The organism is Rothia mucilaginosa (genome assembly GCF_001548235.1).
In the GTDB taxonomy this organism is placed as follows: domain Bacteria; phylum Actinomycetota; class Actinomycetes; order Actinomycetales; family Micrococcaceae; genus Rothia; species Rothia mucilaginosa_B.
In genome coordinates, this window is sequence record NZ_AP014938.1 from 1,153,430 (window position 1) to 1,384,115 (window position 230,686).

189 protein-coding genes, 7 tRNA genes, 4 pseudogenes and 1 riboswitch (2 of these 201 cut by a window edge) are annotated in these 230,686 nt (G+C 60.3%); of the genes and pseudogenes, 136 read left to right on the forward strand and 64 right to left on the reverse strand.

Annotated features, from left to right (window positions below):
* The 5 genes from RM6536_RS04415 to RM6536_RS04435 all read left to right on the forward strand — a co-directional run.
* Nucleotides 1-236: the 3' end of an S-layer homology domain-containing protein gene (locus RM6536_RS04415; protein ID WP_060824204.1), read on the forward strand. Its footprint begins 577 nt before the window's first position; only the last 236 of its 813 coding nucleotides appear in the window; the start codon falls outside the window, past its left edge; its stop codon occupies nt 234-236.
* 211 nt (nt 237-447) lie between these two features.
* Complete coding sequence (locus RM6536_RS04420; RefSeq protein ID WP_060824205.1) at nt 448-1,248, forward strand: exodeoxyribonuclease III; 801 nt, start codon at nt 448-450, stop codon at nt 1,246-1,248.
* A 322-nt stretch (nt 1,249-1,570) separates the two neighbouring features.
* Nucleotides 1,571-2,539, forward strand: coding sequence for a metal ABC transporter substrate-binding protein (locus RM6536_RS04425; RefSeq protein ID WP_060824206.1), 969 nt, complete (start codon nt 1,571-1,573; stop codon nt 2,537-2,539).
* A 71-nt stretch (nt 2,540-2,610) separates the two neighbouring features.
* Entirely contained in the window at nt 2,611-3,444 is an 834-nt protein-coding gene (locus tag RM6536_RS04430; RefSeq protein ID WP_060824207.1) for a metal ABC transporter ATP-binding protein, read from the forward strand.
* Nucleotides 3,445-4,329 carry a metal ABC transporter permease gene (locus RM6536_RS04435; RefSeq protein ID WP_060824208.1) on the forward strand — a complete coding sequence of 295 codons (885 nt, stop codon included), beginning with the start codon at nt 3,445-3,447 and terminating at the stop codon, nt 4,327-4,329. It begins immediately after the preceding gene.
* Between the two features lie 94 nt (nt 4,330-4,423).
* Here RM6536_RS04435 and RM6536_RS04440 read toward each other — a convergent pair whose 3' ends face one another.
* The 5 genes from RM6536_RS04440 to dacB form a co-directional block, all read right to left on the reverse strand.
* On the reverse strand, nt 4,424-5,155 hold the full coding sequence (locus RM6536_RS04440) for a metal-dependent transcriptional regulator (RefSeq protein WP_005504316.1): 732 nt from the start codon (nt 5,153-5,155) through the stop codon (nt 4,424-4,426).
* Nucleotides 5,156-5,351: 196 nt separating this feature from the next.
* Nucleotides 5,352-5,972, reverse strand: coding sequence for a hypothetical protein (locus RM6536_RS04445; RefSeq protein ID WP_005507641.1), 621 nt, complete (start codon nt 5,970-5,972; stop codon nt 5,352-5,354).
* A gap of 241 nt (nt 5,973-6,213) precedes the next feature.
* The gene (locus RM6536_RS04450; protein ID WP_060824209.1) at nt 6,214-7,455 is read right to left on the reverse strand and encodes an MFS transporter; all 1,242 of its coding nucleotides are present in this window, start codon (nt 7,453-7,455) and stop codon (nt 6,214-6,216) included.
* A 483-nt stretch (nt 7,456-7,938) separates the two neighbouring features.
* Nucleotides 7,939-11,016: a DEAD/DEAH box helicase gene (locus RM6536_RS04455; RefSeq protein WP_060824210.1), complete on the reverse strand. Its 3,078-nt coding sequence runs from the start codon at nt 11,014-11,016 to the stop codon at nt 7,939-7,941.
* A 207-nt stretch (nt 11,017-11,223) separates the two neighbouring features.
* Nucleotides 11,224-12,792: a D-alanyl-D-alanine carboxypeptidase/D-alanyl-D-alanine-endopeptidase gene (gene dacB / locus RM6536_RS04460; RefSeq protein ID WP_060824211.1), complete on the reverse strand. Its 1,569-nt coding sequence runs from the start codon at nt 12,790-12,792 to the stop codon at nt 11,224-11,226.
* Nucleotides 12,793-13,122: 330 nt separating this feature from the next.
* Between dacB and ppa the strand changes: the two genes are divergently transcribed.
* The 11 genes from ppa to folE all read left to right on the forward strand — a co-directional run bounded on the left by ppa (nt 13,123) and on the right by folE (nt 25,318).
* Nucleotides 13,123-13,608, forward strand: coding sequence for an inorganic diphosphatase (gene ppa, locus RM6536_RS04465; RefSeq protein ID WP_005504328.1), 486 nt, complete (start codon nt 13,123-13,125; stop codon nt 13,606-13,608).
* Between the two features lie 436 nt (nt 13,609-14,044).
* Nucleotides 14,045-14,863, forward strand: coding sequence for a hypothetical protein (locus RM6536_RS09015; protein ID WP_145974241.1), 819 nt, complete (start codon nt 14,045-14,047; stop codon nt 14,861-14,863).
* Between the two features lie 203 nt (nt 14,864-15,066).
* Nucleotides 15,067-16,470 (forward strand): glycosyl hydrolase family 28-related protein, encoded by a 1,404-nt coding sequence (locus RM6536_RS08930; protein WP_081094651.1) that lies wholly within the window; start codon nt 15,067-15,069, stop codon nt 16,468-16,470.
* Between the two features lie 94 nt (nt 16,471-16,564).
* Nucleotides 16,565-17,392: an S-layer homology domain-containing protein gene (locus RM6536_RS04475; RefSeq protein WP_060824213.1), complete on the forward strand. Its 828-nt coding sequence runs from the start codon at nt 16,565-16,567 to the stop codon at nt 17,390-17,392.
* 239 nt (nt 17,393-17,631) lie between these two features.
* Nucleotides 17,632-18,462 (forward strand): S-layer homology domain-containing protein, encoded by an 831-nt coding sequence (locus tag RM6536_RS04480; RefSeq protein WP_060824214.1) that lies wholly within the window; start codon nt 17,632-17,634, stop codon nt 18,460-18,462.
* A gap of 260 nt (nt 18,463-18,722) precedes the next feature.
* Entirely contained in the window at nt 18,723-18,947 is a 225-nt protein-coding gene (locus tag RM6536_RS04485; protein WP_060824215.1) for a helix-turn-helix domain-containing protein, read from the forward strand.
* 43 nt (nt 18,948-18,990) lie between these two features.
* Complete coding sequence (locus RM6536_RS04490; protein WP_060824216.1) at nt 18,991-20,232, forward strand: type II toxin-antitoxin system HipA family toxin; 1,242 nt, start codon at nt 18,991-18,993, stop codon at nt 20,230-20,232.
* A gap of 109 nt (nt 20,233-20,341) precedes the next feature.
* Complete coding sequence (gene tilS, locus RM6536_RS04495; RefSeq protein WP_060824217.1) at nt 20,342-21,493, forward strand: tRNA lysidine(34) synthetase TilS; 1,152 nt, start codon at nt 20,342-20,344, stop codon at nt 21,491-21,493.
* A gap of 183 nt (nt 21,494-21,676) precedes the next feature.
* Nucleotides 21,677-22,228: a hypoxanthine phosphoribosyltransferase gene (gene hpt / locus RM6536_RS04500; RefSeq protein ID WP_005504342.1), complete on the forward strand. Its 552-nt coding sequence runs from the start codon at nt 21,677-21,679 to the stop codon at nt 22,226-22,228.
* A 293-nt stretch (nt 22,229-22,521) separates the two neighbouring features.
* Nucleotides 22,522-24,747 carry an ATP-dependent zinc metalloprotease FtsH gene (gene ftsH, locus RM6536_RS04505; RefSeq protein WP_060824218.1) on the forward strand — a complete coding sequence of 742 codons (2,226 nt, stop codon included), beginning with the start codon at nt 22,522-22,524 and terminating at the stop codon, nt 24,745-24,747.
* A complete protein-coding gene (gene folE / locus RM6536_RS04510; RefSeq protein WP_060824219.1) occupies nt 24,734-25,318 on the forward strand; it encodes a GTP cyclohydrolase I FolE in 585 nt (194 codons plus the stop codon). The genes ftsH and folE overlap by 14 nt, the downstream gene beginning before the upstream one ends.
* Nucleotides 25,319-25,473: 155 nt before the next feature.
* On the opposite strand, the gene RM6536_RS04515 is transcribed toward folE, so the two are convergent.
* A complete protein-coding gene (locus tag RM6536_RS04515) occupies nt 25,474-25,680 on the reverse strand; it encodes a hypothetical protein (protein WP_060824220.1) in 207 nt (68 codons plus the stop codon).
* Nucleotides 25,681-25,922: 242 nt separating this feature from the next.
* Here RM6536_RS04515 and folP point away from each other — a divergent pair, with 242 nt between their 5' ends.
* From folP to RM6536_RS04570, 11 genes are all read left to right on the forward strand, one after another.
* On the forward strand, nt 25,923-26,897 hold the full coding sequence (gene folP, locus RM6536_RS04520) for a dihydropteroate synthase (RefSeq protein ID WP_060824221.1): 975 nt from the start codon (nt 25,923-25,925) through the stop codon (nt 26,895-26,897).
* 55 nt (nt 26,898-26,952) lie between these two features.
* Nucleotides 26,953-27,354 carry a dihydroneopterin aldolase gene (folB, locus tag RM6536_RS04525; RefSeq protein ID WP_060824222.1) on the forward strand — a complete coding sequence of 134 codons (402 nt, stop codon included), beginning with the start codon at nt 26,953-26,955 and terminating at the stop codon, nt 27,352-27,354.
* Nucleotides 27,354-27,944 carry a 2-amino-4-hydroxy-6-hydroxymethyldihydropteridine diphosphokinase gene (gene folK / locus RM6536_RS04530; RefSeq protein ID WP_060824223.1) on the forward strand — a complete coding sequence of 197 codons (591 nt, stop codon included), beginning with the start codon at nt 27,354-27,356 and terminating at the stop codon, nt 27,942-27,944. The genes folB and folK overlap by 1 nt, the downstream gene beginning before the upstream one ends.
* A gap of 51 nt (nt 27,945-27,995) precedes the next feature.
* A complete protein-coding gene (locus RM6536_RS04535; protein WP_060824224.1) occupies nt 27,996-28,514 on the forward strand; it encodes a DUF3180 domain-containing protein in 519 nt (172 codons plus the stop codon).
* The gene (locus tag RM6536_RS04540) at nt 28,501-29,343 is read left to right on the forward strand and encodes a PH domain-containing protein (protein ID WP_060824225.1); all 843 of its coding nucleotides are present in this window, start codon (nt 28,501-28,503) and stop codon (nt 29,341-29,343) included. The genes RM6536_RS04535 and RM6536_RS04540 overlap by 14 nt, the downstream gene beginning before the upstream one ends.
* Nucleotides 29,343-31,244 (forward strand): PH domain-containing protein, encoded by a 1,902-nt coding sequence (locus tag RM6536_RS04545; protein ID WP_060824226.1) that lies wholly within the window; start codon nt 29,343-29,345, stop codon nt 31,242-31,244. The genes RM6536_RS04540 and RM6536_RS04545 overlap by 1 nt, the downstream gene beginning before the upstream one ends.
* 94 nt (nt 31,245-31,338) lie before the next feature.
* On the forward strand, nt 31,339-32,301 hold the full coding sequence (locus RM6536_RS04550; RefSeq protein WP_060824227.1) for a Rossmann-like and DUF2520 domain-containing protein: 963 nt from the start codon (nt 31,339-31,341) through the stop codon (nt 32,299-32,301).
* On the forward strand, nt 32,298-33,245 hold the full coding sequence (panC, locus tag RM6536_RS04555) for a pantoate--beta-alanine ligase (protein ID WP_060824228.1): 948 nt from the start codon (nt 32,298-32,300) through the stop codon (nt 33,243-33,245). Before RM6536_RS04550 ends, panC begins: the two co-directional genes overlap by 4 nt.
* A gap of 52 nt (nt 33,246-33,297) precedes the next feature.
* On the forward strand, nt 33,298-34,881 hold the full coding sequence (lysS, locus tag RM6536_RS04560) for a lysine--tRNA ligase (RefSeq protein ID WP_081094652.1): 1,584 nt from the start codon (nt 33,298-33,300) through the stop codon (nt 34,879-34,881).
* A gap of 703 nt (nt 34,882-35,584) precedes the next feature.
* Entirely contained in the window at nt 35,585-35,938 is a 354-nt protein-coding gene (locus RM6536_RS04565; RefSeq protein WP_060824230.1) for a histone-like nucleoid-structuring protein Lsr2, read from the forward strand.
* 901 nt (nt 35,939-36,839) lie between these two features.
* A complete protein-coding gene (locus tag RM6536_RS04570; RefSeq protein WP_060824231.1) occupies nt 36,840-39,410 on the forward strand; it encodes an ATP-dependent Clp protease ATP-binding subunit in 2,571 nt (856 codons plus the stop codon).
* Between the two features lie 121 nt (nt 39,411-39,531).
* Here RM6536_RS04570 and RM6536_RS04575 read toward each other — a convergent pair whose 3' ends face one another.
* A complete protein-coding gene (locus RM6536_RS04575; RefSeq protein ID WP_060824232.1) occupies nt 39,532-40,584 on the reverse strand; it encodes an A/G-specific adenine glycosylase in 1,053 nt (350 codons plus the stop codon).
* A gap of 93 nt (nt 40,585-40,677) precedes the next feature.
* Between RM6536_RS04575 and RM6536_RS04580 the strand changes: the two genes are divergently transcribed.
* Nucleotides 40,678-41,463 (forward strand): hypothetical protein, encoded by a 786-nt coding sequence (locus RM6536_RS04580; protein ID WP_060824233.1) that lies wholly within the window; start codon nt 40,678-40,680, stop codon nt 41,461-41,463.
* 87 nt (nt 41,464-41,550) lie between these two features.
* Here the strand turns inward: RM6536_RS04580 and RM6536_RS04585 are convergent, their stop codons facing one another.
* Together RM6536_RS04585 and disA are read right to left on the reverse strand one after the other, a co-directional pair.
* Complete coding sequence (locus tag RM6536_RS04585; protein WP_060824234.1) at nt 41,551-41,775, reverse strand: hypothetical protein; 225 nt, start codon at nt 41,773-41,775, stop codon at nt 41,551-41,553.
* A 152-nt stretch (nt 41,776-41,927) separates the two neighbouring features.
* Nucleotides 41,928-43,004 (reverse strand): DNA integrity scanning diadenylate cyclase DisA, encoded by a 1,077-nt coding sequence (gene disA / locus RM6536_RS04590; RefSeq protein WP_060824235.1) that lies wholly within the window; start codon nt 43,002-43,004, stop codon nt 41,928-41,930.
* Nucleotides 43,005-43,211: 207 nt separating this feature from the next.
* On the opposite strand from disA, the gene radA reads away from it, so the two are divergent.
* Nucleotides 43,212-44,654, forward strand: coding sequence for a DNA repair protein RadA (gene radA, locus RM6536_RS04595; protein ID WP_060824236.1), 1,443 nt, complete (start codon nt 43,212-43,214; stop codon nt 44,652-44,654).
* A 90-nt stretch (nt 44,655-44,744) separates the two neighbouring features.
* Here radA and RM6536_RS04600 read toward each other — a convergent pair whose 3' ends face one another.
* From RM6536_RS04600 to RM6536_RS04625, 6 genes are all read right to left on the reverse strand, one after another.
* Nucleotides 44,745-46,070: an FUSC family protein gene (locus tag RM6536_RS04600; RefSeq protein ID WP_060824237.1), complete on the reverse strand. Its 1,326-nt coding sequence runs from the start codon at nt 46,068-46,070 to the stop codon at nt 44,745-44,747.
* Between the two features lie 138 nt (nt 46,071-46,208).
* Entirely contained in the window at nt 46,209-47,936 is a 1,728-nt protein-coding gene (locus RM6536_RS04605) for a polysaccharide pyruvyl transferase family protein (protein WP_060824238.1), read from the reverse strand.
* A gap of 2 nt (nt 47,937-47,938) precedes the next feature.
* Nucleotides 47,939-48,997 (reverse strand): glycosyltransferase family 2 protein, encoded by a 1,059-nt coding sequence (locus tag RM6536_RS04610; protein ID WP_060824239.1) that lies wholly within the window; start codon nt 48,995-48,997, stop codon nt 47,939-47,941.
* Nucleotides 48,998-49,139: 142 nt separating this feature from the next.
* Nucleotides 49,140-50,174 carry an inorganic phosphate transporter gene (locus tag RM6536_RS04615; RefSeq protein ID WP_060824240.1) on the reverse strand — a complete coding sequence of 345 codons (1,035 nt, stop codon included), beginning with the start codon at nt 50,172-50,174 and terminating at the stop codon, nt 49,140-49,142.
* Nucleotides 50,174-50,791 (reverse strand): hypothetical protein, encoded by a 618-nt coding sequence (locus RM6536_RS04620; protein WP_005504391.1) that lies wholly within the window; start codon nt 50,789-50,791, stop codon nt 50,174-50,176. Before RM6536_RS04620 ends, RM6536_RS04615 begins: the two co-directional genes overlap by 1 nt.
* 439 nt (nt 50,792-51,230) lie before the next feature.
* Complete coding sequence (locus RM6536_RS04625; protein ID WP_060824241.1) at nt 51,231-52,019, reverse strand: hypothetical protein; 789 nt, start codon at nt 52,017-52,019, stop codon at nt 51,231-51,233.
* Between the two features lie 87 nt (nt 52,020-52,106).
* Here RM6536_RS04625 and RM6536_RS04630 point away from each other — a divergent pair.
* The 8 genes from RM6536_RS04630 to RM6536_RS04665 all read left to right on the forward strand — a co-directional run bounded on the left by RM6536_RS04630 (nt 52,107) and on the right by RM6536_RS04665 (nt 58,981).
* Nucleotides 52,107-52,179: transfer RNA gene (locus RM6536_RS04630), tRNA-Lys, on the forward strand.
* Between the two features lie 169 nt (nt 52,180-52,348).
* On the forward strand, nt 52,349-52,858 hold the full coding sequence (locus RM6536_RS04635; protein WP_060824242.1) for an asparaginase domain-containing protein: 510 nt from the start codon (nt 52,349-52,351) through the stop codon (nt 52,856-52,858).
* Nucleotide 52,859: 1 nt separating this feature from the next.
* On the forward strand, nt 52,860-53,549 hold the full coding sequence (locus RM6536_RS04640) for an amino acid transporter (protein WP_060824243.1): 690 nt from the start codon (nt 52,860-52,862) through the stop codon (nt 53,547-53,549).
* Nucleotides 53,550-53,806: 257 nt separating this feature from the next.
* Nucleotides 53,807-54,544, forward strand: coding sequence for an organic solvent tolerance protein OstA (locus RM6536_RS04645; RefSeq protein ID WP_231917927.1), 738 nt, complete (start codon nt 53,807-53,809; stop codon nt 54,542-54,544).
* A gap of 110 nt (nt 54,545-54,654) precedes the next feature.
* A complete protein-coding gene (locus RM6536_RS04650; RefSeq protein WP_049349909.1) occupies nt 54,655-55,248 on the forward strand; it encodes a multidrug DMT transporter permease in 594 nt (197 codons plus the stop codon).
* 79 nt (nt 55,249-55,327) lie between these two features.
* Nucleotides 55,328-57,016 carry a hypothetical protein gene (locus tag RM6536_RS04655; RefSeq protein ID WP_060824244.1) on the forward strand — a complete coding sequence of 563 codons (1,689 nt, stop codon included), beginning with the start codon at nt 55,328-55,330 and terminating at the stop codon, nt 57,014-57,016.
* 87 nt (nt 57,017-57,103) lie between these two features.
* The gene (locus RM6536_RS04660; protein ID WP_231917928.1) at nt 57,104-57,976 is read left to right on the forward strand and encodes a multidrug ABC transporter permease; all 873 of its coding nucleotides are present in this window, start codon (nt 57,104-57,106) and stop codon (nt 57,974-57,976) included.
* Nucleotides 57,977-58,177: 201 nt separating this feature from the next.
* A complete protein-coding gene (locus tag RM6536_RS04665) occupies nt 58,178-58,981 on the forward strand; it encodes a hypothetical protein (RefSeq protein ID WP_231917929.1) in 804 nt (267 codons plus the stop codon).
* 122 nt (nt 58,982-59,103) lie between these two features.
* Here RM6536_RS04665 and RM6536_RS04670 read toward each other — a convergent pair whose 3' ends face one another.
* Entirely contained in the window at nt 59,104-59,760 is a 657-nt protein-coding gene (locus RM6536_RS04670; protein ID WP_005504410.1) for a DedA family protein, read from the reverse strand.
* A 337-nt stretch (nt 59,761-60,097) separates the two neighbouring features.
* Here RM6536_RS04670 and RM6536_RS04675 point away from each other — a divergent pair, with 337 nt between their 5' ends.
* The 9 genes from RM6536_RS04675 (at nt 60,098) to RM6536_RS04715 (ending at nt 70,318) form a co-directional block, all read left to right on the forward strand.
* Nucleotides 60,098-62,287 carry a RecQ family ATP-dependent DNA helicase gene (locus RM6536_RS04675; RefSeq protein ID WP_060824247.1) on the forward strand — a complete coding sequence of 730 codons (2,190 nt, stop codon included), beginning with the start codon at nt 60,098-60,100 and terminating at the stop codon, nt 62,285-62,287.
* 42 nt (nt 62,288-62,329) lie between these two features.
* Nucleotides 62,330-62,857 carry a nucleoside deaminase gene (locus RM6536_RS04680; protein ID WP_060824248.1) on the forward strand — a complete coding sequence of 176 codons (528 nt, stop codon included), beginning with the start codon at nt 62,330-62,332 and terminating at the stop codon, nt 62,855-62,857.
* Between the two features lie 370 nt (nt 62,858-63,227).
* Complete coding sequence (locus tag RM6536_RS04685; RefSeq protein ID WP_231917930.1) at nt 63,228-63,878, forward strand: multidrug ABC transporter ATPase; 651 nt, start codon at nt 63,228-63,230, stop codon at nt 63,876-63,878.
* A 2-nt stretch (nt 63,879-63,880) separates the two neighbouring features.
* A complete protein-coding gene (locus tag RM6536_RS04690; RefSeq protein ID WP_060824250.1) occupies nt 63,881-66,487 on the forward strand; it encodes a YhgE/Pip domain-containing protein in 2,607 nt (868 codons plus the stop codon).
* Nucleotides 66,488-66,567: 80 nt separating this feature from the next.
* Nucleotides 66,568-67,188 carry a TetR/AcrR family transcriptional regulator gene (locus RM6536_RS04695; RefSeq protein WP_060824251.1) on the forward strand — a complete coding sequence of 207 codons (621 nt, stop codon included), beginning with the start codon at nt 66,568-66,570 and terminating at the stop codon, nt 67,186-67,188.
* 168 nt (nt 67,189-67,356) lie between these two features.
* Nucleotides 67,357-67,443, forward strand: a tRNA-Ser gene (locus RM6536_RS04700).
* A gap of 216 nt (nt 67,444-67,659) precedes the next feature.
* The gene (gene upp, locus RM6536_RS04705; protein ID WP_060824252.1) at nt 67,660-68,298 is read left to right on the forward strand and encodes a uracil phosphoribosyltransferase; all 639 of its coding nucleotides are present in this window, start codon (nt 67,660-67,662) and stop codon (nt 68,296-68,298) included.
* 568 nt (nt 68,299-68,866) lie between these two features.
* Nucleotides 68,867-69,619, forward strand: coding sequence for a winged helix-turn-helix domain-containing protein (locus RM6536_RS04710; protein WP_060824253.1), 753 nt, complete (start codon nt 68,867-68,869; stop codon nt 69,617-69,619).
* Nucleotides 69,620-69,772: 153 nt separating this feature from the next.
* Entirely contained in the window at nt 69,773-70,318 is a 546-nt protein-coding gene (locus RM6536_RS04715) for a SixA phosphatase family protein (protein WP_060824254.1), read from the forward strand.
* 93 nt (nt 70,319-70,411) lie between these two features.
* On the opposite strand, the gene RM6536_RS04720 is transcribed toward RM6536_RS04715, so the two are convergent.
* Nucleotides 70,412-70,503 (reverse strand) — tRNA-Ser (locus RM6536_RS04720).
* 255 nt (nt 70,504-70,758) lie between these two features.
* Between RM6536_RS04720 and RM6536_RS04725 the strand changes: the two genes are divergently transcribed.
* The 7 genes from RM6536_RS04725 (at nt 70,759) to RM6536_RS04755 (ending at nt 74,814) form a co-directional block, all read left to right on the forward strand.
* Nucleotides 70,759-71,106: a DUF4190 domain-containing protein gene (locus RM6536_RS04725; RefSeq protein ID WP_060824255.1), complete on the forward strand. Its 348-nt coding sequence runs from the start codon at nt 70,759-70,761 to the stop codon at nt 71,104-71,106.
* Nucleotides 71,107-71,317: 211 nt separating this feature from the next.
* Complete coding sequence (locus RM6536_RS04730; RefSeq protein WP_060824256.1) at nt 71,318-71,953, forward strand: polyprenyltransferase; 636 nt, start codon at nt 71,318-71,320, stop codon at nt 71,951-71,953.
* A 172-nt stretch (nt 71,954-72,125) separates the two neighbouring features.
* On the forward strand, nt 72,126-72,563 hold the full coding sequence (locus RM6536_RS04735; RefSeq protein WP_060824257.1) for a DUF4190 domain-containing protein: 438 nt from the start codon (nt 72,126-72,128) through the stop codon (nt 72,561-72,563).
* Nucleotides 72,564-72,774: 211 nt separating this feature from the next.
* Nucleotides 72,775-73,053: a hypothetical protein gene (locus RM6536_RS09150; RefSeq protein ID WP_231917932.1), complete on the forward strand. Its 279-nt coding sequence runs from the start codon at nt 72,775-72,777 to the stop codon at nt 73,051-73,053.
* A 107-nt stretch (nt 73,054-73,160) separates the two neighbouring features.
* Nucleotides 73,161-73,604 (forward strand): hypothetical protein, encoded by a 444-nt coding sequence (locus RM6536_RS04745; protein ID WP_060824259.1) that lies wholly within the window; start codon nt 73,161-73,163, stop codon nt 73,602-73,604.
* Between the two features lie 109 nt (nt 73,605-73,713).
* Nucleotides 73,714-74,136 (forward strand): hypothetical protein, encoded by a 423-nt coding sequence (locus RM6536_RS04750; protein ID WP_060824260.1) that lies wholly within the window; start codon nt 73,714-73,716, stop codon nt 74,134-74,136.
* A gap of 234 nt (nt 74,137-74,370) precedes the next feature.
* Entirely contained in the window at nt 74,371-74,814 is a 444-nt protein-coding gene (locus RM6536_RS04755) for a hypothetical protein (RefSeq protein ID WP_060824261.1), read from the forward strand.
* Between the two features lie 102 nt (nt 74,815-74,916).
* On the opposite strand, the gene RM6536_RS04760 is transcribed toward RM6536_RS04755, so the two are convergent.
* Nucleotides 74,917-75,004 (reverse strand) — tRNA-Ser (locus tag RM6536_RS04760).
* A 125-nt stretch (nt 75,005-75,129) separates the two neighbouring features.
* On the opposite strand from RM6536_RS04760, the gene RM6536_RS04765 reads away from it, so the two are divergent.
* The 3 genes from RM6536_RS04765 to RM6536_RS04775 all read left to right on the forward strand — a co-directional run bounded on the left by RM6536_RS04765 (nt 75,130) and on the right by RM6536_RS04775 (nt 78,057).
* Entirely contained in the window at nt 75,130-76,140 is a 1,011-nt protein-coding gene (locus RM6536_RS04765) for an NAD(P)H-quinone oxidoreductase (protein WP_060824262.1), read from the forward strand.
* A gap of 248 nt (nt 76,141-76,388) precedes the next feature.
* Complete coding sequence (locus RM6536_RS04770) at nt 76,389-76,928, forward strand: hypothetical protein (protein WP_060824263.1); 540 nt, start codon at nt 76,389-76,391, stop codon at nt 76,926-76,928.
* A gap of 253 nt (nt 76,929-77,181) precedes the next feature.
* On the forward strand, nt 77,182-78,057 hold the full coding sequence (locus RM6536_RS04775) for an HpcH/HpaI aldolase/citrate lyase family protein (protein ID WP_060824264.1): 876 nt from the start codon (nt 77,182-77,184) through the stop codon (nt 78,055-78,057).
* Between the two features lie 126 nt (nt 78,058-78,183).
* Here the strand turns inward: RM6536_RS04775 and RM6536_RS04780 are convergent, their stop codons facing one another.
* Together RM6536_RS04780 and RM6536_RS04785 are read right to left on the reverse strand one after the other, a co-directional pair.
* Entirely contained in the window at nt 78,184-78,450 is a 267-nt protein-coding gene (locus RM6536_RS04780; protein WP_060824265.1) for a hypothetical protein, read from the reverse strand.
* Between the two features lie 107 nt (nt 78,451-78,557).
* Nucleotides 78,558-78,632: transfer RNA gene (locus RM6536_RS04785), tRNA-Thr, on the reverse strand.
* Between the two features lie 347 nt (nt 78,633-78,979).
* Between RM6536_RS04785 and RM6536_RS04790 the strand changes: the two genes are divergently transcribed.
* Nucleotides 78,980-79,729, forward strand: coding sequence for a DsbA family protein (locus RM6536_RS04790; protein ID WP_060824266.1), 750 nt, complete (start codon nt 78,980-78,982; stop codon nt 79,727-79,729).
* Nucleotides 79,729-80,517 carry a spermidine synthase gene (locus tag RM6536_RS04795; RefSeq protein ID WP_060824267.1) on the forward strand — a complete coding sequence of 263 codons (789 nt, stop codon included), beginning with the start codon at nt 79,729-79,731 and terminating at the stop codon, nt 80,515-80,517. The genes RM6536_RS04790 and RM6536_RS04795 overlap by 1 nt, the downstream gene beginning before the upstream one ends.
* A 147-nt stretch (nt 80,518-80,664) precedes the next feature.
* Here RM6536_RS04795 and RM6536_RS04800 read toward each other — a convergent pair whose 3' ends face one another.
* Nucleotides 80,665-81,639, reverse strand: a complete 975-nt coding sequence (locus RM6536_RS04800; RefSeq protein WP_060824268.1) for an EamA family transporter — start codon at nt 81,637-81,639, stop codon at nt 80,665-80,667.
* Nucleotides 81,640-81,826: 187 nt separating this feature from the next.
* The gene (locus RM6536_RS04805; protein WP_060824269.1) at nt 81,827-82,888 is read right to left on the reverse strand and encodes an EamA family transporter; all 1,062 of its coding nucleotides are present in this window, start codon (nt 82,886-82,888) and stop codon (nt 81,827-81,829) included.
* 271 nt (nt 82,889-83,159) lie between these two features.
* On the opposite strand from RM6536_RS04805, the gene RM6536_RS04810 reads away from it, so the two are divergent.
* Nucleotides 83,160-84,041, forward strand: coding sequence for a hypothetical protein (locus RM6536_RS04810; protein WP_049357355.1), 882 nt, complete (start codon nt 83,160-83,162; stop codon nt 84,039-84,041).
* Nucleotides 84,042-84,150: 109 nt separating this feature from the next.
* Here RM6536_RS04810 and purB read toward each other — a convergent pair whose 3' ends face one another.
* Complete coding sequence (purB, locus tag RM6536_RS04815; protein ID WP_060824270.1) at nt 84,151-85,584, reverse strand: adenylosuccinate lyase; 1,434 nt, start codon at nt 85,582-85,584, stop codon at nt 84,151-84,153.
* A gap of 378 nt (nt 85,585-85,962) precedes the next feature.
* On the opposite strand from purB, the gene RM6536_RS04820 reads away from it, so the two are divergent.
* From RM6536_RS04820 to RM6536_RS04845, 6 genes are all read left to right on the forward strand, one after another.
* Nucleotides 85,963-86,469 (forward strand): ABC transporter substrate-binding protein, encoded by a 507-nt coding sequence (locus tag RM6536_RS04820; protein ID WP_231917933.1) that lies wholly within the window; start codon nt 85,963-85,965, stop codon nt 86,467-86,469.
* 19 nt (nt 86,470-86,488) lie between these two features.
* Nucleotides 86,489-88,873, forward strand: a complete 2,385-nt coding sequence (locus RM6536_RS04825; protein ID WP_060824272.1) for a hypothetical protein — start codon at nt 86,489-86,491, stop codon at nt 88,871-88,873.
* Between the two features lie 268 nt (nt 88,874-89,141).
* On the forward strand, nt 89,142-90,269 hold the full coding sequence (locus tag RM6536_RS04830) for a histidinol-phosphate transaminase (protein ID WP_060824273.1): 1,128 nt from the start codon (nt 89,142-89,144) through the stop codon (nt 90,267-90,269).
* Between the two features lie 402 nt (nt 90,270-90,671).
* A complete protein-coding gene (locus RM6536_RS04835) occupies nt 90,672-91,838 on the forward strand; it encodes a thiamine pyrophosphate-dependent enzyme (RefSeq protein WP_060824274.1) in 1,167 nt (388 codons plus the stop codon).
* A gap of 2 nt (nt 91,839-91,840) precedes the next feature.
* On the forward strand, nt 91,841-92,827 hold the full coding sequence (locus tag RM6536_RS04840; RefSeq protein ID WP_060824275.1) for an alpha-ketoacid dehydrogenase subunit beta: 987 nt from the start codon (nt 91,841-91,843) through the stop codon (nt 92,825-92,827).
* 99 nt (nt 92,828-92,926) lie between these two features.
* A complete protein-coding gene (locus RM6536_RS04845) occupies nt 92,927-94,402 on the forward strand; it encodes a dihydrolipoamide acetyltransferase family protein (protein ID WP_060824276.1) in 1,476 nt (491 codons plus the stop codon).
* A gap of 160 nt (nt 94,403-94,562) precedes the next feature.
* Here RM6536_RS04845 and RM6536_RS04850 read toward each other — a convergent pair whose 3' ends face one another.
* From RM6536_RS04850 to RM6536_RS09085, 3 genes are read right to left on the reverse strand one after another with little or no spacing between them, the layout of a single operon-like run.
* A complete protein-coding gene (locus RM6536_RS04850; RefSeq protein ID WP_060824277.1) occupies nt 94,563-95,675 on the reverse strand; it encodes a hypothetical protein in 1,113 nt (370 codons plus the stop codon).
* Nucleotides 95,676-95,707: 32 nt separating this feature from the next.
* Nucleotides 95,708-96,370 carry a sugar O-acetyltransferase gene (locus tag RM6536_RS04855; RefSeq protein WP_060824278.1) on the reverse strand — a complete coding sequence of 221 codons (663 nt, stop codon included), beginning with the start codon at nt 96,368-96,370 and terminating at the stop codon, nt 95,708-95,710.
* Nucleotides 96,370-96,519, reverse strand: a complete 150-nt coding sequence (locus RM6536_RS09085) for a hypothetical protein (RefSeq protein WP_005504480.1) — start codon at nt 96,517-96,519, stop codon at nt 96,370-96,372. The genes RM6536_RS04855 and RM6536_RS09085 overlap by 1 nt, the downstream gene beginning before the upstream one ends.
* Nucleotides 96,520-96,666: 147 nt before the next feature.
* On the opposite strand from RM6536_RS09085, the gene RM6536_RS04860 reads away from it, so the two are divergent.
* From RM6536_RS04860 to RM6536_RS04875, 4 genes are all read left to right on the forward strand, one after another.
* On the forward strand, nt 96,667-98,442 hold the full coding sequence (locus RM6536_RS04860; RefSeq protein WP_081094653.1) for a long-chain-fatty-acid--CoA ligase: 1,776 nt from the start codon (nt 96,667-96,669) through the stop codon (nt 98,440-98,442).
* 354 nt (nt 98,443-98,796) lie between these two features.
* Nucleotides 98,797-99,678, forward strand: a complete 882-nt coding sequence (locus RM6536_RS04865; protein WP_060824279.1) for a MetQ/NlpA family ABC transporter substrate-binding protein — start codon at nt 98,797-98,799, stop codon at nt 99,676-99,678.
* Between the two features lie 145 nt (nt 99,679-99,823).
* Entirely contained in the window at nt 99,824-100,879 is a 1,056-nt protein-coding gene (locus RM6536_RS04870) for a methionine ABC transporter ATP-binding protein (protein WP_060824280.1), read from the forward strand.
* Nucleotides 100,880-101,575 carry a methionine ABC transporter permease gene (locus tag RM6536_RS04875; RefSeq protein WP_060824281.1) on the forward strand — a complete coding sequence of 232 codons (696 nt, stop codon included), beginning with the start codon at nt 100,880-100,882 and terminating at the stop codon, nt 101,573-101,575.
* A 153-nt stretch (nt 101,576-101,728) separates the two neighbouring features.
* On the opposite strand, the gene RM6536_RS04880 is transcribed toward RM6536_RS04875, so the two are convergent.
* The 3 genes from RM6536_RS04880 to RM6536_RS04890 all read right to left on the reverse strand — a co-directional run bounded on the left by RM6536_RS04880 (nt 101,729) and on the right by RM6536_RS04890 (nt 105,055).
* Entirely contained in the window at nt 101,729-102,490 is a 762-nt protein-coding gene (locus RM6536_RS04880) for an HAD family hydrolase (RefSeq protein WP_060824282.1), read from the reverse strand.
* A gap of 160 nt (nt 102,491-102,650) precedes the next feature.
* Nucleotides 102,651-104,069 (reverse strand): FtsX-like permease family protein, encoded by a 1,419-nt coding sequence (locus RM6536_RS04885; RefSeq protein WP_005508160.1) that lies wholly within the window; start codon nt 104,067-104,069, stop codon nt 102,651-102,653.
* Complete coding sequence (locus RM6536_RS04890; protein ID WP_060824888.1) at nt 104,069-105,055, reverse strand: ABC transporter ATP-binding protein; 987 nt, start codon at nt 105,053-105,055, stop codon at nt 104,069-104,071. Before RM6536_RS04890 ends, RM6536_RS04885 begins: the two co-directional genes overlap by 1 nt.
* 301 nt (nt 105,056-105,356) lie before the next feature.
* Here RM6536_RS04890 and RM6536_RS04895 point away from each other — a divergent pair, with 301 nt between their 5' ends.
* The 8 genes from RM6536_RS04895 (at nt 105,357) to RM6536_RS04930 (ending at nt 116,345) form a co-directional block, all read left to right on the forward strand.
* Complete coding sequence (locus RM6536_RS04895; protein WP_060824283.1) at nt 105,357-106,661, forward strand: histidine phosphatase family protein; 1,305 nt, start codon at nt 105,357-105,359, stop codon at nt 106,659-106,661.
* The gene (locus RM6536_RS04900) at nt 106,651-107,145 is read left to right on the forward strand and encodes a VanZ family protein (protein WP_231917934.1); all 495 of its coding nucleotides are present in this window, start codon (nt 106,651-106,653) and stop codon (nt 107,143-107,145) included. Before RM6536_RS04895 ends, RM6536_RS04900 begins: the two co-directional genes overlap by 11 nt.
* Nucleotides 107,146-107,557: 412 nt before the next feature.
* Entirely contained in the window at nt 107,558-108,349 is a 792-nt protein-coding gene (locus RM6536_RS04905; RefSeq protein ID WP_049357323.1) for a DeoR/GlpR family DNA-binding transcription regulator, read from the forward strand.
* Entirely contained in the window at nt 108,349-109,299 is a 951-nt protein-coding gene (locus RM6536_RS04910; RefSeq protein WP_060824285.1) for a 1-phosphofructokinase family hexose kinase, read from the forward strand. Before RM6536_RS04905 ends, RM6536_RS04910 begins: the two co-directional genes overlap by 1 nt.
* Before the next feature lie 187 nt (nt 109,300-109,486).
* Nucleotides 109,487-111,484, forward strand: a complete 1,998-nt coding sequence (locus RM6536_RS04915) for a PTS fructose transporter subunit IIABC (protein WP_060824286.1) — start codon at nt 109,487-109,489, stop codon at nt 111,482-111,484.
* A 100-nt stretch (nt 111,485-111,584) separates the two neighbouring features.
* Entirely contained in the window at nt 111,585-113,279 is a 1,695-nt protein-coding gene (ptsP, locus tag RM6536_RS04920; RefSeq protein ID WP_060824889.1) for a phosphoenolpyruvate--protein phosphotransferase, read from the forward strand.
* A gap of 233 nt (nt 113,280-113,512) precedes the next feature.
* The gene (locus tag RM6536_RS04925) at nt 113,513-113,791 is read left to right on the forward strand and encodes an HPr family phosphocarrier protein (RefSeq protein ID WP_005504506.1); all 279 of its coding nucleotides are present in this window, start codon (nt 113,513-113,515) and stop codon (nt 113,789-113,791) included.
* A gap of 418 nt (nt 113,792-114,209) precedes the next feature.
* Nucleotides 114,210-116,345: a threonine/serine ThrE exporter family protein gene (locus RM6536_RS04930; RefSeq protein WP_060824287.1), complete on the forward strand. Its 2,136-nt coding sequence runs from the start codon at nt 114,210-114,212 to the stop codon at nt 116,343-116,345.
* Between the two features lie 140 nt (nt 116,346-116,485).
* On the opposite strand, the gene RM6536_RS04935 is transcribed toward RM6536_RS04930, so the two are convergent.
* On the reverse strand, nt 116,486-117,157 hold the full coding sequence (locus RM6536_RS04935) for a uracil-DNA glycosylase (RefSeq protein ID WP_060824288.1): 672 nt from the start codon (nt 117,155-117,157) through the stop codon (nt 116,486-116,488).
* Nucleotides 117,158-117,328: 171 nt separating this feature from the next.
* Between RM6536_RS04935 and RM6536_RS04940 the strand changes: the two genes are divergently transcribed.
* The 4 genes from RM6536_RS04940 (at nt 117,329) to rlmC (ending at nt 121,821) form a co-directional block, all read left to right on the forward strand.
* Nucleotides 117,329-117,652: a DUF3263 domain-containing protein gene (locus RM6536_RS04940; RefSeq protein WP_060824289.1), complete on the forward strand. Its 324-nt coding sequence runs from the start codon at nt 117,329-117,331 to the stop codon at nt 117,650-117,652.
* 261 nt (nt 117,653-117,913) lie between these two features.
* On the forward strand, nt 117,914-118,486 hold the full coding sequence (locus RM6536_RS04945; RefSeq protein ID WP_049353953.1) for a LytR C-terminal domain-containing protein: 573 nt from the start codon (nt 117,914-117,916) through the stop codon (nt 118,484-118,486).
* Between the two features lie 370 nt (nt 118,487-118,856).
* On the forward strand, nt 118,857-120,479 hold the full coding sequence (groL, locus tag RM6536_RS04955) for a chaperonin GroEL (RefSeq protein ID WP_060824290.1): 1,623 nt from the start codon (nt 118,857-118,859) through the stop codon (nt 120,477-120,479).
* 208 nt (nt 120,480-120,687) lie between these two features.
* On the forward strand, nt 120,688-121,821 hold the full coding sequence (gene rlmC / locus RM6536_RS04960) for a 23S rRNA (uracil(747)-C(5))-methyltransferase RlmC (protein WP_060824291.1): 1,134 nt from the start codon (nt 120,688-120,690) through the stop codon (nt 121,819-121,821).
* Nucleotides 121,822-122,025: 204 nt separating this feature from the next.
* Here the strand turns inward: rlmC and RM6536_RS04965 are convergent, their stop codons facing one another.
* Nucleotides 122,026-123,387: an MFS transporter gene (locus RM6536_RS04965; RefSeq protein WP_246824527.1), complete on the reverse strand. Its 1,362-nt coding sequence runs from the start codon at nt 123,385-123,387 to the stop codon at nt 122,026-122,028.
* Between the two features lie 212 nt (nt 123,388-123,599).
* Entirely contained in the window at nt 123,600-124,127 is a 528-nt protein-coding gene (locus tag RM6536_RS04970; protein WP_049353950.1) for a mycothiol transferase, read from the reverse strand.
* 195 nt (nt 124,128-124,322) lie between these two features.
* Here RM6536_RS04970 and RM6536_RS04975 point away from each other — a divergent pair, with 195 nt between their 5' ends.
* The 4 genes from RM6536_RS04975 (at nt 124,323) to RM6536_RS04990 (ending at nt 128,671) form a co-directional block, all read left to right on the forward strand.
* The gene (locus tag RM6536_RS04975; protein WP_060824292.1) at nt 124,323-125,732 is read left to right on the forward strand and encodes an FAD-dependent oxidoreductase; all 1,410 of its coding nucleotides are present in this window, start codon (nt 124,323-124,325) and stop codon (nt 125,730-125,732) included.
* Between the two features lie 306 nt (nt 125,733-126,038).
* Nucleotides 126,039-126,740: an isochorismatase family protein gene (locus tag RM6536_RS04980; RefSeq protein WP_060824293.1), complete on the forward strand. Its 702-nt coding sequence runs from the start codon at nt 126,039-126,041 to the stop codon at nt 126,738-126,740.
* The gene (locus tag RM6536_RS04985) at nt 126,737-127,504 is read left to right on the forward strand and encodes an SDR family oxidoreductase (RefSeq protein WP_060824294.1); all 768 of its coding nucleotides are present in this window, start codon (nt 126,737-126,739) and stop codon (nt 127,502-127,504) included. The genes RM6536_RS04980 and RM6536_RS04985 overlap by 4 nt, the downstream gene beginning before the upstream one ends.
* A 63-nt stretch (nt 127,505-127,567) precedes the next feature.
* Complete coding sequence (locus RM6536_RS04990) at nt 127,568-128,671, forward strand: isochorismate synthase (RefSeq protein ID WP_060824295.1); 1,104 nt, start codon at nt 127,568-127,570, stop codon at nt 128,669-128,671.
* A 133-nt stretch (nt 128,672-128,804) separates the two neighbouring features.
* Here RM6536_RS04990 and RM6536_RS04995 read toward each other — a convergent pair whose 3' ends face one another.
* Entirely contained in the window at nt 128,805-129,794 is a 990-nt protein-coding gene (locus RM6536_RS04995; RefSeq protein ID WP_060824296.1) for a 4'-phosphopantetheinyl transferase family protein, read from the reverse strand.
* A gap of 175 nt (nt 129,795-129,969) precedes the next feature.
* Between RM6536_RS04995 and RM6536_RS05000 the strand changes: the two genes are divergently transcribed.
* Nucleotides 129,970-131,391 (forward strand): RNase H family protein, encoded by a 1,422-nt coding sequence (locus RM6536_RS05000; protein WP_060824297.1) that lies wholly within the window; start codon nt 129,970-129,972, stop codon nt 131,389-131,391.
* A 232-nt stretch (nt 131,392-131,623) separates the two neighbouring features.
* Here RM6536_RS05000 and RM6536_RS05005 read toward each other — a convergent pair whose 3' ends face one another.
* From RM6536_RS05005 to RM6536_RS05020, 4 genes are all read right to left on the reverse strand, one after another.
* The gene (locus tag RM6536_RS05005) at nt 131,624-131,914 is read right to left on the reverse strand and encodes a WXG100 family type VII secretion target (RefSeq protein WP_005504526.1); all 291 of its coding nucleotides are present in this window, start codon (nt 131,912-131,914) and stop codon (nt 131,624-131,626) included.
* A 392-nt stretch (nt 131,915-132,306) separates the two neighbouring features.
* Entirely contained in the window at nt 132,307-133,806 is a 1,500-nt protein-coding gene (locus tag RM6536_RS05010) for a sensor histidine kinase (protein ID WP_060824298.1), read from the reverse strand.
* Nucleotide 133,807: 1 nt separating this feature from the next.
* Nucleotides 133,808-134,512: a response regulator transcription factor gene (locus RM6536_RS05015; RefSeq protein ID WP_060824299.1), complete on the reverse strand. Its 705-nt coding sequence runs from the start codon at nt 134,510-134,512 to the stop codon at nt 133,808-133,810.
* Between the two features lie 74 nt (nt 134,513-134,586).
* Nucleotides 134,587-134,859, reverse strand: coding sequence for a hypothetical protein (locus RM6536_RS05020; RefSeq protein WP_060824300.1), 273 nt, complete (start codon nt 134,857-134,859; stop codon nt 134,587-134,589).
* A 141-nt stretch (nt 134,860-135,000) separates the two neighbouring features.
* Here RM6536_RS05020 and RM6536_RS05025 point away from each other — a divergent pair, with 141 nt between their 5' ends.
* From RM6536_RS05025 to RM6536_RS05035, 3 genes are all read left to right on the forward strand, one after another.
* A complete protein-coding gene (locus RM6536_RS05025; RefSeq protein WP_060824301.1) occupies nt 135,001-135,759 on the forward strand; it encodes a DUF3027 domain-containing protein in 759 nt (252 codons plus the stop codon).
* A gap of 209 nt (nt 135,760-135,968) precedes the next feature.
* Nucleotides 135,969-136,673 (forward strand): metal-dependent transcriptional regulator, encoded by a 705-nt coding sequence (locus tag RM6536_RS05030; protein WP_060824302.1) that lies wholly within the window; start codon nt 135,969-135,971, stop codon nt 136,671-136,673.
* Between the two features lie 608 nt (nt 136,674-137,281).
* A riboswitch (cyclic di-AMP (ydaO/yuaA leader) is annotated at nt 137,282-137,441 on the forward strand.
* Nucleotides 137,442-138,122 carry a C40 family peptidase gene (locus RM6536_RS05035; protein ID WP_060824303.1) on the forward strand — a complete coding sequence of 227 codons (681 nt, stop codon included), beginning with the start codon at nt 137,442-137,444 and terminating at the stop codon, nt 138,120-138,122. It begins immediately after the preceding riboswitch.
* A 167-nt stretch (nt 138,123-138,289) separates the two neighbouring features.
* Here RM6536_RS05035 and RM6536_RS05040 read toward each other — a convergent pair whose 3' ends face one another.
* Entirely contained in the window at nt 138,290-139,318 is a 1,029-nt protein-coding gene (locus tag RM6536_RS05040) for a DUF4031 domain-containing protein (protein WP_049340929.1), read from the reverse strand.
* A gap of 119 nt (nt 139,319-139,437) precedes the next feature.
* On the opposite strand from RM6536_RS05040, the gene RM6536_RS05045 reads away from it, so the two are divergent.
* A tRNA-Arg gene (locus tag RM6536_RS05045) sits at nt 139,438-139,510 on the forward strand.
* A 110-nt stretch (nt 139,511-139,620) separates the two neighbouring features.
* On the opposite strand, the gene RM6536_RS05050 is transcribed toward RM6536_RS05045, so the two are convergent.
* Entirely contained in the window at nt 139,621-140,478 is an 858-nt protein-coding gene (locus tag RM6536_RS05050; protein ID WP_049348934.1) for a VOC family protein, read from the reverse strand.
* 143 nt (nt 140,479-140,621) lie between these two features.
* Here RM6536_RS05050 and RM6536_RS05055 point away from each other — a divergent pair, with 143 nt between their 5' ends.
* The 6 genes and pseudogenes from RM6536_RS05055 to RM6536_RS05070 all read left to right on the forward strand — a co-directional run bounded on the left by RM6536_RS05055 (nt 140,622) and on the right by RM6536_RS05070 (nt 149,037).
* Nucleotides 140,622-143,591 carry a UvrD-helicase domain-containing protein gene (locus RM6536_RS05055; protein WP_060824304.1) on the forward strand — a complete coding sequence of 990 codons (2,970 nt, stop codon included), beginning with the start codon at nt 140,622-140,624 and terminating at the stop codon, nt 143,589-143,591.
* Nucleotides 143,592-144,049: 458 nt separating this feature from the next.
* Nucleotides 144,050-145,216, forward strand: coding sequence for an ADP-forming succinate--CoA ligase subunit beta (gene sucC / locus RM6536_RS05060; protein WP_005504561.1), 1,167 nt, complete (start codon nt 144,050-144,052; stop codon nt 145,214-145,216).
* Nucleotides 145,217-145,245: 29 nt separating this feature from the next.
* On the forward strand, nt 145,246-146,163 hold the full coding sequence (gene sucD, locus RM6536_RS05065; RefSeq protein ID WP_005504562.1) for a succinate--CoA ligase subunit alpha: 918 nt from the start codon (nt 145,246-145,248) through the stop codon (nt 146,161-146,163).
* Between the two features lie 103 nt (nt 146,164-146,266).
* A complete protein-coding gene (locus RM6536_RS09020; protein ID WP_145974242.1) occupies nt 146,267-147,667 on the forward strand; it encodes a hypothetical protein in 1,401 nt (466 codons plus the stop codon).
* Nucleotides 147,668-147,671: 4 nt separating this feature from the next.
* Nucleotides 147,672-147,875, forward strand: a pseudogene (locus RM6536_RS08940) (succinate--CoA ligase subunit alpha); the annotation flags it as partial.
* Nucleotides 147,876-148,110: 235 nt separating this feature from the next.
* Nucleotides 148,111-149,037, forward strand: a complete 927-nt coding sequence (locus tag RM6536_RS05070; protein WP_060824305.1) for a hypothetical protein — start codon at nt 148,111-148,113, stop codon at nt 149,035-149,037.
* 164 nt (nt 149,038-149,201) lie between these two features.
* Here the strand turns inward: RM6536_RS05070 and RM6536_RS05075 are convergent, their stop codons facing one another.
* The 4 genes from RM6536_RS05075 to RM6536_RS05090 all read right to left on the reverse strand — a co-directional run bounded on the left by RM6536_RS05075 (nt 149,202) and on the right by RM6536_RS05090 (nt 152,926).
* Nucleotides 149,202-150,380, reverse strand: coding sequence for a VIT1/CCC1 transporter family protein (locus RM6536_RS05075; RefSeq protein ID WP_049340937.1), 1,179 nt, complete (start codon nt 150,378-150,380; stop codon nt 149,202-149,204).
* A gap of 374 nt (nt 150,381-150,754) precedes the next feature.
* Nucleotides 150,755-151,252, reverse strand: coding sequence for a DNA starvation/stationary phase protection protein Dps (gene dps / locus RM6536_RS05080; protein WP_049357285.1), 498 nt, complete (start codon nt 151,250-151,252; stop codon nt 150,755-150,757).
* A 315-nt stretch (nt 151,253-151,567) separates the two neighbouring features.
* Complete coding sequence (locus RM6536_RS05085) at nt 151,568-152,224, reverse strand: HAD family hydrolase (protein WP_060824306.1); 657 nt, start codon at nt 152,222-152,224, stop codon at nt 151,568-151,570.
* Nucleotides 152,225-152,242: 18 nt separating this feature from the next.
* A complete protein-coding gene (locus tag RM6536_RS05090) occupies nt 152,243-152,926 on the reverse strand; it encodes an NAD(P)-dependent oxidoreductase (protein WP_060824307.1) in 684 nt (227 codons plus the stop codon).
* Between the two features lie 253 nt (nt 152,927-153,179).
* Between RM6536_RS05090 and clpB the strand changes: the two genes are divergently transcribed.
* The 10 genes and pseudogenes from clpB (at nt 153,180) to RM6536_RS05140 (ending at nt 166,897) form a co-directional block, all read left to right on the forward strand.
* Nucleotides 153,180-155,789 carry an ATP-dependent chaperone ClpB gene (gene clpB, locus RM6536_RS05095; RefSeq protein WP_060824308.1) on the forward strand — a complete coding sequence of 870 codons (2,610 nt, stop codon included), beginning with the start codon at nt 153,180-153,182 and terminating at the stop codon, nt 155,787-155,789.
* A gap of 153 nt (nt 155,790-155,942) precedes the next feature.
* Nucleotides 155,943-156,911 carry a Sir2 family NAD-dependent protein deacetylase gene (locus RM6536_RS05100; protein ID WP_044150102.1) on the forward strand — a complete coding sequence of 323 codons (969 nt, stop codon included), beginning with the start codon at nt 155,943-155,945 and terminating at the stop codon, nt 156,909-156,911.
* A gap of 153 nt (nt 156,912-157,064) precedes the next feature.
* Nucleotides 157,065-158,288, forward strand: a complete 1,224-nt coding sequence (locus tag RM6536_RS05105; protein WP_012902880.1) for an excalibur calcium-binding domain-containing protein — start codon at nt 157,065-157,067, stop codon at nt 158,286-158,288.
* A 316-nt stretch (nt 158,289-158,604) separates the two neighbouring features.
* Nucleotides 158,605-159,672 (forward strand): excalibur calcium-binding domain-containing protein, encoded by a 1,068-nt coding sequence (locus RM6536_RS05110; RefSeq protein WP_060824309.1) that lies wholly within the window; start codon nt 158,605-158,607, stop codon nt 159,670-159,672.
* 314 nt (nt 159,673-159,986) lie between these two features.
* Entirely contained in the window at nt 159,987-160,703 is a 717-nt protein-coding gene (locus RM6536_RS05115; RefSeq protein WP_060824310.1) for a DUF4956 domain-containing protein, read from the forward strand.
* Nucleotides 160,704-160,815: 112 nt separating this feature from the next.
* Nucleotides 160,816-161,736 (forward strand): polyphosphate polymerase domain-containing protein, encoded by a 921-nt coding sequence (locus RM6536_RS05120; RefSeq protein ID WP_060824311.1) that lies wholly within the window; start codon nt 160,816-160,818, stop codon nt 161,734-161,736.
* A gap of 237 nt (nt 161,737-161,973) precedes the next feature.
* A complete protein-coding gene (locus tag RM6536_RS05125) occupies nt 161,974-163,692 on the forward strand; it encodes a carbohydrate-binding domain-containing protein (protein WP_060824312.1) in 1,719 nt (572 codons plus the stop codon).
* A gap of 367 nt (nt 163,693-164,059) precedes the next feature.
* Nucleotides 164,060-164,269, forward strand: a complete 210-nt coding sequence (locus tag RM6536_RS05130) for a DUF3073 domain-containing protein (protein ID WP_005504588.1) — start codon at nt 164,060-164,062, stop codon at nt 164,267-164,269.
* Between the two features lie 368 nt (nt 164,270-164,637).
* Nucleotides 164,638-165,707, forward strand: a pseudogene (locus RM6536_RS05135) (phosphodiester glycosidase family protein).
* Entirely contained in the window at nt 165,704-166,897 is a 1,194-nt protein-coding gene (locus RM6536_RS05140; protein WP_012902888.1) for a bifunctional glycosyltransferase family 2/GtrA family protein, read from the forward strand. The pseudogene RM6536_RS05135 and the gene RM6536_RS05140 overlap by 4 nt, the downstream one beginning before the upstream one ends.
* Before the next feature lie 219 nt (nt 166,898-167,116).
* Here the strand turns inward: RM6536_RS05140 and RM6536_RS05145 are convergent, their stop codons facing one another.
* Nucleotides 167,117-168,835 (reverse strand): S8 family peptidase, encoded by a 1,719-nt coding sequence (locus RM6536_RS05145; RefSeq protein ID WP_060824313.1) that lies wholly within the window; start codon nt 168,833-168,835, stop codon nt 167,117-167,119.
* A gap of 620 nt (nt 168,836-169,455) precedes the next feature.
* On the opposite strand from RM6536_RS05145, the gene RM6536_RS05150 reads away from it, so the two are divergent.
* A complete protein-coding gene (locus tag RM6536_RS05150) occupies nt 169,456-171,363 on the forward strand; it encodes a S8 family peptidase (RefSeq protein WP_060824314.1) in 1,908 nt (635 codons plus the stop codon).
* 109 nt (nt 171,364-171,472) lie between these two features.
* Here the strand turns inward: RM6536_RS05150 and RM6536_RS05155 are convergent, their stop codons facing one another.
* The 5 genes from RM6536_RS05155 to RM6536_RS05175 form a co-directional block, all read right to left on the reverse strand.
* The gene (locus RM6536_RS05155) at nt 171,473-173,404 is read right to left on the reverse strand and encodes a S8 family peptidase (RefSeq protein ID WP_060824315.1); all 1,932 of its coding nucleotides are present in this window, start codon (nt 173,402-173,404) and stop codon (nt 171,473-171,475) included.
* A gap of 638 nt (nt 173,405-174,042) precedes the next feature.
* Nucleotides 174,043-175,188, reverse strand: coding sequence for a phosphoribosylformylglycinamidine cyclo-ligase (purM, locus tag RM6536_RS05160; RefSeq protein ID WP_060824316.1), 1,146 nt, complete (start codon nt 175,186-175,188; stop codon nt 174,043-174,045).
* Nucleotides 175,188-176,939, reverse strand: coding sequence for an amidophosphoribosyltransferase (purF, locus tag RM6536_RS05165; protein ID WP_060824317.1), 1,752 nt, complete (start codon nt 176,937-176,939; stop codon nt 175,188-175,190). Before purF ends, purM begins: the two co-directional genes overlap by 1 nt.
* A 240-nt stretch (nt 176,940-177,179) precedes the next feature.
* Nucleotides 177,180-177,632: a sterol carrier family protein gene (locus RM6536_RS05170; protein ID WP_102033516.1), complete on the reverse strand. Its 453-nt coding sequence runs from the start codon at nt 177,630-177,632 to the stop codon at nt 177,180-177,182.
* Between the two features lie 2 nt (nt 177,633-177,634).
* Nucleotides 177,635-178,762 (reverse strand): asparaginase, encoded by a 1,128-nt coding sequence (locus tag RM6536_RS05175; RefSeq protein ID WP_060824318.1) that lies wholly within the window; start codon nt 178,760-178,762, stop codon nt 177,635-177,637.
* 571 nt (nt 178,763-179,333) lie between these two features.
* Here RM6536_RS05175 and RM6536_RS09155 point away from each other — a divergent pair.
* The 8 genes from RM6536_RS09155 to RM6536_RS05215 all read left to right on the forward strand — a co-directional run bounded on the left by RM6536_RS09155 (nt 179,334) and on the right by RM6536_RS05215 (nt 187,431).
* The gene (locus RM6536_RS09155; RefSeq protein ID WP_171840176.1) at nt 179,334-179,675 is read left to right on the forward strand and encodes a hypothetical protein; all 342 of its coding nucleotides are present in this window, start codon (nt 179,334-179,336) and stop codon (nt 179,673-179,675) included.
* A 151-nt stretch (nt 179,676-179,826) separates the two neighbouring features.
* A complete protein-coding gene (purD, locus tag RM6536_RS05185; RefSeq protein WP_049340963.1) occupies nt 179,827-181,110 on the forward strand; it encodes a phosphoribosylamine--glycine ligase in 1,284 nt (427 codons plus the stop codon).
* 268 nt (nt 181,111-181,378) lie between these two features.
* Nucleotides 181,379-182,305 (forward strand): phosphoribosylaminoimidazolesuccinocarboxamide synthase, encoded by a 927-nt coding sequence (locus tag RM6536_RS05190; protein WP_005504616.1) that lies wholly within the window; start codon nt 181,379-181,381, stop codon nt 182,303-182,305.
* Nucleotides 182,306-182,755: 450 nt separating this feature from the next.
* Nucleotides 182,756-183,088 (forward strand): hypothetical protein, encoded by a 333-nt coding sequence (locus RM6536_RS05195; protein WP_060824319.1) that lies wholly within the window; start codon nt 182,756-182,758, stop codon nt 183,086-183,088.
* A gap of 93 nt (nt 183,089-183,181) precedes the next feature.
* The gene (locus RM6536_RS05200; RefSeq protein ID WP_005504617.1) at nt 183,182-184,084 is read left to right on the forward strand and encodes a hypothetical protein; all 903 of its coding nucleotides are present in this window, start codon (nt 183,182-183,184) and stop codon (nt 184,082-184,084) included.
* A gap of 196 nt (nt 184,085-184,280) precedes the next feature.
* Nucleotides 184,281-185,495 carry a peptidoglycan-binding domain-containing protein gene (locus tag RM6536_RS05205; RefSeq protein ID WP_060824320.1) on the forward strand — a complete coding sequence of 405 codons (1,215 nt, stop codon included), beginning with the start codon at nt 184,281-184,283 and terminating at the stop codon, nt 185,493-185,495.
* A gap of 1 nt (nt 185,496) precedes the next feature.
* Entirely contained in the window at nt 185,497-186,273 is a 777-nt protein-coding gene (locus RM6536_RS05210) for an ABC transporter ATP-binding protein (protein ID WP_060824321.1), read from the forward strand.
* Nucleotides 186,274-187,431 (forward strand): ABC transporter permease, encoded by a 1,158-nt coding sequence (locus RM6536_RS05215; protein ID WP_049338345.1) that lies wholly within the window; start codon nt 186,274-186,276, stop codon nt 187,429-187,431.
* A gap of 109 nt (nt 187,432-187,540) precedes the next feature.
* Here the strand turns inward: RM6536_RS05215 and RM6536_RS05220 are convergent, their stop codons facing one another.
* Together RM6536_RS05220 and RM6536_RS05225 are read right to left on the reverse strand one after the other, a co-directional pair.
* Nucleotides 187,541-188,404, reverse strand: a complete 864-nt coding sequence (locus RM6536_RS05220) for a FadR/GntR family transcriptional regulator (protein WP_060824322.1) — start codon at nt 188,402-188,404, stop codon at nt 187,541-187,543.
* A gap of 223 nt (nt 188,405-188,627) precedes the next feature.
* Nucleotides 188,628-190,301, reverse strand: coding sequence for an L-lactate permease (locus tag RM6536_RS05225; RefSeq protein ID WP_060824323.1), 1,674 nt, complete (start codon nt 190,299-190,301; stop codon nt 188,628-188,630).
* A gap of 843 nt (nt 190,302-191,144) precedes the next feature.
* Here RM6536_RS05225 and RM6536_RS05230 point away from each other — a divergent pair.
* The 3 genes from RM6536_RS05230 to RM6536_RS05240 are packed head-to-tail and all read left to right on the forward strand — an operon-like array spanning nt 191,145 to nt 194,237.
* Entirely contained in the window at nt 191,145-191,939 is a 795-nt protein-coding gene (locus tag RM6536_RS05230) for a (Fe-S)-binding protein (protein WP_005504630.1), read from the forward strand.
* Between the two features lie 16 nt (nt 191,940-191,955).
* Nucleotides 191,956-193,593, forward strand: coding sequence for a LutB/LldF family L-lactate oxidation iron-sulfur protein (locus tag RM6536_RS05235; protein ID WP_060824324.1), 1,638 nt, complete (start codon nt 191,956-191,958; stop codon nt 193,591-193,593).
* Entirely contained in the window at nt 193,593-194,237 is a 645-nt protein-coding gene (locus RM6536_RS05240; protein ID WP_049347182.1) for a LutC/YkgG family protein, read from the forward strand. The genes RM6536_RS05235 and RM6536_RS05240 overlap by 1 nt, the downstream gene beginning before the upstream one ends.
* Before the next feature lie 256 nt (nt 194,238-194,493).
* Here RM6536_RS05240 and RM6536_RS05245 read toward each other — a convergent pair whose 3' ends face one another.
* Together RM6536_RS05245 and RM6536_RS05250 are read right to left on the reverse strand one after the other, a co-directional pair.
* On the reverse strand, nt 194,494-196,053 hold the full coding sequence (locus RM6536_RS05245) for a molybdopterin-dependent oxidoreductase (protein ID WP_060824325.1): 1,560 nt from the start codon (nt 196,051-196,053) through the stop codon (nt 194,494-194,496).
* Nucleotides 196,054-196,679: 626 nt separating this feature from the next.
* A complete protein-coding gene (locus RM6536_RS05250; RefSeq protein ID WP_060824326.1) occupies nt 196,680-198,185 on the reverse strand; it encodes a cation:proton antiporter in 1,506 nt (501 codons plus the stop codon).
* A 376-nt stretch (nt 198,186-198,561) separates the two neighbouring features.
* Here RM6536_RS05250 and RM6536_RS05255 point away from each other — a divergent pair, with 376 nt between their 5' ends.
* Nucleotides 198,562-199,695 (forward strand): hypothetical protein, encoded by a 1,134-nt coding sequence (locus RM6536_RS05255; protein ID WP_060824327.1) that lies wholly within the window; start codon nt 198,562-198,564, stop codon nt 199,693-199,695.
* Between the two features lie 139 nt (nt 199,696-199,834).
* Here the strand turns inward: RM6536_RS05255 and RM6536_RS05260 are convergent.
* From RM6536_RS05260 to RM6536_RS05280, 5 genes are all read right to left on the reverse strand, one after another.
* Nucleotides 199,835-199,908: transfer RNA gene (locus RM6536_RS05260), tRNA-Pro, on the reverse strand.
* A 110-nt stretch (nt 199,909-200,018) separates the two neighbouring features.
* Nucleotides 200,019-201,887 (reverse strand): ABC transporter ATP-binding protein, encoded by a 1,869-nt coding sequence (locus tag RM6536_RS05265; protein ID WP_060824328.1) that lies wholly within the window; start codon nt 201,885-201,887, stop codon nt 200,019-200,021.
* The gene (locus tag RM6536_RS05270) at nt 201,887-203,929 is read right to left on the reverse strand and encodes an ABC transporter ATP-binding protein (RefSeq protein ID WP_060824329.1); all 2,043 of its coding nucleotides are present in this window, start codon (nt 203,927-203,929) and stop codon (nt 201,887-201,889) included. The genes RM6536_RS05265 and RM6536_RS05270 overlap by 1 nt, the downstream gene beginning before the upstream one ends.
* Complete coding sequence (locus tag RM6536_RS05275) at nt 203,929-204,948, reverse strand: metallophosphoesterase (protein WP_060824891.1); 1,020 nt, start codon at nt 204,946-204,948, stop codon at nt 203,929-203,931. Before RM6536_RS05275 ends, RM6536_RS05270 begins: the two co-directional genes overlap by 1 nt.
* Before the next feature lie 40 nt (nt 204,949-204,988).
* Nucleotides 204,989-207,133, reverse strand: coding sequence for a transglycosylase domain-containing protein (locus tag RM6536_RS05280; RefSeq protein ID WP_060824330.1), 2,145 nt, complete (start codon nt 207,131-207,133; stop codon nt 204,989-204,991).
* 166 nt (nt 207,134-207,299) lie between these two features.
* Here RM6536_RS05280 and RM6536_RS05285 point away from each other — a divergent pair, with 166 nt between their 5' ends.
* From RM6536_RS05285 to RM6536_RS05295, 3 genes are all read left to right on the forward strand, one after another.
* On the forward strand, nt 207,300-207,503 hold the full coding sequence (locus RM6536_RS05285) for a hypothetical protein (RefSeq protein ID WP_005504647.1): 204 nt from the start codon (nt 207,300-207,302) through the stop codon (nt 207,501-207,503).
* Nucleotides 207,504-207,687: 184 nt separating this feature from the next.
* Nucleotides 207,688-208,170 carry a RidA family protein gene (locus RM6536_RS05290; protein ID WP_060824331.1) on the forward strand — a complete coding sequence of 161 codons (483 nt, stop codon included), beginning with the start codon at nt 207,688-207,690 and terminating at the stop codon, nt 208,168-208,170.
* Nucleotides 208,163-209,338 carry an NUDIX hydrolase gene (locus tag RM6536_RS05295; RefSeq protein WP_060824332.1) on the forward strand — a complete coding sequence of 392 codons (1,176 nt, stop codon included), beginning with the start codon at nt 208,163-208,165 and terminating at the stop codon, nt 209,336-209,338. The genes RM6536_RS05290 and RM6536_RS05295 overlap by 8 nt, the downstream gene beginning before the upstream one ends.
* A 155-nt stretch (nt 209,339-209,493) precedes the next feature.
* Here RM6536_RS05295 and RM6536_RS05300 read toward each other — a convergent pair whose 3' ends face one another.
* The gene (locus RM6536_RS05300) at nt 209,494-210,171 is read right to left on the reverse strand and encodes a Crp/Fnr family transcriptional regulator (protein ID WP_060824333.1); all 678 of its coding nucleotides are present in this window, start codon (nt 210,169-210,171) and stop codon (nt 209,494-209,496) included.
* Between the two features lie 363 nt (nt 210,172-210,534).
* On the opposite strand from RM6536_RS05300, the gene RM6536_RS05305 reads away from it, so the two are divergent.
* Nucleotides 210,535-211,713 carry a MarP family serine protease gene (locus RM6536_RS05305; RefSeq protein ID WP_060824334.1) on the forward strand — a complete coding sequence of 393 codons (1,179 nt, stop codon included), beginning with the start codon at nt 210,535-210,537 and terminating at the stop codon, nt 211,711-211,713.
* A 116-nt stretch (nt 211,714-211,829) separates the two neighbouring features.
* Here the strand turns inward: RM6536_RS05305 and aroQ are convergent, their stop codons facing one another.
* Entirely contained in the window at nt 211,830-212,270 is a 441-nt protein-coding gene (gene aroQ / locus RM6536_RS05310; protein ID WP_049353885.1) for a type II 3-dehydroquinate dehydratase, read from the reverse strand.
* A gap of 149 nt (nt 212,271-212,419) precedes the next feature.
* Between aroQ and nth the strand changes: the two genes are divergently transcribed.
* Both nth and RM6536_RS05320 read left to right on the forward strand, forming a co-directional pair.
* Nucleotides 212,420-213,346, forward strand: a complete 927-nt coding sequence (gene nth / locus RM6536_RS05315) for an endonuclease III (RefSeq protein WP_060824335.1) — start codon at nt 212,420-212,422, stop codon at nt 213,344-213,346.
* A gap of 50 nt (nt 213,347-213,396) precedes the next feature.
* A complete protein-coding gene (locus tag RM6536_RS05320; protein WP_049360386.1) occupies nt 213,397-214,176 on the forward strand; it encodes an NUDIX hydrolase in 780 nt (259 codons plus the stop codon).
* A 163-nt stretch (nt 214,177-214,339) separates the two neighbouring features.
* Here the strand turns inward: RM6536_RS05320 and RM6536_RS05325 are convergent, their stop codons facing one another.
* Nucleotides 214,340-216,337 (reverse strand): bifunctional 3'-5' exonuclease/DNA polymerase, encoded by a 1,998-nt coding sequence (locus RM6536_RS05325; protein ID WP_060824336.1) that lies wholly within the window; start codon nt 216,335-216,337, stop codon nt 214,340-214,342.
* A gap of 208 nt (nt 216,338-216,545) precedes the next feature.
* Between RM6536_RS05325 and RM6536_RS05330 the strand changes: the two genes are divergently transcribed.
* The 5 genes from RM6536_RS05330 (at nt 216,546) to RM6536_RS05350 (ending at nt 221,441) form a co-directional block, all read left to right on the forward strand.
* Nucleotides 216,546-218,129: a CpaF family protein gene (locus RM6536_RS05330; protein ID WP_060824337.1), complete on the forward strand. Its 1,584-nt coding sequence runs from the start codon at nt 216,546-216,548 to the stop codon at nt 218,127-218,129.
* 41 nt (nt 218,130-218,170) lie between these two features.
* On the forward strand, nt 218,171-219,493 hold the full coding sequence (locus RM6536_RS05335) for a type II secretion system F family protein (protein WP_060824338.1): 1,323 nt from the start codon (nt 218,171-218,173) through the stop codon (nt 219,491-219,493).
* Between the two features lie 129 nt (nt 219,494-219,622).
* Nucleotides 219,623-220,270, forward strand: coding sequence for a DUF4244 domain-containing protein (locus RM6536_RS05340; protein WP_060824339.1), 648 nt, complete (start codon nt 219,623-219,625; stop codon nt 220,268-220,270).
* Between the two features lie 93 nt (nt 220,271-220,363).
* Complete coding sequence (locus RM6536_RS05345; RefSeq protein ID WP_060824340.1) at nt 220,364-220,873, forward strand: TadE family type IV pilus minor pilin; 510 nt, start codon at nt 220,364-220,366, stop codon at nt 220,871-220,873.
* Nucleotides 220,874-220,880: 7 nt separating this feature from the next.
* Nucleotides 220,881-221,441: an Rv3654c family TadE-like protein gene (locus tag RM6536_RS05350; RefSeq protein ID WP_060824892.1), complete on the forward strand. Its 561-nt coding sequence runs from the start codon at nt 220,881-220,883 to the stop codon at nt 221,439-221,441.
* A gap of 39 nt (nt 221,442-221,480) precedes the next feature.
* Here the strand turns inward: RM6536_RS05350 and RM6536_RS05355 are convergent, their stop codons facing one another.
* Nucleotides 221,481-224,261 (reverse strand): DEAD/DEAH box helicase, encoded by a 2,781-nt coding sequence (locus RM6536_RS05355; protein ID WP_060824341.1) that lies wholly within the window; start codon nt 224,259-224,261, stop codon nt 221,481-221,483.
* Between the two features lie 200 nt (nt 224,262-224,461).
* Between RM6536_RS05355 and RM6536_RS05360 the strand changes: the two genes are divergently transcribed.
* The 6 genes and pseudogenes from RM6536_RS05360 to RM6536_RS09200 form a co-directional block, all read left to right on the forward strand.
* The gene (locus RM6536_RS05360) at nt 224,462-225,373 is read left to right on the forward strand and encodes a rhodanese-related sulfurtransferase (RefSeq protein WP_005504694.1); all 912 of its coding nucleotides are present in this window, start codon (nt 224,462-224,464) and stop codon (nt 225,371-225,373) included.
* A complete protein-coding gene (locus tag RM6536_RS05365; protein WP_060824342.1) occupies nt 225,373-225,870 on the forward strand; it encodes a GyrI-like domain-containing protein in 498 nt (165 codons plus the stop codon). Before RM6536_RS05360 ends, RM6536_RS05365 begins: the two co-directional genes overlap by 1 nt.
* A 378-nt stretch (nt 225,871-226,248) precedes the next feature.
* Nucleotides 226,249-227,278, forward strand: a pseudogene (locus tag RM6536_RS05370) (LLM class flavin-dependent oxidoreductase).
* 195 nt (nt 227,279-227,473) lie between these two features.
* On the forward strand, nt 227,474-227,833 hold the full coding sequence (gene cmtR / locus RM6536_RS05375; RefSeq protein ID WP_049331677.1) for a Cd(II)/Pb(II)-sensing metalloregulatory transcriptional regulator CmtR: 360 nt from the start codon (nt 227,474-227,476) through the stop codon (nt 227,831-227,833).
* A complete protein-coding gene (locus RM6536_RS05380) occupies nt 227,830-228,480 on the forward strand; it encodes a cation diffusion facilitator family transporter (protein ID WP_005508275.1) in 651 nt (216 codons plus the stop codon). The genes cmtR and RM6536_RS05380 overlap by 4 nt, the downstream gene beginning before the upstream one ends.
* A gap of 38 nt (nt 228,481-228,518) precedes the next feature.
* Nucleotides 228,519-228,605, forward strand: a pseudogene (locus RM6536_RS09200) (luciferase); the annotation flags it as partial.
* Between the two features lie 202 nt (nt 228,606-228,807).
* On the opposite strand, the gene RM6536_RS05390 reads toward RM6536_RS09200, so the two are convergent.
* Both RM6536_RS05390 and RM6536_RS05395 read right to left on the reverse strand, forming a co-directional pair.
* Nucleotides 228,808-229,326, reverse strand: coding sequence for a pyrimidine dimer DNA glycosylase/endonuclease V (locus RM6536_RS05390; RefSeq protein ID WP_060824344.1), 519 nt, complete (start codon nt 229,324-229,326; stop codon nt 228,808-228,810).
* Between the two features lie 2 nt (nt 229,327-229,328).
* Nucleotides 229,329-230,686: the 3' portion of a DUF7059 domain-containing protein gene (locus RM6536_RS05395; protein ID WP_231917936.1), read on the reverse strand. It continues 394 nt past the right edge of the window; the window shows 1,358 of its 1,752 coding nt (coding positions 395-1,752); its start codon lies beyond the right edge, outside the window; it ends in the stop codon at nt 229,329-229,331.

The window sequence follows — 230,686 nt, forward strand, 5'->3', positions numbered from 1 at the left end:
TGCGCCAGATTCGCCGTCCGCTACGTGCCGAAGCTAAGAAGGTTGAGCAGTTCAAGGCTGAAAACCGTTGGGCAGCCCGCACGCTCGGCGCCTACCCCGAAGTGGACCGCGACGGTGACGGCGTGGCAGACGTGGTGAACCCTGCCAGCCCCCTGTACTTCTCCGATGCCCTGTACATGCTCAAGGCGTACGGTGATAAGGGCCTGAAGGTTGTGGGCACTCCCGCCGTTGACTAGGAAGCCGTTGACTAGGGGTAATACCGACTAGATGCAGTGCTGACTAGCGCATATATTCACCGCCCGCCGGTGCGACCCGAAGGTTGCGCAGGCGGGCGGTGCTCTGTTCCGGGTGCTGTGCTGTTCTGGCAGGTTGCGAGCGCCCGTGCCGCCGCGCAATCGCTTCCGTGCAATGAAAGGTGCATGCTCTGCACCCGCTAAGCTAGAAGGCATGAAGATTGCCACCTGGAACATCAACTCAATCCGCGCCCGTGAGAACCGCGTCGAAGACTGGCTCGACGAACACGACGTTGACGTGCTCGCCCTGCAAGAAACCAAAACCAAGGACGAAACCTTCCCCTTCGACCTCTTCGAATTCATGGGCTACGAGGTTGCGCACTTCGGCCTGAATCAGTGGAATGGCGTGGCAATCGCCTCCCGAGTTGGCCTCGAAGACGTGCAGCGCGGCTTCGATAATCAGCCGCACTTCGGTAAGACCGGCGAGCCCGAGGTGCTGGAGGCGCGCGCGATCGGTGCGACCTGCGGCGGCGTGCGCGTCTGGAGCCTCTATGTGCCCAACGGCCGCGGCCTGACCGACCCGCACATGGACTACAAGCTCCGCTGGATGGAGGCGCTGTGCCAGAACGTGCACAACGAACTGGCTGCTAACCCGCAGTCGCAGCTCGCCCTGGTCGGTGACTGGAACGTCGCCCCCGAGGATGCCGACGTGTGGGATATAGACTACTTCCTGCGCAACGAAATGACCCACGTTTCCGAACCCGAACGCCGCGCCTTCGCCGCCCTACTCGAAGAGGGCATGGTGGATGTAGTACGCCCGCACACTCCGGGCGAGTACACCTACTGGGACTACCAGGCGGGCCGCTTCACCAAGGATGAGGGCATGCGCATTGACTTCCAGCTGTTCTCGCCCGCGCTCGCCGCGCGCGTGGAACGCGCCTGGATCGATAAGGTGGAACGCGCCGGTGAAGGCGCAAGCGACCACACGCCGGTCGTGGTTGAGATTGCCGACTAATCCGAGCGTATAGCTTGCCGTAGAACCGCGTGCAGTAAGGAGGCGGGGGAGGGGCCCCCGCCTCCTTGCTGTATCTGCCGGTGCTTCTGTCCTGTGTTTCTGCGCGCCTGCTCCTGGGTTTCTGCCAATATTTCAAGGTTTTCTGTGTGGCTTAGTTGAAAAGTTCGGCTAGCCGAACTATTGTTAAATTCCGCCCGGGACGACAGGCAAAAGCGCATTATGATGCCTGCGCAGACACAACCGTGTCCCTAGCGTCCCGGCGCGGCAAATCCCATACATCAACCACATACTCAAACCCGTGACTTCCAATGAAGGATGCCTCATGAACGCTTTCACCCCCGCAGGCAGCAACGCACGCCGCCTCGTCCAGGCGCTCTGCGCCGCCCTCGCACTCACCCTGCTACTCGTGCTCACCGGCTGCGGTAGCACCTCCAGCACCACCGAAGGCGCTAAGAGCAGCAGCGGCAAGAAGACCGTGCTCACCACCTTCACCGTGCTCGCAGACATCGCCCGCAACGTGGCAGGCGACGACCTGAACGTCGAATCCCTCACCAAGCCCGGCGCAGAGATTCACGAGTACGAGCCCACCCCCTCCGACCTGAAGAAAGCGCACGCCGCAGACCTGGTACTCGACAACGGCCTCAACCTCGAATCCTGGTTCACCAAGTTCGTCAAGGACTCCAACGCTAAGCACGTGACCGTCTCCGAGGGAGTCACGCCCATCTCCATTACCGAGGATGCCTACGCGGGCAAGCCCAACCCCCACGCCTGGATGAGCCCCAGCAACGTGCAAAAGTACGTGGACGTGATGATTCGCGAATTTAGCACCCTCGACCCCACCCACGCCGCCGACTACAAAAACCGCGGCGAAGCCTACAAGAAGCAGCTGCAGGGCGTGCGTGACGAGCTCGTCAAGGAAATCTCCACCCTGCCCGAAAACCAGCGCGCACTCGTCACCTGCGAAGGCGCCTTCTCCTATCTGGCAGCCGACGCAGGTCTGAAAGAAAAGTACATCTGGGCGGTCAACTCCGAACAGCAGGCAACCCCCTCGCAGATTTCCTCCGTCATCGACTACGTGCGCCAGAACCAGGTGCCCGCCGTGTTCTGCGAATCCACCGTCTCTGACAACCCGATGCGCCAGGTAGCAGACGCCACCGGCGCACGATTCGGCGGCGTGCTCTACGTGGACTCCCTCTCCGAAGCGAACGGCCCCGTGCCCACCTACCTAGACATGATTCGCTACGACGCCCGCACCATCGTGGCGGGCCTGAAAGGCGAGCAGAAAAAGTAACCGGCCGGGCTCATCAGCTTCACCGCACCCCCAAGAAACTTCGAAAGAAGAAACCTCGAAAGAACCACCGAATGTCACTTCTCACTTGCGATAACGTACACGTGAACTACGGGCCCGTCCGTGCCCTCACCGGCGCCTCCTTCACCCTGGGCACCGGACGTATCTGCGGCCTGATCGGTATGAACGGCTCCGGCAAATCAACCCTCTTCAAAGCCATCATGGGGGTCGTGCCCATGCACGCCGGCAGCATCACCCTCGACGGGCAGCCTGTCGGCGGCAACCGCACCGGCAGCCGCAGTAAGAACGCACACCGCCACCGCGCCGGACTCGTCAGCTACGTGCCGCAGAGCGAAGAAATCGACTGGACCTTCCCCATCTCCGTACGTGAGGTGGTCAACATGGGGCGCTACCGTAACCTCGGCATCACCCGCCACCTGCGTGCCGCAGACCGTGCCGCCGTGGATGAGGCGCTCGCCCGCGTGGAACTGACCGACCTTGCCGACCGTCAGATTGGGGCGCTCTCGGGCGGTCAGCGTAAGCGCGCCTTCGTGGCACGCGCTATCGCCCAGGGTGCCCAGCTGCTGCTGCTGGATGAGCCCTTCGCCGGCGTGGACAAGCGCAGCGAGGCGATGCTCATGCAGGTCATCAAACAGCTGCGCGACGAGGGCGCAACCGTGCTGGTTTCCACGCACGACTTGGCGACCCTGCGCCAGTTCGCCGACGAGGCGCTACTGCTGCGCGGCGAGATTCTGATGCACGACACCCCGGAGAAGGTGCTCGCCCCCGAGAACCTGGTGCGTGCCTTCGGCATGGAAGTGGACGCCGGCGCGTCGGTCGCTACCGCTGCCCCCGGCGCTGCTACCTCCGGCACTACTACGATCAGCTCTGCGGAAGGGAAGAACTAAATGGACATCCTCAACTTTCTGGTGGAGCCGCTGACCCTGCCCTTCATGCTCCGCGCATTCGTGGTCACCGTCATTGCCGCCGCCGTCTGCGCCCTGCTGTCCTGCTGGCTCGTGCTGCTCGGCTGGTCGCTTATGGGCGACGCGATCTCGCACGCGGTGCTACCCGGCGTGGTGCTCGCCTACATTTTCGGTGCGCCCTTCGCGGTGGGTGCGGTCATTGCCGCGCTCCTGGCAGTGGCGCTCATCGGCGGGGTGCGGCGCAGCGGCCGCGTGCGCGAAGACGCCGCGATCGGCATCGTGTTCACGACCATGTTCGCGTTCGGTCTGGTGCTGATTTCGGTCACGCCGTCGAATACGGACCTGAACCATATCCTCTTCGGTAACGTGCTGGGTGTGTCCTGGTCGGACGTCTGGCAGGTCGCCGTCCTCGCGGTGGTGGTTGCCGCCGTGCTGATGGTCAAGCGCCGCGACTTCGTGCTGTACGCATTCGACCCGGGCTTTGCGCAGGCGGTGGGGTTGCGTCCGCGTCTGCTCGGCGCGCTGCTGCTCATTATGCTGGCGCTGACTTCCGTGGTGGCGCTGCAGATCGTGGGTGTGGTGCTGGTCGTGGCGATGCTCGTCATCCCCGGCTCCACCGCGCGCCTGATAACTGACCGGTTCGTGCCGATGCTCGCGGTGAGCGTGGGAGTCTCCCTGGTGGGCACGCTGACCGGCTTGTACGCCAGCTACTACGCGGACGTATCCCCCGGTGGTGCCGTGGTCGTCACGCAGGGCATACTGTTCGCCCTGGCGTACGTATTCGCCCCGCGCTACGGTCTGCTGGGCAGGATGCGCGCCCGCCGACTCAGCACTGCCGCAACGAAAACTGAGCCCTCAGCTTCCTAAAACTAACTCAATACAGCGCTAGGCGGAGGCCCTTCATGGGACCTCCGCCTAGCGCTATTTTCTGAAATTCTAGGGTGCCGCTACCGCCCTGTATCTAGCGCACCGTGCGGGACACGAACAGGGAGGCGGTCGCCTCCGCACCCAACGGAATAATGGTACCGCCGGGCTTCACCGCACCGGCCGCGTCCGTCTCGTGCAGGTTGCCGGAACCGGCACCGACCACGCTCACGTTCACCGCCTCCGAGAAGGGCGCACCCTCCTCAATGTGCAGGCGCACGCCGGGCACAAAACCGTGGCCCTGCAGGTAGCGCAGCAGGCGCGGGTCGTCATCGTTGATGCGTTCGAGCACGACTGTTTCGCCGGGTTCGCACTGGCTCAGCGGCACGGTCTGCGGAAAACTAATATGCCCCGAAGAGTCCGGGATCGGGTCGCCGTGCGGGTCGCGGGTCGGGTGCCCCAGCAGGGTGTCGATGCGGTCCACCATGAAGTCGGATACCGCGTGCTCCAGAACCTCCGCCTCGTCGTGCACACGGTCCCAGGTGTAGCCGAGGGTCTCCACGAGGAACGTCTCAATGAGGCGGTGGCGGCGAATCATCGCCAGCGCGTAGGAGCGGCCGGTTTCAGTGAGCTCAATAGCGCCGTAGGGCTGATGCTCAATCAGGTCGGCGGCGGCGAGGCGCTTGAGGCCGTCAGATACCGAAGAAATGCGCAGGCCCATGCGTTCTGCCAGGGCGGATGCGGTGGCAGGGGTTTTGGTCCATTCTTCGAGGCTCCAGATTTCCTTGAGGTAGTTCTGGGTGCTGACGGAAAGTTCTGAGAGAGGCATAAAGATAAGTCTACCTTTTCTCTGGTTTTGCCCGTCGAGCTGCAGGGTATTCAGCGCGGGCTTAAAGAGCGTCCCGCCCGGATATTTCACCCCTGGCAGGGGGTGACCATCACGGGCGGGACCAGGTGTTCGGTTCCGCGCTGGCAGGCACCGAAAGGCTGGCAGTCGCGAAAGAATGAGGGATGCGCGGCGGAGGTTAGGTGGCGCGGCGGCGCGAACGGTCAATACGGGTCAGCAGCTCGATGAGCGCACCGCGTGCCGCCTGCTCCTCGTGCCAGAGGGAGCGGACGAGGGTGCGGCTGACCGCCTGGGTGGTGATGCCGAGTGCGGTTGCGGCGGCCTTCTGCTGGCCGCGTACGCCGGGTACGAGCAGGTTTACTACGCGCCATTCGGCGTCGGTGCGGTCGGCGCATACGCGGTAGAGCAGGCGTGCGGAGCCTGCGGCGAGGTCGGCGAGGTGGCGGTTGTCGGCGCTGACGCTGATGCAGCGTACGGGTGCGCCTCCTTGTGCTTCTTCGACGGCGAGGCGTGAGAATTCGAGGGCGTCGCCGGTGCAGTCGGTGGTGCTGACGGCGCCGAGTGCGCCTGCGAATCGGGGGATGTTGAGCTCGCCGATTCCGATGCCGACCCAGAAGCCGTTATCGCGCGCGGCAATGAGCGCCGCGTGGAGTGCGTCGCTGGCGCGGTCGAATGCGCCCTGAATTTCGTCAGGGTATGTCTGGGCGAAGGCAACACGCGGGTTGAGCTTTGCGAGTTCGTCCGACAGTGCAGTGAGTGAGTGCTGTGCGGAACGTTGAATAAAGGTTAGAACGAACACCTTCCTATTATGCCGTAAAACCTTCAACAAGCGGCGTAAGGTTCGCCGTAATACCGGCAACATTTAAACCCCTAAAAATACGCATTGATAAGGGGAATTATCGTGAGCATGCACTGTGTGCAGAAATCCTCGAAAGGACGTAGAACACCCCCGAAAGGAAAATAATTTTCATGCAAGTGCACGTTGAATTATTCGCTTTCGGGGGCGTTGAGTGGAGTTGATAGACGGGGCTACCGCGGAACTACTGTGCGTTCGTTACCTGCGAGATATGCGGCAGCTGACGCAGCGGCTTCTGGAATACCATCACCACCAGCGACAGGAAAATGAACACCGCGTAGAACAGCGCCGTGTACGTAATACCCCAATCAACAATGAGGAAGCCTGCCAGCAGAACAGCCAGCGGGGTCAGTGCCATGTTCGGGATGCCCTGCACCGAATGCACGCGACCGATCATGTGCTCCGGGGTGGATGCGTTAATGTACGCAATGATGCTCGAATTGAAGGAGGGGAGCACAATACCCGCCAGCACAATCAGCAGGCACACCGCCCACAGCATCGAATGAACCACCGGCAGCAACAGGTAGCAGGCCGACATGATGGCCAGGGAGGTGATACCGAGTGGGCCGAGCGCAAACTTCTCGGTCAGCGGGCCGACCAGGAACGAACCGAGCAGCACGCCCACGCCGAAGGCGCTCGCAAAGATGCCGATGAAGAGCGGGTGTGCGCCCTCCAAGGTGTAGTAGTAGATGAAGGTGAGCGGAATGCCGACCGTTCCAAAGTTTGCAAGCGTTGAAACGAACGCGATGGACACCAGTACCTTGTTCTTCAGGATGTACTCGAAACCGGCTTTTGAGTCCTGCCAGAAGCTGGTTTTCTCGCCCTCTTCCTCTTCCGTGGGCTGCCGACTAGCACCGTAGCTCTTGGGTGCGACGATGAACGCCAGCAGGTTAACGACCGCGTGAACGGCGGTCATAAGCACGGTCGAAAAGCCGATAATGATGCCCGCAACAGGGCCACCCAGTAGGTTGGCGGTGGACTCACGCGTCTCACCCATACCGGAGGCGTACCCCAGGTGCTCCTTGGGGACTACACGGGTAATGATGGACTGCTCGCTCGGGTAGTCGAAGGTTGAAATGATGGCGGCGAGAGAAATCGTGATCACCAAAACGTAAATGTTGGTGACGTTGAAAACGAGGTAGAGAAGAATCGCCACCCAGGACAGTGACTGGCCAATACAGGACAGCGCCAGGCACTTTGAGGGGCCGATTCTGTCGACCCACGTTCCAGATACTGCTCCGGCGCAGGTGGCGAGAACACCCGCGACGAAGAGGGTGATACTCGCGGCCTCGGGGGAGCCGGTCAGCGCCAAAATAATGATGGGTGTGGTGATATAACTCATCGAGTCTGAGAGCTGGTTGGCTCCAATGGCGAAGAGAGTATTTCGAAAATCTCTATTCTTGAGTAGCTCGGTGTTGACACTCATGGGGGACCTCCACGATGGGGTTTATGGTGTCGCGCGGCGTGCAATCCGTCGTGCGTAGTTCATTGTGCGCAATTCGTAGCGCGCAATCGTATGAGTGAATACCCAGACAGTCGGCTGCGCCTGCCTGTATTCGTCTGTTTTTGCCTGTGCCCGCCGGTCATGACGGGCCCGCCGGTTATCACGGGGTGGTTGAGGATGCACGGGGCGGCTCATCGGGAGCCCCCGCACAAGAAGTGTGTCGCGCGATACTTTAGATTCTATAAGAGACGTTAATCATATACATGAACACTAGTTGAAAAACTTTCCTCATTTTGAGTATTGACATTAGGGTTAGTTTGACTATAATTCATTCTTGGTGCTTCCACCCAACTAAACCTCGGCTGAACCTCAGTTAAACCCGATTCCGGGCGCACCAAAGACGCCCCCCGCAATGTAGCTGGCGGGGGAGTGTAGAAGAGCGCAGAATAAGGGCTGCACTAGGTGCTACTCCACCAGGCCCGCGAAGCCCGACAGAGCCAGCACCTCCTCAACATCCTGCGGCACCGAACGCGCCACCCACGGCGAATGCACCAGCACCGCCCGCCACTGGCCACGCGACACCGCCACATTCAAACGATTCGGCGACAGCACAAACCCCGCACCGCGCCCGGAATCAACCCGCGACGACGCCAACGATACCAACACCACCGCAGCCTCCTGACCCTGGAACTTATCCACCGTACCCACACGCACGCCAGCACCCGAAGAATCCGCCAAACCAGCGGCAACCAGCGCCTCACGCACACAATCAACCTGCGCGTTATACGCCGCCACCACAATGCAATCCTCCGCCGCCAGCGGGCGCGGCTCAGCACCAGCCGCCGGGACCCACTCATTGCCCAACAGCTCGCGCACGCAATCCACGACCGCCTGCGCCTCCTGCACAGACCGCACCGAACAGCCCGAATGCTCCACCGGATACGACACCACACCCGGCTCAACACCCCGCAGAGCACGACCAGCTGTCGACGCAGCGCTCGCCAGCGCGCCATCATACGACAGCCACGAAACGCGCTCGCACAACGCCGAATCCATGCGCCACGACTCACCCAAGAAATAGCCAAAACGAGGATCCAGCGCCGCCGCCCCATCAGACAACCAGCCCAACCCCGAAACGTCCACCGGGTACGGATGCACACCCGTCGACACCTGCGGCAACTGCTGCGGATCACCCAACAGCAGCACCGAACGCGCCGCACGAGCCGCCGCCACCGTATTCGTTAGAGAGAACTGGCCCGCCTCATCAACCACCAGAACATCCAGCGACCCGGCAGGCACGCGACGCTCACTCACGTAATCCCACACCGTACCGCCAAACAGCAGACCGCCCGCACCAGAAATCAGCTCCACCAGCTCAGAATCAGACACCTCCGACCACGGGGCGTCCGGAGTCACCGACTTGCCGCGTAGACGCACCGCACGCGAAACATCAAAACCATCACGGGCACAGCACGCCACCATGAGGTTCTCAATCACCGCATGCGACTGAGCCACCACGCCCACCTTCGCACCCTCAGCCACCAGGCGCGCAATCACGTGCGAGGCGAGGAAGGTCTTGCCCGCACCGGGAGGGCCCTGAACCGCCACATAGGAGCGGTCGAGGGCGCGAACCGCCGCGTGCACGGCATCCACCGTGGGCAGGTCAGAGGCAGAAAAATCAACCTCACGAGGTAGATTTTCTGTATTTTTGGCATTCAAAGCGCCCTTCTTGAGGCGCGGCGCGCGGCGGAACAACAAATCCGTGGAGGCGCTCTCCACCCCCGTCAGCGAAGCCGCCGCATCGAGCACGCTCTGCAGGGCGCGGGGCGAGGAGGGAGCCTCGGACGGCTCAGAATCTTCATCGGATACGGGGAGGTCAGGCATGAGCGCGCCATCGAAAAGCAGCCCGTGCACATCGGCCTGCAGAGCCGCCTCAATCGTCGCCGTAGACACCGGATCGCCAGGACCAATACCCGAAGGCAGGGCACCGTGCGGCTCATCCTTCACGCGGATGCGCTCCTGCAGAAGCACCTCCAAGAACTCACCGGTCGACTCTGCGCCAGCCGACTCTGCGCCAGCCTCTTCGGGGTCCGCAGAATCCACGGAACCGGCACCAAAACCGCCCTGCGCCACCGCCAGCACACGCAAGCCAAAGAAACCCGTCGCCGCCAACTCAGCGGGCACACGCTCACCCGGATTCGACGCACGGAAATAATTCACCTGCGACTCCATACGGTCCAGCGCAATCTGCGGGCTCAACCCCGCTTCATACACACAAAAAACCGCACGGTCAGAGGGCGCAATCACCAGGCTCGGGTCAGCCTCAATTCGCGCACGCAACAGGCGCACCTGCGCGCCGCGCACACGATACCAGCCGGGGGCGTCTTCAACCTCGGTGGGCTCCTTCATGGCGGCGGCTAGCGCCTCCAGGTCTGCGGGGGTATTCAGAAGAGCATGCGCATGCTCCACCGAAAGCACCTGCACCCGATTAAGGTACGCGTAATCGCGGCTCGCCACCCACGCCGTCGGGCCGTCCTCCAGGCGGCGAATGTGCTCACGCCAGAACGGGGCACGCTCGCGGCGGTGATAATTCGTCATGGACAACAGCATCGCCGCCTCAAGCTCACCGGCACCCCAGCCGTGCTCCGCCGCGTGCTCCTCCAGGGAGGCGAGCTGGGCATCCAGCAGGCACTGCAGGCGGTACTGTTCGCTGTCGTTCTCGACGGCGGCGGGCACCCGGTACATGACCGGGTGCTCCTCAGTTTCGGGATTCTCGGCGGTATCTTCGGCAGTGTCTTCGGTGACGAGCTCCGGGGCATCGGTCGCGAGGGCAAGAGAAGCCGCCGCGTTCAGGCACGCCGGGCACTCGTCGCAGGTCAGAAAATAGGGGATGCGCTCGGCAAGTTCCGCCGGTTCTACACCCTCGTTCAGCGCCTGGGTGAGCAGCAGGAGACGTTGCTCTTGCAGGCGAATTAGCGGCAGAATACGCGCCGAATCAACCCGGTGAGGTTGAGGAACGGGGGAGGAATGCTCAGTGGGCTCCGAATCAGGTTCTGCGCCGTACTCATCCGCGCCGTGCCCCAGATGAAGGTCGAGGCGCGCGGCATTCTCGGCACTCTCGGTTGCACTAGCGGTCAGCAGGTGCGCCGCCAGGGCACCTCGCAATAGTGCCCGATGTGCCGCCTCACCCAGGTGCGGGGTGCAGGCGATTCGGGCGGTATTGCTCTCGGAGGTGCTGTTCTCAGGCGAGTACTCCAGACGGTCGAGCTCCACCGTGTAGGTCAGCCCCGCCGCGGAGGTCGCCACCAGCGGCACCGGGCGCGCTGTGCCGCCCGCGTGCTCACTGCTGCCTACTCCACAGCCGACCATTCCACCGGCGGTTAGCGCCCGCAGGCACTCGCGGTACGCTTCGCGGGCGCGCTCCAACTTCTCGTGGGTCGGGTGGGCAGACTGCTTCTGCGCACGCTCCCGAAGCTCGGTGTAGAGCCGCAGCTCGCAGGCGGAGGTAGCGGTCAGATCAGCGAGGGTGAAGGTAAGGTCCATGGTGACTTTTCTGCTGGAGGAGAGAAACAAAGCGGGCGTGAAACCCTGCCGGGTGAGCGGGCGCGAGTCCCGGTTGAGGAGTCTGTCGGCACCCCGTGCCCCTCTCACCCCGAGAGGTTGATTTTCAGGTTTCACGTGAAACATTACAGAAAATCAACCTAAGTGGGATGATTTAGGGGGGATTTCGGGGCTATCCGGGTGAACACACTAGGAGACTGCACTCGCCGCGGCCGCGGTAGAAACTGCCGCCGCGGGCGCCGCCGAAGCGCTCGCCGCTACCGCAGAGGGGCTGGCAGAAGCACTCGGCGCAGTCGAACGGTTCGCAATCGCCGCCGCCGCCGCGTCCACGCGTTCCTTCGCGGCGGGCAGCGCATCCGCACCGCCCAGATCGTTCAGAATAATCGCGAAAATCAGGCGGGTGCCGTCGGGTCGGGTCGCCACACCGCACAGCGAAGACACCGTGTACAAGGTGCCGGTCTTCGCCTGCACAAAGGTGCGCGCGTGCACGGCGTTTGCCGCACCAAAACGACCGGTCAGGGTGCCGCTCACGCCCGCGACCGGGAACGTGCTCATCAGCTGCTCCGCATGCTCGTCAGCATTCAGCAGAGCCACAACCTGCACGAGGGTTCGGGCGGTCACGCGGTCCGTTAGGGACATGCCGCATACGTCCGCCTGCACCAGGTGTTCAATGTTCACGCCGGCGTCCACGAGCGCCTGGCGCACGGTCTGCTGTGCCGCTTCGCCGCTGCCTTCCTTACCGGCGGCAATGGCGGCGCAACGACCGAGAACCTCAGCCAGGGCGTTATCGGATTCGAGCATCATGTGCTGCGCCTGCTCAAGCAGGGTTGCCGATTCGACCGCGGCGATTTCGACCGCTTCCGCGGGGGCGGTGCGGCGCTCAGCCAGGGTGAAGCTCAGGCCGGACTCCTTGCCGGCGGTGTTGAGTGCATCCACGAACGCCTGCTGGGCGGCAACCGCCGCATCATCCGGGCGTACCGGGTTGCTTGCGGTCGACTTGCCCGGCACCGTGTGCGATTCGAGCGCAATCGGGTGGATGGGCGTGATCTGGCCGGACGCCACGTCGGCGTCTTCCCAGCCGGGGTTCACGCTGGGGCCGGTGAAGAAGGTGCCGTCCAGGTAGACGGGTAGCGCCGCGGTGGGCTTTTCGCCCTCGTTCAGTGCCTTCACGGTTAGCTCGGCGAGGGTGGTCAGGCCTGCGCGCCCCACGATCTGCTTCGGGTTGGAGGCGCCCGCACCGAGCAGGGTGTCGCCGCCTGCCATGAGGTACAGTCCGGCGGCGTCGCGGGTTACGCGGGTGCGCAGGCGCGCCTGCAGGTTCGCGTAGTGGTTGAGCGCGAACAGGGTCAGGATTTTGAACGTGGAGGCGGGCACGTGCGCGGTGTCGGCGTTGGCGGCGTACAGGTCGGCGGGTGCGGTGGTTGCCTTGATCCTGGGTAGGTTGCCGTCCATGCCGGTGACGAGCAGGCTGTACTGCGGGTAGGTGCCGTCTGCGAAGAGCGCGGTGAGGGCGTTGCGTAGCTGCTCCTGTTCGGCCTCGGGCAGCGCGGGTGCGAGGGTCGGGGTGGCGCTCGGGGTTGCGGAGGCGGTCGCCTCGGCGGTGCCGGACGCGCTGCCGCTGGGGCTTGCGGAACCTTCGGGGCGTTTCTGTTCGGTTGCGGCGGATCCGCAGGCGGTGAGGAGGAGCATGCCGCCGAGGGTGAGGGCGGCGCGGCGGGTGAGGGTGGTGGTCTGGGTGTTGTGCTTGTTGGAAGGCATCTTTTGAGCATAGCGGGCGGATGGGGTGCCTATCGAATTTACGCGCCGGTGCTGGGATGCTCATGCCGTGTTCCGGCTGCCCCTCACGAACCCTATCTGGGCTGCCTGCATGGCGGCGGAGTGTGCTGGCAGGGTGTGCTGGCGCGCGTGGGACTAGGCGGAACGTTAACAGTGGTGTGAGCGTGGTAAATAACGGTGGTTTTGGCGCCGAATACGCGGTTTCGGTGTGCGTGAACGGGTTACAATGGGTGAGTTCAACACCTAACTTTCGCACCTTGCGCGCCGAAGTCGCCGCGAAAGTGACTCTAACTCACGAGAAAGAAGGTTCCGATGGAACTCGACGTCACTATTGAAATTCCCCGCGGCTCCCGCGTGAAGTACGAAGTGGACCACGAGACCGGCCGCCTGCGCCTGGACCGTGTGCTGTTCACCTCCATGCAGTACCCCACCGCTTACGGCTACTTCGAGAACACCCTCGGTGAGGACGGCGACCCGCTGGACGCAATGCTGATCCTGGACGTTGACGTTGTTCCCGGCGTGCTGGTTGAGTCCCGCCCGGTCGCAGTGTTCAACATGACCGACGAGGCTGGCGGCGACGCTAAGGTTCTGTGCGTTCCCACCGACAAGCGCTACGACCACATCAAGTCCCTGGCTGATGTTCCGGAGCAGCTGAAGGCTGAGATTCAGCACTTCTTCGAGCGTTACAAGGACCTGGAGCCCGGCAAGTGGGTTAAGGGCGAGGGCTGGGAAGACCTGGCTGCTGCTGAGAAGATGGTCCAGGAGGCTATCGACCGTTTCGCAGCTGAGGGTCACTAAGCTGCCGCACCGTTAGGTGCACCCGGTTTTTATCAGGGGGGCGTGTTCCCCGTGTCTGGTTTGTGCGAGTTTTCGTGCGTGCTGGAGGCGGTGGGCACGCCCCCTTTTGTTGTGCTCGGAGCCGTTGCCCAGGGCTTTGTTGAGGTCGATTTCAGCAAGTACTTTGTGCGGTGGGGTTTGTAATATTTCTGCAAGTTCAGATTTTTAAAGATATTTCTAAAGTTCTAGTTGCATAAACATTCAAGTTTAAAGTGAGATTTTAATAAATCTCAGGTTTACCTTGATATATATTTTTTCACGAGAATGAAATATTTGCTTGTGAATACTCAAAACGGTGAATTTTCAGAGTAGGGTTGAAGGAGTGCGGTGTAAGAGCGTCGACGAAGCGTAAACGCCACACACTATTGTCATCACTCAACTCAATTTAAGGACTATCATGTCTGAACTGTCACGCCGGCATGTGTGCCGGCTTTCGTCATTTGCCCTGGTAAGTTTCTTCGTAGCACCTCAGAGCACGGCATGGGGTATTCAGAGCTCTGTTGGGTCTCCCCAGCAAATAGATGGATGCACTGTTGCCCCGCTTCGTGAAGCATGGTTGCCGACTAATGGTGCAGATAATGTCATTCTGTGGTTTCAGCTCCTTCCCTTTTCGGGCCCCTATGCTGGGGTGCATGCGCTTCCGTCGGTAGAACTGATGGGGAATCAAGGAGAGCGATTCTTGTATGAGGTAATTCGCCCCCATATTCGCCGTGATACAGGGCAGTGGCTGTCTAAAATTCCTTCGGGTCAGCAGATTGTGGTAGAGCTTGAACAGCTGAGTGGATCGCAAGAATACATGGTGCAGATGAGCCGTTGGCAGCCGGGTTCTATGGGATTGACAAGCCATTCTCCTGAGGGGTACCCGGCTGCACCATCACTGACAGTGCGTGAGGACTCGGGTCTGAAGGTGGTTCGTGCGCGTGGTGCCTCAATAGAGAGCACTGAGTATTTTTGTGGTGTCTACCAAGGGGAGATGAAGGGAAACGCATCCCTTGGAGAAGATGACGGTGCGTTTATTCAAGCTCAGCGCTGGGAATGGGGTCTTGAGGTTGATAAAGATATTTCTCAGCCGGAAGAGTTGTTTCAACGAGGGTGCTTTGGTGTGTATTTCCCGGGTCGTAGCGAATACGGCGGATCTACTGTGTCGGCTTCCTATCGGATTAGTGTTAGGACGCCGGGAGGCGTATTGACATGTACCACAATAGCTGCCCCATAAAACAATTATGGGGGTAATCGCAGGGTTGTGGATTCGGGAAATCTTGCTCTGCAAAAAGAGATGATTGATAGGGGGTTGGTACAGATTTAATAGAATTAAACATCAAATCATCTTTATGTATAGATATTCAGGAAAAATTGGTGGGTTAGCATTCAAACTATTTGAATGCGTTTGAACTACATGGCTTAAGAAAGGAATACAATATGGTTGATTATAGTAAATCAAAGCATGTGAATGTTTTGGATTTTGGTGCAGACCCAACCGGCACGAAGGATTCCGCACCAGCAATTCAAAATGCCATTAACTCGGTGGCCGCTGTTCCCGGTGGTGGTTCTGTCGAGATTCCTTCGGGAATCTATCTTGTGAGTAATGATTTTATTAATCTCAGGGATAGGGTAGAGGTGTATGGTCATGGATTCTCAACACAAATTATTGGGTTTAATAAAAACCCGAAGATTTTAAGAGATGTTGATGGTGATGATATGGAGTGTCAGGGGGTATTTCATATGGGGTCATACAATACCTTTGTGGGTGATATGGGAACAAATATACCAATGCGTTTTGGGGTGCGGGATATGTTTATTCGTGCCGCCAATCTTAATCTTTTGAATCCTAATATTCGTAAAGGATTTTTTGAGTATCAAATTGCTCAGGGTAAGCATGTTGCTGATAATTATATACCGGATAATATTGCGGGCATTATTGTTCATACAAGATATGATATTTTTAATGAACCTGAAGCTGCCCCCATTATTTCAAATGTTGAAATCTGGGATACCGCAATCGGAATTGCCATCCTGGGTGAACATGATCGTGCTATGAAGGTTGATAAGGTCCGCATTCGTAAAACTCGCAGACAAGGGCTCTTGGTGGGAAAGCCGGTGGGTCATGTTCAGCGTAGAACAGAGAGTTTGAACTCTGGAGCTGCGGATAATAAGTTTGTGATGGTTGAGGTCTCTGATGCCAATCTTGGTGGCGGATATCATGGGGCAATTGAGGTGTATGGGGCTCAATGTAAATTTGTGGCATGTACCGCCTGGTTTGCTATTCGCAATAAGCCAAATTCCGACCTTTATCACGATAGAGATCAGTACCGCAGAAAGTCTGGTGCCGGGTGGGCAGTTTTTGGCGAACGGAATATGTTCATCGGATGTACCGCTCAGGAGAATGGCGGGCACGGGTGGGTCGTAGGTTTCAAGGATAATCAGTTTATGAATTGTCTAGGTGAGTCCTCGAGTCTCGAGAATTCACTTATTCTTAAGGGAACTGCACGCACTGATGAAGCAGCTAATTGGTATATTGGACGAAATGCTTCTGGAGCACGCCTAGTATCGCCGCGTTCGGCTAATCCGAAAGTTGGCCAGCGTTCCTCGCGTTACGGGTTTTATCTGGAGAATAAGCTGGATGATATTAGTATTGTGGCCGGTTCATCGCGTAATGCCCGTGATGGTAATAAATTGACTTCGAGTGACGGTCGGCACCTTTTCTTTAGGAGAGATCGCAGTGTCCCCTGGGGCAATTTCTATATTGATATTAATTTTGTGGTCTATAGAACCTCGCAAGATAATGAGATTAATCGGAATAGTCAAAATGACGTAAAAGTTTAATCATTCTGAAATAATTGCGCGGAGAGTGAATCCCGAGTATGTTCAAAGGGATTCACTCTTCTTCTACTCTCACACCTTTCACCGAGGATAGAAAATGAAGAAAAACCTTTCGACCCGCGGCGCGGCGGCACTGTTGGCGCTGGCTATGGGGTATATGGGTCAGGGCGCGGCCCAGGCGGCATACATTCAGCCGAAATCTGCACAGCCTGTAGAAGAGCTGGAATTTGATGTTAATTGTTTTGACATGCACTTCTATTACGGCAAGAACGTTATAACCAATTTGCACTGGGCGGAGTGTACCGGCCTGATTACGAAGAAGCAGGTTGTTGGGCTGGCTACAACCGATGAAGATAAGTTGCCGAACGGGGTCATGACTATCTCGCGTGGCCGCTTGCTGGAGCACCTGTACCATCTGGCGGGTTCACCCGAGGTGAAGAACCTGCCGGAGAAGTCCCCGTACACCGACCTGACTCCGGGCGATGCCCGTTATAAGGTTGCTATTTGGGCGACCCGTGTAGGTTTGAGTGCTGGTTGGTCTGATGGTTCCTTCCACTACGACACTCCGGCGAGCCGTGGCGCCTACTTTACCTTCCTTTATCGTGCTGCGGGTAGCCCCAAGGTGACTCTGGAATCTCTGGATGCGGCGAATGCTGTGCGTGCTGAGAAGGGTGCTGCTCCCATTAAGGAGGGTAGTGAGTTGCATCGAGCAATGAGCTGGGTGTATCAGCATGCGCTGGCGAAGGGGGAAGATGTCCGGGCGTATGACACTAGATTCCTCACTGACGGGTACACGCCGGGGGATTTCAATGAAACACCGGATTTCTATTACGTTTCGTACCCCACTATTTTCACCCCTCTCATGATTCTTGATTACCGTGAGGAGTTGGCACCGATTGTGGCTCGTCTGCAGTCGCTGTCCTAACGGCAGGTGAGCGGGAGGGCTTGCTGGGGGCGTGTTCCCCGTGTCTGGTTCGTGCGATTTTTCGTGCGTGCTGGAGGCGGCGGGCACGCCCCCTTTTGCTGCATCTTTCGCCTTTGTTGTGTCTTTCGCCGCATCCGCCTGCACACCGGGTGTAGTTGATTGCGCGAGGTGCAGATTCCGAGTATGTTCAAAGAAATTCACTCTTCTTCCGTTCTCACACCTTTCACCGAGGATAGAAAATGAAGAAAAACCTTTCGACCCGCGGCGCGGTAGCACTGTTGGCACTGACTATGGGCTTCATGGGTCAGGGCGTGGCCCAGGCTACGCATATTGATCCGAAACCTGCACAGCCTACTGAAGAATCCAAGGCTAATGTCAACTGTTTCGAAATGTACGGCGAATACGGCAGGAACGCTATGAACAGTTGGCAGTGGGCGGAGTGCACCGGCCTGATTACGAAGGAACAGGCTGTTGAGCTGGACAACATCGATGAGTGGTCCCTGCCGAATGAGGTCATGACCATTTCGCGCGGCCGTTTGCTGGAGTACCTGTATCAGCTGGCTGGCTCACCCGAGGTGAAGAACCTACCGGAGAAATCCCCGTACACCGACCTGACCCCGGGCGATGCGCGTTATAAGGTTGCTATCTGGGCGACCCGCGTGGGTTTGACCACCGGTTGGTCTGATGGTTCCTTCCACTACGACACTCCGGCGAGCCGTGGCGCCTACTTTACTTTCCTTTATCGTGCCGCGGGTAGCCCTAAGGTGACTTTGGAACCCCTGGGTAAGGCGAATGCTGCACGATATAAGAAGCGTTTTGCCCCCATTAAGCGGGGAAGCGAGTTGCATCGAGCAATGAGCTGGGCGTACCAGCATGCAATGGCGAAGCGGGAGGATTATGACCTGCCCATGAACTTCAACTACCCCAGGGCCGATTACGTGACATGGGACGCCTACAGGGTGCCGGACTACTACTTCGCTTCGCACCGCACTATTTTTATTCCTCTTATGATTCTGGACAGTCATGAGGAGTTGGCACCGATTGTGGCTCGTCTGCAGTCACTGTCCTAGTGATAGGTGAGCTGCAGATGAACGGAGAGGGCGTGTTCCCAGTGTCTGGTTCGGGCGAGTTTTCGTGCGTGCTGGAGGCGGTGGGCACGCCCCTTTTTTGTGCTCTTTGATTGTGTTCGGAGGTTCCGTGGAAGGACATGTGTAACCGAACTATTCTTCGGAAAACAGCCTCGGAGGGCTTCTTGGGGTGCTAATATAGGCGTATTACGAAGAATACTTCGTATAACCTGAGGTTCTGTAGCGGTGAGGAGGAGGCCCCCATGGCATTCGACGCAACGGAGTTCGCGCAGGAATTTGGTGCCCAGGTTCGTGCCGTCCGCAAGTACGAAAAAATCACCCAAATGGAGTTGGCGTGGATGGTTGGGCTCAGCGATAAAACGATCCGCGATATTGAGCGTGGGCTACCCGGCCCGTCAATTGGTGCGGTCCTCAAGGTCGCCCAAGAGCTCGGCATCGAGCTGACTATTGCCAACCCCCTCACCTAACCCCTCCCCACACCGTGCTAGAAGGCTGAACTGGAGAAAAGCCATGACAGATGAACTTATGGCAGATGTCTATAAAGATGGTGTTCTCGCCGCATATTTGAGGCGAGATGCTAATGGGTTGATTCATTTCACCTACCGAGCAGAATATAATGGTCCGGCAGTTGCTACGAGCCTGCCTTTGGGTACGGAATATACTGCAGAATCAATTCCTCCTTTCTTTCAGAATCTTTTGCCCGAAGGCTATAGGCTTGACGTTGTCAGTTCCGAGAAAAAAATCAGCAAAAATAACACCCTGGGCTTATTGCTGGTGATTGGTTCTGACGTTCCAGGCGATGTGCAAATTATTGAGCACGGGCGGGAACTGTACACCGCTCCTGCCGCGTTGGTTAACCAACCTGAGGCTGTTTCTTTTACAGAGCTTATGGGTACGGTTGACCGCCGAGGACTGCCTGGCGTTCAAGAAAAGCTGAGCGCTGTCATGAAAACCCTACCTGTACATTGGAAGGGCGCTGGCTACGATGCGCTTCTGAAAATCAGCCCGCAACGAATGCCTGGGCTCGTAGAAAACGAAGCTGCCCACCTCACGGCGGCCGCACTCATGGGGATTCCTGTAGCTCAGCATGAGCTTGTCTATGATCGGGACGGCGTATCGGGTTTGATGGTTTCTCGATTCGACAGAACACCCTCTGGGGGACGCATCGCCATGGAAGATGGTGCCCAAATTTTGGGTATTCCTTCAGGTGAGAAATACACGGAAGACAACCATGCCGTGACAACAGAGAGCGTCATTCAAGCAATGGTGAAGCTTGCTGCTTCCCCGGCTATTGCCCGAAGGAATCTTTACCTGCATTTTCTCTACGCCTGGCTGACAGGCAATGGGGACCTGCACGCAAAAAATATTTCGCTCCTCAAGGGACGCCGTGGATGGGAAGTAGCTCCTATCTACGACATCCCCTGTTCGCTTGTACACATTAAATCCCTGTCTATGGCGCTTAGCGTGAACGGAAAAGATAACTCGAATCCCGGCGACGGTTCACCACCCGAAGACTGGAAGATTACTGTTGACGATTGGCTTGCTCTTGCCGATACCATCGGTCTTCCACCCAAGGTGCAGAAAGACGCCCTAAAGCGTGCTCTCAAAGCGGCTCGAGCAGTTCGCTGGCCCACAGACCGAGCCGCCCCGGGATATGTTTTCAACTCAAATGCCTCACCGTTTAAGGCCATGCAGAAAGAGTTGGAACACCGTCAGGACGAGTTTGAAGAGTACCTTCATCCGCGCTCCTAAGGCTCCTGACTTCTTGAGCCTTCGTTATTTCTAAATTCTCCTCGTGAAGTATCTATATACATAGACACTTCGCAATTTCTACAGAGGAGCTTTCTACAAAGGAACCACCATGCAGAATGGACGCGCAGGACGCCTGCACCCCGCCGTCGGCACTGCCCGCCGCCACCTCGCCGCCGCCCTCGAAAAGCTCCTCGGCGCCGGAAGTATCAAAGCCACCGGACGCTCCCGCACCGCCTCCACCGCGGACGCTGCAGACCTGCCCCTGCTCCTGGTCGCCTGCAGCGGCGGCCCCGACTCCCTCGCGCTGGCAGCCATTGCCGCGCACTTTGCTCGCCGCGGCGACGTACGCGTAGGCGCCATCATCGTCGACCACGACCTACAAGAAAACTCCGCCGCGGTCGCCGCGCAGACCGCGCAGACCCTCGCCGACCTGGGGCTTCACCCCGTCATCACCGAAAAAGTGCAGGTTCCCGTCGGCAACATGGGCCCCGAAATGGCGGCACGCACCGCCCGCTACAGCGCCTTCACCAAAGCCGTTAAAGCCACCGGCGCCCGCGCCGTACTACTCGGCCACACCCTCGACGACCAGGCAGAAACCGTGCTGCTCGGCCTAAGCCGCGGCTCCGGCACGCGCTCCCTGGCGGGCATGCCGCCCGTGCGCGTCGAAGAGGGCGTCACCTACCTGCGGCCCTTCCTCGGACTGCGCCGCACCGACATGCTCGACATCTGCGACGCCGAAACCCTCACCCCCTGGATCGACCCGACCAACGCCGACGAAACCCTCATGCGTGCCCGCATCCGCCACAGCGTGCTGCCCTATCTGGAGGAGCACCTCGGCGGGGACGTCGCCCGCTCCCTGGCGCGCACCGCCTCCGTAGCTGGCCCCGATGCCGAATACCTCGACGAACAGGCGCAGGTTGCCTACAGGCAGGCGCTCCTACCCGCCGGAACCGCCGTGCGCGGCATTGAACGTGAAGACGCCGTGCTGCTGGACCATGCCGTGCTGCTGGACCGTGCGCAGGTGGCGGCGCTGCATCCGGCGCTTCGTTTGCGTGTGCTTGCCACCGCCTGCAAAGCCGCCGGGGGAGAGAACCCCGGCTTCGAGCGACTGCAGGCGCTGGACTCTTTCACCGCCGAATACGCGGTAGCTGGGCCCGTTCAGATGCCCGGTCACGTGAGCGCGTACCGCCGCCGCAAAATTGTGCATCCGGCAACCGGTGAACGCCTGGACGTGCTCGTATTAGTGCCAACTCGACCCTAACTAGGTGCCCGCGGAAGCATCCTCAGCACACACTATCTGCGTGGTGAGGTGCGCCGCGGCGCCGTTTTAAGCCATACTTAAGGCGAACACCATCCACATTGTCCGCCGTGGGAAGGCATGAAACCCCGCACCCGGGGCCCCCGGCGGAGGCGCAGAGCGTCTAAAGATACGAAGGAATACATCGTGCAGGCTATCGACGTGCAGGACGATATTAAGAACGTTCTCTTCAGCAAGGAAGAGATTAACGCGAAGGTCGCCGAACTGGCGGCGCGCATCGACGAAGACTACGCTGGTAAGGACGTGCTGTTGGTGGGTGTTCTTAAGGGCGCCATCATGATCATGGCTGACCTTTCCCGCGCTCTCAAAGGCCACTACACCATGGACTGGATGGCTGTTTCTTCTTACGGTTCCGGCACCAAGTCCTCCGGTGTTGTGCGTATCCTCAAGGACCTGGACACCGACCTGGTGGGCCGCAACGTCCTGATCGTTGAAGACATCATTGACTCCGGCCTGACCCTGGCATGGCTGCAGCAGAACCTGATTTCTCGCGGTGCAGCTTCCGTTGAGATCTGCACCCTGCTGCGCAAGCCCAAGGTCGTCAAGGCTGACGTTGAGGTCAAGTACGTCGGCTGGGACATCGAGCCCGAATTCGTTGTTGGTTACGGCCTGGACTTCGCTGAGAAGTACCGCAACCTGGACTGCGTCGCAACCCTGCACCCGCACGTTTACTCCTAAGCCTTCACCTCAGTAACCATGCTGTAGGTGTTACGCCCCGCCTCCTCACGCTTGTGGGGGAGCGGGGCGTTGCTGTACCCGGAGGCGGATACCCCCGGCAGTGGATATACCCGGCAAAGAAAATGCACTTTCACCCCCGCCGAGTGCTACAACCCTTTAGCCCGCAGGTGAAATAGAGAAGCCCGGTACCTAGCCGCCCGCCGGGGTAGGGTACATTTAAGGTTGCATCGTTGGGTGTTTCGGCTAGTATGCCGCACCCCAACGGGTTACAGCCGCAACGTAAGGACAAAGCATTGGCGCAAACCCCCAATACTCCGCAGAAAGGTTCGGAGGGCTTCCTGAAGAAGCTGATTAACGGCCCCTGGTTCTGGCCGGGTGCAGCTCTCGTAATCATGCTGGCTTTCCTCATGACCTCCTTCTTCACTCAGCCCTCACGTCAGGTGGACACCAACGTGGGTCTTCAGCTGCTCAACGACCACCAGGTCAAGAGCGCAAAGATCTACGACGGCGACCAGCGCGTCGAGCTGCAGCTTAAGGACGACTACAAGAAGGGCAACGACAACTACGGTAAGTCGGTGCGCTTCTACTACGTGCAGCCCCGCGGCGAAGAAGTTGCTAAGGCAATGGAATCCGCCGAGCTGGAAAGCTACACGGACCAGCCGGTTGAGCACAGCTTCCTGAGCTCCCTGGTGTCCCTGCTGTTGCCGATTCTGCTCTTTGGTGTGCTCTTCTGGTTCCTGATGGGACGAGTCGGAGGCGGCTCATCCGTGATGAGCTTCTCCAAGTCCCGCGCGAAGAAGTTCACCAAGGACAAGCCGGAAGTGCGTTTCAGCGACGTCGCCGGCGTGGATGAGGCGCTCGCCGAACTGGAAGAAGTCCGCGAGTTCCTGGCTGAACCCGAAAAGTTCACCCGCCTGGGTGCAAAGATTCCCAAGGGCGTTCTGCTGTACGGCCCTCCCGGCACCGGTAAGACCCTGCTCGCCAAGGCTGTGGCGGGCGAGGCTGGCGTGCCGTTCTACTCGATTTCTGGCTCTGACTTCGTTGAAATGTTCGTGGGTGTGGGTGCGTCCCGCGTGCGCGACCTGTTCAAGGAAGCGAAGAGCGACCCCGCCGCCATCGTCTTCGTCGACGAGATTGACGCTGTTGGCCGCCGCCGCGGCGTCGGTATGGGTGGCGGTAATGACGAGCGTGAGCAGACCCTGAACCAGCTGCTGGTTGAGATGGACGGCTTCGACGGCAACTCGAACGTCATCGTCATTGCGGCAACGAACCGACCCGACGTCCTGGACCCGGCGCTGCTGCGTCCCGGTCGTTTCGACCGCCAGATCGGTGTGGACGCCCCCGATATGCAGGGCCGCGAACACATCCTGCGCGTTCACGCGGCAGGCAAGCCGATCGCTAACACCGTTGACCTGGCTCAGGTCGCTAAGCGTACCCCCGGCTTCACCGGTGCTGACCTGGCGAACGTCATGAACGAGGCGGCACTGCTGACCGCCCGCGATAACGGCAACGTGATTGACGACCGCGCTATCGACGAGGCAATCGACCGCGTCATGGCTGGTCCGCAGCGTTCCTCGCGCATCATGAACGAGCACGATCGCAAGGTCACCGCCTACCACGAGGGCGGCCACGCCCTGGTCGCGGCGGCACTGCGTAACTCCGCGCCGGTCACCAAGATTACTATTCTTCCGCGCGGCCGCGCCCTGGGTTACACCATGGTCATGCCGCAGGACGACAAGTACTCCACGACCCGCCACGAGCTGCTCGACCAGATGGCCTACGCGATGGGTGGCCGCGCGGCGGAGGAGATCGTCTTCCACGACCCGTCCACCGGTGCCTCTAACGATATTCAGAAGGCAACCGACACCGCCCGCAAGATGGTCACCGACTACGGCATGAGCGCCGTGATTGGTTCCGTGAAGCTCGGCAGCGAAGACACCGAACCGTTCCTCGGTGGCGGCGGTGCTTCGGCACGCAACTACTCCGAAGCAACCGCGGCAAAGGTCGACGCTGAGATTCGCGCCCTGCTGGAGCAGGCGCACGATGAGGCGTTCGCGATTCTGCTGGAGAACCGCGACGTGCTGGACCGCCTGGCCTTCGCCCTGCTCGAGAAGGAAACCCTGCTCGAGCACGAGATTGCCGAAATCTTCAAGGACGTTCGCAAGCGCCCCGAGCGTGAGTACTGGTACTCCAAGCCGACCCGCGAGCGCACCAACATCCCGCCGGTGAAGGCACCGAGCGAGCTGGCGAAGGAATCCGAAAAGGTTGAGGAAGCACCTGCCGCTGCACCTGCCGCTCCTGCTACGGCACCTACTGTTCCGGTAGCACCGGCTGCACCCGTGCAGCAGGCACCGACCCAGCAGGCACTCGCGCAGCCGGAGGTGCCGCTCACCAACCCGGACGCCGACCCGACCGTCGCAATGCCCACCCAGCAGTACCCGAACTACCCCGCCCCTCCGGCGCAGCGCCCGGAGAACGGCACCCCGAACCAGAATGGAGCAGAGAATGAGCGAGGTTAAGAACGCCGTCGACCAGCCGCGTATTGAGGCTGCCGTCCGTGAGATTCTGCTCGCGATTGGTGAGGACCCGGACCGTGACGGTCTGCAGCAGACCCCGGCACGTGTGGCGCGCGCCTACGCGGAGTTCTTCTCGGGCCTGCACCAGGATGCCGGCGAGATTCTGGGTACGACCTTCGACATCGCCCACTCTGAGATGGTGCTGGTGAAGGACATTCCGTTCTACTCCACCTGTGAGCACCACCTGGTGCCTTTCCACGGTGTGGCGCATGTGGGTTACATTCCCGGCCCGGACGGTAAGGTGACCGGCCTGAGCAAGCTTGCCCGCGTGGTGGATATGTACGCTCGCCGCCCGCAGGTGCAGGAGCGTCTGACCACGCAGGTGGTGGAGGCTCTGGAGGAGCACCTGAATCCGCGCGGCGCGATTGTGGTGATTGAGGCTGAGCACATGTGCATGTCGATGCGCGGTGTGCGTAAGCCGGGCGCGAAGACCGTGACCAGCGCGGTGCGCGGTGCGCTGATGAACGGCGCAACCCGTGCGGAGGCGATGAGCCTGATCTTCTCGCAGCGCTAAGCGCGCTCTAGACACGCGAAAAGGGGCGGAGGTGAAAACCTCCGCCCCTTTTCGCATCGCCAAAGTGCTCCGAGAGTGTGTTCTGAGCCGGTACCTTCCGCGGCTGCGGCAGCGTCGGCAGTGCCGCACCGCAGAAGCTTAGACGAGCCCCGCCGCTAACGCTGCAGAGAACCCTTCGACCCGCTCGGATCATCCCAACCCAGGGCAAGAGTCACGATCAAGCCCACGGCAATGAAACCGCAACCGGTCGCGGTGCCAAAAGCAATCCAGCGCACGGCAGGAGCACCTTCAGCAAGCACAATAGTCACCAGTGCGGCAAGAGCTACCAGGGATAGGATCCAAGCTCCAGTCTTCATGTTCACAATGAGTCACTTCCTAGAGTATGTATGTGTGGGTGCGCACCGCCGACCGGGAACGCGCCCGGCGCGGTATGCGTGCCCTCCCAGCATACCCTTAAATAAGTATCTGCAATGCAAATATTGCTTGTTGTGTCACCAGAATCGCCTCCGCCGCTATCTCAACCTCCGCCCCGATTACCCTTCCAATCCCCACCCCAATCACAGCGGCAAACATGGCGGCATCGCAGATTCGGTACGATAAATTTATGACTGAATCCACACACACCACCCATGTAGCCCCCCTGCCCTGCGACGCGCTCGCCGCCGAACGCACCCTCGTGATGGGCATCCTCAACGTCACCCCCGACTCCTTCAGCGACGGCGGCCAGCACTACGCCGCCACCGACGCCATCGCCCGCGCCGCCCGCATGATCGCCGAGGGCGCCTCCATTATCGACATTGGCGGCGAGTCCACCCGCCCCGGTGCCGTGCGCATCAGCGTGGAGGAGGAGCAGCGCCGCATCCTGCCCGTCATCGAGGCAGTCGCGCAGATGGGCACCACCATCAGCGTGGACACCATGAACCCGCAGACCGCCCGCGCCGCCATCGCCGCGGGTGCGCACATCATCAACGATGTGTCCGGTCTGAACGTGAGCGATGAAATGATTGAAACCGCCGCCGAACTGCAGGTGCCGTACATCCTCATGCACGCCCGCGGCACCTCCCAGACCATGGACAGCCTGGCGGAGTACCCGCGCGGCGTGGTCACCGAGGTTGTGGAGGAGCTGACCGGCCTGCGTGAGCGTTTCCTTGCCGCCGGTGTGCTGCCGCAGAACCTGATTCTTGACCCGGGTCTGGGCTTCGCGAAGGGCGGTATGCAGGATTGGGAGCTGCTCGCCGCCATTGACGAGCTGCAGGGCCTGGGGCACCGCCTGCTCATTGCCGGTTCCCGCAAGCGTTTCATCGCGAACGCTCTGACCGCGGCGGATATGGCGCTGGCTGAGCGCCTGAACGCGAGCGGCTTCACCGCAACCGCTGCCGGTGAGGCTGAACGCGAACTGTGGCAGTCGCTGTCGGAGCCGCGCCCGGCTCAGCATCGTGCCGCAGCTTCTGCGGCGGTGACCGCCCTGGTGGCGTCGCGCGGCGTGTGGGCGGTGCGCGTGCACGACGTGCCCGCCAGCGTGGATGCGGTGACGGTCGCCTCCGCGCTACGTTCTGTCAGCTACGGCTCTGTCAGCTAACGCCGTTAGATACTCGCCAACCCAACGCCCCAAATACTTTCTAGGAGACCCCCCAATGACCCAGGCAGATTACGCCCGCCACGACCGCATCACCCTCACCGGCATTACCGCCAGGGGCTACCACGGCGTGCTCGATTTTGAGAAGCGCGACGGCCAGCCCTTCGTCGTGGACGCGACTCTGTACAGCGATTTTTCCGCCGCGGCCGTTACCGATGACCTGACGAAGACCACGAACTACGCGCTCGTGGTTGACCTGATTCACCGCCACGTGACGAACGGTTCGCTGGACCTGATTGAGACCCTCGCCGTGAATATTGCCGAGGGGATTCTTGCCATGTTTGAGCTGGTGGAGGCGGTGGAGATTACCGTGTCGAAGCCGCAGGCGCCGATTGAGTTGCCGTTCGGTAACGTTGCGGTGAGCGTGTTCCGCGAACGCGCCGCTGAGGACGGCCGCTAGTGGTGGGTGCGGCAGAGTATGCGCACCGCGCGGTGTTGGCGTTGGGCTCGAACCTGGGCGAAAGCGAAGACACCCTGGAGCGCGCTGTTGCCGACCTGGTGGCCGGTGGCGTGCAGCTGGTGCGCGCCTCCGGGTTGTACCGTACCGTACCGGTGGGTGGCCCGGCGGGTCAGCCGGATTTCGTGAACGCGGTCATTGAGGTGACCACTGACCTGGGCGCCTACGAGCTGCTGAAGCTGTGTAATGCGGTGGAGGCGGCGCATCACCGTGAGCGCCTGGTGCGTTGGGGCCCGCGCACCCTCGATATTGACGTGATTGACTATGACGGCGTGATCTCTGAGGATCCGGTGCTGACTCTGCCGCATCCGCGGGCGCAGGAGCGTGCTTTTGTGCTGGTGCCGTGGGCGCAGATGGATCCGCAGGCGCACCTGACGGTGACCCGGCGTGCAGAGCCTTCGGGGGAGCGTGCGGATGAGGTTCCTGCACCGCTGAGCCGCGAGGTTGTGAACGTTGCGGAGCTGGCCCGCACGCTGGTTGAGGCGGATGAAGACGCTATTAGCTATATGCGTGAGATGAAGGTACCCGATTAGCCTTAAATGTGGCACTCTGGAAGGTAGAGGAACCTACCGAAAGGAAACACCATGAAGCCCCTGAGCTATCGGGCGATTATTGTGGCGGCGGTGTGCGCTGCCGCTGTCGCTCTTATGGTGAATTCCGTGATGATTCGCGCCGGTTTTGGCGAGCTGAATTTTTCGTGGATGCTCGGCGCGGTGTGCCTGCTGGTTGCGGCGGGTGCCGTGTGGCTGGGCGTGCAGGTGGCTCGTTATCGTCGTATTCAGACGCGTGAGAAGGTGCCGCATATGGGCCCGATTCTTGCGGCGCGTGCGGTGGCGTATGCGCAGGGGGCCATCATGACCGGTGCCCTGTTGACGGGCTGGTGCGGTGCGATTCTTGGCTACCATGTGGCGATGGTGTCTACGCGCGGTTTTTCGGTGGTCTTTTGGGAGGTTCTTGTTAATTGTGTGGGCAGTGTTGCCCTGCTGATTGCTGGCCTGTGGGCGCAGCATTGTTGTCGTATTCCGCCGGAGGATGATGAGGATGCGGCCTCCTCTTCCGGTGCTGTCAAGCCGCGAGAGGGAGGAACCTATGTCGGCTCCTAACCAGAATAGTTATTCGCCGAATGATCGGTACGGGCAGGACGCCCAGCAGGGTCAGTATGGTCAGGGTCAGCCTGTTCAGCAGAACCAGTACGGGCAGTACCAGCAGGCGGCTTGCGGTCAGCCGGGTGCCCAGCATGACCAGCAGGCGCAGTATGGTCAGCAGACCCAACCTGAGCAACAGGCGCAGTATGGACAGCAAGCCCAGCCTGAGCAGCAGGCACAGTACGGTCAGCAGGTTCCGCCCGCTGCCGCCTACCCGAACGCGCCGCAGCCAGTTCCCTCGCAGCCGGCGCCTTCTCAGCCGGTAAGCTCCCAGCCTGTGCCCCCGCAATCCGTGCCGGAGCCGCAGTGGGTGCCCGCCGCCTCCAGCTACCTGACGGTTCGTTTTGTTCACACTATTTCTGCCTTGGCGTTCCCGATTCTTGCGGGTATTGCCCTGTATTGTGCGGGTGTGTTCTTCGGCGGCCCGGAGGCGCTCCGCATCGCGGGCTTGGCTGTGGTCGCGGTGTTTGGCCTGTGGGGTCTGTGGTGGATTCTGACCACTCCGCGCCGTACTCGCGCGCTCGGCTACGCGCTGGAGCCGAATCACCTGATGGCTCGCCGCGGTATCGTGTTCCGTTCGATGAGCTCTATGCCGTACGGTCGCATCCAGTATGTTGATGTGGATTCGGGCCCGCTGGAGCGCATGTGCGGTGTTGCCCGCCTGACGGTGCGCACCGCGGGTACAACCACCGGCACGATGGTGCTGTTCGGTATTCCGCTGAACGTGGCGGAGGAGCTGCGCGCGGATCTGGTGCGCCGCGCCGATGAGCGAATGGCGGCACTCTAATGAGTACCCCGGTCCCGCCCAACCCCGCGCCGCAGGCGCCGCAGCCTCCTGTATCTCAGACGCCGCAGGAGCAGAAGTGGTGGCGTGCCGATATCCGCACGTTCATCATGAACCTCTGGTTCATTATTCTGCTGGCGTTCGGCTTCTTCCAGAGCATCATCCTGAATATTTTGACCACCCCGCCGAATGAGTGGGGCGCGCGCCTGACGCAGGCATTCGACGAGAATAGCAGCTACCTCAGCGCGACGTACTCGCAGCTCATCGGCTTCGCCGTGCTCATACTGATTCTGGTCGGCGGTTCGATTGACTGGTGGTTTACCCGCTACAGCCTGGACGATTTGGCGATTCACCGCCGCAGCGGTTTTCTGTTCAAGAAGAACCGCACGATTCGTCTGGAGAGCGTGCAGAGCGTGGACATTTCGCGTCCTCTGGTGGCGCGTCTGCTGGGTCTGTCGGAGCTTCGTTTTGAGGTGGCTGACGGCTCTTCGGAGGCGCTGCACATCAAGTACGTTTCTGCCCGCAAGGCGGAGGTTCTGCGCCGCACCGCGATGGCGAGTATTAACCTGCTGCGTTCGGAGGCGGCTGGCCGCCCGGTCGACGTGCTGCCCGATAGCATGCAGATTTCTGCGGAGCGCATGCCGGATGCGGATCAGCTGCACCAGCCGTTCGAGGCGTCCTACGGTGCGCCTGTGCAGGATGGCACCCAGCAGGACGGCACTCAGCAGGTGGCGCCTCAGCAGCCCGCACCCGAGCACTCTGCGCCCTATCAAGACGGCACCCAGCAGTCTGCACCTCAGCAACCCGCAGCATCCCGCCGCGGCGCTCGCGGCCGTATGCCGATGCCGGTCGCGGCTGACCCCTCGCAGCCGCCGATTTTCCGCATCTCGAATGTGCGTCTGATTGCCTCCATCATGCTGGAGCACCTGGTGTGGCTGGTGCCCGCCGTAGCCCTCATGGTCGGTGCCGCCGTCTTCGCCGCAATCATGGCTGGTGAGAGCCCGTTCCTCATTTTTATGGCGATGCTGCCCGGCACTTTCGCGCCCATGGTTGGTTACGTGGTTGCCCTCTGGACACGTTTTGATGGTGCCGCAAACTTCAAAATCACCCCCAGCGGTCAGGGTGGCGTGACCCTGCGGTACGGTTTCACCGGCACGCACACGCAGAACGTGATGGTTGAGCGTATTCAGGCACTCGCCGTGGAGCAGTCCATTCTGTGGCGTGCGTTCGGCTGGTACCGCATCAAGATGACCATTGCCGGTATTGGTATTGAGAAGAACGACAACCAGAAGCTGGTGACCCGCAATGTTGCCCTGCCGGTTGGCAACAAGCAGGAGACGCTGATGGTGTTGCGTCTGCTCCTACCCGCGCTGGATGAGGCGCAGGCGCAGGTGCTGCTGGATACCGCCAACGGTTCGCTGAAGAGTCAGAAGCCGCAGGTTCCGGCAATGATTGTGACGCCCTCTTCGGCGCGCTGGATGGACCTGCTCACCTGGAAGCGTAACGGCGTGACTACAGTTGGGTACACTGCCGGTTCGGTGCAGGCGACCACCCGCATTGATTCTGATGCGGCGCGTTCGAGCCTTGGTGAGCATACGCGAGGTGACCTGCTGCTGATTCGTGGCGGCTACTTTATCCGTACGCTGTCGATTGTTCCGGTCAGCCGTGTGCTGAGCGTGAGCCGAGGTCAGGGCCCGCTGCAGCGTGCCTTCGGATGCGCGAGCGTGCATTTCGGTACGGTGCCCGGCCCGGTGCGCACGCTCATGATGCACCTACCGCCGCGCGTCTGCGAGGACCTGGTGTGGTTGATGACGGTTCGGCTGGAGGGCATTGAGCCCTACTACCGCGTACCGGAACCCGCGCTGGGTTCTGCGCCTGCTGCGAACGGGTACAGCGCGCGCTAACCCGCCAGCAAAACTACAGAACGCGCCCTGCCGTCAGTGTTCTTCGTGACACTGACGGCAGGGCCGGCGTGAAAGGGAGAATATACTTAAAGCCGTGATACAGCATTCAAAACCTGCGCGTTTGGGCATTGGAATTATTTCAGCCGGGAGGGTCGGATCCGTCCTCGGTGCGGCTCTGCGCGCCTGCGAGCACACTATTGTGGGTGTTCACGCGGTCTCTGAGGCTTCTCAGGAGCGCGCCGCGATGCTGCTTCCCGATGTGCCGCTGCTGCCGGTGGAGCAGATTGCTGAGCGTAGCGAATTGCTGATTCTCGCGGTTCCCGATGATGAGCTGCCGGGCCTTATCACCTACCTGGCGTCTTCGGGAAGTATTACCGCCGGTCAGATTCTGGTGCACACCTCCGGCCGTCACGGCACCGAGGTTCTCGCACCGGCGACTGCGCTGGGCGCTATCGGTTTGGCGATTCACCCCGCCATGACCTTTACCGGCATGTCCGTGGACCTGCAGCGCCTGAATGGCACCTGCTTCGCCGTGACCGGGCCTGCGCCGTTCATCCCGATTGCTCAGGCACTCGTGGTGGAAATGGGCGGCGAACCCGTGCACGTTGCCGAGGCTGACCGGGCGCTCTACCACGCAGCCCTGGCGCACGCCGCGAATCACCTCGTGACCATCCTGGGTCAGTCCCAGCAGATGCTCGCCTCCATCGGTATTGAGGACCCCGCACGCTACATGGGGCCGCTCGTGCGAGCCGCCGTGGACAATGCGCTCGCCAGCGGCGAAGGCGCTCTCACCGGGCCCGTGGCACGTGGAGATGCCGGTACCGTGAAGGTTCACCTTCAGGCTCTGAATGAGTACTCAGAGCATGAGAAAACAGGTGATATTACAGACTCTTACGCCGCTCTGGCACACGCAACCGCAAAAAGAGCGCATAATAGAGGTTTGTTAAACGATGAACAACTGGGACGAATTGAGAATCTGCTGGGTGAGTCTTCGGACCGCAACCACCCCGGCGATATTGATGATTCAGCCCCCGAAAACAAGGAGTTCTCGTCATGACTGAGACTTCGATGCCCCGAGTCGTGACCACCATTGCGGATTTCCGCACGGCAATCACCGAATCCCTTGCCGCAGCGCAGGAGGAACTGGACCGAGCAGCCCGCCAGGAGGCGGAGCAGAACGGCACCGCAGTTCAGTACAAGAACGCATCCCTGGGCTACGTGCCCACCATGGGCGCCCTGCACGACGGCCACGCAACCCTGTTGCGTCGCGCCGCTGAACAGAATGATGTAGTGGTCGCCTCCATTTTCGTGAACCCGCTGCAGTTTGGCCCCGGCGAGGATTACGAAGCATACCCGCGCACCTTGGAGGCAGACGCTGCCCTGGCTGGTGCCGCCGGTGTTGACATTATTTTTGCCCCCGAGGTTGAAGAGATGTACCCCGACGGCGACCCGCTCATCCGCATTTCAAGCGGCGAGCTGGGCACCAAGTTTGAGGGTGCGACCCGTCCGGGCCACTTTGATGGCGTGCTGACCGTGGTCAATAAGTTCTTCAACATTATTCGCCCCGCAGCCGGTAACCACTCGGTGAACGCGTACTTCGGTCAGAAGGACGCTCAGCAGTACATCCTGATTCAGCGTATGGTACGCGATTTCAACCACGACGTGACCATGCGCCCTGTGTCGATCGTTCGCGACGATAACGGTCTGGCGCTGTCTTCGCGTAATGGCTACCTGTCGGATGAGGAGCGCGAGTCTGCCCTGGTACTGTCCCGCACCCTGGCGATGCTGCGTGAGAATTCGCTGAACCGTGGCTTCCACGAGATTGATTTGGACGGTGCGCGTGAGCGTATCAATTCCACTCCGGGTGTACGCCTTGACTACCTGGAACTGGTCGACCCGATGACTTTCGGTGAGCCGACTGAGGAGTCGGAGCGAGTGCTGGCACTGGTTGCTGCGTTCGTTGGCCCGACCCGCCTGATTGACAACATGGACCTGCGCTAAGCGTTCGTTCGTTTAGAAGAGTCCCCAACACACTACACAGATAGGTATCACTGTGAGCACTGAGCACACTGCCGCACCGGCGATTGCTGATATGTCCGAGCAGATGCAGATTCGCCTGGAGAAGCGTGCGAAGCTGATCGAGTCGGGTCGCGAGGCATACCCGGTGGGTCTGCTGGATTCTGAGGGTAACCGCGTGGAGCCCAACCACATTGAGGATCTGCGCGCCGAGTACGATCCGAAGCTGGCTGCTGAGGAGCTGAAGGCTGGCGACGAGACTGACCGTGTGGTGCATGTTGGTGGCCGCGTGGTGTTCGTCCGTAACACCGGTAAGCTGTGCTTTGCGACCCTGCAGGGTGGTACCGAGGGTAAGCGCATCCAGGCGATGCTGTCGCTGGCTGAGGTTGGCGAGGAGTCCCTGGCTGAGTGGAAGTCCCTGGTTGACCTGGGTGACCACGTGTTCGTGACCGGCCGCGTGATTGTTTCTCGCCGCGGTGAGCTGTCCATTATGGTGACCGACTGGAAGATGGCGTCGAAGGCGCTGCGCCCCATGCCGGTTCTGCACAAGGACCTGAACGAGGAAACCCGCGTTCGCCAGCGTTACCTGGACCTGATGGTTCGCGAGGAGGCTCGCGAGCTGGTGAAGAAGCGCGCCCTGATTACCCGCACCGTCCGCCGCGTGCTGGAGGATCACGGCTACATTGAGGTTGAGACTCCTATTTTGCAGCTGGTGCACGGTGGTGCGACGGCTCGTCCGTTCCGCACCCACCTGAACGCTTTTGACCAGCCGATGACTATGCGTATTGCGACCGAGCTGCCGCTCAAGCGTGCAGTGGTGGGTGGCATTGAGCGTGTGTACGAGATTGGCCGCGTGTTCCGTAACGAGGGTGTGGACTCGACCCACAGCCCCGAGTTCACCACTCTGGAGTGCTACGAGACCTACGCTGACCAGTTTGTGATGGCTGAGCGCATGAAGGAGATTATCCAGAGCTGCGCGAAGGCTGTCGGTACCGAGCGTATTGAGACCGAGAACGGCACCATTGACCTGTTCGGTGAGTGGAAGTGGGTTGGCGTGTACCCGGGCCTGTCTGAGGCTGTGGGCGTTGAGATTACCCCCGAGACTGACGCATCCGTTCTGCGTGAGATTGCTGAGAAGCACGAGGTGGACATCGACCCGAAGTGGGACGCTGAGAAGCTGGTGACCGAGCTCTTCGGTGAGATCGTTGAGCCGACCCTGGTGAACCCGACCTTCGTGTACGATTACCCGCCGAGCGCTCAGCCGCTGGCGCGTCCGCACCGTTCTGGTGCACCGCTGATTGAGGCGTGGGACCTGATTATTGGCGGTATGGAGCGCGGTACCGCGTTCTCCGAGCTGATTGACCCGGTTATTCAGCGTGAGCGTCTGACCGCCCAGTCGCTGCTGGCTGCTGCCGGTGATGATGAGGCGATGGAGCTGGATGAGGATTTCCTGCGCGCCCTGGAGCACGGTGCACCCCCGATGGGTGGCCTGGGCCTGGGTATTGACCGTCTGATTATGCTGCTGGCGGGCGACCAGGATCCGGAGCGTCCGGGTACTGTGGTGCGTCAGCCCGGTATTCGTGAGACTATTCTCTTCCCCCTGATGAAGCCGGAAGCCTAAGCTTTAGCTTCACCTTGAGAGGTGTTAGTACGGCGGGTGCCGCGGATACGGTTGTATCTGCGGCACCCGCCGTTTTCTGTGCATTCTTTTGCACGGTGTATAGCTTCTGGGGTGGGGTTTTCTGTTTATTTGCACAGGTCAGGGGCGTTTTAGGGTGCTTTTTTGCTCCAATCTGGCGCTGATTTATGCTGCTCTATTTGCTCTGACGGGGGTTTCTGTTCTTATACACGAATGTCTTGTGCAGAAAAGAATGGGGTGCTGGGATAGGGGTGGAATTTCGCTTTTGAATAGCGTAGGAATGTATGGTGCGAATGGTCTAATGTGCGGGCTCGTACGGGCGCTATATTTCACTCAGATTGTCGGGGACGCCGGGGTGCATTATTAGGTGTCTTTGTCTCTGGGCGCTGTGTCTGCTGTCTGGAAGAACCCTGGAAGAATCCAAAGTATTTGCACTCTAAACTTCACTTTAATGTTCTTGTGGTGAGTGCAGATTTAACGGGGACGCACAGAAGCGATATATCGCTACGGGCGAATGGTGCATTGTTTCAATACTCAGAATGTTTTCGGAATCTTTAATATGTTTCTGTTACTATATGAAAGAAAATTAGTACATAAATATATCCGGCACACTATTTTCTCAATCCCGATAGAGGCTTTTGGGTTTACTCCACAGGATATATGCAACAGATGAGGAGGTGCCTCAATGGCACAGAAGGTTCGCATCATCCTTGAAGACGATCTCGATGGCGGCCCCGCAGACGAAACTATCCGTTTTGGCCTGGACGGCGCTCACTACGAAATCGATCTGTCCTCCGCAAACGCAGCTCGCCTGCGTGACGCTATCCGCCCCTTCGTAGCGAAGTCCCGCCGCGTGCAGGGCACCGCTACCCAGCGCACCCGTGCCCCCCGTGGCACCGCCGCTCCGGTCAAGCGCAACCCCGAGACCGCAGCAATCCGCGAGTGGGCTAAGGCTAACGGCCACAAGGTTTCTGACCGTGGCCGTATCCACCAGGATATTCAGGACGCATACTATGAGGCGATGAAGGCTCAGGGCTAAAGGCTCTCGGTATTCACGCTGTCGGAGGGTTTGGTGCTTTAGGGTGCTAATCCTCCGGGCGCTAAAGGCGGATGGTGATAACACCATCCGCCTTTAGCTTTGCCTCGGTATTTCTTGATATGTGTTACATATCTGCGGAGGGAGGGGATGTTTTTATGTCGCCCACCCCAATTAACTATTTACATGTAAAATATATTGATCCTTTGCTGAGGCTCGCTTCTGAAATTGTCAGAAGGAAGAGCGGGGAATCGGATGCGCAATTTGGTATCGAGTTCGGGCTCCCCATTTAGATTTCATGCATTGGCAGGAACACTAAAGGTGTTGGTGCATTAATCTCTTCAAAGCGGGGGATATGCGCTGTGATATTCACGCGGTCGTTGAGTCGAGTATTCCATCGAGGAGGCTGGAATGTACCGACTGAAATTCTCGAATAATTGGGGACCCTGCATCTTCGGTAGCTCTTTCGGAACGTATTCGGAACGGGCAGATTATCTCTTGAGGGGACGCCGAAATGATGCGGGAATTATCCGGGAAATAGGCGCCGTATTATCCGGCAAATGTTTTTTGCGAATTATTGAAATTTCTCACTTAAACATATAAATTTTTAAAAATTTCTGCAATATATTCATGCACGTGCAGGAAACAAGCGGTTTGGGTGTTGGTCTATGTGGCTTCTTGTGGGTTCCCCTCTTCTGCAAGCCCTCGTATCGACGCCGCAGCCCCTCAGAACCCACCCGTAGCGCCTCCCTGCCAGAAGCCCCGAAACCACCCCGAAACTGCGCCTCAAACGCCTCGAACAGCTTATCTGTTCTCTTGATGGCGAACAGATGCCCATCAGCCCGCCCTTTCGGCCGCGCTCAACGTACTCTTGTATCAATAGGAAAATGCAAGGAGTGCGTAAATGTTTGAACGCTTTACCGATCGAGCTCGGCGCGTTGTGGTGCTTGCCCAGGAAGAGGCACGCATGCTCAACCACAACTACATCGGTACCGAACACCTGCTGCTCGGTCTGATTCACGAGGGCGAAGGCATCGGTGCTCGCGCCCTGGAATCATTGGGCGTTACCCTGAACGCAGTACGTGAACAGGTTCAGGACATCGTCGGCCCCGGCCCCCAGGCGCCTAACGGCCACATCCCCTTCACCCCGCGCGCGAAGAAGGTTCTCGAACTGTCCATGCGCGAGGCTATTCAGCTGAACCACGGCTACATCGGCACCGAACACATCCTGCTGGGCATGGTTCGTGCCAACGAGGGCGTGGCAAACCAGGTGCTGGTCAAGCTGGGCGCTGAGCCCGCAGCCGTGCGCCAGGCTGTTATGGACCTGATTTCCGGCTACCCCGGCAACAACTCCGGTGAAAAGGAAACCGCCGGCGTGGGTGCAGGTAACTCTCGCGAAGGCACTCCCGCGGGTTCGACCATCCTGGATCAGTTCGGCCGCAACCTCACCGCAGCAGCACGTGAGGGCGAGCTGGACCCGGTCATTGGTCGCCACAAGGAGATGGAACGCGTCATGCAGGTCCTCTCCCGCCGCACCAAGAACAACCCCGTGCTGATTGGTGAGCCCGGCGTCGGTAAGACCGCCGTCGTGGAAGGCCTGGCACAGGCTATCGTGCACGGTGACGTCCCCGAGACCCTCAAGGACAAGCACCTGTACACCCTGGACCTCGGCTCCCTGGTCGCAGGTTCGCGCTACCGCGGTGACTTCGAAGAGCGCCTGAAGAAGGTTCTGAAGGAAATCCGCTCCCGCGGCGACATCATCCTGTTCATTGACGAGATTCACACCCTCGTTGGTGCCGGTGCCGCTGAGGGCGCGATTGACGCTGCCTCCATCCTCAAGCCCATGCTGGCTCGAGGCGAACTGCAGACCATCGGTGCAACCACCCTGGACGAGTACCGCAAGCACATTGAGAAGGACGCTGCCCTGGAGCGCCGCTTCCAGCCGATTCAGGTTGAGGAGCCCTCTCAGGAGCTCGCCGTGCAGATCCTCAAGGGTGTGCGCGATAAGTACGAGGCACACCACCGCGTTACCATTACCGACGAGGCTATCGAGACTGCCGTGAACCTTGCGGCACGCTACATCTCTGACCGCTTCCTGCCGGATAAGGCTGTCGACCTGATTGATGAGGCGGGCGCACGCCTGCGCATCAAGCGCATGACCGCACCGCCGGAAATCAAGTTGCTCGACGAGAAGGCCGCCAAGCTGCGCCAGCAGAAGGAAGACGCCATCAACTCCCAGGATTACGAGAAGGCCGCAGGCCTGCGTGATCAGGAGCAGAAGGTTCTGGCTGAGAAGGAAGAAGCCGAGAAGGCATGGCGCGAAGGCGGCGACGCATTCGGCACCGTGACCCCCGAGGTTATTTCTGAGGTTCTGGCCGCTTCCACCGGTGTTCCGGTCTACAAGATCACCGAGGAAGAGTCCAGCCGCCTGCTGACCATGGAGCAGGAGCTCCACAAGCGCGTCATCGGCCAGGAGCACGCTATCGCGGCACTGTCCCGCGCTATCCGCCGTACCCGCGCAGGTCTGAAGGACCCGCGCCGCCCCGGTGGTTCGTTCATCTTCGCCGGCCCGACCGGTGTGGGTAAGACCGAGCTTGCCAAGGCACTTGCCGAGTTCCTGTTCGGCGATGAGGATTCGCTCATCACCCTGGATATGTCCGAGTACCAGGAGAAGCACACCGTCTCCCGTCTGTTCGGTGCGCCTCCCGGCTACGTTGGCTACGATGAGGGCGGCCAGCTGACCGAGAAGGTCCGCCGCAAGCCCTTCTCCGTGGTCCTGTTCGACGAGGTTGAGAAGGCTCACGCCGACCTGTTCAACTCGCTGCTGCAGATCCTGGAAGACGGTCGCCTGACCGACTCGCAGGGTCGCGTGGTGGACTTCAAGAACACCGTCATCATCATGACCACCAACCTGGGCTCGCGTGACGTGAACCGCCGCATCCCGGTTGGTTTCCAGGCGATGGACGACGCAACCGCCGACTACGAGCGCATGCAGGCACGCGTGATGGAGAACCTCAAGGAGCACTTCCGCCCCGAGTTCCTCAACCGTGTGGATGACATCATTGTCTTCCCGCAGCTCTCCGAGTCTGAGATTCTGCAGATTGTGGACCTGTTTGTGGGTCGCCTGGCTAAGCGCCTGGCGGAGCAGGATATGTCTATTGAGCTGACCAACGCTGCGAAGGTTCTCATGGCGACTAAGGGTTACGACCCGTCCATGGGTGCTCGCCCGCTGCGCCGCGAGATGCAGCGCAACATTGAGGACGCCCTGTCCGAGAAGATTCTCTTCGGTGACATCAAGCCCGGTGAGAAGATCACCGTGGACGTTGAGGGTGAGGGCGACTCCGCGAAGTTCGTCTTCTCTTCTCAGCCGATGAAGGAGCTGTCGCTGGACTCGGTGCAGGAACTGAACGAAGCTGAGGCTCCCGCAGCTAAGGCACCTGTTTCTGAGGCTCGAGAGGGTCAGGGTGGGGACTAAGCCCTAGGTAGCTAGGCTCTATCGCACTAAACGCCTGTGGGGCGGTATCGGAATGATCCGGTACCGCCCCACAGGCGTTTTCTGTCTTCTGTAGGCTCCAGAAGCCTTTCTGCGGCGGGTACTAGAGCGAGACGAGTACTGCATCACCCTGCGTGACTTCGCGTGCCAGAGAGTCCGCCAGCAGCCCCGCGTAGCAGCGCTGCAGCTGCTCGGCGGCGGGGGAGAGCGCATACAGCGCCTTGAGCGGGCGGTGCACCGCGGCGGGCGCATCCGCGGGGAACACCAAGTCAGGCGAAGAAGCTGCAGCGGGCGAAGCCGTGCCGCCAGCAGCGGCTACACCCGCACCCAGGATGAGCTCGCGATTCACCGGCTCATGCGCCGCACGCAGCACCGCCATGACCGCCCCGCGCACCTGACGGTCCGTGCCGTGCCAACTCTGACCCTTGGGGGTGTAGTCCGCCTCCGGCTTGCCCGCCGCAACCCAGGCGCACAGATCCTCCACCGGGCACAGCTCGCAGGTCGGGGACTTTGCCGTGCAGACCAACGCGCCGAGCTCCATGGTCGCCGCATTCCACAGGCAGGAGGTGGGGGTGTCGGCGGGCATGAGCGCCTCCGCCAGGCGAGTCTCAGCCGCCGTCAACGAGCGGGAGGGTAGAGCCTTACCGGACACAGCGCGCGCATGCACGCGGCGGATATTCGTATCAATGACCGTGGCGCGCAGACCAAACGCGAACACGCTAATTGCCGCCGCCGTGTAGGAACCCACGCCCGGCAAAGCCAGCAGTGCCTCGTAGTCGGCGGGCACCTCACCGCCGTGCTGCTCCACAATCGCCACAGCGGCACCGTGCAGACGCTGCGCACGGCGCGGGTAACCCAGGCGGCCCCAGGCACGCACCGCCTCCGAGGCGGGCTCGGCGGCAAGGTCGGCGGGGGTGGGCCAGCGGCGCATCCACTCCTCCCACACGGGTAGAACGCGCTTGACGGGGGTCTGCTGCAGCATGAACTCGCTGACCATCACGCCCCAGGGGGTGCACTCGTCACGACGCCACGGCAAATCGCGTGCCTGGTCGAGGAACCACCGGTTGATTCGGTGGTGGAGCGCCTCGGTATTCGTGCCTTCGGGCAGGGTGGGTTCGGGGCGCGTGCGTGCGGTGCGTTTGGGCTCTGAGGTCATCCGAAAAGCCTACGCCACAGGGCATATATTCCCAAAACTGCATGAACAGAGTTCACTGTGAATCTCAGGGTTAAACCCGGTATCCTTAAAGGTATGTCTGAAAATGGTCCCGTTCTGCCTCCCGAAGTGTACCGCCGCCGTCGTATCGTGGCGGTTATTGCTCTGCTCGCTATTATTTTGCTACTGGTTGCCGGCGTGACCTCCATGGTCGGCATGATTAACGGCAAGAAGGACGCCACTGTAGCCTCCACTGCGACGCCTTCCGGTGCGCCCTTCCAGAGCTTCAGTGCTCGCCCCTCCGAAACTGCTTCGGCTACCCCGTCCGCTAGCGCGACTGCTTCTGCAACCGCGTCGGCTAGTGCTTCGGCAACCCCCTCGGTGACCGCTTCTGCTACTCCCTCTGCAAGCGTGACCACCGCCGCGGCAACTACTCCCGCGGCGACCCCGACTACCCCCGCACAGACTCCGAGCGTGACCACTGCGGCTGCTGTTGCGGCGTGTACCGCGAACGACCTGAAGGTGACCGTCACCCCCGCGAAGCGTGTCTTCGCGGCCGGTGAGCAGGTGTCCTTCCACGTGACCTACACGAACTCCTCGAAGACCCCCTGCGCTGTGGGCGGTGAGGGCGCGAACACCGGCGTTGACCTGAAGATTACCTCCGGTGCGGCTCAGGTGTACACCCGCAGCCTGTGCGCGGCGACCGCCGTTCAGAAGTCTGAGGTGGCCGCAGGTGCTGAGGGCGCAACCGACCTGGCGTGGGATCGTAAGATCAACGTTCTGGGCTGCTCTTCTGCTTCGACCGCTCAGAAGGGTTCCTACTGGGCTGCGGTGACCGTCAATGGTGTGAGCTCGGCTCCGGTGAACTTCATTATTCAGTAGCTCACTAGTTTTCGCCCCCTGAGCGGGCGCGTAAAGCCCCCGTGCTGGATATTCTCCGGCGCGGGGGCATTAGCTTTTGCCTGGTTATTACTTGGAGGCGCGGGGCTTGGCGAAGCGGCGCTCGCCCAGGTACCCGAGCAGACTACCGAAAGCGGTCCACTGCAGTGCCGCCAACAGCAGGGTGGACAGGTCAGTCACCTCAAAAGAGTTGGGGATGACCTTGAACCACAGCAACGGCAGGTAAATCAGAAAGAGAATGGGGGACGCCCACACGAAGAACGGGACCGGGCGCTTAGTTCGTGAGTACGACATTGTGACCTCCTTGGGGTGTCATGATGCTTGAGACATCAGGGAGCGGAGGGAACTCCGCTTTCACTACATCATAATGCAAAAGGTTCTCGTAAGGTCAGAAAAATCCCCCGTGCCGGTTCTTCTTCGGCGCGGGGGCTTTCGTATGGGTCTTTTTAGAGGTACTTCTCCAGGCTGCTCTCCGCCATGCGGGACAGCTGCTCACGCACCGTGCGGGCACGAGCCTCACCCACACCGTCCACGGCACGCAGATCCTCAAGGGACGCCGCCATCAGAGCCTGCAGGCTGCCGAAGCGCTCCACCAGACGCTCAGAAATAGCGTTCGGGATGCTCGGAATACCGGCAAGCAGACGGAAACCGCGAGGCTGCAGAGGAAGCTCCAGGTCGGGGTTCTCACCAAAGCCGACAGTGCGGGCAATCGTGCGCAAATCTACGATGTCCATATCGTCCAGGTTCTGAAGCGCCTCAACGCCAGCGGTAATCAGTTCGTCGTTCACCTCGGGCAGGTAGTCGCGCAGAATCAGGTCGCTAGCGGTCATCTCGGGAGCGCGCAGCTCCTCCAGCTGCAGGGCAATCAGGCGGCCGTGCACGCCCAGCTCCAGCACGTAGTGGCTAACCTCGCGGATAATGCGGTTCACCATCTCCATGCGCTGCAGGGTCATCGCCACATCGCCCAGGGAAACGCTCGATTCAATCTCCAGGGCAGACAGGCTGGAGAGCACCGAACGCAGGCGCTTCTTATAGCTTTCAAGGGTCTGAATCGCCTGGTTTGCGCGGGCCATCAGGTACTGGCTGTCTTCAACCATGTAGCGGGTGCCGTCAACGTACACTGAAATCACGGACATCGACGCGCTCACCGAAATCACCGGGAAACCGGTCTGAATCGCGGTGCGTTCGGCGGTGCGGTGGCGGGTGCCGGACTCGTTCGTGTCAATGGAAGCGTCCGGCATGAGCTGTACGCCGGCGTGCAGCAGGCGGGTGGCGTCGCGGTCGCAGATGATAGCGCCATCCATCTTCGCCAGCTCGCGCAGGCGGGTTGCCGAGAACTCGGTGTCGATGTTGAAACCGCCCGAAGACAGGGAGGATACGGTGCGGTCGGAACCGAGTACGATGAGCGCACCCGTACGGCCACGCATGATGCGTTCCAGGCCCTCGCGGAGCTCGGTGCCGGGGGCGATTCGGGCGATAGTTTTAAGCAATAGGTCACTATAATTCATCTGCACAAAAAACATTGTACCCATAAGGGTGGTTATTGAGCCAGGTCAGGGGCGGAACGGCGGGCTAAAGTGCCTCAAAAGCGAACGGATATTCTCGATATTTATACGGGGTGCATGGGAGTTAACTATCTGCATTTAAGGGTAAAAATGTGTTCTGCGGTACCCCATTTCGCCGTGACCAAACACCGCGCACCATATCGCCCCAGACCCTAAAATAGACCCATGACCGCGCGCACGAAAAACACCAAAACCGCACCCGCCTACCGCTGCACCGAATGCGGCTGGACCACCGCCAAATGGGTAGGCCGCTGCGGCGAATGCCAAACCTGGGGCACCGTCGAAGAAGCCGCCGGGGGCACCCGCGCGCGTACCCGCGCCGCATCCAGCGTGCAGAAACCCGCCCAGCCCATCGCAGAAGTCGACTCGCGCGTAGCCGCCTACATGAGCACCGGAAACCCCGAATTCGATCGCGTGCTCGGCGGCGGACTCGTGCCCGGCGCGGTTATCCTCATGGCGGGCGAACCCGGCGTGGGCAAATCCACCCTGCTGTTGGACGTCGCCGCCACCTTCGCGCGCGGCACCGCCGGGAATGCGGGGCAGAGCCCGGCACAAAATACCCTGGCACACAGTACCCAGCCGCCGCGCCCCGTCCTGTACATCACCGGCGAGGAATCCGCCGCGCAGGTCAAACTCCGCGCCGACCGCATCCGCGCCATCGCGGACACCCTCTACCTGACCAGCGAAACCGACCTCGGTACCGCCCTGGCGCATATTGAACAGGTCAACCCCTCCCTGCTGGTCATTGACTCCGTGCAGACCCTCGCCTCCGCAGAAGTTGAGGGTAGCGCCGGCGGCGTGACCCAGGTGCGTGAGGTTGCCGCCTCCGTGATTGCCGCCGCGAAGGAACGCAATATGTGCACCCTGCTCGTGGGCCACGTGACCAAGGAAGGCACCATCGCCGGCCCGCGCCTGCTCGAACACCTGGTGGACGTGGTCTGCCAGTTTGAAGGCGATAAGCACTCAAATATCCGCATGCTGCGCGCCATTAAGAACCGCTTCGGACCCACCGATGAGGTGGGCTGCTTCGACATGCACGAGGACGGCATCGCACCGGTGCTGGACCCCTCCGGCATGTTCGTTTCGAGTACCCCGCACCCGGTGGCGGGCACCTGCGTGACCGTCACGATGGAGGGGCGCCGCCCCCTGCTCGCGGAGGTGCAGGCTCTGCTGGATCAGGCGGTGGCGCCTGCCCCGCGCCGTACCGTTTCGGGCCTGGATTCGGCGCGTATTCAGATGCTGCTGGCGGTGCTGCAGCGCCGCGCCGGGCTGAATGTGGGCAAGCTCGACTGCTACGTCTCCACGGTGGGTGGCGCAAAGATTGCTGAGCCTGCCGCCGACCTGGCGTGCGTCATGGCGCTTGCCTCGGCGGCACAGAATAAGCCGCTGCCGCGCAAGCTCGCGGTCTTCGGCGAGGTCGGCCTGGCGGGTGAGGTGCGCGCTGTGCCGGGCATCCGCCAGCGTATTGCAGAGGTCGGCCGCCTGGGCTTCACGCACGTGCTGGTACCCGCCTCCCCGACCGGCGTGGGGGATGTGCCCGAGGGCGTGACCGTGCGTGAGGTGACCACCCTGGGCGAGGCGCTCGCGCTGCTCTTCCCGCAGAAGTAGCCGCCCGCGCATCAACAGCATGGAGATAGCAGAGGAGGGGGCTCCCGGCTGGCGTAAATACCACCGGGAGCCCCCTCTGTAGAAACACCGCTAAGAGCGGCTTTCCTCCTCGTTCTCGTGCAACATAATGTTGATCGAACGGGTATTCAATTTATTCGTGCGGTGGGCGTTGACCGCGGTATCGGTCATATCGTCAACCACCATCGAGTCGTCCATGTCAGTATCAACAATCGGAATCGCCGAGGTACGCGGCGCATGCTGCGTAACCGCCTCGCCCAGGGGCACCAGAACCGCCACGGCGTCCTTGTGAGACATGCCGGTTGCCTCCATAAAGTCCACCACGATCAGGCGGAGCATCAGCACCAGCGACTCACCCTCAAAGGTTGCCACACCCATCGTGCGCGGCTCGAGGGTGCCTGCAAGCTTAATCATGCGTTTGCGGGCTTCCATCATGTAGTGTTCGCGTTCACTTTCGGTCGGGGCAGACATGCCCAGGCCGAGGCTCTGCGCCGCCAGCGACAGCTCGGTCAGTGCGTCACTGAGTGAAATCTGCGCGGCAGTGCGTAGCTGCACGTGGTGAATCGTGGACGCCATGCGGCGGTTAAGCACGCGGTCGTTACGAATCGCCAAATCTACCGCGGCAAGAGTCTTCGACATGCGCGCCAGCTCGCCCTTGCTCTTGCGGCTATTCCAGGACAGCTCATTCATACCCTGCGCGGTAATCAGGTCGCCTCGGCAGCTGTCGTAGAGCGGCTGCAGGGCGCGGGCATCGAGCAGGCTCTGGTACGCCTTGTTGTAGTCGTAGTAGCGGATCGCTTCGGAGGACAGCTGGAAAACCTTCGCGAACGCATCCATGAGAGCTTGGGCGCGGGCACGCGGGTTCTTACGCGGGTCACGCGGCATCAGGTACATGGCGAGGAACGCAAAGGCGCCACCGACAATGCCGTCGAAACTGCGGGTGAACGCGTCATCAGGCACGGGCAGTAGCAACGTGAAACAGGCCTGGAAGCTGAGCTGAATCGTAAAAATAATGCCCTTATCAATAAATCGGGCAATAATCACGGTCAAGAAAAGCACCACTGCCGCCTGCCAGGTACCGTGACCGAGCAGAATCAGCAGAAGGTCGCCAATGAGAATGCCGAGGGTCACGCCGAAGGAGACCTCAAGGATTCGGCGGGAATGCTTAGCGCCGCTCACATAGCCCAGGGATACGAGGGCAGCGACCGGCGCGAAAATGGGCTCGTGGTGGCCCAGGACGCGCTCAGCGAAAAGCCAAGCGCCCATAGACGCCGCAACAATCTGCACAGACTGAAAGAAGTCTGCTCGGACTCGGTGAACACCCTCACGGACGAACTGTCGGGTGTTCTGTTCAGTAGTGCGTAGAATGTCTGCGAATCGTGCCATGGGCACCATCATACCGGCGCATATGCGGTGCACAAGGGGGTTAGGGAGTGTTGGGTTGAAGTGTGAGAGACCCCGCGCCCTGTACTTGCCCGTAGCCGCGTTTTTCGAGGAAATCTAATAAAGCCGCTGTTCGAGCCCCCGTTACGCAACCTAGCCGCGGAGGCGGCGCGCTACCCTCGCCAGCAGACCCGGCTGGACAGGTACCTCAGAAGATGACTCAGGCTCAACGGTGACGGGGCGCGTTTCTTCCGCACCGTGCGCGCTGTACCCACCACCGAGTGCGCGGGCGCGTTCGAGCTGCCGGCGGTGCTCGGCGTCCCAGGAGTGCGCCCGGTCAGACATCGCCCATTCGAACCCCGCGGTGAGGGAGGTTTCGGTGAAGAGATTGCGTGCGGCACGGACGGTTGCACCCAACGGCTCGGGGAGCGCCGGGACCTGCTCCACGGCGGGGAAAGGCGCGGGTGCTTCTGCGTTGCCGCGAGCGTCTGCCTCGCCGCGAGTTTCTGCATCAGGCGCAAGAATCTGCGCGAGCAGGTAGGCGCGTTCGGTGCGCAACACCTCCAGCAGCTCGGCGCGGCGTGCATCCGATGCCACCGCAGCATGCCGCAGGGCAGCGGCAACCATCAGCTCAGGAACACCACCGGCGAGCATACCCAACGGCAGGGTGAACTCGCCCAGCCCGTACAGGCTCAGGGCGCCACCCGCACGCATCTGCGTGAAGGCATCCGGCACGAGGGCGAGCACGGGAATACCCGCCGCCGCGGAGAACACCGCCGGGTGGTAGCGGCTGGTCAGCGTGAACGCCGCCCCGCGGTGCACGGTAACGCTCTGGTCTGCGTGCAGGATCGGCAGCAGGGTCGCCGGGGTGGAGGGGCTGAGCCGCTCAGTGATGCGCTGGTGTACCTGAATATCGCCGCTTTCGGGGTTCAGCGGGTCGCCAAAATGGCTCAGGAACACGGGTGCGTAGCCGTGCTCGCGCCACATGCTATCGAGCAGGCGCGCAATCTGCTGCGCCTGCTGTTCGGTGCACTCGTTGACGGTGACGCACACGTAGCGCTCCGGCAGGTCATCTAGTACCTGACATGCGGAAACGCCTTCCGCATAGTGCAGGGTACGCGCCGGGGAAGCCGCCAGGTAGTCGGTGGCATCGTCCACGCTCAGGCGCGCATCGATACCCCGCTCACGACACCACGCGAGGGAAGAACGCTCACGAACCGTCACCGAACGGGCGGTGTGCAGCATGCGCTCCAGAACCTGCGCATCGTGCGGGTTCAGGACCGGGCCCAGGGACTGACCGGTCACGTACACGGGCACGCCCGCATGCTCGGCGGCACGCACCGCGGCGGCGCGTTCGTAGAGCAGCCAGCCGTAGCGGGAGTTGAGGTTGCCGCCGCCGGAGACCACGACCGCGTCCATGGCGGCGATAGAATCCGCAAAATCCACCATGCGCTCAACGGTCTGCTCGAGCGGATGCAGCACCTGCGGCAGTGCCTGCACCTGCGGCAGGGTTGTCAGCTCAGCGGTGGATGGGCGTTCCCGGTCAGCGTGCAGCTGTGCCAGGATGCACTCGAGCGCCGCGAGGGTCAGCTCGCGTTCAGCCGGTGCCCAGGGGAAGAGGAAAAACGGCAGGTACTCGTAGGGTGCGCCCGCCTCATGATTTGCCACCTCACGATTTACCGCGCCGATATAGCGCGCCGAATGCCCCACATCGCGGGTCATGAGGGTGACCGCCGCGCCGCCTTCGGAAAGCGCCTGAGCGCTCGCAATGGTCATGGCTTCGTCACCCACGTGGTAGGTGTGCTGGCCGATATCGCCAATGACGAGCACGCGCGGTGTTGCAGAAGGCAGCGCTGTAGAAGAATGATTGTTCTCTGTCATGGCTACGCGCCCTTCTGCTCTGCCGACTCAGCCTCAGTACCGCGACGAACCAGGGACCGCTGATTGAGGGAACGCTTCGCCAAGGAACGCAGCGCGCGGCCCGGGGTGCGCAGGTGCTTGAGAACCCGCAGGCGCTCCTCAATGCTCTGCTGGCGGCTCTCAATAGCCTGCTGACGAGCCTCGATACGCTCCAGGCGGCTCTCGATAGAGCGCAGAATGTCCAGGGATTCGCGGGTCAGATCGTGCCCGTCAATCACGCGGCGCTCCAGGTCAGCCGCCAAATGCGCCTGGTACAGGTACGCACCCGGTCGGGCACCCGCCTGCAGATCCTCGCGGATAGCGCGGGCACGCACCATCGAATCGAAGCGGGCATGCTCAGCCTGACGCTTCACGCTATTCGCCTCGGCGCCCTCCGCATCGGGGCGCAGTGACCAGTACGCCAGCGGCTCATCCACCAGCAGAATATCCGCAACGGAGGCGGCACGCATGTTGAACTCCCAGTCGCCGACCACCGGCAGGGACTCATCAAAGAAACCGACCAGCTCGTGCAGGCTGCGGCGGTAGAGAATGCCAATCGGCACGGCACGGTTCGTGCGGAACAGGAACTGCAAACCGACGCTGGGCAGCCCGTCGTGGAAAATACGTTCCTCGTACACCTCGAACTCGCCCTCGGCGTTCTTGCGTTCGTATCGCTCCACAACGCGGGTGGTGCACATGAGCGCGCCGCTTTCTTCGAGCGCCGCGACGGTGCGTTCCAGGAACTCGGGTGCCCACAGGTCGTCGTCATCGTGAATCGCCACGTACTCGGAGGTGGTCGCCGCCAAACCGGCGTTGGACGCCGCCTCCATGTTGTCGCCAGCGGTGGTCAGCAGCTGCACGCGGCCGGGGCCCAGCGGGGAAGCCTCAATGACGGCGCGGGTTGCCTGCTCGTCGCCTCCGTCGTTGACCACGCAGACCGTGTAGTCGGTGAAGGTCTGCTGCGCAATGTTCTCCAGCGCGCGGCTCAAGAAGCGGGTGCGGTCCTTCGTGCGGACCAGAATAGCTACGGTAGGGGAAGACATAACCACAATCAGTCGAGGGTGAGCGGGCCCGTGCCAGCCCAAGAACTCAACCCATTATGAAGGTGTGCACTGTTCAGACTCAACCTGCCGCCCGTGCATGCCGCAGCAGCAGGCACACAGAGGCATACACCGTCCCTAAAAACTAGCTGATGGACTGTAGCGCCACCATCGCCAGCACACCGAGCACAAAGCACGCCGGAATGGTTACCAGCCACACCAGAAGAATCTGCAGAACAATCCTGGATTTCAGCGCGTTAAAGCGCTGGTTCACGCCCGCGCCGAGCGCCGATGCCGTCGCCAGATGCGAGGAGGAGAACGGCACCTGCAGCAGGAAGTAGCCGAGCACCTGCACCACCGCGGTCGTACCCTGAGCGACCGCGCCACGGAACGGGTCCAGGCGCACCATCTTGTAGGCGAAGGTGTAGCCGATGCGGCGGCCACCGGTCAGCGTACCTGCACCCAGGCTGAGGGCAATAATGAAGGTGCCCAGCAGCATCCCGCCCCAGGTAAGGGATTGAATCAGCGCCGGATCCATGATGCGTTCACTCAGCAGCGCCCACAGCAGCAGGTACAGGTAGCCGGTCTGCAGGCCGTGGAGCAGTGAAATTGCGGAGGCAGACACCGCCAGCACCTCGCGGGCATGCTGATTCACCAGGCGCGGGTTATGGCCGACCACCAGCCGGTAGAACGGCACCACCATCAGCCAGGACAGCAGAAAAATGAGCGGCGGCAGGTAGAAGAGCGGCAACAGAGTCGCCCCAAAAATATGCGGCAGGAATGCGAGCGAACCGAACCCCTCAGCGGCGCTGTCAATCCTCGTTTGGGTCCACCAGCTCACACCGGCGAGGGCACCCACCAGCGCGTGGGTCGAGGAGGACGGCAGCCTCAGGAACCAGGTGAGCACACCCCAAATAGCGCAGACCAGCAGCGACGCAACGATACCGTTCAGGCCGGTGATGCCCTCCGGGGCGCTCACCCACGAGGCGGAATACTCACCGAGCAGCAGGAACGCACCGACCACGCCGAGCACGTTGAAGAGCGCGGCAAGGTACAGGGCGGAGCGCTCGCCGAGGGCGCGGGTACGCACCGGAACAGCGACGGAGTTGGAGGCGTCGTGCACACCGGTAACGTAGACCGCGGCAATGAAGGCGCAGCAGGCTAGAAGACCCAGGAACATTAGGATTCCTGAACGATAATGCGGCCGATCTCGGCAGACACATCACGCATAGCGTTGGAGGCGGCGGTCAGCTGCGCCAGGAAGGTGGCGTAGCGGCGGTACCGTTCGGGGGTGTAGCGTTCGGCAATGTACGCGTCGTATTCTTCGGCGGTGCGTAGCGCCTGGCGGGAGATGCGCAGCATGTCCATCCAGTAGTTGTCGAGGCCGCGAATATCGGCAAGTTTGGGGATGACGGCGGCGGTCAGCACCGCCTGACGCTGAATAATGTCCAGGATTGAGGTGATGTGCGTGGCGAAGCCGTCAATGCTGTGCAGGGACAGCACGTGCGCGGCGCTGGTGAGCTTCTCGACGGCGTTGGTGAGCTTGCGCGCCAGCGTGTACAGGTCTTCACGCGGGATGGGCGGGGAGAAGGAGCTGCGCACCTCGGTGAGGGTACGGAACAGCAGGTTCGTGGAGTCCGCCTCGTGGGTGAGCATGCGTTCGAAGAGTTCGGGGTACTCCGCGACGGGGGAGCCGACCATTTCAGAGAGCAATGCCGCCGCCTCACCGACCTGCGCTGAAATTTCAGCGAGGGAGGCGAGGGATTCGTTAGCGTGGGGGAAAAGTCGGTGTAGCATAGTTCCCAGTCTAACCAGTATTGGGGGCTACGGGTGCGCATAGCCCGCGCGTATCTCACGAGTGCCCGACCCGGAAACGTTATAGTACCGACCCGCAAATGTTATTGTGCCGGCCCGCAAATGTTGCTGCGCCGACCTGTTTGCGGTTCCGTATGACGGTTTTAAACAAAAACGGTGGGGGTCGATTTCTCGACCCCCACCGGAACGTTTAGGGATGTCGGGTTGGGAGCGCCTCTCGGCGGAAGGCCGCTCGAAGCGGCTAAAGATTTGGAGCCCGGGGCTACCTATTAGCAACCCGACATCTTGTAATTATTATCCACCTGCACCCGGCACAGAGTCAATTAGAAACAGGCTTTTCACGCCTCTGCGACTCAATGTGGAACCTGTGCCAATTCGCGGCACGAACCCGCATTTTTAGGCGCCTAAACGTTGCAGAAGACTAGAATGCTTCGAGGTTGGTCTGTGTTTTTTCCTGTGCAGATTTTTCCTGCGCAGAATCAGCCGCCGAAGCCCCGTTAGCCTGCTGACCAGCCTCAACGGCACGCAACTGGGCGGCGACCACCTCCAAATCGTGCGCGATCTGCTCCATCTGCTGAGCTTGACGAGGCAGACGAGCACGACGCTCCACCGCCTCACGCTTCACCTCGTGGCTACCCGGAACCGAACTATCCTGCCCGGCAGAGCGCGCATAATCGGTGCGAATACCCAATGCCACCACGTGCGCAAACGCCGCGCAACGTTCCATCGCAATATCCATATCGCCGGTGTACAGGCCCGCCAGAATCTCATCAATCGTGCGGACCACCTCATCGGCACTCGGCGGGTCGGGAACACCCGCCACCACGTGCGAACGGTAATCCTCCGCCATGCCCAGCTCAAAAGCGCGGCTCACCCCGCGCGGCGAACGATGCACCACATCCCGTAGCCAGTACATACGCCACAGCGCACCCGGCAGGGAGTGGGCGCTCGCGTGCGACCAGAGTTCGGCGAGCATCTCAATACCGTAGTCGTCGGTGAAGCTGACGAGCCGTTCGGTCATCTGCTCGTCGGTGCCGCGTCCGCGCATCAGCAGGATGCGTGCGGAGGCGTGCGCCGCCTCTTCGCGTGCGGCGGGGTCCATGCCGCCTTCGTGGCGTTCAAATTTCTCGGCGGAGTAGAGGACGGGTCGGTGGTGGGTGCGGTGACGTGAGCGCCCGGAGGCGCCGGTTGATATTGCGGGTGTAGACATAGGATTTTCCAGTGTACCGTTCATTGGCTGGGAGCCGGTAGTGTATAGTATTTCTATCTGCACACTTTCAGTTTTGTGTGGATAGGAGCGCCTTTAGCTCAGTCGGTAGAGCTACGGACTTTTAATCCGCAGGTCGTGGGTTCGAGCCCCACAGGGCGCACTAGCCGACCCGTCGCCTCCCGCTTTGCGGGGGTCGGCGGGTTTTTGCGTCTTCACCCTTATGCGCGGGGTTTACCCCGTGCCTATCCCGTGTGGTGGGGCGTGTCCTGCCGGGTTTGCCTGGCAGTTTTTGATTCGTGTACGTTGACCCGAAAAGATGAGGAAACCCCGTGAGCGTCACCATTAAGAACCCCGAAGAAATCACGATTCTTGCCACCGGCGGCACGATCGATAAGTTCTATTCGGTGGCGGGCACCATGGATATTGGTGAGCCTGCCGCTAAGGACCTGCTAGACCGCGTGATTACCGATATCCGTTTTGATATTCACCCGCTGATTGGCAAGGACAGCCTGGACATGACCGATGAGGATCGTGCCGAGCTGACCGAGGCGCTGAATGCTGTCACTAACGACCAGGTGCTCATCACCCACGGCACCGACACCATGCCGGAGACTGCCCGCTACCTGGTCGAGCACGCTGACCTGGGCGATAAGGTTGTGGTGCTGACAGGTGCGATGCAGCCCGCCGTGATGGCTCGTTCGGATGCCGGCTTCAACCTGGGTGCCGCTATTGCCGCCCTGAACCTGCTGGAGCCGGGCGTGTACATCAGCATGAGCGGTCGTATTTTCCCTGCTGAGAGCGTGCGTAAGGACCGCTCTCGCGGTATTTTTGAGGGCTAAGATGGCTGATTCCGCTCATATGCGGCGGGGTGAACCGGTTTCTGCTGCTGAGCTTGCGCAGGTGGAGGGGTCCTCGGATCTTGTGCCGCAGGAGCGTATGTCCCAGGAGAGTATGTCGCAGGCGCAGCTTATGCAGCTGCAAGCTATTGAGGAGCTACAGCAGCAGGCTGACGAGTTCTGGAATGTCACCAGTGATTACCCGCTGCCGGCTAAGAACCTGTACCTGGTGCGTGTGCTACTGCTGGTCGTGCCCTCGCTGCTCATTGTCTATTACTTCATCCGCGTCACGCTTTTCCCGATTGGTGCGGTGCCGCTGGTCTACCTGGTGATGCATATGTGGCTTGCCATGATTTACCGGGCGAACCGTTCGGTGAAGCTGGTGTGGCTGGCGAATGTGGCATCCGGGGTTGCGGCTACCATCATGACGGCGTTCTTCACCTATGTACTCGTGACCCTGCACGGCCCGCAGACGCTGCTAGACCGTGTGGGCGTGTTCTATACGGTGAGCCTGCTGACGGTCATGGCGTCGTTTGCGTTGGAGGTTCTGTTCTCGCTGTTCTATAGTTTGGCGGTTCGTAGGAGCCTGCGCCGTAGCAAGCGGAAGAAGGCGGAGGAAGAGCACCAGAATGCAGAAGAGCAGAAGGTAGCAGAGCCGAATGCGGAGGCTTCGCGTGTAGCGGAGCAGAGCTAACGCACACCGACGGGCGGGCGAATCCCCGCGCATCCGCGCCTCTGCCGGGTGATGCCTGAGGGGTGTTGATGGGGTGATAAGTGGCGGTGTGACACGCTCTCAACGATGCCCAGCCACTGCTCAGATTCCCTTAAAGTACGCGTGATACGGTAGAGACAGAAACACGACCCGCACCTGCCAGGAGGCCACTCATGGGCGCTACACACCTGAACACAGATGCCGCTTCATCCGCAGAACACCCGGATGAAGATATCAGTATGCAGACCCGCTTTCAGGCGCCTATCCGTCACGTGACTCCTGCCACGCCGGAGGTGTCCGTTCCGCTGAACGCGCCGCCTGTGGTGACGGGCTCGCATCCGGTTATTTCGGCGACTTCTACCGTCATCATTCAGGATGGTACGAACCCGCCGATTGTGGTGCGTACGCATCCGACGGGTCCTCTACCGCCGTTCCCGGGGCAGGGGCAGCTGCCCGCTTTTCTGCGCACCTACACCGCTGATGAGGTGAAGGAACGCAAACAGAAGCTCAAGAAGAACCTGCTGGTCCGCGCCGTTATTCTGTGCATTTTGAGCATCGTTGAAGGCCTCATTATCTCCCAGTACACGCAGCCGTTGGCGATTTGCTTTGGTTTTGTGGCGGCGCTTTACCTGGTGGTTCAGATGTGGCCGCTGATGCGCCCTCCGCGTGATTCGGCGGACGCCTCCGTGTATAGCGTTTGGGCTATCTGCTCCCTGATTGGGTTTGTTGCGGTGGGGCTGGTGCTTTCACCGATTACGTTCCTGCTGCTGATGCTCGACTGGGCTGGGGTTTCGATGGGGCTTGACCCCCTGCTGATACTTGTTGTCTTGGGCTTGGTCTGGTTGAGCGAGGTCGGTTTATCGTTGCTGACCATTTACCGCTTCAACAACTTGCGAATTGCGATGGCGAACCGGGCAGATTCTCCGTTGCTACCTGAAAGTATTTCTGCGACGGTTGACCCGTCCACTTCTGCCTAAAGTTTTTTGAGGCGGCGCGGTAGATGAACGCCGCGCCGCCACCCACACACCACACACTCGCTCATACATCTTCCACACACACTATCAGCCGACATTCGAAAGATTCAGCTATGTCCGCCGTCGAGTCCTCTCCGCCATCCGCTCCGAACACCACGCATCCTACGAAGCCTGCCACCCCCACTCTCGTGTCTGTGGCGGGTTGGGTTCTGCTCGCTATTGCCGTGGGTTGGCTGGTGCTGATTGGGTACACGGGTGTCACGTATGCGACGACGCAGCTGTCGCATTTTTCGACTTGGCGTGCCCAGTCGCTGGTGGAGGCGCAGGCGTACTATCCGGTGATGTTTTTGCTGGTCAGCGCCTTCGGTAACGTGACCCTGCACGGTTTCTGCACTGTGGCGTACCTGCGTGGTTACCGTTGGGCGGCGCTGGTGCTGTCGGTGGCGTTGGCGCTGGGTGTGTTGGCATCCCTGCTGATTATGCTGGCAGTCGCGGCTCTTCTGGGTACGTTGAATGGTGCGCCGAGCCAGGATGTTGAGCTGCTGCTCAGTAGCGCCTCCCCGCTGTACACGCCGGTATATATTGCTGCACCGTACATGCTGGTGTGTGTGGTCGCGTTGGCGTTGGTGTGGTCGCGTCAGTCGCGTTCGTACATGGAAGCGCGCCGTGATTGGCGCCTGCGCCGCAGCGAGGACTACCTGATTTAGCCTTGCAGATTCTGGCTGCGGGTCCCGGACCTGCGGCTCACCGATAACTTTATTCACCCAACCACAGTTAGGATGACTCGTGCACCCTACTTCCGAACCTGCGCACGAATCCACATCGCAGACTACCCCCGGCGCTGCTAAGCGCACATATGATGAGCGGGCGGCGTTTGAAGAGGCGAAAAGAAACCTCGGCATAGTCGGCGATAAGGAGCAGCAATTCGACCGGGGAATGGCGATTCTCGGTAAAGCGTATTCCATCGCGATGATGCTCATTCTGGTGTATTTCCTCCTGGATGCGTACCAGATTATCGTTACCGCGGGCCGGAGTGTGAACATCGGCTCGTTCCTTAGCTATGCCCTGCCGAAGGTTCTGTCTGACGCTGTCTTGGTGGTGCCGTTCCTCTGGTTCGTTCTGGACTATACCAAGTCAGGGTACGTTAATCCGCGCCGCTTGATAATGCTGTACCTTCTGCTGTGTTCCTTGAGTGGTGTTCTTGCCTTTGCCGGTGTTTTTGGTCTGGCGCAGGTGCTTTTCCCTGCATTCACTGCTTTGGATCCGGTGTCGCATCCTGCCGCTGCTTCGTCTATGGTGTCGCAGGCTCTGGTCGGGGTGATTACGGCGGGTAGCGCCGTCCTCATGTTCCTGCTGACTCGCCCTGCCGTGGGCGTGGTCCCGAGCCCCGCGGCGATTCGGAAGCAGATGCAGATCATCAAGGACAGCATGGCGGATGATGAGGAAGAGCCGACCCGTGAGGATGTTCTTCGCCAGCTCGAGGAAGACGAGGGCCCGGTCAAAGACTCTACCGAGCAGCTGCTGCGTGAGCTCTCTGCCGATTATGCGTTGTCGAAGGACCCGGCGGAGAAGAACCGCCTGCTGGCTGAGATACAGCAGGTTCAGCGCGCCCAGAAGACGGGTGTAAAGCCTAACTTCGGAGGCGCGTCTGGCGGGTCGGATAAGCCCCAACAGGAAGCGCACGAGGGTGCGGAGGCGACCGCCGCCTCCACCGCGCCTGCCGCGCCTCAGGTGGTGCTTCCGCCCCGCCCGAAGGCGCTGCGTATCGTCATGCGATGCTTTGTCGCCATTATGGCGGTGGAAGCAACCCATAAAATCTTCCTACATATGATTGACGAGCGTTCAGCCGGTGGCGTCGAATTATGGGTGGGTTTCATTATCCCCGGTGCAGTGCTCCTCCTCGTTGAGCACGCCATACCGATGTTTGTCCTTTGGCGACTGTGGAGGGGCCGATTCTGGGCGTATGTCGTCATCTTTATTAGCTTCGCTTATATAGCAATCAGGGGCTTGATAGATTTTGTGAACACCTTCCTGACGACTGGTTATCTTTCCCGGTTGCTGAATGGTACGCAGACGTGGAGTTCTCAGTACTACGCGGCGGCTGTGCTGTCTGAGAATGTTGCTGACACCTTGATTACGCTCCTCTCCATCCTGATAGTTGTGCTGCTCATTAGCCGTTCCACCAGGTTGTTTATGGCTACCGCGAGGTTGGCACGGATGGAAGCACGCGAACAGGTGAACGCCGGTGGCGGTCATGTCATTGGTCATCAGAGTGCAGACGCAGAAACGCGTGCTCGCCTGGAAGAGGAGCAGACACGTCGGGAAGAAAAGGAAGCTAACCGACGCGCTGAAGAAGCGGTCGCTCAGCAGTACAAGACGACCCGCCGCACGGATGCGCGGAAGAACTCCCGTAACGAACAGCGCGGCTACAAAGATACTTCCGTGTACACCGAGGAAGGCTACCGCCTCAACTAGGGCGGATGCCCCTCCCCATGGGGAGACTCTTTGCCACCCGCCCCGTGCTACAGCGCGCGAGGCAGGTGCGAAGAGAAGAAAGGAACAATGATGTCAGAACGTACCCCGAAGCAGCCGTTGAACGATCCGGAGTACACGGTTCCCGAGTACAGCGTGCTGTTGCCCTCCAGCGAACCTGAAAACAGCGCGGCAGAGGGCGATGCCGTCTCCAGCAACGTAGCTTCCGGTAGCGCCGCAGACACTAGCGCGGCAGAGGACAACGCACCCGGCGGCAGCGTCTCCGAACACGCCAGCACCCCCGAGCAAACCACTACTGGCTACCGGAAGGCGACCACCGGCTACACTGCCGCCTCCGAGCAGGTAATTCCGGAGCGCCCGAAGGCTATGCGCAGCGTCATGTGGTGCGCTGCCGCCATTATCGTGCTGGGGCCCCTGAGTAATTTTCTGCCGATTCTAAGCCGGTCGTATATCGATTTTGAGATGGTGGTGAGTGTTCTCTTCTCTGCACTGGTGGTTACCCTCATCATCTCCGCCATCCCGATTTTTGTTCTCTGGAAGATCTGGGATGGCCGCGAGTGGGCGCGCATTCTTGCCATCATCTACTGCGCTCTCGCGGCTGCTAGCGGTGTGCTTATTCTTGCGGATAATTTCTCGGAGTTAAGCTCTAGAGCGGCTGCGGCGTCCAGCCTGGTGCGTATCGTGAGCGGCGTTTTTACTCTCATTCTTTACCTCCTGATGATTGTGCTGCTGACTCGTGCTCCTATTAGGACGTACACCCAAATCGTTAGCGGAGCACGTGCACTAGAACACCAGCAGATGATGTCTGAGACGAGACAGGCTGCCGGTCAGGTCCCGGCAGAACTTCGAGAACTTTTCGCTGATGACAAGGACGGCGAACGCATCTCATCAGAGAGAAACAACCCTCGCCCGCCACACCGTAGCGCTGGATGGGGCACGTAGAAAGGCGCAACAACGTCAGGAGTTCCGAGGCTAGCTCTCGGAATGGCGCACGTGATGACTCGGGTACCTCTGAATACGCTGAGAAAGGGTACCGCCTTCCTGGGGTGTGGCGCGCCTCCTTATATCCTTGGGGTAAGACTCTTTAACGCCCGCCCTGTGCACTGTAACGCGGGGTGGGCGCCAGGGGAGAAAGGAATGACGATGTCAGAACGTACCCCGAAGCAACCGTTGAATGACCCGGAGTACACGGTTCCCGAGTACAGTGTGCTGTTGCCCTCCGACGAGGCTGAAAATAGCACGGCAGAGAGTAACGCCGCCCCCACCAGTACCGCCCCCAGTGGCACTGCAGAGAGTAATGCGGCGGGGGACAGCGCACCCGGCGCCAGCGCCTCCGAGCAAACCACCACCGGCTACCGGGAGGCGACCGCCGGTTACGCTGTCGCCTCCGAACGTGCGGGTCGGGTACGCCCGAGGGCCCTGCGCAGTGCTAAGCGGTGCATGACCGTCATCATTATTCTGTTGCTTTTCAGGAATATTCAAACGTTCATACTCCTTAAGAATCTAACCTCCAGCTTGGGGGCGCTGTCTCTTCTCTTCACGCTGGGCTTCCCTCTCATCTTCATTTTTATCCAGGTTTTCCTCTTCTGGAAGACCTGGGAAGGGCACAGATGGGCGCACATACTTATCCTCGTGTGTAGCGCCTACGAGGTCTTGAGCCGTATGTATTGGTTTGCGCAAGATTTCTTGATGGACTCCCGCTATCTCACCTGGTTGATGGAATATTTGCAGTCCTACGACTCTATGGACCTGGCGATTTCTCTTCTCTTGAGTACCGCGGTTGGTGTTGTCATTACTATCCTCTACATCCGGAACATTGTGTTGCTGACTCGTCCCTCTGCGTGGGCGTACACGGCTACCGGCAACACACCGCATAGCCAGGTGGTCGGTCAGAATTCGCCAGTATCTGACCCAAACTCCAACGAGGGTGGGAACCGCCTCAACTAGGGCGTTTGCCCCAGACGGCACCACTATCACCAAAAGGTTTAGAGCATGAAAAGGGTGGGGATACCAAACGGTATCCCCACCCTTTCTCATCCCCGGCTCAGCAGCCGAGAAGGACTCACGTATTACTCAGCAGATTCCTGCTTCGCCTTCGAACGGCCACGCAGGTACTCGATAATAACCGGCACCACAGAAACCGCCACAATAATCACAGCAATGTACTCAATGTTGTTATGCACGAACGGGATACCGCCCAGCAGCACACCCGCCAGACCAATCAAACCAATCCACGCAACCGCGCCAACAACATTCCACAGGTGGAACTTCTTACGGTCGTACGAAGAAATACCAGCCGCAAGAGACACAAAAGTACGAACAATCGGCACGAAACGACCCAGAACCAGAGCCAAACTACCGCGCTTCTGGAAGAACTCCTCGGTAGTGTGCAGGTTCTTAGTGCTCAGAATCTTCGCGTCATCCTTGAAGATCTTACGGCCGTAACGGGCACCAATCTGGTAGCCAACCTCAGCGCCAGCAATAGCAACCAGCACCAGGACCGGGAACGCAACCCACAGGGACAGGCCCATCTGCTCATGCAACATACCCAGAGCAAAAATCAGGGAGTCACCCGGAAGAACCGGGAAAAGAACACCGGACTCAATAAATACGATAATTGCCGAAACAACCAGAACCCAGGGGCCGGTATCGAGCAGGAACTGCTCAAGGTCGAGGCCCAAGAGCGCAACCGGAAGATGCGCCAAAGCGGTGGCAAGAAAAGTCATGAAAAATCCTGAACTGTGAGTGGACCGCACACACGGATCGGCGGCGGAGTAACACCAGCATAGAAAGCGTACCTATGGTGAACATTGTGCAAAACTATGCGGAGGCTGTGTATTACTGGCACAATTCTACCGGCATTTACGCCGGACGCACGGGTGAGCGAGGCGTAAATCTCCTCGCCCGCATGGCGAAACAACCTGAGGTGACGCGGCGCTCGCGTGCCTCCCCAAGAAATGACCATCCGCAGAGCCGGGCGATACCGGGTGTGACATGATGGAAAGAGAGCACGGCGCGTCGCGGCGTAGCGATTGACCCAACCACCCACCGTTGGAGAGAACCATGAACCCCCAGCAGTCAGCTTCCAGCCCCGCGGACTCCCTGCGCACCGATTCCCTGCAGGCTGACCCTCTGCACGCTGAAGCCCGCGAAGTGTTGCGCCGCCTCACCGGTGTCGCTGATGCTGAGTTCCACGATGGCCAGTACGAGGCGATTCGCGCCCTCGTCGCCGACCGAGCCCGCACTGTGGTGGTGCAGCGTACCGGCTGGGGTAAGTCCGCCGTCTACTTCATCTCCTCCCTGCTGTTGCGTGCCCGCGGTATGGGCCCGGCGCTTATTGTCTCCCCACTGCTCTCCCTGATGCGTGATCAGGTTGAGGCAGCATCCCGCGCGGGGGTGCGCGCCGCAATGGTGAACTCCGCGAACGTGACCGAATGGGATGAGATCCGCACCCGCCTCGAAACTGATGAGCTCGATGTGCTGCTGGTGGGCCCCGAACGCCTCAATAACCCGGCGTTCCGCGAGCAGTGGCTGCCGTACCTGCTGCCGCGCCTGGGCCTGCTTGTTATTGATGAGGCGCACTGTATTTCTGACTGGGGCCATGATTTCCGCCCCGATTACCGCCGTATTGGTTCGCTCATTAAGTCTCTGCCGGTGGGTGTGCCGGTGCTGGCGACAACCGCGACCGCTAATGACCGCGTTAGCCGCGATATCGCCGAACAGCTCAGCACTGATACCACCGCACCTGTACATGTGCTGCGTGGTCCGCTGTCCCGCGAGTCCCTGCGCCTGGGCGTTCTGACCCTGCCTTATGAGGCGCAACGCATCGGTTGGCTGCTCACGCACCTGAACAGCCTGCCCGGTTCGGGCATTATCTACACGTTGACTGTCTCTGCGGCAGAAGATACCGCAAATGCTCTGCGTGCCAGCGGCTACGAGGTGCTCGCCTACACCGGTAAAACTGACCCGGATGAGCGGCTGGTTGCAGAGCAGGCACTCAAGGAAAACAGGGTGAAGGCCCTTGTTGCGACAAGTGCCCTCGGTATGGGTTTTGATAAGCCTGATTTGGGTTTTGTTGTGCACCTGGGCGCGCCGTCGTCTGCGGTGAGCTACTACCAGCAGATTGGCCGCGCCGGACGAGGTGCCGTCAACGCTGATGTTCTGCTCCTGCCCGGTCGTGAAGACCGCGCCATTTGGGAGTATTTTGCGACCGCCTCCATGCCTAACGAGGAACAGGCGCTGGCGGTGCTGGATGCCCTCGCCCAGTCCCCGGAGGGGTTGAGTATTACCGCGTTGGAGGCGCGCGTTCAGCTGCGCCGCTCCACCCTGGAGCTTCTGCTGAAGGTCCTGGACGTTGAGGGTGCCGCCGTGAAGGAAGGCAACTATTGGCGTCGAACCTCTTCGCCGTGGCAGTACGATAGTGCCCGTTACGCGGCGGTGGCGCAGGCGCGTGTGCTGGAGCAGAACGCTATGCTCGAGTATGAACGCACTAGTCAGTGTCGTATGCTTTTCCTGGCTCAGCAGCTTGATGATGCTTCCGCGACTGCTTGTGGTCGTTGCGATGTGTGTGCGGGTCCCTGGTACCCGGTTGAAGTTCCTGCTGAGGCGCAGCAGGCGGCGCAGAGTAGCTTCAATACGGTGGGTGTGCCCCTGCAACCGCGCCGTATGTGGCCGAGCGGGCTGGATCAGCTGATGGGTGCGGATGCGCCGCGCGGTCGTATCCGCCCGGATGAGCAGGCTGAGCCCGGTTATGCGTTGGCACGTTTGAGCGACATGGGGTACGGCACTCGCCTGCGTGAGCTTCTGGCGACGAATGAGCTGGGTGAGCCGGTTGATTCTGAGGTTCCTGCCGAGCTGGGTCGTGCCTGCGTGAAGGTGCTTGCCGCTTGGGAGTGGGCTGAGGCGGGTCGTCCGGTGGCGGTGCTGACTCTGCCTTCGCCGGTGCGCCCGCGCTTGGCTCAGTCTCTGGGTCGGGGACTGGCATCGGTGGGTCGCCTGGTGGATTTGGGTCAGGTGTCTCTGGTGGATGAGCCCCGTTTCTTTGGCGGTAATAGCGCGTTCCGTTGCGCGGACGTGTTGCGCTTGTACCGGGTTCCTGCTGGGGTTCTGGACTATGTGCGTGAGCATCAGTGCCCGGTTCTGCTGGTTTCTGATGTGGTGGATTCGCGCTGGGCGTTTACTGCGGTGGCTCGCGAGCTGAGGTTGGCGGGCGCTTCTGCGGTGTATCCTTTCTCTTTGGCTGCTACTCACTAGTCGCGCTCGATAATGCTTCATTTATTCCCCTGACGAGGATTTATGTCATATTCGGAATATTCAAAATTAACGGTCACTGATGGTTCCTCCGCTGTGCTCAGCGATATTCCCTCTCGCTCTGAACACAGTGAGTGGATGGCGCACGCCCTCGTTGAGGGTGCCGCCGCTGGTGAGCGTGGCGAGATTCCTATCGGCGCCGTGGTGGTGGATGAGCAGGGCATCATTATTGGTTCAGCGGGCAATACCCGCGAGCAGGAGCATGACCCCAGCGCCCATGCGGAGGTGAATGCGATTCGTCAGGCGGCGGCGCATCGTGGGCAGTGGCGCCTGGACGGTTGCACCCTGGTCGTGACCGTGGAGCCGTGCCTGATGTGTGCCGGCACGATTTTGGCGTCACGCGTTTCGACGGTGGTTTTTGGCGCCTGGGAAGAGAAGACCGGTGCTGCCGGTAGCCGTTACGATGTGCTGCGTGACGGCAGGGTTGCTCCGGCTCCCGAGGTGTATGCAGGGGTGCGCGCCGATGAGTGCGCGCAGTTGATGATGGACTTCTTTAAGGAACGCCGCCCCTAACCGTCACCCGTGGTGGCGCTTCAGGAACTGTTTTGTATAACGTGGAAAGCCGCGCAGAGGCTGCGTGGCTTTTCACGTTATTTGTACGAAAAACCCCATTTCTTTGAAAAATACTTCAAGAATTTCAAAAATGACCCCTGTTTTTCAAGAAAAGCCCACTACATCACACACAACTGGGTCTACCATATATAGGCATTGGAGCCTCCGCCTGCCCGCGCCTGTCGTTTAACACCCCGCGCGGTGCCCGCGGAGGACTCCCAGAAACTCACCCGAACCGTCCATTCTCTGAGGGGATTTAACCGTGTTAAGAGTTGACAATATTTGGGCAAAAGGGCGCCACACTCCGCTTTTTGACCGCACCACCTTCTCAGTGGGCGAGGGTGAAGTCATTATTGTTCAGGCAGATAGCCAGCTGGAGCGTACCTCTCTTGCGTTGGCGCTGACTGGCCGCCTTCCCCTGTCCGGCGGCACGATTAGCTGGAGCAAGGGCGATGATGAGCCTCGCCGTATTTCGATGAAGCGTTTGCGTGCTCTCAGTAGCGTGGTGGATTCCCCCGACGTGACTGCTCCCGAGCAGCATATGCGCGTGCACGATTACGTGTCGGAGATGCTGTCCTATAACCTGCCGATTTTTGGTCGTCCTCGCGCGAGCCGCTGGCTGGCTGAACGCGGCCTGGAGGAGCTGGACGGGCTGTGGATGGATGAGATTAGCGGCGAGATGAACATTGAGCTGATGGCCACTTTGGCGAAGCATAGCCCCTCTGACCTGCTGGTTTTTGATACTCCTTCCCGCCATCTGAACCACACGTACATGTGGCTTCCGTATCTGGAGGAGCTTGCCGCGGATGAGGACCACCCGCGCACGGTGGTGGCGGTTGTGCCCCATATTTCGGAGTCCTGGCATGGTGCACGTGCTGTGGTCGGCCGTGCCCCTGAGGAGAACGCGCCGGATCCTGTTGAGGGCGAGGTTGAATCCTCCAATGATTCCCCCGAACATGGCGAAAACGCTGAGAAGGAGTAAGAATGACTGTTCTGCGTGTTGCACTCGTTGAGCTGAAACGCCTGACCAGCGGTGTTCTGCCGGTTTTGGTGCTGCTTGCGATGTCCTGCATTCCGCTGCTGTACGGTGCCCTGTACCTGTACGGTAACTGGGATGCTTACGGCCATGTGAATGGCATTGTGGGCGCCCTGGTGGTTGAGGATGAGGGCGCGACGGATTCTGAAGGTAAGCAGGTGAACACCGGTGCTGATGTGAAGAAGAACCTTCTGGATGCGGGCACGTTTGATTGGCGTCAGGTGCAGACCCGCGCTGAGGCTGTTGAAGGCGTGGAGAACGGTACTTACGACTTTGCGATGGTGATTCCGAAGGATTTCTCCCGTAATTTGCAGAGTATCGGTTCGTTCAAGCCTGATGCTAACGGCAAGACGGGCACTGTTGATCCGCGTGCGGCGGGTATTGAGGTCATTACGAATGATGCCAATAACTATGTGCTGACGAATATTGTCACGAAGGCGGGCACTTCGGTGCGTGATTCGGTGGCGGAGAAGGTCGGTAATTCTACGGCGAATTCACTGTTGGCTAGCTTCACGACTATTCATTCGAAGATGGGTGAGGCTGCTGATGGTGCGTCGAAGGTGAATAACGGCACGGTGAAGCTGGCGGATGCGATTGTTCAGCTGAAGGATGGCACCGCCACGGTGAATGATGGTGCCGTGAAGCTGAAGGATGGCACGTCCTCCCTGGCTGATGGCCAGTCCCAGTTGTTGGATGGTCAGAAGCAGTTGGCGGAGGGCGCTGCGAAGCTTGCTGATGGTGTCTCGACTTTGGATTCGGGTGCTGCGAAGCTGGATTCTGGTGCTGCGAAGCTTGCCGATGGTGCTTCGAATTTGAAGGATGGTTCGTCGACTTTGGCTTCGGCGGCTGCGTCTGCTTCTGATGGTGCGGCGAAGTTGAAGGACGGTTCGGCGACCCTGGCTGAGGGTACTGCGAGCTTGAAGAGTGGTTCGGCTTCGGTTGCGAAGGGCGCTAATGATTTGGCGTCTGGTATCCATCAGTTGCGTACCGGCATGGATCAGGCGGGTATTCGTGAGTTGCCGGCTGAGTTGAATGCGATGTGCATGCGTCTGCATGAGACGGATACTTCTGCAGGTAGTGGCGATTTTGGTCGTGATCTGTCGAATACTGTGGTGTCTGCGACTGCTCAGAAGATGCGTGCTCAGTTGGCGCCGTTGGTTGAGGCGGGTACGTTGACTCAGGAGCAGGCTGATCAGCTGGTGGCTGCTGTTGATTCTGAGGAGACGAAGAATGAGGTTGCTGAGCTGAATCAGAAGGCTCTGCAGTCTCATCTGGCTACTCGTGATGCTGCCGCTGCTGATGCTCTGTCGAAGCTGAGCGCGTTGAAGTCGAGCCATTGTATTTCTGATGGTTCGTCGTCGACTGCGGCGAAGATTCAGACTTTGGTGTCTGGCGTGGATGCGCTGGATTCTGGTGCTTCGTCGCTGGCGAAGGGTGCTTCGTCGTTGGCTGAGGGTGCCGCTCGTGTGGATGCTGGCGCCTCCTCGTTGGCGTCGGGTTCGGCGACTTTGGCTGATGGTAATTCTAAGATTGCTTCGGGTGCTTCGAGCCTTGCGAGTGGTTCTGCGACTCTGTCGGGTGGTGCTTCTGAGCTGAAGGAAGGTACCGGTTCTTTGAAGAGCGGTACCGCCGAGCTGAAGGATGGTAGCGGCACTTTGGCGGAGAAGGAGCAGTCTGCGGTTGACGGTCAGCAGAAGTTGGCTGATGGCGCGAATGAGCTGAAGGACGGCGCGTCGAAGCTTTCTGACGGTACTGCGAAGCTGTCTGATGGTTCTTCGCAGCTGAATGATGGTGCTTCCGAGTTGAAGAATGGTACGTCGTCGCTGGAGAGCGGTTTGGCTTCTGGTGCTAAGCAGGTTCCGAGCCTTGCGCCGAGTGAGCAGGCGAAGGTTGCGGATACGATGTCGAACCCTGTGACTTTGTCGCATGATTCGTTGGCGTCGGGTCGTAACTACGGTGAGGGCATGGGCCCGTTCTTCATGTGCTTGGCGCTGTGGATTGGCGGCTTGATGCTGGTTCAGACGTTGCGCGTGATGAATAACCGTGCGTTGGCTTCGCATGCTCCGTCGATTCGTGTGATGCTCGGTAGCTGGATGCCGTTTGGCCTGGTGGGTATTGCTCAGGCGACTCTGATGTTCGCCGCGATTAAGTTCGGTTTGGGCTTTGAGATGGCTCATCCGTGGCTGGTGTGGCTGTTCCTCTGCTATGTGGCTTTGGTCTTTACCGGTTTCATTCATGGTCTGACGGTGATTTTGGGTGCGCCGGGCAAGCTTGTTGCTTTGGTCATTCTGATTCTGCAGCTGATTACTGCGGGCGGCACGATGCCGTATGAGACTCTGCCTGAGTCGATCCGTTGGATGCATGACTTCTTCCCGATGGGTTATGCGGTGGCGGGTACGCGTCGTTTGGCGTATGGCATTGATGAGTCGAGCCTGTGGGGCATCATGCTGGTTTTGACTCTGTGGGGTCTGGCTGGTCTGGTGTTGGGTTACATTGGCACGCGTCGTGATCGTACGTGGTCGCTGAAGAAGCTTGCACCGGAGATTACGGTGTAACGAACCCTGTTTGGTCGCACCGGGGGAAAACTGTCTAATAAAATAGAGATATATCTGCAAAAAGGGAGGGAGGACTTCTGATGTTGCAGCGCCCAGTCGCTGAAGCTGCAAGTCGTCGTCCCGGCCGTACAGGTAGAACTCAGTTGAAGTTGTTCAACGCTGCTATGGAAATCATGACCCAAAAGGGGCTTGAGTACGCCACTGTTGAAGAGGTGGCTGCCCGGGCGGGTGTTTCTAAGGGAACCGTGTATTACAATTTCGGTTCTAAGAAGACCATGGTGGATCAGCTGGTTCAGTACGGCACGCAGTTGCTGCTGAACGATGCGCGTCGCGCGGCGTCGGTTCATTCTGACCCGCGTGAGGCTTTGCGGAGTGCTATTCGCGCCGCATTCCAGTATCTTGAGGACCGTCCGGGTTTTACTCGGATGTGGCTTGCGGAGGCGTGGAAGGGCGCGGATGGTTGGACCGATGCGATGAGCGATAACCGTTTGAATCTTCTGAATTATTTGGAGGAGATGACGGAGGCTGTGGCTCGCCGCTATACGGTTGATACCGCTCAGAATCCTCGTGCGATTGCGATCTCTATGTTCGGAGCGATTTATATGCTTGCCATGGATCGTGAAGTGCATCAGGCGGAGCGCAATGCTGAGGATGCAACGCGTGCTGTCATGCTAGTTGTAGATGGGTATATCCGTCATTAGGCGGACCTGTTGGGGTCTGCAGACGTGCCGGGACTTCGGTGTCGGGTGTCGAAAAGGGCGCGGTGAAAAGGGGCCGTGAAGAGGGCGACACCCGGCTGCCGTACGCGGCACGATAGGTAGGCTCGTTCTTGCCCTCCTGTTGGGGGTGTGCTATAGTTTTCCACTGTTGGTGGTGTGTCCGAGCGGCCGAAGGTGCATCACTCGAAATGATGTTTGGTGTAAAAGCCAACGGGGGTTCAAATCCCTCCACCACCGCACCAACGAAAACCCGTCGAGATTTGTCTCGGCGGGTTTTTGCATACCTGGATTGTTCTGGATTGTTCTGGATTGTTCTGGGGTGGTGTTGACGGGTGCGTTGGTGGGTGTGCTGGTGAGTGTCTGCGCGGCGGTATTCGCCTAGTTTTATAGGGTGTGTGCCACTTCCGGGGCTTTACCGGTGCTTGCTGATTTGGGGGTGGGTAAAATCGTATTATGCGTATTAAGATTCTTGACCACCCGCTGGTCTCTCACAAGATTAGTGTTCTGCGTGATAAGAACACTCCGTCCCCGATTTTCCGTCAGCTGGTTGATGAGCTGGTGACCCTTCTTGCCTATGAGGCGACTCGCGAGATCCGTGTGGAAGAGGTTGAGGTTGTGACTCCAGTGGCGACCACTACCGGTGTTCGTATTGCTGATCCTAAGCCGCTGGTTGTTCCGATTCTGCGTGCTGGTTTGGGCATGCTGGAGGGTATGACCCGTATGGTTCCGACCGCTGAGGTGGGCTTCCTGGGTATGGCTCGTAATGAGGAGACCCTGGATATTGTGACCTATGCTGAGCGTCTGCCGGAGGACCTGACTGGTCGTCAGGTGTACCTGCTGGATCCGATGCTGGCTACGGGTGGCACTCTGATTGAGGCTATTAAGTTCCTGCGTAAGCGTGGTGCTGAGTCTGTGACTTGTGTGTGCCTGATTGCTGCTCCTGAGGGCATTGCTGCTCTGGAGAAGGGCATTGAGGGTATGGAGAATGTTGACCTGTTCTTGGCTGCTCGTGATGAGCGTTTGAATGAGAAGGCGTACATTATTCCGGGTCTGGGCGATGCTGGTGACCGCCTGTACGGTCTGGCTGAGTAGTCTTTTAGCGTTATTTACGTGATGTGAGCGGGGCGCCTCTGCATATGTATGTGTGGAGGCGCTTCGCTGTGTCTTGGGGTGTTCGGCTGGTTGCGTGCCGCAGTGCGGCGGTGCGTGTATAACCCATCCGGGGCTTGGGTGGCGATGGTGCTGCTGGGTGCCGGCGTGGGTTTTTGAAACACACCACCTATTATGTGATGAGGAACATAATATGGTACTGGAGGGTGCATTAAAACTTCAAGGGTATTCACAGCTTCACATGAAAATGCAGGGTGTACCCCATACATAACAGAAACCGTGAATATTTATGTGAGAAAAAAGCTGAAAGCCTCAGGTTCCGCATGAAACCTCCCAAAATGGGGGAAGGGTATTGTACTCCTCTTTGTGACAAAGGAGAATCCACTATGTCGAATCCGCTTGATTTATCCGTCAAATAGGAGAAATATTAAGTAAGAGGATTGAGTCTCGAACAGGTATTGGGGACTGTTTGACTCGGCGTCACTTCCGGCGCACCCTACACTACGTACGACTGGGATCCCGTACACAGACTTTGAGAGAAGGTTGAACCATGTCAGGCGCAGTACCTGGATATGTCCACATCTCCCAGCGCGGCCGCGCCGCTAAGCGCCAGGTCGTGCAGCCTCAGCGTCCCGCTACGCAGGCCGCAACGTTGCGTCCGATGACTTTCTCAGCCGGTGACTCTGCCCATAAGCAGGCTCAGGAAAATGAGGCACGCGGCTTCGTGCTCTATGTGGGTTTGAACGAGGAGCTTGCCGCAGCGAACGGCACCTCCCTGGTGCGTATCGTTCAGGATTTGCGTACTTATGCACACCATCTGGCTCCCGAGTCGGAGTCGTATGCCGCTGTGGCGTTGGCTCCGGTGAACGCTGAGGGTAGCGACCTTGAGGTTGTGCGTAATGCGTTGGGCGATCCGACCGCAATGTACATGCACCCGGAGGCGAACGTTACCCGCGAGGCAGAGACCACGAATAGCCACTCCTCGGGTGTGCTGATTGATTTGGCGCGCCGCGAGGTGTTCCTGGATGGTGAGCCGCTCATGCTGACCTTCAAGGAATTCGAGCTGCTGGCACACCTGGTGGAGAATTCTTCTCGCACCGTGGGTCGTGAGGAGCTGCTGAAGGCGCTGTGGAGCTCCGGTGACGAGCATCCGCATGAGCGTACGATTGACGTGCATATTCGTCGTCTGCGTTCGAAGCTGGGCCGCCTGTCGGGTACCGTGCGTACGGTGCGCGGTCAGGGTTACCGCTTCTTTGAGCACCCCGAGGTTGTTGTCTGGGCTGCTCCGGAATACTCGATCTAGCGTGTACAGAATTTAGTTTCTGCAGAGTGCACCCCGGTGTGCTGGCGTGATGCCGGTGCGCCGGGGTTTACTTGTGCCTGCTCTTGGCCGTCAGTATGCGCGTGCGGTGGTGGCGTGCGGGACGTTCTGGCGCCCTCTAGATAGAATGGGTGTATGGCTGAAAATTCTTCCAACACTGCATCTGGTTCGCACCGCAGCGGGGTCAAGCGTATGATTATTATGCGCCATGCGGAGGCTGATTGGGGTCTGAACGATTTTGATCGTCCGCTGACGAAGCGTGGCCATGAGCAGGCTGCCGCTGCTGGCGCCTGGCTGGCGGCTCGCGGTTATATTCCGGAGCAGATTATGTCGTCGTCGGCTTTGCGTACTCGTCAGACGACGACTTGGGTTTCGGATGGTTTGGGGGCGAAGGCGCCTACTGCTCATCTGGATGAGGGGCTGTATGAGGTGTCTGCGTCCCGCATTATTGCGCGCATTAACAGCGTTTCGGAGAATGTTCATTCTCTGATGGTGGTGTCGCATCTGCCCGGTGTGCAGGATGCCGCGCAGCGTTTGATGAGCCCTGATTCTGACCCGAATGCGTCCATGGATGTGTATTACGGTTTCCCGCCCTCTTCCATTGCGGTGTTCGAGGTACCGGGGGAGTGGGCTCTGCTTGATGGTGCGGATGCGCGCCTCGTGGACTTCAAGAGCTTCTAGGCTAGGGTCTTCTAGGCCAAGAGCTTCTAGACTTCGCGCCCGAATAAAGTGGGTAAAGTAAAAGCCCCGTACCAGCTGGTACGGGGCTTTTTGTGGCGGAGACGGGGGGATTTGAACCCCCGGTCGAGTTTAACCCCGACCCTTCATTAGCAGTGAAGTCCATTCGGCCGCTCTGGCACGTCTCCACGGTGCGCTCGTGAGCGCATCCCTATAAGAATATAGGCTGTTTTGCGCTTGGTCAATTCGGCCCATGCTTTGGGGGATATCTCTGAGTATGTGTTGCTTTATAGGGTGGACTATGGATTGTGCGCTTTGAGGCTCATACACATTTTCGATAGACTGCTTACTGTCCGACCGATAAATAGAGGGCGTCTCTGGCGTGTGATTTTTTCATGCAACGTTGCCAGAGTTGTCTTATTTACTCAACGAAATGAGAAATCATGTCTGAAAACCCCAACAACCCCCAGCCCCAGTTCAACCAGGACCCCCAGTTTAGCCAGCAGGCACCCCAGTTCAATCAGCAGGCTCCTTACGGTGTGCCCGTTCAGACCCCTGAGCAGCAGGCTCAGGCGAAGAAGGCAAAGACCCTGTCGATTGTCTCTCTGGTGAGCGGTATTGTGAGCCTGTTCGTCTTCGGTTTCATCCTTGGTGCTGTAGCTATTGCGACCGGCCGCCTGGCTATGAATAACCCCGAGCTGCAGAACCGCGGTATGGCTATTGCCGGTACTGTTTTGGGCGCTGCCGGTATTATTTTGCTGATTGTGGTGAAGATTTTTGTAAAGTACTAGGATTGAAGCTACCTGCAGTAGCCTCATGATTTGAGAAAGCCCGCGAGCGCCCCGTGCGCACGTGGGCTTTTGCGTACCTGATAAGGCGCGTATCCAGCGCATCAGAGTCCGTTGTGCGGGGGTTGCATAACGGACTTAGTTGTACCCGTTCCATTCATGGGTTAGGGTGAATTAGGTTTAACACACACCAGCCGTACGAAAGTGAGATGCCATGTCTCAGACTCCTCGGGGTTCAGACCCCTACGACTACAACCCGGACTACAACCGTCTGAACGAACAGTACAACCAGAACGGTCAGTATGGGCAGAACACGCAGTATGGCCAGTATGGTCAGGGTTCTTACGGCCAGTACGGGCAGGGCTCCTACGATCAGTATTCCTATGACCAGTACGGTCAGAATTCGTATGGTCAGGACTCGTATGGTCAGAATCAGTATGACCCGTACGGCCAGCAGTACCAGCAGCTCGACCAGTACGGTCAGCCCATGATGGTTCCTGTGGGCTTTTTGCAGAAGACCCCTGAGCAGATTGCTGGTGAGAAGGCTGCTCAGACTTCTACGGTGCTCGGTATTATCGGTTTGGCTTGTGCTCTGACGCTTGGCTGGTTCTTGCTGGGTATTCCCTCCCTGATTCTGGGCGTTATCGGCGTTATGAAGGCTAATGAGGCTGAGCGTTTCGGCGTGGCGGCTTCGGCTGGTCGTATCTTGAACTGGATTAGCGTAGTTATTGGTGGCCTTTTCCTGGTGCTTTTGGGTGGAAGTCTTCTGCTGGCGATTATGTTGGCCCTTTCTGATTCCGCAGCCAATTCCGGACTGGTGGATGTTGCGCAGATACTGGCATTCTTCTAAAAGCTTGCACCCTCACTGGAGGATGCGCAAAGGCCCCGTTCCTCAATGTGAGGAGCGGGGCTTTGCTGTGTATATGCCGTATGTTTCGTGGATTGGGCTCGACATGCTTGTTCCCCCGGCAGGGAAAGTCTAGGGTGGGCTTAACACCCGGTATTGAAAGGTCGTGGATACAATGTCGTCCTACTACCCGCAAGAGCCCAACCCCTTCGATCGGAATTTCGGCTACAAGGGGCTAAAGCAGAATAAAAGCACGAGCGAACACTATGACGACTACAACCCGAAGGACCGCTTCGACCCTGATAGTCGGCCCCCGCTGACACCGCTCCCGACTAAGAGAAGAGAGCCTTCTGAATGGGGTCTGGGGGAACGAGCCTCCCAACTCTCACTTGCCTTCGGCGTGCTCAGTCTTGTCAGTGTTGCGGTATGGGGCTGGTGGCTTTTCGGTATCCCTTCTGTTGCTCTGGGTGCTCTTGGTCTATGGAAAGCTAAGGAAGCAGATCGCTACGGTGCGATTCCTGCCGCGGGTCGCGTGCTGAGTTGGGTGGCTATTGTCAGCTTTGTGCTCGTGAACGTCTGGACACTGTGGGTGTGGTTTAACACCAGTCGATAGGTGCATCGGTGAAAGCCCAAGCCGAGGTGATTAACTAGTGTGTGGAATGTGAAAGGTTGTGGATGCGATGTCGCAGCTACCCCAAAACAATGAAACTCTCGATAACAGCCCCGAATACAGCGAACCCTACCAGGAGAACAGTAACGGGTACCCCGGTACTGTAGCTCCGGGCGGACAGTTACCACCCGCGAGTGAGTTCTCGGATGACGTCTTGAGCCAGGAAACTGGACGGTTCGCCGCGAACCTCTCCCTACTCTTCGGTGCCCTCAGCTTTGCGTGCATCCCCGGAATCCGTTCGTCGCTGTACTTCATCCCCTTCTCACTGATACTGAGTTCCCTAGGAATCTGGCAAGCGCGAGTGGCGAGACGGCACGGTATGCATGCCATCCTGGGCATGATACTCAACGTGGTGGGCATGATCATTTTTCTGCTCCTAGGCGCCCTCGTCGTATTCCTCACGATTCTCTTTTCTGGCCTTAAAGACTACTGACGCCGGTCTATCGAGAAGCCTGCATGTCCTCTCGCTCTAGTGGATTAGGGGAGGGGCTAGTGGGTGTAATACCTCTCCAGCGTTGAATGTGAAAGGTTGTGGATGCGATGTCGCAGCTACCCCAAAATAATGAAGCTTTTGATTACAGTCCCGAGTACGCCAAGCTCTATCAGGGAAATGACAGCCAGCCGTCCGACGCTGACGACGCGGACGAATGGCCGCAACGTGCGAGCGAGCAATCTTCCGGCGTGCGAAGGGCACAAGACGGTAAAAGGGCAGCGAACGTCTCCCTACTTTTCGGACTCCTTGGTCTCCTGTTTTTCTGTCTAGGGTATTGGTGGTTTATCCATGATTATGACAGCAGTGGTTTGCGGGTAGTTGTCGTTGCGCCGTTGCTGAACGTCCTGGGTGTCTGGCAGGGGTGGGTAGCGAAGCGGCACGGTGTGCCTGCCCTAGCGGGTCGTATTCTCAGCTGGGCGGGTGTAATTCTTGCCCTTCCCTTCGCCATCATCGTCGCATTGTTCTTGATTGTTATGACCGGCGGCATATAACGACGTCAACTCCACGGGGAGCCTGCGTGTCCTCTCGCTCTGGTACTCAGGGGAGGGGCTAGTGGGTGTAATACTTCTCCAACGTTGAATGTGAAAGGTTGTGGATGCGATGTCGCAACTATCCCAAAACAATGAAGCTTTTGACTACAACCCCGAACACAACAAGCTCAACCAGACAAATGGCAGCTGGCAACCCTACGCTGGTGTTTTAGGTAACCAGTTACTACCCGGAAAAAAGGTTTCACCTGGCTTCTCGAAACGGCGGGATGGGGAGAATGCGGCAAGTCTTTCATTGTTTTTCGGCGCTCTCAGCCTACTGTGTATCCCGCTATGGAGCTGGGTCTGGGGAGCAGATCTCACCTTTATCTCACTGATACTGGGCATCTTGGGTATCTGGCAAGGGCGAGTGGCGAGACGGCACGGTGTGCCTGCCCCAGCGGGTCGTATTCTCAGCTGGGCGGGTGTAGGTATTGTCCTCGCTCTCTATATTTTTGTCATCTTGTTCCTGATAAGCCTCAGTCACTCTTTATAAAAGCGCCAGTACGGTGGTGGGCATGAAGATGCTCTCGTTTTGTTAGGCATGCCGGTCATAATTTGTCCTGGTGAGTGTAAGAAAGCTCCGTTCCTCATTGCGAGGAGCGGGGCCTTTGCTGTGTATACGCCGTATGTTTTGCGGATTGGTCCTGACATGCTTGTTCCCGTGTGGGGGAAGGTCTAGGGTGAAGTTAACACCCCCTCGTGTGGAATGTGAAAGGTTGTGGATACGATGTCGCAGCTACCCCAAAATAATGAAGCTTTTGATTACAATCCCGAGTACGCCAAGCTCTACCAGGAAAATGACAGCCTGCCGTCCGAGGCTGACGACACGGACGAATGGCAGCAACCTGCGAGCGAGCTACCTCCCGAGGTGCAAGGGGCACAAGACGGTAAAAGGGCAGCGAACTTCTCCCTGCTTTTAGGCTTCCTCGCCCCGCTGTCTTTCTTTCTAGGGTTCTGGTTGCTTGTCCAGGATTATGAAGTAAGCGGTCTGCAGGTAGCTCTCGCCGCGCCGGTGCTGAACGTCCTGGGCATCTGGCAGGGGCGGGTAGCGCAGAGGCATGGTACACGCGCCCTCGAAGGTCGTATTCTCAACGGGCTGGGGCTATGCTTTTTCATCGGTATCGCCGCCCTCTTCATGTATATTGCGAACGCCTTGTCACAAATCAACTGACGACGCCCCCGATAACTCGAAACGGCATATGCAAAGAGCCCCGTTCCTCAACACGAGGAACGGGGCTCTTTGCGCTCCGCACGAGGAGCAGAAGCCAAAACGCGGATGGTAAGGGATTTGAACCCTTGAGACGGGGTTACCGCCTACTGGTTTTCAAGACCAGCTCCTTCGGCCGCTCGGACAACCATCCATACGCACCAGAGACCGGCATTTTATGGCAATACCGTGCCGCAGGGCACTACGAGATTATCTCATGCGATAAGCTTTCTGTAAATCGCGCACCAACGATGGTGCTTCCGGCAATGAGGAGGACTCATGAGAGCAATTATTGAGAACAGTCACGGTGGACCTGAGGCTCTGACAATCAGCGAAGTCCCCGCCCCCGTACCCCGATCCCACGAAGTTCTCATCCGTGTTCACGCCGCCGGAATCAACCGCGCCGACGCGCTACAGCGCCGCGGATTCTACCCGCCGCCCGCCGGAGTAAGCGCCATCTACGGCCTCGAAGTAGCCGGCGTTATTGAAGCGGTCGGTGAGGGCGCCTCCGTGGAGAACCGCGGTACCCCCGTCATGGCGCTCCTCGCTGGAGGCGGCTACGCCGACTACGTGACCGTCCCCGTCGACCACGTGCTGCCCGTACCCGAACAGCTGAGCTTCGCTGAAGCCGCCGGCATTCCCGAAGTCGCGGCAACCGTCTACTCGAACCTGGTGCTCACCTGCGGTATGAGCATGAACCCCGCCGAAAACCTTAAAGAAGACGGTGAACCCGCGGTGGTGCTCATTCACGGCGGTACCGGCGGTATCGGTGTGCACGCTATTCAGCTGGCGCTCGCTGCGGGTACCCGTGTGTTTGCAACCGTCAGCACCGAGGAAAAAGCAGAATATGTGCGCTCACTAGGTGCTGAACCCATTATTTATACCGAACATTCGTTCCGTGAAGTTCTGCTGGCTGAAACCGGTGGACGCGGCGCCGATTACATCCTTGACGTCGTGGGCGGAAAGTACCTGGACGATAACCTGCACACCCTCGCCGACGGCGGGCACCTGTGCATTATCGGCCTGCAGGGTGGCGCCAAAGCAGAAGTGAACCTGGGCTACATGCTCACCCGCCGCCTGTCGGTGCACGCCACGAGCTTACGCACCCGTTCGGATCGGCAGAAGGCTGAGATTCTGCGCGGTGTACGCGAACATGTGCTGCCGCTCATCGAATCCGGCAGGATTGGCGTGGGCCTGGACCGTATCTTCGACATGGAGGAGGCGGCTGCCGCCCACGAGTACTTCGACTCGGGTCAGCATCGCGGCAAGGTTGTGCTGCGCATGGTCTAGAAATCGTTGCGCTCCCCGTGGCGTCGCATCATCTGGGCGTCGCATCAGGTGGGTGCCGCGGGGAGCGTTGCGTGAGGGGCGTGATGAAAATCTGGGTCGAAATGAATAACTAACTGCTGACATCTCGTCACTAAAAGAGATTTAGGGTAACCTAAGTATAGGGAGGTTTGCGGGTCGCCACAGAGCGCAACGCCGGCAGCCTCCACAGACCAACCAATACGGCACACACACCACGCAGAGGAGGACACATGGGACTTAAAAGCTACCTGCAATCACGCCGCGACGACGCCGAACTCGGCAAAGGCATCTGGCGCCGATCCCACGACCGGTTCATTCGCGGTATTGACCGCTTCCACCAGGTCCTCGAACGCCTAGCGGCAACCGATTCGTCCGCCTCCATGATTGAGCTCATCGTGCCGGACGCCAACGCACTCGCCGACCTCATCCCGCGCGTGCGCGCCGTCGCCATGGAAGCGCACCGCCTCGCCCCCAGCGACGGCGATATTCCCGCCTCCCCATTCGGCACCTACTCCGACCTGAACCGCGCCCTCTCCAAAGCGGGTAACGCCGTGGCACTCTGCGCCGAAGCACTCGCCATGGCACGCTGCTTCGGCGAATGCGCCACCGGATGCGACCGCCAGGTGAGCGTGCACCGCCGCGTGGAAACCGTCATCCAGCACATTGAGGACGCCGAACGTCTAATTCAGCGCGCCCAGAAGGAAGCCTCCGGCGAGCTGATCTTCGACGATGGAATCCCCGTGGGCCGCACCCAACTGGTCGAGGCGTAGTACTGATGGAGGCATAGCGCTGGTTGATGCATAGCACAGGGGCCTAAATCGCGGTCAACAGGCGAGTTAGTTTGATGTGCACTTCAACAGGCGATACGCTTAAAGAAGGGGTGTAGGACACTTCTTATGCGGTTCCGTCACAATGGAGGTGACGACACAATGCGATGGTACGCGCGGAAGAACCGCAGGCTTTTTCCTGCCCCTCTACGGCACAACCCAATGCATATACAATTCACGGAAGAAGTCACACACCATGTTTGAATTCCACCGCAATGAGCGTGCGCGTCAGCTGCGCCCCAGCCTCTCACGCTCTTGGCTCCTCGTGCGCGCCAACTCCTCCGAAGAAGTTTTTGAAGAGGCCTTCGAATCCGAGGCTGACTCCATCATCATCGACCTCGAAGACGGCTGCCCCGCCGAAGAGAAGGACGCCGCCCGCGAACAGGTCGTCCGTATGCTCAACTCCGGCGTCGTCGCATGGGTGCGAATCAACGCCATCACCACCGAACACTGGTGGAAGGACGTCAAGGCCCTCAAGAACGTGAAGGGCCTGCGAGGCGTCATGCTCGCCACCGCAGAGCACGCCACCGACATTGACCGCACCGCAGCCGAGCTGCCCCCCGGAACCCCCATCATCGCGCTGATTGAGTCCGCACTCGGTGTGCACCACTCCGTCGAAATTGCCCGCACAATCGGCACTTTCCGCCTCGCATTCGGCGCAGGCGACTACCGCCGCGACACCGGCTCCTCCGCAACCCCCATGGCGCTCGCCTACGTGCGTTCGCAGCTGGTCATCGCCTCCACCCTGGGTGGTCTGCCCGGCCCCATCGACGGCCCGACCCTCGGCGCATACGGTGCTGACCTCTCCAAGGCATGCGGCTACGCGAACGACCACGGCATGACCGGTAAGATTACCCTGGACATCCGCCAGACGGAGACCATCAACGCGGCATTCTCCCCCAGCGAGATCGAAATCGAAGAAGCACACCAGATGCTTGACGTGCCCCTCGACGGTCCCCGTGACGGCTCCTACCTGCCCCGTTACCTGCGTGCCAAGAAGGTCAAGGAACTCGCCAAGGTTTACGGCCTGTGGGGCAAGACCGACAGCGACTTCCAGCGTGCCTCCAAGTAAGGTGCTGACGTAAAGTACACGCGTAAAAAGCCGCGCATCCGAACCCTGAACGGGGAACCGGATGCGCGGCTTTTGTCTGCCTAAAACCTCATGAGACTACAGTCTGGCGGGCTGCCGGTCGGCGGTCTAGTTACGGGGCGACTTGCCGCCCGTCAACGCATGAGCGCACACGTACGAAGTTACCAAAGAAATCACAATCGGCACCAAGAACGAGGTGTCATCCTCATACACGGAACGGTAGAAGAACCACACCGCCAGGGAAACCACCAGCGCCAACACGTACACCAGAGCAAAACGCATCGTCGGGCTCATCGGGCGTGCAGAGCCCGCGGAGGGGCGACCAGCCTGCGAACGGTTCTGCAGGCGCTGAGTATGTGAAGAACGAGAAGACATGAGAATCTCCTAAAAATCGACGGTGACATCCTGCGAGATACGTGACATCTCTCAGATGCTAAAAACCGCCGCAACACACCGGAAACCGGCACGCGTTACGGCGGATGTGGAGCCCCCAGTGGGATTCGAACCCACGACCTTTTCTTTACGAGGGAAATGCTCTACCCCTGAGCTATAGAGGCACATACGCTGCCGTTCCCAACTGCCCGAAAGCAACCGGCGAACAGTGCATACCCCGCAATAGTACCAAAAAGGCGGGGGAGAGGCTAATTACTTTCAACACCGCGACCGCAGGGGCGAGCAGGCGGCAGGGATCCTATGGCGTGCACTGCATTCACCCCGCAAACCCGCCCGAAGATAGGGAATGTTCAGGGCAGGGGCATACAATAAACCCTGTAACCACGGCGGCTGACAGCACCTCGCAGTGCATCACAGTGCACATCAACCACGGATGTATCAACCACAGATTGAGTAATCACAGACTGATTAATCACAGACCAGCCCGCCACCCGTAGAGAGAGGAACTCCCATGACTTCACCCCTCAACCGCCGCACCCTGCTGCTGGGCGTAGTGCCCGCCGCCGCCCTGGGACTGAGCGCATGCGGTTCCAGCTCCTCCCAGCCCTCCGCTTCGGCATCTTCCAGCGGTTCGGCGAGCGCCTCCGCAAGCGCCACTGCGAGCGCTTCGGCATCTGCTGACCCCTCGGCTTCGGCTACTGCATCCGCAACCGCTGATGACGGCTACGTCGGCTACCGCCTCAACCGCGAAGTACCCGGCGCAGGCACCGCAACCCTGTACACCGACTACCAGTGCCCCTACTGCGCTAAGGCAGAACCTAAGTTCGAAGAAGCCGCCAAGAAGCTTGACGGCATCGTGAACGTGACCGTGCGCCACATGCCGCTGAACATGCACGCCAACGCCGTGCCCGCCGCACTTGCCGTGGAGGCCGCCGAGGCGCAGGGTAAGCACCTCGAAATGGCGAACAAGCTCTTCGCTACCCAGAACGACTGGAAGAGCATCAAGGAACGCGATAAGCTGCGCACCCTCTTCAACGACTACGCCAAGGAACTGGGCCTGAACGTCGAAGAATTCGATAAGGTCCTGCTCGCCTCCGACACCGTCAAGCCCATTCAGCGCGACTACGAGCACGCCGTGAAGATCGGTGTGAAGGGCACCCCCACCTTCGCAGTGAACGACAAGGTCGTTGAGGGCCTGGACTCCTCCTCCTCGGTGGATGACCTGGTCAGCACCTTCAAGCGTGAAGCTGGCGTGAAGTAGTGGCGCACATTCAGCTCTCCGGCGGTCAGCGCGCGGAAATTCACCCGGACGGGTTCAGCGACTACGGCTACGTCCTCGAAATCGGTGGCGCCGAGCAGTCCCACGTGGACGTGCAGAACCCCGACTACGTGTTCTACGAGTACCTGCGCCGCATTGCGAACACGGTGGATGCGCTCGCACCCGCCGGCGAACCTATCACCGCCGCACACCTGGGCGCCGGTGCGCTCACCCTCGTGCGCTATATTCAGGCGACCCGCCCCGGCTCCCGCCAGGTTGCCGTGGATATTGAGCCGGAGCTCATGGGCTTCGTGACGGACCGCCTGCCGCTACCCGTCGGAACCGACTGCCAGCTGGTGGTGGGGGATGCCCGCGAGCAGCTGGCGAACCTGCCCGAACTGCTGGGCGTGCCCGGCTTCGATGCGATTATCCTCGACATCTTCACCGGCATGGACGCGCCCGCCCACCTGGCAAACCGCGAGTTCTACCGCGAACTCAAGGACGCCCTGAGTGAGCGCGGCATAGTTGCCATCAACGTGGGTGACGACGCGGGTCTGCCCTTCTTCCAGCTGCAGGCAACCGCCATGCTGGAAGTCTTTGACCACGTGTGGTGCCTGTGCGAAAGCTCCATGCTCAGCGGGCAGAACGAAGGCAACCTCGTGCTGGTTGGTACCGCCCGCGAGCTGGACGAGGATACCCAGGACTGGCTGTACGCCCTGGGCCCGCATCCGGCGGAGGTGCTTACCACCGATGAGCTGCGCGACCTGCTGGAAGAGCTGGCTGAGAGCTAAACCCGGCATACAAAACCGTTGAGGCGGGTACCTAGCTGGTACCCGCCTCAACGGTTTTGTATATGAGGTTTCTCTATGAGTTTTCTATAGGGGTTTTATATGTGCCGCGCGCCGGCGGTATCTTGGTTTTTACTCAGAATTTTGGTTCTACTCAGGTAGCGGCATGGGAACGGGACCCTCGCCGTCATCCTTCTGCTGGGTGGAACCACCCTTCGTGGTGCTTAGCGTAATACCCACGCTCGCGGTCATCAGCAGGAAAATCGCCGCCCAACGAATCGGGCCGGTCTCCTGATTCAGCAGCGCCCAACCGGCAATCGCCGCAATAGCGGGCTCCATGCTCATCAGCACGCTAAATACGCGCTCCGGCAGGTTACGCAGAGCCATCAGCTCCGCGCTATAGGGAATCACCGAGGCGAACATGGCGGTACCAAAAATCATGAGGAGTAGCATCGGATCCTGCGCCGCATTCCAGATCGGCTGAGGCGCCGGAATAACAGCCGCCACCGGGGCAATAAATACAGCACCAACAAGCATCGCCACCGCCAGGCCGCTCGCACCCGGAACCATGGCACCCACCTTCGCGCTGGAGCGAATATACAGCGCCCAGAACACGCCAGCGATCAGCGCGAACGTCAGGCCCAGGTAGTCAGTATCCTTGCCGACCGCCGCCTCATAACCGAGCACCAGCATGCCCACCAGGGCGCAGAGCACCCACACCGCGTCGCGGAGCCTGCGGGTTAGCATAGATGCCAAAGCCAGCGGACCCAAGAACTCCACCGCCACCGCCAAACCAATCGGGATGCGGTCAATCGCGCAATAGAAGAAGCCGTTCATCAGGCCGAACGTCATACCGAAAATGATGACGGCACGCCACTGCTCCTTCGACCAGGACAGCGCACCCGGCGGCATCTCGCCGCCGCGGCGGGTACGCCAGCGCGCAGCCAACCACACGGCGCTACCGACCACAACAGAGGCAATCGCCAGGCGGCTGACACTAATAGCCAGCGCGCCAAACAGCGGGAAAAGCGTCACCGCGAAGGCGGCACCGAACTGCAATGAGGAGCAGGACATCAGCACAAACATAATGCCCAGCGCCGGGCGTTGGTGGGCGGTATGCGACAAGGTTCTCCTCCCAGCGCCTCACGAGGAGGCGGTGCTTCTCTCAAGGTGTACAAATGACGTATCGATTTGGGCGGGGGTAAGAACCTGAATAGCACATTTAAAGAGAGCACCCCCGGGCAACACGAGATACTATCCTACTCGTTACCCGGGGTGCTAGAAACCGTTGACACGGCTAAAACTCGGTCGTTTAGAGGCCCTTCGCCTCACGGTCAGCCTTAATCTGAGCGGCAGAAGGAATCGTAATGGAGCTGGTCGCCATCTGCGCAATATCAACCGCGTGAGCATCCACCGCACCGGGCAGGTAATGGTCCGCATCCTCCAGCGTGCCGTCCTCCTGCGCCTTCTTCTGCGCACGAGCGTGAGAAATCGAAATACCGATACTCGCCGCCACCAGCAGAGCAATAGCAACCCAACGAACCAGGCCGGTAGCTTCACCAAGCATCACAATACCCACAGCCGCCGCAATCGCAGGCTCCAGGGACAGCACCACGCTATAAATGTGCGCGGGCAGCAGACGCAGCGAAGAAACCTCACCCAGCGCCGGCAGGGCAGAAGCCAGCAGACCCATCAGGCAGCCAATAGCCAGCAGGTGCACATCCTGGGTGACCTTCAACAGGTTATTGCCGCTTATCAGGAACGGGAACGGCAGAACCAGCAGGGTAGAGACAACGTTACCCACGACCATGCCGCCCATACCCGGAATCAGAGCGCCAACCTTCTCAGTCGCCAGAATATAGGCGGCACGAGAAATAGCGGTCAGGATTGCGAAAACCACACCCATCAACGCGAAATCTTCAGGCTTCGCCTGGGACTCAGCAGTCAGAATCGCCATGCCCGTAAATGACAGAGCAATCCACACCAGGTCCAGCTTACGGCGCGACATAACCGTCGCCAGCACCAGCGGACCCATAAACTCAATAGCCACCGCAATTGCTAGCGGAACCTGCTCAATAGCCACATAGAAGAAGGCATTCGCACCGGTCAGGGCGACACCGAGGACAATGACCGCCATCCACTGCTGACGGGTCCACGAACGAATCTGCGGGCGGAAGAACACCCACAGCAGGATAGAAGATGTCAGCAGGCGCAGAGCGACCACGCCCCAGGGGCCCAAATCGCCCATGAGCTGCTTGGCAAGAGCCGCACCGAACTGCGCCGAAATAATCGCGCCGGTCGCGTACGCAACACCCAGCCCCTGAGTCGCCAGGGGAGAACGCGCAGCATTGGGCGTATGGGTGGAAGAAGTCATAGTATTCCTTAGGATTCAGAAGAGGTATTAGCCGCTATCTGTCATCAGGCGCAACCCGAATCTCCGTGAAGCAGGTCACGCACTATGCAAACAATGAATAGTGTGTAATCTACGACAATTTTACGCGCTTTAAAATTGGGCGCAAATAAAGACCAAAACACCCTAACAAGCGATCAAAAACCTCCACGCCCTCGGTGAAATTTCACCCCCCAAACCCCACCACAGGCCCCATATTCAGGAAAAATTCACCAAGCCGTGATTTACTGAGAGCATGCTTGACCCGAAGAAGTCTCTATTCGATGAAGACGGCAACCCCCGTCCCGCACTGACCACCACCCTCGACAACGTACTGCGCATGCAACGACCGCTCGCGCTGTCCATCGTCAAAAAACTGCGTGAAGCACACCCCGACGAAACCCCCGAACAAATCCACAAGCGCCTCGACCGCACCTACCTGCGTGACATCACCGCCATCGGCGGCGTCACCGGCGCATCCGCATTCGTGCCCGGCGTCGGCACCGTCACCGCCATGAGCCTGTCCGCGCTCGCAGTCGGCGGCTACCTCGAACGCACCGCACTCTACGCCCAGGCAGTCGCAGAACTGCACGGCGTGCACGTACACGACCCCGAAACCGCCCGCTCCATGGTCATGGCAATCATGCTCGGCGAAGAAGGCTCCCAGCTCATGAACACCGTGCTGCTGCAGACCGGCAAGGCAGGCGGTGTCTCCAACAAGTGGGGCATGCTGCTCGGCAACTCCTCCAGCGGCAAGATGTTCAGCGTCGAACGTACCATCCGAAACATGTTCATCCGCCGCTTCCTCACCCGCCAGACCGGTGCACTGCTCGGCCGTGCCCTGCCCTTCGGCGTGGGCGCAGTCGTTGGCGGTGGCGCGAACCTGACCCTCGGCAAGGACGTCGTGCGCAACACCCGCCGAGCCTTCGGCGACGCGCCCGCCTACTTCCCCGCAGAGCTCATGATTACCCCGCGTGCACCGCGCGTACAGGGCGGCGAAGGTTCGGACGGCTCCTCCGGCGTGGCTGGCTCCCTGCTCAAGGGCGTCAAGGACGCAGGTAAGGCTGTAGGCAAGGTCTTCACCCGCGACAAGGGCAACGACACCGAAACCGGTCACCACCGCATGCTCGGCCGCTAAAATCCTCGCCGGTCATAAAACCGGAACATAGCGAAGACCCAACACGCTAAAGACCCCGAATCCCTGAATGCAGGGACCCGGGGTCTTTTGTTTATATCTTTGCTACGGACTAAGCGTTCTTCGCATGGTCCAGCAGCTGAGCCGCAATACCGTTATAGGTGTGCGGAGTCAGAGCCGACAGACGCGCCTCAGCCTCGGGGGAGAGGCCCAGAGTGGCCACGAACTCCTTCAAGCGAGCGGCATCCACGCGGTGACCGCGAGTCAGCTCCTTCAGACGCTCGTACGGGTTCTCCATGCCGGGAACACCCGCGATAGCCTCAGCACGCATCACCATCTGGATCGCCTCAGCCAGAACCTCCCAGTTCGCATCCAGGTCAGCGGAAATAACCTCGGTCGCAATATCCAGACGCTCAAGACCCTTCACTACATTGGAGATAGCCAGCACCGAGTGACCAAACGCCACACCAATATTGCGCTGCGCCGACGAGTCAGTCAGGTCACGCTGCCAACGAGAAGTCACCAGAGTCGAACCCAGCGAATCCAGCAGAGCGTTGGACAGCTCCAGGTTAGCCTCCGCATTCTCAAAGCGAATCGGGTTCACCTTGTGCGGCATAGTCGACGAACCGGTCGCACCAGCCACCGGAATCTGACGGAAGAAACCAATCGAAATGTAGCTCCACACATCGGTGCAGAGGTTGTGCAGCACACGGTTGAAGTGAGCGATATCCGAGTACAGCTCAGCCTGCCAGTCGTGCGACTCAATCTGAGTGGTCAGCGGGTTCCAGGTCAGGCCCAGGTGCTCCACAAAACCACGAGAAATCTTCTGCCAATCAGCGCTAGGCACCGACGCATAGTGAGCAGCGTAGGTGCCGGTCGCACCGTTAATCTTGCCCAGGAACTCGATAGCCTTCACGTGCTTGACCTGGCGCTTCAGGCGGTAGGCGAGCACGCCCATCTCCTTGCCCAGGGTGGAGGGGGTTGCCGGCTGGCCGTGAGTGCGGCACAGCATCGGCACGTCGCGGCCGTCCTCAGCCAGCTTCAGCAGAACATCAATCAGCTCCTCCGCGGCGGGAATCCACACGTTCTCAACGGCGTCCTTGATACCCAGCGCGTAGGAGAGGTTGTTAATGTCTTCAGAAGTGCAGCCGAAGTGAACCAGCGGCACCAGGTGACTCAGGCCCAGGCCCTCCAGGCGGCGACCAATGTAGTACTCGACCGCCTTCACGTCGTGAACGGTGACAGCCTCAATCTCAGCCAGCTCCGCCACAGAATCAGCGTTGAAATCGGTAACGATGGCGCGCAGGCCCTTCTTCTGCTCCTCGCTCAGCGGGGACAGACCCGGCAGCACCTCGTGCTCGCACAGGTAAATGAACCACTCAACCTCAACATGGATGCGGTCGCGGTTCAGAGCTGCCTCAGAGAGGTAGTTGGTCAGGGGCGCGGTCACGGAAGCGTAGCGTCCGTCCAGGGGGCCCAGCGCAAGTTCGCCGGTGCCCAGGTCAATACGGCCAGAAGGCAAGAAGGTGTTATTGGTGTGAGACATAGCTCTATTTTTGCATGAATTCGCTGAAAAAAAGAGGCGGGAAGAGCATATGGACGTGACGGGCGGCTTGGTTAGTTACAGAAATATGACAAAACGAGGGGATGCGGAGGGGGCATTTTTTGGGTTTTGAGGACGCAAAACGTGCGAATTTTTCGAAACAAGCCTGAGTTATCCACAGGTTGGCGCACTCCACCTGCACGGTCACCGCGGCAGATTTAGCCTAAAACAAACCCAAACACAGGACAGAAACAGGCGCACAAACAACCAGTCCAACCACCGAAAGGACGCCCCGTGAACACAATCGTCGACACCGCACCACCTCACGCACCCCAACTGCCCAGAATCGAACCAACCGATATCCTCCGCGCAGCAGGACACATGGGCATCGGCACCGCCGCCGGCCACGCCCTCGCCGAACAGCTCATGGCGGCTGCCACCCTCGCCCGCGCCAAAGGGGCAGAACTCGCCCACAGGATGCGCACCGAAGCCCAAGAAATCCGCACCGCACACCAACGCGCCAACGAACTCAACGGCGACCGCTGGGCATCCGAAGCCGGACGCGCCTATCGGCGACAACTCGAAGAACACCGCGAAAAAATCCGCCACCAAGCCGAACAAGCCGAAGGCACCGCCGCCATGATCGCCGCCGCCGGTGAAGAACTCGCCAACGACCTCACCGCCAAAGCACAGGTAATCAAAGCCGCCGCCTCCGCCGTAGATAACCTACTCGGCAAACTCGCCGACGGTGCCGCCGACGCCCTCGAAAAACTCAACCCCGGCGAAATCATCGCCCGCTCAGGCGTGCAAAAAGCCCAGTCAACGCTGGATTCACTCATGCACGTGAGCCTGCCCGACGGGCTGAGCTCGCTCATCCGAACCCACTAACCTCACCCTAGGAGACACCATGATTACCGGACCCACCGTTGCGCCCATCGGTGACCTCAGCAACTCCGCAGGGCCCACCGCAGGCACCATCAGCGTTGAGCTTGAAGAAATGCCCGCCATCGCCGACGGCCTCGACACCGTCAGCCGCACCTGCGCCGACCGCACCATGCCCATTCTCGGCATCGCCACCGAGACTCGGCTCTTCCTCGGCATCAACGGACGCGCCCAGCAGGCTGCCGCTATTTGCGCCGTCCTTGCCGCAGACCTCGGTATGAGTGCCGCAAAGTTCGGCGCCACCGCAGCCGCCGTCCGCGCCGCCCACAGCTCCTACCTGCAGACCGAAAACACCGTCGCAGGATGGTTCGACTCCATGGGCATCGCAAAGGACGGCAAGCTACCCGACGGACGCAGCACCCGAGACCACCTGCGCGGACTCATCGCCGGAGAACCCGGCGAAGCTAACTACCTCTTGAAGCTCACCATTCCCGAGCTCGGGTACTTCTCAGCATCTCGGACGCTGCCGTATTCGCCTCTCGTGGCGGGTATTCTCTTCGGCTTCACTGCCTACATGGATGCCAAATGGAATCCCGAAATTGCGAGTCAGCGAACATTTGACCGCGTTGCAGACATGTTTGGCATTCCGCGAGGACTTGTTCGAAAGGCACTGGGTGGTGGCCTGTCTGACCTCATCAAGACAGCTATCGGTGGAAACGTGGTTTACAACGTCCGTACAGCCTCTGCGGAGGAATACGGTATTGCTACGCATCGTGGCGAGAAAAGCCAGCTTTCTGTAGGTGCCAGCTCGGAACGTCTTCTGGCGGCGGCGCAGGCGCAGGACCTTGAACTTGAACGTTCCCGACAGGACCCTTTGACCGCTGAACGTAGTGCCGTGCTCGTCACCGTTATGTACGAAGCAGGACATGAAGGCGACCCTGCCCACGCGCTGTATGTGGTGAGCATTCCGGGTACTATCTTTGGATCTTGGGGTGGATCCATCATAGATGGCGAGGGGGCTCTCCGTGAAGCATCGGGTCCAGACCAGATGAACTCTGCATACATGATGATTTTGCAGGCCCTGCGCGATGCCGGTGCTCCCAAGGGTGCTCGTGTGTACATGGAGGGCTTCAGCCAGGGAGCCATGATTGCCCACAACATGGCGAATAGCGCTGAAGTCGCCAAAGAAATCAATATTGTGGGTGTCTACGCTCAAGCCGCCCCGATACGGGGTATGTCAGCCAAACAACGTGACTTTGCCGTGGACTACGTGGAGGGTGACGGAGACCCGGTTCCTGATTCTGCATGGCGAGAAGATGGATGGCATCCTGATGAACGCGATACGGTAATCACCGTTGATAACCATGAGCATCATGCTGTAAATTACCACGAATCCCTACAACGTGAAGGGCATAGTAGTAAGGTGCCTGGCGGTATGCGCACCGCAATGGATGGTAAAGAGTATGTGCTGGGGGAACAGAAGGTTACCTCCGCCTCAAACCTGCCGGACGGTCTGCCTCCCGCTCTACGAGTGGGTATAACTATCAAACGTACCGAGGGCTACGCTGTTGCAGCCCTTGCATCAGGAACTATCCCTGGTGGCTTGGGTATAGTTGAGGGGATTGATCAGCTGACAGGCGGGCGCCTGGGGCAAGCAAAGCGTGGTATCGAAGATACCGTCTCAGATGTCCAACAGGACATGGAGATTGCCAAGCAGAGGGCCGAGGGTCTTCGGCGAGAAGCTGGAGAAACCGTACAGGCGGCTGCTAAGCAGATCCCCGCCGTCATCGAGGGCGTCAAAAAGACCCTCCCTCACCCTGAGCCGACTCCGCAGGAAAAGCCTCAGAACCCGAAGCCTGCCTGGCCCGAAACCCCTGTACCGCAGATGCCGAATTCAAGAGCCTTGCCCGCACCAAACCTTGCACCTGCGCAGCCCGTGCTATCAGCCGCAAAGCTGCTGGGCTCCAATACCGAGGCACCTGCCAACCGTGGATTCATCGTCAACGCACCGCAGGACACTCAGCCCGTCAGCCGCATGCCCATGACACCGGCAGAGGACATCGACCCCGGATTCATTGTGCGCCCGGAAGCACAACCCGCCCTTGGGAACCTCGCACCCCGCCTCATTCAGGGCCTCCCAGACGTGGTTGAATCACTACCCCGGATTGGTGACCTAACAGCTATGCCGCATGTGGTCGGTGGCGATAGGCAAGGTGGAGACTACGACGGTAGCGAGTCGCTCATCCCGACTCTGCCGGATCTGAAACCTGCGCCCATGCTCCCGCCCAAGAGCATTGACCCCGGCTTCCTCGCACCAACTCCGCCTGAGAACATCGACCCTGGGTTCCGCGCCCCAGGCCCTCCCGAGGACCTGACTCCCATCGAGGAGCGGGAACCCCTGATGGTCTAAACACCGAGTCTAAAAGCACCAATCTCAAGGACTCGGTATCTCAAAGACTCGGTGGAGGGTGGAGGGGCGAGTAGAGTAGAGAAGAGAAAAGGAGGGGCGGCGCCGGGAACAACCCCGGCGGCGCCCCTCCATCTTTGCGTACAGCCTTTACATGTAGCCTTTGCGTACAGCGCTTCTTTGAGTGCAGCGCTCGCGGCTAGTATCCGCTGCCTGCTCTCCAGATGAGAAGCGTTAGCCTCCGAGCCGCCCGCAGGCACATACTGGAACCATGAGCCAGTCAGCTGAACACGCCAACATCCCGGTCCGCCCCGTCTTTAGCACCCTGCCCAGCTACGCGGCAGGCAAGCCGCCCGCGCCCGTTGAAGGCCTCACCCAGTACAAGCTCTCCTCGAACGAGAACCCGCTGGGTCCTGTACCCGAGGTTGCGCGCGTCCTCGCAGAATTTGCGACCGCGCACCGCTACCCCGACCCGCTCTCCACCGCCCTGCGCCACAAGCTCTCCGCACGGCTCGGCGTGGACGCTGACGACATCGTCACCGGTGCCGGAAGCCTCGGCGCGCTCAACCAAATCCTCAAAACCTTCGCCGGCGTAAACGCCGACGGCGTGCAGGACGAAGTCATCTACGCCTGGCGCTCCTTCGAGGCATACCCGATCCTCGTCGGCATTATGGGTGCTCGTAGCGTGCAGGTGCCGAACCTGCCCGACGGCGCACACGACCTGGACGCCATGGCGACAGCTATTACCGACCGCACCCGCCTGATCCTGGTCTGCACCCCCAACAACCCGACCGGCCCCGCCGTCACCGAAAGCCAAATCCGTGCGTTCCTGGAGAAGGTGCCCGCCCACATCCCCGTGGTCATTGATGAGGCGTACTTCGAGTTCTGCGCCGCCTCCACCGTGCCGAAGGGTGAAGAAGCCCCGCTGAACGGCATGGACATCTACCGTGACTACGAGAACGTCATCATTCTGCGCACCTTCTCCAAGGCGCAGGGCCTGGCGGGTCTGCGCGTGGGCTACTCGGTTTCGCACCCGCAGATTACGCAGCACCTGCGCGTGGCGGCAACCCCGTTCGCCGTGACGGCGCTGGCTGAGGCGGCGGCTATCGCCTCCATCGAGCATGAGGATGCGGTGATGGAGCGCGTGAGCCACCTGGTCGCTGAGCGTGAGCGCGTGACCGCTCGACTGCGCGAGCTGGGCTACGATTTCCCGAGCACTTACGCGAACTTCGTGTGGCTGCCCCTGGGGGAGCGCACGGGTGAGTTTGTGCAGCTGATGTCTGAGCATGCCCTGTCGGTGCGTGCGTTCGGCGCCGAGGGTGTTCGCGTGAGCATTGGCGAGGTGGAGGCGAATGACCGTTTCCTCTCGCTCTGTGAGGTCTTCGCGAAGGGGCTCTAGAGCGTCTTGTGAAGGGGTGGGGGTACCAGCTCGACCCTAATTGAACAATGTACTATTTTCCCTTGTCGAGGTTTGTTTGGGCTTTTCAAATGGTTCTCGCGCGGAAAAAATGATGACCCGAAAAAGCTCTCAATAGTTAAATTAAACCTCCCATATATTCTCAAAAAAGAATATATGGGAGGTTTAATTTAATGATGTTCAAATAGTGAATGACAGGGCATAATACACTGCGTTATCAGCGTAACTGCCGCGAGATAAAGCCGAAAAGAGTAGACTGGTAACTATATATGCCCAGACCCTCACAGGCTTGCCGGAACACCTCAAACCCTGCACCATCAGGTGAAAGTTGAGACTAAAACCCAAGCCGCTGAGGGCCAAGCCCTCGTCACGTGTGGAGGTTAGATGCACGAGAACGACAAGTACCCCGGAGTGCCCGAACGCATCCAGCTCATGGATGAAAACGGCACCGTACACGAACACCCCACCTACAGCCGGTACATCGAAGACGTCAACGCAGACACCCTGCGCGAGGCATACCGCCTCATGTACACCACCCGCCGATTCGACGACGAGGCAACTGCCCTGCAGCGCCAGGGTCAGCTCGCCCTCTGGGTGCCCAGTCGAGGCCAGGAAGCCGCACAGGTTGGCTCCGCACTCGCCTACGCACCCAACGACTACATCTTCCCCTCCTACCGTGAGCACGCCGTCGCTCTGGCGCGTGGCGTGGACTTCCGCGACCTGATCACCATCTTCCGTGGCTCCACCACCCACGGCTGGGACATGAAGGCGCACAACTTCCACACCTACACCAAGGTGCTTGCCGCCCAGACCCTGCACGCCGTCGGCTACGCCATGGGCCTGAACTTCGATGCCGACATCGAAGCTGAAACCGGCACCCGCCGCACCGGTCAGGGCCAGGCAACCGACCCCGCCGAGGATACCCAGAAGCCCGCCGTGGCGGTCTACTTCGGTGATGGCTCCTCCACCGAGGGTGACGCACACGAATCCATGGTTTTCGCCGCCTCCTATAACGCGCCGGTGCTCTTCTTCGTGCAGAACAACCGCTGGGCTATCTCCGTGCCCTTCGAGGTGCAGTCCCGCGTGCCGGTGTCCACCCGCGCCGCAGGCTACGGCTTCGAAGGCATCCGCGTGGACGGCAACGACGTTCTCGCCGTGCTCGCCGCAACCCGCTACGCCATGGAAAAGATTCGCGCCGGTGAAGGCCCCGTGCTGATTGAAGCTGAGACCTACCGCCTCGGCCCGCACACCACCGCGGACGACCCCACCAAGTACCGCACCGATGCCGACCTGGAAGGTCCCCTGCGCCGCGACCCCATGCTTCGCCTTGAGAGGCACCTGCGTGATAACGGCTACGCCGACGATGCCTTCTTCGAAGAGGTCGCAGAAGCAGCCCAGCAGGTCGCGAACGGCGTGCGTGAGGCAGTGCTGAACTCTGAGGTTGCCGACTTTGAGTATTTCTTCGACCGCGTCTACGTGCAGGAACACCAGCAGGTGGAAGACGACCGCGAGTTCTACCGTAACTACGTTGCAGGCTTTGAAGAGGAGTAAGCATGAGCGAGAAAATTGAACGTTTGACCCTCGCCAAGGCGATTACCCGCGGCCTGGAAGACGCCATGGAAGCCGACCGCACCGTCGTCATGCTCGGTGAGGATATCGGCAAGCTCGGCGGCGTGTACCGTGTGACCGAAGGCCTGCAGGCGCGCTTCGGTGACCGCCGCGTCATGGACGCGCCCCTGGGCGAGTCCGGCATTATCGGCACCTCCATCGGTATGGCGCTGCGTGGCTACCGCCCCGTGCCGGAGATTCAGTTCGACGGCTTCGTGTTCCCCGCCTACAACCAGATCACGAGCCAGCTGGCGAAGATTCATAACCGCACCGATAAGCAGTACACGGTGCCGGTGACCATCCGCATTCCGTACGGTGGTGTGATTGGTTCGGTGGAGCACCACTCCGAGTCCCCGGAGGCGCTGTTCGCCCACACCGCGGGTCTGCGTATTGTGACCCCCTCGACCCCGCACGAGGCGTACTGGATGACCCGCAAGGCGATTGAGTGCCCCGACCCGGTTATTATTTTTGAGCCGAAGCGCCGCTACTGGCTCAAGGGTGAAGTGGACTTTAGCGACACTTCTTTTGATCCGTTTAGCGCCCAGGTGGTGCGCGAGGGCACGGACGCAACCATCGTTGCGTACGGTCCGCTGGTGCCGGTTGCTCTGGCTGCCGCAGAGGCTGCTGTGGAGGATGGCCGCTCGATTGAGGTCATTGACCTGCGCTCGATTTCGCCGCTGGATGTGCCGACCGTTGCTGCTTCGGTGGCGAAGACTGGCCGCCTGATTGTTGCGCACGAGGCGCCGACCTTCGGTGGTATGGGTGGTGAGCTGGCTGCGGCGATTACGGAGCGTTGCTTCTACAGCCTGCAGGCGCCGGTGATTCGCGTGGGTGGCTACTACATGCCGTACCCGGTTTCTCGTGTTGAGGAAGAGTACGTGCCCGATATTGACCGTATCCTTGAGGCGGTTGACCGCGCTTTTGACTACTAGGCATTCCCTGATTTGACGTATCAGCGTGTTGCGCTATTGCGGGTTGAAAGCCCGCACAGAATATTCCGTATAGGGTATATGCCCTAGTGAGAGGTAAAAATGTCCCAGATTTTCCCGCTCCCTGACGTGGGTGAAGGCCTGACCGAAGCAGAAATCCTCAGCTGGAAGGTGGCAGTCGGCACCGAGGTCGCCATCAACGATGTCCTCGTCGAAATTGAAACCGCGAAGAGCGTCGTGGAACTTCCCTCGCCCTTCGCCGGCACCGTCGAGGCGCTGCTCGTTGCCGAGGGTGAAACCGTTGAAGTGGGCACCCCGATTATCAGCATCTCCGGCGGCGACAACGCACCCGCAACCCCGGTAGCCCCCGCCGCGGCAGAGGCTGAGTCCGGCACCGCGCTGGTCGGCTCCGGCCCCAAGGCGGATGCGGTGAAGCGCCGCGCCCGCAAGCGCCCCGCCTCCGCAACCCAGCCCGCACAGGTCGCTGCGGCACCGGTCGCACCGGCTGTTCAGACACCCGTGGCGCACACCCCCGCCGACCCGGTGAACCGCAACCAGGGCCTGCTGAGCGAGCTGGCTGAGCGCGCCTCCCGCTTTGTGGAGAACACCCCGCTGAACTCGGTGGTGCAGCGTCTGGCACCCGAGCCCGCAGCGGCTCCCGCGCCGACTTTGGCTCCCGAGCAGGTTCCGCACCGCCCGACCCTCGCGCCGCCTCCGGTGCGTCTTGCCGCAAAGGAGCTGGGTGTTGACCTGGCGAACGTGACCGCTACCGGTGCGCGCGGCCAGGTGACCAAGCAGGACCTCATGAACTATGTGGCGCACCTGAACGATGTGCAGCATAGCGGCGCCCGCCAGCCGTTCTGGCAGCCCGCAACCACCCCCGGTGACCGCATTGAGCGCATCCCGGTGCGTGGTGTGCGTAAGGCTACCGCGAAGGCGATGGTTGCTTCGGCGTTTAGCGCCCCGCACGTGTCGATTTTCGTGGATGTTGATGCCTCCCGCACCATGGAGTTCGTGAAGCGCCTGAAGAAGTCCCGCCACTTTGAGGGCGTGAAGGTCACCCCGCTGCTGGTGCTTGCCGCCGCGGTCATTTGGGCTGCTGAGCGTAACCCGCAGGTCAACGCGACCTGGACCGATAGCGAAATCCAGATTAAGCACTTCGTGAACCTGGGTATTGCTGCGGCGACCCCGCGCGGCCTGATGGTTCCGAACATTAAGGATGCTCAGGAGCTGTCCCTGCGTGAGCTGGCGGTTGCGCTGAACAACCTGACCACCCGCGCACGCGAGGGTAAGACTCAGCCCGCTGAGATGGCGAACGGCACCCTGACCATTACGAACATCGGTTCGCTGGGTATTGATACGGGTACCCCGATTATTAACCCCGGTGAGGTGGCGATTGTTGCCTTCGGTACGATCAAGCAGAAGCCGTGGGTGGTTGATGGTGAGGTTATTCCTCGCTGGGTGACGACCCTGGGCGGCTCCTTCGATCACCGTGTGGTGGATGGCGACCTGTCGGCTCGTTTCATGGCTGATGTGGCTGCGATTCTTGAGGAGCCTGCACTGCTGCTGGACCACTAGGCGGCATGTTTTAGCTAGTCAGCGTCGTATTATTGCGCTGATTAAGTCATGCAGATACAGAAAACCTCCGGTGCCTTTCGTAAGGTACCGGAGGTTTTCTGTACGGTTTATTCCTATCGCAACGAGGCGCGGGTGCTTAGAAGACTAGGCGTCCAGAAGCCTAGGCGTCCTCGCGTGCCACCTGGTCGCTCGGGTACTTATCCACGCGGCGGTGGTACAGGCGTCCCAGCAGGCCGCCGAGGATAGCGCCGAGGAAGCTCAACGCCAGAACCAGCAGAACCGCGAGCAGACCGTTCGCGAAATCGCCCGCAATCAGCTTCTGCAGGGACAGGGACGCGACACCGTTCTGGAACAGCTGAGGCGCGAGGAAAGTCGCCAGGGACCCGAGGATGAGCGCCATAATCTGCCAGAGCCATACGGCGATGCCCTGCTTCACGCCGGCGAATCGTGCCATGCGTCCGGCCGCGTAACCGCCCACCAGGTAGGCGAAGAAGATGAGCACACTCAACGCCACCGCGACCGGCACGGCGTTCGAAGCGCCGCTGAACAGGCGGGAGACCACCGAGGCGTACTCGATGGACTCGCTCTGACCGGTCAGGGTCAGCCACGACTGGATAGCCCACTGGCCACCGTCCATGAGGGAGAGGGTGATCAGCCAGCCGAGCAGACCGGGCAGCAGGTGCATGCGGGAGTAGCGGCTCTTCTGCATGGACAGCACGGTTGCGGCGGTGAGGATGGGCTCCGAACCGGCGGCATCACCTGCGGGGGTGGGGATGACGAAGTGGTCATCTGCCGCGGGGGTAGCCTGCGGGGCGCTCGACGCCGCATGGGCGTTGCCGGGTGCGGGCACCTCGTAGCTTGCAACGGTGGCAGGTGCGGTAGCGGGGGCGGCAGTTGCGCCGCCGCGTACGTTGTCCGTGCTGGGGGCTGCAGGCTTGTCGAGCCAGCTGAGGTTGTCGTCTCCGGGTTCGCCGAAGTTAGCGCCGGATTCTGCACCTCCAGAAGTGGCACCGGGGGAGAGGAGCGGCTGGGTTGCGGTAGCCGCCTCGTTGAGGGGGCGGGTTGCATCCTGCGAGGACTGTGCGGAGGACTGCGCCGAGGAGCTCGACTCGCGCGCCTTTTCGTGGGCGCGGCGTGCCGCATTCAGCTCCTCATCGGTCAGGACCACGGTGGGGTCGTCGGAGGAGAATGCCGCCTCCCACAGGTCACTTTCGGTGGGCGTGGATGCCGCGGCAGCCGGGCGCTGCTGGGGGGTGTTGTTCTGTGCGTTCATTAAGTCCTTTGAATCTAATCCTGGGTGCTGATTTAGCGGTTGCGGTCAGCGTAGAAGGCGCGTGCTTCTTCCATAGCTTCTGCGGAGAAGGTGTGCGGGTGCGCGGGGCGCTTATTCTCGTCCAGGGTGCGGATGACGCGGCCGGGGTTGCCCACGACCAGGGAGTTGGCGGGGACGTCCTTGGTAACGACCGTGCCTGCACCGATGACGGAGTTCTTGCCGATGGTCACGCCGCCCAGGATGATAGCTCCGCTACCGATCCATACGTTGTCTTCAACGGTGATGGGTGCGCCTGCTTCCCAGTAGTCGGCGCGGTCGCCGGGGTGGAGCGGGTGGGTGGGGGTCATGAACTGTACGTTGCTACCAACCAGTACGGTGGAGCCGATGCGGATCGGGCAGACGTCCAGGAAGACGGTGCCGAAGTTGAAGAAGGAACCGTCACCGATGTAGGTGTTCACGCCGTAGTCAAAGCGTGCGCCGGGGCGGATGTGGGCGTGTTCGCCCAGGTGGCCGAGGTGTTCACGGTAGACGTGCATTGCCTGTGCATGCTCGCCGCGTGCGTAGTGTTCCTCGGCGAGGACGGTTGCAGCGTAGATGCGCTTGAACTGTGCGGCGCATTCGGCGTCGGGCATGTAGACGGAACCGTTGGTCATGCGGTTGAAGGTTTCGCCGGTGGGGCGCTGCGGGGTGCGCATTAGTGGGCTCCTCCCAGGAGGTAAGCAAGTGCGATGATGGCCATTCCGAACAGGATGACGACTCCTCCGGCGATAGCGAATCGTTTGGAAATTTCGCGGAGGAGCTTCTTGAACTGCTCGTCGGTGATGTCTTGCTGTCGTTTACTCATGCTTTAAGTATCCCAGAGTTGCTTGGGTTTACCTGAGTGTTGCGGTGTTTATTGCGGTATCTGGGGCGGGCGCACGGCGTGATTTTCAGCGCGGGAAAAGCTACCGCTGAGTTGAAGCGTGAGGGCGTGGGAAGGCACAATCAATGCATGACTGAGGCTCAGAAGAACACGAACCTGCAGGATGCGGCGGCACCTGCATCCCCCGCTGGCGCATCGGCCGGCACGTCCGCTGGCGCGCATCCGTTGGCGCATCGCCCCTGGTTGAAGAACTATTCTTCGTGGACTGCCCGCGATATTGAGCTGCCCGAAACCTCGCTGAGCCACCTCATTGACGAGGCGGTTCGCACCGTACCCCACAAGGTTGCGTTGGAGTTCTTTGGCGCGACCACGACCTACGCCGAGTTGGGCGATCAGATTGAGCGTGCGGCGGAGGGTCTGCGCGTGGCGGGCGTGCAGGCGGGTGACCGTGTGGCGCTGATTTTGCCGAACTGCCCTCAGCATATTGCGGCGTTTTACGCGATTCTGCGCCTGGGTGCGATTGTGGTGGAGCACAACCCGCTGTACACGGGTGCGGAGTTGCGCCACATGTTTGAAGATCACGGCGCGAAGGTTGCGATTGTGTGGGATAAGATCGCCTCGCATATTACGGGTCTTCCGGCAGATATCCGCCCGAACCATATCTATTCGGTGAACATGATTTCGGCGATGCCCGCGCTGATGCGTACCGCGCTGAAGCTGCCGTTGAAGAGTGCGCGTGCTTCGCGTGAGAAACTGACCGGGCCTGCACCGGGTACGGTGTCGTGGGCTCAGCTGGTGAAGAGTGAGCGTATTGATCCTGCGCATCGCCGCCCGACCGCGCACGATATTGCGCTGCTGCAGTACACCTCGGGTACGACCGGTCTGCCGAAGGGCGTGATGCTCACGCACCGCAACCTGGAGTCTAACGGCCGCATGGGTGAGGCGTGGATTAACCCGGGTGATGACGAGGTGATTTACTCGGTTCTGCCGCTGTTCCACGCGTACGGTATGACCCTGGGCGTGACGATTGCGTCGCTGTGCCGTGCCCGCCTGGTGCTGTTCCCGACCGTGGACATGGACCTGATTTTGAAGGCGATGAAGAAGACCCGCCCGACCATTCTTCCTGCGGTTCCGCCGGTGTACCGCCGCCTCATGGATGAGGCGAAGAAGCGCGGTGTGTCCCTGGAGGGCATCCGTTACGCGGTGTCCGGGGCAATGAACCTGCCGCCTGAGCTGGTTGCCGAGTGGGAGGAAGCTTCCGGCGGTTTCATGGTGGAAGGCTACGGCCTGACCGAGTGCGCGCCGCTGGTGTCCTGCAACCCGCTCAATGACACTCGCCGCGCCGGTTTTATTGGTGTTCCGTTCCCCTCCACCGATATTCGTGTGGTGGACCCGGAAACCGGTGAAGACGTGCCCGATGGCGAAGAGGGCGAGCTGTGGGTGAAGGGCCCTCAGCGTTTTGCCGGCTACTGGAAGCGTGAGGACGAGACCGCGAAGACCATCACCCCCGAGGGTTGGTTGCGTACCGGCGATATTGTGCGCCTGGATCAGGACTACTTCATCCAGATTGTTGACCGCATTAAGGAAGTCATTATTACCGGCGGTTTCAATGTCTCCCCGACGGAGGTTGAGGTCGCCCTCAAGCAGCACGATACGGTCGCGGACGCGGCGGTGGTCGGCATTCCGCTGCCCGCAGGTGGCGAGATGGTCGTTGCCGCTGTGGTTCCCGCCCCGGGCCGAGTGGTGGAGGAGCACACTCTGCGTGAGCACTGCTATTCGAAGGTGACCCGCTATAAGGTTCCGCGCCGCATCGTGGTGGTAGATGATCTGCCCCGTTCGATGCTGGGTAAGGTTCTGCGCCGTAAGGTGCGTGAGCAGTTGATTGCTTCGGGCGAGTTCGATTAGTAGCACTGGTTGCCAGCAGCACCGGTTGACTGCCCGCCCGCCCGTAACGGGTGGGCGCTCCCGTAATGGGTGGGTAATATGGACGCCGGCTTGGGTTTTTGTACCCGGGCCGGCGTTTTGTGTGCGCCTGAATACACCGTCGGTGGCGCTTTGTGACCTAGAAATAATCACTACATGACGAATTGTGACAAAATATGACGACCTTGACGTTCTGTGTCTCATGAATGGCTCTTAACTTCCACACCCGCCCCCGCCCGTGCTGTAATTGTCCCGTCATCATTCCCATCGGATGTGCTAGTACCAACGTCAGCACCCGGCGGAACGCATCATCATTCAACAGAAAGATTCATAGCCGTGAAGAAGTTTGCTGCTGCTCTCGCAGTTGTCCCCCTGGTCATTGGCCTGGCAGGCTGCGGTTCCACCAACTCCTCCTCCTCTTCCTCCAGCTCCAAGAAGGTCACCATTGGTGTGGTTGGCTCTGAGAAGTTCAACAAGACCCTGAAGGAAGAAGCTAAGAAGCAGGGCATCGACATTGAGTACAAGGAGTTCAGCGCGTACACCGAGCCGAACCCCGCACTGGACGCCGGTGACATCGACATGAACCGCTTCCAGCACATCGCGTACCTGTCGAACTACAACGTCAGCGCCAACAAGGACCTGCAGATTGTCGGCCCGACCGTGATCTACCCGATGGCTCTGTTCTCCAAGAAGCACTCCAAGCTGGCTGACATCCCCCAGGGTGGCGAAATCGTTATCCCGAACGACACCGTGAACGAAGCACGTGCACTGAAGCTGCTGAAGACCAACGGTCTGGTCACCTTCAAGAACGCTGACGTTGACGCACCCACCATCGACGACGTTGACACCTCCGCATCTAAGGTGAAGGTCACCCCCGTTGACGCAACCCAGACCGTGGTCGGTATGGAGTCCGCTGACGGTGCTGTCGTCAACAACGACTTCCTCAAGGATGCAGGCCTGAAGCCTGCAGACGCTCTGGCTCAGGACGACCCCAAGAGCGACCCCTCCGCTATCAAGTACGTGAACCTCTTCGTTGCTCAGAAGGACAAGGCAGACGACGAGACCTACAAGAAGATCGTCGAACTCTTCCACACTAAGGCCGTCATGGACGTTGTCCAGGAAGAGACCCGCGGCACCGCTGTTGAGGTCAACGTAAGCACCGACGAACTGCGTCAGTCCCTGGCTAAGGAAGAAGCCAAGCTGCGCGCTAAGAAGTAATCTTCTGAATACACGCCTCCTCTAGGCATACGCAAAGGCGGTAAGTCTAAGCACCCGAAGCGGGTCACGAAAGGCTTACCGTCCTTTGCGTACCGGCGTTAAGGCCCTTTAACGCCCCAACCACGACATATACGGATACAAATTTATGAGTGAACTGGTACAGAGCTTCGGTGACAGCACCGAGCCCATGGTGGTTCTGGACGGAGTCTCCAAGGTCTTCGGCAACGGCCCCAAGGCAGTAGTTGCTGTCGACAATGTCTCCCTCACCATTAACCGCGGTGAAATTTTTGCAATCATCGGCTACTCCGGCGCCGGTAAGTCCACCCTCGTCCGCCTCATTAACGGTCTGGAAACCATCACCAGCGGCACCCTGACCGTTGGCGGCTTCGAGATTTCCGGTAAGCGCGACTCCGAACTGCGTGAAGCACGCACCAATATCGGTATGATCTTCCAGCAGTTCAACCTCATGAACTCCCGCACCGTGCTCGGTAACGTTGAGTTCCCGCTGAAGATTGCCGGCTGGTCTAAGAAGGACCGCCGCGCTCGCGCCCTGGAAATGCTCGAGTTCGTGGGTCTTGCCGACCGCGCGGGCCACTACCCGAACCAGCTTTCGGGTGGTCAGAAGCAGCGTGTGGGCATTGCTCGTGCGCTCGCAACTAACCCGCCTCTGCTGCTGGCTGATGAGTCGACCAGCGCGCTGGACCCGGAAACCACCCATGAAGTGCTTGCACTGCTGAAGAAGGTCAATCGTGAACTGGGTGTGACCGTCGTGGTTATTACCCACGAGATGGACGTGGTCTCTAGCATCGCTGACCGTGTGGCAGTGATGGAGTCCGGCCGCGTGGTGGAGCAGGGCAACGTGTACGACGTCTTCTCCAACCCGCAGACCGATGTGGCGAAGCTCTTCGTGGCAACTACCGTGAAGCTTGCTCCCACCGGCAAGGAAGCGGCTGAACTGCGCGCAAACCACAAGGGTTACCTCATCAACGTTGAAATCGTGGAGGGTAACCAGGAGCTCGGTAAGGTGCTGTCCTACCTGGGCGCCCGTAACGTCCGCTTCAACATTGTGGGCGGCGGTATCGAGACCCTGCAGGGTAAAGCGTACGGCACCCTCACCCTGGAACTCCTGGGTGAAATCACCAGTATTGATGCCGCCGTTGCCGAGCTGAAGACCGTCACCCGCGTGCAGGAGGTGCGCTAAATGTTTGCTACTACTCTTCCGCTGGCTACCTCGAAGACGGACTGGTCTGAGTTCCTGCCCGAGAAGCTGATTCCGGCTATTGGCGACACCTTCTACATGGTGTCTATTACGATGCTGTGTGCAGGTCTGGTTGGCCTGATTGTGGGCGCTCTGCTGTACACCACCCGTGCAGGTAATATCTTCCAGAACCGCTTCGTGTACACGGTCCTGAACATTCTGGTGAACGTGATTCGCCCGATTCCGTTCATCATTTTGATTGCGGCTCTGGGCCCGCTGACTAGCGCTGTGGTGGGTACCCGCCTGGGTGTAAACGCGGCGGTCTTCGCGATGAGCTTCGGTGCAGCATTCGCTATTGCCCGTATCGTGGAGCAGAACATGGTCTCCATTGACCCGGGTGTGATTGAGGCGGCTCGTGCGATGGGCGCTTCGAAGATGACCATCCTGTTCACCGTGATGATTCCGGAGGCGCTTGGCCCGCTGATCCTGGGTTACACCTTCCTCATCATCGGCGTGGTGGATATGTCCGCTATGGCCGGTTACGTGGGTGCTGGCGGTCTGGGTAAGATCGCGATCGTGGATGGCTACCAGCGCTTTAACGATGAGATCACCTGGGCTGTTGTGGCGATTATTATCGTCCTGGTTCAGCTGGTTCAGTTCCTCGGCAACTTCCTGGCGAAGAAGGTTATGCGCCGATAAGCTCGTGCCCCTTGTAGGCCTACTGTAGGTACTGTAGGTACAGCTGATAAGACATAGAAGACCCCCGTCTGCTCCTCAAGGAGCGGGCCGGGGGTCTTTCTTCGTACCGGAGGGGGGAGAGGCGCTAATTGCTTAGCCCTGCGTTGCTTCAGATTACTGCGCCGCCTCAGACTGCTGCGCCGCCTCAAGCTTGGCGATCCAGGTGCGTGCCGCCTCCCAAAGCTGCGGGTCCTTGAACGAATCGAAGCGTCCAAAACCGGCCGGTGCCTTTGCCGGGTCGGTGCCTTCCGGAACATAAACCATGACCTTCGTACCGGCGTCACGTGCCGCCTGCGCGCCCGCGGGGGAGTCCTCGAACGCCAGCGCCTCGTGGCCCTCAAAGCCGAGGCGACGTGCCGCCTCCAGGTACATGTCCGGGGCGGGCTTGCCGGTGGGAACGTCGTTGCTGCTGACCCAGGTGCGCACCAGCGGGGCGTAACCGTAGCTTTCCATTTTCAGAGTCAGAATGTTCGCGGTGGAGTTCGACGCCACCGCAACCGGCATGTGCTCGCTCAGGAAGCCCAGGAACTTCTGCGCACCCTCAATCAGGTCCACGCCGGAGCTGATGACCTCGTGCTCGGTGGTGAGCAGATCCTTCATCACGCGTTCATGGTGCTCGGCGTACTCTGCGGAGGCGGTGTCCGGCTTCCGACCGTTCTGCGCCTCGTAGGAGAGCAGGGCAAGCTCCTCGGCGACATCGGCTGCCGCCAGGCCGGTGAGGCGATGCTCCACCTCTTCGGTGAAGGGAACAGACCAGCGGGCGAAAAGCTCACGCTGCACATCGTTCCAGACGGTCTCGGAGTCGAGGAGGATGCCGTCGCAGTCGAAGATTGCGCAGCGGGGGAACCAATCGGAGGGTACGGTGTGTTCAAACATAATGTCAGTCTCTCACAGGGTTTTAGGCTATGGAAGTGGTGGCCCGGTGCGTGAGAAAACATGCGGGGTTGCGCCTCGCCCGCAGAACGGAAAACCACATGAAGAAACCCTCCCGCCGCATCCAGAACGGACGCAACGGGAGGGCAGAAGCTAAAACAGCTTAGAGAGCGGACACCGGCTTATGGGTCACCTGACGCATAAACGGAATGGTCGCCAACAGGCCCACATAGACCAGTGCCAGACCCAGCGCAATAGCGCCGAAGGTCATACCGAACATCTTCGTCAGAATCTCACCGGAAAGACCCTGCGCCGCAATCAACGCCGTCAGCGGCAGACCCAGCAGCGCAGAAACCACGCTAATGAGCACCAGCGGACCGAAAACCACGGTAAGGCGCGAAGCCTGCAACATCCTCGTGGGGGTACCCATCATATTCAGCGAAGAGTACAGGGAACCACGCTCGTAAATGGCGGCACTCTGGTTCAACACTGCGGAGAGAGTGACCAGCAGGTACGAGAAGAACAGCATGAGCAGCATGCCCTGGAACATGTCCGACATGATGGTCATGAAGGGGCCGGCGGCGGGGCCTACCTCCTTCGCCGTTTTGTTCATCTCACCCGCCAGAATCAGGATGGGGCCGAAGAAGGTCACCAAGAAGGTCGACAGTGCCACACCCGAAACCTGACGCCACGCCCCGCGCGGGGACTCCAGCACCGCACGGTAACCGAGCAGAACCGATGCCTTCTGGGTCATACGCACACGAATCTTTGCGTACGCCCACACCAGGAAAGTACCGATCAGGTCGATAGCAACCATCATCAGCAGACCCGGCAGAGCAATGAAAATCGCTAGGTTCTTAATCGCGCTATCGGCACCGCCGTCCTGGAAGGGTGAGAACATGCTAAAACCCTTCGAGGTCGAAGCCAGAATCATCACGGCAATGACCAGAACAACACCGATACCCAGAGCAATGTAACCGGCGGAACCAGCCTTCGCGCGGGTACGCACACCCAGCGGGCTGATGCTGACCTTCGCCAGACCGAAGAGGGAGCTGAGGGCCGCCAGAACCATACAGCCCAGGAAGCAGTAGAAAATCACGCTCACCGGCAGGAGCATATTCTCAGCACCCAGCGGAACGTTCATGAAGTGCAGGGCGCCGAACGGGAAAATCAGCACCAGGTAAAGCAGCAGACCGATGATGAAACCCACAAGAGAGTACACCAGCGCGTCCGCCACCGACAGACCCACAATCAGGGTCGTGGAGGCACCAATCAGACGCAGGGACGCCAGACGCTCATCACGGCGGCGGGCACTCAAACGAGCAGCCGAAGCGCCCAGGGTAAAGAGGGGAACAATCAGCACCAGAGCGGCAACCCACGCCAGACCCATGTAGAGCTTCTGAATGCCCATCAGGTTGATCATTTCGTGGTCAACGTTGGCGTGCTCAAGCCACGTACTCAGCGCCTGAACACCACCGGCAACCGTCAAAAACAGTGCCGAGGAGGCGGCAAAAGCCAGCACGGGAAGAATCGCCTGCGAACTCCATAGGGTTCGCTTGGCGAGTAGAGCATAGATTTGCATTATGCACCTGCCTGAGACTGAGCGCCGAAGCTCTGAGCATGGTTCTGGGAAGCGGGAACACCGCCCTGGTTATTGCGCTGATCGCTCACAATCTGGCCGTCCTGCAGGTACACCACGCGGGAGCATGCCGCCGCCACGTTCGGGTCGTGAGTCACCACCAGCAGAGTCTTACCCTGCTGCGGAATCATGGTCAGCAGCAGAGCCATCACCTCACGCGCGGTCTTCGAATCCAGCGCGCCGGTCGGCTCATCCGCGAAAGTCACGGGGGCACCGTTCACCTGGGAACGGGCAATAGCCACACGCTGAGCCTGACCACCGGACATCTCACCCATACGGCGGTCCAGCATCTGCCCCAAACCCAGACGGTTCAGCAGGTCAGCCGAAATGGAGCGCGCCTGCTGGCGGGGAACACCGGCAATCATCGCGGCGAGGGAGACGTTCTCCTCCGCGGTCAGCTCGGGAACCAGCAGACCCTGCTGGAACACAAAACCAAACGAGTTAGCGCGCAAGGAGGTGCGCTCACGCTCGCTGAGGGACTCCACCGCCACCTGACCGGTCGGGCCATTGAACAGCACAGAACCGGCATCGAGCTTGATAATGCCCGAAAGTGCGTGCAACAGAGTGGTCTTACCGGAACCGGAAGGACCCATAATCGCCACGGACTCGCCGGGGTAAATATCGAGGCTCACGTTACGTAGCACCGGGTTATTGCCGTACGACTTGTGCAGGTTACGGGCAGAAATAATCGCACCGCGTGCAAAGGGCGCCTGCTGCATCTGCTGAGGCGCCTGAGCCGGGTAGCCCTGCGGCTGACCCTGATAGTAGCCCGCCTGGCTCTGCTGACTCGGCTGACCGGACTGACCCTGCTGGGGCTGACCGGGCTGAGCGGAATACTGACCGGCAGGCTGCGCCGCCTGCGGAGGGGTCATTGAGTACGGGTTCTGAGCCTGGAACTGCGGGTTCTGGGATTGAGGATTCTGCGTCATGACAACCTTCATTGGGTATGAACTAACGGAAGTACATTTCTATCATCTCAGCTTCTTGGCGGCTCAACCCTCCGTCTGGGGGCTGAAAAATATGGGAAAACCCTGTAAAAATTCGCCCGACCGGGTGCTCAACCGCCCCGCACCTCATACCGCGGTATGAGCAAGCCTCAGCAGAAGGGATAAGCCGCGCACCCCTTGAACTGCGCGGCGGCCTTGAACTGCGCGGCGGCCTTGAACTGTGCGGCGGCCTTGAACTGTGCGGCGGCCTTGAACTGCACCGAGGCAGTGCCATACTAGAAGGATGACCGACGCACAGAACACCCCCATCATCACTCCGGTAGCCAACCCCGAGGCAGGAACCCGCATCATCTTCCTGCGTCACGGCCAGACCGACTGGAACATTGACCACCGCTTCCAGGGCGGCACCAACATCCCCCTCAACGACACCGGCAGGGAGCAGGTCCGCACCGCTATCGGCGCCCTGCAGCAGGCAGCGGCTGAGGGCACCACCGTGGACGCTATCGTCTCCTCGCCCCTTTCCCGCGCCGTAGAAAGCGCCGAAATCGTAGCCGAAGGCCTGGGCGTACCCTACCGCGGTGCCGTTGACGGCTTCCAGGAACGTTCCTTTGGCGACCTGGAAGGCCAGGTCGCTACCCGCGAGCTGATTCTCGCCTCCCGTCAGTCCAATAACGCGTACAACGTGGAACCCAAGAAGGACTTCCTCGCCCGCTCCCTCGGGGCGCTGAACCGCGTCCGCCGCGAATACGAGGGCCAGACCGTTGTGGTCGCCGCGCACGGCATGCTCATTGCCTTGACCATGACCGCCCTGGTCGCAGACCGCCACCCCGAACTGCTCAACGAAGACGGCATCTACCCGATCCCGGTGAACGCCTCCCTGACCGAGGTGCCCCTGCAGTACCTGGACGAGGCAATCGACCGCCTGCTCGTGCAGCACCTGGAACCCGAGCTGGGCCCCGAAGAGGTCCCGGCGGGCGCCGAGAACACGACCCTCACCCTGATCCGTCACGGCCAAACCGACTGGAACAAGGCGAACCTGATGCAGGGCATCACCGACATTCCGCTCAACGACACCGGCCGCGAGCAGGCACGCACCACCGGCAAGAAGCTTGCCGACATGGGCCTGGAATTCACCGTGCTGGTGTCCTCGCCGCTGTCCCGCGCCCACGAGACGGCGCAGCTGGTCGGCGAGCACTTCGACCTGCAGGTGCACAAGACCTACCCCGAGCTGGTAGAACGCGCCTACGGCGCCGGCGAGGGCCTGGACATTCCCGCCCCCGAACGCCGCGCCCCGGAACGCTACTACCCGAACGTGGAATCCGAGCGTGACGTGTACATTCGCGCGGTGCGTACCCTGCGCAATATCGTGCGTGAACTCTCTGAAGCCTCGAGCGACCAGAAGATTGGCGACCAGAAGATTATTGCCGTCAGCCACGGCAGCTTTATCCGCCGCGCCCTCTCCGCCGCAGCCGGCGAAGAGTGGACCGTGACCGTGCCGAACGCCGAACCGCTCACGATTGACGTGCCGGGCCTGTTCGCGTGGGACTCGACCAAGCAGTTCGATGAGGCAGGTCGCCTTGTTTGGTAAAGCACAGTTTGGTAAAGGACAACCCGGTAGCGGTCGCTCCGGCGCTCGCGTGTGGCGGCTGATTCTCTGGCCCGTCACGGCGCTGTACTGTGCGACGGTGGCGAGTATCGTGTTCGCCCCCGTGCACGTGGACGATAACGAGATGGGCGGCCGCCTGGCGCAGTTTTTGGATACCGGCCACGCCGAGGGCTGGCTACCTGCGTTCATTACCTATTCGAGCATCGAGCAGCTCTCGAACGTCATCATGTTTATTCCGGGCGGTTTTCTTTTCGCCCTGCTGCTCAAGCCGAAGGTTCGCCCGCACGTGCTGTACTCGGGATTTTTGGTCAGCGCCTGCATTGAGACGATTCAGAGTTTTATGCCTGATCGCACCGGCGACCCGGTAGATGTGCTGATGAACGGTTCGGGTGCCCTGCTGGGTGCGGCGGGTGCTTTGGGTGTGCACCGTTGGCGTCGCGTGCGTCGCGAACGTACAGGTAAATAAGGTTCTGTGCTCGGTGGAGGCGCTGGTTTCGAGGGTTCTTGGCGAGGGTTTTCGTCGAGGGTTCTCGGAGCCGGCGCCTCCACTTTTTGCCCTGTTAGGGCGCTGCGTAGGTGCTTGGCGCTGTGCGGATGATGGGGAGTGGGAAAACCCAACAGTTCATTAGGTCAAACAGACATAAACAGGCAGTGACCTCCAACGTAGTGTGGTTTCGGTAGGGAACATTCGGGTAATATTCCGGTAAATACAGCGTTTTATATTGACTTACCCACAAAAACCCACATAAAATCAAGTATTACCCTCAAGCGCTCTGCCGGCTCACTGAAACCATGTCTCTCACGGTCATAAAAGCCGAGCAGAACGCAGAAAAGAACGCACAGATTTCCTCCCACTAGTCCAAAGGAACACCAGATTTATGTTCGCAGAAGAACGCCGTGCCGAAATTGCAAAGCTTGTTGCCTCCGCACGTCGTGTCAACGGCGCTGACCTTGCGCGCCGTTACGATGTGACCATGGAGACCGTGCGTCGTGACCTCGCCGCACTGGAAGAAGCAGGTAAGCTCCGCCGTGTCCACGGTGGTGCCGTCACCATTGAGCAGTCCACCTCCCTGGAGTCCTCCATCTCCTCCCGACAGGGCATGAACACCCCCGAGAAGCGCCGCATCGCCACCAAGGCATACCAGATGCTGCGCGATTCCGAGGCAGGCTCCATCGTCCTGGACGCAGGCTCCACCATTGAGATTCTCGCCGACCACATCGGCGCCGAGAACTTCAGCCTCAAGACCGGCAACGACCGCATCATCATCACCCACGCACTGCACATTGCAGTCAAGCTCGCCGAAGCCGAGGGTGTCACCCTTGAACTGGTTGGCGGTCAGCTGCGCAAGATGACCTGGGCTGCTGTTGGTGCACGCGCCGCAGAGCACTTCGGCACCATGCGCCCCGATATTGCTTTCATCGGTGCCAACGGCATTGAAGCCCACTTCGGCATCTCCACCCCCGGCATGAACGAAGCTATCGTCAAGACCGCAATTTGCAAGGCAGCCCGCCGCGTGGTCTTGCTTTGTGACTCCGCGAAGTTCGGTCAGGAATCCCTGGTCCGCTTCGCCGGATTCGAGGATATTGACACCCTCATTACTGATCGCGAGCCCGAAGGTGCCCTCCGCCAGGCACTCGAGGCCGCAAATGTTGAGATTGTGATTGCCTAATGATTATTACTCTGACCGCCAACCCCAGCCTGGACCGCACCATTGAACTCGGTGCACCCCTGGCTCACGGTGCCGTGCAGCGTGCTGTCGGTGCCGTACAGGATCCCGGTGGCAAGGGCGTAAATATTTCCCGTGCTCTGCAGGTTTCCGGCGTGCCGACCCTCGCCATCGTGCCCGGTGAAGCCACCGACCCGGTGCTGACCGCACTGCAGGCTGTGGACGTTGAGTTCGCTAACCTGCCCACCGGTGAGCCGATTCGCTCGAACATCACCGTGGTTGATCCGGACGGCACCACCACCAAGCTGAACGCCCCCGGCACCGTTTTTGATGCCGAACTGCGTCAGAAGCTGGATACGCTGGTGGTTGAGCGGTCCAAGGGTGCCGACTGGGTGGTTCTAGCTGGTTCGCTGCCTCCGGGTCTGGAGCCGACCTACTACTCCGAGCTGGTGGCGGCACTGCGTGCCTCCGGCTACGAGGGCAAGATCGCTATCGATACCTCTGAGGCGCCGCTGATTGCGACCGTCGCCGGTGATCACAAGCCCACCCTGATTAAGCCCAACTCGGAGGAGCTGGCTCAGCTGACCGGCAGCGATAACTGGGAGGAGCTGGAGGCTAGCCCCGAGCTGACCGCCCGCACCGCCCAGAAGCTGCTCGGCGACGGCATCGAGTACGTGCTTGCCACGCTCGGCGGCGGCGGCGCAGTGCTGGTCACTGAGCAGGGTATCTGGCACGCTGTGCACGAGCCGATTCAGGTCCGTAGCACTGTGGGTGCAGGTGACTCGTCGCTGTCCGGTTTCTTGATCGCTCACACTCGTGGTGAGGACGCCCCCGGTTGCCTGGTTCAGGCGGTAGCTCACGGTTCGGCTGCTGCTGCTCTGCCGGGTACCCGTATGCCTTCGTTGGAGCAGACCACTCCTGAGAAGGTCACTGTTCGTCAGCTGCAGTTCTAAAGCTCTAATTCGGGCTGTTTCCGCACCTCCAGCTTTTATTCCCAGAAGGGAATATAAGCCGGGGTGCTACCCCAGCAGCCCACACGTACACGAACGCAACACACACAGCACACACTTTGAACTCATAGGGGAGAAGCCCGGCACCACTGAGCGAATCCCCGCCCCAACACATACCCGAGGAGGGAATATGTCTAATCTGATCACCGCAGATCTCGTCCTGCTGGACGAGAATCTCGGCGAGACCCGATTCGACGTAATTGCCAAGCTCGCTCAGGCAGTCGTAAATGCCGGACGCGCTACCGACTTCGAGCAGCTCTACGCGGCTGCCGAGGCACGCGAATCTAAGACCGACACCGGCATCCCCGGCGGTATTGCGATTCCGCACTGCCGTAGCGCCGCCGTCACCGAGCCGACCCTGGCAATGGCACGCCCCAACCCGGCAGTTTCCTTCGGTGCAAAGGACGGCCCCGCCGACCTGATTTTCTTCATCGCTGCACCCGATGGCGCTGACCAGGCTCACCTGAAGCTACTCTCCACTCTGGCACGCTCCCTGATGAAGAAGAGCTTCACCGCGTCCCTGCGCGAAGCCTCCTCGGCTGAAGAGATCGTTGAGCTGGTCAACGGCGCGCTCGGCGTGGGCGAGAAGAAGGCAGAGGCTAAGCCCGCCGAGGCTGCACCTGTCGCCTCCGCTCAGGAAACCCCCGCTGCTTCGGCTCCGGTGAAGAAGATTGTTGCTGTGACCGCATGCCCCACCGGTATCGCTCACACCTACATGGCTGCGGATGCCCTCAAGTACGCTGCTGAAGAGCTCGGCTACGACCTGAAGGTTGAGACTCAGGGCTCCTCGGGTAATGAGAAGCTGACCCAGGCTGATATTGATGCCGCAGACGCCGTGATTTTCGCGGTGTCCGTGAACGTGCGTGAGCGTAACCGTTTCGCGGGTAAGCCCTTTGTTGAGTCTCCCGTCAAGCGCGGTATTGACGAGCCTAAGGAAATGATTGCGGAAGCTCTGGCTGAGGCTGAGAACCCCAATGGTGCACGCGTTGCCGCTGCCGCATCCAGCGGTGAGGACAGTGCAGGCGCTACCGAAGGCGCTTGGGGATCGCGCATCTACAAGGCCGTGATGACCGGTATCTCCTACATGATTCCGTTCGTTGCTGCCGGCGGTATTCTGGTCGCCCTGGGCTTCGTTTTCGAGGCAATTACGGTGCCGAACCTTGGCGATGTGAATACCAAGGCGATTCTCGACTCGGCAACCCTATTCAACCTCGGTGATGTGCACTGGACCCTGTACCTGGGTGCTGTTTTGCAGACCATCGGTGGTTTCGGTCTGAGCCTGATGGTTCCGGCTCTTGCCGCGTACATTGCGTACGGTTTGGCTCAGCGTCCCGGTATCGCTCCGGGCTTCATCGCCGGTTCGGTGGCTCTCGCCGTGAACGCGGGCTTCCTCGGCGGTATTGTTGGCGGTATTCTCGCCGGTCTGATCGCGTACGCTCTGGGTACCCTGAAGCTGCCCCGCTGGCTTGGGTCGATGATGCCCGTGGTCATCACCCCGCTGGTGACTTCTCTGGTTGCCGGCCTGGCAATGTACCTGTTGCTCGGTGCGCCCCTGGCGTGGGTTATGACCACCCTGCAGGATTGGCTGACTTCCATGTCTGGCGGTTCCGCTCTGGTGCTGGGTCTGATCCTGGGCGCCATGATGGCTTCTGACCTGGGTGGCCCCATCAACAAGGCTGCTTATCTCTTCGCAACTGCTGGCCTGTCTTCGGGTGCGACCGTGAACCAGGAAATCATGGCTGCCGTCATTATTTCCGGTATGGTTCCGCCGCTGGCTATGGCTCTGGCAACCACCCTGCGCCCCAAGCTGTTCAACGAGAACGAGCGTGAGAACGGTAAGGCTGCGTGGCTGCTGGGTGCATCCTTCATCTCTGAGGGTGCTATTCCCTTCGCCTCGGCTGACCCGGCTCGCGTGATTCCTTCGACCATTGTTGGTGGTGCCATCGCCGGTGCAATCTCCATGGGTGCGCACGTGGCTTCCCCGGCTCCGCACGGTGGTATTTGGATTATTGGTCTGGCGCAGAACCCGCTGATGTTCCTGGCGGCTGTTGTTGCCGGTACCGTTGTTTCGGCGCTACTGTACGTGGTGCTGAAGTCCCTGGGTGCCCGTTCTAAGGCATCCGCATAAAGGCCGTATAACCTCACCTTCATTTGATCGTCTGTTTGCAGGCGCGAGCGTGAAAAAACACGTTACACTGTAGACAAACCACAGATAGGACATGAACTCTATGACTACCTACAAGGGCGTCGGCGTATACGCCGGCCGCGTTATTGGCCCCGTTCTTCAGATGCCTAAGCCCATCGAGGAACCCAAGGACGGTCTGCGTCTGAGCGGTGAGACCGCTGAGGCTGCAGCACAGCGTATTAAGGACGCGTCGGTCCGCGTCAAGGAAGACCTGCTGGCTCGCGCAGAGAACGCAAGCCGTGACGGTAAGGCTGTTCTGAAGTCCACTTCTCAGATGGCTACCGACCGTGCACTCATCAAGAGCGCTATTAAGCTGGTTGAGACTCAGGAGATGGCTCCCGAGCGCGCAATCTGGGAGGCCGCAACCTCCTTCGCAGACCAGATGGCTGCTCTGGGCGGCTACATGGCTGAGCGCGTCACCGACATCCACGACGTGCGTGCCCGCATCGTTGCTGAGCTGACCGGCCAGCAGGCTCCCGGTATCCCCGTTTCTGACGAGCCGTTCATCCTGGCTGCTATTGACCTGGCACCGGCTGATACCGCAACCCTGGACCCCGAGAAGGTTATCGCACTGATTACCTCTGACGGTGGCCCCCAGGCGCACACCGCTATTCTGGCTCGCGGCTTGGGTCTGCCCGCTATCGTTGCGGCTAAGGGCGTGACCGAGATTGCTGACGGCACCATCGTCTACGTGGACTCTAACGAAGGCATCGTTGACACCGAGCCCACCGATGCTGACCGCGAAGCAGCAATCAAGTACGCAAACCGCAAGCCCGTCGCTGACTTCGACGGTCAGGGCGTGCTGGCTGACGGCACCCGCGTACCGCTGTACGCAAACGTTGGTGACGGCAAGTCCGCTGAGAAGGCTGCAAGCCTGAAGGCTGAGGGTGTTGGCCTGCTCCGCACCGAGTTCGGCTTCCTGGGCCACGACGCTGAGCCTTCCATTGAGACTCAGGCTAAGACCTACAAGTCCGTGTTTGACGCATTCCCCGGCAAGCACATTGTGGTCCGTACCCTGGATGCTGGCGCTGACAAGCCCCTGCCGTTCCTGAACGTGAACCCCGAAGAGAACCCCGCACTGGGTGTTCGCGGTTTCCGTACCGACTGGACCGTTCCGGGCGTTCTGACCCGCCAGCTGGAGGCTATTAAGGCTGCTTCGGAGAACTCCGACGCTGACATCTGGGTTATGGCTCCGATGATTTCGACCACCTCCGAGGCACGCAACTTCGCGAACATGCTCAAGGAGATCGGCCTGCCCGTTCACGGTGTGATGGTTGAGACCCCCGCAGCTGTGATGAACGCTGAGGCTATCCTGGGCGAGGTCGACTTCGTGTCCATCGGCACCAACGACCTGACCCAGTACACCATGGCGGCTGACCGTCTGCTGGGCGACCTGGCGCACCTGAACAACCCCTGGCAGCCTGCAGTGCTGAAGATGATCAAGATGACCGTTGAGGGTGCTCAGCGTGCATCGGTCACCGCGGGTAAGAAGAAGTACGTGAGCGTCTGTGGTGAGGCTGCGGCTGACCCGGCTCTGGCTGTTGTTCTGATTGGTCTGGGTGTTGACACCCTGTCCATGAACGCTGGCGCTATCCCCGCTGTGGCTGCAGTTCTGAAGTCCGTGACCAAGGAGAAGGCACAGCAGATTGCGGCTATCGCTCTGCAGCAGATTTCTTCTGCTGAGGCGAAGGAGAGCGCACGCAAGGCTCTGCCGATTCTGGACGAGCTGGGCCTCTAAGCCTTAAAACAATTCCGGGGCTGCCCGCCGCCCCTTGATGGGGTGTGCTGGGCGGTGCCTGAGTCCATGAAAATGCCGGGTGTAGAGTTTTATTTCTGCATCCGGCATTTTTGTACTTGTTAGCGTATGGCTGAACGGTACAATTTATAGAGTAAGGGCGGGTCCTGAAGCGCCCCGTTCATTTAGAATAGGTACTGATATATTTTCGGTTCCTTAATCAAAGGAGAAACATAATGGCAGAGCGCGAAGCCACTATTGCAAGCCGTGTTGGCCTGCACGCACGTCCGGCAGCTATCTTCGCTGAGGCAGCTGGCGACCTCCCCGTTGAGGTAACCATTGCTGCTAAGGGCGAGCCCGCAGATGAGGCTATGGACGCTGCATCGATTCTGTCCCTGATGTCCCTGGGTGCAAAGCACGGCGACGTTGTTGTCCTGCGCGCTGAGGGCGAAGGTGCTGAAGAGGCTCTGGACTCGCTGGTTAAGATCCTCGAGACCGACCACGACGCTGAGTAATTGACTCTCGCCTCTGAGGTGAACCCCTAAGCGGTGCGCTTCGGATGCTGTGAAGGCTACCGCCTTAAAGCGTGAATATCCCGTCACTTCGGTGGCGGGATATTTTTTATTATGAATAATTCATGTTTCATTGCGTTATGGGTGGAGGCATAAGGGGGTTATTTTCCCGCTAAATCTTAATGTATAAATAACCTTTATTTTTTCCTCGAAATACCCGCAAAAATATTCCCCACAATATTTTCTGTACAGTAGCGACCCCGCTTTCTCATCATTTCAATGAAGCTATCCAACGCAGGTCACACATGGTGCCGTTAGTGCAGAAAACAACACCTAGAAAAACAGTATTTTTGCTCCCCGGTGCTACCGCAGAATCGCGCCCTTGTTAGACTAAAAAGGCACTGTCTATCTGGGAGGGACATTGGCAGAATCGAGGAACACCCCCGCAGCCCCCAGCTCGCGGGAAGCTTCGCATGCAGGCGAAGCAAACACTGCCGCAACGGAAGGAAGCGAGCAGAACACTACCGCGGGCTACATTGCCGGTAAACGCGGTTTTCCCCTGGTTTCACTAGACCAGGTCACCGACGAGAAATTGCGCCGTGTGTTGGCTCAGCAGGCCCCTGCCGCGAAGGCTCAGGAGGGTACCGTCGCAGCGGAAGCTGTCAGTGAGGTACTGCAGGAAGCCGCAGCAGACATGGGTATCCCCGCTCAGGAGGTAGAGCCCACCGGCGACCCCGAGCTGCGCCCTAACGGTCACGGTGCGCGCACCGTCATTGACCCCTCCCTCGTACCTGACGACGACCTAGACGCATACCGCGAGGACCCGCACCCCACCACCTCCAGCAATATGGTGACCGAGGAGGCGCTGACCCGCCCCTCCCAGCCGGTGCCCATGACCGGCATGATTCCGCAGGTGCCGAACTCTCACGCAGCCCGACGCTACGGCGCGGATCCTGCCGCAATGCCGAAGACCGGGCCCGTCTCGATGCCCACCACCTCCGTACCGCTGGTCGATAGGGGCTCCCGAGGCCTCCACGGGCGCGGTAGTGGCGGCCGTTGGGGTTCGCGTCGCCTCCGCTCTTTTGTGCGCACTGAGGAGGCGGCACCCGCCGCCCCGCGCGGCGCCCAGCGCATCGCTCAGCGCCAGTTTGTGCCGACTATCCGCTCTGACGAGCATGAGCGTCGTGAGGCGTTCCGCCGTGAGAAGGAGTACGCCCGCGATACCCTGAACTTCACCCTGCGCCTGGCTGAGGCCATGTTCCACTACGGCGCGGACGCCATGGACGTGGACTCGGCGATTATTGCGGTCTCTTCGGCGTACGGGCTGGACTCGGTGGAAGTCGATATTACGAACCAGTCGGTGACCATCAACTACACCTCGGACCCCGATATTTACATGGAGTCCCGCATCGCCAAGCGCAATGCGAACGCTGATGAGCGTTTCACTCACACCCTGGTGCGTGTGGTGCGTTCCTCCACTGAGAACTACGAGGCGCTCTCCGAGGTGTACGGCCTGATTTATAAAATCACTCGCGGCGGTATGACCCTGGAAATGGCTGATTTGAAGCTGAACCAGATTACGCACCGCCCCAAGCCGTTCCCGCCTCTGGTGGTGTGGGCGGCGAACCTGGCGTGTGCTGGAACCCTGACGGCGGCGCTGGGGGCAAGTTTTGCGACGGCGTTGAGCGCGGTGATTATTTTTATTCCCGTGTACTTGCTGATTCAGTGGTTGAGTTCGATTGGTATTCCGGCGTTCTTCCGTATGGCTGCTAGTGCGGGTCTGATGACCTTCTTGGCGATTTGGCTGGGCGGTGAAGGGTCCATTCTTTCGGTGCTGCAGCGTCAGGGTGAGCCGATTTCGGCGCCTCTGGTGGTTGCTGCGGGCATGATTATGTTCTTGCCGACTCCGCGTCTGGTGGGTGCCGTGCAGGATGCGATTAACGGCTTCCCGGTGACGGCTGCGGGTCGTTTCGTGTCGACGGGTATGAGCTTCTTGGGTCTGGTGGTCGGCATTGCGACTGCGGTGAGTGCGATCAATATTTTCAATGGCCCGACCCTGGATATTGAGCAGCTACGTTTTGAACCGACGACTCCGCTGGCGGCGTCTTTCTTCTTCCTCGTGGCGATTGCAACCTTTGCAATTACTTTGCAGACGAAGCTGGTGAAGGTCGGTTGGCTGATGCTCATTACGGGTTGCGGTTTGGCGGCGTATTACGCCTATGAGTTGCTTGCCGGTCCGAGTACTGGTCGCGGTCCGACGGCGTGTGCGGCGGTTGTGATTGGTGCGTTGAGCACGTATTTTGCGTACCGTCTGCATGTGCCTCAGGCGATTTTCTCGATTCCTGCGATTACGTTCTTGCTGCCGGGTCTGTCGTTCTTCCGCGGCATGTATCTGCTGACGGTTGAGACGGATGTGATTCTGGGTATGCAGAATATGATTACGGCGGTTTCGATTGTGGTGGCGATGGCTTCGGGTGTTGCTCTGGGTAATTACACGATGCAGTATGTGCTGCAGAATTTTACGACTCCGCGGAATGTGGAACCGGTGGATTCTTAACCCTCTTTTCAAGGTTATATAGCCAATATTGCATATATTGGATGTAGGGAAGGGGCGGTAGCTTGCGAGTTCACCTCGCAAGCTACCGCCCTTTTGGTATATCCATTGCGCCAGCTCTTGCTCCGGCTCTTGTGCTGCGCCTAGCGGACCGTCCAATCCACCGGCTCCGCACCCTGCTGCACCAGCAAAGAATTCACGGTCGAAAACGGGCGCGAACCAAAGAAGCCACGACGAGCAGACAGCGGCGAAGGATGCGCCGACTCCACGCTCGGGTACGGCTGCAACATGGGTGCGCACTTGCGTGCATCCGCACCCCACAGCAGACCCACCAGCGGCTGGTTGCGCGCCACCAGCGCACGGATAGCGCACTCGGTGATCTCCTCCCAACCCTTGCCGCGGTGCGAACCCGCATCAGACTCGCGCACCGTCAAAACCCTGTTGAGCAGCATGACGCCCTCATCAGCCCAACAGGACAAATCGCCATGATCAGCCGGGGCGATACCCAAATCGTCCTCAAGTTCCTTGTAAATATTGTTCAGCGAACGAGGCAGTGGCATACCGCGGTGCACAGAGAACGACAGACCCATCGCATTACCCGGGGTGGGGTAGGGGTCCTGACCAATAATGAGGACCTTCACCCGGCTCATCGGGCGGCGGAACGCATTGAAAATATCGGCGGCAGGCGGGAACGTACGGTACCCCGCCGCGTGCTCCTCACGCAGAAAAGTGCCCATGGCGTGAATCTGCTCTTCGACGGGGGCGAGTGCTGCCGCCCAATCCTCGCTCATAATGCTGCTGAGGGGCTGGTTCATAAATCTCCTCGGGGAATCTCCTGGTGCTGATGCGACCCGGACGGTGACGGGGCCGGGCGCGGGATGAATGTGTCTCTTCTTAGACTGGGTTTCTCTTCTAGACTAGGGGATGACGAATACACACGCTAGGAGACGCCAGCTGCGGCAGGCGAGCTGCAGACAGGAGGGAACGTGTCAGGACAGGAACGCGCTGAAACCGCACAGAGCCAGCCAGAAGCACAGAGCCAATTGGAAGCGCAGAGCCAGGTGGAAGTAGAAAACCAGCCGGAAGCACAGAGTCAACCCGGCGGCCTAACCCCGGTGGAGCGCCGCATCCTTGAGGTGGAGCGCCGCCGCTTCAAGCACCAGGGTTCCAAAGAGAAGGCGATTATCGCCGCCGGTTTCACCCCGATTGCCTATTACCAGCGCCTGAACGTGATGCTCGATGATGAGCGGGTACGCGCCGCAGCGCCGCAGATTATTGACGTTCTACGCGCCCGCCGAGACGCTGACTAGGGGCTCGAATTGCGGGAGCCGCGCGAGCTCTCCAACTTATGTATCCAACCCCGCACACCTTAGGTTCAACCAGAGATTGAACACTGTGCGGTGTCCGTCTCTTTCGCAGCCGGTTGCGGGGCGTTCACATTGGTTCTCGCTAATTGAGCCGGTACTCTAGGTACTAGAACACCAAGACCGCACCTTCCGCAGCTGCGCCCGCGCGCCAGACAGGGAGGCACGGTACCAGCCGGTAAACAGAGACCCGTGAAATGAGGATAAATGAGCTACCCCCGCGACGAATTTGACGAGGTAGACGAAAATACCGCCCGCCGCGGAACCTACCGCGCGGTCAATGCTGACCCGGCAAAGAGCCCCAAGGGTGCTATCCCCCTGGTGGCTGCTGGCGTAGTCGGTCTGCTCATCGGCGGCGCGATGTACGTGTACGCGCCGCGCACCGCCTCCCCGCAGTATTCGGCGTCCACCGCGAAGAGCAGCTCCGCCCCCGCAAGCGCCTCTGCGTCCTCTGCGCCGGCTAAGGCTTCCGCCTCGGCAAGTGCTACGAAGACCGGTCTGGCTGAGTCCATCTCTGTGGCGGTCTACAATGCGGCGGCTCCGGCGGGTAGTGCATCTCGTGCGGCGGCTCTGCTGACCGGCTACACCATCAACGAGACGGCAAACTACACGGGTGCGGCACCGGCAACCAGCGTGGTCTACTACGCTGAGGGCTACCAGTCGCAGGCGCAGAGCATCGCCTCGAAGCTGGACATTTCGCAGGTGCGTCAGGCAACTTCCGATGTGCAGATGGGCAACCACGAGGTGATTGTGGTGCTGGCTTCCGATTACACCGGCTAGGCCCCGGCATCCGCCGCTTTGTAATTACAAACTTTCATCAACCCCACCCGTGCGATCCCACCGATGCACAGGGCGGGGTTGATGCTTTTAACACCCCTCTCGCACTCCCGGCGGGCACACCGGTAACGCCCCTTTTGACGGGGTTGATGAGCGCAGATTAAGCACTGGGCGATTAACCCTTCAACCTTGGGCATAAACGTTTGCTCCATGCCGGTACGGGTGCCACAATTGATGTAGCGTTCGGGTGTTTTATGTCCTGCTCTGCCCGCGCCTCCGTAACGGGGGCGTTGTGGAGGGGTAGCCACCCGATTTTAGATGTACCGCACCCGCAGGGGTGAAGGAAAAAATCCGATCGTCCAGGAGGACACTTATGGCAAAGCTCATTGCTTTTGACGAAGAGGCACGCCGCGGCCTTGAGCGCGGTTTGAACACCCTCGCCGATGCAGTGAAGGTGACCCTCGGCCCCCGCGGCCGCAACGTTGTGCTGGAGAAGGCGTGGGGCGCCCCCACCATCACCAACGACGGTGTCTCGATCGCGAAGGAAATCGAGCTGGAGGATCCGTACGAGAAGATTGGTGCGGAGCTCGTCAAGGAAGTTGCTAAGAAGACTGACGACATCGCAGGTGACGGTACCACCACCGCTACCGTTCTGGCTCGGGCACTGGTCCGCGAGGGCCTGCGCAACGTGGCTGCTGGCGCTGACCCGCTGAGCCTCAAGCGCGGCATTGAGAAGGCTGTTGAGGCTGTGACCGAGGCTCTGCTCTCCTCCGCAAAGGAAGTTGAGACCGAGGAAGAGATCGCTGCAACCGCGTCTATTTCTGCTGGCGACGCTGAGATCGGCAAGCTCATTGCTGAGGCAATGGAGAAGGTCGGCAAGGAAGGCGTCATCACCGTTGAGGACTCCAACACTTTCGGTCTGCATCTCGAACTGACTGAGGGTATGCGCTTCGACAAGGGCTTCCTGTCCGGTTACTTTGTGACCGACCCGGAGCGTCAGGAAGCAGTCCTGGAGGACCCCTACATCCTGGTTGTGAACCAGAAGATTTCGAACGTTAAGGACCTCGTCCCCGTCCTGGAGAAGGTCATGCAGTCCGGCAAGCCGCTGCTGATTGTTGCTGAGGACGTTGAGGGTGAGGCTCTGGCTCTGCTGGTGCTGAACAAGATGCGCGGCTCCATCAAGTCTGTTGCTGTGAAGGCTCCGGGCTTCGGTGACCGCCGTAAGGCTCAGATGGCTGATATCGCTATCTTGACCGGTGGCCAGGTCATTACCGAAGAGGTTGGCCTGTCCCTGGACGCAGCAACCCTGGATATGCTCGGTTCCGCTCGCAAGGTCGTTGTGACCAAGGACGAGACCACCATCATTGAGGGTGCAGGCGACGCAGCGGCTATCGAGGGTCGCGTTGCTCAGATTCGCGCAGAGATCGCTAACTCCGACTCTGACTACGACCGTGAGAAGCTGCAGGAGCGCCTGGCTAAGCTCGCCGGTGGTGTTGCTGTGCTGAAGGCTGGTGCCGCAACCGAGGTTGAGCTGAAGGAACGCAAGCACCGCATTGAGGATGCTGTGCGTAACGCTAAGGCTGCCGTTGAGGAGGGTATCGTCCCCGGTGGTGGCGTTGCTCTGATTCAGGCTGGCGTGAAGGTCTTCGACAAGCTGGAGCTGACCGGCGACGAGGCGACCGGCGCGAACATTGTGCGCGTGGCTATTGACGCACCGCTGAAGCAGATCGCTGCTAACGCTGGCCTGGAGCCGGGCGTTGTGGTTGACCGCGTTCGTTCCCTGCCTGCTGGTACCGGCCTGAACGCTGCGACCGGCGAGTACGAGGACCTGATGGCTGCTGGTATTGCTGACCCGGTGAAGGTGACCCGTTCGGCTCTGCAGAACGCTGCGTCTATTGCTGGTCTGTTCCTGACCACTGAGGCTGTTGTTGCGAACAAGCCGGAGCCCGCTGGCGCGGCTGCTCCCGGTGCGGACGCAATGGGCGGAATGATGTAATAACTTTTTGTCCCTGATGGGGCAAAAAGTTATGGAATCCGAAGGGCACGAAGTGACCTTCGGTGGTGAGATGCCGCTGGAAACTAACCCGGCATAATCACACCGCATCCGTATGAGGCGGGGGCGGCTACCCATGAAGGGTGGCCGCCCCCGCTTTTGTGTGCCCGTGCGTCCTGTCCCGGCGGTGGAGGCGGTAGAATGGCTCCTTATGGAATGCGCCTATTTTCGTGATGACCTCTGCTCCTCCTGCCCCAGCATTGAGACCGCCTACACCGCGCAGGTGCAGGCGAAGCAGGAGCATGCCCGCGCCCTGCTCGCTAACTACCCGCAGCTACAGTGGCTGGACCCGGTGACCAGTGCGGAGGCGGGCTTCCGCAACAAGGCGAAGCTCGTGGTGGGCGGTTCGGCGAAGAACCCGACCCTCGGCATCGTGGATTACCGCACGGGTGCCTCCACTGATCTTGGCGAATGCCCGCTCTATATGGAGCCGATTCAGGCGGCTATACCGGTGCTGCGTGAGCTGATTCAGCGTGCAGACCTGACCCCTTATGACATTCCGAACCGTCGCGGTGAGCTGAAGAATATTCTGGTGACTGCTTCGGCGGCGGGTGAGCTGATGGTGCGTTTCGTGCTGCGTTCGAAGAAGCTTCTGGTGCCGATTCGCCGCCAGATGGGCTGGCTACAGGAGCGGCTGCCGAACCTGGCAGTGCTGTCGGTGAACCTGCTGCGTGAGCCGGTGGCGCGCGTTGAGGGTGATGAGGAGATTATTCTCTCGGAGCGTCAGACCCTGCCGATGCAGGTGAATGACCTGACCCTGCATTTGCGTCCGCAGAGCTTCTTCCAGACGAACACGAAGGTCGCTGAGGCGATGTACGCGCAGGGTCGTGAGTGGGTGCGTGAGGTGGCTCCGCGCTCGCTGTGGGATCTGTACTGTGGCGTGGGTGGTTTTGCCCTGCATGCCGCTTCGGTGATGGATGGCGGCTCGGTGACGGGCATTGAGATTAGTGCGGAGGCGGTTGCTTCGGCACAGCGCACGGTCGCTGAGTACGGTCTGGAGGGCGTGGACTTTTCGGCTCAGGATGCGCCGGAGTTCGCGGTGTCTTCGGGCGCGGTGCCGCAGATGCTGGTGGTGAACCCGCCGCGCCGCGGTATTGGTGAGAGCTTGTGCGCGTGGATTGAGGGTTCGGGTATTGACCGTGTGGTGTATTCGAGCTGTAATGCGGTGACTTTGGCGAAGGATCTGGGGCGTATGCCTTCGTATGCGCCGGTGCAGGGCCGCGTGCTGGACATGTTCCCGCATACAGACCACTATGAGGTTATGACGTTGCTGAAGCGCGGGTAGGTTTCTCGGGTCAAGCGCTCATTCCTATCCCAAGTCCGCGAGCAGATACATAACACTAGGGCGCGAGCAGGTGATTTTTGGCCGAGCAGGTAGTATTTTTCCTGCATGCTCGGCCAAAAATCACCTGCTCGCGGTGTTATCAGGGTTGCCCGCAACGTGGCGGAGGTGAGGCGATGATGCCCCGAGGCGATATACAGAGCACAGTCATGCACCCGCACGGCTCTTTGCCTCATTCCGCGATTCCTGCGCCCGTATCGCTCGCGCAGTCGGGCCGAGAATGAACGTGAATACGGTGGCGATGATGAAGAGTGCCCCTCCGGTAACAATGGTGTTGATCGCGCCGAACGCTGGTACCGCCCATCCGGTGATGAGGTACCCGACCATACCCGCTAGGGAGAAAACCACACCCATGAAGCTGTAGACGCGCCCGCGCATGTGTTCGTCGATAGCGTCTGCGAAGAGGACTTGCCCGAGCACTTCTTCGGGTCCGTAGAACATGCCCCAGATGAACCAGAGCACGAGTACCGCCCACAGCGCCGGGTGTAGTCCCATACTCAGACAAACGGCGCCGTAGCCGAGTCCGGAGATGCACATCCACCCGCGTTTGGTCATACGCACCCGCCCGGCGCCTGTACCGACGCCGAGTTTGGCTGAAAGCCAGGAGCTGATCACGCATCCGGCGGCGTAGACGGAAGTTGCGATTCCGAAGGCGGTGTAGTCGTGCCCGAGGCCGCGGGTGAGGTATTCGAGCATGGGCAGGGTGGTGATGGGTACGGCGGCGATGGAGAGGAACCAGAAGGTGAGCATACCGCGCACGATGGGGTTGTGTGCGGTGTAGGCGGCGCCTTCGCGCAGGAGTCTGCCGGTGTGGTGTTCCTGCACGGTGGCGGTGCGTTCGGCGTGGGTGAGGTCGTAGTTGCGTATGGTGGCGACGGTGAGGGCAGCGAGCAGGTTGAGGGTGCCTGCGAATCCGACGGCGAGGGCTGGGGTGGTGAAGGATGCGACGGCGGCTGCGATGGTGGGGCCGAGGGTTTGGGCGAGGAAGATGAGGCTGCCGCGGCGTGCCATGTATTTTTGGTAGTCGTCGCCGAGCAGGGAGGGCATGGCGGCGGAGGCTGCGGGGGATGAGAAGGTGCCGAAGGTTGAGACGAGGAATGCGATGGTGAGGAAGGCGGGTAGTCCTGCGGCGGCGTAGAGGGCTGGGGATGCGATGAGTAGGGCGGCGCTGGCGAGCCTGAAGCTGACGGTGAGGGTTTTGCGGTTGAATTTGTCGGCGATAGCGCCTGCGAATGGTGCGAAGAGGATGACGGGGACTGCCTCGACGACCATGACGATAGCGGAGTGGGCGAGGTCGCCGGTGGCGCCGTAGGTCAGCAGGGGCATGGCGATAGCTTGGATACTGGACGCAAGAGCATCAGAAACCTGCGCGGTCAGGAGCGTGAGCTGCCCGCGTGCGTTCAGCGGCGTTGCTGATGTGGGTTTTGCGGTCGCGTCTGGTGTGTTTGTTGGAATGCGCGACGCAGGTGATTCAGGGTGCTCAGGCGAAGGGTCTGTGGTGCGTCTCATAATACTGTGGATTCTATCACGGGTAAGAACGCTGTAACCGAGGCGAAACAAGACACAAGATGCGCGAGCAGATAACAGTCCGTTATCTTCTCGCCGAAATATTATCTGCTCGCGGTGTTATCGGGGTTGCCCGCAACCGGGCGGTGGCGTCTCGGGCTGGTTGTGTCCGAGGCGCCACCGCTTTTTCGTTCCCCTCTAGCGGGCGTGAAATTCTATCCCTGCGCCGCGAAATCCTGTGCCGCGAGAATACCCGCCGCGTACGCCGCCTGGCCTACGTGCTGGGCTGCGTCGTCAATCAGGCTGACCAGGCGCACACCGCGAGTCACCGCCGGAGTCCACGAACGGTCAATAACCTCGCTCAAATCAGCCTCGCTCAGCGTCTGCGCGTAGGCCGCGAGCGCCTCGCCGGTTGCCACAAGGTACTCCACCAGCAGGGCAGAATCTGCAACCACGATGGAGCGTGCCTGCTCGGGGGTGTGGCCGTAACCTATGGTGTCGCCAAGCTCGCCCAGGTTGAAACGTTCCCTGAAGCCCTGAGCCTCCCAGACCTGCGGCTGACCGTTCAGGGCGGAAAGCTGCATGTCCATCTGCCGTCCGGCGTGCCAGAGTAGCCACGCAATAGAGTTCGGGTGCCCGCCCGGGTGGGCGTTGAGCGCCTCAGCTGATAGCCCCTTGACGGCTACGGCGGCTTCGATGCCGGGGCGGCTGGCGGCGTCACGCAGAATGTCGTGGGTTTTCATGGAATCCTCCTGAAGATGCTGGCTCCTCGCAGGGAGCCGGGTAGTTTCAGTCTACGCCCGCGTGTTCGCTGCCTTGAAAGAGTCGCCTTGAAAGAGTCGGTTTGGAAGAAAAAATGTGGCGCGCGGGAATAATACTTATTTCTTCCCGTTGAACTCTGTGAAGACATCATCATCTAAATTTCACAGGAGAATATTATGACCACCCCCGCTCAGTTGCACTTTGACATGGTCGTCATCGGCTTCGGCAAGGGCGGCAAGACCCTCGCCGGTGCATACGCCAAGACCGGCAAGAACGTTGCCCTCATCGAACAGTCCACCGGCATGTACGGCGGCACCTGCATCAACATCGGTTGCGTGCCCACCAAGGCGCTGGTTCACCGCGCCGACGAGTTCCGCGCCAGCGGCGAGCGCACCCTAGAAGAGGCAAACGCCGCCTACGAATCCGCCGTGGTTTTCCGTGACAAGCTGACCGGCATGATGCGCGCCAAGAACCGCGAGATCCTGCTGTCCAACGAGACCGCTAAGCTCATTGACGGTCACGCACGTTTCATCTCCGACACCGAGGTTGAGGTCACCGCGGGCGAGGACACCCTGCGCGTTACCGCCGACTACTTCATTGTCAATACCGGTGCCGTGTCGGTTATCCCGCCGATTGAGGGTATCCGCGAATCTGAGCGTGTGCTCACCTCCACCGAGCTGCAGAAGCTCACCCCGCGCCCCAAGCGTCTGGGCATTATCGGTGGCGGCCCCATCGGTGTTGAGTTTGCCGGTATTTTCTCCTCCTACGGTACCGAGGTGACCATTCTGGATGGTGCACCCGCCCTCTTCGGCCGCTACGACGAGGACGTTGCCCAGGTTGCCCGCGAGATTATCGCAGATCAGGATATTGCCGCTCATACCGGCGTGCGCGTGCAGTCCTTCAAGGACGGCGCTGACTCGGTGACCGTGACCTACCTCGACTCCGAGGGCGCTACCCGGGAGCTGGAGGTGGACTACGTGATGGTTGCGACCGGCCGCAAGCCCGCCACCGAGGGTCTGGGTCTGGAGAATACCAGCATCGAAACCAACGACCGCGGCGCAATTGTCGTGGATGAGCACCTGCGTAGCACCGTGCCGAACATTTTCGCACTCGGTGACGTGAACGGCGGCCCGCAGTTCACCTACATCTCCATGGATGACTACCGCGTGGTGCTTTCCCAGCTGGTCGGTGACGGTTCCCGCTCCACCAAGGACCGCAAGGCAGTGGCTTCGACCATTTACATGAACCCGCCGCTGTCTTCGGTGGGTCTGACTGAGCGTGAGGCAATCGAGGCTGGCCACAAGGTGAAGGTCGCTTCGAAGCCTGTTGCCGCGGTTGCCGCGATGCCGCGTGCGAAGACCCAGGAGAACCCGCGCGGCATCATGAAGTTCGTGATTGACGCGCAGACCGACCAGATTCTGGGCGCCCAGCTGCTGGTAATCGAGTCCATGGAGGTTATTAACCTGGTGGCTCTGGCGATGCGCCACGGCATTACTGCTTCGCAGCTGCGCGATGAGATTTACACTCACCCCTCAATCACTGAGGGCCTGAATGAGGTTCTTGCCGTCGCGGCGCCCGTGAACTAGTTGAACTAGAATCGCGGCTGAATTCGCGGTTCGTATAGCGTTTCTGCTTGTCCGAGTGCTTCCCTGCCCGTTCCGCCCGTTGTGCTGTCAACGGGGGTGCGGGTGGGGAAGCATTTTTGTTAAAGTTCAGATATACCTTGTTGCTAAGCATGCCCTAAGATGGTTATGAGATAAGCGCAAGCTCACTGATTGGGTGGTCAGCGCGAGAGGGCTCGGAGGAGACACCCACTCGCTGCTACACCCACCACAGCGCACCGCCTGCGCCGCGCATACAACCGAAAACCAAAGGCACGAACCGGGAGAATCATGGCACTGCCCAAAATTAAGCCCTACACCTACGTCGACCGTGAACACAGCAACCGAGTGAGCTGGCCCGTGGACCCCTCCCGCGCTGTACTGCTCGTGCACGACATGCAGGTACACTTCGTCCAAGCTTTCGAAGGGGCCAACCTGGGTGAGGGTAACGACAACCCGGACGCCCAGATTAACATCGCCATTCGGAACCTGCGCCGCCTCATTGACGCCGCCCACGCCGCCGGAATCCCGGTCTACTACACCGCGCAGCCGCCGCGCCAGAACCCCGAAGACCGCCGCCTGCTCATCGACTTCTGGGGCGACGGCCTGCAGAACGACGAGTCCGCCCGCGTGCTTGACGAACTGGCACCCACCGACCGCGACACCGTGCTGACCAAGTGGCGCTACTCCGCGTTCGTACGCAGCCCCTTCGAGGACCTGCTCAAGGAGTCCGGTCGCGACCAGCTCATTATCGGCGGCGTGTACGCGCACATTGGCTGCCTGACCACCGCCCTGGAGGCGTTCATGCGTGACATTCAGCCGTTTATGGTTGCGGATGCGCTCGCCGACTTCTCGGAGGAGGAGCACCGCATAGCGTGCGAGTACGCTTCGGGTCGTTGCGCCCGCGTGCTGAACACCGCCGATGCACTCGCCGACCTGCATGCTGCAGAAGGTGCTGAGAAGGCTGAGACTGCTGAGGAGGCGCGCGCATGAGCTGGGTCATTGTGACCGGCGCGAACGGCGGTATTGGTGAGGCAACCGTCCACCAGCTCATTAAGAACGGTTATTCGGTGTTTGCGGCTGACCTTGCAGAGCAGCCCATTGCCTCCTTCGGTACCTACGGAGACGCAATCTTCCGCTACCGCGCTGTAGACGTTACGAGTGAAGAGTCCGTCATCGCCCTCGCCAACGATGTAGCGGCACTCGACGAACCCATCACCGGCGCGGTGCTCGCCGCGGGCATCGCCCACAGCCAGCCGCTACTGGAAACCAGTTTCGCCACATGGAAGCGTCTGCACGCGGTCAACTCCGACGGCGTGTTCCTGTGCCTGCGCGAATTCGCGCGCATCATGATTGACCAGCAGGAAACCGACCCGACTAACAGCCGCTCCCTGGTGACGGTCGCCTCCAACGCGGCGCGTGTGCCCCGCGCGGAGTTTGGTGCCTACGGTGCATCGAAGGCGTCGGCGGCGCGCGTGAGTTCCAGTTTCGGTCTGCAGCTTGCCGCGCACGGTATTCGCGTGAACTCGGTCTGCCCCGGCACCACCCGAACCCCCATGGTTACTGACGCCTGGGAGGGTGAGGACCGCTCCGCCCTGCCGGTTGCCGGTAACCCGCAAACGTTCCGTCTGGGCATTCCGCTGCGCCGTATTGCCGACCCGGCGGATATTGCGGCGGTCAACGCTTTCCTCATTTCTGAGGCGGCACGCCACATCACCATGCAGGAGATTGTCGCCGACGGCGGCGCGACCCTCTAACGGCACCCCGCGTCCGGCGTTTAGATGCCCGGCGCGAACCCACACACCACTGATAGAAGTACGATGACGAACCTTCCTGACTTTATCTTTTCCACCGGCACCCGCGTTCTGCGCGCATCCGGTGCGATGACCCCTGTCACCTTCGATAATGCCCTGGACGAGGCAAAACGCACCGGTAGCGCCGTCGTGGGTCTGATTCCTTTTGACCCTGATATGCCCGCTTACCTCTTCGTGCCCGAACGCCTGGAGGAGCAGCAGGTGCCGGTCCCCGAGCACACAGTGAAGCTGGCCGAACCGGTGTCGGTGACCGGCCGCCAGAACGACCGGTTCCGTGCCGCCGTGGCGACCGCCGTGGAGCGTATGAAGGCGGGCGAGCTGAGCAAAATTGTGCTCTCGCGCGTGCTCACCGCCCGCTACGCCCCCGGCGCACTGGACCTGGAGGCGCTGTACAACAACCTGCGCGCCCAGCAGCGTTCCGCATTCAACTTTGCGGTGCGCCTGCCCGACGGCGAGCGCGGCATGAACGGAAGCTACCTGATGGGTGCCTCCCCGGAGCTGGTGTTCCGCACCGAGGGCCGCGCCTTCAAGACCCACCCGCTTGCCGGTAGCGCCCCGCGCATTGCCGAGCCCGGTAGCGCCGAGGACGAGGCGATTCGTGACCGCCTGTTCGCCTCGCCGAAGGACCGCCACGAGCACGCCTACGTCATCAACGACATTGCCGAGCGCCTGGCACCCATTGCCGAGGAGCTGAACGTACCGCAGGTGCCCTCGCTGCTGCAGACCCCGCAGCTTTGGCACCTGGCGACCCCCATCGACGGCGTACTGAAGGAGGGGCTGACCTGCTTGGACGGTGCCCGCGCGATCCACCCGACTCCCGCGATTTGCGGTGCCCCCACTGAGAAGGCGATGGAGCTGATTCGCCAGCTGGAGTCTTTCGAGCGCCGCTACTTTGGCGGCCTGGTCGGCTACATGGACGCCGAGGGTAACGGCGAGTGGGCGCTGGTGCTGCGTTGCGCCCAGGTCAGCCCGGACGAGGCGGTGCTGTACGCGGGTGCGGGTATTGTGGCTGAGTCCGACCCGGAGCTGGAGCACACGGAAACCGGCACGAAGCTCGGTAGCTTTGGCCGCGCTCTGGGCGTGGAGACCCTGGGCGAAGATACTCCTTAGGTTCTGCCTCGAACGCCTTGACAAGGCAGAACGAAACTGCAGAATACAACGACTGAATAAAACGACGGGACGTGCTCGCTGGCATGGCGGGCGCGTTCCGTCGTTGTATGAGTTGTTAGGGGATTGAGCGCGGCTAATCGGTGAGCAGGCGCTTGAGCTCCAGGGGAGTAGCCACCGGCAGAAGCTGAGCCTCAACCTGCACGGGCTCACCCTCGGCAGGGTTCTCCACTGCCAGGGTGATGAGCATCTTCTGCGCGTGCTCGGGGTTCTCCGCGTCGGGGAGCGCCACGGGTACCCACTGCAAGCTAAAGCTCCGCTCGATAGCCTCGCCGCCGCCCTGAGGTGTGGGCGCGCTAAAGGTCGCTTGGGCGGTCAAGCTGTCCTGAGTCAGTACGCGCAGGGCGGTCGGCTCGGGAGTGTTACTGCCCAGAAGGTCCCCCGGGACCTCCTCGTTCATGGCAAGTTTGAGCGCATCCAACAGATCATCGGTGAGCTGCACCCGAACCAGGGAGGGCACCACGCTCAGGCCGTGGCCGGTCGCCTTGAGCACCGCCTCCTTAGCGGTCCACAGCGCCACAGAGAACAGGTGCAGTACGGGCGCGGGGCGCTCCTGCGCCACTCGTTCATATAACGAGCGTTCTTCATTGGAGAGTGCCAGACGCGCAAAACCGGAGAACAGACGCGCATCCAGGGTCTCAACATCCACGCCGAGCACCGCCGAGGAATTACGACTAAACGCACCCACGACCAGCGGATTCACCTGCGACATATTGAAATTCACGCCCGCAATACGCGGCTTACCGTGCTTCTTGCCGCTGGTGCACAGGGTGCAGGAACGATCCACCTCAATCTCAGAAGCGGCGCTCGACGGCACATCCAGACGAGCCGCCGCCATGGCACGCATGAGTGCCTGAGTGCTCAGGTAGCTGACCGCCGCCGTGGAGGTCGGCAACTGCGCCGCATGCTGCTGCTCGGCAAGACCCAGGTAGCTCAACCAGCTAAAACGCAGAGAACCGTACATCGTGCGGGTGGGAAGAGCGAAAATCTGCACGCGCTCGCTCGGACGGGCGGTAGGGTGCTCCGGGCGCTGTGCGCTGGGTGTTTCGGGGGCAGAATAGCTCATAGGTTTAGTGTACCCGCCCGGCATTACGGCAATGAGCGCGTCCGAGGCTACTTGAGGTTATCCACAGTGGCGACCGTGCGCTACGCACCCTCGCCGCCGGTGCGGTAAAGTCATCACAGACATCTTTACGGACAGCCGCCCGCACGATAGAGCGGCGGCACAGAAAGAAGGTACCGTGAACAGCACGCAAGAGATCATTGCCGCCGCAGACGGCTCGGCGCTGGGCAACCCCGGACCGGCGGGCTGGGCATGGTATATCGACGACGACCACTGGGCGAGCGGCGGCTGGGCGCACGGCACCAACAATATGGGTGAGCTCAAGGCTGTTCTGGACCTGTTCGAGGCGACCGCATCCCGCCCGGAGGCGAAGCTGCGCGTGTACTGCGATAGTCAGTACGTCATTAACTCGCTGACCAAGTGGATGCCCGGCTGGAAGAAGAAGGGCTGGAAGAAATCCGACGGTAAGCCCGTGCTCAACCGCGACCTTCTGGAGGCGCTGGATCAGGCGCTGACCGGCCGCGACTACGAGTTTATTTGGGTGAAGGGCCACGCGGGTCACGAGCTCAACGAGAAGGCAGATTCCTTGGCGAATGGTGCCGCGCGCGCCTACCAGGAGGGCCGCGAACCCGCGCACGGCCCCGGCTTCGGTGCGGCTGCTGAACCCACTACTGCGGCTGAGCCTGTGGAGGCTCCGGCTGTTGAAGTGCCGATTGTGAACGCTCCGGTTGCAGAACCTGCCCTCTCTGACGTTGCGCTCTCTGATTCGGCGCCCTCCGAGTCTTCCGCGGACGCCCACCTGCCCATGCAGGAATTCACCGCAGCCGAGATCGAGAACGCCCAGCGCGGCGTGGAGAGCCTGCGCCTGTCCGGTCTGTTGCGCCCCGCCTCCGCGGTGAACGCCCCCGACCCGGAGGCGGTCCGCACCCGCAAGGAACAGCTGGCGCTCGCGGCAGAGCGTGCCGCTGAGCGTGACGCAAAGGCACTGGCACGCCAGCAGGAGGAGACCGCTCAGCAGGCATCGAGTGCCGCGCAGGCGGAAGAAGAGGATGACCTGACCGGTCTGGAAGAGTTCGCAGGTCTGGACCCGAACGATGTTGACCCGGCGGAACTGCTGGGCGAGACGGAAGCGCACGCAGAAGAGCAGGCGGTAGAGCCCGCCGCGGCGCCCGCACAGACCGTAGAGCCCGCTCAGGTTGAGGCACCCGTGAAGGACGCACCCGCTTCTGCCCCTGCGGCACCCGCGGCACCCGCTCTGAACCCCGAGGAAGCCGCCGCCGCAGAACAGCTACTCGAAAGCCGCGGCTCCGTCATGGAGGCACCGCAGCTGGAGTCCATGCTGCACGAGCGTCTGGTGTGGGTGACCGCCACCGGTAAGTCGGTGTCCCGCTCCTCGGTGCTGCAGTACCGCGAACGCGCCTTCACCCAGCAGGGTGCCCCACTCAAGCAGGGTATGCAGGTGCTGGATTCTTCCAGCGTGCTGGTTATGGCGGCGGTTGCGACCGCGCGTGGTCGCGTGAGCCGTTCGAGCATTTGGCATTACGATGCTGAGCGCGGCCTGTGGCGTCTGCGTTTCCGCCAGGAGACCCCTGCTTCCTAAAGCTCAGCTCCTAAAGCTCAGCTCCTAAGGAATGGGCTCTTGGGCGCAAAGATTTCCGTGCAATAAAACCCCGCCGCATCCTCATTCTCGAGGATGCGGCGGGGTTTTCTCAATAGATGTTCGCCGCCTTCTGGCAAATCTGGCGGGCGGTGTGCCGTGCGTCCGGGACCTTTAAACCACCCGGCCTGCTGCCTGGCTGCGGGTGGGGTTTTGGGCTTGCCGCCCTGACCCCTTAGCCGACGAACATGGAGGCGTTAGCCTGCTCGGTGTCTGCGTAGTTCACGCCTGCGCGGGTGAGTGCCTCGTTGATCTGGGTGATGGATGCTTCGACCTGGCGCTGGGTTGCGTGCCACTGGTCCAGTACGCCCTGGAAGTTGGCGGATGCGGAGCCGGTCCAGGAGCTCTGCAAATCGTGCAGGGATGCGGTCATACCGTTGACGTCTGCGGTGATGGATGCGACGTAGGATCGTGCCTGTGCGCTCTTGGCTGCGATGACTTCGGAATCGACATTGAACTGTGCCATGGTTTTTCTCCTTTGAGATATGTGAGATAGGTGGGGCGGTTGCCCCGTGGTGGCGCTTGGGGTGTGGATCTCTGGAAGGGTTGAGTTCCTGACCGGAAGCTTGTTATCACTATATCTTTCAAAATGCATCAAATGAGCTAAAAAGTGATTATTAAATAAATCTGTGGATAAACCCGCCAGATTCACTCCACATCTCGAAAAAATCGAAAGCCCTCCCGAAAATGACGCCGCCATGACGCGCGCTAGGTTGCTCCCGCGTTCTTTAGCCGTGCCGCTACTCGCACTCTCCTCACTTGTACCGCCGCGAGCCATAGTCCCGCCTCCGGCGCACAGCAAAATCCCCGAACTGTAGAACACTCAAGTTCCACAATCCGGGGGTTTATGCATCAGTGCTACTTCATTAGCTGATCATCCGAGACGGGCGGCGGATAGAACGGCAAAGAAATCACGAAGGTAGCGCCGCCACCATCGGTCTCTTCAATGTGAATCCTGCCCTCGTGCTGCTCGATAATCGCAGCCACAATGGACAGACCCAGACCCGTACCACCAGTCTCACGCGAACGTGAAGCATCGGTACGGTAGAAACGCTCGAAGACGCGCTCGCGGTCCTCGCCGTGAATACCGGGGCCGTGGTCGCGCACCTCCAACACGGACAGCGGGAAGCCGTGAACCTCTTCGCGTACGCCCACCGCAATCTCCAGGGGAGAGCCGTCGGGGGTGTAGCGCATGGCGTTGGTCAGCAGGTTTGCCACGACCTGACGCAGGCGCGATTCGTCGCCGAGCACGGTTGCGGAGGTAGGTGCCACCTCTTCGTTCAGACCCACCAGGGACACCGCACGGTCGGGTGCCGTAGCGTAGGCGTCGTTACTTGCGTCCACCGCCAGGTTGAACAGGTCGAAGGGTGCCAGCTTGGATTCACGGCGCTCATCAATACGCGCCAGGGTCAGCAGGTCTTCCACGAGCTGACCCATACGCTTGGACTCCGATTCGATGCGGCTCATCGCGGTAGCGACGGCCTCATCGGTCGGTAGCGCGCCCTGACGGTACAGCTCCGAGTAGCCTCGAATACTGACCAGAGGGGTGCGCAGCTCATGCGAAGCGTCACCCACGAAGCGGCGCATTTTCGCCTCGCTCTTCTCGCGGGCTTTGAAGAGCATTTCAATCTGGGTGAGCATCGTGTTCAGCGAAACCGCAAGGTTACCGATCTCGTTGCTGGGGTTGTAGTCCTCAATACGCTGAGAGAGGTCACCGGCAGCGATCTTGGCGGCGGTCTGCTCCACGCGAGCCAGCGGCTCGAAGGTGCGGGTCACAATCACCCAGGTCATTGCAATCGCGGAGGCGAGGGTCGCCAAACCAAACGCGAAGGTCAGCACACCTACGAGGGCGACCACCTGGTTCGTTTGTTTCAGCGGCATGGCAATAACCATGGATGCCGCCTCCGTCAGCCCAGAAGAATCTTTCGATTCAATGGGTACGGCGAGCACGCGCCAATCGGAGGAGCTGCCCACCGAATTGACGGTGACCGCCTCTTCGTTTTGCTTGCGAACCTTCTCTTCGGTCCAGCCTTGCAGTGCCGGCTCGCTGAACTGTTCGCTGTCCTCGGACTTGAGCGAGTACAGTACGTTGCCGTCCTTGTCGAGCAGGTACAGGCGGTAGGTGCTCAGGGATTGTTCCTGATTGCCGGAGGGGCGCACGGTCGCCAGCTGCACGAGTGATGGGGCGCTGTTCTTCATCTCTTCGTCCAGCTGGTGCACCATCTGGGCGCGCAGAGCGGAAATCGCCACCAGGCTCGTCACCGCAATGGAGAGGGCGATGAGCATGGAGGTGATGAGCACCAGCTGGGTGCGAAGGGAAAGAGACTGGGGGATCCGGTCGAGGGGTTTGAGCGCCACGTTAGCCTCGAGAACCGCGAATCATGTAGCCCACACCGCGCTTGGTATGGATGAGCGGCTCGTGGTTTTCACGGTTGTTGTCGATCTTGCGGCGCAGGTACGAAATGTAGGACTCAACGATGGAGGAGTCGCCGTTGAAATCGTACTCCCACACGTGGTCGAGAATCTGCGCCTTGGACAGCACGCGGTTGGCGTTGAGCATCAGGTAGTGCAGCAGGTTGAACTCGGTGGGGGAGAGGTCAATCTCTTCGTCACCGAGGAACACTTCGTGGGTGTCCACGTTCAGGGTGAGGGCGTCAACGCGCAGTACGGCGTCGTCCTCGTCCTGGACGCTGCGGCTACGGCGCAGAATGGCGCGGATGCGGGCGATCACCTCGTCGAGGGAGAAGGGCTTGGTGACATAGTCGTCACCGCCGGCACCCAGGCCGGTGACCTTATCTTCGGTGGCGTCCTTTGCGGTCAGGAAGAGCACGGGGGTGGTGGTGCCGTTTTCGCGCAGGCGGCGGGTCACCTCGAAGCCGTCCATGCCGGGCATCATGACGTCCAGGACAATGAGGTCGGGATTTTCGGCGTGTGCCTTTTCGAGGGCTTCGCGGCCGTTGCCGGCGGTAACTACTTCAAAACCGGCAAAACGCAGGGAGGTGGCGAGCAATTCAAGAATGTTGAACTCGTCATCGACGACTAGGAGTTTTGCTTCAGCAGACATACTCTATCTTTCTCTCTGAATGGCAGGCTGTATTTGATAAGTGAATGATGTGTGTGAGCTTGCGGCTCAAATCTTTATGCCTTGTTGCGGCGCATGACCGACAGGATGAGTGCGGCCATGAGTGCAATAAAGGCGACGGGTAGGAGGACCAGCGGAATCTGGCTCATGAGGGCGGGCGGCGTTGCCCCAACCCACTTCATCACGAGCATGGCAACTCCGGTGAGCAGACAAAGCAGGGCGAGAATCGCGCCGCCTGCACCGAGCCAGCGGATGGCTCCGGCGTAGGGCAGGGGTGCAGGGGTCTGCTCTGCAGTGTTGCGCTTATCCTGTGCGGGTTCATTACTCATGGATTTAACGGTATCAGCTCACACACAGCTGTTCGTGGGCGAAGCCCCAGATTCAGCGGTTTGAGACCCAAATTCACAGCGTATGTGAAGCTTGGGGGAGCGGCCGCACTGTTTGCGCACGCGAGATGCTTTAATAGGGGTATGTCTGAACAGGTTATTGAACTGCTCCCCGAAACTACGCCCGCTACTGACGCGCCCGCAGAGTCCGTTGTGCCTTCTGCCGCGCCTGAGAGCGCTGACGAGGGTAGCGCTGTACCTGCTGAGACTCAGCCCTCCGTGAACGATTCCGTGAATGCTGAAGAGACTGAGGCGGCTGATGCGCCCGCCGAGGAATCTACCTCCGAAGAAGCTGAACAGAACGAAGACTCCACCCCCGACCCCTTCACCCCGCTGGATGAAGAGGTGGGTACCCCCTCCCTGGGTGTTCCGCACAAGCTGCGCCGCACCTCCAAGGTGGATGAGATTCTTGCCGCCGCAAAAGATGTGGCGTTGCAGGGCGTTCAGGAGATCGCCCCGGCACACGCTATCGGCCTGGTGCACCACGTGCGCGCCGAGGAAGAGCGTCTGAGCACGCACCTTTTCGAGTGCACCCTGCCCGGTTACCGCGGCTGGTTCTGGTTCGCGACCCTCTCGCGTGCGCCTCGCTCCCGCGTGGCAACCATTTGCGAGGTTGGCCTGCTGCCCGGTGACGACGCACTGATCGCGCCGGATTGGGTGCCGTGGGCTGACCGTGTTCGCCCGGAAGACCTGGAGGAGAACGCTGCGCAGGAGAACGCAGAGTCTGATGCACCTGCTGAGGAATCTGCTGGTGAGCCCGTAGAGAACAACTCGGCGGAGAAGGAAACCGCGCAGAACGCTTCTGCCGCAGAGGAAACTGCCGAGGCTGAGTCCGCAGAGTAAGCCTACCGTCTACTCCTCTTAATAAGGGGTGGGTTAGCAAAAGCGTATATATAAGGTGTCTTGAGTCGTCCAATGAGTTTTCATTGGGCGACTCAATGACTTAAGCCGTGGCAAAAGCCGCTGAAAAAGTACATAATAGATTATTGAATTAAGTAACGACTTAGGCAGTGCTATCTAAGCACTGTTGCGGTGATAGCTGGGAGAGATATATGACAGACCTCATCGATACCACAGAGATGTATTTGCGCACCATCCTCGAACTGGAGGAAGAGGGCATCGTCCCCATGCGTGCGCGCATCGCTGAACGACTCGAGCACTCCGGCCCGACCGTTTCCCAGACCGTGGCACGCATGGAGAAGCACGGTCTGCTCACCGTTGAGCCGGACCGCCACCTCGAACTGACTGAGGAAGGCCGCCACAAGGCGGTTGAGGTCATGCGTAAGCACCGCCTGGCTGAGCGCCTGCTCTCCGACATTATTGGCTTGGAGCTTGAGTACGTGCATGAAGAGGCATGCCGCTGGGAGCACGTCATGAGTGACAAGGTGGAGAAGCGCATCCTGGAGATGCTCAAGGACCCCAAGTTCTCCCCGTACGGTAACGCTATCCCCGGCCTGGAGGACCTGGGCCACGTGAGCGAGACGAACGACGAGCGCACCGTGCCCATGTCCCTGGCTGCACGCGACTCTGGCCCCGAGGATCGTTTCACCATTTCTCGCTTCCCCGAGTCCATTCAGACTGATGTTGAGCTGCTGAAGCTGCTGGCTGACGCTGGTATTGTCTACGGCGCTTCGGTGTCCGTGGTTGCTGGCCAGAACGATGACGTGATTGTTCACGCCGATGGCGAAGAGGACACCCTCTCCCTGGATATGGACGTAGCAAACGCAATCGTGGTAAAGCGCGGCGGCAGCCTCTAAGCTCCAGTTTTGAGAGTCTGCTAACCCAGTTCACACTCTAAACGGTGGTATCGCTTCCCTTTATGGAGGCGGTGCCACCGTTTTGTGCACTTGTTGGGGTTGCACAGCCTTGCGGGTAGGCTTTGGGAAGCTGATACGCCTAGTGGACGGGATATTTCAGAGTTTGGTCATGTGTGCGGGCGCATATACTCCTCTCTCAGGGTTTTAGCAACTGCGCTTGAGTGCATTTTTCGCGTTTTTCGCTTAAATCTGAGGTTGAAACTGAGGGAAATGCCGGTACTTGAACGATTTCTGAGAATGGACACTTAAGAGACGAGGCTCATTTTTAAGAGTTTTGAACCCTGTCCTTAAGGGGTGCTGGCGCATTAAAAGCGAATGTGCATCCTTGTGAAATGCCTAGTCAAACGCCTTAAGTTGCTTAAGCTCTCGCAAATAAACGGGGTTCTGGTTGACCAAACTCGTTCCGTTCCGCCGGGGGTGAAAGTCCAAAATTTAAGCCCGAATGAAGTGACAACTGGGAGTTTTCTGTGTATTCTCATTTCTGTGCCCAAATCCTAATCGTAAGAGGGCACCGTCGAAGCGGTTCCGCTGAGTTCTGCCAACGCTTCGATGAACGTCTACCCAATCTGGCAGAAGCGGGGGACCCAATCCCCAAGCTGGGATACGGCTTCTCAATCGAGAAGCCTCGGGGCTAAGTCACTTCGGTGGCCGAGCGAATCCATGCTCGAGCCCGACAGCTCACCTCGTCAGGCAATGGAGGAATTACCAATGGCTAAGAAGATCGTACGTACCGCAGGTGCAACCCTCGCAGCAGGCGCAATCCTGCTCGGCTCGACCGTTCCCGCGAACGCATTCGCACAGATCCCCGCTGCAGCTGATCTGTCCTACGACTACACCAACTACGAGTTCGACTACACCAGCTACAACACCCCCGCAACCACCTACGTTGCACCCCAGGCTCAGGCACAGCAGACCTACGTTGCTCCCGCAGCAGCTCCGGCTCCTGCAGCTGAGACCTCCTACGTAGCACCCCAGGCTGAGGCACAGCAGGCTTACGTTGCACCCGCTGCAGCTCCGGCTCCCGCTGCTTCCTCCGCTTCCACCGGTAACGCATCCCGCGACGCAATCGTTGCAACCGCAATGAGCGGTCTGGGTGGCGCATACGTTTGGGGCGGCAAGACCTTCGGTGCATGGGACTGCTCCGGCTTCACCTCTTGGGTTTTCGCTCAGCACGGCATCAAGCTGACCGCTTTCACCTACGCAATGAAGAACGAGCTGCGCCCGACCTCTAACCCCCAGCCCGGCGACATCGTCTTCCAGAACGGCTACAGCCACGTTGGTATCTACCTGGGCGACGGCAAGATGATCTCCGCTCTGAACCCCACCAACGGTACCCTGGTGCACCCCACCTCCTGGATGTCCGTTGACGGCTACTACACCGCTCTCTAAGCCTTAGCGCATAAGAGCTGGGTCTAGCCCAACATACTTCTCAAAAGGCGCTTACCCCGCACGGGGTGGGCGCCTTTTGCGTACCCGAGAGATTCCACGAAAATACCGCCGAGAACGCACCTTAGTACGGGTGCATTCTCGGCGGTACGTGTTTTAGGTGTATGCGGCTAGGGCGCGAGAGCCTGCAGAAGTCCCTGCGGGTTCTGCTCCCACTCGCTGAGCTCTGCCTGCAGATTAGCCTGCGCGGACTCCTCCCAAAGCTGTAGACCCTCCTCGGAGAGGAAGATGCGCTCGCGACCCAGGATTGAACGCAGGAAGGTCGTACGACCGGTACGGAACGCCTCATCGTCAAAATGGGAGTACTCGCTACGCACCCCGCGCAGGTAGCGGCGGTAGCGTGCCGAATCAGCCGCCAGGATAGCCATATCGGCATCGAGGAAAAACTGAATATCCGCCGGCTCATAGCCTGCCGGTAGATCGGCAGACTCGGGCAGCTCGTGGGTTGCCGTGGCACGCACCAGAAGGCCCACCATCTGCAGCTCGTCACCACTGAGCAGACCCGCGGTAACCAGCGGCTCCAGGGAGATGCTCGCCAGCTGCTCGCTACGGCGCTCATCCTCACCCGGCGCGCCCTCGTACACCGCGTCGTGGAACCACGCCGCCAGAACCAACGCCAGGGGAGTAGAACCCTGCGTGCGGTGTGCGTAGAGGCGGTCCAGATCGGTGAGCATCTGCGAAAGGTGCCCGCTGTGGTGGTAGGTGCGGTGCGGCTGCTCCCACGCCTGTAGCAGGCTCTCACCCAGTTCCGCTACCTGCGCCGTGAGTTGAGCTTGGCTCATGGCAGGAGCCTCCACATGCTTGAGACGGGGTGTATTAAGGCGGGGCGCAAATGCCGCTTCCCAGGCGCGAAGCAGGCGCGGGCGAATCTTCTCGGGGCGTTCCTTCAGGGGAATCCGCAGACCGCTGGCAATGAGCGTGCGAGTCAGCTGTGCACCGCTGAGTTCCTTCGCGCCCGCCCGCACCAGCTCGTCGTAGAGGTGCGCCGGCACGTCGTAGTGGTCGCGGTCGAAGGCACGCTCACTGATGCCCGCCGCGGCGGCGAACTCGTGCAGTTCCGCCAGTGACACATCGGAGATGAGGTGTGAGAAGACGGTGCCGTGCGCGGGCCAGATGGGCGGGTCAATGTAGATGCTCATTCGTACATTGTAGGAGCGGTTCTGCCGCCGGGTGCGGGTGTCCTCAGGCGGTGAACACAGGGCGGTGAACACAGGCTGTGCGGACTCGCGGTGCGGGGTGCCTTATACTGGATAGGTACGCCCTCGTAGCTCAGGGGATAGAGCACTTCTCTCCTAAAGAAGGTGTCGGACGTTCGAATCGTCTCGGGGGCACACAGAATCGGTAGTCACGCCGGTACGAGAAAACCGCCCGTCGCTTGCATTGGCAGGCGCGGGCGGTTTCTCTGTTTCGGCACGTAACGAGCACTCAAGAAAACACGTTGTTATAGCTGAGACAGGTCAATCTTGCCCATCAGCAGGATCTTCTCGCGAGCGGCCTTATCCGCCATCAGCTCAGCAATATTGTGCGGGACAACCTGCCAAGAAATACCCCAGCGATCTACACACCAGCCGCAACGCTCCGCCTCAGGTATAGCCGAGAGCTGCTCCCAATAGTAATCAATCTCCTCCTGAGTACGGCACGAAAGAACTACCGAAACCCCCGGCGTGAATGTGAAATCGTGGAAAGTACCGGAATCAGTAGCCGCCATCCAGGTGCCATGCAGGTTGAAGTCGGTAAACATGACCGCATCTGCCTCAAAGGGGCTACCTTCCGGATAGTGGTACAGGGTGCCGCGGCGGGCATCATCAAACATGGAAATCCAGCCGTTGGTGGCTTCCTCTGCATTGCCGTGATTCGTGCCGCCAAACATGAAAGAAGGCACGACGAAGGGTCGCGGGTCGCCTGCAGGATTGGTAAGCATCAGCTGCCAGGTCATGCCGAAACGATCACGCACCCAGGCGTAGCGTGGGGAGAAAGGATACTCACCCAGTTCCATCAGCACACCGCCGGTACTTAGCTCTTCGTAGAGTTCATCGAGGTATGCTCGCGCTTGCGCCTCACCACCGAAGAGGAGCGGGTCAAAGTTTAGGATGCAACTGATGGACTGGTTCGGGACGTACCGGTCATCACCGTTAATGAGCGAGAGCTGGAAGCCATGGATGCTTAGAGTCGTGAGTCCGGGCACCTGTTCCATGATGGAAGCATCGCGAAAAACCCTGGTATAGAATTGTGCGGCTTCGTCGGCTGAGCCATTGCACCATAGGGCTATTGAGAGGCTCGGAGGTAAGGTCTGGGTCATGCGGTCATCCTAGCATGACTATTCTGCGCCACCGGTGTGCCGTTGCCGATATAGGACGTGCGGCGGATGACCGAGCGGGTGGGAGCCGCGGAGCAAATGCGGTAGCATGGAATATCGAACGTGTATTCTAGGCAGCGAGGTAGATGATGAGCGACAAGCCCGAACAGCAGAAGCAGCCCTTCACCGAACAGGACGGCCTGTTCGCCGCCGAACTCGTCACCCCCGCAGCACCGGTAGCGGATGACGAGCCGCCCTTCGACCCCTACTACGACGTGCCCCCTGCCGAGGACGACTACTACGCCCCTCCCATGGACGCCGCAGTGATGAATGCTCCGGTGATGGAGGAACCCGCACAGGACGTACCCGCCGCCCTGCCCACCGGCATGCCCGCCTACGGTACCCCTGCTACCAGCGCGCCCGTTCCTGAACCCGGCGCACCCGCAGCCTTCACCGCCGCAGACCCGCTCGGCGACTTCATGCCGCCCGCCTACCGCGTCGGTGGCTACGGCGATGACTTCGACCCCGCCGACCCCTACGGCGAACGCGCCCACAGCCTCAACGCCGTGGACCCTACCTCACTCACCGCAGGGCTCAACGAACGCCAGGAAGAAGCCGTGCTGCACTCCGGCTCGCCCTTGCTCATTGTCGCGGGCGCCGGCTCCGGCAAGACCCGCGTGCTCACCCACCGCATCGCCTACCTGCTCGCAACCCACCGCGCGACCCCCGGCCAGATTCTCGCCATCACCTTCACCAACAAGGCTGCCGCCGAAATGCGTGAACGTATTGAGGCACTGGTTGGCCCGCGCGCCAAGCACATGTGGATTTCTACTTTCCACAGCTTCTGCGTGCGCGTGCTGCGCCGTGAGGCCGCCGCCCTGGGTTTGAAGTCCACCTTCACCATCTACGATTCGACCGACTCGCAGCGCCTGCTGAGCCTCATCATTAAAGAGCTCAACCTGGACACCAAGAAGTTCACCGCCAAAGCCGTGGGCAACCGTATCTCCGCGCTGAAGAACGAGCTGGTCAGCGCCGAAGCGTACGCATCCCGCGTGGCGAGCGATAACCCGTACGAGAAGACCATCTCGCAGATTTACACCGTCTACACGCAGCGTCTGCGCGCCGCCAACTCCCTCGACTTTGACGACCTGATTGGCCGCACCGTCTTCTTGCTCGAGAAGTTCCCCGAAATCGCGAACTACTACCGCCGCAAGTTCCGCCACATCCTCGTGGACGAGTACCAGGACACCAACCACGCCCAGTACCAGCTGGTGCGTGAACTGGTCGGCGCCCACACGAAGGCACCGGCTGACCGCGGCCCCTACCCGGACGCCGTGCCCCCTGCCGAGCTGACTGTGGTGGGTGACTCCGACCAGTCCATCTACGCCTTCCGTGGCGCGGATATCCGCAATATTACGGACTTCGAGAAGGACTACCCGAACGCCCACACGATCCTGCTGGAACAGAACTACCGTTCCACGCAGAACATCCTCTCCGCGGCGAACGCGGTCATTGAACGCAACCCCGACCGTCGCCCCAAGAAGCTGTGGACCGCCTCCGGCGCGGGTGCGAAAATCATCGGTTACGTCGCCGAATCCGAACACGCCGAGGCGCGCTACATCACCCGCGAAATTGACCGCCTTGCCGATGAGCACGGCGTGCAGCCCGGTGACGTCGCAATCTTCTACCGCACCAACGCGCAGTCCCGAACCCTCGAGGACATGCTCATGCGTGCCGGCCTGCCCTACCGCGTGGTCGGTGGTACCCGCTTCTACGAGCGTAAGGAAATCAAGGACGCGCTGGCGTACCTGCGCGCCCTGAGCAACCCCGATGACGACGTGAACGTGCGCCGCATCCTCAACGAACCCAAGCGCGGTATCGGTGCCAAATCTGAGTCCGTGGTGGCGGAGTACGCGAGTGCGAACCGCATCTCCTTCTACGCCGCTGCACGCCAGGTAGCCGACATCCCCGGCCTGGGGGCCGCCGCGGTCAAGAAGTACGCCGAGTTCGTGCGCCTCATGGACGACCTGGCGCAGATTGCCCGCACCGAACCCGCCGCAACCTGCCTGGAAGCAGTCCTGGAGCAGACCGGGTACCTGGCGACTCTGCGCGCCTCCAAGGACATTCAGGACGAATCGCGCGTGGAGAACCTCTCCGAGCTGCTTGACGCCATGGTCGAGTTCGAGACCGAGAACCCCGGCGCCGACCTGGAGCAGTTCCTCGAACACGTGGCTCTGGTCGCCGACGCCGACTCGATCCCGAACCGCCCCGCCAGCGCGGAGGGTGAGAACGCCTCCGCCGCACAGATTGCCGCCGAAGCCGCCGAGGCGAAGGCGCAGGGCATGGTCACCCTCATGACCCTGCACACCGCCAAGGGCCTGGAATTCCCCGTGGTGTTCCTGACCGGCATGGAGCACGGCCTGTTCCCGCATCAGCGTGCCCTGACCGATGAGAAGGAAATGAGCGAGGAACGCCGCCTGGCGTACGTGGGTCTGACCCGCGCCATGGAGCGCCTGTACCTGACCCGCTCGGAAACCCGCACCATGTGGGGTAAGAGCCAGTTCAACCCGCCCTCGCCCTTCCTGGAGGAAATCCCGGAGGAGCTCATCGAGTGGAAGCGCACCGCCGGTTTCTCGGGCTTTGGCGCCTCCGGTATGGGTGCGTATGGCGCTCGCGGCAGTTCCTATGGTGGCAGCTCCTACGGCAACTCGTACGGTGGCGGCTATTCGGGTGGTTCCCGTTCCGGCTATGGTTCCGGCGGCTACTCGGGTGGTTACAGCTCGGGCGGGTACAGTTCCGGTGGCTCGCGCGGCTCATACGACCCCTACGAGTCTCGCCCCGCACGCCGCTCCGAGCCGTCCACCGCGGATATTAACGGCTCGGCAAGCTACGGGCTGGCGGCGGCCACCTCGAAGGTGACGAACCGTTCCCGCGTGCACCAGAGCAAGGAAATCCCGACTCTGGCGGTCGGCGATACCGTGCGCCACACCAAGTTCGGTGAGGGCCGCGTGCTCGCCGTTGAGGGTAGCGGCGATAAGACCGTGGCAAAGGTCCGTTTCGGTTCGGAAGAGAAGCGCCTGCTGCTGCGTTACGCGCCGCTGGAGAAGGTGAGCTAACGCGTCAGGCGTGCGAACCTGACAACGCCGATGGAGGGGCGGGTACCTGAGGGTGCCCGCCCCTCTTTTGTGTGCTGTGCCGGGCGTGTTGTCCGCCTGCTGAGAAGGGTGCAGCGGCTCTTCGGCACCAGGTGGTCAAGGTGGCGTGTTCGCCGGTATTTCGCGGCGGATGGGGGAGTGCTAGTTCGGGTTAGTTACCCGGTGCACAGCCTTTGGGTGGAATGTACCCAAAATATTTGTGAGCTGAGTCGCTAAAATCTCAGATTTGGGGCTCTGTGAGTGCGAGCTCACGCCGAATCCGATAGAGTAGAGACGAGAGAAATTCCCCGCGTCAATGATGCGTGTGTGCCGGGTGCGAGAGACACCTATCGCACGTACCGGACACACAGGGGAACCTCCTCTAATGACCAAGCCGAGTGCACCAGTACTCGGCACCACTTCGAAGAAGAAGGACACCTGTGGACCTTTTCGAATACCAGGCGCGCGAGCTCTTCGCAAAGCACGGTGTACCCGTGCTCAAGGGCATTGTTGCGACCACCCCTGAAGAAGCAAAGGCAGCAGCTGAGGAAATTGGCGGCCTGACCGTCATTAAGGCTCAGGTTAAGACCGGCGGCCGCGGTAAGGCTGGCGGCGTTAAGCTCGCAAAGTCCCCCGAAGAAGCTTACGAGCACGCTAAGGCAATTCTCGGCATGGACATCAAGGGCCACACCGTTCACCGCGTGCTGGTCGCTGACGGCGCAGACATCGCCGAAGAATACTACTTCTCCCTCCTGCTGGACCGCGCAAACCGCTCCTACCTGGCAATGTGCTCGGTAGAAGGCGGTATGGAAATTGAGCAGCTCGCTGCTGAGCGCCCCGAGGCACTGGCAAAGATCGAGGTTGACCCGCTGGTCGGCCTGGACCAGGCTAAGGCTGAGGAAATTGCTAAGGCAGCAGGTTTCTCCGCAGAACTGCAGGAGAAGGTTGTTCCCGTTCTCGTCAAGCTGGGCGAAGTCTACACCAAGGAAGACGCAACCCTGGTTGAGGTTAACCCCCTCGTTCTGACCCCCGAGGGCACCATTCTCGCCCTGGACGGCAAGGTCTCCCTGGACGACAACGCAGAATTCCGCCAGCCCGAGCACGAGGCTCTCGTGGACAAGTCCGCTGAGAACCCGCTGGAAGCTAAGGCAAAGCAGTTCGACCTGAACTACGTGAAGCTGGACGGCGAGGTCGGCATCGTTGGTAACGGTGCAGGTCTGGTTATGTCCACCCTGGACGTCGTTGCATACGCTGGTGAGAACCACGGCAACGTCAAGCCCGCAAACTTCCTTGATATTGGTGGCGGCGCGTCCGCTGAGGTTATGGCTGCCGGCCTGGAAATCATTCTGGGCGACGAGCAGGTCAAGAGCGTTTTCGTGAACGTCTTCGGCGGCATCACCGCATGTGACGCAGTGGCAGACGGCATTGTGAAGGCTCTGGAGATTCTGGGCGACGCAGCAACCAAGCCCCTGGTTGTGCGCCTGGACGGCAACAACGTTGCTGAGGGTCGCCGCATCCTCTCCGAGGCGAACCACCCGCTGGTTGTTCTGGCTGAGACCATGGACTCCGGCGCTGACAAGGCAGCAGAGCTCGCTCACAAGGCGTAATCGCCAGCAAAGGATTTCAAGGAAGTAATATGTCTATCTTTGTGAACAAGGACTCCAAGGTCATCGTTCAGGGCATCACCGGTGGCGAGGGTACCAAGCACACCGCACGCATGCTCGCAGCAGGCACCAACATTGTGGGCGGCGTGAACGCTCGCAAGGCTGGCACCACCGTCACCCACAAGGCGAAGGACGGCTCCGACATCGAGCTGAACGTGTTCGGTTCCGTAGCTGAGGCTATGGAGAAGACCGGCGCGAACGTCTCCATCGTCTTCGTTCCCCCGGCCTTCACCAAGGCAGCAGTTCTCGAGGCTATCGAGGCTAAGATCGGTCTCGTCGTCGTCATCACCGAGGGCGTTCCGGTTCAGGACTCCGCAGAGTTCTGGGCAGCCGCTAAGGCATCCGTGGACGAGAACGGCAAGCAGATCACCCGCATCATCGGCCCCAACTGCCCCGGCATCATCTCCCCCGAGGAGTGCCTGGTTGGTATTATCCCGGCGAACATCACCGGCAAGGGCAAGATCGGTCTGGTCTCCAAGTCCGGTACCCTGACCTACCAGCTGATGTACGAACTGTCCGACATTGGTTTCACCACCGCTATCGGTATTGGTGGCGACCCCATCATCGGCACCACCCACATCGACGCTCTGGAAGCTTTCGAAGCTGACCCCGAGACCGAAGCAATCGTCATGATTGGTGAGATCGGTGGTGACGCTGAGGAGCGTGCTGCAGAGTACATCAAGGCAAACGTGACCAAGCCCGTCGTTGGTTACATTGCAGGCTTCACCGCTCCTGAGGGTAAGACCATGGGCCACGCAGGCGCTATTGTCTCCGGTTCCTCCGGTACCGCTCAGGCAAAGAAGGAAGCTCTGGAAGCAGCAGGCGTGAAGGTCGGTAAGACCCCCTCCGAGGCTGCAAACCTGATGCGCGAAATCTTCGCAGCGAAGTAGTTATAGCCTAGCTATATAAATGACCCCGGTAGATAAACATTCGATGTTTGTTTGCCGGGGCTATTTTATCCTCAATTAGTCTTTAGATATAAGGAATATAGAAATGGATATTAGTGTAGAACGCTATCATTACCCGATTGGGCAAGGTACTTTTAGCGCCCAAATAATCCGTACTTCTGAGAAGCGGTATGTATGCGTTTATGATTGTGGTTCATCCACCTTTGGGAATAATATAGAAAAGTATGCTAAAGAATTGCATGGAAAAACTTCTGGGATTATTGATTTATTGGTTATATCTCACTTGGATGATGATCATGTGAACGGGATTAGAACCCTATATAAAGAAGGTTTTTTTATTAAGAAGGTTATAATGCCCTATATGACTAAATGGGAAAGAATATTATTTTTTCTTGATAAGTTTAATAATGATTTATCCAAGGGTAGTAATATGTTTTTAGAGCCAAGGGAACTATATGCGTTTCTTTTAAATAATGGAGGTGATGGTGAAAGATATCTTGAAGTGTCTGACGAGACGGAAGTTGTATTTTCTGGAACTGATATAAGTGTAGAATCTGTTTCCCTAAGGGAGGGGGTAATTTGGGCACCCAGATGGGAATTTGTGCATTTTTCTCTTTTTTCTAATAAGGGGGATGCTTTTGAATGCAGTGTCATTAATGATTTTATGGCTAGGGTTAGAAAAGACTATAAAAATTGGGGAGAACTTCAGTCTAAGGAGACGTTCTCTAAAGAAGAACTAAAGAAGTTGAAGGAGATTTATCATAAAGTCTATGAATCGCATAGGAAAAATAGTGGTGGACGAAGTCGTAAAATACTAAATTCTAATAGGTCGTCTATTATCCTATATAGTGGTTTTGAGCGTGAATCTTTTAGAGGTTATGTAGGGGCGTTTCGGCGATTTAATTTCTCTCCCCTAAAAGGTGTAAATTATAGTTGGATCGCCACTGGTATATTGTGTACCTGTCATATAGGTATATCCAGGCCTATGATAGGACTATTCCATGGTAACTGTTGCAAAAATTATAGTCGTTGTTTTAATTTTAAATACCATAAAATTTGCAAAAAAGAATCATATGAAGATACCGTAATGAATCAATCGGGTAAAATTCCTATTACTGGGTGGCTCGGGACTGGAGATGCTGAATTAAGCAGTACTGATAATTGCTGGGAACTAGTGCATAAATTAGGGATGTGGCGTATGCGCCATGTGCGAGAGATAACTGTCCCGCACCATGGGGGGCATGATGGATCATGTCCGTTTTTATTTAGTCTTCTTAATGAGCAATATGAAATCATCTGCATAATACATTCTCAAATTTCTGGAAAGCATATGAGGCGCAATAAGGTGATTTATGGAAAATATGGGCATCCTATCCGAGAGGTAAGTAAGAATATATGGGAAGCAGGCAATCTTGAACCTGTACATGTTACGGAAGATGCACGTACTAAATATCAGTCAACCACCTGTATTGATATTTCCTGGTAACTAAAATCTGACCAAGCCCGTTGTTGGTTACATTGCAGGCTTCACCGCTCCTGAGGGTAAGACCATGGGCCACGCAGGCGCTATTGTCTCCGGTTCCTCCGGTACCGCTCAGGCGAAGAAGGAAGCTCTGGAAGCAGCAGGCGTGAAGGTCGGTAAGACCCCCTCCGAGGCTGCAAACCTGATGCGCGAAATCTTCGCAGCGAAGTAAACAGCATAGTATTGCGGCAGATGCCGGTAGTCGAAAGACTGCCGGCATCTGTGCTTTTAACGCCCCCCGCTGGCACCCGCAAATATTGCACTAGAAAGTAAGCTTGTGCACACAGTGCCACAAAAAGATGTAAGTACGACCTCAACCTTTGTATACTGGAGTGCATTGAGCCTAGTCAGAATCATTTTGAGCGGCTCCAAGAAACACCAAACACTAACAGGAGATCACTACACTCATGACTCAGCCCATCTCTCGCCGCACTGTCGCCAAGGCAGGCGTCTGGTCCGCACCCGTCGTCGCAGCCTCCGCAGCAGTACCTGCCTACGCAGCATCCAAGGAAACCCCCGGCGTGCAGTACGGCGTGTACGTCAGCGTGCAGAACAACGGCGGCTACGTCGGCTACGCATCCTCCAACAACACCGGCACCATCAACCCGGCAAGCCCCGAGGCGCACTTCACCGCCTCCGGCACCCCCGACTCCGACATCAACTGGGACGACGCAACCTCCAAGCCCAAGAGCGCAACCTACGTCAACGGCGAAGGTAAGTTCACCCCCGTCACCAACTCCCAGACCGGCGCAAACGGCGCCTACATGTCCTCCAGCGGCTTCTGGTGGTCCGTACCGACCAAGGACACCGCAACCGGCACCGGCTACATCCCCGGCAGCAGCGTCACCCTCGCAGCGGGCGCGACCTTCGTGACCGAGGTTGAGTACACCGTCTCTGCCAGCGCCCAGTCGCTCCTTAAGTTCGGTAAGATCAACGGCCAGGCATGGGCCCCCTCCGGTCGCAAGCTGACCGGTAAGACCACCGAACTGGTAGCCTCCGCAGGCCAGGCAAAGTACCTGTCCGTCGCGCAGACCGCCGGCACCTGGACCGCAGAAGTACCGACCGTCACCAAAAACTCTGACGGCACCTACACCTTCAAGGGTCGTATCGTCTACACCACCAGCAAGGCGTACACCATGAAGCAGTCCGGCACCAAGTACTACAGCCAGACCAACTTCATGCCGGCGCAGCTGCGCTTCCCTGCAAATGACGGCTGGGTCTCGTACAAGCAGACCTCCAGCGTGCAGGTTGCAAACCTGACCTACTCCGGCAATGGCGCAACCGGCTCGGAGAGCGTTTCCGGTCAGGCCACCACCGCGGAGATTCACCCGTAATAGATCAACCCCTCATGCAGGGTAAGAACATATAGAAAACCCCCGGCGGATACACTGAATGTATCCACCGGGGGATTTCTGCATCCGAATAGTTCTCAAACGCTTGAAAACAAATTCCAGAGCGGCTATATACACTTGTCGAGAGCTTATTGGGGGTGTTGTAACTAGCCGACCGTCGTGCCGAACGCCAGACCCAGCAGGTAGGTCACGAACGCAGCGCCAAAGCCAATTAGAATCTGACGAACACCGCGCTTGAGCGGGGAAGCACCCGAAAGCAGGCCCACCACGCCGCCGGTGAAGCCCAGCGCCGCACCCACAAACAGCAGGGACAACACCATCGCGAACACACCCGACAAGCCAAAGATATACGGCAGAATCGGAACCAACGCACCCGAAGCGAAGAACGCGAACGACGCTGCGGCGGCACCAATATCGGTACCCAAAGCCACATTCTCCTCACGATCCTCTTCCTCGCGGTGAGACAGCGACGGATCGCAGTCACAATCCAGGTAGCCGAAACGCTCCATCGCACGGTGATGCGCCGCGTCCGGCTCCATGCCGCGGGCACGGTAAATGAGCTCCAGCTCGTTCGAATCCAAATCCAAATCGTGCGCAACACGCAGGGTCACCTGGGTCGGCTGGGAGGCATCCAGCAGCTCACGCTGAGAACGCACCGACACGAACTCACCCGCCGCCATCGACAGCGCACCCGCCAGCAGACCCGCAATACCCGACAGCAGAACCATCGAACTGGACGCGCCCGACGCGGTAATACCCATAGTCAGCGCCAGATTCGACACCAAACCGTCGTTAGCGCCAAAGACCGCCGCACGGAAATTACCCGAAAGCTTCTCGCGACCGTTAGTCGCCAGGGCGCGAATAATCTCCTCGTGAATCGCCTCGTCAGCCGCCATTTCCTCGGTGGCGTCCGGGTCCTCAGCGTAGGGGGAGCGGGACTCGGCGCGCTGAGCCATCGCAAGAATAAACACCGAACCGAAGTTCTTCGCCAAGAACTGCAGTAGCTGCGATTGCAGGGACGGGCGCACGTGTACATCCGCGTGCTCGCCGAGCATGTCACGCCAATGCTGCTGGTGACGCTTCTCCGCCTCAGCAACCTGCAGCAAAATCTCACGGTCGGTACCCTCGGCACGGCGAGCCAGGTAGCGGTAGATGCGCGCTTCCGACTCCTCATCGGCAAGGTAGCGGCGCCAACGCTTAATCTGCGTGGGGGAGGGGGAGGTAACGGCGCTATGGCGGGTGGCCTGCGGAGCCTCGGTAGCGGTGTTTTCCGGCTGAAGTTTCTCAGTTTCTTCGCCGTGCTCGTGCTGGGCGTGCGTGCTCATATCTCTCTTTCCGCCGGATGCGGGTCGCGCCGGGTATCTCCCGGGCGCGCAATCATGCGTTTAATCTGTGTGTTCTGAGTTGATCAGTGAACCACTGTAGAGCACTCCGAACAGAAAATCTAGGACGGCCTAACCCGGTGTTATTGTTCGCCTCAACGTACTTTGTGATACCGCACGGGCGAGGACTCAAGTGCCGGGAAAGGTAAAAGTGGTTGGGAATAAGCGGGGCAGCTTCGAGTGTAAAAAGCCGGGCGGGTGCACCCTCCATAAGGAGAGCGCACCCGCCCGGCTTGTGACTCTAAAAGCTAACGCCTACATGACGTGCCGCTATAGGTAGGCTACAGTTTAGAGGCCACAACTTAGATGGTTGCGGCTTAGATGTTGCCTTCGCCGTTTTCCAGGAACGCGCGGATGAACCACTGGAACTTCTCCAGCTCAGCGGTCTGGCCAATCAGCAGGTCCTCGGTGATGGGGTCGGACTCGCCAGCGAATGCAATCGCCTTGCGGTGAGCCTCAATCACGCGGGTGTACACGTCGTTCAGAGCGTGCAGGTGGTCAGCAACGCGTGCGCGGCCGACGGGGTAGTCTTCAACGGTGCGCTGTGCGACCAGTGCGCCAGCCAGGCCGTTGGGGGTTGCGCCCAGGGTTGCCATGCGCTCTGCGATGGCGTCGACGAACTCGCGGACGGTGTCGACCTGGGGGTCAATCATTTCGTGAACGGCGATGAAGCCGGGGCCGGTCACGTTCCAGTGAGCGTGCTTCAGCAGCAGGTGCAGGTCGTTCAGGTCGTGCAGACGTGCCTGGAGAACCTCGGAAATGCCCTTGCCTTCTTCGAGGGTCAGGCCGGGTGCGGTGTAGTTTGCGAATGCCATGATGGTCTCCTTCATGATGCTGTGATGTTTGTGGTTCGGTAGGATTTGTCGCCCCACCGAATCGTTATTATGAGTAAATCATTTTAAGGAACTGCTGTCAAGGTTATTTTGAGTAATTCGTAATAAATTGTCATCTATGTGTCGCACCAACCTTAAAAGCCCCCGCCCAAAAGCCCCTGCTCACCCCCCCCCACGGCTCACCGCCCAGGCGCGCACAAAGGGTGGGATGCGCGATATCTCATCTTGTGCATCCCACCCCTTTACGGTGAAGTGTATTCAGTTTTCTGTAGAGCTTTCAGCCCGCAAACTACGCGGCTACGCCAGCGCGCGAACCGCCTCCAGGGTCAGCTCCTCATGCTTGAGGCGCGCGGTGCCCAGCTCCGCCGGAACCTCCAGCTCGCCCGGAACAACAATGACGCGCATGCCCGCCGCGGTCGCGCTGCGCACGCCCGAAGGGGAATCCTCGAGAGCCACGCACTGAGTCGGGTCAACACCCAGACGCTCCGCCGCCAAAAGATAAGGCTGCGGGTCCGGCTTGGGGTTGGTGGTCTCATCGTTGCCAATAACCACCGAGAACGTGCCCTCGGGTGCCGCGTTCGCGGTGCGGCGAGCCACGGAGGTGGTGGCGTTCGTGACGATGGCGGCCGGAATCTGCGCATCGCGAACCTCCGAGAGGAAGCGCTCAATGCCGGGTAGGAACTCGACCGGCTGCTGCGCCAGCGTCTCGCGCACCTTCGCCACCAGTCGATCGTTAATCTCCTCGTCCGGCAGGTTCACGCCGCGCTCGCGCAGACGATCCAGGGTGAACTGCATGGATAGGCCCAGGCAATCGAGGGTGTCCTGTTCGGTCCAGGTGCCACCAAATTCTGCGGTGAGAGCAACCTTTGCGGCAGCCCATACGGGTTCGGTATCGACGAGGGTTCCGTCGTGGTCGAAGAGAATGGCGGCGGGGAAGGTGTTCGTAGTCGTCATGTCATTAAGCCTACCGGTTTATTTCTGGCGCGAGCGTAGGGCAACGTCCCCAATCGTCACCAAAAAATCTGTGCCCGCGTTCTGGGGGTTCTTGGCGATAGTAAGCAGCGCATCGGCAACGTCTTCACGGGCAATCGTCGGAATGCCCGGAGTTCGCTCGACACTCGCCATATCAAACACCTTCACCCCGCCCTTACCTGGCTTATCGGTCAGCCTGCCCGGATGTGCACGCGAAATATACGGCTGATATTCGGCAACCAGGGCGTCCGCCTTAACCTTGTCGGTAAAAATGCCGCGCATGATGACCTTGCATACCAGGCGCATGGGCAGGGACGCGGTCCGTACCGTATCGCCCACACCGTAGGCGCTCATCAGAACGCAATGCTTCACGCCTGCGCCCGTGACCGCCTCCATGATGAGGGGCAGGCGCTCCTGCATGAACGTGGAGGAGAGAAACTCTCGTACCGTGGCTTTCTGGCCCAGGATGCTGACCATCACGTCTTGCCCGGAGGATGCTGCGGCGAGCTGCTCGGCATCGTTCAGGGCTCCCGGAACGATAGTGAGATTTTGGTGCGCTCCCAAAAGTGTTAGCGCCTTGTCGGGGTTGCGCACGTAGGCGGTGACGGTGTGCCCCTCCTCTAGGGCTTTGCGGGTGAAGAAGTAACCGGTGCGGCCGGTTGCGCCTATAACCAGTATTTTCATGTGGGTCCCCATCCGTGACTGTGATTGTTGTGGGAGCCCGCAAGCGCCCAGCCTCGCAAGTACCCAATCCGGTCAGTATAACAATGCGGTTTTGACTGGGGCTTTTGTTTGGGGGTCAGGGGGTGTGAGGTGGGGCGAAAAATACGAAAATTTTTTTGCAGGAGGCTTGCGAAACATAATTGAGTGGAGTAGACTCAAGTTATGTAATGCAGGGGCGCATAGGATAAGCCCCTCGAAACACGAAAGGAACACCATGGACAACAAGTTCACCACCAAGAGTCAAGAAGTCATCTCGGCGGCAAATACTAATGCTCAAACCGCCGGCAACCCCACTATTGAAACCGCACACATCCTCAAGGCCCTCATGGACCAGCGCGAAGGCGTCGCCGTAGCAGTCCTCAAAGCTGCAGGCCTGGATGTGGACGCTATCTCCGAGGCGGCATCCGCTGAAATCAAGAAGCTGCCGAAGGCATCCGGTGCCTCCGTGCAGAACGCCTCCCTCAGCCGTGCCGCGCTCTCCGCTCTGCAGGCAGCACAGACCCGCGCCCAGGGATTCGGAGATACCTACGTTTCTACCGAAATGATTCTGCTGGGCATTGCCAGCGGAACCGATAGCACCGCTGAAGCAATGCACAAGCTCGGCGCTACCGCAGAGCTCATCGCACAGACCATCCCCAACGTCCGAGGAGACCGCACCGTGGACACCCCCGACCCCGAGGGCACCTTCCAGGCTCTCGAAAAGTACGGCACCGACCTGACCGCCATTGCCCGCGCAGGCAAGCTTGACCCGGTCATCGGCCGCGACTCTGAGATTCGCCGCGTTGTGCAGGTGCTCTCCCGCCGAACCAAGAACAACCCCGTTCTGATTGGTGAGCCCGGCGTCGGTAAGACCGCCGTCGTGGAAGGCCTGGCACAGCGCATGGTTTCCGGCGACGTGCCCGAATCCCTGCGCGGCAAGACCCTCATCAGCCTGGACCTGGGCTCCATGGTTGCAGGCGCAAAGTACCGCGGTGAATTCGAGGAGCGCCTGAAGGCAGTCCTCGAAGAAATCAAGAAGTCCGAGGGCCAGATCGTGACCTTCATCGACGAGATTCACACCGTCGTCGGTGCTGGCGCATCCGAAGGCTCCATGGACGCAGGCAACATGCTCAAGCCCATGCTTGCTCGTGGCGAGTTGCGCCTGATTGGTGCCACCACCCTCGACGAGTACCGCGAGAACATTGAGAAGGACCCCGCCCTGGAGCGCCGCTTCCAGCAGGTGTACGTGGGCGAGCCCAGCGTAGATGACACCATCGGTATTCTGCGCGGTCTGAAGGAACGCTACGAGGCACACCACAAGGTGCAGATCGCTGACTCCGCGCTGGTTGCCGCAGCAACCCTGTCTAACCGTTACATTCCCTCCCGTCAGCTGCCTGACAAGGCAATTGACCTGATTGACGAGGCAGCATCCCGCCTGCGCATGGAAATTGACTCCGCACCGGAGGAAATCGACCAGCTGCGCCGCGCCGTGGACCGCCTCACCATGGAGGAACTGGCACTTGCCGACGAGACCGATCCCGCATCGGTTGAGCGTCTGGAAGCACTGCGCAAGGACATGGCTGACAAGAAGGAACAGCTCGACGCCCTCAACGCTCGTTGGGAGGCCGAGAAGGCTAGCCTGAACCGTGTGGGTGACATCAAGACCCAGATTGACGAGCTACGTTCCCGCGCAGAGGTTGCACAGCGCGAGGGTAACCTCGCTGAGGCATCCCGCCTGCTGTACGGCGAGATTCCCGCAAAGCAGGCTGAACTGGAAGAAGCACAGCGCGCCGAGGACACCGCCAAGAACGAATCCATGGTCTCCGAAGAGGTCACCGCGGACGATATCGCCGAGGTGATTTCCTCCTGGACCGGTATTCCCGCAGGTCGCATGATGCAGGGCGAATCCGAGAAGCTGCTGGAAATGGAGAAGCGCATCGGTGCCCGCCTCATTGGCCAGGAAGCCGCAGTGGTCGCTGTCTCTGACGCTGTGCGCCGCGCCCGCGCCGGTATTTCCGACCCGAACCGCCCGATTGGTTCCTTCCTGTTCCTGGGCCCGACCGGTGTTGGTAAGACCGAGCTGGCTAAGGCACTGGCTGAGTTCCAGTTTGATGACGAGCGTGCCCTGGTGCGCATCGACATGAGCGAGTACTCCGAGAAGCACACCGTTTCCCGCCTGGTCGGTGCCCCTCCCGGATACGTCGGCCACGAAGAGGGCGGTCAGCTGACCGAGGCTGTACGCCGTCGCCCCTACTCGGTGGTCCTGCTCGACGAGGTTGAGAAGGCGCACCCCGAGGTCTTCGACATCCTGCTGCAGGTACTCGATGACGGCCGCCTGACCGACGGCCAGGGCCGCACCGTGGACTTCCGCAACGTCATCCTGATCCTGACCTCGAACCTCGGTTCGCAGTACCTGGTCAACCAGGACCTGCCCTTCGACGAGCGATCCGAGAAGGCGCTGGAGGTTGTTCACCAGGCATTCCGCCCCGAGTTCCTCAACCGACTGGACGACATCATCATGTTCCAGCCCCTGTCGGCTGAGAACCTGGGCCAGATCGTGGGCCTGCAGATCAAGAGCATGGCTAAGCGCCTGGAGGACCGCCGCCTGACCCTGAACGTGACCGAGGCAGCCCTCGAGTGGCTGGGCAAGACCGGCTACGACCCGGCATTCGGCGCCCGCCCGCTGCGCCGCCTGGTTCAGCGCGAGATTGGCGACCGCCTGGCTCGCGGCATCCTCTCCGGTGCCATCCACGACGGCGACACCGTGACCGTGGACGTGAACCCGGACGTTGCCAGCGATGGCCTGTCGGTGACCTCCGAGCGTGAGCAGAAGGCTGAGGACTAAGCTCAACCGGTTGGCTGGGCGGACTTAGCCTGTGGCTGAGTTTGCACATTCGAAACCATAAGAAATAGGCTGTGGGGTACCCTCGAAAGGGGGTGCCCCACAGCCGTTTAACGCACTAGAACCGCACTAATACACAGAGCATTGAGGAGAAGAATGGACCGCTGGACTGACCACCAGAACTTCGCCGCCGCCGGTGAGCAGCGCGAAGAAATCGCCTCCGTGCACCGTGCCGCAATCCGCTCGATTCAGCGCGTTGTCTCTGAGAACGCCACCCCGCACGACGAAGAATACGCCTCCGCGGGTATTGCCAAGCTACTCAAAGCGGGTAAGGTTCTCGTGCTCACCGGCGCGGGAGTGAGCACCGAATCCGGCATCCCCGATTACCGCGGACCCGGCGGCTCCCTGCACGACCACCGCCCCATGACCTACCAGGAATTCCGCTACGATGACGCCGCCCGCCAACGCTACTGGGCGCGCTCCTACGTGGGTTGGCGCCGCATGCGCCGCGCCGAACCGAACCGCGCCCACTATGCGCTCGCCGAGCTGGAGCAGCTGGGTGCCGTGAGCGGCGTGATTACGCAGAACGTGGATGGGCTGCACGCCCGTGCTGGAAGCTCCCGTCTGCTGGCGCTGCACGGCGACCTCTCTCGTATTGTGTGCCTGGACTGCGGGCAGGACGAGAGTCGCGAAAGCCTGGATACACGCCTGGATGCTGCGAACCTCGGCTACCTGGCGCGCCTTGAAGACGAAGAGCTGCGCGTGAACCCTGATGGCGATGTGGAGTTGGACGACCGCTATATCCGCGATTTTCAGATGGTGCCCTGCCTTGGCTGTGGTTCGACCCGCCTCAAGCCGGATGTGGTGTACTTTGGTGAGTCCGTGCCCGCCGAACGTAAGGCGCTCAAGGACGCCATGCTCGCTGAATGTTCGGCGCTGCTGGTGGTGGGCTCCTCGGTGGCGGTTATGAGTAGCTACAAGATTGTGTTGGAGGCTCTGCGTGCCGGCAAGCCGGTCGCTGTCATCAATGGCGGCCCCGGTCGTGCGGATGCGAAGGCTACCTACCTGTGGCGCACCGGCGTGGGTGAGGCACTGGAGCTCATGCTTGACGAGATTGACGACTAGGTAGCGCTAGCGCCCGGCGAATTTTGCCGCGCGTGCACTGACCTATAGCTGGCCCGTCGTTAACTGCACGAAAGTGCTATTTTGTGTTGCAAGTCATTGCAAATAGCCCCTGGACAGGCGGATACACCCAGAGCGCGGGGATAAAATGATGGGATGGACATTCGACACACTATCACTCGCTTCGGTGCCACCGCCCTGATCGGCTGCGGTCTGGCGGTCACCGCAATCCCCGCAACGTTCGCTCAGAACGGTGAAGAGTCCGTCACCCACGTCTACTCCGACAAGGCGACTTCCCACATCTCTGAAGTCTGGTACAAGGGCGAAACCCTGAAGATTACCGGCGAAGGCTTCCTGACTCAGGACGGCACCTCCGGCTCCGTCATCGCTATCAAGCTGAACAAGGGCTCCGTCAAGATTGACGGCAAGGACTACCTGGAAGTTCAGGCTGACGAGAAGGGCAACTTCTCCGTTTCCATTCCCTGGCAGAACGACCTGGATGAGCGTATCTCCGTGGACGTCTACCTGCTCTCCGGCTCCCTGAAGGACAACGACACCGCTCGCGGCGGCAAGGCTGCGACCGTGAAGATTGAGGCTCGTTCCGTTCAGGAAGCAACCCCCTCCGCTACCGCTTCGGTGAGCCCTTCGGCAACCGCTTCTGCTTCGGCTTCCGTGGTGGCTACCCCCTCCGCTTCTGTTGCGCCCTCCGCATCTGCGACTCCTTCGGCTTCGGCTACCGCCGCTGATGAGGTTGTTGCCTCCGTAGATGCTGAGATTAAGGACCGCCCGGCAACCTCGGTGAGCCCCTCGGCTACCGCGTCGGCTTCCGCTTCTGTGGTGGCGACCCCCTCCGCTTCGGCTACTGCTTCTGCGAGCGCGTCGGCATCGGCTACTGAGTCGGCTAGTGCTTCCGCTGCCGCTGATCAGAACGCATCCGTTGCGAACGATGCGAAGGATCAGCTGGGCGATTCAACCTCCGCTACCGAGCAGGTGACCGCTTCGGCTGAGAGCACTCGCTTTGCGAACTGTGCAGAGGTTGCGGCCGCTGGCCTGGCGCCTATGCACGAAAGCCACCCAGACTTCCGCAAGAAGTTTGATAATGACGGTAACGGCCTGGGTTGCGAGGTCATTAACAGCGAGGTAACCGACGGTTCCTCCTCCAACAGCTCCTCGGGTTCTTCGTCCCGCAACTCTGGCGGTCTGGATAACCTGGGTGGCAGCTCCTCCTCTTCGAGCAGCTACACTTCGAGCCGCGCTCAGCGCTCTTCTCTTGCTAACACCGGTGCTTCTAACGCCTTCACCATTGCTGGTATGGGTCTGGTGGCTCTGGGTCTGGGTGTTGCTGGCGTGTCTGCTGTGCGCAACCGCAAGAACTCCTAAAACTATTGCCGCCGCCGGGCGCGGTGTGCATGAGGGTCCCTTCCCCTGAACGCTTTTGAGTGTTCGGGTGGAGGGGATTTTCGCGTTTAACGGGGTGGTTTTTGCTGTTGGGTTGTGCTGATGGGATGAGGTATGTACTTGTTAGTTTCTTCAATGTGGGGTTGAGAGTTTGGGTGTGCACGGCGGTGCAAAAGGCTCGTATAGTTCAACCATGCCTTCAAGAAACCTTCAAGAAAAATATATTTTGTGAGTTAGGTCATGATAAATTGACGTCTTGGGGGTCGGTATCCTAAGCTTCGCTCGTTAGAATGGGGGCATGAACATTCGAAACAACATTGCACGCATCGGTGCCACCGCCCTCATCGGCTGTGGCCTCGTTGCTACTTCCGTCCCCGCCACCTTCGCTGTTGAAGGTGCACCTCAGGTTGTCCACACCTACGCAGACTCTGCACAGTTCATCGCCCCCGACGTATGGATTGAGGGTCAGGGTCTGAACATTGGTGGCGAGGGCTTCAAGACCGCTGACGGCACCTCCGGTTCCGTCCTGGCACTGAAGCTGAACAAGGGTGCCGTCAAGATTAATGGCCAGGACTATCTGGAAATCCACGCTGACGCGGCTGGCAACTTCTCCGTTACCATCCCCTGGCAGGAAGAGCTGCACGGCAGCGTTTCCGTCGACATTTACCTGCTGTCCGGCTCCCTGAAGGACGGTGACGTTCCCCGCGGCGGTAAGGCAGCTACCGTGACCATTAAGGTTGCAGAGCAGCCCGCTCCCGCACCTAGCGAAGAGTCCACCCCCGCTCCCACTGAGGATTCGACTCCGGCTCCCTCTGAGAACCCGACCCCCGCTCCCTCCGAGGACTCGACCCCGGCTCCCACTCAGGACCCGACCACCGAGGCTCCCAAGCCTGCTGAAGAGACCTCCGCACCCGCAGTTGAGGACGCTAAGGAAACCAAGCCTGCTGAAGAGACCTCCGCACCCGCCGAGGATTCCTCCAAGCCCGCTGACGAGAACGCAGCTCCGGCTCCCCAGCCTTCCGAGAGCCACCGTTTCCAGAACTGCGCCGACGTTGAGGCTGCAGGCGAAGCACCGATCCGCAAGGGTCACCCGGACTTCCGCGAGAAGTTCGACGCTGACGGCGACGGCATCGGTTGCGAGCAGCCCGTTGACTACGAGAACTCCAAGAAGTCTGACAGCGTTTCGCTGAGCTCCGGCTCGAACGACAACCTGGGCTCCGGTTCCTCCAATGCATCCTCCAAGAGCTCTTCTTCCCTGGCTAAGACCGGTGCATCCGATGCGATGACCGCTGCTGGCCTGGGTCTGATTGCTCTGGGTGCTGGTGGTGCGACCATCGTGGCAACCCGCATGCGCAAGAAGGCTTAATAACGCCTAGTCGCTAAGTTTTTAGCTGCTTTTATGGGCTCCCTCCATATCGGAGGGAGCCCATTTTTTGTGCTTTTTGATACCGCAGAAGATACAGAAAACGTAGTGGAGAGAGGAAAAAAATAATAGCCTCTAGTGCATTTGACCAGCAGATTTACTAGAGACTTCTAACACTTATCTCTAAGTTAAGGGCAGCACAGGGTAAACACAGGCTTGCACGGGAATCTAGATACTACAAAGAACGCACAGCCCGAAGCTGATGAACAGACAGCTAGAGCTAAGCGAACATCACGACACGATATCTGGAGCACCCAATGACTATTCTGACCATGGCGATTGCCGATGCCATAGCCATCGCAGCTCTCTGCACCCTCTACATGGTGCGGCACCGCAACCGCGAACTGATGATTTCCTACGCGGTCATCAACGCCGGCATCTTCACCGTCTCGGTGGCGCTGGTATCCGCCGGATCGAACGCATCCGCTATGGGTATGGGCCTCTTCGGTGTCCTGTCGATTATCCGATTGCGATCCACCGCCCTGAGCCAGCGCGAGGTGGGTTACTACTTCGTAGCTCTCTCGGTCGGCATGATCGCAGGTGTGAACATTAGCCCGGCGTACATCGCCTTCGGCCTCATGGCTACCCTGGTCGGCCTCATCGCGGTCCTCGACTCGCGCAGCACCCCGGTCTCTACCGATCAGACTCAGACCGTTACCGCCGATCGTGCGATCAGCGATGAGGAAGAGCTCAAGGCATACCTGAGCGCTCGCCTGGGTTACACGGTCACCTCGGCAAAGATTACCGAGCTGGACATGGTGAACAACCTGACCCGCGCTACCGTCACCTACCAGTCCAAGGAACCCACCGAGGGCGGCACCCCCGCGGCAGTGGAGGCGGCACAGCCTGTAGCCGCTCAGGCGGTAGCACCGCAGATGACCGCAACCCGCCAGCCGGTAGCACCTACCGCCGAGGCGCACACCACCCTGGACACCCGGATGGTTCCGCTCCAGCGCACCCTGGTGGGCAAGTAAGACCAGTCGGCATAAAAGCCTCCGATTCACTCCAACTGCACAAACATCTCCGATACCCACGACACGCCGCCCCCCAGCACGCAGGGACGGCACCCCAGAAGGACGAAGACCCATGACTAACGCAGCCGCAAACATCATCCCCGCAGAGTGGAAGAGCATCAGCCTCGAAGCCATGAACGAAAAGGCAGCCATGCAGACCCGTGTGGACCGCAAGTACATTGTCGACGCAGAAACCGCCGCCAAGGTACTCTCCACGCTCGATGCAGACGCATCCGTCATGGACATCAAGGGCCAGCGCGACTTCGCCTACGACTCGGTCTACTTCGACACCCCGCAGATGCAGAGCTACCACTCGGCAGCCTACAGCCGCGACGACACCTTCAAGATCCGTACCCGTAGCTACCTGGACTCGAAGCTGACCTTCCTGGAGGTCAAGACCGACGGTGAGCAGGATATGACCGTCAAGAAGCGTATCCCGTACATCTTTGAGAAGCGCGACCAGCTGACCGCGGAAGGCCACGAGTACATCACCGCAGCACTCGGCGATATCCTCGCGGGCCCCGTGCACAGGCTGGAGGCGGTCCTGAGCACCGGCTACCGCCGTACCACGGTCTTCCTGCCGCAGAGCAAGAAGAACCCGGTCGCCTCCCGCATGACCGTCGATAACGCCCTGACCTGGACCCCCATGTCTGAGAACATCCTTATGGCTGGCGTGAACTACCGTAACTTCCACGGCAACCTGATCGGCACCACTTACGGCCTGCCGAATGCGGTCATCATCGAAACCAAGTCCGGCGTGGAGCCCTCCGTGGCAGACCAGCACCTCTGGGATGCGGGCATCACCCCCGCGAAGATTTCCAAGTTTGCAACCGGTATGGCGGCGCTGAACCCGCAGCTGGCAAGCAACAAGTGGGAAGAAACCCTGAAGAACTGGATGCACCTGGAACCGGTCGACGGCACCCGCCTGAACGTGGATGACATGACCGAAGAGGATTACCAGAAGCTGCTGACCGAGCGTTTCGCAGCCGCCTAAAACAGCAACCTGCCTAAAACGGCAATCTGGGATGCGCGGGTAGGGTAGTGCACCTACCTTACCCGCACCCCCAGCCCCTCATCTATACCCCCGAACCAAGCACAACATCGGCTTTATTCGCCCCACACAGGCAATAACCGCTCTCACACATATTCACATTTCACATACAACCTGTACTCCCTAAACCTGTGGCGCAAAGCTCTCCGCGAGTAGTCACCAAAACACAAAGGAAAACCCGTGAAAAAGAGCAATATGATCAAGAGCGCAACCTCCATTACCCTCCTGGCAGCCCTGGCGTTGACCGGCTGCTCGGCAACCTCGGCATCGAATGCCAGCGCTTCGAGTGCAATCAGTACCTCCGCTTCGAGCACTTCGGGCACCACGTCGAAGGTGGCAGACTCCTTCTCCACCGACGTGAAGAGCGGCGCGAAGCTCGCCGAGGACACCCACTACTCCGCGAAGGATCTGACCTGGGATTCCTCCAGCGAAGTCACTATCGATCTTTCTAACCCGACCGCGACCGACGGCGTGACCGTCAGCGACGGCGTCATCACCATCACCAAGGCGGGCAACTACAAGCTCACCGGCACCTACGAGGGCCAGATCAAGGTTGAGGCAGCCGACAGCGACATGGTCCGCCTGATTCTGAACAACGCGACGGTCACCAACTCCACCGGTGCTGCTATCAACGTTGTTGAGGCGGACGAGGTCGTTATCTACACCGCCTCGGGTACCACCAACACCGTCTCTGACGGCTCCTCCTACTCCGATACCGCCAGCGGCAGCCCCGACGCAGCTATCTACTCCAAGAGTGACCTGACCCTGGCGGGCGAAGGCACCCTGAAGGTTGAAGGTAAGTACGAAGAGGGTATCCACACCTCCGACGGCCTGGTCATTGCCTCCGGCACCCTGGAAGTGAACGCGGCAAACACCGGCATCAAGGGTAAGGACTACGTCGATATTCTGGACGGCACCATCACCGTGACCGCAAGCCAGGACGGCATCAAGGCAACTAACGACACCGACGGCAACCGCGGCTGGGTACGCCTGAGCGGCGGTACCGTGAACATCTCTGCAGGTGATGACGGTTTCAAGGCTGAGCGCGTGCTTGAAATCTCCGGCGGTACCCTGAACATCACCCAGGCGAACGAGGGTATCGAGGCGCAGTACATCAACATCCTGGACGGCACCGTGAACGTGACCAGCTCCGATGACGGTATCAACGCCTCGTACAGCACCACCTCGACCAGCACTAGCTCGACCAGCACTGAGTCGGCTACTGCAACCTCGACTACTGCAACCTCGACTAAGCAGAGCGCGCAGAATGGCCAGAACTCTGCACCCCAGGCGCCCAGCGGTAGCGCAGGTCAGGCACCTGCAGGTGGCGGTCAGGCTCCCTCGGGCACTATGGGTCAGCCCCCGGCTGGTGGTGGCGCAGGTGGCGGCATGGGTGGCGGCGGCACCTTCGAGGTCGTCGACGCAACCATCAACATCTCCGGCGGTACCGTCACCGTGAACACGAACGGCGACGGCATCGATTCCAACGGTACGGCAACCCTCTCCGGTGGCACGCTGATTGTGAACGGTCCCTTCACCGGTGGTAACGCATCCCTGGACACCAACGGCGACCTGCTGCTCAACGGCACGACCGTGGCCGCGGGTAACTCCGGTGACATGTTCGAGGCGCCCTCGACCAACTCCACCAGCGGCTACGTGAAGATCAGCAACGTATCGAACCTGAGCGCCGGCACCACCGTACAGGTTGCCGACTCCTCCGGTAACGTGGTGGCGAACTACAAGGTGACTAACTCCAGCACCGCACTGATCCTGGTCTCCAGCTCCAAGATCACCAAGGGCGAGAGCTACACCGTGTACACCACCACCGATAGCGTGGATGCCTCCAGCACCACCCTGGCTTCTAACGCCACCTCGCTGGGCTCCTTCACTGCAAGCTAAGCGGCAGGAGTGCCCCTCAAGCTCCGTGCTGGATGTCATGACCGGCACGGTACCCTCTCCGACCCCGGTCTTGTGAGTGAGCCGGAGGCAGAGACACCCGCCCCGCATCGGATGTAGTGATATATCCGATGCGGGGCTACGTGTTATATAGGGTGTGTGGCGTCTGGGGTAAAAAGCCGCGGGTGCAAAATAAAACGGTTGTTCCGGTGCGAAGAAGTGCTTTGATACGCAAAATAGGTGCCGTTGAGCGAGACATTCAGGGCTGAAACAGGGTACTCTATAGTGTAGTAAAGACTGTTGAACGATCCGAGAGCGATGCGCCGCGCGCGCTGTTCGCCTCGGACAGGATGAAAGAGGGGGTCACGCCATGGGGCGCGGCCGTCAGAAGGCTAAAGCAACTAGGCAGGCTCGGGAGATGAAGTACTTCAGCCCCGAGACCGACTACAGCGCACTCGAGCGCGAGCTCAGCAGCGCGAAGAAAACGAAGTCCTCCGATTCGTCCCGCCGTCGCTATGACGACGAGGACGACTACTCGGCATACGCAGAAAAGTACGCGTCCTACGAGGATGAGGCATAAAGAATACGCGGAATGATTCGGTGTATATCGACCGAGCGTATTTCATAGATGATGAACCGGCTTGAGGCCCCGCACGGGGTGCTCAGCCGGTTTTTTCGTGCCCGCAGTTTGTTTCGTGCCCCCCCAATTTGTTCATGCCTGCAGTTTGTGCGGATGCACCCGGATGTGAGCGCAAGGGTGGGCTGCCGGCGGGGGTCTTAACTATGTGGAGCACAAAGCCAATGCACATGTTTATACATAGATATGCATAGAGCCATCTGGTAATAGAGCGTAGTTGGTAATAAAAAAGCTTGAAATGAATAAGCATACATAGCTTCTGCACAGCTTAGTCATGCCTGGCACAGAGAATAGGCCGGCATTCTAGAGACATGAACAACGAACAGAACATGACTCAGAACATTGACCAGACCACCCAGACCGCGGCAGAACAAGCTAACGCAGCACAAACCGCCGCAGAGCAGAAGCTAGCCAAGAAGAAGCTCACCCGTCGAATCTTCATCGGCGGCGGCCTCGGCGCACTCGCAGTAGTTGGCGGCGGCGCAGGCTGGGCGTACAACCGCTACCTGGCAGAGCACACCGAAATCGAAGACACCACCGCCTACGAGGCGGCAGCAGCTCAGGCAAACGCAAGCGCCTCCGGATCTGCCACCGCAGACCCCACCGAACTGACCGGCGTGAAGGTCAACGGTCAGAGCCTCACCGCTAACGAAGGCTCGATTACCATCACCTCCACCACCACCGGTAGCGGCTCCGATGCGGTCGTCTCCTTCGTAGCGGACATCAAGCTCGACAATGCAACCCTGCTGCGAAGCGCCTTCGCCAACAACAAGTTCGGCCAGAACATCATCGACACCCCTCGAACATGGCGTCCGAACACAATGGCATCTGGGCGATCAACGGTGACTACTACGGCTTCCGTACCACCGGCATCGTGATCCGAAACGGTGTTGTCTACCGTGACTCCGGCGCTCGCGAGGGTTTGGCCTTCTACCGCGACGGCTCCGTCAAGCTCTACGACGAAACCGCAACCAATGCCCAGACCCTCGTCAGCGAGGGTGTGTGGAACACCCTCTCCTTCGGCCCCGCACTGGTCAAGGACTCCGCAATCGTCGACGGCATCGACAGCGTCGAGGTGGACACCAACTTCGGTAACCACTCCATCCAGGGCAACCAGCCGCGAACCGGTGTGGGCGTGCTTGGCACCAACCACCTGGTCTTCATCGTGGTCGATGGCCGCTCCACCAACTACTCGCGTGGCGTGACCATGCCCGAGTTCGCCCAGATGTTCAAGGACCTCGGCTGCGTGAGCGCCTACAACCTGGACGGTGGTGGCTCCTCCGCCATGGTCTTCAACAATAAGCTGGTCAACCGCCCGCAGGGTGGCACCAAGGAACGTGGCACCAGCGACATTCTCTACATTGCAGGGAGCGCATCGTGATTATCCTGATACCCGCCTATAAGCCGGACCAATCACTGGTCCGCCTTGCACGGGCCCTGCACGCACAGGACCCGGACGCCGAAATCCTCGTGATTGACGACGGATCCGGTAGCGCCTACGCACCCATCTTTACCGAACTGCGCATCGACGGCGTGACCGTGCAGACCCACCCCGCCAACAGGGGCAAGGGTGCGGCACTGCGCACCGGCATCGCCTGGGCGAAAGCAAACCGCCCCGGCGAGGTCATCGTCACCGCCGACGCGGACGGCCAGCACCTACCTCGGGACATCTTCCGTGTGGGCGTGCGCACCGAAACCGCCGCGGTGGCAGGTCAGCGGAGCATCATCCTCGGCGTGCGTACCAAGCCCGACCCGAACGCCGGCGAAGAAGGCACCAGGGTGCCGCTGCGCTCCAAAATTGGCAACAGCGCAACCGTAGGCTTCTTCGCCCTGGCGACCGGAGCCCGCGTGGCAGACACCCAGACCGGTCTGCGAGGCTTCACCCCGCAGATCCTGGACTGGCTGCTGCAGATTCCCGGCGATAAGTACGAGTACGAGTTCTCCATGTTGCTACGCGCAACCCGCGCAGACGTGGAACTGGTGCAGGTACCCATCGTGAAGGTCTACGAGCCCGGCAACCCGACCAGCCACTTTAGGCCCCTGCAGGACTCGGCACTCATCTACGCACCGCTGCTTGCCTTCCTGGCATCGTCTTTCCTGACCGGCTTCCTCGTGGATGCTATCGCCCTCTTCGTCCTGGTGGGCATGGGCGCTCCGCTACTGGTAGCCGTGGTCGGTGCCCGCATCATCTCGGCGCTGACGAACTTCACCGTCAACCGAATGCTCATGCACGACGGAGGCGCACGCCCCTCGGCATCCTCCTCGCTGGTACGGTACACCGTGCTGGCGGTGGGTATCCTCGCAGCCAACGCGGCTCTGATGGAAGCATTGACTGGCCTGGGCGCGTCCCTGCTGGTCGCTAAGATCCTGACCGAACTGATTCTGATCCCGATCAGCTTCGCGGTCCAGCGCCGCTGGGTTTTTCTACCCACCCAGCGTCAGGAAAATACGCGAGAAAAGACTCAGGCAATCGCCGCCTCTTCCGGCTTGCGCGCGGTGAGCTACGAGTCCGCTCGCATGGAGGCAGCAGGTATCCGTACCGGTGCGCGCGCCTCCCAGGTACGCCCCTAGCTCGTCTACCCTAGCGTCCAGCTCGTTAGGGGCGTACCCCAAGATTTCTCCCACCTGTCAGTCGTGAGGGTGGGTGGGAGAAGCAAGCTGCAGCACCAAAAGCCGCAGCGTTTCTGTTCACGAAAAGCCCCCGCTGAGAAAACTCAACGGGGGCTTTTTGTATGTGGCATCCTTCAGAAGCCTATTGGCTCACCGGCTTCCGAGCTGGCAACATGCCGATTACTGACCGGGAATCAGACCGTGGGCAGTAATCAGGAACGGCGGGTTGTGGTTAACAGCCGGGTTAGTCACGTAACCAACACGAGCCGCACGGGTCGGGTGCTTGGGTGCACGCTTCGGCCAGGGCTTTGCCTGCGGGTTCGGGTCCTTCTTGCCCTGCACCATAGCCAGTGCACTCGCGGCGTTCACAATGCCGGAACCGCAACCGTTCACATCGCAGGTGAGCGGCTTGGAGCTCTGCTTCAGAATCTGCTTTGCACGCTCAGCGTTCAGCGAGGGATCCACGGACTTCATTAGAGCAATCACGCCAGCAACCTGGGGTGCTGCCATGGAGGTGCCGTCGTACTCGGTGTAGCCTGCGCCGGTGGACACGGTGGTACCCAGATCCACGGTGGACATGATGTTGCTGCCGGGAGCGCTCACATCAACAATCTTGCCGTAGTTGGAGAAGTCGCTACGCTTACCGTTCTGGTCGGTAGCGCCCACCACGATCGAACCGCCGCAGTTAGCCGGAGCGACCTTGGAAGTGTCCTGACCATCGTTACCAGCAGCGACAACGAGAATCGCGCCGCGCTTGTTCACTTCAGCAATAGCCTTGGAGTAGGTTGCGGGGCAGGTGCCTTCGCCGCCGAGGGAGAGGTTAATGATCTTGGCGGGGTTGGAGTTCGCAGGAACGCCTTCAACGGTGCCGCCGGCTGCCCAAACCATTGCATCCGCAATGTCGGAGTCGTAGCCGCCGCACATGCCCAGGGCACGCACGGGCAGGATCTTGGTGGAGGGTGCCACGCCGACGATACCGCGCTTATTGTTCATAATCGCCGCGATGGAGCCGGCAACGTGGGTGCCGTGCCAGTTCGACTCGCTTGCCTCTGCATCAGCACCGCAGACGCCCGCTTCTTCCCAGTTGCCCTGGTCGGTCGGGTCGGAGTCGCGGCCGTTGCCGTCACGAGCAATGGAGGGCTCGGTGATGAAGTCGTAGCCGGGCAGGACGTTAGCGTCCAGGTCGGGGTGCTTGACGATGCCGGAGTCAATCACAGCAACGGTCACGCCGGCACCCTGGGTGGTCTTCCACGCTTCGGGGGTAGCCAGACCCTTGGTGCCGTGCAGGTTCCACTGCTGCGGGTAGAGGGTGTCGTTCGGCGCCACAACCTGGTTCGACGCCTGGGCAGCCTGGGCTACCTGAGCGACCTTGGAGTTTGCGGCGGTACGGGTGCGTGCGTTGGAGCGGCGCAGCAGGTCGGGCTCAACCGACGCGACGGAGGGGTTAGAGCTCAGCGCCGCCATGTACTTCTCTGCCTGCTCCGCGGTGAGCTTGGAGGAGAGAGTCACCACGGTTGCCTTCTGAGCGGTGGTGCGTACGTAGCTGGTCTTGATTTTGAAGAGGTCATCGACGCTCTTCACCTCGGAGGTGAGACCCTGGTAGAGGGCATCGTTCCAGGTGGCAACCTGGGTGCCTGCGGGGCTTGCCCAGTTGATGCCACCTGCGTTCAGAGCGCTATCGGTGTAGGTGATAACGAATCGGTTGAAGCCTGCCTTCTGCTGTGCGGAGCTGAGGGAGGAAATGGTGGTGTGCGCCTTGGCGCGCTCGGCTCCGTTAGCCTTGGCGGGTGCCGCGAAGGATGCGGGGGCGCCCAGGGTCGTGACGAGTGCTGCGGCGGTGCCCAGGCTCAGCGCGGTGCGTGCGACACCGCGCGCTGAGGGGTGAGTGGTAAAAGACATCGGGGTCCTTTGCGTATGTGAGTGCCGGAAGCGGCAAGTGGGTTGGTCATCCACTCACATAAATGCACCTTCGAGAAAATATTTGCATTCTTTTGCATATTTGCTTGTGAGGAGCGAATAGAAAAAGAAAATGCACATCACTGCATTGATGTGTATTTTTCTCTAAACCCCCGTGCGGGAGTTCATCGGAAGTAGTTTATGTGGTGAGATATCGCTATCCTAGCACCTTTTTCTATGTGTGGCGGGGCTAAAACTCGATAGTGTGGCGTAAATAATGAGATTTTTCTTTCATGTAAATGCAGATAAAGAAATGCCTAGTCGGAATACTCTCGCGACTTAAAGTAGTGATTTAAGTTTTACTCATCTATGCATAAAATGACCTGCATCACAAAGGTTATTTTATTCATAAAGTAACCCCAAAAGGGTGCTAGAGTATCTCACGGTGCGTACCCGTGCACGCACATTGTGGAACCACTTCACAGCCCACAATACGCACCAACACCTCACTCTTCCGTATTCACTCGTACCGAGTACACACACCTCACTCTGCGCCCTCAACGCGAGTCGGCAACGCTACGCCGCATCGTGCGCACCCGGTACCACTCACCTCAAGGACGTCCATGCTTCGCATTGCTCGCCCCTCGCAGGCACGCTCCTCACAGCGTTCCCTGCTGAGCTTCGTCACCGCAACCTGCCTGCTCTCGGCAAGCGTGATCCCCGCCGTGGCGGCACCCACCGCGCAGGCTACCCACGCAACCCAGGCTTCTGTGGCGACACAGGCTTCTAACACCACCCAGTCCGCGCCCGTGGCATACAACCGCTTCATCATCACTTACACCGATGAGGCGAAGAACGCCGCCTCCACCGATGCCACCGCAGATCAGATTGACTGGTCCGCGGCCGCCGGCACCCAGCAGGCAACCTGGAACGACGCACTCTACGCGGGCATCACCTCCGAGGTGCAGAGCATTGACGAGCTGCTGAACATTAAGACCAGCTACGTCCGCTCCACCGCGCTGGATGCCAGCGTGGTCACCACCTCCGCGGAGCTCACCCCCGCGCAGGCGCAGCAGTACATGGACGCCCTGAGCGCGAACTCCAAGGTCGCCTCCGTGTCGCCAGATATGCGCCGCTACGCCACCGTGGATAACACCTCGGAGACCGTCAAGATCAACGACCCGAAGATGAACCGAATGTGGTCCCTCACCGGTGAGAAGGGTATCTCCGCCCTGGAGGCGTGGGGCACCACCCGCGGCAAGGGCGTGACCGTGGCGGTGCTTGACTCCGGCATTACCGCCCACCCGGACCTGGACGCTAACGTGCTGCCCGGCTACGACTTTATTGCCGAGTCGGCGTTCTCCAACGATGGTAACGGCCGCGACTCCGACCCGACCGACGCCGGCAACTGGACCGTAGACAACCAGTGCTTCACCGGTTCGAAGGCGACCGCCTCCGACTGGCACGGCACCCACGTGGCGGGCACTATTGCCGCTATCGCGAACAATAATGAGGGCATTGCCGGTGTAGCACCCGAGGCGAAGATCGTGCCCGTGCGCGTTCTGGGTGCCTGCGGTGGATTCGACTCGGACATTACCGACGGCATTATTTGGGCTGCCGGTGGTAGCGTGCGCGGTGTCCCCGCAAACCAGAACCCCGCCCAGGTCATTAACATGTCCATCGGTAGCGAGGGCACCTGCATCACCCCGTACCGCCAGGCGATTGCTCAGGCGAATAAGCGCGGCTCCATCGTGGTCGTCGCAGCGGGTAACAACAACTTTGATGCCTCGAAGTCCAGCCCCGGCAACTGCGAGGACGTCATCAATGTGGGCGCAACCGATAAGAACGGCAAGCGCTCCTACTTCTCCAACTACGGCTCCCGCGTGGACGTGAGCGCGCCCGGTGGCGACCGCCGCTACTGGGGTGGCGGTATTCTCTCCACCCTGAACGCCGGCAAGACCGCTCCCGGTAAGGCTGACTACGCCGAGTACCAGGGCACTTCCATGGCGGCACCGCATGTTGCCGGTATTGTGGCGCTCATGAAGTCGGTCGACCCGAAGCTGACGTACGCTCAGGCGAAGAAGGCCCTGCAGTCCACCTCTCAGGGCGTTGAGTGCGACCAGTCCGCGTGCGGTTCCGGCATTGTGAATGCGGCCCGCGCGGTTCAGCAGGTCCGCTCCGACCGTGAGGCTGCGGAGGCTGCCGCAGCTGAGGCGGCACGCAAGAAGGCTGAGGAGGAGGCCGCACGTAAGAAGGCGGCTGAAGAGGCGGCACGCAAGAAGGCTGAAGAGGACGCTAAGCGTCAGCAGACCCCCGCACCGAAGGTAACCCCTGCACCGAAGGTGACCCCGGCTCCGAAGGCCAGGACCCGCCCGTCCCGCCCGGTGACTCGCCCCTCCTACCCGTCGCGTCCGCGTCACGACCACACCCCGCGTTACCGCTCCTGGTACGGTGCATCTGCGAACACCTACCCGAGCAGCGGCTACCCGAACAATGGTTACCTGGGCTTCGCGACCGGTACCCACCGCTAGTCACTGTTACTAGCCGAAACTCTTTTTAGACGCGAAAAGCCCCCGATGAGTTCTTTCATCGGGGGCTTCGCTCTGCCCGTGAACCGGGTCTGGCTACGCTACGGGTAGCTTAGTGCTGCTCGTCTGCCTCGCGGGGCTTCTGCGCGGGGTTGGTGACCAGCGGTTCGTCCTGGGTGACGGGCTCGGCGTCACCGTTCAAGTCGTAGACCTGGGCATCTTCGGGGATTTCCATGGCGGGCGCGCCGGGAATTCGGTCGTAGTCGCCGGTGAGGCTCTCGCCGTTGGCTCCTGCCGTGAGAGCTTCTGCTGTCGCCTCGGCTGCCTCGTCGGTGGCGGCCCTGTCTGCAATCTTGGTGTTGGACGCTCCGGCGCTCAGGCCCTTAGAAATAATCTTGCGCGGTCGCAGGTAGGTCACCCTACCGTTCGCGTCCAGGTTTCCAGCCTTTTTAGCCAGGTTGAAGCTGTTGATAATACCTCGGCTGCAGAAATACTTATCGCACTTGATGCGGTTTCCCCCCGCGAGGGTGAACGCCTCCTCGACCTGCTTGGTGGTCATGGAGGTGCCGTTGACCAGCTGCTGCGCCAGCAGAGCGGAGACGTGCGGTGCCGACATGGAGGTGCCGCTCTCATAGTCGTAGCTGAACTTAGTGTTATCAGGGCGGTCGAGGCTGTTCATGGACAGGGTGAGGATGTTTTCACCCGGTGCGGAGATGTTAACCCTCGTGCCGTAGTTCGAGAATGATGCTCGCGTGCCAGCCTTGGTGGTTGCACCAACCGTGATGACGCCCATGCAGTTGGCGGGCGCGTACTTGGACGCCTCCGTGTTGCCGTTACCTGCCGCGGCGACCACGATTGCGCCCTTGGAGCGTGCAATGTTGATGGCGCGCTGGTACGCGGCGGGGCATTGGGTTACGGTGCCGATGGACATATTGATAATCTTGGCGGGGGAGGCGTTGTCCGGTACTCCGTCAACGTGTCCGCCAGCAGCCCAGATGATGGCGTCGGCAATGTCTGAGGTGCGGCCACCGCATCGGCCCAGTACGCGCACGGGCTGCACGCGGGCGAGGTCGGCAACGCCGACGATGCCCATGCGGTTATTGCCTCGGGCACCGATAATGCCAGCAACGCTGGTGCCGTGCCAGGTGGAGGTGTGGGCGTTCGCCTGGTCCTTGCAAAGGTTGTAGGGTGCGTAGTCGCCTTCATCCCTGGGGTTGGGGTCGCGGCCGTCGCCGTCGCGGGCGCTGAGGGGGTCGCTGACGAAGTCGTAGCCGTTCGCCATTCCGGTGACCAGGTCGGGGTGCGGTACGTAGCCGGTGTCAAGTACGGCGACCTTCACGTTTGCGCCGCGGCGCAGGCGCGCGTTACCGGTGTTCTGAACGCCGGTGGTGGGGTTGGTGAGGTTCCACTGCTTGCTGTACTGCGGGTCGTTGAACTGGAAGGTGATGTCGCCCTCTGCGGCGGGGTAGTTGATGTAGTCGGGCTCGACGGAGGCTACATCCGGGTCGGAGGCGACCTTCTCCATGAACTCCTTTGCCTCGTTTTTGTTGAGGGTTTTGGAGGTCTGGATGACGGCGTCATCGGTGGAGGTGTTGTGCAGGAACTTGGTGTCGACGTTCAGCGCTTCGCTGACGACGTCGACGGTGTCCATGATGTCGTCAACGATGCCGCGGACTGCGTCCCAGTCACCGTCGCGTAGCATTTTGCGCTGCTTGGCTTCGTTGGTGTAGGTGACGATGAATCGGTCGAAGTTCTGCTGGGGGAGCGTGCCGGGTGCCGCCGCGGTGGGGGTGTTGGGGCGTGCCGCGCCGTTGCGCGTGAGGGTGAGGGGGCTGACGGGGCCTTCGATCTGGGGTGCTGCCTGAGCTGCTGCCAGGATGGCTTCGTCGCTGGGTGCCTGCGCGAGGACGGCGGGCAGGTCGCCTCCGAAGAGGATGGCGCCGGCGGCGAGCAGGCTCATGGCTGCGCGTGCGGGGCGCTTGCGGCGGGTGCGGGGGCGAGGAGGTGTTTCGGTGCGCTGCGCACCGATGTATGGAAGCCTCATCTGGTTCTCCTGATGTAGGTGGTATGCGAACTGTGTGATGTGTACTGGTGTTTCCGTCTGTAGGTGCACGAGGTGCGCATAGGGTTTTTGCGGGGCGGCAAAGGGGCCTGTTTTTGGGCGCGCTGAAGTAATGAATGGGGTGAGGGAATAGTGTTTTGTAGACCCTTTTTCGTACCGAAAGAACCCTTTTTGGACGGTGTGCAACGTACATTTCTAAGGTATCACTTCAAGGTGAACTTGAGGGATTTTTGAGGTGCTTTTCACGGGTTAATGTGCAGAAAATCAACCTCTGGAGGCTGAATAGCGCCCAATGATTGAGAGTTTATGTAAGTAAAGCTTGAGGGTTGGAATGTGCGAGGCAGGATATGCGGTACCTCTTGCTGACAGGGGAGAGAAATAAATGTTTTAACACTGTGGTGTAAGCACTAGAATGCATTAAAAATGCAGTTGATAGCAAAAAATAAAAATAGCCTGAAATGCGCGTGAAAATAAATAAAAAGCTGGCATCAATACGCTGGACAGCACGCACCTCCGGTAGACACACAGACCGGGGCGGCCACCGCATCGGTGACCGCCCCGGTCTATAGAATCATCAACACCAGCACGCTGGCGCTCGCTACCTACTGGAGAAAGCGTCCTTAGGAAGCGTAGGAGCCCAGCAGGCGAACCGCGCCGCCGTCCACGCCCTTAGCGCCCTGAACGTAATCGGGGTTGTTAGCCTCGGGCTCACCGGCGGCAACAACGTCACCCATAATCCAGGAGGGGATACCGCGGTCGTTCAGGCGCTTGGTAGCAGCCTCAGCCACGGAGGGGTCAACGATAGCGATCATGCCCACGCCCAGGTTCAGGGTGCGTTCCAGGTCGGCAAGGGGCACGTTGCCCAGCGAACCGATCAGGGAGAAGATGGCGGGAATCTGCCAGGTGGAGCGGTCCACGCGACCCTCCAGGCCCTGAGGCAGAACGCGAGCCAGGTTAGCAGCCAGGCCGCCGCCGGTCACGTGGGAGAAGCCGCGTACACCGCTGCCGGTGGTGCCGTCCTCGCCGTTGACGGGGAATGCCGCCGCCAGATCCAGGCAGTCCGCCGCGTACACGCGGGTGGGCTCGAGTAGCTCCTCACCGATGGTGCGACCCAGCTCGTCCACCTGGCGCTCCAGGCCCCAGCCGGCTACGTTCAGGACCTTGCGGACCAGGGAGTAGCCGTTGGAGTGAATACCGGAGGACGCCATAGCGATCAGCACGTCACCCTCGCGCACGCGGTCCGGGCCGAGCAGCTCGTCCGCTTCAACCAGACCGGTTGCGGCACCGGCGACATCGTACTCATCCTCGGCCAGCAGGCCGGGGTGCTCAGCGGTTTCGCCGCCAACCAGGGCGGTGCCAGCCTGTGCACATGCGCCAGCGATACCGCGCACAATGTCAGCGATACGCTCGGGAACGACCTTGCCGGTGGCAATGTAGTCGGTCATGAACAGCGGCTTAGCGCCGCAGACCACGATGTCGTCCACGACCATGCCGACCAGGTCGTAGCCGATGGTGTCGTGAATATCGAGTGCCTGCGCAATAGCGACCTTGGTGCCCACACCGTCGGTGGAGGTAGCCAGGTAGGGCTTGCGGTACTTGACGAGCTCGGAGACATCGTACAGGCCCGCGAAGCCGCCCACGCCACCAACGACGGAGGAGTTGTGGGTCGCCTTGATAGCGCCCTTCATCAGCTCAACGGCGCGATCGCCAGCCTCTACGTCAACACCTGCGCTCGCGTAGGTTACGGTGGTGGTGTTCTCGCTCATTAGGATTCCTTCGGGGTAGCGGTAGCGGAGGAGTTTGCGGGGATGCGGTCCTGCTCGGTGAGCAATGCCTCGAGGTCGGCGTCGGGGCCGGGGTTGCACATGCCCATACCGGCATCGTCTGCGGCAACCTGTACTGCGGAAGGGTCGAACTTCGTTTCGAGAGTTTCGGTTCCTTCGCGGGTTTCAATGGAGACTGCCTCGGCGTGCTCAGGCTTGGAGGGGACGGGGCGCTCCACGGTCACCTCAGCTGCCTTGCCGGCGAGGGGTCCGCCCTTGCCCTTTTCTCCAGCGTCGAAGAGGGACTTGCCGCGTCGTTCCTCGCTCGGCAGCTCGATCGGGTATTTGCCGGTGAAGCATGCGGTGCACATGTTTTCGGCGGGCTGCTCGGTGGCTGCCATCATGCCGTCCTGGGAGATGAAGCCGAGAGAATCGGCACCCAGGGAGGAAGCGATTTCGTCCACGGACAGGCCGTTAGCGATCAGCTCCGCGCGGGAGGCGAAGTCAATACCGTAGAAGCAGGGCCACTTCACGGGCGGGGAGGAGATGCGCACGTGCACTTCCTTCGCGCCAGCTTCGCGGAGCATACGCACGAGGGCACGCTGAGTGTTACCGCGAACAATGGAGTCGTCAATGACGACGAGGCGCTTACCGGCAACCACGGACTTCAGCGGGTTCAGCTTCAGGCGGATACCGAGCTGGCGGATAGTCTGCGAGGGCTGAATGAAGGTTCGGCCCACGTAGGCGTTCTTGACCAGGCCGTTACCGTAGGGGATGCCGGACTCTTCGGCGTAACCAATAGCAGCCGGAACACCGGATTCGGGGGTGGGCATGACCAGGTCAGCTTCAACAGCGTGTTCGCGGGCGAGCTGACGGCCCATTTCTACGCGGGATTCGTAGACGCTACGGCCGGAGATGGTGGTGTCCGGGCGTGCGAGGTAGACGTACTCGAAGACGCAACCGGCGGGCTTAGCTTCTGCGAAACGCTGGGAACGCAGACCGTTCTCGTCAATGGTGAGGAATTCGCCGGGCTCCACTTCACGCACGTAGGATGCGCCGACAATATCAAGTGCCGCGGTTTCGGATGCGACAACCCAGCCGCGCTCCAGGCGACCGAGTACGAGGGGGCGTACACCCTGCGGGTCGCGTGCGGCGTAGAGAGTGTTCTCATCCATGAAGGTGAGGCAGAAAGCACCGCGCAGGGTCGGCAACAGGTCGAGCGCTGCTTCTTCAAGGGAATCGAAGTCATGCTCTGCCAGTAGAGCCGTAACGAGTGCGGTGTCGGTGGTGTTACCCTGAGCAAGCTCACCGTGCTTGGGGGGCTTGCCGCCGTTCTTTTCGAGGATACGGTCGTAAAGGTCAGCGGAATTGGTGAGGTTACCGTTGTGCGCCAGACAGAGCGTGCCGTGCGGGGTGGTACCGAGGGTGGGTTGTGCGTTAGCCCAGTGGGATGCGCCGGTGGTGGAGTATCGGGCGTGGCCGATAGCGTGGTCGCCGGGCATGGAGCTGAGGGTGGCTTCGTCAAAGACCTGGGAGACGAGTCCCATATCTTTGTACACGTGGATGCGTTTGCCGTTACTGGTTGCGATACCTGCTGATTCCTGGCCGCGGTGCTGGAGTGCGTACAGACCGTAGTAGGTTAGCTTTGCCACGTCCTCGCCGGGTGCCCACACGCCGAAGACGCCGCAGGCGTCCTTGGGGCCGTGGTCAATCGGATCGAGGTCGTGAGTGAGTTTTCCGTCGGGACGAATCAATTCACTTCTTTTCGACGTTGGGACTGCGGATGCGTCTGCGCAGGCGCAAGACGGACGTGTGTTTCTGTACTCGCACCTGCCTGTGTGTGCGGTAGCATACACCAGACCTTTAAAAGTGTACCGGGTTTCAATGTAGACGTGGTGAAGGATACGCTAAATACCTCAGGATGGACCACTAGAACAGGCACCAAACACGCCAAATCACGAAAACTGCGTGGACCTGTGAGCTCGTAGCGAATTCTAGAAGAGCGGCAACAAACCCGAAAGGTCACTACGCTCACCCGACGCATCCAGCGCACCGGCACTCACCGCCTGCGCCCACGAACAGGCACCCAGAACCAGCGCCGCCCACACGAGCGGACGCGCCTCCACAACGGACGGGGGAGTGCCGCGCGTATGGCGGGGGCCAGCAATACACTGAGTCACACCCAGCGGGGGTACACGCACCTCCACACTATTGCCGGGGGCGAGGGTTGCCAGCTCCTCCAAGGTGAAGCGCACAAAGGTCGCACGCACCGAGCGGGGGAGCGCGGCAAACGCCTGCTCCACCTCGGCGCTGTTCAGCAGGTACTCGCCTTGGGCATGCACATCTGCAGGCTCGCCGACTGCCGCACGCTGCGTCTCAAAGAAAGCACGCACTTCGCGTACCGCCGCCATGCCCGCTTCTTCGCTGGTCTTACGCCGAATCGCCATGACTAGTTCTCTTCCGGGGAGCCGGGAACCAAATCCTCGCGGGTGAAAAGCTCCTCATGTACGCGCAGCTCACCCACCACAACCGGCTTGCCGTCCACGTAGCCGCCGGTCACCGGACGCACCACCAGCGCGAGCAGGCGCTCGCATTCCTCGGCGCTCAGGTAGCCGCCAGCTTGCAGAGCACGCAGAGCCACGGCGTACATGGCGCGGTGCGAACCGTCGCTCATCTTCACCACCACGGACGCGCCCGAACGCAGACCAATGCAGAGCACGCCCTCCGCGCCGCCCTTGACGATTGCGTCCAGTTCTTCGCTGAGCACGGTGTCGGGGGAGCCGGGTGCCTGAATCAGTTCGGGGTAGTCCACCATGGCGGTGGCGACCGTGGAGGCGCGCGCATCCGCCCCGAGGTTGCGGATTGCTGAGCCGAGGGTCGAGTAGGCGCGTGCGGCACCGGCAAGGGAGACGGCGTGCACGGGTGCGCCGCAACCGTCAACGCCGATGGTGGCTACCGGCTCGCCGGTGAACGCCTCAATTTCTTCGGTGATGACCTGCTGCAGCGGGTGTGCGGGGTCGAGGTAGTTGTGCAGGGTCCAATTCTGCGAGCCCTCTTCGAGGTCGCCGCGCTCAAGCTTGGCGGTGCACGCCCACAGGAATGCTGCGTGCTTGCCGGAGCAGGGGTGCGCCAGGGCAGTAGCGGCAAGGTTCGCCTGAGTCATTGCCTGGCGTGCCTGCTTATCGGCAGGGAGCATGGGCTTGAGCGCCAGGTTTGCCGGGGTGAGCGGGTTGGTTTCGGTGCTGCCCTGGGTGAGTACGTCCTGCACGGCGCGCATCTGTTCGAAGGTGCCGCGGTGCGAACCGCAGGCGATGGCGACCTGGGAACCGCGCAGGGGTGCGCCCGCCTTCATAGATCCGATGGCCTGCAGTGGCTTGAGCGCCGAGCGCAAGAAGAAAGGCTTGCGGGCGTCGCCGAGGCTCAGGGCGACTTCTCCCTTGGGAGAGAGGACGACGAGGCGTCCGCGGTAGGTGGCTTCGACTAGGTCGTTGCGGGTGAGCTGCGCGAGTTCTACGTCGAAGGCGCTGCTGTGGTCGGTGGTGTGAGTGGTTGCCTGTGGGGTGGTGCTGTTGGTCATTCTTCTAGTTTAAACGGGGCGTGCGGCTTGACCCTATTTGTCTCTGGTGGCGCGGAGCTAGGATGGGCTGGCACCGTCGAGGGAGAGCCCTGTGAAGAGATTCACGTTTACTGCGAGTTGAAGCTATGAGTAATTCATTTTTATAATTGAAGTGTGCTCAAGCGCAACGGGTAAGACTAAGGTAAGTGAGCGAGGCGCAGCCCGCACGAACCGAAAAACCCAGCACCGCATAGGACCGACCACGATTGACGCCCGACGAACCATTCTGGCGCCTCGACGTACCGCCTCATGAACATGGCGATGACCAAGGCAGCGGCAGATGAGCAAAACCCCACCCCGTCAATCGATGAGCTATGAGTGTATCCACGGTTCATCATCTCTGACATGCCCCAATATGCAGTCTGAGAACGGGCGTAATGTATCCAGTACGCAATTGATGCAGTCCCGGGGCCTCTATATCTAGGCGAAACTAGTTAGACGTGACCCGGTACGAGTATGCATCGCTTAATGCCCCTTACCCCTCAACTCACTCTTGATTGGTGAGCGGCAAACCATGTAAAGGAGTACATCCATGGCAGAGCAGAACAACACCTCCGCAAACACCTCCGCACAGAACGTCTCCCCCAAGGGTGGCGTGGGCGTGGATTCTGAATTCCACGCAAAGTTCTTCCCCATCCTGGCTCGCGTTGCTTCTGTGACCGCAGTGCTCATGTATGTCTTCTACTTCCCGCAGATTATCGGTAACCTGAACGGTCACAAGGGTGACTGGATCCAGCCGCTGGTCGCTGCGGTGAACTGCACCCTGTGGGTTCTGTACGGTCTGTGGCGCCCCAAGAAGGATGTTCCGATTATCATCGCGAACCTCCCGGGTATTGTCTTCGGTGGTGTGGCTGCCATTACCGCCCTCATCTAGTGCTTTTAGCTTGATTCGGTAGCTTCGGTTACCGCGCTGTGCGGCTCTTCTCTAGCGTGCATTCTTACGAATGTGCCGCTACATGAGAAGAGCCGCATTTTTAGTGAGCCCAGCTCACGTTTTTAGAGTGATACCGGGTACCCTGAATAGCATGAAGGTTTTGGTACTGGGCCCCGGCGGCCGCGAACACGCAATTATTCGAGCGCTTCTGCGCGACCCTGAGGTAACCGAGGTGCACAGCGCCCCCGGCAACGCCGGCATTGCCCAGGATGTTCCCGTCCATGCAATTGATGCGAATGACCCCGCCCAGGCAACCGCCCTGGCACGCGAACTGAACGCCGACCTGGTCGTTATTGGCCCGGAGGCGCCGCTGGTCGCCGGTGTTTCTGACGCACTGCGTGAGGCGGGTTTTGATGTTTTCGGCCCCTCCGCAGCTGCCGCTCAGCTGGAGGGTTCTAAGGCTTTCGCTAAGCAGGTCATGGAAGAGGCTTCCGTGCCGACTGCCCGCGCTTACGTGGCAACGAATGCTGCTGAGGCGCAGGCTGCCCTGGACGAGTTCGGTGCACCCTATGTGGTGAAGGACGACGGCCTGGCAGCAGGTAAGGGCGTTGTGGTGACCGAGGACCGCACCGCAGCACTGGAGCACGCTCAGGCTTGCTTCAACGCTGGCGGTACCGTGGTCATCGAAGAGTTCCTGGACGGCCCCGAGGTGTCCCTCTTCGTCATTTCTGACGGTAAGAACGTTCTGCCGCTGTCCCCGGCTCAGGACTTCAAGCGCATTTTTGACAACGATGAGGGCCCGAATACCGGCGGTATGGGCGCCTACACCCCGCTTCCCTGGCTGCCCGAGGGCTTCGTGCAGGAGGTCGTGGAGAAGGTTGCCCGCCCGACCGTGGCTCGTATGGCTGAGCGCGGCACCCCGTTCGTGGGTGTGCTCTTCTGCGGCCTGGCTGTGACCAGCCGCGGCGTGCGCGTTATCGAGTTCAACGCCCGCTTTGGCGACCCGGAAACCCAGGCGGTTCTGGCGCGTCTGCGCACCCCGCTGGGTCAGCTGCTGCGTGCGGCTGCTCGCGGTGAAATTTCTGAGGGTACCGAGCTGGATTGGGATCCCCGCACCGCAGTGGACGTGGTTATGGCTGCTGAGAACTACCCTGACACTCCCCGCAAGGGTGACGTTATCTCCGGCCTGGATGAGGCGAACGCCCTGGAGGGCGTGCACGTGATTCACGCGGGCACCGTGGTTTCCGGCGAGGAAATCCACACCGCCGGCGGCCGCGTGCTGGCCGTCGTGGCGCTCGGTGAGAACCTGGGCGCCGCCCGCGACGCCGCCTACGAGGGCGTTCGCGCTATCTCCTGGGCTGGCGCGCAGTACCGCACCGACATCGCGCTGAAGGCTGTGGAGAACCGCATCCACATTCCCGCCCCGCGCGGCTAAAACCTAAGGTGACCGGCTTCCCCGCTTGAGGGTGGGGGAGCCGGTCGCTTCTTTGCCACTCGCTTCTTTATCCCTCGCAGCCTCAGCTTTTCCCGGGTTCATTTCCTCGGCTCGGGGTGCTGTCGGCGGCGACCGGGGTAGGTTGGGCTCTCAAGATTGTGCCGTATTGATGACTGGTTGGCACTATCGGTAGCCGCACCTGTCGCGGTATTGTAATTACACAGACTTTTTGCATCCACATCACACCACCTCATCAGGAGAAATTCTCATGACTTCTCGTTCTAACCCCGTGGAAATCCCGGGCTGGACTCACATTTATTCCGGCAAGGTCCGTGACCTGTACGTTCCGAATGAGGAACGTTTTGACGCTACCGGCTTGACTGTCAATGATGACGCTGAGCTGCGTGCCGGTTCGGTCATGGTTGTTGCCTCGGACCGTATTAGCGCGTTTGACCGTATTCTACCCACCGAGATCCCGGATAAGGGCAAGATTCTGACTCAGATGTCCCTGTGGTGGTTTGAGCAGCTTAAGCAGGTTCCGAACCACGTGTTGTCCACTGACGTTCCGGATGTTGTGGCTGGTCGAGCAATGATTTGCCGCTCCCTGAACATGTTCCCGGTGGAGTGCATTGTGCGCGGTTACCTGACCGGTTCGGGTTTGGCTGTGTACAACGAGACTGGTGAGATTGCTGGCGTGAAGCTGCCTGCGGGTCTGGTGGATGGTTCCCGCCTGGACACCCCGATTTTCACTCCGACCGGTAAGGCTGAGGTGGGTGAGCATGATGAGCTGGTGACCCGTGAGGAGCTGTACGCTGAGGTTGGTCAGCCGGTGGGTGAGCGCCTGGAGGAGCTGAGCCTGAGCCTGTACACCACTGCGGAGAAGATTGCTCGTGAGCAGGGCATTATTCTGGCGGATACCAAGATGGAGTTCGGTACTGATTCGTACCGCGGCGAGATCACCCTGGGTGATGAGGTTCTGACTCCGGATTCTTCGCGTTTCTGGGACGCTCAGCAGTATGAGCCGGGTCGTGCGCAGCCGAGCTTTGATAAGCAGTATGTGCGTGACTGGTTGCGTTCCCCGGAGGCGGGTTGGGACGGTTCGGATAACGTGCCGCACCTGCCTGAGGAGGTTGTGGAGAAGACTCGTGCCCGTTACGTTGAGGCGTATGAGCGTCTGACCGGCACGAAGTTCTAAACCGAATATTCGGGCTCAATAAGTCTTTGATAAAGGGCGGTGCCCCGGAAGGTCATTCTTCCGGGGCACCGCCCTTTAGCTATGTGGGTTTATGCGATTGAGGGGGAAGCCTAGCCGTTGCACTTATCTTCGCTGTGAATGTCTCTGGAAGTCTATAAAACGTCCTGAATCTATTCTTGATACGATACACACAAGTAGATATTTATATGATTTAAATCACTACATAATGATGCAGATTTTCATTGCATCTAAATATAGAGCCTTGCTATGATTCTTCTACCGTCTAACAAGTTGCGTTTTTTATATAAAACGCAATAAATCACATATGTAAGTTGCATGATCCCCTTTATGCGGTGAATCGATGTAAATAGTTATATGTCGACAAGATGGTATATCCACTCATGGGGGTCAGTAATTCAGACTCCTACCTAAGCAATAAGGAGATTCGCTATGTCGCGTTCTACTTTTGTCCGTGCGTTGTCCGCTATCGGCGTTGCCGCCGCCTTGTCGGTTGGGGCAGCTATGCCCGCTGCTCACGCTGATTTTCACGCATACGACCATGTTGGTCTCAAGGGTGAACTGGTTCGTTCTGGTTTCAGCAACTTCATCGATGTCCCCGACAATATGCTTTCGTCAGCAGCCAACTGGACCGGCGGCCATCTCAGGGGTATTAACACTAACTGGTGGGGAAACAATGTTACCTTCCACATTAACCCAGGACAGGTGTTTTACTATGTTGGTGATACCGCCAACGACACTACTGATTATGTAGTTTCCCGGTAACTACGACACTACATCTGTCAGAGGGTAGGAGCCTACTCTTAGGGTTTAGGCTCCTACCTTCCCTGCTCCTTACTGTTGAGAAAGATGAAGTCCATGGCAAAGAAGCCCTTCACACCCCTCGCCCTTATCGGTATTGCCTGTTGCCTGGGCGTATCGAGTTGCTCCACCACTGTTGAAGTTAAGCAAGACATTCGTAATGTCCTGGCAAGCTACGAGAATCCCTCCCCGGATATTAACGTGGCCCTCGTCAACGAGGTCAAAAAGTGCATGAGTGAGAAGTCCTTCACCTACTCCGGTAGCCAGAACATTATTGACGGCAGCTCCGTTCATGAACTTGCGATGAGTGACGCCCACTTCGCCAACGAAGAAGCGGCCACCCAAGGGTACTTATCCACCCGGCAGGGCAACGCTAGCTCCAGCAATGCACCCGCGATGGAAAACCCGGCATATCGGAAAGCATTTCAAGGCGACCCCCAAGCCGCAGACAGCAAAACCGTTACCATCACGATGAGTAACGGTTCCCAGACCGGCATGGCAACAGATTCATGCCTGGGACGTGCGGCAGAGGCTGTCTTTGGCTCAGCAGAAAACTACCTCAAATACATCAACTTCATTAACGAGCTCATCGTGGGTGGATCCAAAAATAACGCAGTAGAAGAAATGGGGAAATACTACCGTAATGACACCACCTACGGTGCATGCATGAAAGAAAGCGGATACACCGATATCCAGCACTTCGGAGATGCTCCCAGCTACGCAGAGAAAACCTGGGGTAAGTATAAGGCAGCCAATGCCGCCGCCAATGCGGAAGAGCAATCCCTAGCTCATGCTGACTACAACTGCCAAAAGTCCACTGGAATCCTGACTAAGGCACAGAATATCTACTACGAAAAGGCTGCGACCTGGCTCAATGAGCATGAGCCGCTCATCCTTGAAGTACGCGATATTGAACGTCAGGCACAGGAGCGTGCCGCAGCTCTAGTCAACGGCAACTAGCCAACGGCAACCAGTAAACGCTGATTCCTCGTTGGACATTTTCTAGCGAAAATTTTCTACCGGTCCTCTGCTCTCAACCGCGTTCACCCGCGGATGAGAGCAGAGGATACACCCCTTTATTCAACCCCCGCCACGTTGTTACCCTCAGCAATTACCCCTAGTCCCGCCCCATATTTCACCGCAGAAAGGTGAACCCATGAACACGCAGCAGAGTTCAGAAAACCCCCGCCGCGCCGCCACGACGGCAACCATACGCGCCTACCTGGTTCCGGTGCTCGTCATTCTGCTCGTCATCACCGGCGGGTTCTCCATCTACGCACTTAATACGGGGCTACGCACCAATGTTGAATCCAATGCGCAGCCGTCCCGCGCCGCGCAACTAACAACCCGAATCAGCACGCAGACTGTTACCCGCACCTACTCGGGAGAAGTCAGCGTGTCACCCGCCCGAAGCTACACCGTAGGAACCCCTCAAGGAGTGGTGACCAGGGACGGCGCCAAGGCGGGTACCCAGCTGAGTAACGGCTCAATTATCACCACTATCAATGAGCGTCCCATCATTGCGTTCAAGGGTAGTATTCCCGCCTACCGCGACCTTGCCGTAGGCGCTCGCGGCGATGATGTTAAACAGCTCCAAGAAGCTCTAGAATCGCTCGGCTACAGTATCTGGGATGAGGAAGGAAACTACGGCGAAGCAACCGCCAACGCTGTCTACCGTTTCTACCTGGATCGTGGCTACTACCCTCCCGGGGATACTGACCGAACCGAAGAAGGACGCTACAACACTGCCCTGCCGCTCTCTGAATACCTCTTCGCTGACGGCAATGAATACACCGTAGACAACAGCTGCGGTACCAAAGGCCAAACCTCAACTCCGGCGCTGTGCACCCTATCCGCGGGTGGATACCGTCTGGTACTCTCCGCGGACGGTAGCGCTCTCAGCAATGAACTCGCTGAAGGACAGAAAGTCCAGATTCTTACCGATAACGGAAGCCCGCTCGAAGGCACTCTGGGCGCGGCCCTCACACCCGAAGGCTCAACTAACGCTGACGGCGGCGCTAACGCAGGTGCCTCCAACGGTGCGCAGAACAGCGCGCGACCTAACAGCGATACCTCCGCACCGGGAGCTACTGCGCGGAAACGCTACCCCATCACAATCGACTTGCCGGAAAACACGACGGCATCAACACGTTTTCAAGCCACCGTCACTCTCAACCGAGGCGTTGAAAACGCCCTCGCGGTGCTCGAAGCAGCCGTCAAAACCGAAGAAAACGGAACGCACTCCATCACCCTGGAGAACGGTCAGAGCGTTCCCGTCACCCTTGGCGTGTGCTCCGCCGGAATCTGCGAGCTCGTCAACCCCGCTGCAGAACTCAAGGCAGGTACCGTCGTGAAGCTGAAGGAGCGCTAAAATGCCTCATCACGAGACAGAACGTGCCCTCCCCACGAGCGCTACCGCCACAAAACCTAATATCGAGTGCCACAATATTGCGCGTTTCTTCCCGCCCTCCACCTGGGCGCTTAAAAACGCAACCCTCAGCATTCATGAAGGCGAATCGGTGGCCATTACCGGCGCCTCCGGAAGCGGAAAATCTACGCTCCTCTCTATCATCGGGCTACTCGATCAGCCCTCTGAAGGTGAGCTGAAAATATTGGGCCAAAACATGGGCACCGCCAGCGACGCCGAGCGAACTGTAGCACGCCGTGAGCACATCGCTTTCGTCTTTCAGGCGTACCACCTCATTGCTCATCTGAACGCCACCGAGAACATTACCCACACCCTCCGGATGCGCGGCGTACCGGGCCGTCAGGCACATCAGCGTGCGTTGCAGGCACTCGAACAGGTGGGTTTGGGGCACCGTCTGGAGGTTCTTCCACGCAACATGTCCGGTGGTGAACAGCAACGAGTCGCGGTCGCACGCGCGTTAGCCTGCGCCCCGCGCATCCTGCTGTGTGATGAGCCTACAGGAAACCTCGACACTGAAAACTCTCACAAGGTGTTGGATCTGCTCCTCGCCGGCCGTGCGGAGAAGCAAAGCCTGGTCATCATCACCCATGAACCCGATATCGCGGCTCGCTGCGACCGGCAACTACACATGGTCGATGGGATGCTCGTTAGCCCCGAACTCGCTAGCCCCGAAGAACCGGCCCACCAAACGCTCAAAGAACCCGTTGTCAGGGGAGGATAGATGCTAAGGAACAACCTTCACTACGCTCTCCTTGCAGTTGTTCACCGTTGGCGCCGCAACCTGCTCACGGTATTGGCGATGCTCGCGGGAACAACCACCATCATTATGCTGGTGGGCGTCAGCGAGTCGTCAGCGCTCAACACGAGCTCGCAGCTGGCCAGTTACGATTCCACCCGGCTCGGTGTGCGCCTCCAGCCGCAGACCTGGGATATACCGGAGGATGAACTGCTCTGGCGCGTTAACCAAGTTCCAGAGGTCAAAGCTGCCGGTACAGTCACCATCGATACGCAGACAACGCGTCCGCAGGTCAACAGGCCGGGGTATGAGGGCCAACAGACACCCCTCGCAATTGTTTCAGAAGCAGGTTTGAAAGCACGAGGCGCGCACATTGTCGAAGGGCACTTTTCGGAGCCTGCCCGCGAACGCCCCGGTGAGCCTACCGTCTATCTGGGTGTTGCCCTCGCGAAAGAGCTAGGGGTCAGTACTGAGCCCGGGCGGAACATGATTGAGGTCAACGGAATGCGAGCTTACGTGCTCGGCATTATCCGTGACGGCGGCAAAAACGCTGCTCTCAGTAGCGCTCTTATCCTGCCGACCACCTCCACTTTCTTGCCGCAAGCCCACACCCTGCAACGCGGTATGGACGTTATCGTGAATCCAGGAAGTGCAGATACGGTCGCGGAACAGCTCAAGCAGGTACTCGATCCGCAGCGCGCCCCCGTTGATACAAACATTGAGATTCCGCCTTCACCGGTGACTCTTCGTGCTTCCTTGACGAAGGATAGCCGAGCTCTTACGACCATTATTCTGGTGGTTCTTATCGTCTCGACAAGCTTCGGCATTGTGATGACCATGCAGATTTCGGTCTGGGAACGCCGCCGGGAAATCGGCATTAACCGTGCATTAGGGTTGGGACGGCGAGATGTGGCGGTCAGCTTCCTTGCAGAGGCGGCTCTCCTCGGGGCCCTGGGCGCTCTTGGAGGCTTCATCCTCGGTATTCTCGGTTCCTGGGTTGTGTGCCTTCTCAACGGATGGGCGCTATCTCTGCCGCCCCTTATCCTAGGGATTCCTTTCCTCGGCTTGGGTGTGGGCATCGTGGCGGGTGCATTGCCCGCCTACGCGGCAACGAAGGTTCAGCCGCTTGAGCTCCTGCAATAATTGCCCCGCTGAAATAATTGCTCGGCGCATAAGGGCGGTGCCCCGGAAGGTCATTCTTCCGGGGCACCGCCCTTTAGCTATGTGGGTTTATGCGATTGAGGGACGAAGCCTAGCCGGCGTGAACGTCTTCGTCATGTACGTTCTCGTGGCACAAATCCTCGTGCAGAATATCCCGCGCCGGATGCTGCCGCGCCCGCTCCTCCGCAGCACGGTCAGACAGCGAATAAAACCACGTAATGTGATCGCACACCCGCTCATAGGCCGCCTGCTCATCGTGAGAGGAAATCGCCTCAATAATGCCGTAATGCTGCTGCTGCAACGTGCGCTTGACCGCCTCCCAATCCTTCAGGAAAGGAACCGCCTCCTGCACATAACTCATCGTCGCCATGTGCAGAGAGTCAATAACCGTATCAAGCACAATATTGCCGCCGAGCTTCGACAGCTCATAGTGAAAACGCGTATCGCAGAAATGGAAACGCTCATCGCTGATCTGCTCATCCATCTCCGCCAGATGCACACGCGCACGCTCCAGCGCTGCCGCACGCTCCGGAGTATCCGGCGCGGCAGCTGCCGCACGTGCCGCAGGGCCCTCCAGTAGCAGGCGGGTTGAGACAACGTCCTTCACCGGCAGGCTACGGGTCGCAATGTGCATGCGCAGCGCCCAGCTGAGTGCATCCGACGGCTCCGAAATGATAATCGCGCCCGACTTCGGTCCCGAACCGGTGCTGGAACGAATCAGACCCAGCGCGTTCAGAACCCTCAACCCCTCACGGACCGAGGGGCGGGAAATACCGTGCCGTGCCGCCAGCTCACGCTCGGAGGGGAGCTTATCGCCCACACGCAACTCACCCAGACGCAGACGCCGCTCAAAGGTCTCCAGAATGATGCTGTAGCTGCGGTCCGCCAGAATCGGCTGACGCTCAACTACAGGGGGCGCCTCTGCAGGCTGGGTGTCGTCAAAAGAACGAGGCATACTCTCTCCTGATAACGAGGCGGATAACGAAAAGAAGTCTCGACTCAGCATGTTCCCGAGAACTATCGGGGCAACCTGTCGAGTCATAAGGGGGCATAAAAAGCGGGGCGGCAGAACCGAGAAGGTTCGCCGCCCCGCCGTGGCCACCGGAAAATACCGGGGCGAATGTCCTACGGCCCTTGAGGCTTTCACCTCAAGAACTCTCTAAGGGGTGAGCCTCAGATTAGGGAATCATGAAGGACAGAACGTTGGTCTGCAGGAAGACCAGGACGCAGACGAACAGGAGCATAGCGAAGGACCAGGGGAGGACAGCCTTGAGGATGTCGGATTCCTTGCCTTCCATGTCCACGGAGGTAGCGGCAATAGCCAGCGACTGCGGGGAGATCATCTTACCGACCACACCACCGGTGGTGTTAGCAGCCAGCATGAGCTCGGGGGTTGCGCCGTGGATACCTGCGTGCTGCAGGTTCTCAGCAGCAGACACCTGCAGCTTGGCGAACAGTGCGTTCGCACTGGTGTCCGAACCGGTCACAGCGGTACCGATCCAGCCCAGAGCCGGTGCGAGGAACGCGTAGACGGTGCCCAGGCCTGCCAGGAAGGTACCCATAGCAATGGTCTGACCGGAGAAGTTCATGACGTATGCCAGTGCCAGAACCGAAGCAATGGTCAGGATGGACCAACGCATGCGGTAGACAACGGAACCGAACTCGGTGAAGATTGCCGGGAACTTGAAGGCGTAGCGGCCCTTCTCGTTGAAGAAGAAGTAGACCACAGCAACAACCAGACCGGAGATGATCAGCAGGGTGCCGGGGTTGGACATCCACGCGAAGTTGTAGACTGCATCCTTGACGGGCTTGCCGTCAGCGGTGACGAGGCGGGAGCTCAGAGCCTGGATGTCGATCTTGAGGACGAAGCTCTTCAGCCATGCCTTCAGGCCAGCGTGCAGGTTAGCAACACCGAAGATTGCAACGACGATGACGTAGGGCAGCAGTGCCATCCAGACGCGAACGGCGGGCAGAGCTTCCTTCTCTTCAGCCTGTGCGGGCAGGCCGTAGCGTTCACGAACGCCCTCGACGCCGCGCGGCTTCCAGAACTGCAGGAAGATAACAGCAACACCCATGGAGACGATGCAAGCAACAACGTCGGTCAGGTTGTATGCGGGGGTAGCAGCGGTGACCCACTGTGCAATTGCGAAGGAGACACCGATGACCAGTGCGGGCAGCCATGCGTCCTTCAGACCCTTCATACCGTCAAGGATGACGAGCAGGATGAGCGGAACGAGCATTGCCAGGAACGGAGCCTGGTGACCAACGATGGTTGCGATAACGTGTGCGTCCTTGCCGCCAACGTCAGCTGCGGTGGTAATCGGGACAGCAACTGCGCCGAATGCCACGGGTGCGGTGTTAGCGATCAGAACGGTGACAGCAGCCTTAAGGGGCTTAACGCCCAGGGAGAGAATCATGGTTGCGGTAATTGCAACGGGAGCGCCGAAGCCAGCCAGTGCCTCGAGCAGACCGCCGAAGCAGAATGCGATGAGGATAGCCTGGATGCGCAGGTCGCCGCCGCCGAGGCGGTCGAAGACGCGGCGCAGATCTTCAAAGCGGCCGGAAAGGACGGTGATCTGGTAGAACCAGATTGCACCGAGGATAACCCAGCAGATGACCAGGCCGTAGATGCCACCGCGGACGGCGCCCAGACCGGCGAGGTCAGCGGGCATGTGGAAGCCCAGGACTGCTACGAGGATGGATGCTGCCAGTGCCACGAGTGCGGACCAGTGAGCGCGTGCCTTAACGCCCAGTAGCATCACAAAGAAGGTGAGGAGGGGAATGGTTGCCACGAGCGCGCTGAGGCCGAGGCTACCTCCCACTGCATTGGTTACAGCGGTATAAGTTTCCACTGGAACTCCTTTGGTTCAGGGTGTGTTTTGTGTGTGGTCAGACCATAGATAATTCTGTGGGGAACGAGTCATTGTTCCCTGCATGGGGATGTGGTCAGACCATTGATCGCATGTTTAGAAGAGTACCGGATAATGTGGTGTTTCACCAAAAGTGACCTGACTCATTTTTGTGGAAGGCGACCGGAACCTGGGCTCGCTTCCAGTGAAACTGCCGAAATATTGCGGTTCTGATAGTTAATTCCAGGTTCTGAAACTCGAATATTTTCAGATACATCACGAGTTGGGTGTATGGGTCATTGGTTTACCCAGGGGAGAGTCTTCATTTGGACGCATATACCCGAAAAGAATGTTGTTTTAAAAAGGAAAAGCCCCATAAAACAACCATAAAATCTTCAGAACGGCGGATTTCTAGGGGGTTTATGGTCCACTTCTGTGTGTTTGATAAATGTTCAATCTGCGAAAAGAATATAGGGGTCTTACGGGGGGTGCATGGGAGATGAGGTCACATGTACCGGAAGGTAGGGAAATATACCTTAAGGTCAGGTCGACCTAACCGGTTATTTAACAAGGAAAGTATGTGCTATTCCAACTAGAGAAAAGCCGTCCAACGGTGTTAAATGGCTAGAAAGATAAAAGACATCACCACGGTTTCTGATCCCACCGCATCCCACCTCCACTTGGGGCGCGCACATTAGCCGGAACCATCCGGCCCAGCTTCCCCGACTCAATACATCTGAGTCGCTTCTTTGGAAGACCGAACCTATTCGGACTGTGCCCCGCCTGCCCCAGACGCAGGCGGTGAGACCGAGAAACTCTGAACACAGAGGAAAGGACGGACAAGTCATGCGCATTGCACTCTTCTCCACGTGCATCGTTGACGGCATGTACCCCCGCGTAGCACGCGCCACCGTCGAAATTCTTGAGCGCCTGGGCCACGAGGTTGTCTTCCCCCCGAACCAGACCTGCTGCTCTCAGATGCACGTCAACTCGGGCTACTTCGATGACGGTTACGAAGTCATCAAGAACCACGTTGAAGCTTTCGACTCCTGGGACTGGGACGTAGCTGTTGCACCCTCCGGCTCCTGCGTTGCTTCCCTGCGTCACCAGCAGGCAATGGTCGCACGTAGCCGCGGCGACGAAGCGCTGGCTCTGAAGGCAGAGCAGATTGCTTCCCGCACCTTCGAGCTTTCCCAGCTGCTAATCGACATCCTGGGCATCACCAACGCTGCCGAGCAGCTCGGCTCCTACTTCCCCGAGCACGTCACCTACCACAGCTCCTGCCACGGTATGCGTATGCTCGGCCTGGGCACCCGCCAGCAGGACCTGGTCCGCACCGTCGAAGGCATCAAGTACACCCAGCTCGAGGGCATGGACCAGTGCTGCGGCTTCGGTGGTACCTTCTCCTTCAAGAACGCTGACGTCTCCGGCGCAATGGTCAACGACAAGGCAGACAACGTTGAAGCAACCGGTGCTTCCGTCTGCACCGGCGGCGACTGCTCCTGCCTGATGAACATCGGCGGTGCGCTGATGCGTCGCGGCTCGGACGTTCAGACCATCCACTTCGCGGAGATCCTCGCATCCACCAAGGAAAACCCGCTCAAGATTAACTCCGAGCGCGTCGAGCTCTCGATCGGCTAAGGAAAGATAAGACCTCATGACCGCTATTCAGCTTGGTATGCCCAAGGTCGTTCACTACGGCGAGGGCAACATTTTCGAAGAAACCCCCTTCCCCAAGTACGCGAAGGAAGAACTCAAGAACGAGCAGCTACGCGCCAACCTGCGCTTCGTGACCCACGCAATCCGTAACAAGCGCGCACGCGTCACCGCAGAACTGCCCGACTGGCAGGACCTGCGTAACACCGGTGAGTCCGTCAAGAACTACGTTCTGGCGAACCTGCCCGAGCTGCTCGAACAGTTCGAGCGTAACTTCACCGCTGCAGGCGGCCACGTGCACTGGGCACGCAACGCCACCGAGGCAAACCAGATTGCTCTGGACCTGATTCGCGAGCAGGGCGTGGACGAAATCATCAAGATTAAGTCCATGGCAACCGCAGAGACCGGCCTGAACGAATTCCTCGAGGAAAACGGCATCAACGCTATTGAGACCGACCTCGCGGAAGAAATCGTCCAGCTCGGCCACGACCGCCCCTCCCACATTCTGGTGCCCGCAATTCACCGCAACCGCCGCGAAATCCGCGACATCTTCCTGCGCGAAATTGAGGGTATCAACCCGGACATCACCGATGAGCCGGCAGAACTGGCAGAGGCATCGCGTAACCGCCTGCGCAACAAGTTCCTGAACACCACCGTGGCAGTCTCCGGCACCAACTTCGGTATTGCCGAGACCGGTACCCTGACCATCGTGGAGTCCGAAGGTAACGGCCGTATGTGCCTGACCCTGCCCGACACCCTCATTACCTTCATGGGTATTGAGAAGATCCTGCCCACCTTCCAGGACTACGAGGCATTCCTGCAGCTGCTGCCCCGCTCCTCTACCGGTGAGCGCATGAACCCCTACACCTCCATGTGGACCGGTGTGACCCCCGGTGACGGCCCGCAGAACATGCACGTCATCCTCATCGACAACGGCCGTACCGCCGTTCTGTCCGACGAGCTGGGTCGCCAGGCACTGCGTTGCATCCGCTGCTCCGCTTGCATGAACGTGTGCCCCGTGTACGAGCGCGCAGGCGGTCACGCCTACGGCTCCACCTACCCGGGCCCCATCGGTGCAATCCTGTCCCCGCAGCTCTCCGGTATCGAGGCTGCAGAGAACAACTCCCTGCCGTACGCATCCTCCCTCTGTGGCGCTTGCTACGAGGTCTGCCCCGTGAAGATTAACTTCCCCGAGGTCCTCGTGCACCTGCGCGCTAAGGATGTTGAGTCCCAGCACGCTGTCCGCGAGTTCGAAGGCAACAAGAAGGCTCCCTTCTCGCAGATGGACGGCATGATGCTCGGCGCGAAGAAGCTCTTCACCTCCGGCAAGATGATGTCGATTGCAGAGCGTGGTCTGCCCATGTCCCGCCTTATCAGCGGCCGCAAGCACAAGATCACCGCTGTTCCCGGTATCGTCAGCGGCTGGACCGCTTACCGCGACATCCCCGAGCCCCCCAAGGAATCCTTCCGCAACTGGTGGAAGAAGGAGAAGGGCAAGGCTCCGGCACGCGATAACGCACAGCGCGTTGACATTCAGGCCCTCATCGAGGCAAACAAGGGTAAGGTCGCTGAGGCGGCAGCAAACGCCAAGGCCGCTATGGACGCCCAGGCAGCCCGTGAAGCTAAGGAGAACAACTAATGTCCTCTGCTAAGGAAGATATCCTCGCACGTATCCGCTCGTCCCTGGCTGACGCACCCGTCGCCCCCGAGCCCGTACGTAACTACCGCCGCGTCAGCGAGCTGAACGAAGAGCAGACCATTGAGATGCTCGTCGACCGCCTCATTGACTACAAGGCAAACGTGTTCCACGCGAACAAGGAGAACATCTCCGAGGTCATCGCGGAGCGCCTGGGTGAAAAGTCCACCTACGTGGTTCCCGAGGGCCTGAACATGGAGTGGCTGCCGGCTGACACCGCTGACCGCAAGCGCGTCACCGACTCCGGTAGCACCCTCAAGCCCGGCTGCCTGAGCCTGAAGGAACTGGACGCAGTTGACGCTGTGGTGACCGGTTCGACCGTCTCCTGCGCAGAGACCGGCACGATCTTCTTGAACACCAACCCCGATGAGGGTCGCCGCGCCATCACCCTGGTGCCCGACCACCACATCTGCGTGGTGCCCCGTTCCACCGTGGTGGAGCTGGTTCCCGAGTCGATCGAGCGTATCACCTACACCCGCCCCGTGACCATGATTTCCGGTCCGTCGGCAACCAGTGATATCGAGCTGATCCGCGTGGAGGGCGTGCACGGCCCCCGTACCCTGGACGTCATCATCTACGACGCCTAAGGTATAGCGCCAGACGGCTAAGGTACAGCCGCCAGACGGCAAACCTCTAAAGAAACCGCCCGAGAGCTAAGGCTCCCGGGCGGTTTCTTTATGCCCTCGCGGCTTCTAGTCTTCAGAAGCGTATGCACCAGTCATGAGGATACAAAAACGGTGGCGGGCCCATGATCCCGCCACCGTTCTTTATGTGGTTGCTTATCGACGCGCTACCTAGCGGAGCGCTGAAGGCTCTACCGTAGCGATGCCTCTGCGTGGGCGCTTAGGCGCGTGCGTCGAAGTGCTGCAGACCGGAGTCCTCGCGGCTACCGCCCTGGCCATCGCCAACATCGCGGTAATCCTTGATCCACTCAATCTTCTGAACCCACTTGACCATCTTGTAGCCGTGCATGGAGTCCGCACGCAGACGGAGCGGGCCACCGTACACATCCGGCAGGGGCTTGTCGTTCATGCCCCAGGCCAGGATGGTCTCATCTTCCATTGCCATGGAGATGTCCAGGCATTCGTAGTAGGGTTCGGTCGGACGGCCGTCGTAGGTGTGGCCCACGTGGCCGAAGGAGGTCACCATGACGTAGCGAGCGTCGTCAGTCTTCTCGACCAGTGCGAGGACGTCACGCAGGCGCACACCCTCCCACTTGGCGATGCCGGTCCAACCCTGCATGCAGGTGTGCATGGTGATGTTAACTTCCTTGCCCAGCTTCTTGAGGTCATCAATGCTCAGGGACTTGGATTCCTTCACCAGACCACCCAGCTCCAGGCGGTAGTCGACGAACTCGTGTTCCTTCAGGCGGTTCCACTCGGTGCTCTCACGCTCTGTCGGCGGGCGAGTGTTAACCCAGTGGAAGGGGGAGATATCCGCATCGGTGAAGGTCTTCTTCTGCACCTGACGCGAGGTGATACGGTCCAGCAGGACGTTACGAATCGGCTGGGTCAGACCCCAAATGAAGGTCTGGGTGAATCGCAGGTCGCGCAGGGACCAGTACGAAGCAAAAATCCACAGAGCCACAGCGAAGACAATACCACCAATGAGCATGGTGACTGCCTGAGCAAACTGTGCTGCGTCCACCTCGTTGTAGGGCTTGTTCAGCATCATGTGGGCGATGTTGTACTGGGGGTGAACCACGAATACCAGCGCCACGTGAATGACGGTGAAGACGCAGTAGAACGCCATACCCAGGAAGTGGATGGAACGCGCGGTCTGGCGGTTACGGAAGAGGCGCACGTAGCCGGGGAAGCGGCCGCAGAATGCCGGGCTCATGATCGGACCGGTTGCAATCATCAGCGGTGCCACGATGAACACCACGGTGAAGTACATAATCTGCTGCAGAGCGTCGTACGGCTGGAAGTGCTCAATCGAGGGAATCTGGAAGCCAGCGTAAATCTGGATGGATTCCCACGCCTGCGGGATGATATCCCAGCTGGTCGGGACGATACGGCGCCACTGACCGGTCAGGAACAGCAAGGAGACGTAGACGAGACCGTTAACGATCCAGATGACGGTCACCAGCGCGTGCCATGCGCGGCCCAGACCAATCTGGGCCTTGCCGGGCAGAGAAATCAGGGGAGACAGGGTGCGCTGGTCATCGCGCGCAGTAAATGCGCCGGGGGTGGTAGGGACCTTGTCCTTGGTGAACTTGAGCCACTCGGAACCCGGGGTGCAGTGGTTGTTCCAGTACAGGCGGGGGTGAGAGGCGAGAACTTCCCAACCTGAACGAATCAGGAAGCCCATCATAATGAAATTGATGAAGTGCGTAATTCGGAGCCAGGCCGGGAAGTCCAGCTCTACGCCACCAGTGCTCGCGGTGAGGAGTAGTTGGTGCATGATATTTCCTTCGGAAATGACTGTGTGTGCAGACAATCGTTAGGATTCAGTGCGAGGCCTTGAGATGTGAGGTTAGAAATAATTACCTTTCTGACCCATATGATCCTCCTCAGTAGTTGGGAGCCGCCGGGGGTATCGTCGCGGATACTCCCGAAAGGAGCACCTCCCGTGTGTGAGAGGGGAGGTGCGCCAGCTCCCGCTGGGGCGGAAGCGACTCTGTGTATGTATGTTGGTTTATGTGTGTTTCAGGGAAATTCCCTGTCCGCTTTCAATTTTATAGGACAAGGTGTCAATCGAGAAAGCTAAGACACGTCATGTTCTGTAATATTTGCATTAAAAATCCGAATTTAAGGAAGATTCTCATTTTCCCCCGATTTATCGGGGTATTCGGGCGCAAAAAACCCGCCGCAACCTCTATGGAGGATGCGGCGGGCTTTGACTCTATATGTGGGATGTATGTTGGTTTGCGGGGCTTTGAATGTCTGGCATTGTGTGTGGTTTTGTAAACCCAATCCCACATAGGGTTGAGGTGACTGTAAGCGGGATACCCCTTCAAAACGGCTTATTGACCCGCCCATGTTGGCCTACCCGTGAAAGGCCGAAAAACAACCACAGCGTAGCCGCAACTACTTCTTGGCAGAACCCCCTGCTGAGCCCTTACGCTTCTTGGCCACACCCCGAGAAGCAGTGCAGGAATCAGCCGAAGCATCCTCAACCTCGGCAGGAACAGAATCAGCCTGCGACTTTAGACGAACCACCGGAACCACGCCCGTGGCAAGCTTTGTCTGAGCATTACGCTGAGCCTTCAGCGCATTCATCTGCTCCTTACGGCTCGGCGCCTGCGCAGATGGTTCAGCAGAACCAAACGCCTGACGAATACCCAACGCCCACAGCGGGAACAGCAGAACCGTCAGCGCGCCACCGGCAACCAGCAGCGACGCCGTGGACTTCTCCAGAAGACCCGAACTGGTCGCAACCTCCGTCACCGCCACAATAATCGGCAGACCCGCAGCCGAATACAACGCCAACTGCACCTTCTGCGCGCGAGTGGCCAACCCCGAACGGGTATCGAAGAAATGCTCCGCCAACAGCACCGGAACACCACGGCACAGCAGAATACCCACCACCACGGCAAGCAGACCCAAAGGATTAGCCACCACGGCAGACACATCAATGCCCATACCGCTGACCACAAAGAACAGCGGAATCATGAACGTAAAGCCAACCACCTCAAGGCGGTGAGTTATCATATGCAAAGCCGCCGGAGGGGTCAGCGTACGCAGAATCAGGCCCGCCGCAAAGGCACCGAGCACCGCATCCAAATCAAAAAGGGCAGTACACATGATCAGGGTCGCCAGCAGGAACATCGCAAGACGCAGAACCGTCTGACCGGTCGTATTCGCCTCCGCGGCCATAATCTGACGCAGACCCGGCACATGCGCAAACAGACGGTGAGGAATCAGCGCCACAATCACCGCAACCACCATAAATGCCAGCAGCACCACAAACGCCATGCCCGGCGAACGCGAAGACAGCAGCAACGAAATAGCGAAAATCGGCAGAAGCTCACCCACAGCACCGTGCACCAGCACCGCATTACCCACCGGCGTACCGGCGGCACCGTGAGACTTCAACATCGGCAGCAGAGTACCCAACGCCGTGGAACTCAACGCCACACCTACCGCAATATACGTATTCAGCTCATGCGAGAACGACGTAATCACCGCCGCACCCGCCATACCCAAAGCAAAGCACACCACCCATGTGGCAATAGCGCTATAACCCTGGCGGCTACGCAGCGAGGACACGTTAATTTCAAAGCCCGCAATCAAAAAGAGCATGCCCAAGCCCAGCTCCTTCAGCAGTGGGATACCACCCTCACTGCTGGCAAGGTTGAGCATATTCGGGCCAATGAGCAGACCAAAAATGAGCAGGAAAACCACATCGGGGATCTTCTTACCCGTCAGGCGTGAAAGAACCGGAGAAATCAGTGCAACCAACGTAATCCAGAAAATGGACACAAACTGGCCGCTATCGTGGCTCGACCCTTCCGAAAGAGTCGTGCCCGAAGCAAGAAGAGCACCAGAAGTCCCCAAATCCGTCAGAAAAAGAGGGGATAAAGTCGAAAACATAAAACCTCAACGTGGTGTATGTACAGGTGGGGCGCGTACAGAAAAGTAATCCGGGGCGAAGCATTCGCGGGATCGTCCCACCGTATAAGAACGTATCAATGGTACACACCCAACCTCGTGCAACAACACTTGAACAGCACTCACTAGGGGCAAGAGGCTCTCGCCAACAGCCGGGACAGAAGTGGCATGAGAGCAAAACCTCCGCGCCATCGCCCGAACAGACACAGCTTCCACCGTTACACTTAACACCTATGCCAGCGCATCCGGCACACACCACCGGATGCGGCAGATACCCTGGTAGGGCCACACCCCCTGGCAGAGTACACCCCTGGCACGCGCACAGACTCTCAAACACGGCACTACAAGGAGCGAGGACATGGCAGCAGGGCGCACTCAACCCATCCCCACCGTCAGCAGCGGGGTACGCGCAGCCTCCCTCGGAGGCACCCGACGCGACCTTGGGCTCGACCTCGCCCGCGCCTTCGCCGTGCTCAGCCTGCTCATCCCCTTCGGATACTGGCTGCAGCTAATCCCGGTCTCCTGGAAGTTCTGGATCCCGCAGACCCTCGTACCCGCAGAACCACTCTTCGCCGCAATCCTGGGCGCTGCCGCCTGGCGGTACGCACGCACCGCGAACTTCCCGCAACTCTTTGCCGGAACCATCGTGCGATTCCTCGCGCTACTGCTACTGGGCGTGGCGCTCATGCAGGGCATCACCTACCTGCCGCAAGCCGGCGTAACCGTACCGGCACAGGGCTTCAGCTACACGCTACCCTTCGACATGCTCGTGCACCTGGCGCTACTCACCCTGCTCACCCTATTCGTCGTGCACCTGCCCCTGTGGGCGGTCGCCGCGCTGGCGGTGGTCACCAGCCCCTTCATCACCTGGACCTACACCCTCCTCATGGACGTAGCCGCTCAGGCCGACCAGTGGACTGCCGTGCAGCTGCCCTTCCTCGCAACCCACGGCGTCAACCACGCGCAGAGCGCACAGCTTATCTGGGTCATGTGCCTGGGCATCGTGCTCGTGCGCCTCTACGACAACCTGCAGGCGAAGCTCGCAATCCCCGTGGTACTTGCAGTGCTGGCGCTCGCCGTCTACCGCACCTTCAACCCCTACACCGAGCTGGGCTTCCTCAACAGCCCGCAGGTGCTGCTCACCCTGAACCTGGCGGCAACCCTGTACTTCTGGGCAGAATGCGCGCGGCTGCTCTCCGCGCAGGCGGGAATGCTCACCCCAATCGCTCGCCTGGGCCAGATGTCGCTGAGCGCCTCCATTGTGCTGAGCGGAATCATCATCTACGCAGGTCCCACCGTTAAGGCTCTCACCGCAGGCGAGCACTACGTCGCCACCGGAGGCTGGGGCACCGCCGTGTACTGGAGCGCCTTCCTGCTGCTCGGCGCCGCAATCGCCCTGGGCTTCTGCACCCTCTGGTCGCGCGTGGCGCACTCCGTTGCCGGACGCGGCCCCCTGGAGGCGATTCTCGCCCTCATCTCCGGGCGCGGCTAACCCAATCTGAACTCAATACGAAAGCGACCCCCTCCCCGCGTTCCTGCGCGGGTAGGGGGTCGCCTCTATGTGCTCAACATCTGCAACAGAAATACTGCGGGTACGACAAAGCCCCGGTCCAGAGGACCGGGGCTATCTGTCGGGATGACAGGATTTGAACCTGCGACCTCGTCGTCCCGAACGACGCGCGCTACCAAGCTGCGCCACATCCCGATGTTGACCTATCAGTGAATACCGTAGGCAACTCACCTAGGATAACCCAAAAAAATTCAGAACGCAACACAGCGGCACACCACCGCTCGGAGGAGGGACAGATAAAGCTTCTAGGCTTCAGTCTCCTGAACCTGATTCAGCTCATCCCAGGAGGCGTACATCGCCGCAAAACGACCGCCGGAGGCAATCAGTTGCTGCGGGGAGCCATCCTCCACCACGGAGCCCTCATGAATCACCAGCACACGATCAGCGCTCAGAACCGTCGAGAGGCGATGCGCAATCACCAGCGCCGTACGCCCTGCCAACACGGTTCGCAGCGCCGCCTGCACCGCGCGCTCACTCGGAATGTCCAGCGAAGCCGTCGCCTCATCCAGAATTAGCACCCGCGGATTCGCCAAGAACACGCGAGCAAAGGACACCAGCTGACGCTGACCCGCCGACAGGGTAATACCGCCACGGCCCAGCTGCGACTCGTAGCCGTCACGCAGACGCTCAATGAACGTGTCAGCGCCCACCGCCTTCGCGGCAGCCTTCACCTGCTCATCTGATGCCTGCGGGTTACCCATGCGGATGTTCTCCAGAATCGACGCGGAGAACAGGAACACCTCTTGGGTGAGCATGAGCACCTCACGGCGTAGCTGCACATCCGCCAGTTGGCGAACGTCCACGCCGTCAATACGCACCTGACCGGCTGAAACATCGTAGAAACGAGCCACCAGCTTAGCGATCGTCGACTTGCCGGCACCCGTAGCACCAACCAGCGCCACGGTCGTACCCGGCTCAATGCGCAGGCTCGTCTCCTTCAAAGCGTGACGATCCGAAGTGTACCCAAAGACCGCCGAATCCAGCTCCACCAGGGCACCGTGAACCGTGCCGGACCCGCCCTCAGCAGCGCTAGACTCAGCTGCAGACTCTACAGCGCGCTCATGCGGATGCTCAGGCTCAGCAACCTCCGGCTCCTCAGCCAAGAACGACGACAGCTTCTCCAGCGCTGACATCGCCGACTGGAACATGTTGTAGAACTCAGAGAGCTGCATGACCGGCTCAAACACACGGTTCGCGTAAATCACCAGCGCCAGCAGGGTACCGATCTGCATGGTGCCGCCCAGCACCGCATAACCACCCAGCACCAACGCACCGGCAATAAACACATTGCCCAAAAGCATCAGCACGGGCGAGTAGACGCCGAAAATCTTAATGGAATCCATCACCGCAAGGCGGTAACGCTCCGACGCCTGAGCATACTCGGAACGCATCTGCGCCTCCGCACCAAACGCCTTCACCGCACGGATACCCGTAAACGTCTCCACAAAACGGCTCGTCAAATGCGCAGACTCGGTACGCATCGTACGGAAAACCGGCACCGCAGCTTTCTGGAACCAGCGCGTCAAAAAGTAAATCGGCACGCCCATGACCAGCATGAACAGACCAATACGCCAATCCAGAAGGAAAATAGCGACCGCAGAAATCACCATGGACAGCAAGGTAATCGCCAACTGGCTGATGCCGCTGTCCAAGAAGCTGCGGACCGTATCAATATCGCTGGTCAAACGCGAAATGACCTTGCCCGAGGTGTACCGCTCATGGAACGACACGCTCAGCGACTGCGCGTGACGGAATACCCGCTTACGCAGGTACACCACCACACCCAGCGACACACGCACCGTGTACGCCACGTTGACCCACGAGAAAATCGCGGTCACCGCGGTAGCCGCCACAAAGAACGCCAGCAGGGTCAGCAGGGGAGAAACGTCACCCTGCTTGAGCGGCTCAATGGAACTATCCAAAACGCGGGCAATCAGAATCGGCGCAATCGCCGAGGAACCCGAGACCAAAAGCACCGAAATAATCGACAGAGCCAACGCCCCACGGTGCGGGCGCAACATCTGGCGTAGCAGCGCCATCGAGCGTTCACGCGTCTCCGCGCGCTCCTGCGGGCTCATCTGCTCCCGCGGCTCCGCCGGACGATGATGGGCCATTAGGCCTCCTCCTCCATCGTCATCAGCTGACGGTACTGCTCCGAAGAGTCCATCAGCTCAGCGTGAGTGCCCTCAGCGACCACGGCACCATCAACCATCAGCAGCACGCGGTCAGCCAGAGCTACCGTGGAGGGGCGGTGCGCCGTCAACAGGGTAGTAGCGCCACCCAGGCCCTCCAGACCCTCACGCAGGCCGGTAATAATACGCTCCTCGGTGTTCACATCCAGCGCCGAGAACGGGTCATCCAGCAGCAGCACAGAGGGGCGCTTCGCCAAAGCACGCGCCAACGACAGACGCTGACGCTGACCACCGGACAGGCTCAAACCCTCCTCACCAATGACGGTATCCAGAGCCTGCGGAAGCTCCGCCACGAAATCGCACGCAGCCAGCTGCAGCGCGGTCTGGAGGGTCGCCTCCAGCTCTTCTGCGGCGGGGTAGTCCTCATCCTCGGTGCCGTGCTCGTACTGCTCGGCAACGCCCATCAGCACGTTCTCGCGGACCGTGCCGGAGAAGAGCACCGCCTCCTCAAAGACGAACGCGGTCTGGGCGCGCACCTCCTCAAGAGACATGTCGGCGGTATCTCGGGTGCCAAAACGCAGGGAACCGGAGGTCGGCTCGTAGAAACGCGGAACCAGCGACAGCACGGTCGACTTGCCGCTACCGGTTGCACCCACCAGCGCCAGAATCTCACCCGGGAAGACCTTGAAGTTTACGTCCTTCAGCACCGAAACCTCGGGTGCCTTCGTCTCAGAAGCAACTTCAGAATTCGCCTCAGTGGTAGACTCAGCCGGCGCCTTGGCAGCATCGTAGCTGAACTGAACGTGATCGAAAGTGACAGATACTGCGCCACCGCTGGGGTACTGCATAGTTTCCTTCCCGGAGCCGCCCTGAGCGGACACTCCAGCTACTGTTGACGAATCAGAAGCACCCTGCGGATGCCCGGGCACAGACACAGCCGCGGAGCCACGAACCAGCGGCACCGCCTCAAAACCGGGCTCGTCCATAACCTCGTTGTGGCGTTCCAACGCCACCTTATAGCTCAAATAGGCAGACATCAGCGCGGTCGAGCGCGTCACGTGGCTGAGCACGGTCGTCTGCACCGCAAAGTAGGCGGTCATCGCGCCCAGGCTCAAGGTGCCCGCCGCAACCTGCGAAGCGCCCACAGCCAGCGCTACCGCCGTGGAGACACCCACGATCAGGCCCTGGTACAGGGCAACGCGAGCCACCAGCATCGACCTGCCGTACTCGCGCACCTGCAGGGCATCCACGGACTCGGAGTATTCCTGAATCTGCTCGGGGGAGCGGCCCAGCGCCTTAATCACGCGGATACCGCGCACCGACTCCTCAATACGGGTTGAGAGGTCGCCCGTCATCTGCTGAATCTCATGTGAAGCGCGGTAGTACTTGCGGGTGAAGTTCACCAGCGACAGCACCAAAATCGGCACGGTCACCACGAACACCAGCGCCAGAGACGGCGAAGAACGCAGCATGAAGAAGCCACCGACCAGGAACATCACCGCAACAGTCAGCATCTGAACGATACCGAAAGACAGCCAACGGCGAATCGTGCCCAAATCGCTCATGGAGCGGGTCAGCAACTGACCGGAGGGCCAACGGTCCAACAGAGAAAGCGGGGCGCTGAGCAGCCGGTCAAAGAAGTTCATGCGCATGGACAGCTCAATCGTGGAGGTCGGGTCCACAATCAGCCAGCGTCTCCAATACATGAAGGAGGCATGCGCAATACCCAGCAGAAGCACCAGACCGCCAGCAATCCAGATGGCGCTCTCGGTGGTGCTCTGCGAGAGATGATCCACAATAATCTGCAACATCTGCGGAATAGCAATCTCAAGGGCACCGGCACCGAAGGCCACGAGCAGACCCACACCCCAGCGCACACGAATCGGACGCGCATACGCGGCGAGGGTGCGCGGGGCACGCTGACCGTGCGCGTAGTCGATTGGGTCGGGGGTCGGTTCGCTCGCGGTCTCCAGGAAGGGGTTGCGGCGCCGCTTAGTCGTGTGTGCTGTAGATGCTTCAGACATTAGCTGCGACCACCCGCCGAGGTAGCGGAGGCGCCCTGTTCCTTATCGCTAGCCGTGAGGGTTACCAGGATCGCTTCCGGCGGGCAGAACAGACGCACCGGAGCAAAACGAGAGGTACCCAAACCGGCAGAAACCTGAACCGGAACACCGGACTGCTCACTCACACCCTTCGCACGCGAAGGCGGCAAATCGCAGTTGCTGACCAGAGCGTGACCGCCGGGCAGACAGACCTGACCGCCGTGCGTATGACCGGCAAAAATAGCCTGCGCGCCGTCCTGCACGAAGCGGTGCAGAGTACGCATGTAGGGGGCGTGCGCGACGCCGATACGGATGCTCGGCTCCTCACCCTCATCGAAGGCGCCGGGGGCGAATCCGGGGTGCTCATCGTAGCGCAGGTGCGGGTCATCCACACCGGAGAACTCCAGGCGCAGACCCTTGAGGTTTAGCGTGTCGTAGCGGTTGATCAGGCCCGTCCAGCCGCGCGACTCGAAAGCGTCGTGCATCCGCTCAATGGGCAGGGCTACGCGCGAGCCTTCCTCAATCATCTGCGGGGTGCGCGGCTGCCACAGGTAGCGTGCCGGGTTCTTAAAAACTGGCGCGAAATAGCAATTGGAGCCGGGCACAAACACGCCGGGGAAGTCCATGAGCGGGTCGAGCGCCTCCAACAGCGGGCCCATACCGTCCACGTGGGAGAGGTTATCGCCCGTGTTCATCACCAAATCCGGTTCCAGAGCAGCCAGCGAGTGCATGAAGTCAATCTTCTTCTGCTGGCCCGGAATCATGTGCATATCTGAAATATGCAGAATCCTAAAGTCGGGGCTACCGGCGGGCAGCACCGGCAGGGACTCGGTGCGGAGCTGAAAATTATTCAGCTCAATAAAGTGCCCATACGCCGCCGTGGCGGCCCCCAAGGCTGCAGTGGCGGCTACCGCCCCCGCTACCTTCTTCAGGAGCGGGGAGGAGCCGCGTGCGCCGGGGACCGCCACGGGGACGCGGGCGTTGACTGCGTTTTCACACATCATCAATCGCCTTTCAGACTTCAGCTGATGAGCTGTGATTCTAGCTGTACGACAGAATCTTATCGCTGGGGGTGGTGAAGTCCTTCGTGTTGTACTTCGGTGCGATGGCCTTCATGTACGACTGCCACTGTGCACCCGCGTAGGTTGCACCATCGACGTACTCGAGGACTCGACCGTTAATACCCACACCGTTCAGGGAGCGGAAGCCGAGGTTGTTCGAACCAACCCAAGACGCGGTGGACAGGCCACGAGTGTAGCCCACCTGCCAGGTCTGGGAGGAGTTATCGTTCGTACCGGTCTTCGCAGCCGAACCGTTCGGCAGACCAATACCACGCTGAGAAGCGGAACCGCCGGGCTGGATAACGCCCTTCAGAACCCAGCTGACACCATTTGCGATATCCGGATCCATAACCTGCTCGCACTGGTTCTGGTATTCCTTCATGGTCTCACCATTGTTCTTGGTGATCTTCTCAATCGGACGCGGGGTGCAGTACTTACCCTCGGAAGCGAAGATAGCGTACATGGATGCGCTGGTCAGCGGGGAGATACCGTACTTGGTACCACCAATGTTGGTACCCAGGTCGGGGATGCTGTGCAGCGGCTCGCCGGTACCGTCCAGAGCGTGCATCTTAATCGACAGGTCGTGCACATCACACAGGTCAAGCTGGGAGAGCATGCCGTAGAGGTAGGAGTTCAAGGACTGGCGAATACCGTACGCAGCGGTACCGTAGGTCAGACCGCCGTTGACCGCGTTCTTGTAGGACCAGCCGTTCGGCTGACCGGTGTAGTAGTACTTACCACCCTCGTAGCACTTGGCGTTCCAGCCGAAGCTGCTGGGCCAGAAGAGCTGGGTACCGTTCACGGTGGCGTTTGCACCGCGGCCGCTGATGAGCCACTGTGCCAGAATAATCGGCTTGAACGTCGAACCGGGCTGGAAGCCGCGGGTACCACCGTAGGCGCTATCAACGTTGTAGTTGTACTCGGTCTTCGAGTGGTCGTTTGCGTCAGCCGGGGTGCCGAGCTCAGTGTTCTGAGCCATAGCAATCACGCGACCGGTACCGGGCTCAACACTGGTCAGAGCGGAGTTCACGTCGTTCCAGTTGGTTGCTGCGGGCTGGGTGGAGTCCACTGCCTGCTTAGCCGCGGTCTGAGCCTCGGGGTTGAGGGTGGTCACGATCTTCAGGCCGCCACGCTTGATGGCGGTGTTGCGCAACTCAGCGGTTGCGCCGAGGGACTCATCCTGCAGCAGGTAGTTGACCACGTAGCGGCAGAAGAACGCCTTATCGCCTGCCAGGGAGCAACCCTGGGACTTGGGGTGGACGTTGAGCTTAATGTCGCTGGCGATAGCGTCGCTGTATTCCTTATCGGTAATCTTGCCGTCACGCAGCATGGTGCCCAGAACGATGTCGCGGCGTTCACGAGCCAGCTCGGGGTTCACGGTCGGGTCGTACACGTTCGGTGCCTGCACCAGACCGGCAAGAAGCGCGGACTGTGCCACGTTCAGGTCCTTAGCGGAAATACCCCAGTAGTACTGTGCAGCAGCCTCAACACCGTAGTTCGAACCACCAAGGTTCACGATGTTCAGGTAGCCCTCAAGGATCTCGTCCTTGGACTTGTTCTGCTCCATAGAAATCGCAAGCTTCATCTCGCGAATCTTTGCAGCGTAGGTCTTGTTACCGTTCAGGGTCGCGGTAGCGTCCTCACCACGAGCCACAGCGGAGTCAACAATGAGGTTGTTGACGTACTGCTGGGTCAGGGTGGATGCACCCTGACGGCGGCCGCTGTTGGAGTTAATGATGTTGTTCAGGAACGCACGACCGATACCGATAGCGGAGACAGCACCGTGCTTGTAGAAGTCACGGTCCTCAACCGAGACGATAGCGTCCTTCATATGCTGAGAAATCTGATCCAGCTTGACCGGTTCACGGTTCTCTTCGAAGAAGGTCGCGATTTCGGTCTTGCCGTCAGCAGCGTAAATAGTAGAAGGACGGGAAGAGATGCCATCGGCAATGTCGTCAGGAAGGTCCTGGAACCATGACATCGACGCGTTCGTGACCATACCCAAGCTCACGGCAGGGGGTACGACAATAATTGCCGCGAGGAAACCGGCAATCACACTGAACGCGAGGAACTGCAAAAAATCTCCCGGACGGCGACGCGAACGGGTTTTCTTAGATGAAGCCATTCATTCAGTTTATCCCATGAAACTGTGAGAGAAAGCCCGTCTCGGCACCCCACAGGGACGCGGGTTTCTCAGCCCTAAGAATAAAGCCCCCAAAAGCGCCGGACATTGACCAAAACCATAGTGAATCCCTTTTACTTATTGAACACCGGGCGATAGTCTAGAGGGTATGAAGAAATGGGAATACGCAACTGTACCGCTGATGATCCACACGACCAAGGCAATCCTCGACAACTGGGGTGAAGACGGCTGGGAGCTCGTAACTGTTCTCCCCGGCGCATCCGCACCTGCCGGCGCAACCCCCGCGTCGAACATGGTCGCTCCGACTCAGGGCAACCCCATCGCCTACTTTAAGCGCGAGAAGGCTGACTAAGAGCAGCGCACCCGGCGGTCACCTCAACCCCACTTTCCCCTACCTATAGTGGAGGGTGGGAATAGCTGAGGCAGACCGCCGGTTAGCCGTTTAACAGCTGCCTGAATATCAGTAGCGTTTAGGTTTACGGCGTTTCCCCTATCACCGTTTGGGTGCCAGCACCCGCCATCCTTCTGGAGTAATCATGACTGAATCCCGTATTGAAGCACGTATCCGCGAACTCGGTTACGAACTGCCCGTAGCACCCGCCCCCGTTGCCGCTTATGTTCCCGCGGTAACCTCCGGCTCCTACGTGTACACCTCCGGTCAGCTGCCCTTCGTCGACAGCGCCCTGCCCGAAACCGGTAAGGTGTCCGACTCCGGCGCTGAAGGCTTCGTAACCCCCGAGGACGCTAAGAAGTACGCGGGTATCTGCCTGCTCAACGCCCTGGCAGCAGTCAAGTCCGTGATCGGCGACCTGGACCGCGTGCAGCGCGTCGTGAAGGTTGTTGGCTTCGTGGCATCCGAGGTGAACTTCACCGCTCAGCCCACCGTCATTAACGGCGCCTCCGAACTGCTCGGCGAAATCTTCGGCGAGGCAGGCCAGCACGCCCGCTCCGCCGTGGGTGTTCCCGTTCTTCCCCTGGATTCGCCCGTAGAGGTCGAGATCATCGTTGAGTATGTCTAAGCTGTACACCGGCGCTCTGCCGCTGTCTGCTATTCGTGCTGCCCAAGCTCAGCGGGCGGCACAGAACGCTCCTGACAAGACTGCACACACCGGATCCGTACAGGACAACGGCACCGCCCAAAACATCAAGACTCTACCCCTGCCGGTGCAGGAACGCCGCTTCGGCACTCCCACCCCGGCTGAGGGAGTGGAGCGCCCCCGCATGTTTACCGGCCGCCAGTCCGCGGCTAACCCGCGAACCTCCTGCATTCAGCGTCTCTACGCGGTCCCTGAGTTCATGCGCACCGCCGCCGAAAGCTGGTGCGAAGGCGGTAACGAAGGCGCGACCGGCTGCACGATGCGCCAGGCGGCATCCGTTATTTTTGTGCGCGATGGTGACAACGGCCTCGAAACGATTCTGACTTACCGCCCCGGCACCTCTCCGCTGGGCGTGGTGGCGTTCCCCGGCGGCACGGCTCTTCCCGGTGATGATGAGTCCGCCTCCTGGGTGGGTCCCGGCGCCGATTACTGGCAGGATCAATTCCACTTCTCCGATATTGCGCAGGCACGCCGCAGCGTCATGGCTGCCGTGCGTGAATCCTTCGAAGAGACCGGCATTCTGCTTGCCGGCGAGGACGAACAGGACGTCGTGGAGCACTCCAGCACGCCTGAGTTCATGGCCTGGCGCGAGGCAGTCGCGGCTCAGGATAAGAGCTTCTCTGACTTCTTGACCTCCAGCGGTTTAAGTGTGCGCGCTGACCTGCTGCGCCCGGTCGCGCGTTGGCAGTCCCCGGACTTCTTCCTCAAGCGCTACGATATCGCCTACTTCACCACGGCTCTGCCCGTCGGGCAGGATCCGAAGCTACTGCTCGGTAAGGGCGTGTGGGGTGACTGGCTGAACGTGCGTGAACTGCTCGAAGCCAAGGACACCAGCGAACTGGGCGACCGCATCGGCCAGCCCAACACGGTGGGTCGTACCTTGGACCAGCTCATTACCCCCGGCGTGATGTGCATGCTCGAATCTTTGGCGAAGGCACAGACTTCCGTCGCGTGGCTGTCCAAGCGCCGCAAGATTGAGGTGAAGAAGCCCGTGCTCGTGACCCACAATGGTGCGTGCATGCTCTCCTTCACCGAGGTGGTTCCGGCAACCACCGGTAGCGTGTACACCGGCGCAGCGGGTGTGCACTAACAGGCGTGCTCTAACGAGCTGCCGCAATACTCACTCTTGAGATGAAGCGTTAAAGAAATCAGGAGCCGTTTCCCCATGCAGAGGGAAACGGCTCCTAATCTATTTAAGTCGTCTTTCAGCGAGGGCGCCCTAGAATGCCCTCACTCAAAGAGGCTTTAGCGGGAACGCTGGCGCAGGCGGGGCAGGTCCAGAATGACAACTGCGCGTGCCTCCAGGCGGATCCAACCGCGGGAAACGAACTCGGCAAGAGCCTTGTTCACGGTCTCGCGGGATGCACCAACCAGCTGTGCCAGCTCTTCCTGAGTCAGCTCGTGAGCAACGAGCACGCCGTCGGTTGCGGGGCGGCCGAAGCGGTCAGCCAGGTCCAGCAGTGCCTTAGCGAGGCGGCCGGGAACGTCAGAGAAGACCAGGTCAGCCAGTGCCTCGTTAGCGTGGCGCAGGCGGCGAGCCAGAGTCTTAATGATCTGATCGGAGATCGTGGGGTCCAGCTGCTGTGCACGTTTGAAGGACTCGTGCTTGATGGCAGCCAGGCGAGTCTCAGAAACAGCCACAGCGTTGGTCGAACGGGGCGAAGGATCGAAGAGAGCCATCTCGCCGAAGACGTCACCGGGACCCATGATTGCGACCATGTTCTCGCGGCCGTCAGCGGCGGTGCGACCCAGCTTGACCTTACCGGAGAGCACAGCGAAGAGCTGGTCGTCCTGGTCGCCCTCGTAGAAGAGGACAGCGTTGCGGGAGAGGTCAATCTCCTGAATATCATCGGTCAGCAGAGCGAAAGCTGCGTCGTCGAGGTTAGCAAAGAGAGGGGTGCGACGGAGGATCTCGAGATCCATAAAGTTCTCCTAGATATGAGGTGATGAGCCGAAGCTCGTAAATGTTCAGTGAGTGAGCCCGAACCGGTGTCATGCGTCTCAACATCTGAAATGTGAGAAGGCTCAAGCTAGTGTGACATATTCAACTGATATGAGCGTACCCTAAAAAAGTGCTTTATGCATTCCAATAGGACAAGCTTTACAACAAAAGTTATTTCTTTCGGGCAAATTCAAAGCTTCCCCACAGGTTCGGCACCTAATATCAAGCATTCAGGTGTGTCCTTTATCGGCCCAACAAACGCCACCACACTCACCGGGCGCAGCCCGCACCAACCACAATGGGCACACCGTGACCACTTCTACCCACCAAGGAGGCAATTAGTCATGACGACTGGCATCAACCTGCTTGATATTGCTATCCCCATCATCCTGCTGCTCTACTTCCTCGCCGGAGTCCGCAGCGGATTCTTCACCACTCTCGGAACCTTCCTCGGCCTGGGCCTGGGCGTCTGCGCCGCAGCCTGGCTCGTACCCCTTGCCGTGGCATCCGTAGGAACCCAGTGGAGCCTCATTACCGCCGTCGGTGTGCTCGTCATCTGCCTGACCATCGGACAGTGGCTCGGCCTCGTTGCTGGACGCACCATCCGCCGCGTCACCGACATCACCCCGCTCAAGGGCGTAGAACGCTTCTTCGGCGGCGTGCTGAACCTCGCCGCCTGCGCCCTGGTCATGGTCGTGCTGACCATCTCCATGCGCACCGTACCCATCCCGCAGCTCAACACTGCGCTCAGCGACTCCAAGACCCTCTCCTGGATGGTCGCCTCCACCCCCGAGGTCGTCAAGGACCGCATCAACACGGTACGCAATGACGTGCTCGCCTTCGGAACCATTCCGGAAGTCAGCCAACTCATCGCCCCCGAAACCAGCGCCCCCACCCAGACCGTAGAATCCGCGGCACTGGACCGGGCGGCTGCCTCCGTGGTTGAGATTCTGGGCGCTGCCGAGCAGTGCGGCTACACCTCCACCGGTTCCGGCTTCGTGGCGGATAACGGCCTGGTCGTCACCAACGCCCACGTGGTCGCCGGCGTAACCTCCCCGGTCGTGCAGGACTCCCGCGGCCGCACCTGGCCCGGCACCGTCGTCTACATGGACAGCGAACAGGACATCGCCTTCATCAGCGTCCCCAAGCTGCCGCTCGAACCGCTGACCATCGGCAACAACGCCACCGCAGGTAGCCTCGTAACCTTCATGGGCTACCCCAAGGGCGGCCCGTTCAAGGCACTACCCGCCACCGTGCAGGGCATCGGCAACACCCAGACCATCGATGCCGACACCGGCCGCGCCAACGCCATGCGCCAGGTCTACCAGCTGGCAGCCGACGTGCAGCACGGCAACTCCGGCGGCCCCGTCCTCGACGAAAACGGCAACGTGGTCGGCATGATTTTTGGTAAAGCCACCAGCGGCCAGACCGGCTACGCCGTCACCGCAAGCACCCTCAAGCAGGCACTGGCTGAAGGTGGCGACAACACCGCCGCAGTCTCCACCGGCACCTGCCGCAAGTAACGAGTAAAAACATTCAGGCTCCCGAACCTCTAGCGAGGAACGGGAGCCTGAACTATTTAACGCTGAATTGTTGAGCGAGGGGGATAGGCGGGGCTATTCTGCCAAATGCTGCGCTGCTATTCCGCAAGGTGCTGCGCTAGGAAATCAACCGCCATGACATAGCCGTACGCACCCGCACCGGCAATCACCGCGGTAGCCTGCGGCGACACAAACGAATGATGACGGAACTCCTCGCGGCGATGCACATTCGACAGGTGCACCTCAACCACCGGAAGCTCAGCCGCCTCCAGCGCATCATGCAGCGCTACCGACGTGTGCGTGTACGCCGCCGGGTTGATAATAATCGCCGCGCCACGAGTGCGAGCACGCTGAATCTCATCCACCAGCGCACCCTCATGATTCGACTGCATAAACTCAACATCAAAACCATGAGCCGCCGCGCGCTCACGCACCATACGCTCAATATCGTGCAGAGTGGTGTAGCCGTACACCTCGGGGCGGCGCTGCCCAAGCAGGTTCAAATTCGGTCCATTAAGCACAAAAATCGTATCTGACATAAAACCAGTGTGGCACAGTGGGCGCCCGCCAAGCGCTAGTCGGCGCGAACTGCCCAAAAAAAGATGAGACACAGAAAATGATGGGCGAGCGAGCCAAGTACGGTGAACCTCGCTACCGCCCACATACCCAAGCCCGGTACCCTCGCGCTATGACCGAGAACGCCACCCAGCCCGCAGCGGGCGCACAGAACACTGCAGCACGCAACGCTGCGGCACAGAACACCGAATCGCTCCTGCAGATCCGATTCGTTCCCGAATTCAAAGCCGCAGCCGCCGCCCGCCGCCTCAACGCACGCGCACCCGAAAGCCACCTCGCCACCGTGCGCCGCGCCCGCAAAATCAACCGCATCCTCGGCGAAACCTACCCCTACGCCGTCGCAGAACTCGACTTCGACAACCCCTTCGAGCTGCTCATCGCCACCGTGCTCTCGGCACAAACCACCGACGTGCGCGTCAACTCCGTCACCGGTGCTCTCTTCGCACGCTATCCGGATGCCGCCGCACTCGCCTCCGCACGCACCGAAGAGGTCGAACCCTACATCCAGTCCCTCGGCTTCTACCGCGCCAAGGCACGCTCCATCGTCACCCTCTCCCAGCAGCTCGTAGAACGCCACAACGGGCAGGTTCCCTCAACCCTCGAAGAGCTCGTAGAACTCGCCGGAGTCGGCCGCAAAACCGCGAACGTAGTCCTCGGAAACGCTTTTGACGTGCCCGGACTGACCGTAGACACCCACTTCGGCCGCCTCGCCCGCCGCATGGGGTTCACCACCGCAGACGCCCCCGAAGCAGTCGAAAAAGACGTCGCCGAACTCATCGAACGCAAGGACTGGACGCTCTTCTCACACCGCATGGTCTACCACGGCCGCCGCATCTGCCACGCCAAAAAGCCCGCCTGCGGTGTATGCCCCGTTGCCGACCTCTGCCCGTCCTATGGAGCCGGGGAGACGAACGAACAAGCAGCACGTAAACTCATGAAATACGAAATGGCACCCGGTCGAGAAGACCTGCACCTGCGATTCCTGCAGGGCGCAACCCGCCGCGAACTCATGGCAGAAGGCTACCCGCTCAGCGCCTAACGGCGACTGAACCAAACCGGAATGCAGCCGCACAGAAGAGAGGTACACAGATGAGCGCACCCGAGGTACAACCCGAACAGGCGGGGCAGGAGGCACAGCACCCCGCCCAGCAGGCACTGGCGGCTCTCGCAGAGGGCGGCGTGGAATTCGACGTCCAAGCCCTGCTAAGCAGCGCACCCGCCAGCCCGTTGAACAAAGAAGCCGCCGTGCTGATTCTCTTCGGCGTGCTCGACAACTCGCCCTCCACCGGCGAATTTGAAGGCTGCCCCGAGAACGTCAGCGCCGACCTGGATGTACTGCTCCTCGTGCGTGCCGCAACCCTGCGCTCACACGCCGGTCAGCCCGCCTTCCCCGGCGGCAAAATCGACCCTGAAGACTACGCGCACGCCGAAACCACCGGCGAACCCGTCGCCCACATCGCCGCCCTGCGCGAGGCGGTCGAAGAAACTGGGCTAGACCCCGCCGGCGTGCAGATCCTCGGCCAGCTGCACACCCTGCCGCTACCCATCAGCAACTTCATGGTCACCCCCGTGCTTGCCTGGTGGAACAGCCCCGTGCCCGTCGAAGTCGTCGACCACAACGAGTCCGCGCTCATCGCCCGCGTGCCCGTGCGTGACCTGCTCAACCCCGCCAACCGGCACACCGCCTACGTCAAACACGGCCGCACTTCACACCGCACCCCCGCCTTCGAGGTGCGCATGCCCGGCGGCGAAGAATTCACCGTGTGGGGATTCACCGCGATTCTACTGGACCGGATCTTCGACTCGCTCGGCTGGACCGTGCCCTGGGATACAAAAAAGATGCGCCCGGCACCCGGCTACGAGGAGTAACTACGAGGAGTAAAACCGGCTGGAATAAATACCTGACCAGCGGATACAGGGTGCAGAATAGTGCGCAAATAGGGGCGGCAGATAGCTTGAATGAAGCTACCTGCCGCCCCTATTTTTGCCCTTGTACGGTGCCGCTTATGTGCGGCTGATTATTTACCGCCGATTATTTGCCGTCCGCGTAGTTGCGCACCCGCGCCACCGACACCGGAAAATCAACCGGCACCCGACCGAAGAGCAGACGCGCCGCCTCCGCCGCGCCCTCACGCACAATACGCTCCACGCGATCGGCCTCCAGCTCGGGACCGCACAGCAGAAGCTCATCGTGCAAAAAATACACAATGCGGGTGCGCATCGGCATACCAAAAATCCGCTCCGACAACAGACGAGAACGCACCGCGCCCATCCAACACAGAGCCCACTCCGCCGCCGTACCCTGCACAATAAAATTGCGGGTCATACGCCCGTGCGCACGCGCAGTCGACACCGCACGCGACTCAGCCGCCGGCGAAGACCGATCAGCCACAATCTCACGGAAACGCTCATCCACCGGCGGGGACGTACGACCCAAAAAAGTCGTCACCTGACCGCCCGCCTCACCAATACGAGCCGCACGCTCCGTAAACTCCATCGCCTGCGGAAAAAGCGCCGCCACATGCGGCAACAGGGCACCAATCTCACCGCTGCGACCGCCATACATAATCGCCAGCATGCCCACCTTCGCGTGGGAACGCTCCGTCAAACCCACACCCTTCAGGCGCGCCAACTCGGCAATACCCGCATACAGGTCAGCGCCACGACCCGCCGAAGCGAGCGCCTCATCACGGCTCAACGCCGCCAGAATACGCGGCTCAATCTGCGATCCATCCGTCACCGTCAGCACCTGACCCTCCGGGGCCTGCACCGCCTGACGAATCTCCGCAGGCAGCTGCAACGCACCACCGCCGGAAGCGCCCCAGCGCCCGGTCGCGGCGCCACCCACCTCAAGATGCGGGCGGAACGCCCCCTCAGAAACCCAGGTATCAGCCCACGTCCAGCCGTTAGCAGTCCAAATACGGTACAGCTTCTTATAGCGCAGAATCGGGTCAATCAGCGCCCAACGCTTCTCCCGCTGAGCCGGAATCGCATCCGCCCAACTCTTCAACTCCCACGAACGCGTAGACTTCACCGAAACCCCCGCAGACTGCAGAGCACGCAAAAGATCCTGCGGCGAATCCGGATTCAACGACGGCATAAACAGCATGCGCTGAATCTGCTCCGCCAACTCCTGCATCTTCTGCGGACGCTCCCCAGGCACCGGGCGCGGACCCAACAACTCGCACAGATGCTCATGATGCGCCTGCACATTAAACGGGATGCCGTAATAGCCAATCTCAGCCGCAACCAACGCACCGGCAGACTCAGCCGCCGCCAAAAGACGCAGCCGTTCCGGGTGCCTCGACGCACCGATAGCGCGCGCCTGCGCCAGCCACTCACGCATCAGCACACGCACTACCGGATGCTCCGGAAGCAGGGTCACCGGGCCCGCCGCCAACTGCGGGGCAAAAGGCTCATGAGGCGCCGCTTCAAGGAAATCGGGGGAGGAATCTGCGGGGGACTGGGTGGCGTTGGTAGCGGGCGCACTCAAAAAATCGGCGCCGAACAGCTCCTCCTGACCCTGAATCTGCCGCGCCACCGGCAGATACCCCTGAGGCTCCACCGCCTCACGCACATCAGAAAGATCCAACACCGGGCTGTACTCCACAAAACCGCTCGGATGCGTAGCGGCAGTCACCAAAATTCGCTGCACCAGACGCAAATCATGGCACAGATGCACCCGCACCCCGCGGCGCAGAAGCAACGGGTCAACGTGGCGGGTATCAGCCCAAATCCAGCGGGGGAAACGCGCCTGCGCCGAATCTGCCGCCTGCCGCTCTACCTCTCGCACATACGCCGGAAGATTCGCCGCACTCACCCGATCCGCGCGCGTAATCCGCGGAATAAAGGTCGGGTCCTGCAACTGCTCAGCGGTTGGCGCCGAAAAATGAAAAGCACCCCACGAGGTCACCGGCTGAGCACCGCGCGAGGACGCACCCGCGGCAATAGCCGAGGTGACCGGGTGCGCGGGGGTGCCGGTCTGGGCGGTAATACCCGCGCCGGTGGCAGGACTGAGCAGAACGTACATTCTTCCATTATCGAGGATGTGTCGGTAGAACGGGTGGTGCGTGGTTATCACCAGAATGTACGAGTGGTTTGTCATAAAAGCGTCGGATGCGTGCGTTTTGTTCGTTTGAGGTGCGTGCATCGCGGATATTTCGGGGTGCGCGAGGAGTTATCCACAGAACGCTCATTCTCTTAAAAATTTAGGGTGGGTGTAATGCTCTCCTAGAGCCATGAACCCCTCCAACAATCCCGCCGAGCACACAGCCAGTAACACTGCCAACCCTAACGGCTACCCGACCCGCACCGCGCAGAGCCCAAGCGTGCAGAGCTCAACCACGTATGCGCCGGATGCCCGCACGCACTCGCTGCCCGCCCTGCTCATTCCCGAGGACTATCGTGCCCGCGCCGTCGCCCTGCACGCTCGCGAGTTGATCCTGCGCTCGCCGCAGATGAGCGCTATCGCCCTGGGCGGTTTTAGCGCCGGGTTCAGCGGCGGGCTTAGCGGCGGATTTAACGCCGGGGTTGAGAAGGCAGGGGTTGAGAATGCAGGGGAGCGTCCGCCCGCAGAGGGCGCAACTGCCGCGGGCGGTGCAAACACCGCGAGTGCCGCGGGTGCTGGATTACTCCAGGAATCCCAGCCCCTCCGCGAGATTCTCGAAAACGCCGTGGATGAGGCAATCTACGCCATCGACGGCGGATACCCGGGGAACGCGAGCGCAGAGGGAACGGGTGTGGCGAAGCCCCGAAAATTCCGCGCCAAAACGGTGCAACCCGCGCCCGCCTCCTGGAGCTACCCCAGCGTGGAATACGTGCCCGTCAACCGGCAGACCGCACTGCGCTACCTCACCGCGGAACTCTACGGCCTCGGTGCCCTCGACCTGCTCCTCGACGAGGGACAACGCGCCGGAACCATCACCGATATCTACGTGAACTCACCCTGCGATATCTGGGCGGGCATCAACGGAACCACCCGCCCCGTGGCGCTGAGCCTCGGCAATGAGCGGCGTGTGCGTGACCTCGCCGAGCGGCTCATTCGCAGGCACGGCGGACAGCTGGATGCCGCCCATCCAGCGGCTGACATTAGCGACGAGCACGGCAGGCGCATCCACGCGATTATCCCGCCGCTGAGCGAACGCACCCGGCTCTCCGTGCGACTGCCCGCCCGCGAGCGCCCCACCCTGGCGCAGCTACAGGCCGCCGGGCTGTGCGATGAGGCGACCGCCGCCTACCTGCGCCGCATGATCGCCGAACGTCGCGGGTTCCTCATTAGCGGCGGTACCGGCACCGGCAAAACAACCCTGCTCAACGCCCTGCTGGGGCTGTGCACGCCGCAGGAGCGCCTGATTCTGCTCGAAGACACCCCGGAACTCGCGCCGCAGCATGAACAGGTTATTGCTCTCAAAACCCGCGCCGCCAACTCCGAGGGCGCGGGCGAAATCGGGCTGGGTGAGCTGATCGTGCAGGCGCTGCGTATGGGTCCGGATCGGCTCGTGGTCGGCGAGTGCCGCGGCGCGGAGGTGGTGCACCTGCTGACCGCCATGAATACCGGTCACCGCGGCGCCGGAACGACCCTGCACGCCAATAGCGCGCAGGCGGTGCCCCTGCGTTTGTGTGCCCTGGGTGCGCTCGCCGGACTGGATAGTAGAACGGTCGCTCTACATACGGCGACGGCTTTTGAACGCATTATCCACTTGGAACACCGGGACGGACGCCGCCGCATCGAGGGTATCTACTCCCTGCACCCCGCGGTTGCGGGGAGTGAAGAGTATCTGCAGGTCAGGCGTATTTCTGTGGGCTCCGACGTTGGGTATTAGCCCCCCGTGATGGGGGAATGGAACCGTGAAAGGAGGAAGCAATGAAGCAAAACAAGAAGAGTAACGGAAGCTTTCGCGAACGCTGGGCTGCGCGCTGGGCTGAGCGCCTAGCTGGGCCCGCCAGCGCCGAGGAAATGCGCATGTGGCCGCTCATGCTACGCACCCTCGCCCTGAACCTACGCGCCGGCATTCCCCTGCAGGAGGCGGTGCACGCCGACCCGGGCTTTGGGGAATTCGGGCAGCCTGCGCAGTTCGGGCAGCTCGGGCAGTTCGAGCAGTTTGCGCAGTTCGAGCAGCTTGGGCAGAACGAGCCGGCGCCGGATGCGGCGAAAACGCGCGCGAAGAACATAGCCGCCCGGAAAAGCATCCGACCCCGACGGGCACGAGGTATTTCGCCTTTTTCCGAAAACTACGGGCACAAGCGGTGCGCCGAAGATATCCGCCGCTTTACGCAGGCGCTCGCCACGATTACCTCCTGGGGTGCCCCCGCGCACCTCGCCTGCGCGCAGCTGCTCGAAAGCAACACCCGGATGCGCCCGCACAGCCGCGAGCGCCTGCACGACCTGCAGCTGAGCCTGCGCATGAGTGAGTGCGCGGGTGCGCCGCTTGCCACGAGCCTGGAACGCGCCGCAGAACACGCCGAAGAGCGTATCGACGCGCTCCTGGGCAGGCAGAGCGCACTCGCCGCACCGCGCGCCACAGGCAGAATCCTCTCCTGGCTTCCGCTGCTCGGCCTCGGACTGGGGGTGCTCATGGGAAGTGACCCCGTGGGCGTGCTGACCGGCTCCATTCTCGGGGCGCTCACCGGTTTGCTCGGGCTGGGGCTCGCCTTCGCCGGGCGCCGCTGGACCGCCGCGCTCGTGCATCGGGCGGAAGTGGAGAGCGTGCGGACGGCAAATGCCGGATCTGAGCCGGAAAAGCCTGCCTCGCCAGCAGGAGCCGTGCCCGTTGATACCGCCCTCGTGCTGGAACTACTCGCCGCACAACTACGCGCCGGGCTTGCACCGCTCGCCGCCCTGGGCACCCTCGCCGAGGCTCTCAATAGCCGACCCTTGCATGCGGTCTGCCAGCGCCTACAGATGGGCAGCGGCTGGGGGAGTGCCTGGTCGGGCCCCGCGGCGGGAACCTTCGGTGAGCTGCGGGATGCACTCGCCCCCGCCTACACGGGTGGCGCACCTAGTACTGCGCTGCTGCTCTCCCTTGCCGATGCGCACCGCCTCAGCGAACGTCGCGCGGCAGAACGCGCCGCCGGAAAGCTCTCCGTAGCGCTCGTGGTGCCCCTCGGGCTGTGCTCGCTGCCCGCCTTTATCTGCTTGGGCATTGTGCCCATCCTCATTTCACTACTGCCCACGCTGACCGGCTAAAGAATCGTGCCCATAAGCACTGTTGACTAGCTGAAATGCCGAAAATTTTAGACCCTCGCCCATCTGCAGTGAACGCCGATGGGCACCCACTCCGCCCCGAATGAACGGGGCACAACGAAAGGAAAACCAATGACGAACACCCTCTGCGAAGCAATCCGCCACGACCTGCACACTGCCGGCGCTCCGGTAAACGCCCCGGTCGGTGCTCCGCGCGAAATTCAGCCCGCCGCACCCGGTGCAGAAACGCAGACCATTCTGGGCCCCGTGCCGCTGTCCGTTGCCATCGCAACCACCATGAAGCAGCTGCGCGAAGAATGCCCCGAGCTTTTCACTGATACCGAGTTTTTCAGCGATGCTGAACTGTCCGCCGGTGCTGAGCTGAAGCACGCCGGCCCCAGGATTGACCCCGCCGAAATGGAGATCGATATGAATACGGATCGTCTGAGCCCCGAGCAGGCGTTGACCATTGCCCGCGCGCTCGCCGAGGGCTGCACCCTGGACGAATGCGGCACCACCTGCCGCAGCCTGGGTGAGCACGCGCCCGGCTGCGCCGAATATGTACCCGCTGAGGGTGATGACGAGGCGCTCGAAGAGTACGCCCCGGCGGGCGATCCGGAGGAGGGCGCCTCCACCGCAGAGTACGGCATTGTGATGCTCGCGGCGGTCGGTTTTGCGGGTCTGCTGGTGCTGATTCTCAAGTCAGATGAGGTGCGTTCCATGCTCCTGGATATTGTGCGTAACGCCCTGTCCATTGCGGGCAATACGGGACTGTTCTAGAGGTCTTGGTCTAGAGGTATTGAAAACCGCCGCAGGGTTTTGCTCTAGATGCTAGGTTCTGCGGAAATTCAAGCTAGAAAGGAGGAATAAAGAATGAACGCTCATGTGAATTTGGGTGCTTGGGCACGCGCTCTCCCTGCAGGAAAAGCCGGGGCGAAACCGGCGCTCTCGACCCCGCACAAGAGCCCGGCAGAAGAGGGCGTGATTACCGCCGAATTTGCGGTCGCCCTACCCGCCGTGACGGTGGTGCTCGCCCTCTGCCTGGGCGCCGCCTCCACGGGCGTTGCACAGCTGAAGGTGGAGGAGTCCGCGCGAACGGCTGCACGAGCCGCCGCCCGCGGAGATTCCGAGGCACAGATTCGCTCCGCCGTCAGCCGCATCGACCCGGCGCAGAGCGTGCAGATTTCCGTTTCTCCTAATGACGCAGCCGTGACAGAAGCGGGGGAGGGGCGTGCCCGGCAGGTGCACGTGCGGGTGAGTCGCCCCGCCCCCGGCGTAATCGGCTCGGCAACCGGCTGGGTGCTGCGGGCAGATGCTCACGCCCGGGTTGAAGGCGGCGGTGAAAACGATACTGAAAACGGTGCGGGTCATGAGGGCGAGTAGAGTCGCTATGCGTCCCGCCCCGAAAACAGCCTCCGGGAATCAACGCTCCGAAGAGGGCAGTGGCACCGTTCTCGCCCTCACCATCATTGCCGTGCTACTGGTGGTGACCGTGGTGATTGCCGGGCTTATTGGGGTAGTGTCCGCGAACCGCAGGGCTTCCGCGGCCGCCGATTTGAGTGCGCTCGCGGCGGCGGACGCCTACCGCGGGCTCACTGAGGGGGACCCGTGCGCGGTCGCAGCGGATCTTGCCGAACGCCACGGCGCGCACCTGGAATCCTGCACGTTTCCGGATCGCCCCGAAACGGTGGAAGTGACGGTCGCAGTCCCCGTCGCAGGGCCCATGGGGATGTTGGGCCCGGCGAGGGTGCGTGCCCGCGCCGGGGCTGAGCACCCTGAAGAAGAGTATGCCGAAGAAGAGCATGCCGCGGCGGGCAACGCGGAGGAGTTGAGCCCCGATGAGGTCGCCGAGCTGGAGGAGGAGCTGGAAGCTGGGCAGGACTCGGTGCCCGAACCTGAAAACCCAGCAGAACCTGAAAGTCCGCCCGAGCCAGAAAACCCTGCCGACTAGGCTATCTGTGCTCGCCGGGAGTTGTCATCCCAGCGCGTTCTACGCCTCAGCCATGCTCCGCAACATTGCCTGCAGTAGCGCCCGTGCGCCGTGCTTGCTGAGCGGCTCGTTGCGGTTGCCGCACTTGGGCGAGTGTACGCAGGAGGGGCAGCCGTTGTCGCATCCGCAGCTTTCAATCGCTTCGAGGGTGGCGCCCAGCCACTGCGCAACCGCATTGAAACCGCGCTCGCTAATGCCCGCGCCGCCGGGTGCGGCGTCGTAGACGAAAATGGTGGGCCTGCCGGTGTCCACGTGAAGTAGCGTGGAGAGCCCGCCCAAGTCCCAGCGGTCGCTGGTGGCGATGAGTGGCAGCAGCCCGATGGCGGCGTGTTCGGCGGCGTGCAGGGTGCCGGGGCCGTCCTCTTCGGTCACGCCCGCGCTGAACAGGTAGCTGGGCTCGAAGGTGAACCAGACCGCCTCGGTCATGAGCACTTCCGGCGGCATGGGTTGTGCCTCTTCGCCCAGGTATTCGCCGCCGTAGACGGAGAACCGCCGGTAGCCGGTGACTTGGTCGGTGACCTGAACCTGCCCGCGGTGCATGGTGAGCGGGGCGAGCTGCTGCACGTCGGTTTCGGGGGCGGAGATTTGGGGAACAGGCTCACCGGGAACCGCCTCCCCAACGACGTTTTGCGCACCGTAACTAACCCGCGCACGCTCCGCCAGAATACGCACCTCGGTGCTCTCAATGGCGCGCGTGTAGTAGTCCGGGTAGACGCGGCTGAGCAGAATCACGCGCTCGCCCTCGCTGATGGATTCGACCACGTACTGCGCGTTCTGGTGAATGTAGATTGCGCCCGGGTGCCCCTGGCTCATGGCGTGCGCGGCGTCCATGGTGCCGACGAGGGTGCCGTCTTCGGCGTCGATGAGCTGATAGGGTCCGCCGCCGGTGCCGCGGATATCGACCAGCTCGGCGGCTGATTCGGCGTGCGTCCAATACCAGCCGTCCGGGCGGCGACGCAGATACCCCTGCTGCACCAGCCGATCCAGCAGGGTGGCGGTGTGCGGCCCGAACAGGCTCAGCTCTTCGGCGCGGATGGGTGCCTCCTGCGCGGCGGCGCACAGCTGCGGTGAGAGCACGTACGGGTTCGTCGGGTCGAAAACGGTTGCCTCAACCTCCTGCCCGAAAATCGCCTCCGGGTGGTGCACCAGGTAGGTGTCGAGCGGGTTGTCGTCGGCAATGAGTACGGCGAGCGCGTCCTGACCGCTTCGACCCGCGCGGCCCACGCGCTGCATGAAGGAGGCGCGGGTACCCGGCCAGCCCGCCACGAGTACGGCGTCCAGTCCGGAAATGTCGATGCCCAGCTCCAGCGCGGAGGTACTCGCCAAGCCGAGCAGTTCGCCATTGCGGAGTTTGCGTTCGAGTTCGCGGCGCTCTTCGGGGGTGTACCCGGCGCGGTATGCGGCGACGCGGTGGGCGAGGCCCGCCTCCACCTCGTCGAGGTAGCGTTGGGTCTTCTGTGAGAGGATTTCTACGCTGCGGCGCGAACCAGCAAAAACCAGGGAGCGGGTGCGGGAAAGCACCAGGTCGGTGAGCATTTGCGCGCCCTGCTCCACGGGGGAGACGCGGCGCGGCGCCTCCTGCTCTGCCTTCGATTGGACCGCCTGCTGCTGGGTGCTGCGGGCACCCTTGGCGAGTTGATCGTGCGCCTTGGGCGGCATGAATTCTGGCTCCCAGAGCGCGACGGTGGTTTCACCGCGCGCGGAGGTGGACTCGGTAATGGCGGTAACCGCCTGCTGCGGCACGCCAATGAGCTTGGAGAAAGACTCGACCGGGTTGGAACTGGTCGCGGAGGCACCGTAGAACACGGGCACGGTGCGGTAGAGCGCACAGACACGGCGCAGGCGGCGTAGCAGGTTGGCGATGTGCGCACCAAAAACGCCGCGGTAGCTGTGTGCTTCGTCGAGCACCACGTAGCGCAGCCCGCGCAGGAAGGACGCCCACTGCCGGTGGTTGCTCAGAATTGAGTAGTTGAGCATGTCCGGGGTGGTGAGGATGAAGTTGGCGTGTTCGCGGATCCAGCGGCGTTCGCCGGTGGGGGTGTCGCCGTCGTAGCTTGCCGCGTGGAGTCCGGGTAGGTTGTAGGAGGTGAGGGCGGTGAGTTGGTCGGCGGAGAGCGCCTTCGCCGGCGAAATGTAGAGAACGTTCGCTCTATTATTGAGGTTTTCCGCCCCAGAATACGTGGAAGTTGAGCTCACCGGCTTCCCGCACGATGCGCGATAAATAGCGTCCAGAGTGGGCATCAGGTAGCTCAGGGTCTTGCCCGAGGCGGTACCCGTCGCCACAATCACGTGCCCGCCGCTGCCTGCACTCTTCGCGTCTTCGGCGCGCGTTGCTGCCGATGCTTCGATACGCTCAGCTTCGATGCGCCCCGCCTGCCAGCCGTAGCGCGCCGCACTCGCCGCCAGCGCCGCATCAAGACCGGCATGGGCGGCGTTCGCCGCCTGCACCTGATGGGCGTAGGGCTCGGCAATACCGAGCGATTCAAAAGCCTCCACCACACGCGGATGCAACCACTGCGGCCACGGCGCGTAGCTCGCCTCCCTGGCGGCAATAGTGTGAATATGGGTCACCTGTTCGGGCAGGGTTCCGGTACGTTCCGCCTCCGGCAGAAGGGATGCCAACACCTGCTGTGCGCTCGCGGGCAGCTCGCGGTAACGGAGCGTTTTTGGGTGCGCCGCAGGCTGCCCCTGCTTGGGCTGGTGTGTGGGCTGCTGCTCGGAGTGCTGTTCAGGGTGCTGGTTGGTGTTCTGCGAAGGGGTGCTGTGCGGCATGGGTTCCATTGTAGAGCGGCGGGCTACACCCCGACCTGTCGCCGGTCACTTGCTGTCCTGAACGCCGGCTCCGAGCCCGCTCGAATCCTGCCCCGGCTCCGAGTTTAACCCCGAATCTAACCCCGCCCCGGCACCGCCGACCCCGTAGTCAGCGCGCACATATCAAAAAATCTGCATGCTTTAGGCGTATATGACGATAAAATAGTTTCGTGGCTCAAAATAAGATTATTCTGTATTACCAGTTCGCCCCCATCGCCGACCCGCAGGCGGTCATGCTCTGGCAGCGTGCCCTCTGCGAGAAGCTCGGCCTGCGCGGGCGCATCCTCATTTCCAAGCACGGCATTAACGGCACCCTCGGCGGCGAAATCAACGCGGTCAAGGCGTACACCAAGGAAACCCGCAAGTACCCCGGCTTCAAGAACATGGAGTTCAAGTGGTCCGAGGGTGGCGCGGAGGACTTCCCCCGCCTGTCCGTGAAGGCACGCGACGAGATTGTGGCTTTCGGTGCTCCCGACGAGCTGCAGGTGGATGAGAACGGCGTCGTTGGCGGCGGCGTGCACCTGAAGCCTGAAGAGGTCAACAAGCTTGTTGAAGAGCGCGGCGACGAAGTGGTCTTCTTCGACGGCCGTAATGCGTTCGAGGCGAAGATCGGCAAGTTCAAGAACGCTATCGTTCCCGACGTGCGCACTACCCACGACTTCATCCGCGAGATTGAGTCCGGCAAGTACGATCACATTAAGGACAAGCCGGTCGTCACCTACTGCACCGGCGGTATTCGCTGCGAGATTCTCTCTGCGCTCATGAAGAACCGCGGTTTCAAGGAGATCTACCAGATCGACGGCGGCATCGTGCGTTACGGCGAGAAGTACGGCGATAAGGAACTCTGGGAAGGCTCGCTCTACGTCTTCGACAAGCGCATGCACATGGAGTTCACCCCGGACACCGTCACCATCGGCAAGTGCGAACAGTGCGGCGCCCCCTCGAACAAGTTCGAGAACTGCTCTAACGACTCCTGCCGCGAGCTGGTTCTGCTCTGCCCCGAGTGCGCAGCTGATGACGCGAAGCGCCACTGCGTGCCCGAGTGCTCGGTGGACCGCGAAGCAGCTGAGGCGAACGCCTAATGGCAGCCGCTAAGGGCGGCGCGGTTCAGATTTCTGAACCTCGCATTGAGGAGCACCCGGGGCTGGTCGTTGCCGGCGTTTCGCAGGTGTTCCCCCTGGACGGCGACTTCTCCTCGCTGTGGGATGAGCTGAATCAGAAGGCGTCCCCGGCGATGCTGGATGTTCTGAACGTGACCCAGTACCTGGGCGTGTGCACTCAGCCGAACCCGAAGGGGCAGGTTCGCTACACGGCGGGCTTCCTGGTGTCGGAACCGGCGAGCGCGGCGAAGCTCGGTCTGGGCGTGCTGGAGTTGCCTGCGAGCACCTACGCGGTGGTTGAGGTGACCGGCCCGATTTCGGAGTCCATTCCGGCTGGCTTTGCGAGCTTTGAGGAGGCGTTCTTCGCGAAGAATCCGCAGTACCGCCCGGTGGGTGGCCTTGAGGTGTACGGTCGCGGCGATATGCAGGCGGCTGATTACCGTATGGAGCTGTGGGTTCCGCTGGTGAAGCGTTCCTAAGGTAGTTTGTTTCTGCTGTTATGGCTGCAGTTTTAGCTGTTGAATAGAAGAGCCCGGTGGCGCGATGTGTTCGTGCTGCCGGGCTTTTCTGTGCCCTTTTGCACCTATACTTTGCACCTATATTTTCGCCAGTATTTTGCGTCAGTATTTGTGTTCCGGGCGGGTGGGCGCGCCGTGAGGTCGGGGGAGTGGGGGCTCTCGCGTAACATTCCGAAATAAAATACTTGACACGTAAAGTATTTGGGTTTAGACTTAAATCATCAGCCCGGTAGTAGAAGAGATCGGGCGCAACCCGCAAAGGAAAAAACCATGAACACCCCTAATAACCCTGGCACCCCGCAGATCGACGAATCCATCCGCATCAGCCACCTCGAGCCCATGCGCGGCGACGAGAAGAAGCTCGGCTTCCTCTCCTTTGGCCACTGGGCTGAGGTCCCCGGCTCGCGCGTACCCTCCGCCGCGGAATCCCTGCACCAGGCAATCGACCTTGCTGTAGGCGCCGAAGACATCGGATTGGATGGCGCGTTCTTCCGCGTGCACCACTTCGACCAGCAGCAGGCGACCCCCTACCCCCTACCCGCTGCTCTCTGCAATCGCCGCTAAGACCGAACGCATCGAGCTCGGCACCGGCGTGATTGACATGCGCTACGAAAACCCGCTCTACATGGCAGAACTTGCCGCCATGGCAGACCTCATCGCTGTGGGCCGACTGCAGCTGGGTGTCTCCCGCGGCTCGCCCGAGTCCGTTATCCGCGGCTTTGAGAGCTTCGGCTACTACCCGGCAGAAGGCGAAGACGAGGGCGATATGGCGCGCCGCCACCTCGATATTTTCCTCAAGGCAATTGAGGGTGAGGGCATGGCGCCCAGCGCTCGCATGGCGGGCAAGTATGCCCCCATTCAGCCGCAGTCGCCGGGTCTGCGCGACCGCATCTGGTGGGGTGCAGGCAGCGATAGCACCGCCGTGTGGACCGCGCAGAAGGGCCTGAACCTGATGTCGTCAACCCTGATGCTGGAAGATAAGGGCATTCCCTTCGATCAGCAGCAGGCGCAGCAGATTCGCCTCTTCCGCTCCGAGTGGGTGAAGGCGGGTAATTCGGGTGTTCCGCGTGTTTCGGTGTCCCGTTCGGTGCTGCCTGTTATCGATGAAACCTCGGCACGCTACTTCGGTCGCCGTGCCGCGGAGGACTCGCAGGATTACACCGGCATTATCGACAACACCTTCTCCCGCTTTGGTCGTAGCTACATTGGTGATCCGGCGGATATTGCTGAAGAGCTCGCCCGTGATGAGGCGGTTCAGGCGGCGGACACCGTGCTGCTGACTATCCCGAACCAGCTGGGCGTGGACTTCAACTTGAAGATGCTTGACGCCATCGTCAAGGAGATCAAGCCCGCGCTGACCACTAAGTAAAGCCCCTGAGGTGAGGACTCCGCAGAACCTTCTGCGCTAGCAGGGTTTCGCGCCAGCGTGCCGCCGTCGCTTCCGTGATGGGCGGTGGTCGCTGATGAGCGCGAACTCTGCCGCCTCCCGAGGGCAAGGGCGCGGAGTACGTGCGGCAGCCCGCACAAGTGGACAATTGGTCAGTTATCACTGTATAGTCATCGTATGCTGACTATTGCTTCACACCTCGACGTCATGAACCGGCTCGGCCGCGCCATGGCCGACCCGACACGTTCCCGGATTCTGATGACCCTCCTCGGCGGCCCGAGCTATCCAGCCGTGCTCTCGCGCGAGCTGGAGCTGACCCGCTCGAACGTGTCCAACCACCTGACCTGCCTGCGCGATTGCGGAATCGTCGTCGCCGAGCCCGAGGGCCGCCAGACGCGCTACGAGATCGCCGACCCGCACCTCGCCGCGGCACTGACGTCCCTGATCGACGTCACGCTCGCGGTGGACGAGGCCGCGCCGTGCATCGACCCGGCATGCTCGGTGTCGGGCTGCTGTGGAACGGCGGCGGGAGCATGAGCGAGACCCTGACCACCGCGCGCCGCGCGATGCTGCACCGGCGCGTCCGCTTCATCGTTGGCTTCACGATCACGTACAACGTAATCGAGGCAATCGTCGCAGTCTGGGCAGGCGTCCTCGCCTCGTCCGCGGCGCTCATCGGCTTCGGGCTCGACTCGGTTGTCGAGGTACTCTCGGCCGCGGCCGTCACCTGGCAGTTCACCCGCAAGGACCCTGAGCGGTGGGAAACGGTCACTGTCAAGGCCATCGGCATCGCGTTCTTCGCGCTGGCGGCCTACGTCTCGATCGACGCGGTGCTGGCCCTGGTCGGTCAGGAGGGCCCTGACCGTAGCCCGCTGGGTCTCGGCATCACCGCGCTGAGCCTGGTTGTCATGCCTCTGCTGGCGTGGATTGAGGTCCGCACCGGGCGGGAGCTGGGCTCCAAGAGCGTGATGGCCGACGCCAAGCAGCTCATCCTGTGCATCTATCTCTCCGGTGCGGTGTTCATCGGCCTCGTCCTCGACAGCCTGTTCGGCTGGTGGTGGGCTGACTCGGTCGCGGCGCTGGTTGTGGCGGTGCTCGCGGTGCGCGAAGGCCTGGAGGCCTGGCGCGGCGACGTCGAGTCGCCGTTCGAAGTGCTAGAGGACCTCGAAGACGAGGACGACTGACCCGTCACCCGGCGATGAAGAGCCAGTGGTGCAACCCAGACATGTGCTACGAAAACCCGCTCTACATGGCTGAACTTGCCGCCATGGCCGATCTCATTGCGGCGGGTCGACTGCAGCTGGGTATGGACTTCAACTTGAAGATGCTTGAGGCAATCGTGAAGGAGATTAAGCCCGCGCTGACCACCAAGTATTATTCTGCGCCAAGCTGTTTTTAGCGCTCTATGACGCGCTGAGATGCTTGTTCCCATACAGCTTGAGCCGTACATGCAGTAATGCCCCGGCAGGCACCCGCAAGGGTTCCGCCGGGGCATTACTATGCTCACGTTCTTAGAACTCTTTCGTCTTTTCCCAGGGCTCAATAGCGCCCGGCACCACCTCAAAAAGCGGATGCGCACACGCCGCTAACTCGCCGCGCGCCGCCAAACGCTCGCTCAACCGGTGCTCCCACTCGGGGTCGCGCCCCGCCACCTTGTGCTGCAGAAAAGCAAGCTCGTACTCCAGCTGACCCAGAGGAACGGGAATCGGCGTGACCGAAGCGTACGGGCTTTCTGCCTTGTCGGCGCAGTTTTTGCCAGCGCTATTTTCGCCCGCACCATTTTCGCCCGCACCAATCAGCGCACGGTTGAAAGAGTAGCCTCGGGCATCCGCCTCATCCGCCAGCCCGGATAGGTAGGCGGCAACCGCCTCCAACGGCTGCGGATGCGCACGAAAACGAATCAGCTGCGGATGATTCGTATACCCGCGCGTCAGACCCCGCAGAACCTTCTGCGCCAGCAGGGTTTCACGCCAGCAGGCGACCAGGGCGCGGCGATCGAGCAGGGAGGGGTGCAGGGACCAAATGCGCACGCTTAGCCCTGCTCTTCTGCAGTGTTTGCGGCAGCCGATTCTGCGCTCGCGTGCTCGTCGCTAAAGTGCAGGAAGCTCTTGAGCACCAGCTCACGCACCGCGTGCAGCAGGGTATCGCGCGGATGCTGCTCCTGCGTACCGCGTGCCGCGGCGGCCGCCTCGTCGTATTCGGGCCAGGACAGCAGCATGGCAAGGGCCGCCACAATCTGACCGACGGCAAGCTCACCATCGCTTGCCGACGCAAAGCCCGCCGTCTCGGTGGAGAGCAGCTGGGTGCGGCACAGACCTGAACCGGCACGCAGCAAAATGACGCTGGGGTGCTCGGCGCCGGGGCGGCCGTGGCGTTCCTCGGTGACGTCCTCGGCGACCTCCAGGTGCGTGGCGAGGAGCGCCTCATCGTCCATGGCGGCGAGGCGGTCGTAGCGGCGTACGGACTCGGTGAGGGCGCGGGCAATGGGCTGCTGAATCGGGTAGGTAATCTCCTCGAATCGCTGCAGGGGCTCGGTTACGCCTGCCGCGGTAGATTCGTTCGGGCGGCGCAGCCAAATCATGCCGAAACCAATAGAATGAACGTTCCGGGAAGCGAAGTCGTTCAGGTACGCCACGTAGGTCTGCTCGTAGTGGCTGCGGTCGCGGTTCTCGCTCGCATCCTTCAGCCAGGTTTCCGCGTAGGAGGCGGGGGTCAGCGCCTCACGCTGAATGAACCACGCCTCCGCACCGCCGTCGGCAACCCAGGCACGCGGACGCTCATCCCACGGGCGGGGTGCTTCCGGGTCCGCCGAGTCGCGAATAATCTCCCAGTTGCCCAGCATCTGCGCGCGGCCACCGGGCACCAGCACCGACGGCAGCTGGCGCACCATCGTGCTCACAATTTCGTCACCGGGCAGGCCGCCGTCACGGTAGGTGAACTGCTCCTCGGCGCTCTCACCGGCAACGCGCGGGGTAATCACGAACGGCGGGTTCGACACCACCAGGTCAAAAAGCTCACCGGCGACCGGCTCCAGCAGGGAACCCATGCGCAGGCTCACGCGCGCCTGCGGGTTCTGCGAATCAATATTGAGCGCCTGCGCGTTCAGCAGCAGGTTAAAACGGGTGAACGCCAGGGCACGTTCCGAAATATCGGTGGCGGTCACGTGCTCAGCGTGGGCGAGCAGGTGGAAAGTCTGAATACCGCAGCCGGTGCCCACATCCAGGGCACGCTTGACGGGGGTGCGCTCGGTAATCTGCGCCAGCGTCAGGGAGGCGTGACCGATGCCGAGCACGTGATCCTTGCGGAGCACGCCGGGACGCTGATGCGCACCCAGGTCGGCGGCAACAAAGATTTCGGTGCCGTCATCGGCGGCGTGCGGGCGCAGGTCAA

Coding starts and splice junctions, on each gene's coding strand:
- RM6536_RS04725 (WP_060824255.1), top strand. CDS start 70,759: ATGTCTGAAAACCCCAACAACCCCCAGCCCCAGTTCAACCAGGACCCC.
- RM6536_RS04670 (WP_005504410.1), bottom strand. CDS start 59,760: ATGACTTTTCTTGCCACCGCTTTGGCGCATCTTCCGGTTGCGCTCTTG.
- RM6536_RS09155 (WP_171840176.1), top strand. CDS start 179,334: ATGGCAGAGCAGAACAACACCTCCGCAAACACCTCCGCACAGAACGTC.
- RM6536_RS04675 (WP_060824247.1), top strand. CDS start 60,098: ATGAACCCCCAGCAGTCAGCTTCCAGCCCCGCGGACTCCCTGCGCACC.
- purD (WP_049340963.1), top strand. CDS start 179,827: ATGAAGGTTTTGGTACTGGGCCCCGGCGGCCGCGAACACGCAATTATT.
- RM6536_RS05330 (WP_060824337.1), top strand. CDS start 216,546: ATGAACCCCTCCAACAATCCCGCCGAGCACACAGCCAGTAACACTGCC.
- RM6536_RS04755 (WP_060824261.1), top strand. CDS start 74,371: ATGTCGCAGCTACCCCAAAATAATGAAGCTTTTGATTACAATCCCGAG.
- RM6536_RS05300 (WP_060824333.1), bottom strand. CDS start 210,171: ATGGATCTCGAGATCCTCCGTCGCACCCCTCTCTTTGCTAACCTCGAC.
- RM6536_RS05355 (WP_060824341.1), bottom strand. CDS start 224,261: ATGGAACCCATGCCGCACAGCACCCCTTCGCAGAACACCAACCAGCAC.
- RM6536_RS05190 (WP_005504616.1), top strand. CDS start 181,379: ATGACTTCTCGTTCTAACCCCGTGGAAATCCCGGGCTGGACTCACATT.
- RM6536_RS05245 (WP_060824325.1), bottom strand. CDS start 196,053: ATGCACCAACTACTCCTCACCGCGAGCACTGGTGGCGTAGAGCTGGAC.
- RM6536_RS05170 (WP_102033516.1), bottom strand. CDS start 177,632: ATGGCGATTCGGCGTAAGACCAGCGAAGAAGCGGGCATGGCGGCGGTA.
- aroQ (WP_049353885.1), bottom strand. CDS start 212,270: ATGTCAGATACGATTTTTGTGCTTAATGGACCGAATTTGAACCTGCTT.
- RM6536_RS04790 (WP_060824266.1), top strand. CDS start 78,980: ATGACTTCACCCCTCAACCGCCGCACCCTGCTGCTGGGCGTAGTGCCC.
- RM6536_RS04585 (WP_060824234.1), bottom strand. CDS start 41,775: ATGTCGTACTCACGAACTAAGCGCCCGGTCCCGTTCTTCGTGTGGGCG.
- folP (WP_060824221.1), top strand. CDS start 25,923: ATGACTGAATCCACACACACCACCCATGTAGCCCCCCTGCCCTGCGAC.
- RM6536_RS04880 (WP_060824282.1), bottom strand. CDS start 102,490: ATGTTTGAACACACCGTACCCTCCGATTGGTTCCCCCGCTGCGCAATC.
- tilS (WP_060824217.1), top strand. CDS start 20,342: ATGCAGAATGGACGCGCAGGACGCCTGCACCCCGCCGTCGGCACTGCC.
- RM6536_RS05200 (WP_005504617.1), top strand. CDS start 183,182: ATGGCAAAGAAGCCCTTCACACCCCTCGCCCTTATCGGTATTGCCTGT.
- RM6536_RS04925 (WP_005504506.1), top strand. CDS start 113,513: ATGGCAGAGCGCGAAGCCACTATTGCAAGCCGTGTTGGCCTGCACGCA.
- RM6536_RS09015 (WP_145974241.1), top strand. CDS start 14,045: ATGTCTGAACTGTCACGCCGGCATGTGTGCCGGCTTTCGTCATTTGCC.
- RM6536_RS04580 (WP_060824233.1), top strand. CDS start 40,678: ATGTCTGAAAATGGTCCCGTTCTGCCTCCCGAAGTGTACCGCCGCCGT.
- rlmC (WP_060824291.1), top strand. CDS start 120,688: ATGGAATGCGCCTATTTTCGTGATGACCTCTGCTCCTCCTGCCCCAGC.
- RM6536_RS04545 (WP_060824226.1), top strand. CDS start 29,343: ATGAGTACCCCGGTCCCGCCCAACCCCGCGCCGCAGGCGCCGCAGCCT.
- RM6536_RS05290 (WP_060824331.1), top strand. CDS start 207,688: ATGACTGAATCCCGTATTGAAGCACGTATCCGCGAACTCGGTTACGAA.
- RM6536_RS04890 (WP_060824888.1), bottom strand. CDS start 105,055: ATGACGCAGAATCCTCAATCCCAGAACCCGCAGTTCCAGGCTCAGAAC.
- RM6536_RS04625 (WP_060824241.1), bottom strand. CDS start 52,019: ATGTCTACACCCGCAATATCAACCGGCGCCTCCGGGCGCTCACGTCAC.
- RM6536_RS05050 (WP_049348934.1), bottom strand. CDS start 140,478: ATGACCCAGACCTTACCTCCGAGCCTCTCAATAGCCCTATGGTGCAAT.
- RM6536_RS04855 (WP_060824278.1), bottom strand. CDS start 96,370: ATGCGCACCCCGCAGCGCCCCACCGGCGAAACCTTCAACCGCATGACC.
- RM6536_RS05335 (WP_060824338.1), top strand. CDS start 218,171: ATGAAGCAAAACAAGAAGAGTAACGGAAGCTTTCGCGAACGCTGGGCT.
- cmtR (WP_049331677.1), top strand. CDS start 227,474: ATGCTGACTATTGCTTCACACCTCGACGTCATGAACCGGCTCGGCCGC.
- RM6536_RS04850 (WP_060824277.1), bottom strand. CDS start 95,675: ATGAACGCACAGAACAACACCCCCCAGCAGCGCCCGGCTGCCGCGGCA.
- RM6536_RS04665 (WP_231917929.1), top strand. CDS start 58,178: ATGTCAGAACGTACCCCGAAGCAACCGTTGAATGACCCGGAGTACACG.
- RM6536_RS05230 (WP_005504630.1), top strand. CDS start 191,145: ATGCGCATTGCACTCTTCTCCACGTGCATCGTTGACGGCATGTACCCC.
- RM6536_RS04450 (WP_060824209.1), bottom strand. CDS start 7,455: ATGAGTGTCAACACCGAGCTACTCAAGAATAGAGATTTTCGAAATACT.
- RM6536_RS04780 (WP_060824265.1), bottom strand. CDS start 78,450: ATGTCTTCTCGTTCTTCACATACTCAGCGCCTGCAGAACCGTTCGCAG.
- RM6536_RS08930 (WP_081094651.1), top strand. CDS start 15,067: ATGGTTGATTATAGTAAATCAAAGCATGTGAATGTTTTGGATTTTGGT.
- RM6536_RS04695 (WP_060824251.1), top strand. CDS start 66,568: ATGTTGCAGCGCCCAGTCGCTGAAGCTGCAAGTCGTCGTCCCGGCCGT.
- RM6536_RS04990 (WP_060824295.1), top strand. CDS start 127,568: ATGACGAACCTTCCTGACTTTATCTTTTCCACCGGCACCCGCGTTCTG.
- ppa (WP_005504328.1), top strand. CDS start 13,123: ATGGAACTCGACGTCACTATTGAAATTCCCCGCGGCTCCCGCGTGAAG.
- groL (WP_060824290.1), top strand. CDS start 118,857: ATGGCAAAGCTCATTGCTTTTGACGAAGAGGCACGCCGCGGCCTTGAG.
- RM6536_RS05345 (WP_060824340.1), top strand. CDS start 220,364: ATGAACGCTCATGTGAATTTGGGTGCTTGGGCACGCGCTCTCCCTGCA.
- RM6536_RS04910 (WP_060824285.1), top strand. CDS start 108,349: ATGATTATTACTCTGACCGCCAACCCCAGCCTGGACCGCACCATTGAA.
- RM6536_RS04485 (WP_060824215.1), top strand. CDS start 18,723: ATGGCATTCGACGCAACGGAGTTCGCGCAGGAATTTGGTGCCCAGGTT.
- RM6536_RS04440 (WP_005504316.1), bottom strand. CDS start 5,155: ATGCCTCTCTCAGAACTTTCCGTCAGCACCCAGAACTACCTCAAGGAA.
- RM6536_RS05030 (WP_060824302.1), top strand. CDS start 135,969: ATGACAGACCTCATCGATACCACAGAGATGTATTTGCGCACCATCCTC.
- RM6536_RS04575 (WP_060824232.1), bottom strand. CDS start 40,584: ATGACCTCAGAGCCCAAACGCACCGCACGCACGCGCCCCGAACCCACC.
- RM6536_RS04870 (WP_060824280.1), top strand. CDS start 99,824: ATGAGTGAACTGGTACAGAGCTTCGGTGACAGCACCGAGCCCATGGTG.
- RM6536_RS04455 (WP_060824210.1), bottom strand. CDS start 11,016: ATGGACCTTACCTTCACCCTCGCTGATCTGACCGCTACCTCCGCCTGC.
- RM6536_RS04995 (WP_060824296.1), bottom strand. CDS start 129,794: ATGAGCTATTCTGCCCCCGAAACACCCAGCGCACAGCGCCCGGAGCAC.
- RM6536_RS05015 (WP_060824299.1), bottom strand. CDS start 134,512: ATGTCTGCTGAAGCAAAACTCCTAGTCGTCGATGACGAGTTCAACATT.
- RM6536_RS05145 (WP_060824313.1), bottom strand. CDS start 168,835: ATGTCTTTTACCACTCACCCCTCAGCGCGCGGTGTCGCACGCACCGCG.
- RM6536_RS05005 (WP_005504526.1), bottom strand. CDS start 131,914: ATGGCACAGTTCAATGTCGATTCCGAAGTCATCGCAGCCAAGAGCGCA.
- RM6536_RS04875 (WP_060824281.1), top strand. CDS start 100,880: ATGTTTGCTACTACTCTTCCGCTGGCTACCTCGAAGACGGACTGGTCT.
- RM6536_RS04600 (WP_060824237.1), bottom strand. CDS start 46,070: ATGATGGTGCCCATGGCACGATTCGCAGACATTCTACGCACTACTGAA.
- RM6536_RS05210 (WP_060824321.1), top strand. CDS start 185,497: ATGCCTCATCACGAGACAGAACGTGCCCTCCCCACGAGCGCTACCGCC.
- RM6536_RS05255 (WP_060824327.1), top strand. CDS start 198,562: ATGGCAGCAGGGCGCACTCAACCCATCCCCACCGTCAGCAGCGGGGTA.
- RM6536_RS05265 (WP_060824328.1), bottom strand. CDS start 201,887: ATGGCCCATCATCGTCCGGCGGAGCCGCGGGAGCAGATGAGCCCGCAG.
- RM6536_RS05115 (WP_060824310.1), top strand. CDS start 159,987: ATGACTATTCTGACCATGGCGATTGCCGATGCCATAGCCATCGCAGCT.
- RM6536_RS04535 (WP_060824224.1), top strand. CDS start 27,996: ATGAAGCCCCTGAGCTATCGGGCGATTATTGTGGCGGCGGTGTGCGCT.
- dps (WP_049357285.1), bottom strand. CDS start 151,252: ATGGCATTCGCAAACTACACCGCACCCGGCCTGACCCTCGAAGAAGGC.
- RM6536_RS04730 (WP_060824256.1), top strand. CDS start 71,318: ATGTCTCAGACTCCTCGGGGTTCAGACCCCTACGACTACAACCCGGAC.
- RM6536_RS04805 (WP_060824269.1), bottom strand. CDS start 82,888: ATGACTTCTTCCACCCATACGCCCAATGCTGCGCGTTCTCCCCTGGCG.
- RM6536_RS04945 (WP_049353953.1), top strand. CDS start 117,914: ATGAGCTACCCCCGCGACGAATTTGACGAGGTAGACGAAAATACCGCC.
- RM6536_RS05035 (WP_060824303.1), top strand. CDS start 137,442: ATGGCTAAGAAGATCGTACGTACCGCAGGTGCAACCCTCGCAGCAGGC.
- RM6536_RS04570 (WP_060824231.1), top strand. CDS start 36,840: ATGTTTGAACGCTTTACCGATCGAGCTCGGCGCGTTGTGGTGCTTGCC.
- RM6536_RS09020 (WP_145974242.1), top strand. CDS start 146,267: ATGGATATTAGTGTAGAACGCTATCATTACCCGATTGGGCAAGGTACT.
- RM6536_RS09085 (WP_005504480.1), bottom strand. CDS start 96,519: ATGAGTAAACGACAGCAAGACATCACCGACGAGCAGTTCAAGAAGCTC.
- RM6536_RS04895 (WP_060824283.1), top strand. CDS start 105,357: ATGACCGACGCACAGAACACCCCCATCATCACTCCGGTAGCCAACCCC.
- RM6536_RS04830 (WP_060824273.1), top strand. CDS start 89,142: ATGAGCCAGTCAGCTGAACACGCCAACATCCCGGTCCGCCCCGTCTTT.
- RM6536_RS05175 (WP_060824318.1), bottom strand. CDS start 178,762: ATGACCAACAGCACCACCCCACAGGCAACCACTCACACCACCGACCAC.
- RM6536_RS04985 (WP_060824294.1), top strand. CDS start 126,737: ATGAGCTGGGTCATTGTGACCGGCGCGAACGGCGGTATTGGTGAGGCA.
- RM6536_RS04915 (WP_060824286.1), top strand. CDS start 109,487: ATGTCTAATCTGATCACCGCAGATCTCGTCCTGCTGGACGAGAATCTC.
- ptsP (WP_060824889.1), top strand. CDS start 111,585: ATGACTACCTACAAGGGCGTCGGCGTATACGCCGGCCGCGTTATTGGC.
- RM6536_RS04735 (WP_060824257.1), top strand. CDS start 72,126: ATGTCGTCCTACTACCCGCAAGAGCCCAACCCCTTCGATCGGAATTTC.
- purM (WP_060824316.1), bottom strand. CDS start 175,188: ATGAGCGAGAACACCACCACCGTAACCTACGCGAGCGCAGGTGTTGAC.
- RM6536_RS05110 (WP_060824309.1), top strand. CDS start 158,605: ATGAACATTCGAAACAACATTGCACGCATCGGTGCCACCGCCCTCATC.
- upp (WP_060824252.1), top strand. CDS start 67,660: ATGCGTATTAAGATTCTTGACCACCCGCTGGTCTCTCACAAGATTAGT.
- RM6536_RS04475 (WP_060824213.1), top strand. CDS start 16,565: ATGAAGAAAAACCTTTCGACCCGCGGCGCGGCGGCACTGTTGGCGCTG.
- RM6536_RS04765 (WP_060824262.1), top strand. CDS start 75,130: ATGAGAGCAATTATTGAGAACAGTCACGGTGGACCTGAGGCTCTGACA.
- RM6536_RS05220 (WP_060824322.1), bottom strand. CDS start 188,404: ATGCCTCGTTCTTTTGACGACACCCAGCCTGCAGAGGCGCCCCCTGTA.
- RM6536_RS04860 (WP_081094653.1), top strand. CDS start 96,667: ATGACTGAGGCTCAGAAGAACACGAACCTGCAGGATGCGGCGGCACCT.
- RM6536_RS04565 (WP_060824230.1), top strand. CDS start 35,585: ATGGCACAGAAGGTTCGCATCATCCTTGAAGACGATCTCGATGGCGGC.
- RM6536_RS05105 (WP_012902880.1), top strand. CDS start 157,065: ATGGACATTCGACACACTATCACTCGCTTCGGTGCCACCGCCCTGATC.
- RM6536_RS05120 (WP_060824311.1), top strand. CDS start 160,816: ATGACTAACGCAGCCGCAAACATCATCCCCGCAGAGTGGAAGAGCATC.
- RM6536_RS04840 (WP_060824275.1), top strand. CDS start 91,841: ATGAGCGAGAAAATTGAACGTTTGACCCTCGCCAAGGCGATTACCCGC.
- clpB (WP_060824308.1), top strand. CDS start 153,180: ATGGACAACAAGTTCACCACCAAGAGTCAAGAAGTCATCTCGGCGGCA.
- RM6536_RS05205 (WP_060824320.1), top strand. CDS start 184,281: ATGAACACGCAGCAGAGTTCAGAAAACCCCCGCCGCGCCGCCACGACG.
- RM6536_RS05275 (WP_060824891.1), bottom strand. CDS start 204,948: ATGTGTGAAAACGCAGTCAACGCCCGCGTCCCCGTGGCGGTCCCCGGC.
- RM6536_RS05350 (WP_060824892.1), top strand. CDS start 220,881: ATGCGTCCCGCCCCGAAAACAGCCTCCGGGAATCAACGCTCCGAAGAG.
- RM6536_RS04645 (WP_231917927.1), top strand. CDS start 53,807: ATGCAGACCCGCTTTCAGGCGCCTATCCGTCACGTGACTCCTGCCACG.
- RM6536_RS04935 (WP_060824288.1), bottom strand. CDS start 117,157: ATGAACCAGCCCCTCAGCAGCATTATGAGCGAGGATTGGGCGGCAGCA.
- RM6536_RS04650 (WP_049349909.1), top strand. CDS start 54,655: ATGTCCGCCGTCGAGTCCTCTCCGCCATCCGCTCCGAACACCACGCAT.
- RM6536_RS05235 (WP_060824324.1), top strand. CDS start 191,956: ATGACCGCTATTCAGCTTGGTATGCCCAAGGTCGTTCACTACGGCGAG.
- RM6536_RS04770 (WP_060824263.1), top strand. CDS start 76,389: ATGGGACTTAAAAGCTACCTGCAATCACGCCGCGACGACGCCGAACTC.
- RM6536_RS04710 (WP_060824253.1), top strand. CDS start 68,867: ATGTCAGGCGCAGTACCTGGATATGTCCACATCTCCCAGCGCGGCCGC.
- RM6536_RS04750 (WP_060824260.1), top strand. CDS start 73,714: ATGTCGCAACTATCCCAAAACAATGAAGCTTTTGACTACAACCCCGAA.
- RM6536_RS05055 (WP_060824304.1), top strand. CDS start 140,622: ATGATGAGCGACAAGCCCGAACAGCAGAAGCAGCCCTTCACCGAACAG.
- RM6536_RS04430 (WP_060824207.1), top strand. CDS start 2,611: ATGTCACTTCTCACTTGCGATAACGTACACGTGAACTACGGGCCCGTC.
- RM6536_RS04660 (WP_231917928.1), top strand. CDS start 57,104: ATGATGTCAGAACGTACCCCGAAGCAGCCGTTGAACGATCCGGAGTAC.
- RM6536_RS05340 (WP_060824339.1), top strand. CDS start 219,623: ATGACGAACACCCTCTGCGAAGCAATCCGCCACGACCTGCACACTGCC.
- RM6536_RS04845 (WP_060824276.1), top strand. CDS start 92,927: ATGTCCCAGATTTTCCCGCTCCCTGACGTGGGTGAAGGCCTGACCGAA.
- RM6536_RS05155 (WP_060824315.1), bottom strand. CDS start 173,404: ATGAGGCTTCCATACATCGGTGCGCAGCGCACCGAAACACCTCCTCGC.
- RM6536_RS04615 (WP_060824240.1), bottom strand. CDS start 50,174: ATGTTCCTGGGTCTTCTAGCCTGCTGCGCCTTCATTGCCGCGGTCTAC.
- RM6536_RS04620 (WP_005504391.1), bottom strand. CDS start 50,791: ATGCTACACCGACTTTTCCCCCACGCTAACGAATCCCTCGCCTCCCTC.
- RM6536_RS05040 (WP_049340929.1), bottom strand. CDS start 139,318: ATGAGCATCTACATTGACCCGCCCATCTGGCCCGCGCACGGCACCGTC.
- RM6536_RS04420 (WP_060824205.1), top strand. CDS start 448: ATGAAGATTGCCACCTGGAACATCAACTCAATCCGCGCCCGTGAGAAC.
- RM6536_RS05020 (WP_060824300.1), bottom strand. CDS start 134,859: ATGAGTAATGAACCCGCACAGGATAAGCGCAACACTGCAGAGCAGACC.
- RM6536_RS05295 (WP_060824332.1), top strand. CDS start 208,163: ATGTCTAAGCTGTACACCGGCGCTCTGCCGCTGTCTGCTATTCGTGCT.
- RM6536_RS04775 (WP_060824264.1), top strand. CDS start 77,182: ATGTTTGAATTCCACCGCAATGAGCGTGCGCGTCAGCTGCGCCCCAGC.
- RM6536_RS04425 (WP_060824206.1), top strand. CDS start 1,571: ATGAACGCTTTCACCCCCGCAGGCAGCAACGCACGCCGCCTCGTCCAG.
- RM6536_RS04610 (WP_060824239.1), bottom strand. CDS start 48,997: ATGTCTTCCCCTACCGTAGCTATTCTGGTCCGCACGAAGGACCGCACC.
- RM6536_RS05090 (WP_060824307.1), bottom strand. CDS start 152,926: ATGAAAATACTGGTTATAGGCGCAACCGGCCGCACCGGTTACTTCTTC.
- RM6536_RS04680 (WP_060824248.1), top strand. CDS start 62,330: ATGTCATATTCGGAATATTCAAAATTAACGGTCACTGATGGTTCCTCC.
- RM6536_RS04810 (WP_049357355.1), top strand. CDS start 83,160: ATGCTTGACCCGAAGAAGTCTCTATTCGATGAAGACGGCAACCCCCGT.
- RM6536_RS04835 (WP_060824274.1), top strand. CDS start 90,672: ATGCACGAGAACGACAAGTACCCCGGAGTGCCCGAACGCATCCAGCTC.
- disA (WP_060824235.1), bottom strand. CDS start 43,004: ATGTTTTTTGTGCAGATGAATTATAGTGACCTATTGCTTAAAACTATC.
- nth (WP_060824335.1), top strand. CDS start 212,420: ATGACCGAGAACGCCACCCAGCCCGCAGCGGGCGCACAGAACACTGCA.
- RM6536_RS05270 (WP_060824329.1), bottom strand. CDS start 203,929: ATGTCTGAAGCATCTACAGCACACACGACTAAGCGGCGCCGCAACCCC.
- RM6536_RS05195 (WP_060824319.1), top strand. CDS start 182,756: ATGTCGCGTTCTACTTTTGTCCGTGCGTTGTCCGCTATCGGCGTTGCC.
- RM6536_RS04825 (WP_060824272.1), top strand. CDS start 86,489: ATGATTACCGGACCCACCGTTGCGCCCATCGGTGACCTCAGCAACTCC.
- RM6536_RS05305 (WP_060824334.1), top strand. CDS start 210,535: ATGACGACTGGCATCAACCTGCTTGATATTGCTATCCCCATCATCCTG.
- radA (WP_060824236.1), top strand. CDS start 43,212: ATGACCGCGCGCACGAAAAACACCAAAACCGCACCCGCCTACCGCTGC.
- RM6536_RS05025 (WP_060824301.1), top strand. CDS start 135,001: ATGTCTGAACAGGTTATTGAACTGCTCCCCGAAACTACGCCCGCTACT.
- RM6536_RS04965 (WP_246824527.1), bottom strand. CDS start 123,387: ATGAGACGCACCACAGACCCTTCGCCTGAGCACCCTGAATCACCTGCG.
- RM6536_RS05250 (WP_060824326.1), bottom strand. CDS start 198,185: ATGTTTTCGACTTTATCCCCTCTTTTTCTGACGGATTTGGGGACTTCT.
- RM6536_RS04480 (WP_060824214.1), top strand. CDS start 17,632: ATGAAGAAAAACCTTTCGACCCGCGGCGCGGTAGCACTGTTGGCACTG.
- sucD (WP_005504562.1), top strand. CDS start 145,246: ATGTCTATCTTTGTGAACAAGGACTCCAAGGTCATCGTTCAGGGCATC.
- RM6536_RS04605 (WP_060824238.1), bottom strand. CDS start 47,936: ATGACAGAGAACAATCATTCTTCTACAGCGCTGCCTTCTGCAACACCG.
- RM6536_RS05380 (WP_005508275.1), top strand. CDS start 227,830: ATGAGCGAGACCCTGACCACCGCGCGCCGCGCGATGCTGCACCGGCGC.
- RM6536_RS04435 (WP_060824208.1), top strand. CDS start 3,445: ATGGACATCCTCAACTTTCTGGTGGAGCCGCTGACCCTGCCCTTCATG.
- folE (WP_060824219.1), top strand. CDS start 24,734: ATGAGCGAGGTTAAGAACGCCGTCGACCAGCCGCGTATTGAGGCTGCC.
- RM6536_RS05100 (WP_044150102.1), top strand. CDS start 155,943: ATGGACCGCTGGACTGACCACCAGAACTTCGCCGCCGCCGGTGAGCAG.
- purB (WP_060824270.1), bottom strand. CDS start 85,584: ATGTCTCACACCAATAACACCTTCTTGCCTTCTGGCCGTATTGACCTG.
- RM6536_RS04640 (WP_060824243.1), top strand. CDS start 52,860: ATGGCTGATTCCGCTCATATGCGGCGGGGTGAACCGGTTTCTGCTGCT.
- RM6536_RS04980 (WP_060824293.1), top strand. CDS start 126,039: ATGGCACTGCCCAAAATTAAGCCCTACACCTACGTCGACCGTGAACAC.
- RM6536_RS05070 (WP_060824305.1), top strand. CDS start 148,111: ATGACTCAGCCCATCTCTCGCCGCACTGTCGCCAAGGCAGGCGTCTGG.
- RM6536_RS05365 (WP_060824342.1), top strand. CDS start 225,373: ATGGCAGCCGCTAAGGGCGGCGCGGTTCAGATTTCTGAACCTCGCATT.
- RM6536_RS04885 (WP_005508160.1), bottom strand. CDS start 104,069: ATGCAAATCTATGCTCTACTCGCCAAGCGAACCCTATGGAGTTCGCAG.
- RM6536_RS04490 (WP_060824216.1), top strand. CDS start 18,991: ATGACAGATGAACTTATGGCAGATGTCTATAAAGATGGTGTTCTCGCC.
- RM6536_RS05075 (WP_049340937.1), bottom strand. CDS start 150,380: ATGAGCACGCACGCCCAGCACGAGCACGGCGAAGAAACTGAGAAACTT.
- folB (WP_060824222.1), top strand. CDS start 26,953: ATGACCCAGGCAGATTACGCCCGCCACGACCGCATCACCCTCACCGGC.
- RM6536_RS04540 (WP_060824225.1), top strand. CDS start 28,501: ATGTCGGCTCCTAACCAGAATAGTTATTCGCCGAATGATCGGTACGGG.
- RM6536_RS04745 (WP_060824259.1), top strand. CDS start 73,161: ATGTCGCAGCTACCCCAAAATAATGAAGCTTTTGATTACAGTCCCGAG.
- RM6536_RS05325 (WP_060824336.1), bottom strand. CDS start 216,337: ATGTACGTTCTGCTCAGTCCTGCCACCGGCGCGGGTATTACCGCCCAG.
- RM6536_RS05150 (WP_060824314.1), top strand. CDS start 169,456: ATGCTTCGCATTGCTCGCCCCTCGCAGGCACGCTCCTCACAGCGTTCC.
- RM6536_RS05320 (WP_049360386.1), top strand. CDS start 213,397: ATGAGCGCACCCGAGGTACAACCCGAACAGGCGGGGCAGGAGGCACAG.
- RM6536_RS05215 (WP_049338345.1), top strand. CDS start 186,274: ATGCTAAGGAACAACCTTCACTACGCTCTCCTTGCAGTTGTTCACCGT.
- panC (WP_060824228.1), top strand. CDS start 32,298: ATGACTGAGACTTCGATGCCCCGAGTCGTGACCACCATTGCGGATTTC.
- RM6536_RS05130 (WP_005504588.1), top strand. CDS start 164,060: ATGGGGCGCGGCCGTCAGAAGGCTAAAGCAACTAGGCAGGCTCGGGAG.
- RM6536_RS04905 (WP_049357323.1), top strand. CDS start 107,558: ATGTTCGCAGAAGAACGCCGTGCCGAAATTGCAAAGCTTGTTGCCTCC.
- RM6536_RS04715 (WP_060824254.1), top strand. CDS start 69,773: ATGGCTGAAAATTCTTCCAACACTGCATCTGGTTCGCACCGCAGCGGG.
- RM6536_RS05280 (WP_060824330.1), bottom strand. CDS start 207,133: ATGGCTTCATCTAAGAAAACCCGTTCGCGTCGCCGTCCGGGAGATTTT.
- RM6536_RS04970 (WP_049353950.1), bottom strand. CDS start 124,127: ATGAAAACCCACGACATTCTGCGTGACGCCGCCAGCCGCCCCGGCATC.
- RM6536_RS05285 (WP_005504647.1), top strand. CDS start 207,300: ATGAAGAAATGGGAATACGCAACTGTACCGCTGATGATCCACACGACC.
- RM6536_RS04975 (WP_060824292.1), top strand. CDS start 124,323: ATGACCACCCCCGCTCAGTTGCACTTTGACATGGTCGTCATCGGCTTC.
- dacB (WP_060824211.1), bottom strand. CDS start 12,792: ATGCCTTCCAACAAGCACAACACCCAGACCACCACCCTCACCCGCCGC.
- RM6536_RS05240 (WP_049347182.1), top strand. CDS start 193,593: ATGTCCTCTGCTAAGGAAGATATCCTCGCACGTATCCGCTCGTCCCTG.
- RM6536_RS05085 (WP_060824306.1), bottom strand. CDS start 152,224: ATGACGACTACGAACACCTTCCCCGCCGCCATTCTCTTCGACCACGAC.
- RM6536_RS04820 (WP_231917933.1), top strand. CDS start 85,963: ATGGGCATCGGCACCGCCGCCGGCCACGCCCTCGCCGAACAGCTCATG.
- RM6536_RS04690 (WP_060824250.1), top strand. CDS start 63,881: ATGACTGTTCTGCGTGTTGCACTCGTTGAGCTGAAACGCCTGACCAGC.